This is a genomic window from Mesobacillus zeae (genome assembly GCF_003570705.1).
GTDB lineage: Bacteria > Bacillota > Bacilli > Bacillales > Cytobacillaceae > Mesobacillus_C > Mesobacillus_C zeae.
This window is the reverse complement of record NZ_QWVT01000015.1, coordinates 166,545-396,009: the sequence shown is the minus strand read 5'-3', so window position 1 is coordinate 396,009 and position 229,465 is coordinate 166,545. Positions and strand designations below refer to the sequence as shown.

The 229,465-nt window shown below is 42.7% G+C and carries 240 protein-coding genes, 11 pseudogenes, 3 riboswitches and 2 other annotated features (1 of these 256 running past the window's edge); of the genes and pseudogenes, 104 read left to right on the top strand and 147 right to left on the bottom strand.

What is annotated here, in order from left to right; genetic code table 11:
• Nucleotides 1-192: 192 nt before the first annotated feature.
• Nucleotides 193-429, bottom strand: a pseudogene (locus D1970_RS10200) (ATP-binding protein); the annotation flags it as partial.
• A 226-nt stretch (nt 430-655) separates the two neighbouring features.
• On the opposite strand from D1970_RS10200, the gene D1970_RS10195 reads away from it, so the two are divergent.
• Entirely contained in the window at nt 656-1,273 is a 618-nt protein-coding gene (locus D1970_RS10195; protein ID WP_119112735.1) for an N-acetyltransferase, read from the top strand.
• A 315-nt stretch (nt 1,274-1,588) separates the two neighbouring features.
• Here the strand turns inward: D1970_RS10195 and D1970_RS22950 are convergent, their stop codons facing one another.
• From D1970_RS22950 to D1970_RS10185, 3 genes are read right to left on the bottom strand one after another with little or no spacing between them, the layout of a single operon-like run.
• Nucleotides 1,589-1,651, bottom strand: coding sequence for a hypothetical protein (locus D1970_RS22950; protein ID WP_259339654.1), 63 nt, complete (start codon nt 1,649-1,651; stop codon nt 1,589-1,591).
• Nucleotides 1,652-1,677: 26 nt separating this feature from the next.
• Nucleotides 1,678-1,812, bottom strand: coding sequence for a BRO-N domain-containing protein (locus D1970_RS22945; protein ID WP_259339651.1), 135 nt, complete (start codon nt 1,810-1,812; stop codon nt 1,678-1,680).
• Nucleotides 1,813-1,847: 35 nt separating this feature from the next.
• Nucleotides 1,848-2,033, bottom strand: a complete 186-nt coding sequence (locus D1970_RS10185; protein ID WP_181213259.1) for a hypothetical protein — start codon at nt 2,031-2,033, stop codon at nt 1,848-1,850.
• 132 nt (nt 2,034-2,165) lie between these two features.
• Here D1970_RS10185 and D1970_RS10180 point away from each other — a divergent pair, with 132 nt between their 5' ends.
• The 4 genes from D1970_RS10180 to D1970_RS10165 all read left to right on the top strand — a co-directional run bounded on the left by D1970_RS10180 (nt 2,166) and on the right by D1970_RS10165 (nt 3,797).
• Nucleotides 2,166-2,531, top strand: coding sequence for a hypothetical protein (locus D1970_RS10180; protein ID WP_119112733.1), 366 nt, complete (start codon nt 2,166-2,168; stop codon nt 2,529-2,531).
• 18 nt (nt 2,532-2,549) lie between these two features.
• On the top strand, nt 2,550-2,873 hold the full coding sequence (locus D1970_RS10175) for a hypothetical protein (protein WP_119112732.1): 324 nt from the start codon (nt 2,550-2,552) through the stop codon (nt 2,871-2,873).
• 15 nt (nt 2,874-2,888) lie between these two features.
• Nucleotides 2,889-3,209: a hypothetical protein gene (locus tag D1970_RS10170; RefSeq protein WP_119112731.1), complete on the top strand. Its 321-nt coding sequence runs from the start codon at nt 2,889-2,891 to the stop codon at nt 3,207-3,209.
• Between the two features lie 162 nt (nt 3,210-3,371).
• On the top strand, nt 3,372-3,797 hold the full coding sequence (locus D1970_RS10165) for an SseB family protein (protein WP_181213258.1): 426 nt from the start codon (nt 3,372-3,374) through the stop codon (nt 3,795-3,797).
• 53 nt (nt 3,798-3,850) lie between these two features.
• Here the strand turns inward: D1970_RS10165 and D1970_RS10160 are convergent, their stop codons facing one another.
• Nucleotides 3,851-4,813, bottom strand: a complete 963-nt coding sequence (locus tag D1970_RS10160; protein ID WP_119112729.1) for a S8 family peptidase — start codon at nt 4,811-4,813, stop codon at nt 3,851-3,853.
• A gap of 126 nt (nt 4,814-4,939) precedes the next feature.
• Nucleotides 4,940-5,701, bottom strand: coding sequence for an alpha/beta hydrolase (locus D1970_RS10155; protein ID WP_119112728.1), 762 nt, complete (start codon nt 5,699-5,701; stop codon nt 4,940-4,942).
• A 108-nt stretch (nt 5,702-5,809) separates the two neighbouring features.
• Between D1970_RS10155 and D1970_RS10150 the strand changes: the two genes are divergently transcribed.
• The 8 genes from D1970_RS10150 to D1970_RS10110 all read left to right on the top strand — a co-directional run bounded on the left by D1970_RS10150 (nt 5,810) and on the right by D1970_RS10110 (nt 10,949).
• Complete coding sequence (locus tag D1970_RS10150) at nt 5,810-6,124, top strand: hypothetical protein (protein WP_119112727.1); 315 nt, start codon at nt 5,810-5,812, stop codon at nt 6,122-6,124.
• A 440-nt stretch (nt 6,125-6,564) separates the two neighbouring features.
• Nucleotides 6,565-6,897, top strand: coding sequence for a PadR family transcriptional regulator (locus D1970_RS10140; RefSeq protein ID WP_119112725.1), 333 nt, complete (start codon nt 6,565-6,567; stop codon nt 6,895-6,897).
• The gene (locus tag D1970_RS10135) at nt 6,894-7,571 is read left to right on the top strand and encodes a DUF1129 family protein (protein ID WP_119112724.1); all 678 of its coding nucleotides are present in this window, start codon (nt 6,894-6,896) and stop codon (nt 7,569-7,571) included. The genes D1970_RS10140 and D1970_RS10135 overlap by 4 nt, the downstream gene beginning before the upstream one ends.
• A 266-nt stretch (nt 7,572-7,837) precedes the next feature.
• On the top strand, nt 7,838-8,554 hold the full coding sequence (locus D1970_RS10130; protein ID WP_119112723.1) for a nucleotidyltransferase domain-containing protein: 717 nt from the start codon (nt 7,838-7,840) through the stop codon (nt 8,552-8,554).
• Between the two features lie 121 nt (nt 8,555-8,675).
• Nucleotides 8,676-8,918, top strand: a complete 243-nt coding sequence (locus D1970_RS10125; protein ID WP_119112722.1) for a hypothetical protein — start codon at nt 8,676-8,678, stop codon at nt 8,916-8,918.
• Nucleotides 8,834-9,217, top strand: coding sequence for a GNAT family N-acetyltransferase (locus D1970_RS10120; RefSeq protein WP_119112721.1), 384 nt, complete (start codon nt 8,834-8,836; stop codon nt 9,215-9,217). The genes D1970_RS10125 and D1970_RS10120 overlap by 85 nt, the downstream gene beginning before the upstream one ends.
• A gap of 390 nt (nt 9,218-9,607) precedes the next feature.
• Nucleotides 9,608-10,129 (top strand): DUF3995 domain-containing protein, encoded by a 522-nt coding sequence (locus D1970_RS10115; protein WP_119112720.1) that lies wholly within the window; start codon nt 9,608-9,610, stop codon nt 10,127-10,129.
• A gap of 226 nt (nt 10,130-10,355) precedes the next feature.
• A complete protein-coding gene (locus D1970_RS10110) occupies nt 10,356-10,949 on the top strand; it encodes a YdeI/OmpD-associated family protein (protein WP_119112719.1) in 594 nt (197 codons plus the stop codon).
• A gap of 778 nt (nt 10,950-11,727) precedes the next feature.
• Here the strand turns inward: D1970_RS10110 and D1970_RS10105 are convergent.
• Complete coding sequence (locus D1970_RS10105) at nt 11,728-11,940, bottom strand: CBS domain-containing protein (protein ID WP_119112718.1); 213 nt, start codon at nt 11,938-11,940, stop codon at nt 11,728-11,730.
• A gap of 369 nt (nt 11,941-12,309) precedes the next feature.
• Here D1970_RS10105 and D1970_RS10095 point away from each other — a divergent pair, with 369 nt between their 5' ends.
• Nucleotides 12,310-13,653 carry a sodium-dependent transporter gene (locus D1970_RS10095; RefSeq protein WP_119112716.1) on the top strand — a complete coding sequence of 448 codons (1,344 nt, stop codon included), beginning with the start codon at nt 12,310-12,312 and terminating at the stop codon, nt 13,651-13,653.
• A gap of 615 nt (nt 13,654-14,268) precedes the next feature.
• On the opposite strand, the gene lepB is transcribed toward D1970_RS10095, so the two are convergent.
• Nucleotides 14,269-14,814, bottom strand: coding sequence for a signal peptidase I (lepB, locus tag D1970_RS10090; protein ID WP_119112715.1), 546 nt, complete (start codon nt 14,812-14,814; stop codon nt 14,269-14,271).
• A 307-nt stretch (nt 14,815-15,121) separates the two neighbouring features.
• Between lepB and desA the strand changes: the two genes are divergently transcribed.
• The 3 genes from desA to D1970_RS10075 all read left to right on the top strand — a co-directional run bounded on the left by desA (nt 15,122) and on the right by D1970_RS10075 (nt 18,000).
• Nucleotides 15,122-16,141 (top strand): Delta(5) desaturase DesA, encoded by a 1,020-nt coding sequence (gene desA / locus D1970_RS10085; RefSeq protein WP_119112771.1) that lies wholly within the window; start codon nt 15,122-15,124, stop codon nt 16,139-16,141.
• A gap of 123 nt (nt 16,142-16,264) precedes the next feature.
• Nucleotides 16,265-17,404, top strand: a complete 1,140-nt coding sequence (locus tag D1970_RS10080) for a sensor histidine kinase (RefSeq protein ID WP_119112714.1) — start codon at nt 16,265-16,267, stop codon at nt 17,402-17,404.
• On the top strand, nt 17,401-18,000 hold the full coding sequence (locus D1970_RS10075; protein WP_119112713.1) for a response regulator transcription factor: 600 nt from the start codon (nt 17,401-17,403) through the stop codon (nt 17,998-18,000). The genes D1970_RS10080 and D1970_RS10075 overlap by 4 nt, the downstream gene beginning before the upstream one ends.
• Nucleotides 18,001-18,103: 103 nt before the next feature.
• Here D1970_RS10075 and D1970_RS10070 read toward each other — a convergent pair whose 3' ends face one another.
• Entirely contained in the window at nt 18,104-18,940 is an 837-nt protein-coding gene (locus D1970_RS10070) for an SDR family oxidoreductase (RefSeq protein ID WP_119112712.1), read from the bottom strand.
• 312 nt (nt 18,941-19,252) lie between these two features.
• On the opposite strand from D1970_RS10070, the gene D1970_RS10065 reads away from it, so the two are divergent.
• From D1970_RS10065 to D1970_RS22940, 6 genes are all read left to right on the top strand, one after another.
• Nucleotides 19,253-19,984 (top strand): SDR family oxidoreductase, encoded by a 732-nt coding sequence (locus D1970_RS10065; RefSeq protein ID WP_119112711.1) that lies wholly within the window; start codon nt 19,253-19,255, stop codon nt 19,982-19,984.
• Nucleotides 19,981-21,006, top strand: coding sequence for an S-adenosylmethionine:tRNA ribosyltransferase-isomerase (locus tag D1970_RS10060; RefSeq protein ID WP_119112710.1), 1,026 nt, complete (start codon nt 19,981-19,983; stop codon nt 21,004-21,006). Before D1970_RS10065 ends, D1970_RS10060 begins: the two co-directional genes overlap by 4 nt.
• 12 nt (nt 21,007-21,018) lie before the next feature.
• A complete protein-coding gene (locus D1970_RS10055) occupies nt 21,019-21,375 on the top strand; it encodes a VOC family protein (RefSeq protein WP_119112709.1) in 357 nt (118 codons plus the stop codon).
• 512 nt (nt 21,376-21,887) lie between these two features.
• A complete protein-coding gene (locus D1970_RS10050) occupies nt 21,888-23,006 on the top strand; it encodes a GAF domain-containing sensor histidine kinase (protein ID WP_119112708.1) in 1,119 nt (372 codons plus the stop codon).
• Nucleotides 23,007-23,028: 22 nt separating this feature from the next.
• Nucleotides 23,029-23,670, top strand: coding sequence for a response regulator (locus tag D1970_RS10045; protein ID WP_119112707.1), 642 nt, complete (start codon nt 23,029-23,031; stop codon nt 23,668-23,670).
• 164 nt (nt 23,671-23,834) lie between these two features.
• A riboswitch (SAM riboswitch) is annotated at nt 23,835-23,940 on the top strand.
• Between the two features lie 72 nt (nt 23,941-24,012).
• Complete coding sequence (locus D1970_RS22940) at nt 24,013-24,144, top strand: hypothetical protein (RefSeq protein WP_259339640.1); 132 nt, start codon at nt 24,013-24,015, stop codon at nt 24,142-24,144.
• 282 nt (nt 24,145-24,426) lie between these two features.
• On the opposite strand, the gene D1970_RS10040 is transcribed toward D1970_RS22940, so the two are convergent.
• From D1970_RS10040 to D1970_RS10025, 4 genes are all read right to left on the bottom strand, one after another.
• Nucleotides 24,427-24,639 (bottom strand): hypothetical protein, encoded by a 213-nt coding sequence (locus tag D1970_RS10040; RefSeq protein ID WP_119112706.1) that lies wholly within the window; start codon nt 24,637-24,639, stop codon nt 24,427-24,429.
• 5 nt (nt 24,640-24,644) lie between these two features.
• Nucleotides 24,645-25,352, bottom strand: coding sequence for an ABC transporter permease (locus D1970_RS10035; protein WP_119112705.1), 708 nt, complete (start codon nt 25,350-25,352; stop codon nt 24,645-24,647).
• A gap of 39 nt (nt 25,353-25,391) precedes the next feature.
• Complete coding sequence (locus D1970_RS10030) at nt 25,392-26,078, bottom strand: ATP-binding cassette domain-containing protein (RefSeq protein WP_246370057.1); 687 nt, start codon at nt 26,076-26,078, stop codon at nt 25,392-25,394.
• Nucleotides 26,079-26,147: 69 nt separating this feature from the next.
• Complete coding sequence (locus D1970_RS10025) at nt 26,148-26,804, bottom strand: TetR/AcrR family transcriptional regulator (RefSeq protein WP_119112704.1); 657 nt, start codon at nt 26,802-26,804, stop codon at nt 26,148-26,150.
• Nucleotides 26,805-27,454: 650 nt separating this feature from the next.
• Here D1970_RS10025 and D1970_RS10020 point away from each other — a divergent pair.
• Together D1970_RS10020 and D1970_RS10010 are read left to right on the top strand one after the other, a co-directional pair.
• Nucleotides 27,455-28,267 (top strand): thermonuclease family protein, encoded by an 813-nt coding sequence (locus tag D1970_RS10020; protein WP_246370056.1) that lies wholly within the window; start codon nt 27,455-27,457, stop codon nt 28,265-28,267.
• A 451-nt stretch (nt 28,268-28,718) separates the two neighbouring features.
• On the top strand, nt 28,719-28,928 hold the full coding sequence (locus tag D1970_RS10010) for a hypothetical protein (RefSeq protein ID WP_119112702.1): 210 nt from the start codon (nt 28,719-28,721) through the stop codon (nt 28,926-28,928).
• A 152-nt stretch (nt 28,929-29,080) separates the two neighbouring features.
• Here the strand turns inward: D1970_RS10010 and yhfH are convergent, their stop codons facing one another.
• From yhfH to D1970_RS09995, 3 genes are all read right to left on the bottom strand, one after another.
• Nucleotides 29,081-29,200 carry a protein YhfH gene (yhfH, locus tag D1970_RS10005; RefSeq protein ID WP_119112701.1) on the bottom strand — a complete coding sequence of 40 codons (120 nt, stop codon included), beginning with the start codon at nt 29,198-29,200 and terminating at the stop codon, nt 29,081-29,083.
• Between the two features lie 391 nt (nt 29,201-29,591).
• A complete protein-coding gene (locus D1970_RS10000; RefSeq protein WP_119112700.1) occupies nt 29,592-29,837 on the bottom strand; it encodes a YueH family protein in 246 nt (81 codons plus the stop codon).
• A gap of 193 nt (nt 29,838-30,030) precedes the next feature.
• On the bottom strand, nt 30,031-30,219 hold the full coding sequence (locus tag D1970_RS09995; protein ID WP_119112699.1) for a hypothetical protein: 189 nt from the start codon (nt 30,217-30,219) through the stop codon (nt 30,031-30,033).
• A gap of 206 nt (nt 30,220-30,425) precedes the next feature.
• Here D1970_RS09995 and D1970_RS09990 point away from each other — a divergent pair, with 206 nt between their 5' ends.
• The gene (locus D1970_RS09990) at nt 30,426-31,352 is read left to right on the top strand and encodes a dipeptidase (RefSeq protein WP_119112698.1); all 927 of its coding nucleotides are present in this window, start codon (nt 30,426-30,428) and stop codon (nt 31,350-31,352) included.
• A 62-nt stretch (nt 31,353-31,414) separates the two neighbouring features.
• Here the strand turns inward: D1970_RS09990 and D1970_RS09985 are convergent, their stop codons facing one another.
• Nucleotides 31,415-32,500: an AbrB family protein gene (locus tag D1970_RS09985; RefSeq protein WP_119112697.1), complete on the bottom strand. Its 1,086-nt coding sequence runs from the start codon at nt 32,498-32,500 to the stop codon at nt 31,415-31,417.
• Nucleotides 32,501-32,623: 123 nt separating this feature from the next.
• Here D1970_RS09985 and D1970_RS09980 point away from each other — a divergent pair, with 123 nt between their 5' ends.
• Complete coding sequence (locus D1970_RS09980; protein WP_119112696.1) at nt 32,624-33,259, top strand: MSMEG_1061 family FMN-dependent PPOX-type flavoprotein; 636 nt, start codon at nt 32,624-32,626, stop codon at nt 33,257-33,259.
• A 77-nt stretch (nt 33,260-33,336) separates the two neighbouring features.
• Here D1970_RS09980 and D1970_RS09975 read toward each other — a convergent pair whose 3' ends face one another.
• A complete protein-coding gene (locus D1970_RS09975; protein WP_119112695.1) occupies nt 33,337-34,590 on the bottom strand; it encodes a MerR family transcriptional regulator in 1,254 nt (417 codons plus the stop codon).
• A 761-nt stretch (nt 34,591-35,351) separates the two neighbouring features.
• On the opposite strand from D1970_RS09975, the gene aspA reads away from it, so the two are divergent.
• Nucleotides 35,352-36,770, top strand: a complete 1,419-nt coding sequence (aspA, locus tag D1970_RS09970; RefSeq protein ID WP_246370055.1) for an aspartate ammonia-lyase — start codon at nt 35,352-35,354, stop codon at nt 36,768-36,770.
• Between the two features lie 473 nt (nt 36,771-37,243).
• Here the strand turns inward: aspA and D1970_RS09965 are convergent, their stop codons facing one another.
• On the bottom strand, nt 37,244-38,035 hold the full coding sequence (locus tag D1970_RS09965; RefSeq protein WP_119112693.1) for a Cof-type HAD-IIB family hydrolase: 792 nt from the start codon (nt 38,033-38,035) through the stop codon (nt 37,244-37,246).
• 179 nt (nt 38,036-38,214) lie between these two features.
• On the opposite strand from D1970_RS09965, the gene D1970_RS09960 reads away from it, so the two are divergent.
• The 11 genes from D1970_RS09960 to D1970_RS09910 all read left to right on the top strand — a co-directional run bounded on the left by D1970_RS09960 (nt 38,215) and on the right by D1970_RS09910 (nt 49,119).
• A complete protein-coding gene (locus D1970_RS09960) occupies nt 38,215-38,361 on the top strand; it encodes a lmo0937 family membrane protein (RefSeq protein WP_119112692.1) in 147 nt (48 codons plus the stop codon).
• Between the two features lie 96 nt (nt 38,362-38,457).
• Nucleotides 38,458-39,093, top strand: a complete 636-nt coding sequence (locus D1970_RS09955; RefSeq protein WP_119112691.1) for an NUDIX hydrolase — start codon at nt 38,458-38,460, stop codon at nt 39,091-39,093.
• Nucleotides 39,094-39,179: 86 nt separating this feature from the next.
• On the top strand, nt 39,180-40,541 hold the full coding sequence (locus D1970_RS09950) for an aspartate kinase (protein WP_119112769.1): 1,362 nt from the start codon (nt 39,180-39,182) through the stop codon (nt 40,539-40,541).
• A gap of 167 nt (nt 40,542-40,708) precedes the next feature.
• Nucleotides 40,709-41,533 (top strand): D-aminopeptidase DppA, encoded by an 825-nt coding sequence (dppA, locus tag D1970_RS09945; protein WP_119112690.1) that lies wholly within the window; start codon nt 40,709-40,711, stop codon nt 41,531-41,533.
• 74 nt (nt 41,534-41,607) lie between these two features.
• Nucleotides 41,608-42,507, top strand: coding sequence for an ABC transporter permease (locus tag D1970_RS09940; protein WP_374978550.1), 900 nt, complete (start codon nt 41,608-41,610; stop codon nt 42,505-42,507).
• The gene (locus tag D1970_RS09935; RefSeq protein WP_119112688.1) at nt 42,507-43,460 is read left to right on the top strand and encodes an ABC transporter permease; all 954 of its coding nucleotides are present in this window, start codon (nt 42,507-42,509) and stop codon (nt 43,458-43,460) included. Before D1970_RS09940 ends, D1970_RS09935 begins: the two co-directional genes overlap by 1 nt.
• Before the next feature lie 4 nt (nt 43,461-43,464).
• Nucleotides 43,465-44,463 (top strand): ABC transporter ATP-binding protein, encoded by a 999-nt coding sequence (locus D1970_RS09930; protein ID WP_119112687.1) that lies wholly within the window; start codon nt 43,465-43,467, stop codon nt 44,461-44,463.
• Between the two features lie 57 nt (nt 44,464-44,520).
• Nucleotides 44,521-46,137, top strand: a complete 1,617-nt coding sequence (locus D1970_RS09925) for a peptide ABC transporter substrate-binding protein (RefSeq protein ID WP_119112686.1) — start codon at nt 44,521-44,523, stop codon at nt 46,135-46,137.
• A gap of 105 nt (nt 46,138-46,242) precedes the next feature.
• The gene (locus tag D1970_RS09920; RefSeq protein ID WP_119112685.1) at nt 46,243-47,199 is read left to right on the top strand and encodes a S66 peptidase family protein; all 957 of its coding nucleotides are present in this window, start codon (nt 46,243-46,245) and stop codon (nt 47,197-47,199) included.
• Nucleotides 47,183-48,109, top strand: coding sequence for a C40 family peptidase (locus D1970_RS09915; protein WP_119112684.1), 927 nt, complete (start codon nt 47,183-47,185; stop codon nt 48,107-48,109). Before D1970_RS09920 ends, D1970_RS09915 begins: the two co-directional genes overlap by 17 nt.
• The gene (locus D1970_RS09910; RefSeq protein WP_119112683.1) at nt 48,109-49,119 is read left to right on the top strand and encodes an ABC transporter ATP-binding protein; all 1,011 of its coding nucleotides are present in this window, start codon (nt 48,109-48,111) and stop codon (nt 49,117-49,119) included. The genes D1970_RS09915 and D1970_RS09910 overlap by 1 nt, the downstream gene beginning before the upstream one ends.
• A 652-nt stretch (nt 49,120-49,771) precedes the next feature.
• Here D1970_RS09910 and speB read toward each other — a convergent pair.
• Nucleotides 49,772-50,731, bottom strand: coding sequence for an agmatinase (speB, locus tag D1970_RS09905; protein ID WP_119112682.1), 960 nt, complete (start codon nt 50,729-50,731; stop codon nt 49,772-49,774).
• Nucleotides 50,732-51,103: 372 nt separating this feature from the next.
• On the opposite strand from speB, the gene D1970_RS09900 reads away from it, so the two are divergent.
• The 10 genes from D1970_RS09900 to D1970_RS09855 all read left to right on the top strand — a co-directional run bounded on the left by D1970_RS09900 (nt 51,104) and on the right by D1970_RS09855 (nt 64,187).
• The gene (locus tag D1970_RS09900; RefSeq protein ID WP_119112681.1) at nt 51,104-52,450 is read left to right on the top strand and encodes an APC family permease; all 1,347 of its coding nucleotides are present in this window, start codon (nt 51,104-51,106) and stop codon (nt 52,448-52,450) included.
• Nucleotides 52,451-52,654: 204 nt separating this feature from the next.
• On the top strand, nt 52,655-53,947 hold the full coding sequence (locus D1970_RS09895; protein WP_119112680.1) for a Glu/Leu/Phe/Val family dehydrogenase: 1,293 nt from the start codon (nt 52,655-52,657) through the stop codon (nt 53,945-53,947).
• 17 nt (nt 53,948-53,964) lie between these two features.
• Nucleotides 53,965-54,255 carry an SAV0927 family protein gene (locus tag D1970_RS09890; protein ID WP_119112679.1) on the top strand — a complete coding sequence of 97 codons (291 nt, stop codon included), beginning with the start codon at nt 53,965-53,967 and terminating at the stop codon, nt 54,253-54,255.
• A gap of 607 nt (nt 54,256-54,862) precedes the next feature.
• Nucleotides 54,863-56,998, top strand: coding sequence for a sigma 54-interacting transcriptional regulator (locus tag D1970_RS09880; protein WP_119112678.1), 2,136 nt, complete (start codon nt 54,863-54,865; stop codon nt 56,996-56,998).
• 208 nt (nt 56,999-57,206) lie between these two features.
• Complete coding sequence (locus D1970_RS09875) at nt 57,207-58,679, top strand: aldehyde dehydrogenase family protein (RefSeq protein ID WP_119112767.1); 1,473 nt, start codon at nt 57,207-57,209, stop codon at nt 58,677-58,679.
• A 61-nt stretch (nt 58,680-58,740) separates the two neighbouring features.
• Nucleotides 58,741-60,114 (top strand): putrescine aminotransferase, encoded by a 1,374-nt coding sequence (locus D1970_RS09870; RefSeq protein ID WP_119112677.1) that lies wholly within the window; start codon nt 58,741-58,743, stop codon nt 60,112-60,114.
• 69 nt (nt 60,115-60,183) lie between these two features.
• Nucleotides 60,184-61,551, top strand: a complete 1,368-nt coding sequence (gene gabT, locus D1970_RS09865; protein WP_119112766.1) for a 4-aminobutyrate--2-oxoglutarate transaminase — start codon at nt 60,184-60,186, stop codon at nt 61,549-61,551.
• Between the two features lie 42 nt (nt 61,552-61,593).
• Nucleotides 61,594-63,015: an NAD-dependent succinate-semialdehyde dehydrogenase gene (locus tag D1970_RS09860; RefSeq protein WP_119112765.1), complete on the top strand. Its 1,422-nt coding sequence runs from the start codon at nt 61,594-61,596 to the stop codon at nt 63,013-63,015.
• Between the two features lie 135 nt (nt 63,016-63,150).
• The gene (locus D1970_RS22355; RefSeq protein WP_181213256.1) at nt 63,151-63,297 is read left to right on the top strand and encodes a hypothetical protein; all 147 of its coding nucleotides are present in this window, start codon (nt 63,151-63,153) and stop codon (nt 63,295-63,297) included.
• Between the two features lie 359 nt (nt 63,298-63,656).
• Nucleotides 63,657-64,187, top strand: a complete 531-nt coding sequence (locus D1970_RS09855) for an HD domain-containing protein (protein ID WP_119112676.1) — start codon at nt 63,657-63,659, stop codon at nt 64,185-64,187.
• A 289-nt stretch (nt 64,188-64,476) separates the two neighbouring features.
• On the opposite strand, the gene D1970_RS09850 is transcribed toward D1970_RS09855, so the two are convergent.
• From D1970_RS09850 to D1970_RS09825, 6 genes are all read right to left on the bottom strand, one after another.
• A complete protein-coding gene (locus tag D1970_RS09850; RefSeq protein WP_246370054.1) occupies nt 64,477-65,277 on the bottom strand; it encodes an AI-2E family transporter in 801 nt (266 codons plus the stop codon).
• 313 nt (nt 65,278-65,590) lie between these two features.
• Nucleotides 65,591-66,421, bottom strand: coding sequence for a PhnE/PtxC family ABC transporter permease (locus D1970_RS22935; RefSeq protein WP_119112675.1), 831 nt, complete (start codon nt 66,419-66,421; stop codon nt 65,591-65,593).
• Between the two features lie 2 nt (nt 66,422-66,423).
• Nucleotides 66,424-67,212, bottom strand: a complete 789-nt coding sequence (locus D1970_RS22930) for a PhnE/PtxC family ABC transporter permease (RefSeq protein ID WP_119112674.1) — start codon at nt 67,210-67,212, stop codon at nt 66,424-66,426.
• Entirely contained in the window at nt 67,209-67,967 is a 759-nt protein-coding gene (locus D1970_RS09835; protein ID WP_259339638.1) for a phosphonate ABC transporter ATP-binding protein, read from the bottom strand. Before D1970_RS09835 ends, D1970_RS22930 begins: the two co-directional genes overlap by 4 nt.
• A 10-nt stretch (nt 67,968-67,977) precedes the next feature.
• The gene (locus D1970_RS09830) at nt 67,978-68,850 is read right to left on the bottom strand and encodes a putative selenate ABC transporter substrate-binding protein (protein WP_119112673.1); all 873 of its coding nucleotides are present in this window, start codon (nt 68,848-68,850) and stop codon (nt 67,978-67,980) included.
• A 158-nt stretch (nt 68,851-69,008) separates the two neighbouring features.
• Complete coding sequence (locus tag D1970_RS09825) at nt 69,009-70,562, bottom strand: ABC-F family ATP-binding cassette domain-containing protein (protein ID WP_119112672.1); 1,554 nt, start codon at nt 70,560-70,562, stop codon at nt 69,009-69,011.
• A gap of 177 nt (nt 70,563-70,739) precedes the next feature.
• On the opposite strand from D1970_RS09825, the gene D1970_RS09820 reads away from it, so the two are divergent.
• Complete coding sequence (locus D1970_RS09820; protein WP_119112671.1) at nt 70,740-71,678, top strand: NADP-dependent oxidoreductase; 939 nt, start codon at nt 70,740-70,742, stop codon at nt 71,676-71,678.
• 148 nt (nt 71,679-71,826) lie between these two features.
• A complete protein-coding gene (locus D1970_RS09815; RefSeq protein ID WP_119112670.1) occupies nt 71,827-72,108 on the top strand; it encodes an AbrB/MazE/SpoVT family DNA-binding domain-containing protein in 282 nt (93 codons plus the stop codon).
• A gap of 168 nt (nt 72,109-72,276) precedes the next feature.
• Here the strand turns inward: D1970_RS09815 and D1970_RS22345 are convergent, their stop codons facing one another.
• The gene (locus D1970_RS22345; protein WP_181213255.1) at nt 72,277-72,444 is read right to left on the bottom strand and encodes a hypothetical protein; all 168 of its coding nucleotides are present in this window, start codon (nt 72,442-72,444) and stop codon (nt 72,277-72,279) included.
• A 363-nt stretch (nt 72,445-72,807) separates the two neighbouring features.
• On the opposite strand from D1970_RS22345, the gene pssA reads away from it, so the two are divergent.
• Nucleotides 72,808-73,569: a CDP-diacylglycerol--serine O-phosphatidyltransferase gene (pssA, locus tag D1970_RS09810; protein WP_119112669.1), complete on the top strand. Its 762-nt coding sequence runs from the start codon at nt 72,808-72,810 to the stop codon at nt 73,567-73,569.
• Between the two features lie 68 nt (nt 73,570-73,637).
• Here pssA and arcD read toward each other — a convergent pair whose 3' ends face one another.
• Nucleotides 73,638-75,068, bottom strand: coding sequence for an arginine-ornithine antiporter (gene arcD, locus D1970_RS09805; protein ID WP_119112668.1), 1,431 nt, complete (start codon nt 75,066-75,068; stop codon nt 73,638-73,640).
• Between the two features lie 93 nt (nt 75,069-75,161).
• Entirely contained in the window at nt 75,162-76,022 is an 861-nt protein-coding gene (locus tag D1970_RS09800; protein ID WP_119112667.1) for a CPBP family glutamic-type intramembrane protease, read from the bottom strand.
• Nucleotides 76,023-76,370: 348 nt separating this feature from the next.
• On the opposite strand from D1970_RS09800, the gene D1970_RS09795 reads away from it, so the two are divergent.
• The 4 genes from D1970_RS09795 (at nt 76,371) to D1970_RS09780 (ending at nt 80,260) form a co-directional block, all read left to right on the top strand.
• Complete coding sequence (locus D1970_RS09795) at nt 76,371-77,564, top strand: glycine C-acetyltransferase (protein WP_119112666.1); 1,194 nt, start codon at nt 76,371-76,373, stop codon at nt 77,562-77,564.
• An 87-nt stretch (nt 77,565-77,651) separates the two neighbouring features.
• A complete protein-coding gene (locus D1970_RS09790; RefSeq protein ID WP_119112665.1) occupies nt 77,652-78,599 on the top strand; it encodes an L-threonine 3-dehydrogenase in 948 nt (315 codons plus the stop codon).
• Nucleotides 78,600-78,676: 77 nt separating this feature from the next.
• Nucleotides 78,677-79,267 (top strand): dienelactone hydrolase family protein, encoded by a 591-nt coding sequence (locus tag D1970_RS09785; RefSeq protein WP_119112664.1) that lies wholly within the window; start codon nt 78,677-78,679, stop codon nt 79,265-79,267.
• A 180-nt stretch (nt 79,268-79,447) separates the two neighbouring features.
• Nucleotides 79,448-80,260 (top strand): YitT family protein, encoded by an 813-nt coding sequence (locus D1970_RS09780; RefSeq protein ID WP_119112663.1) that lies wholly within the window; start codon nt 79,448-79,450, stop codon nt 80,258-80,260.
• A gap of 156 nt (nt 80,261-80,416) precedes the next feature.
• Here the strand turns inward: D1970_RS09780 and selD are convergent, their stop codons facing one another.
• Nucleotides 80,417-81,469, bottom strand: a complete 1,053-nt coding sequence (gene selD, locus D1970_RS09775) for a selenide, water dikinase SelD (RefSeq protein WP_119112662.1) — start codon at nt 81,467-81,469, stop codon at nt 80,417-80,419.
• Between the two features lie 183 nt (nt 81,470-81,652).
• Here selD and D1970_RS23385 point away from each other — a divergent pair.
• A pseudogene (locus tag D1970_RS23385) lies at nt 81,653-81,835 on the top strand (Rdx family protein); the annotation flags it as partial.
• A 140-nt stretch (nt 81,836-81,975) separates the two neighbouring features.
• Complete coding sequence (locus D1970_RS09765) at nt 81,976-82,587, top strand: YitT family protein (protein ID WP_119112660.1); 612 nt, start codon at nt 81,976-81,978, stop codon at nt 82,585-82,587.
• Between the two features lie 14 nt (nt 82,588-82,601).
• Here D1970_RS09765 and D1970_RS09760 read toward each other — a convergent pair whose 3' ends face one another.
• The 3 genes from D1970_RS09760 to D1970_RS09750 form a co-directional block, all read right to left on the bottom strand.
• Entirely contained in the window at nt 82,602-83,843 is a 1,242-nt protein-coding gene (locus tag D1970_RS09760; RefSeq protein ID WP_119112659.1) for an MFS transporter, read from the bottom strand.
• A gap of 30 nt (nt 83,844-83,873) precedes the next feature.
• Complete coding sequence (locus D1970_RS09755; protein WP_119112658.1) at nt 83,874-84,374, bottom strand: DUF3231 family protein; 501 nt, start codon at nt 84,372-84,374, stop codon at nt 83,874-83,876.
• A 91-nt stretch (nt 84,375-84,465) separates the two neighbouring features.
• Nucleotides 84,466-84,741 carry a YqhV family protein gene (locus D1970_RS09750; protein WP_119112657.1) on the bottom strand — a complete coding sequence of 92 codons (276 nt, stop codon included), beginning with the start codon at nt 84,739-84,741 and terminating at the stop codon, nt 84,466-84,468.
• A 160-nt stretch (nt 84,742-84,901) separates the two neighbouring features.
• On the opposite strand from D1970_RS09750, the gene selA reads away from it, so the two are divergent.
• Entirely contained in the window at nt 84,902-86,308 is a 1,407-nt protein-coding gene (gene selA, locus D1970_RS09745) for an L-seryl-tRNA(Sec) selenium transferase (protein WP_119112763.1), read from the top strand.
• Between the two features lie 41 nt (nt 86,309-86,349).
• Here selA and D1970_RS09740 read toward each other — a convergent pair whose 3' ends face one another.
• On the bottom strand, nt 86,350-86,496 hold the full coding sequence (locus tag D1970_RS09740; protein ID WP_119112656.1) for a small acid-soluble spore protein P: 147 nt from the start codon (nt 86,494-86,496) through the stop codon (nt 86,350-86,352).
• Between the two features lie 127 nt (nt 86,497-86,623).
• Between D1970_RS09740 and D1970_RS09735 the strand changes: the two genes are divergently transcribed.
• Complete coding sequence (locus D1970_RS09735) at nt 86,624-86,881, top strand: hypothetical protein (protein WP_119112655.1); 258 nt, start codon at nt 86,624-86,626, stop codon at nt 86,879-86,881.
• 61 nt (nt 86,882-86,942) lie between these two features.
• Here D1970_RS09735 and sspO read toward each other — a convergent pair whose 3' ends face one another.
• On the bottom strand, nt 86,943-87,092 hold the full coding sequence (sspO, locus tag D1970_RS09730) for a small acid-soluble spore protein SspO (protein WP_119112654.1): 150 nt from the start codon (nt 87,090-87,092) through the stop codon (nt 86,943-86,945).
• Nucleotides 87,093-87,429: 337 nt separating this feature from the next.
• Between sspO and acnA the strand changes: the two genes are divergently transcribed.
• Together acnA and D1970_RS09720 are read left to right on the top strand one after the other, a co-directional pair.
• Nucleotides 87,430-90,138 (top strand): aconitate hydratase AcnA, encoded by a 2,709-nt coding sequence (gene acnA, locus D1970_RS09725; RefSeq protein ID WP_119112653.1) that lies wholly within the window; start codon nt 87,430-87,432, stop codon nt 90,136-90,138.
• 178 nt (nt 90,139-90,316) lie between these two features.
• Complete coding sequence (locus tag D1970_RS09720; protein WP_119112652.1) at nt 90,317-90,829, top strand: hypothetical protein; 513 nt, start codon at nt 90,317-90,319, stop codon at nt 90,827-90,829.
• A 245-nt stretch (nt 90,830-91,074) separates the two neighbouring features.
• Here the strand turns inward: D1970_RS09720 and D1970_RS09715 are convergent, their stop codons facing one another.
• Nucleotides 91,075-92,322 (bottom strand): NCS2 family permease, encoded by a 1,248-nt coding sequence (locus D1970_RS09715; protein ID WP_374978549.1) that lies wholly within the window; start codon nt 92,320-92,322, stop codon nt 91,075-91,077.
• A 173-nt stretch (nt 92,323-92,495) separates the two neighbouring features.
• Between D1970_RS09715 and D1970_RS09710 the strand changes: the two genes are divergently transcribed.
• The 8 genes from D1970_RS09710 (at nt 92,496) to D1970_RS09675 (ending at nt 98,124) form a co-directional block, all read left to right on the top strand.
• On the top strand, nt 92,496-93,374 hold the full coding sequence (locus tag D1970_RS09710; RefSeq protein WP_119112651.1) for a LysR family transcriptional regulator: 879 nt from the start codon (nt 92,496-92,498) through the stop codon (nt 93,372-93,374).
• Between the two features lie 66 nt (nt 93,375-93,440).
• On the top strand, nt 93,441-93,857 hold the full coding sequence (locus tag D1970_RS09705) for a hypothetical protein (protein WP_119112650.1): 417 nt from the start codon (nt 93,441-93,443) through the stop codon (nt 93,855-93,857).
• Nucleotides 93,858-93,902: 45 nt separating this feature from the next.
• Nucleotides 93,903-94,406, top strand: coding sequence for a peroxiredoxin family protein (locus tag D1970_RS09700; RefSeq protein ID WP_119112649.1), 504 nt, complete (start codon nt 93,903-93,905; stop codon nt 94,404-94,406).
• 171 nt (nt 94,407-94,577) lie between these two features.
• Entirely contained in the window at nt 94,578-94,709 is a 132-nt protein-coding gene (locus D1970_RS09695) for an FbpB family small basic protein (RefSeq protein ID WP_119112648.1), read from the top strand.
• Nucleotides 94,710-94,777: 68 nt separating this feature from the next.
• Nucleotides 94,778-94,921 carry an acid-soluble spore protein N gene (locus D1970_RS09690; RefSeq protein WP_119112647.1) on the top strand — a complete coding sequence of 48 codons (144 nt, stop codon included), beginning with the start codon at nt 94,778-94,780 and terminating at the stop codon, nt 94,919-94,921.
• Between the two features lie 120 nt (nt 94,922-95,041).
• The gene (gene tlp, locus D1970_RS09685; RefSeq protein WP_119112646.1) at nt 95,042-95,275 is read left to right on the top strand and encodes a small acid-soluble spore protein Tlp; all 234 of its coding nucleotides are present in this window, start codon (nt 95,042-95,044) and stop codon (nt 95,273-95,275) included.
• A gap of 100 nt (nt 95,276-95,375) precedes the next feature.
• The gene (locus D1970_RS09680) at nt 95,376-97,706 is read left to right on the top strand and encodes an AAA family ATPase (RefSeq protein WP_119112645.1); all 2,331 of its coding nucleotides are present in this window, start codon (nt 95,376-95,378) and stop codon (nt 97,704-97,706) included.
• Nucleotide 97,707: 1 nt separating this feature from the next.
• Nucleotides 97,708-98,124, top strand: coding sequence for an acyl-CoA thioesterase (locus D1970_RS09675; RefSeq protein WP_119112644.1), 417 nt, complete (start codon nt 97,708-97,710; stop codon nt 98,122-98,124).
• A 155-nt stretch (nt 98,125-98,279) separates the two neighbouring features.
• Here D1970_RS09675 and D1970_RS09670 read toward each other — a convergent pair whose 3' ends face one another.
• Entirely contained in the window at nt 98,280-99,443 is a 1,164-nt protein-coding gene (locus D1970_RS09670) for a CapA family protein (RefSeq protein ID WP_119112643.1), read from the bottom strand.
• Nucleotides 99,444-99,745: 302 nt separating this feature from the next.
• Between D1970_RS09670 and D1970_RS09665 the strand changes: the two genes are divergently transcribed.
• Entirely contained in the window at nt 99,746-99,937 is a 192-nt protein-coding gene (locus D1970_RS09665; RefSeq protein WP_119112642.1) for a hypothetical protein, read from the top strand.
• Between the two features lie 98 nt (nt 99,938-100,035).
• Here D1970_RS09665 and D1970_RS09660 read toward each other — a convergent pair whose 3' ends face one another.
• The 3 genes from D1970_RS09660 to plsY form a co-directional block, all read right to left on the bottom strand.
• Entirely contained in the window at nt 100,036-100,215 is a 180-nt protein-coding gene (locus D1970_RS09660; RefSeq protein WP_119112641.1) for a hypothetical protein, read from the bottom strand.
• Nucleotides 100,216-100,285: 70 nt separating this feature from the next.
• On the bottom strand, nt 100,286-101,041 hold the full coding sequence (locus D1970_RS09655) for a sensor histidine kinase (protein WP_119112640.1): 756 nt from the start codon (nt 101,039-101,041) through the stop codon (nt 100,286-100,288).
• 178 nt (nt 101,042-101,219) lie between these two features.
• Nucleotides 101,220-101,819: a glycerol-3-phosphate 1-O-acyltransferase PlsY gene (gene plsY / locus D1970_RS09650; protein ID WP_119112639.1), complete on the bottom strand. Its 600-nt coding sequence runs from the start codon at nt 101,817-101,819 to the stop codon at nt 101,220-101,222.
• 195 nt (nt 101,820-102,014) lie between these two features.
• Between plsY and D1970_RS09645 the strand changes: the two are divergent.
• The 3 genes and pseudogenes from D1970_RS09645 to D1970_RS09635 all read left to right on the top strand — a co-directional run bounded on the left by D1970_RS09645 (nt 102,015) and on the right by D1970_RS09635 (nt 105,273).
• Nucleotides 102,015-102,334 (top strand): annotated as a pseudogene (locus D1970_RS09645) (DUF3243 domain-containing protein).
• Nucleotides 102,335-102,766: 432 nt separating this feature from the next.
• Nucleotides 102,767-103,942 carry a chromate efflux transporter gene (chrA, locus tag D1970_RS09640; RefSeq protein WP_119112638.1) on the top strand — a complete coding sequence of 392 codons (1,176 nt, stop codon included), beginning with the start codon at nt 102,767-102,769 and terminating at the stop codon, nt 103,940-103,942.
• Between the two features lie 50 nt (nt 103,943-103,992).
• Nucleotides 103,993-105,273: a purine/pyrimidine permease gene (locus D1970_RS09635; RefSeq protein ID WP_119112637.1), complete on the top strand. Its 1,281-nt coding sequence runs from the start codon at nt 103,993-103,995 to the stop codon at nt 105,271-105,273.
• Nucleotides 105,274-105,295: 22 nt separating this feature from the next.
• Here D1970_RS09635 and D1970_RS09630 read toward each other — a convergent pair whose 3' ends face one another.
• Together D1970_RS09630 and D1970_RS09625 are read right to left on the bottom strand one after the other, a co-directional pair.
• A complete protein-coding gene (locus D1970_RS09630; protein WP_119112636.1) occupies nt 105,296-105,838 on the bottom strand; it encodes a hypothetical protein in 543 nt (180 codons plus the stop codon).
• A 33-nt stretch (nt 105,839-105,871) separates the two neighbouring features.
• Nucleotides 105,872-106,207 (bottom strand): alpha-helical endospore appendage domain-containing protein, encoded by a 336-nt coding sequence (locus D1970_RS09625; protein ID WP_119112635.1) that lies wholly within the window; start codon nt 106,205-106,207, stop codon nt 105,872-105,874.
• A 150-nt stretch (nt 106,208-106,357) separates the two neighbouring features.
• On the opposite strand from D1970_RS09625, the gene D1970_RS09620 reads away from it, so the two are divergent.
• A complete protein-coding gene (locus tag D1970_RS09620; RefSeq protein ID WP_119112634.1) occupies nt 106,358-106,771 on the top strand; it encodes a CoA-binding protein in 414 nt (137 codons plus the stop codon).
• A gap of 66 nt (nt 106,772-106,837) precedes the next feature.
• Complete coding sequence (locus tag D1970_RS09615; RefSeq protein ID WP_119112633.1) at nt 106,838-107,977, top strand: glycerate kinase; 1,140 nt, start codon at nt 106,838-106,840, stop codon at nt 107,975-107,977.
• A 6-nt stretch (nt 107,978-107,983) separates the two neighbouring features.
• Here D1970_RS09615 and D1970_RS09610 read toward each other — a convergent pair whose 3' ends face one another.
• Nucleotides 107,984-109,387 carry a S8 family peptidase gene (locus D1970_RS09610; RefSeq protein WP_259339625.1) on the bottom strand — a complete coding sequence of 468 codons (1,404 nt, stop codon included), beginning with the start codon at nt 109,385-109,387 and terminating at the stop codon, nt 107,984-107,986.
• A gap of 381 nt (nt 109,388-109,768) precedes the next feature.
• Here D1970_RS09610 and parE point away from each other — a divergent pair, with 381 nt between their 5' ends.
• The 6 genes from parE (at nt 109,769) to D1970_RS09575 (ending at nt 117,911) form a co-directional block, all read left to right on the top strand.
• The gene (gene parE, locus D1970_RS09600; RefSeq protein ID WP_310648617.1) at nt 109,769-111,745 is read left to right on the top strand and encodes a DNA topoisomerase IV subunit B; all 1,977 of its coding nucleotides are present in this window, start codon (nt 109,769-109,771) and stop codon (nt 111,743-111,745) included.
• A complete protein-coding gene (gene parC / locus D1970_RS09595) occupies nt 111,742-114,183 on the top strand; it encodes a DNA topoisomerase IV subunit A (protein ID WP_119112630.1) in 2,442 nt (813 codons plus the stop codon). The genes parE and parC overlap by 4 nt, the downstream gene beginning before the upstream one ends.
• Before the next feature lie 238 nt (nt 114,184-114,421).
• On the top strand, nt 114,422-115,864 hold the full coding sequence (locus tag D1970_RS09590) for an alanine/glycine:cation symporter family protein (RefSeq protein WP_119112629.1): 1,443 nt from the start codon (nt 114,422-114,424) through the stop codon (nt 115,862-115,864).
• 92 nt (nt 115,865-115,956) lie between these two features.
• A complete protein-coding gene (locus D1970_RS09585) occupies nt 115,957-116,757 on the top strand; it encodes a YybI family spore inner coat protein (protein ID WP_119112628.1) in 801 nt (266 codons plus the stop codon).
• 79 nt (nt 116,758-116,836) lie between these two features.
• On the top strand, nt 116,837-117,328 hold the full coding sequence (locus D1970_RS09580; protein ID WP_119112627.1) for a staygreen family protein: 492 nt from the start codon (nt 116,837-116,839) through the stop codon (nt 117,326-117,328).
• A gap of 124 nt (nt 117,329-117,452) precedes the next feature.
• Complete coding sequence (locus D1970_RS09575; protein ID WP_142921010.1) at nt 117,453-117,911, top strand: hypothetical protein; 459 nt, start codon at nt 117,453-117,455, stop codon at nt 117,909-117,911.
• Nucleotides 117,912-118,346: 435 nt separating this feature from the next.
• Here D1970_RS09575 and D1970_RS22925 read toward each other — a convergent pair.
• The 4 genes and pseudogenes from D1970_RS22925 to D1970_RS09560 form a co-directional block, all read right to left on the bottom strand.
• Nucleotides 118,347-118,952: pseudogene (locus D1970_RS22925) on the bottom strand (tyrosine-type recombinase/integrase); the annotation flags it as partial.
• A gap of 9 nt (nt 118,953-118,961) precedes the next feature.
• Nucleotides 118,962-119,192 (bottom strand): annotated as a pseudogene (locus tag D1970_RS23590) (four-helix bundle copper-binding protein); the annotation flags it as partial.
• 218 nt (nt 119,193-119,410) lie between these two features.
• Nucleotides 119,411-119,863 carry a CBO0543 family protein gene (locus tag D1970_RS09565; protein WP_119112625.1) on the bottom strand — a complete coding sequence of 151 codons (453 nt, stop codon included), beginning with the start codon at nt 119,861-119,863 and terminating at the stop codon, nt 119,411-119,413.
• Nucleotides 119,790-120,932, bottom strand: coding sequence for a DUF2515 family protein (locus D1970_RS09560; RefSeq protein ID WP_119112624.1), 1,143 nt, complete (start codon nt 120,930-120,932; stop codon nt 119,790-119,792). The genes D1970_RS09565 and D1970_RS09560 overlap by 74 nt, the downstream gene beginning before the upstream one ends.
• A gap of 68 nt (nt 120,933-121,000) precedes the next feature.
• On the opposite strand from D1970_RS09560, the gene D1970_RS09555 reads away from it, so the two are divergent.
• Nucleotides 121,001-122,878, top strand: a complete 1,878-nt coding sequence (locus tag D1970_RS09555; protein ID WP_119112623.1) for a terpene cyclase/mutase family protein — start codon at nt 121,001-121,003, stop codon at nt 122,876-122,878.
• Between the two features lie 156 nt (nt 122,879-123,034).
• Nucleotides 123,035-123,169 carry a hypothetical protein gene (locus tag D1970_RS22915; RefSeq protein ID WP_259339621.1) on the top strand — a complete coding sequence of 45 codons (135 nt, stop codon included), beginning with the start codon at nt 123,035-123,037 and terminating at the stop codon, nt 123,167-123,169.
• A gap of 91 nt (nt 123,170-123,260) precedes the next feature.
• Here D1970_RS22915 and D1970_RS09550 read toward each other — a convergent pair whose 3' ends face one another.
• The 11 genes and pseudogenes from D1970_RS09550 to D1970_RS09490 all read right to left on the bottom strand — a co-directional run bounded on the left by D1970_RS09550 (nt 123,261) and on the right by D1970_RS09490 (nt 134,233).
• Nucleotides 123,261-123,737 carry a (2Fe-2S)-binding protein gene (locus tag D1970_RS09550; RefSeq protein WP_119112622.1) on the bottom strand — a complete coding sequence of 159 codons (477 nt, stop codon included), beginning with the start codon at nt 123,735-123,737 and terminating at the stop codon, nt 123,261-123,263.
• Nucleotides 123,727-124,572 carry an FAD binding domain-containing protein gene (locus D1970_RS09545; RefSeq protein ID WP_119112621.1) on the bottom strand — a complete coding sequence of 282 codons (846 nt, stop codon included), beginning with the start codon at nt 124,570-124,572 and terminating at the stop codon, nt 123,727-123,729. The genes D1970_RS09550 and D1970_RS09545 overlap by 11 nt, the downstream gene beginning before the upstream one ends.
• Nucleotides 124,559-126,889, bottom strand: coding sequence for a xanthine dehydrogenase family protein molybdopterin-binding subunit (locus D1970_RS09540; RefSeq protein WP_119112760.1), 2,331 nt, complete (start codon nt 126,887-126,889; stop codon nt 124,559-124,561). Before D1970_RS09540 ends, D1970_RS09545 begins: the two co-directional genes overlap by 14 nt.
• A 13-nt stretch (nt 126,890-126,902) precedes the next feature.
• Nucleotides 126,903-127,517 (bottom strand): NTP transferase domain-containing protein, encoded by a 615-nt coding sequence (locus tag D1970_RS09535; protein ID WP_119112620.1) that lies wholly within the window; start codon nt 127,515-127,517, stop codon nt 126,903-126,905.
• The gene (locus D1970_RS09530) at nt 127,514-128,554 is read right to left on the bottom strand and encodes an XdhC family protein (RefSeq protein ID WP_119112619.1); all 1,041 of its coding nucleotides are present in this window, start codon (nt 128,552-128,554) and stop codon (nt 127,514-127,516) included. The genes D1970_RS09535 and D1970_RS09530 overlap by 4 nt, the downstream gene beginning before the upstream one ends.
• A 115-nt stretch (nt 128,555-128,669) precedes the next feature.
• Nucleotides 128,670-128,880, bottom strand: a pseudogene (locus D1970_RS22910) (FUSC family protein); the annotation flags it as partial.
• Between the two features lie 168 nt (nt 128,881-129,048).
• Nucleotides 129,049-129,270, bottom strand: coding sequence for a transposase (locus D1970_RS09520; protein ID WP_119112618.1), 222 nt, complete (start codon nt 129,268-129,270; stop codon nt 129,049-129,051).
• Between the two features lie 176 nt (nt 129,271-129,446).
• Nucleotides 129,447-130,664, bottom strand: coding sequence for an MFS transporter (locus D1970_RS09515; RefSeq protein ID WP_119112617.1), 1,218 nt, complete (start codon nt 130,662-130,664; stop codon nt 129,447-129,449).
• A gap of 451 nt (nt 130,665-131,115) precedes the next feature.
• On the bottom strand, nt 131,116-131,778 hold the full coding sequence (locus tag D1970_RS09505) for an ArsR/SmtB family transcription factor (RefSeq protein ID WP_219915614.1): 663 nt from the start codon (nt 131,776-131,778) through the stop codon (nt 131,116-131,118).
• Between the two features lie 623 nt (nt 131,779-132,401).
• Nucleotides 132,402-132,638 (bottom strand): annotated as a pseudogene (locus D1970_RS09495) (MerR family transcriptional regulator); the annotation flags it as partial.
• 122 nt (nt 132,639-132,760) lie between these two features.
• Complete coding sequence (locus D1970_RS09490; protein ID WP_119112616.1) at nt 132,761-134,233, bottom strand: alkaline phosphatase family protein; 1,473 nt, start codon at nt 134,231-134,233, stop codon at nt 132,761-132,763.
• Nucleotides 134,234-134,449: 216 nt separating this feature from the next.
• On the opposite strand from D1970_RS09490, the gene D1970_RS09485 reads away from it, so the two are divergent.
• Both D1970_RS09485 and D1970_RS09480 read left to right on the top strand, forming a co-directional pair.
• The gene (locus D1970_RS09485; protein ID WP_119112615.1) at nt 134,450-135,196 is read left to right on the top strand and encodes an endonuclease/exonuclease/phosphatase family protein; all 747 of its coding nucleotides are present in this window, start codon (nt 134,450-134,452) and stop codon (nt 135,194-135,196) included.
• A 51-nt stretch (nt 135,197-135,247) separates the two neighbouring features.
• On the top strand, nt 135,248-135,808 hold the full coding sequence (locus tag D1970_RS09480; RefSeq protein WP_119112614.1) for a YkoP family protein: 561 nt from the start codon (nt 135,248-135,250) through the stop codon (nt 135,806-135,808).
• A 59-nt stretch (nt 135,809-135,867) separates the two neighbouring features.
• Here D1970_RS09480 and D1970_RS09475 read toward each other — a convergent pair whose 3' ends face one another.
• Nucleotides 135,868-136,719, bottom strand: coding sequence for a metallophosphoesterase (locus D1970_RS09475; protein WP_119112613.1), 852 nt, complete (start codon nt 136,717-136,719; stop codon nt 135,868-135,870).
• A 107-nt stretch (nt 136,720-136,826) separates the two neighbouring features.
• Here D1970_RS09475 and D1970_RS09470 point away from each other — a divergent pair, with 107 nt between their 5' ends.
• Nucleotides 136,827-137,969, top strand: coding sequence for an MGDG synthase family glycosyltransferase (locus D1970_RS09470; RefSeq protein ID WP_119112612.1), 1,143 nt, complete (start codon nt 136,827-136,829; stop codon nt 137,967-137,969).
• A 40-nt stretch (nt 137,970-138,009) separates the two neighbouring features.
• On the opposite strand, the gene D1970_RS09465 is transcribed toward D1970_RS09470, so the two are convergent.
• On the bottom strand, nt 138,010-138,261 hold the full coding sequence (locus tag D1970_RS09465; RefSeq protein ID WP_119112611.1) for a hypothetical protein: 252 nt from the start codon (nt 138,259-138,261) through the stop codon (nt 138,010-138,012).
• Nucleotides 138,262-138,721: 460 nt separating this feature from the next.
• On the opposite strand from D1970_RS09465, the gene D1970_RS09460 reads away from it, so the two are divergent.
• A complete protein-coding gene (locus tag D1970_RS09460) occupies nt 138,722-139,174 on the top strand; it encodes a hypothetical protein (protein WP_119112610.1) in 453 nt (150 codons plus the stop codon).
• A 451-nt stretch (nt 139,175-139,625) separates the two neighbouring features.
• Here D1970_RS09460 and metG read toward each other — a convergent pair whose 3' ends face one another.
• The 9 genes and pseudogenes from metG to D1970_RS09415 form a co-directional block, all read right to left on the bottom strand.
• Nucleotides 139,626-141,263 (bottom strand): methionine--tRNA ligase, encoded by a 1,638-nt coding sequence (metG, locus tag D1970_RS09455; protein ID WP_119112609.1) that lies wholly within the window; start codon nt 141,261-141,263, stop codon nt 139,626-139,628.
• Nucleotides 141,264-141,330: 67 nt separating this feature from the next.
• Nucleotides 141,331-141,594 (bottom strand) — a binding site (T-box leader).
• A gap of 70 nt (nt 141,595-141,664) precedes the next feature.
• Nucleotides 141,665-142,207 carry a phosphotransferase-like protein gene (locus D1970_RS09450; RefSeq protein ID WP_119112608.1) on the bottom strand — a complete coding sequence of 181 codons (543 nt, stop codon included), beginning with the start codon at nt 142,205-142,207 and terminating at the stop codon, nt 141,665-141,667.
• A gap of 131 nt (nt 142,208-142,338) precedes the next feature.
• Nucleotides 142,339-142,694: pseudogene (locus D1970_RS09445) on the bottom strand (GNAT family N-acetyltransferase).
• A gap of 346 nt (nt 142,695-143,040) precedes the next feature.
• Complete coding sequence (locus tag D1970_RS09440; RefSeq protein ID WP_119112607.1) at nt 143,041-143,895, bottom strand: hypothetical protein; 855 nt, start codon at nt 143,893-143,895, stop codon at nt 143,041-143,043.
• Nucleotides 143,882-144,784, bottom strand: a complete 903-nt coding sequence (locus D1970_RS09435; protein WP_119112606.1) for a sialidase family protein — start codon at nt 144,782-144,784, stop codon at nt 143,882-143,884. The genes D1970_RS09440 and D1970_RS09435 overlap by 14 nt, the downstream gene beginning before the upstream one ends.
• Nucleotides 144,785-144,821: 37 nt before the next feature.
• Nucleotides 144,822-145,217, bottom strand: a complete 396-nt coding sequence (locus D1970_RS09430; RefSeq protein ID WP_119112605.1) for a hypothetical protein — start codon at nt 145,215-145,217, stop codon at nt 144,822-144,824.
• A gap of 48 nt (nt 145,218-145,265) precedes the next feature.
• Nucleotides 145,266-145,478 carry a DUF3951 domain-containing protein gene (locus D1970_RS09425; RefSeq protein WP_498071991.1) on the bottom strand — a complete coding sequence of 71 codons (213 nt, stop codon included), beginning with the start codon at nt 145,476-145,478 and terminating at the stop codon, nt 145,266-145,268.
• Nucleotides 145,479-145,505: 27 nt separating this feature from the next.
• Nucleotides 145,506-146,000 carry a GNAT family N-acetyltransferase gene (locus D1970_RS09420; protein ID WP_119112603.1) on the bottom strand — a complete coding sequence of 165 codons (495 nt, stop codon included), beginning with the start codon at nt 145,998-146,000 and terminating at the stop codon, nt 145,506-145,508.
• Nucleotides 146,001-146,284: 284 nt separating this feature from the next.
• Complete coding sequence (locus D1970_RS09415; protein ID WP_119112602.1) at nt 146,285-147,070, bottom strand: GNAT family N-acetyltransferase; 786 nt, start codon at nt 147,068-147,070, stop codon at nt 146,285-146,287.
• A gap of 124 nt (nt 147,071-147,194) precedes the next feature.
• Here D1970_RS09415 and D1970_RS09410 point away from each other — a divergent pair, with 124 nt between their 5' ends.
• Nucleotides 147,195-147,734 (top strand): GNAT family N-acetyltransferase, encoded by a 540-nt coding sequence (locus tag D1970_RS09410; protein ID WP_119112601.1) that lies wholly within the window; start codon nt 147,195-147,197, stop codon nt 147,732-147,734.
• 12 nt (nt 147,735-147,746) lie between these two features.
• Here the strand turns inward: D1970_RS09410 and fosM are convergent, their stop codons facing one another.
• The 3 genes from fosM to D1970_RS09400 form a co-directional block, all read right to left on the bottom strand.
• Entirely contained in the window at nt 147,747-148,169 is a 423-nt protein-coding gene (fosM, locus tag D1970_RS09405) for a FosM family fosfomycin resistance protein (RefSeq protein WP_119112600.1), read from the bottom strand.
• A gap of 206 nt (nt 148,170-148,375) precedes the next feature.
• Nucleotides 148,376-148,507: a hypothetical protein gene (locus D1970_RS22900; RefSeq protein ID WP_259339619.1), complete on the bottom strand. Its 132-nt coding sequence runs from the start codon at nt 148,505-148,507 to the stop codon at nt 148,376-148,378.
• A gap of 79 nt (nt 148,508-148,586) precedes the next feature.
• The gene (locus D1970_RS09400) at nt 148,587-149,549 is read right to left on the bottom strand and encodes a LacI family DNA-binding transcriptional regulator (protein WP_119112599.1); all 963 of its coding nucleotides are present in this window, start codon (nt 149,547-149,549) and stop codon (nt 148,587-148,589) included.
• 91 nt (nt 149,550-149,640) lie between these two features.
• Between D1970_RS09400 and D1970_RS22340 the strand changes: the two genes are divergently transcribed.
• Nucleotides 149,641-149,793: a hypothetical protein gene (locus D1970_RS22340; RefSeq protein WP_181213254.1), complete on the top strand. Its 153-nt coding sequence runs from the start codon at nt 149,641-149,643 to the stop codon at nt 149,791-149,793.
• Nucleotides 149,794-149,849: 56 nt separating this feature from the next.
• On the opposite strand, the gene D1970_RS09395 is transcribed toward D1970_RS22340, so the two are convergent.
• The 16 genes from D1970_RS09395 to D1970_RS09320 form a co-directional block, all read right to left on the bottom strand.
• The gene (locus tag D1970_RS09395) at nt 149,850-150,461 is read right to left on the bottom strand and encodes a histidine phosphatase family protein (protein WP_119112598.1); all 612 of its coding nucleotides are present in this window, start codon (nt 150,459-150,461) and stop codon (nt 149,850-149,852) included.
• Between the two features lie 4 nt (nt 150,462-150,465).
• Nucleotides 150,466-151,185, bottom strand: coding sequence for an ATP-binding protein (locus tag D1970_RS09390; RefSeq protein WP_119112597.1), 720 nt, complete (start codon nt 151,183-151,185; stop codon nt 150,466-150,468).
• Nucleotides 151,151-151,675, bottom strand: a complete 525-nt coding sequence (locus tag D1970_RS09385; protein WP_119112596.1) for an ECF transporter S component — start codon at nt 151,673-151,675, stop codon at nt 151,151-151,153. Before D1970_RS09385 ends, D1970_RS09390 begins: the two co-directional genes overlap by 35 nt.
• A complete protein-coding gene (locus D1970_RS09380) occupies nt 151,656-152,249 on the bottom strand; it encodes a cob(I)yrinic acid a,c-diamide adenosyltransferase (protein WP_119112595.1) in 594 nt (197 codons plus the stop codon). Before D1970_RS09380 ends, D1970_RS09385 begins: the two co-directional genes overlap by 20 nt.
• Nucleotides 152,250-152,261: 12 nt before the next feature.
• A complete protein-coding gene (locus D1970_RS09375) occupies nt 152,262-152,702 on the bottom strand; it encodes a bifunctional adenosylcobinamide kinase/adenosylcobinamide-phosphate guanylyltransferase (RefSeq protein WP_119112594.1) in 441 nt (146 codons plus the stop codon).
• The gene (locus D1970_RS09370) at nt 152,654-153,262 is read right to left on the bottom strand and encodes a histidine phosphatase family protein (RefSeq protein WP_119112593.1); all 609 of its coding nucleotides are present in this window, start codon (nt 153,260-153,262) and stop codon (nt 152,654-152,656) included. Before D1970_RS09370 ends, D1970_RS09375 begins: the two co-directional genes overlap by 49 nt.
• The gene (gene cobS / locus D1970_RS09365) at nt 153,220-154,008 is read right to left on the bottom strand and encodes an adenosylcobinamide-GDP ribazoletransferase (RefSeq protein ID WP_119112592.1); all 789 of its coding nucleotides are present in this window, start codon (nt 154,006-154,008) and stop codon (nt 153,220-153,222) included. Before cobS ends, D1970_RS09370 begins: the two co-directional genes overlap by 43 nt.
• Nucleotides 153,995-155,506 carry a cobyric acid synthase gene (locus tag D1970_RS09360; protein WP_119112591.1) on the bottom strand — a complete coding sequence of 504 codons (1,512 nt, stop codon included), beginning with the start codon at nt 155,504-155,506 and terminating at the stop codon, nt 153,995-153,997. Before D1970_RS09360 ends, cobS begins: the two co-directional genes overlap by 14 nt.
• Nucleotides 155,503-156,081, bottom strand: a complete 579-nt coding sequence (locus tag D1970_RS09355) for a bifunctional adenosylcobinamide kinase/adenosylcobinamide-phosphate guanylyltransferase (protein WP_119112590.1) — start codon at nt 156,079-156,081, stop codon at nt 155,503-155,505. Before D1970_RS09355 ends, D1970_RS09360 begins: the two co-directional genes overlap by 4 nt.
• Nucleotides 156,060-157,139 (bottom strand): threonine-phosphate decarboxylase CobD, encoded by a 1,080-nt coding sequence (gene cobD / locus D1970_RS09350; RefSeq protein ID WP_119112589.1) that lies wholly within the window; start codon nt 157,137-157,139, stop codon nt 156,060-156,062. The genes D1970_RS09355 and cobD overlap by 22 nt, the downstream gene beginning before the upstream one ends.
• Entirely contained in the window at nt 157,114-158,079 is a 966-nt protein-coding gene (gene cbiB / locus D1970_RS09345) for an adenosylcobinamide-phosphate synthase CbiB (RefSeq protein WP_119112588.1), read from the bottom strand. The genes cobD and cbiB overlap by 26 nt, the downstream gene beginning before the upstream one ends.
• Nucleotides 158,076-159,539, bottom strand: a complete 1,464-nt coding sequence (locus D1970_RS09340) for an adenosylcobinamide amidohydrolase (protein WP_119112587.1) — start codon at nt 159,537-159,539, stop codon at nt 158,076-158,078. The genes cbiB and D1970_RS09340 overlap by 4 nt, the downstream gene beginning before the upstream one ends.
• The gene (locus D1970_RS09335) at nt 159,532-160,602 is read right to left on the bottom strand and encodes a FecCD family ABC transporter permease (protein WP_119112586.1); all 1,071 of its coding nucleotides are present in this window, start codon (nt 160,600-160,602) and stop codon (nt 159,532-159,534) included. The genes D1970_RS09340 and D1970_RS09335 overlap by 8 nt, the downstream gene beginning before the upstream one ends.
• Nucleotides 160,568-161,530, bottom strand: a complete 963-nt coding sequence (locus D1970_RS09330; RefSeq protein ID WP_119112585.1) for an ABC transporter substrate-binding protein — start codon at nt 161,528-161,530, stop codon at nt 160,568-160,570. The genes D1970_RS09335 and D1970_RS09330 overlap by 35 nt, the downstream gene beginning before the upstream one ends.
• A gap of 145 nt (nt 161,531-161,675) precedes the next feature.
• Nucleotides 161,676-161,855: riboswitch (cobalamin riboswitch) on the bottom strand.
• Nucleotides 161,856-162,206: 351 nt separating this feature from the next.
• Entirely contained in the window at nt 162,207-163,058 is an 852-nt protein-coding gene (locus tag D1970_RS09325) for a DUF3307 domain-containing protein (RefSeq protein WP_181213253.1), read from the bottom strand.
• Nucleotides 163,059-163,073: 15 nt separating this feature from the next.
• Nucleotides 163,074-163,841: a sigma-70 RNA polymerase sigma factor region 4 domain-containing protein gene (locus tag D1970_RS09320; protein ID WP_119112583.1), complete on the bottom strand. Its 768-nt coding sequence runs from the start codon at nt 163,839-163,841 to the stop codon at nt 163,074-163,076.
• Nucleotides 163,842-164,020: 179 nt separating this feature from the next.
• On the opposite strand from D1970_RS09320, the gene D1970_RS09315 reads away from it, so the two are divergent.
• The 3 genes and pseudogenes from D1970_RS09315 to D1970_RS09310 form a co-directional block, all read left to right on the top strand.
• The gene (locus D1970_RS09315; protein WP_119112582.1) at nt 164,021-164,323 is read left to right on the top strand and encodes a lipopolysaccharide assembly protein LapA domain-containing protein; all 303 of its coding nucleotides are present in this window, start codon (nt 164,021-164,023) and stop codon (nt 164,321-164,323) included.
• Nucleotides 164,324-164,355: 32 nt separating this feature from the next.
• Nucleotides 164,356-164,526, top strand: a complete 171-nt coding sequence (locus tag D1970_RS22335; protein WP_181213252.1) for a hypothetical protein — start codon at nt 164,356-164,358, stop codon at nt 164,524-164,526.
• Between the two features lie 383 nt (nt 164,527-164,909).
• Nucleotides 164,910-165,176, top strand: a pseudogene (locus D1970_RS09310) (NAD(P)H-binding protein); the annotation flags it as partial.
• Nucleotides 165,177-165,522: 346 nt separating this feature from the next.
• Here D1970_RS09310 and D1970_RS22895 read toward each other — a convergent pair.
• Complete coding sequence (locus tag D1970_RS22895; protein WP_259339614.1) at nt 165,523-165,657, bottom strand: hypothetical protein; 135 nt, start codon at nt 165,655-165,657, stop codon at nt 165,523-165,525.
• A 234-nt stretch (nt 165,658-165,891) separates the two neighbouring features.
• Nucleotides 165,892-167,286 (bottom strand): M28 family metallopeptidase, encoded by a 1,395-nt coding sequence (locus D1970_RS09305; RefSeq protein WP_181213251.1) that lies wholly within the window; start codon nt 167,284-167,286, stop codon nt 165,892-165,894.
• Between the two features lie 723 nt (nt 167,287-168,009).
• Between D1970_RS09305 and D1970_RS09300 the strand changes: the two genes are divergently transcribed.
• Nucleotides 168,010-169,398 carry an alkaline phosphatase gene (locus D1970_RS09300; RefSeq protein ID WP_181213250.1) on the top strand — a complete coding sequence of 463 codons (1,389 nt, stop codon included), beginning with the start codon at nt 168,010-168,012 and terminating at the stop codon, nt 169,396-169,398.
• A gap of 73 nt (nt 169,399-169,471) precedes the next feature.
• Entirely contained in the window at nt 169,472-170,125 is a 654-nt protein-coding gene (locus D1970_RS09295) for a membrane lipoprotein lipid attachment site-containing protein (RefSeq protein WP_119112580.1), read from the top strand.
• Nucleotides 170,126-170,160: 35 nt separating this feature from the next.
• On the opposite strand, the gene D1970_RS09290 is transcribed toward D1970_RS09295, so the two are convergent.
• Nucleotides 170,161-170,451, bottom strand: a complete 291-nt coding sequence (locus tag D1970_RS09290) for a hypothetical protein (RefSeq protein WP_119112579.1) — start codon at nt 170,449-170,451, stop codon at nt 170,161-170,163.
• Between the two features lie 146 nt (nt 170,452-170,597).
• On the opposite strand from D1970_RS09290, the gene D1970_RS09285 reads away from it, so the two are divergent.
• Nucleotides 170,598-170,810: a hypothetical protein gene (locus D1970_RS09285; protein ID WP_119112578.1), complete on the top strand. Its 213-nt coding sequence runs from the start codon at nt 170,598-170,600 to the stop codon at nt 170,808-170,810.
• Between the two features lie 80 nt (nt 170,811-170,890).
• A complete protein-coding gene (locus D1970_RS09280) occupies nt 170,891-171,181 on the top strand; it encodes a spore coat protein (RefSeq protein WP_119112757.1) in 291 nt (96 codons plus the stop codon).
• 54 nt (nt 171,182-171,235) lie between these two features.
• Here D1970_RS09280 and D1970_RS22330 read toward each other — a convergent pair whose 3' ends face one another.
• The 4 genes from D1970_RS22330 to D1970_RS09265 all read right to left on the bottom strand — a co-directional run bounded on the left by D1970_RS22330 (nt 171,236) and on the right by D1970_RS09265 (nt 172,599).
• Nucleotides 171,236-171,394, bottom strand: a complete 159-nt coding sequence (locus tag D1970_RS22330) for a hypothetical protein (RefSeq protein WP_181213249.1) — start codon at nt 171,392-171,394, stop codon at nt 171,236-171,238.
• 12 nt (nt 171,395-171,406) lie between these two features.
• The gene (locus D1970_RS09275; RefSeq protein WP_119112577.1) at nt 171,407-171,919 is read right to left on the bottom strand and encodes a DUF3231 family protein; all 513 of its coding nucleotides are present in this window, start codon (nt 171,917-171,919) and stop codon (nt 171,407-171,409) included.
• A gap of 109 nt (nt 171,920-172,028) precedes the next feature.
• A complete protein-coding gene (locus D1970_RS09270; RefSeq protein WP_119112576.1) occupies nt 172,029-172,232 on the bottom strand; it encodes a DUF4025 domain-containing protein in 204 nt (67 codons plus the stop codon).
• A gap of 28 nt (nt 172,233-172,260) precedes the next feature.
• On the bottom strand, nt 172,261-172,599 hold the full coding sequence (locus tag D1970_RS09265; RefSeq protein WP_374978548.1) for a hypothetical protein: 339 nt from the start codon (nt 172,597-172,599) through the stop codon (nt 172,261-172,263).
• 158 nt (nt 172,600-172,757) lie between these two features.
• Here D1970_RS09265 and D1970_RS09260 point away from each other — a divergent pair, with 158 nt between their 5' ends.
• Entirely contained in the window at nt 172,758-173,021 is a 264-nt protein-coding gene (locus D1970_RS09260; RefSeq protein WP_119112574.1) for a DUF2533 family protein, read from the top strand.
• Nucleotides 173,022-173,295: 274 nt separating this feature from the next.
• Here the strand turns inward: D1970_RS09260 and D1970_RS09255 are convergent, their stop codons facing one another.
• The 23 genes and pseudogenes from D1970_RS09255 to hutP all read right to left on the bottom strand — a co-directional run bounded on the left by D1970_RS09255 (nt 173,296) and on the right by hutP (nt 195,391).
• Nucleotides 173,296-173,508: a spore germination protein gene (locus D1970_RS09255; RefSeq protein ID WP_259339613.1), complete on the bottom strand. Its 213-nt coding sequence runs from the start codon at nt 173,506-173,508 to the stop codon at nt 173,296-173,298.
• A gap of 155 nt (nt 173,509-173,663) precedes the next feature.
• Nucleotides 173,664-174,875 (bottom strand): MFS transporter, encoded by a 1,212-nt coding sequence (locus tag D1970_RS09250; protein WP_119112573.1) that lies wholly within the window; start codon nt 174,873-174,875, stop codon nt 173,664-173,666.
• A gap of 192 nt (nt 174,876-175,067) precedes the next feature.
• On the bottom strand, nt 175,068-175,340 hold the full coding sequence (locus D1970_RS09245; protein WP_119112572.1) for a GNAT family N-acetyltransferase: 273 nt from the start codon (nt 175,338-175,340) through the stop codon (nt 175,068-175,070).
• A 206-nt stretch (nt 175,341-175,546) separates the two neighbouring features.
• Complete coding sequence (locus tag D1970_RS09240) at nt 175,547-176,107, bottom strand: AAA family ATPase (RefSeq protein ID WP_219915625.1); 561 nt, start codon at nt 176,105-176,107, stop codon at nt 175,547-175,549.
• Nucleotides 176,108-176,165: 58 nt separating this feature from the next.
• Nucleotides 176,166-176,297, bottom strand: a pseudogene (locus D1970_RS09235) (IS1595 family transposase); the annotation flags it as partial.
• Between the two features lie 109 nt (nt 176,298-176,406).
• Nucleotides 176,407-176,727: a hypothetical protein gene (locus D1970_RS09230; RefSeq protein ID WP_119112571.1), complete on the bottom strand. Its 321-nt coding sequence runs from the start codon at nt 176,725-176,727 to the stop codon at nt 176,407-176,409.
• A 137-nt stretch (nt 176,728-176,864) separates the two neighbouring features.
• Entirely contained in the window at nt 176,865-177,137 is a 273-nt protein-coding gene (locus tag D1970_RS09225; protein ID WP_119112570.1) for a hypothetical protein, read from the bottom strand.
• A gap of 60 nt (nt 177,138-177,197) precedes the next feature.
• Nucleotides 177,198-177,503 (bottom strand): hypothetical protein, encoded by a 306-nt coding sequence (locus D1970_RS09220; protein ID WP_119112569.1) that lies wholly within the window; start codon nt 177,501-177,503, stop codon nt 177,198-177,200.
• A gap of 130 nt (nt 177,504-177,633) precedes the next feature.
• A complete protein-coding gene (locus tag D1970_RS09215) occupies nt 177,634-177,903 on the bottom strand; it encodes a DUF1292 domain-containing protein (protein ID WP_119112568.1) in 270 nt (89 codons plus the stop codon).
• A gap of 92 nt (nt 177,904-177,995) precedes the next feature.
• The gene (locus D1970_RS09210) at nt 177,996-178,916 is read right to left on the bottom strand and encodes a glycosyltransferase family 2 protein (RefSeq protein ID WP_119112567.1); all 921 of its coding nucleotides are present in this window, start codon (nt 178,914-178,916) and stop codon (nt 177,996-177,998) included.
• A gap of 190 nt (nt 178,917-179,106) precedes the next feature.
• Nucleotides 179,107-179,235 (bottom strand): sporulation protein YjcZ, encoded by a 129-nt coding sequence (gene yjcZ / locus D1970_RS09205; RefSeq protein ID WP_119112566.1) that lies wholly within the window; start codon nt 179,233-179,235, stop codon nt 179,107-179,109.
• 150 nt (nt 179,236-179,385) lie between these two features.
• The gene (locus D1970_RS09200) at nt 179,386-180,333 is read right to left on the bottom strand and encodes a CAP domain-containing protein (protein ID WP_310648616.1); all 948 of its coding nucleotides are present in this window, start codon (nt 180,331-180,333) and stop codon (nt 179,386-179,388) included.
• Nucleotides 180,334-180,438: 105 nt separating this feature from the next.
• Nucleotides 180,439-181,347 (bottom strand): CBASS cGAMP-activated phospholipase, encoded by a 909-nt coding sequence (locus tag D1970_RS09195; protein ID WP_119112565.1) that lies wholly within the window; start codon nt 181,345-181,347, stop codon nt 180,439-180,441.
• 42 nt (nt 181,348-181,389) lie between these two features.
• Nucleotides 181,390-182,637 (bottom strand): glutamate-5-semialdehyde dehydrogenase, encoded by a 1,248-nt coding sequence (locus D1970_RS09190; RefSeq protein ID WP_119112564.1) that lies wholly within the window; start codon nt 182,635-182,637, stop codon nt 181,390-181,392.
• A 13-nt stretch (nt 182,638-182,650) separates the two neighbouring features.
• Nucleotides 182,651-183,736, bottom strand: coding sequence for a glutamate 5-kinase (gene proB, locus D1970_RS09185; protein ID WP_119112563.1), 1,086 nt, complete (start codon nt 183,734-183,736; stop codon nt 182,651-182,653).
• A 52-nt stretch (nt 183,737-183,788) separates the two neighbouring features.
• Nucleotides 183,789-183,999: a binding site (T-box leader), on the bottom strand.
• A gap of 61 nt (nt 184,000-184,060) precedes the next feature.
• A complete protein-coding gene (locus D1970_RS09180) occupies nt 184,061-186,187 on the bottom strand; it encodes a heavy metal translocating P-type ATPase (RefSeq protein ID WP_119112562.1) in 2,127 nt (708 codons plus the stop codon).
• The gene (locus D1970_RS09175) at nt 186,180-186,548 is read right to left on the bottom strand and encodes an ArsR/SmtB family transcription factor (protein ID WP_119112561.1); all 369 of its coding nucleotides are present in this window, start codon (nt 186,546-186,548) and stop codon (nt 186,180-186,182) included. Before D1970_RS09175 ends, D1970_RS09180 begins: the two co-directional genes overlap by 8 nt.
• 592 nt (nt 186,549-187,140) lie before the next feature.
• Nucleotides 187,141-188,661 (bottom strand): osmoprotectant update ABC transporter permease/substrate-binding subunit OpuFB, encoded by a 1,521-nt coding sequence (gene opuFB / locus D1970_RS09170; protein ID WP_119112560.1) that lies wholly within the window; start codon nt 188,659-188,661, stop codon nt 187,141-187,143.
• Nucleotides 188,654-189,622: an ABC transporter ATP-binding protein gene (locus D1970_RS09165; RefSeq protein ID WP_119112559.1), complete on the bottom strand. Its 969-nt coding sequence runs from the start codon at nt 189,620-189,622 to the stop codon at nt 188,654-188,656. Before D1970_RS09165 ends, opuFB begins: the two co-directional genes overlap by 8 nt.
• Nucleotides 189,623-190,161: 539 nt before the next feature.
• Nucleotides 190,162-191,457, bottom strand: coding sequence for an imidazolonepropionase (gene hutI, locus D1970_RS09160; protein ID WP_119112558.1), 1,296 nt, complete (start codon nt 191,455-191,457; stop codon nt 190,162-190,164).
• Between the two features lie 90 nt (nt 191,458-191,547).
• The gene (gene hutU, locus D1970_RS09155; protein ID WP_119112557.1) at nt 191,548-193,209 is read right to left on the bottom strand and encodes a urocanate hydratase; all 1,662 of its coding nucleotides are present in this window, start codon (nt 193,207-193,209) and stop codon (nt 191,548-191,550) included.
• 76 nt (nt 193,210-193,285) lie between these two features.
• A complete protein-coding gene (gene hutH / locus D1970_RS09150) occupies nt 193,286-194,836 on the bottom strand; it encodes a histidine ammonia-lyase (protein WP_119112753.1) in 1,551 nt (516 codons plus the stop codon).
• A 117-nt stretch (nt 194,837-194,953) separates the two neighbouring features.
• Nucleotides 194,954-195,391 carry a histidine utilization transcription antiterminator HutP gene (hutP, locus tag D1970_RS09145; RefSeq protein ID WP_119112556.1) on the bottom strand — a complete coding sequence of 146 codons (438 nt, stop codon included), beginning with the start codon at nt 195,389-195,391 and terminating at the stop codon, nt 194,954-194,956.
• Nucleotides 195,392-195,596: 205 nt separating this feature from the next.
• Here hutP and D1970_RS09140 point away from each other — a divergent pair, with 205 nt between their 5' ends.
• Together D1970_RS09140 and D1970_RS09135 are read left to right on the top strand one after the other, a co-directional pair.
• Entirely contained in the window at nt 195,597-196,520 is a 924-nt protein-coding gene (locus D1970_RS09140) for a UCP032817 domain-containing protein (RefSeq protein WP_119112555.1), read from the top strand.
• Nucleotides 196,521-196,627: 107 nt separating this feature from the next.
• Nucleotides 196,628-196,876, top strand: coding sequence for a hypothetical protein (locus tag D1970_RS09135; RefSeq protein ID WP_119112554.1), 249 nt, complete (start codon nt 196,628-196,630; stop codon nt 196,874-196,876).
• Nucleotides 196,877-197,052: 176 nt separating this feature from the next.
• On the opposite strand, the gene D1970_RS09130 is transcribed toward D1970_RS09135, so the two are convergent.
• From D1970_RS09130 to ccpN, 11 genes are all read right to left on the bottom strand, one after another.
• Nucleotides 197,053-197,949, bottom strand: coding sequence for a diacylglycerol/lipid kinase family protein (locus D1970_RS09130; protein WP_119112553.1), 897 nt, complete (start codon nt 197,947-197,949; stop codon nt 197,053-197,055).
• Nucleotides 197,950-197,968: 19 nt separating this feature from the next.
• A complete protein-coding gene (locus D1970_RS09125; protein WP_246370045.1) occupies nt 197,969-198,586 on the bottom strand; it encodes a branched-chain amino acid aminotransferase in 618 nt (205 codons plus the stop codon).
• Between the two features lie 22 nt (nt 198,587-198,608).
• Nucleotides 198,609-199,877 (bottom strand): DEAD/DEAH box helicase, encoded by a 1,269-nt coding sequence (locus tag D1970_RS09120; protein ID WP_119112552.1) that lies wholly within the window; start codon nt 199,875-199,877, stop codon nt 198,609-198,611.
• A 236-nt stretch (nt 199,878-200,113) separates the two neighbouring features.
• The gene (locus D1970_RS09115; protein WP_119112551.1) at nt 200,114-201,094 is read right to left on the bottom strand and encodes a DUF2705 family protein; all 981 of its coding nucleotides are present in this window, start codon (nt 201,092-201,094) and stop codon (nt 200,114-200,116) included.
• Nucleotides 201,087-201,998 (bottom strand): ABC transporter ATP-binding protein, encoded by a 912-nt coding sequence (locus D1970_RS09110; RefSeq protein ID WP_119112550.1) that lies wholly within the window; start codon nt 201,996-201,998, stop codon nt 201,087-201,089. The genes D1970_RS09115 and D1970_RS09110 overlap by 8 nt, the downstream gene beginning before the upstream one ends.
• 11 nt (nt 201,999-202,009) lie before the next feature.
• Nucleotides 202,010-202,798 (bottom strand): SGNH/GDSL hydrolase family protein, encoded by a 789-nt coding sequence (locus D1970_RS09105; protein WP_119112549.1) that lies wholly within the window; start codon nt 202,796-202,798, stop codon nt 202,010-202,012.
• 149 nt (nt 202,799-202,947) lie between these two features.
• Nucleotides 202,948-204,624 carry an ABC1 kinase family protein gene (locus tag D1970_RS09100; RefSeq protein ID WP_119112548.1) on the bottom strand — a complete coding sequence of 559 codons (1,677 nt, stop codon included), beginning with the start codon at nt 204,622-204,624 and terminating at the stop codon, nt 202,948-202,950.
• A gap of 15 nt (nt 204,625-204,639) precedes the next feature.
• Complete coding sequence (locus D1970_RS09095; protein WP_119112547.1) at nt 204,640-205,041, bottom strand: phasin family protein; 402 nt, start codon at nt 205,039-205,041, stop codon at nt 204,640-204,642.
• Between the two features lie 268 nt (nt 205,042-205,309).
• Nucleotides 205,310-207,955: a pyruvate, phosphate dikinase gene (gene ppdK / locus D1970_RS09090; protein ID WP_119112546.1), complete on the bottom strand. Its 2,646-nt coding sequence runs from the start codon at nt 207,953-207,955 to the stop codon at nt 205,310-205,312.
• Nucleotides 207,955-208,773, bottom strand: coding sequence for a pyruvate, water dikinase regulatory protein (locus D1970_RS09085; RefSeq protein WP_119112751.1), 819 nt, complete (start codon nt 208,771-208,773; stop codon nt 207,955-207,957). The genes ppdK and D1970_RS09085 overlap by 1 nt, the downstream gene beginning before the upstream one ends.
• 23 nt (nt 208,774-208,796) lie before the next feature.
• Nucleotides 208,797-209,435, bottom strand: a complete 639-nt coding sequence (gene ccpN, locus D1970_RS09080; RefSeq protein WP_181213248.1) for a transcriptional regulator CcpN — start codon at nt 209,433-209,435, stop codon at nt 208,797-208,799.
• Between the two features lie 796 nt (nt 209,436-210,231).
• Between ccpN and D1970_RS09075 the strand changes: the two are divergent.
• Both D1970_RS09075 and D1970_RS09070 read left to right on the top strand, forming a co-directional pair.
• Nucleotides 210,232-210,497 (top strand): annotated as a pseudogene (locus D1970_RS09075) (IS1595 family transposase); the annotation flags it as partial.
• Between the two features lie 63 nt (nt 210,498-210,560).
• Complete coding sequence (locus D1970_RS09070; RefSeq protein WP_246370043.1) at nt 210,561-210,923, top strand: hypothetical protein; 363 nt, start codon at nt 210,561-210,563, stop codon at nt 210,921-210,923.
• 257 nt (nt 210,924-211,180) lie between these two features.
• On the opposite strand, the gene D1970_RS09065 is transcribed toward D1970_RS09070, so the two are convergent.
• The 8 genes from D1970_RS09065 to D1970_RS09030 form a co-directional block, all read right to left on the bottom strand.
• A complete protein-coding gene (locus D1970_RS09065; RefSeq protein ID WP_119112545.1) occupies nt 211,181-211,936 on the bottom strand; it encodes an exodeoxyribonuclease III in 756 nt (251 codons plus the stop codon).
• A 90-nt stretch (nt 211,937-212,026) separates the two neighbouring features.
• A complete protein-coding gene (gene ribH, locus D1970_RS09060) occupies nt 212,027-212,494 on the bottom strand; it encodes a 6,7-dimethyl-8-ribityllumazine synthase (RefSeq protein WP_119112544.1) in 468 nt (155 codons plus the stop codon).
• 17 nt (nt 212,495-212,511) lie between these two features.
• Nucleotides 212,512-213,705 carry a bifunctional 3,4-dihydroxy-2-butanone-4-phosphate synthase/GTP cyclohydrolase II gene (locus D1970_RS09055; RefSeq protein ID WP_119112543.1) on the bottom strand — a complete coding sequence of 398 codons (1,194 nt, stop codon included), beginning with the start codon at nt 213,703-213,705 and terminating at the stop codon, nt 212,512-212,514.
• A gap of 14 nt (nt 213,706-213,719) precedes the next feature.
• Nucleotides 213,720-214,367 carry a riboflavin synthase gene (gene ribE, locus D1970_RS09050; RefSeq protein WP_119112542.1) on the bottom strand — a complete coding sequence of 216 codons (648 nt, stop codon included), beginning with the start codon at nt 214,365-214,367 and terminating at the stop codon, nt 213,720-213,722.
• 6 nt (nt 214,368-214,373) lie between these two features.
• A complete protein-coding gene (ribD, locus tag D1970_RS09045; protein WP_119112541.1) occupies nt 214,374-215,462 on the bottom strand; it encodes a bifunctional diaminohydroxyphosphoribosylaminopyrimidine deaminase/5-amino-6-(5-phosphoribosylamino)uracil reductase RibD in 1,089 nt (362 codons plus the stop codon).
• Nucleotides 215,463-215,595: 133 nt separating this feature from the next.
• Nucleotides 215,596-215,744, bottom strand: a riboswitch (FMN riboswitch).
• An 82-nt stretch (nt 215,745-215,826) separates the two neighbouring features.
• Nucleotides 215,827-216,267 carry a hypothetical protein gene (locus D1970_RS09040; protein WP_119112540.1) on the bottom strand — a complete coding sequence of 147 codons (441 nt, stop codon included), beginning with the start codon at nt 216,265-216,267 and terminating at the stop codon, nt 215,827-215,829.
• Between the two features lie 91 nt (nt 216,268-216,358).
• Entirely contained in the window at nt 216,359-217,537 is a 1,179-nt protein-coding gene (locus D1970_RS09035; RefSeq protein ID WP_119112539.1) for an FtsK/SpoIIIE domain-containing protein, read from the bottom strand.
• 136 nt (nt 217,538-217,673) lie between these two features.
• Nucleotides 217,674-217,856: a hypothetical protein gene (locus tag D1970_RS09030; protein ID WP_119112538.1), complete on the bottom strand. Its 183-nt coding sequence runs from the start codon at nt 217,854-217,856 to the stop codon at nt 217,674-217,676.
• Nucleotides 217,857-218,032: 176 nt separating this feature from the next.
• On the opposite strand from D1970_RS09030, the gene D1970_RS09025 reads away from it, so the two are divergent.
• The gene (locus D1970_RS09025; RefSeq protein WP_119112748.1) at nt 218,033-218,221 is read left to right on the top strand and encodes a helix-turn-helix transcriptional regulator; all 189 of its coding nucleotides are present in this window, start codon (nt 218,033-218,035) and stop codon (nt 218,219-218,221) included.
• Between the two features lie 309 nt (nt 218,222-218,530).
• Nucleotides 218,531-218,668 (top strand): hypothetical protein, encoded by a 138-nt coding sequence (locus D1970_RS22325; protein WP_181213247.1) that lies wholly within the window; start codon nt 218,531-218,533, stop codon nt 218,666-218,668.
• 14 nt (nt 218,669-218,682) lie between these two features.
• Here D1970_RS22325 and D1970_RS09020 read toward each other — a convergent pair whose 3' ends face one another.
• The 10 genes from D1970_RS09020 to D1970_RS08975 all read right to left on the bottom strand — a co-directional run.
• Nucleotides 218,683-219,318: an N-acetylmuramoyl-L-alanine amidase gene (locus tag D1970_RS09020; protein WP_119112537.1), complete on the bottom strand. Its 636-nt coding sequence runs from the start codon at nt 219,316-219,318 to the stop codon at nt 218,683-218,685.
• A 42-nt stretch (nt 219,319-219,360) separates the two neighbouring features.
• Complete coding sequence (locus D1970_RS09015; RefSeq protein ID WP_119112536.1) at nt 219,361-219,627, bottom strand: phage holin; 267 nt, start codon at nt 219,625-219,627, stop codon at nt 219,361-219,363.
• 2 nt (nt 219,628-219,629) lie between these two features.
• Nucleotides 219,630-219,896: a hemolysin XhlA family protein gene (locus D1970_RS09010; RefSeq protein ID WP_246370041.1), complete on the bottom strand. Its 267-nt coding sequence runs from the start codon at nt 219,894-219,896 to the stop codon at nt 219,630-219,632.
• A gap of 85 nt (nt 219,897-219,981) precedes the next feature.
• Entirely contained in the window at nt 219,982-220,509 is a 528-nt protein-coding gene (locus tag D1970_RS09005; RefSeq protein WP_119112535.1) for a hypothetical protein, read from the bottom strand.
• Between the two features lie 77 nt (nt 220,510-220,586).
• Entirely contained in the window at nt 220,587-222,377 is a 1,791-nt protein-coding gene (locus D1970_RS09000; RefSeq protein WP_119112534.1) for a phage tail spike protein, read from the bottom strand.
• An 11-nt stretch (nt 222,378-222,388) separates the two neighbouring features.
• On the bottom strand, nt 222,389-223,156 hold the full coding sequence (locus tag D1970_RS08995) for a DUF6270 domain-containing protein (RefSeq protein ID WP_119112533.1): 768 nt from the start codon (nt 223,154-223,156) through the stop codon (nt 222,389-222,391).
• Between the two features lie 57 nt (nt 223,157-223,213).
• Nucleotides 223,214-224,956 carry a right-handed parallel beta-helix repeat-containing protein gene (locus tag D1970_RS08990; RefSeq protein WP_119112532.1) on the bottom strand — a complete coding sequence of 581 codons (1,743 nt, stop codon included), beginning with the start codon at nt 224,954-224,956 and terminating at the stop codon, nt 223,214-223,216.
• An 89-nt stretch (nt 224,957-225,045) separates the two neighbouring features.
• Complete coding sequence (locus D1970_RS08985; RefSeq protein ID WP_181213246.1) at nt 225,046-227,037, bottom strand: glycerophosphodiester phosphodiesterase; 1,992 nt, start codon at nt 227,035-227,037, stop codon at nt 225,046-225,048.
• A gap of 15 nt (nt 227,038-227,052) precedes the next feature.
• Nucleotides 227,053-227,835: a distal tail protein Dit gene (locus tag D1970_RS08980; protein ID WP_119112530.1), complete on the bottom strand. Its 783-nt coding sequence runs from the start codon at nt 227,833-227,835 to the stop codon at nt 227,053-227,055.
• Nucleotides 227,832-229,465 carry the 3' portion of a tape measure protein gene (locus tag D1970_RS08975; RefSeq protein ID WP_119112529.1) on the bottom strand. The gene runs 484 nt beyond the window's last position, so only the last 1,634 of its 2,118 coding nucleotides appear in the window; the start codon falls outside the window, past its right edge — the gene reads right to left on this strand; it ends in the stop codon at nt 227,832-227,834. Before D1970_RS08975 ends, D1970_RS08980 begins: the two co-directional genes overlap by 4 nt.

The window sequence follows — 229,465 nt, the reverse complement described above, 5'->3', positions numbered from 1 at the left end:
GGGAATGGTGGTGGAAGGGTAGTTGAGGATGTTGGGGTGGAGGACATGGACAAAGTAATATTGAGTTCTTGGGAAAAAACAGTATAGATTATAACATAAATAAAGTATACGAAAACGGTGTTAGAGTAGGTATGTAACCGTCAAGTAGAATAGATCACTTTTTCACAGATAAGACAGATCACTTTTCACCAATTAAGATTGACCACTTGTTTCGGGAAACAAAGTTTTTCGATACTTCATTCGGATGCTATCCGTCTCTTCACCAAAGGTAATGATTTCGCTCCGATGGAGCAGACGATCCAGTATGGCGGTTGTTAATGTTGGGTCACCGAGGAATTTCCCCCATTCATTCGGGCCCTTGTTTGAAGTCAAGATGAAAGCAGCTTTATCATAGAGATCATAGATGAACTGGAAGAATAAACCTGCTTCATGAAATTAGAACAATATGAAAGCATAAGAAGGGTGTTAACAATTATTAACAAAGTAATAATTTTCAAAAAACAGCTAATTTTATAATATTTGCGAATAGTTGCCGGTAAGTCTTGCAGCATCTTTATTAGGAATGTTACTATCAATATACTAGATAGAAAATCATAATAATTATATTAATAAACTATTTTCAAAGTTTTGTACAAAACTTGAAAGAGGTCGCGTTATGAAAAATAATATGAGACAAATTGAATCGTGCGCAAAACTTATGGTTAAAAGGTTTAGAAATGACCCATTAGTAACGATTCAAACAAATGATATTGAGAACCCCGAACAACTCCTATATTGGTCCTTTCTTGGGCAAATTGAAGCATACAATGAGGTTGATGCTGTGACCTTTTTCCAAGGTGATAAAGGGGTACTCATTGGTTATTCGACTGCACGAGTATCCGAAGAAAAGTTGATTGCTACCCTTCAAAACGCAGCAAAATACTTACTTGAAAATGCAAGTTCAGAAGAAATTACGCAACTCTCTAAATATGCGATAGACGCAAATGAAGTCAATGATGAGGGTTGGTATAAACGTTACTGGCAAGGAGAAGTATATAATCTTCAAATAATTACTATTGATAAGAACTTAAAAGGAACAGGTGCATTTAGAGAACTATTATCTCCTATTCTCAAATCGTGTGAGGAAAAAGGAATTCCAATAGTAGCACAAACAAACAATCCTGATAATGTTTCACTCTATGAGCATTTTGGTTTTAAGGTGATCGAGAAACGGACTTCGGAGAAAATACCTCTTACTTGCTACTCTATAGCGAGAGAGATAACCGGCCGTTGAGAATATAGACATTACTAATTGTCATCAAAAAAGACTAGCTAGGATAATTTTCTATTGCTAGTTTTTTTGTGTTGGTTTAGAAATTAACCATATTGTATTCTTTAAAGGCTACAAAAATATCTGCTTCTTGAACCTGCTCCTTCAATAAGGTCACTGAGGTTTTAACCACATATGAATTGAAACAAGATTTACCCAATACTTTCCTACTTCAATATCAGTTTTTGAGCTGACGTTCTTCAGCTGGACTGTTTGAGTTATGATTTCTTTTCTTAACTCTTCTTCAACTACAGGAACATATCCTCCTGTTAGTCTGATTTACTTCAAAATATTTTTGACTTCCTTCTTGAAGGCTTTTGCAATTGGTTTTCTTGATTGCATTAAAACCTCATAAAGTCCATGTTCAGTTAAAAACCAAGCTGTTCTTTAGTTGAATATTTCCCCACGATAGTATCATGTTGAAGTTTTTCATCTTCATCAACCTTCTTTAACATCTCACTAGCGTTCTTATGTTTAATCCACTCAGCAACATCACGAGCCAAGAAAAGAGGCTCTTCAACTGAAGAATACGACTTCTCTAAGACCCTTCATTCTTGTCCTTCTCTTTGTTCTTATCTTCTTCCATTACATTGACTTGAGGAAGTCCTAGGAAGGCTCTTGCAAATCTTTCAGCGTTTATCTCACCTTTGAAATTTAGTCTTTCCTCTAACCAATTGTATACTTGTGCTCCAGTCAAATCAGGATGTTCTGTTAGCCAATGCACGATATGATCCCGGAAGGGATCCAGCTTCTTAGGCCCTTTGTCATATTTTTGCCACAATTACCTGATTTTGCTTGATTAGAAGGGCATCATTTTTTTACAATGATTGTAATAACAGAATCAGAGGGTGGGTTAATGGACTATAATACGCGAATCAGCCGGCTTGAGGCGGCCATCCGATCCCTTTCTTCGGCTCAAAGGGTAGAGTTATCGTGCTTGGCACCTGTGAGCGCTTCTTCATGGAACAACAGCATTTCCCAAGAGGCTTATGATAGTTTGCTTAGCAGCCTGGACCGTTTTTTGACAGATTATAATCGTCAACATTCCAGTACGCTTCGCGAACTGAGGTCACAACTGATAGTAGTTCAGAATCAAAAACAGGCAGAATACAATGGGCATTACACCAATTTGCGCAGCTTGCCGGCAGAGGAACGGAAAATGTACTTATCGCGGGTCACGATGGATCCCAGTGTACGTTCGATGGTCAGCTGGATGGCATAGGTTAGGGGGGAATACTACATGCATATCAACGATGGAGGCAGCGGCACAAAGATTGTCTATGATTCTGGGAGGACGATGGATGCAGTCCAGCAAATCGAAAATGCCTTAAGCAGTTATAAAAACTCGAGCGCAAAGGTCAGGGCGGAATTTGACAGAGTGTTTGCGGAGCTTTCCGGAGAAGCGATTGAGCAATATCAGACAACGGTTCAGGATTACATGAGAGGTACGCAGCTGACGGAGCATTATATCAGCCTTCTAATCAGCCTTGTAAAAACGGCGGATGACCTGCTGGCGGAAGCGGAAAGTAGGAGCCGGAAATCTTTTGATTCGATTTCAATATAGAACGGACGTGAAAAAATGGCAACAAATGAAATAAAGATTGACCCTCAGCTGTTCACGGAGCTTACTTCCACTTTATCCTCGGAAAGTTCAGAAGTCGAAGGAATGATTGCTGCACTCGATCACTTGAAACAAAGTATGATGGATCAAGGCATAAACTCGAGCAGTTTGTCTATCCTTGTAAACTATTGCGATACGCTCATCAACATGATGAATATTACGTCCGACAGCCTGGTGCTCCTCAACGATAATGCAAAAACGATGTCTAAGGCTTATGTTGATACGGATGAACACGCCGCCCAGCTTCACAGAACATATGGGAGTGAGACCCGATATTAATCGAGAATAGTGTTTCCGACCTAGGGGAAGTACCTGGAAACAAGCCCTTCTTCCTGAAAAAATATCTTTCTCCTCAAAACAGATTACGATCTCTTCTAAAAATCTGGGCTGATCCTTTTTAATTAGAACTTCTATTCTATATCATAGAAAAGAGTGACAAGATTGGACGAAAACATTAATAACCAAACAGGCTCCACCCAAACCAAATTGAACCCTCTTGAAAAGTCCCTATTGGCAGCTATAACATCGTCTGATAAGATTGGTGATTTTTACATGATGTTCAAAGACTCTGAAATCCTTGTTCTAGGCCAAGGCAGGGAAGAAAAACCTGACGCCTTCTATTTAAGGTACATAGAGTACGAAAACCAGGTCACCATTCCGGTTTTTTCGTCGTTGTTCGCTCTGAAGCAATATATTGACCAAGAAAGCAGCTACTCCGCCATTTCTGTTCAAGAGCTGCTGGCCATTGCAGATCCATCAGCGTCACTATTATTGAACCCAGGAACTACGCTTACAAAGCTGTTTGTTAAAAAGGAGCTGGAAATGCTGCGTACCGGCGAGATCATTCGATTATTTCAGGGAAAATAAAAAAACAAAAGAGGCAGGGGGAGCCTCTTTTGTGCTTTTGCGGGCGTTTCCCGCTATATTTCCATAAGTGTTCGGAAGGATTCTCCATCAAACACTTTTTTCACATGTTCTTGGATCGTCAAGTAAACGAATCCATTGCCTTCAAGCTTTGGTGAATTGCCGAGCGGTACGGTCCTTTTAATGAGCTGTGCGTACAATTCAGGCTCCGTCAGTTCACGCTCATACTCGGTATTGGCGATCTGCTTGATAAGAGCGAGTGCACCTGATACGTGCGGAGTTGCCATTGAGGTTCCGCTTAACGTTGCATACGTACCATTCAGGTAGCAGGAAAGGATTTTTTCCCCTGGAGCCACCAGGTCTACCTGATTATTCGAATTGGTGAAAGGAGAAGAATTTCGCTCAAGATCAACTGCTCCGACAGAAATGACTTCATTATAGCAGCCAGGATATCCGAACTCATCGGTTCCTTCATCACCGTCACCTTCATTGCCAGCGGCACAGACGACAAGAATCTTATTCTCGACAGCCAGCTTAATGACATCGTGAAGGTCTCTCACATCTTGCGGCCCGCCAAGTGACATCGAAATGATATCAACCTTTTTATCAATGGCATATTGAATGGCTTTGATAATCCATTCGTACTTCCCGGATCCGCGTTTATTCAAAACCTTGAGGATGAGCAGATTTGCTTCCGGCGCAATCCCGGTTACACCCGTGTTGTTCAGGCTCGCGGCAATCGTACCAGCGACATGCGTTCCGTGACCGTTGTAATCTTCGAAAATATCAGGGTTCCCTTTGTCGTCATCAGTGAAATTTTTACCTTCAATAATTCTGTCATGCAGGTCGGGATGCTTTGTATCAATTCCAGTATCAAGGACAGCAACAGTAATGCCTTTACCTTTTGTCTGTTCCCAAACCTCCGGGGCCTGAATGATTTCCACACCTTTTGGAATTTCATTTGCCACTCCAAGCTGCTCTACTAATTTGTACGGAATCAATTGAACGCATTTTTCCATGCTCTCTCCTCCTCAAATTAATTTGTCAGCAGTCACCTGGTGTTGAACCTATCTTAACAGCATGAGTAAGTTATTTATAGAGGTGCGGGGTTGGGAAAATTCAGAAATATTTACTGTGATTCACAATTACTCTAAAAATGCAAGGATGTCTGGAAGCCTTTTCTTGAAAAATTCATAATCATGTTCAGCACCCTCAATAATGGAAAACCTGGTATTCGGTACTTTGAGGTTAATTATTTCATAAATTTCCTCGTTAGAATTTAAAAAACCTTTGTTGATTGTGGTTTCATTTAGTGCTTCATTCGTTCCGCAGTCCATGTAAAAACGTTGGATTGAGCTTAAGTCTGACTGAATCAATATATTTTTTATCTCTTCCTGATTCCTGAAGAAAGCGGAAGAAATCACGGCGATTTTTTTAAAAACAGCAGGATAGCTGCAGGCAATATATGTTGAAATCAAACCGCCAAGCGAAATGCCAAACATGGCAGTCTCATCGGGGAGAGTCCTGTATTTTTTGTCGATGAATGGCTTCAATTCTTCAACAACAAATTTCGCGTATTCTTTTCCTTTTCCACCGCCAATTTCACGTTTTCCCGTTAATTTCTCGCTGTAAGCCCCATACTCCCAAGGACAATATTCATTTTTGCGTTCCGATGGCTTATTATCAATTGCAATCACAAGGAACTCTGCTTTCATTTCAACGAGTAAGACATCCAATTCCAAAGAAACTCCGCCTTCAGAGTGATCACCCGCAAAAACATGCTGGCCATCATGCGCATAAAGAACGGGATAAGATTTTGTTTCAGTTTCATAGCTGGGTGGCAGAAACACCCGAATTAGCCTATCTTCCTCAAAAGGAGTTATCTCTATTGGGAAAGTCTCAATCATCAAGGCACCCACTTTATTAAAATTGGATTTTCTTTAATATATAAAATATGATATATAATTCAGAAAATTTATCAACACCAATTCTTATTCAGCACAGGAACATGAATTTTGAAGGGAATGGTTTTTTTGTCTGAAGAAGTAGGCCTATTCTTAACACTATTATTAGAAATCGCCGTGTTTGGTTTTGCAAATTATTATGCTTTCAAATATTCTCAAAAAGATATTAAGAAAAGAATATGGGCCGGCATTATTTTTCTCCTGCTAACACCTATGATCCTCTTTGGCACTTTATTTTTTGCCATGATTTATGATAGCAGTGGCTGGGGTGCAGGAATATTAGCTGTTGTAGCAACAGCACTTTACTTTTTGAATGGTCTTATTGTATTGTTATCATCCATGTATTTGTATTTCAAAAAGTCATAATCAAAAAGGGTCTTTTACACTAAGAAAACAAAAACAACCAGTCCTTGTATGATAAGGAATTTGATTCAATTGATGGAAAAGTGCCAATGAACCCAATCTCTATCATTGGTTTAAAGACTCTGGGGTTTTCAGTCCTGGGAATGCTGGGGGCATTTTTTATCAGAACAAGGAAATTATTTGGAAGTTTGATGTTATTGGCGGCGGCAATTGGCGGTTATATGATCATTTCAACACTTTATATAGTGCCATGTATATTCTTTTTACTCAGTTGCTGCAGGGCGATTTATCAATCTAGGGCTGAAACGAAAGAGTCTTCTGGAGACACTTGCCAAAAAACAAAGGATGTCGTATGATGAGATCAAGCTATCATGCAAGACAAGATAGCTTGATTTTTTCGCATCTACCTTGTTATACAATATAGAAAAAGGATGTGATAGACCTTGTCACTAAGAAGCCAGCTGCTTAAAGGAATTCTTGAAGGATGCATTCTGACGATAATCAGCAAGGAAGATGTTTATGGGTACGAGTTATCCGTAAAGCTTCAGAAATTCGGGCTTGATGATGTAAGCGAGGGATCGATTTATCCTATTCTGCTCAGGCTTCAGAAAGACAAATATATCGTGGGAACGATGCGAGATTCCCCGCATGGTCCAAAGCGGAAGTATTACTCGCTGACAGACGAGGGGGAAGAAGCGTTAAAGGAGTTCAGGAAAGAGTGGCAGAGCATCCAAGGTCCCGTAGAGAGAATGATAGAATGGGGGAGAGAAAGATGAATGCAAAAGATTTAATCAAAATGAATAATGAAAAAAGGGAAGAACTGACAAAGGAAAACGAAGCATACTACTCGGATATACTGCTGTACATAAGGACGCATCTAACGCTTTCAGAACAGCAAAGCGAAGAGCTATTAATGGAGCTGCTGGACCACTTGCTGGAAGGGCAGAAAGAAGGCAAGAGGGCAGAGGATATATTCGGAAGTGATCCGAAAGGCTATTGTGATGAAATGATTGCCCAGATTCCTAAAGAGGATCGAAAGAACAATTTCACTTTCATTCTATTCCTTATGATACAATTTGCAGGTTGGATTGCACTAACCAGAGGGGCTTTAGAGCTAATAATAGGGTTTTTTACCGAAATAAACAACACTGTTTTCCTTGGTACAGCAGTCGTAAAGTCAATGATTAACTTCCTAGTTTTATATGGCGTAGTCATTGGAATATTCTCATGGCTGAAAAACTCGATTTACAAAAAAAACAGTAAAATCAAGGATTTTTTCGTGGTCTTTTTGCTCATGTGTACGGCGGTTACGGTTTTTGTTCTTTTTTCTAAAATCATACCAAATTTCGGATATGCAATTGAAGTCGGCTGGCTATTCTACTTAATTTCCGGTATTGTATTGCTTTTGCTGACAGTTTTGATCAACAAAAAAGCAAGGATAACGAAGTAAAGAAATTTAATAAAAACGGATAAGAGGGTTATTCATTCCTCCTATCCGTTTTTTCATTTCATTATTGTTCCGGTTAGGTATAGTTAGTCACAAGGATAAATTCATCGTTTTTTCCTGCAAGAAACCAACTTCTTACATGATGCATTTAATTAACCATTCATCTTCTATGATTATCACAATAATAAGAAGGTTTTACAGATTCTTCTTTAAATAGAAATACTTTTACATTATAATTAGAATACCAAGTTATCGGGGGATTAATAGAGATGAGACTGGATGCTATTGAAGCTGCGCGGCTTTTTGTCGCAACATATTTTCTGGATTGTGATGCCGCCATACTGAGCGGAAGCGTGGTTAGGGGAGAGCATAACGACACTTCTGATTTAGACATTGTTGTCATTGATGAAAATATAAAAGAAGCTTATCGAGAGTCACTGGTAAAGTTTAGCTGGCCGATTGAATTGTTTGTTCACAGCTCTTCCTCTTGCCAGGTATTTTTTGCAAGAGATGTTAAGCGGGCTAGGCCGACACTTCCAAGAATGGTTGCAGAAGGAGAAATTCTAAAAGGGATTGAGGCAGTCGAGCCAATCAGAAAACAGGCTGCAAAAATTTTGCAGGAAGGGCCCGAGCCGTGGGATGAAGAAACCTTAAGTCTGAAGAAATATTTTTTAACTGACATACTGGATGATTTTATTGGCACAGCAAGACGGGAAGAAGCTATTTTTATTGCTGGCACGTTGGCGGAGAGGCTACAAGAGTTTATTTTACGGACAAATTGCCACTGGATTGGCGAGGGAAAATGGATTTACCGTGAAATGGCCCATTTTAATAAAGCGTTAGCAATGAAATTTGCTCATGCTTTCGATCTTTTTTATGAAAAAGGTGAAAAACAAAGCGTTATCGAGTTGGCAGAGGAGGCCCTTAGTCCACATGGCGGCAGGTTATTTGAAGGATTCTGCAGGGGAAAGAAGGAGTCATACTAGGGAACCATTAGGGGTTATTGCATGAACTTGAAAACGATCGGTTGGTTTATCTTATTCATTCCATTAGACATCCTGTATAGAATAATCGACAAGAACAAGTTAAAAGGCAGGGGGAAGTAGAATGTTTGTCTTAACGGTTGATGAAGGGCTTTGGATACAGTTACTACTGCCAAAGGATGCTCCAAAGCTTACTGCAGCTTTAAAAAAGAATCAAAAACATTTAGCGAAGTGCCTGAGTTGGGCTGTGAACCTGCCTGATGTGAGTGAATATGAAAAAGTATCATTCCATCCTGGCTACAGAAGTTTGCCGACAATAATGGTTTTGAAGCAGCAATCATCAAAGATGGCAATATTTTCGGGATGATTGGCCTTCACTATATTGACTGGTGGAACAAGACGACTGAGATCGGTTATTGGCTGAGTGAAGAACAACAGGGGAATGGGATCATGACGAGGACGGTTAACTCGCTGATACAGCATTGTTTCAATGAATTGGATCTTAATCGTATCATTATCCGTGCGGCCAGTGAGAACACCCAAAGCTGCGCAATCCCAGCGCGCCTAGGGTTTATTGAAGAAGGAATACTGAGGGAAGCCCAATTCCTGCACGGCAAGTATCATGATCTTGTACATTACAGCAAGCTGCGGGGAGATCAGAAATAATTTTTCACTAATGAAACCAGCGGAATAGGCTGGTTTTTTCTGTCTAAAACAATTAAGACTTCTCATTGTCAGATTTTTCTTTTGTAGTAGGTTTTTATGTGTTATTTTTCCATCGAGAGGATTAAATGTAATTGTTATCCTAATAAAAGGGATTATTCTTGATGAAGATAATTAAAAATTGAATATATGAGGAGGGCGAATTGAACCCAGAAGGCAACAACAAAGCAAGGAAAAACCTTCGTTTTAGAAACCTGACGGAACAAGGGGAGGGTGACTTGAAACTGGGAATAGCGAACATCTCACCTTAAAGGAAAACCAAGGGAGAGAAAGAAACTGTCTCAACGCTTAAGGTTTTTTTCATGCTTAAATGAGTATGAAGGGGGAGAGTTAATGAATTCTGAAACGAGGATTGAGAAGGTCGCTAATCATAAAGGAGTTGGCCCACGGTTTGGGGTTGCGTCAAATATATGGGGATACATTGCCTCGTGGGCACTAGTACCATATGCTATATTTAAAACTTTATGGGCTTTTGGAGTTCCATTTGGTGAAACCATTGAGGACATGAAAACAACCATGGAAGCAAATAGTGACCCAGTTTTTAGTTTAATGTATCAATACGGAATTGATATTACCGCTGTTTTGGCGGTCGTCGCCATTTTATTAGCATTATCATTGGTCCAACCATGGGGGCAGCGTTTTCCTCGTTGGCTTATATTAATTCCTGCATGGACAGGAGGTATTCTGTTTACGATTTTCGGAGGGGCTTCAGTAATTTCCGTGCTTTTCATGGGATTAGGCTTGAAAACAGCAGGTAATATGGGCGGTATGGAACCTGGTGTTCCTGATCATCTACGGAGGATTCTTCATTTGGGGAGTTACAACGTGCCTGGCAGCTCGAGCTTATCAAATTAGAAAAGTGCTTAGCGGGATGAAATAATCGTTAGCCCAAAGGAATCTAACCAATAAGGGGAATCTTATTGGACTACGGGGCAGTTTAGCGATATAAGCTCCCTGTAACTTTCGCAGGTCTGCTGGACACGACACCAATTAATGTCTTATTATAAATCAATTGGAGAAATTGAAAATGATCATCTCTTGACTGTCAGCTGATCGAAAAATTGAAGAGGGGTGTTCCTTGATGACAAATAGTAGAATGAATCCTAAGGTTGATGAATTTTTAAGTAAAGCTAAAAAGTGGAAGGAAGAATATGAGAAGTTGAGAAATATTGTTCTTGACTGTGAGCTGACCGAAGAATTTAAGTGGATGCATCCTTGTTACACGTTTGAGAAAAAAAACATAGTTTTAATACATGGATTTAAAGAATATTGTGCGCTTCTGTTTCACAAAGGTGCCCTGTTACAGGATGCCCATGGGATTCTAATCCAACAAACGGAAAATGTACAGGCGGCACGCCAGATTCGGTTCACCAATGTTCGAGAAATTGTTGCAATGGAAACCATCTTGAAAGACTATATTTATGAAGCCATTGAAGTTGAAAAAGCCGGTTTGGAAGTGAATTTTAAAAAGAATACAGAAATCATAATTCCTGAAGAACTTCAAAATAAATTCAATGAAATCCCTGTCTTGAAAACTGCTTTTGAAGCATTGACGCCGGGACGGCAAAGAGCATACATTCTTTATTTTTCTCAACCCAAACAATCCAAAACTCGAGAGTCAAGGGTTGAAAAATGTATGCAGCAAATTCTCAATGGAAAGGGATTAAATGATTAGTTTAATCGATGAGAAAATAAATTAATCAAACTTTAAGATATTACCTCACTTTGCGTTCATTCGAACTCCTTTTTGGATCGCAAGTAATACTCAATCAAATAATTTAAAAAGGAAAAAACAAAAAAGTGATCCATAGAGTATAAGCAAACTACCGTGTAATAGGCTTACGCATTACCAGGTAAGAAAAGAAAAATACTTCACACAAAAGTATACCCTTTTTTTGCTGAAAGGCACGCTTTTCTTGAACTATCTGGGGCTTTAGTTGAATAAGAATTAAACAACTTTATTATTGATTTTTGAGTGCAAACACATTTAAATAGATAGAAATTAAACAACTTTAAAGAGCCTTACTACAATAAAATGTAGCAAGGCTCTTATATTTTACGCTCTCTCCACTTAACAAATGTAATCAAACTTTTTTATAAAGAAATTAATTCATCCCATTAAAGTAAGAGTATGTTTTGATCAATCTTTTTTTCAAAACATGCTCTTTATATTTGCTCTCATATCAAGATTTATATCGTTAATTTAATCAAACTTTATTATAAAGCTACAACGGATCCCACCATTCCTTTTTATTTTGTCGGAGAAATACGAAGGATAGGTGTTCAGCTTCCATAAATCAAGCTTTTCTGTCATTGCCAGGTCTCCGAGCGAAATAATGCCGATCAATTTTTTCCATTATCCACAATAGGAAGACGGCTAATCTGCACATTCGCCATTAAGTCAGCGGCATCCTATGCAGTCATATGAATTGTGCCGCGAACCGGGTCTTCGGTCATGACTTTGAAATCGGGGAATCAAGCGGAATTTGAGCGGCAACGGCATTCACCACAAGATCCCGGTCTGTAGCGAGTCCTACAAGCTGATATTGTTCGCAAATAGGCATAACACCGACATCCAATTCTTTCATTTTCTTGGACACTGCATGTATTGGTGTATGAGGCTGGCATGACTCAACCTCTTTTGTCATCACTGCTTCAATTTTCATTGAGGTTTCCTCATTAAAATGGATTTTTCCTTCTTTTCCGCTTTACCCGGCTTTGCCTCCTGGAAACTGCCGGTTTTATCCAGTTATCTATAATGCGGTCCATAATTAATTTTTTAAAAAAACATGAGACTGTATTCAGAAGATACATAAAGTAAAAGAATGTTATTAATTCACAATTTTACTATTATTACTATTAACTACATAATTAATTTTAATGATAAGGGTGGTTAAAAGATCTAATTTTGTCAAAAGTCGTTCGAAAAACTTAACAGGAAAAAGAAAGAATTTATTATTTTGAAAAAATACTGTAAATCGTAAGACAAACATAGTAACATGTATAAATATCAGTGAATTAACAGAGGTGAGAAAATGAAAAATCATGAACAATGGACATCCAAGCTAGGTTTTATACTGGCTGCAGCAGGATCCGCCATCGGTTTGGGGGCAATCTGGAAATTCCCGTACATGGCAGGCACGAACGGGGGAGGCGTATTTTTCCTTCTCTTCCTAATCATGACAATTGTGGTTGGGGCGCCAATTTTGATTGGAGAATTCATTGTTGGTCGCCGCGCACAAAAAGATGCGGTAAGGGCTTATAAAGTATTGGCTCCATCTTCCCGATGGCACTGGATTGGGTATAGCGGAGTTGCGGTATCATTTATTATTCTTTCTTTTTACAGTGTTGTAGGCGGCTGGATCTTATCGTATATGGCACGGACATTCACTGGCGGCCTGAATCTATCAGCCGGTACGGATTACGCAAAGCTGTTTGACAGCATTATTGCCAATCCCGTAGAAGTTGTAGTCAGCCAGTTTGTCTTTATGCTTATGACGATCCTTGTGGTCCGGAGCGGTGTACAAAAGGGCATTGAACGCGCCAGCAAATATATGATGCCGGCACTTTTCATCATGTTTATTGTGCTCGTTATCAGATCTTTAACGCTTGAAGGATCGATGGAAGGCGTAAAGTTTCTTCTTTACCCCGATTTTTCCGCTGTCGATGGTAATACCATTCTTCTTGCACTAGGCCAATCGTTTTTCGCGTTAAGCGTCGGGATATCAGTGATGGTGACCTACGCATCGTACTTGTCAAAAACAGATCACTTAATGAAATCTGCTGGATCTGTTGTCGGACTTAATATTTTAATTTCTCTTCTTGCAGGTCTAGTGATTTTTCCAGCAGTCTTTGCGCTGGGTTTTGAGCCTGGTGCAGGTCCGGGACTCGTCTTTGTTGTCCTTCCTGCAGTTTTCAATAAAATGGCTTTCGGCGGTCTTTTCCTGGCCATTTTCCTTGTTCTTCTTCTATTCGCCACACTGACTTCAGCCTTTTCAATTCTGGAAATTCTTGTGGCGGTTATTGTAAAGGATGAGAGTGAAAAACGGGCTAAAGTTGCCTGGATCTCCGGAATTCTCATTTTCTTGGTTGGGATACCAAGCGCCTTGTCCTTTGGAGTCCTTTCTGATGTGACCATCGCAGGAAAGTCGATCTTTGACTTCGCGGACTTTATTACAAGCAATATCGGAATGCCGCTTGGAGCTTTGTTCCTCTCGCTATTTGTGGCATACAGGCTCCCAAGGGCAGTTGTCAAAGAAGAGTTGGAACAGGGGACAAAAGGTCTAGGCATCCTCTTCGATATTTGGTACTTCTCAATTCGTTACATTGTGCCAATCGGAATCCTGTTTGTCTTCCTCCAATCACTCGGAATTTTATAAGAAGTGAGGAACTTGCTGTAGGTGGGGAAGAAGACCAGTTGCAGAGATCACGCTGAAGCCGCCACATTGTGTGGCGGCTTTCTTTCTGTCAAAGCTAGTCGAAGGATAATGGTGGAAGCGACCGTTTAGCGACGCGTTAATAAGAGGAGTGTGGCTGTCGAGTAATTCAACTATCTTAACTAGTAAGTGTTTGTTAAAAACCTCTTCAAATGGTTTTTTACACATCTCTAAAGGATTGAAATACATGTCATTGGAAAAATATTGTTTCAATTGTAAATAGAATGACCGTTACCGTAGATAGAATGGGGTTAAACCGTAGATAGAATGCCTGTTACCGTAGATAGCCTTATACTCTTACTTAATGTTTCCTTTGTGCAATCGGTTACAGGTGACTCTGAGCTAGAAAATTTACTAATGGTAGGAAGAATAGGTCTTTTTCCTTCTATAAAAACAATAAAAAAACCGTTTCTCCAAAGAATTTTCGAAAACTGTTACCAAACATAAAATCGCCTCTTACTCAACCCAAAATGAGCTAAGCAATGGCGATTTTTGCGTGATCTCGTATTTTTTATCTTCCATAAAGTATCTGAGCAGCCTGGCTTGATCTTTATTGTTTTACTTTACTGATCTCAAGCTCGAAAAAGGGAAGAATACCAGCTCGCTTCGGCCCACTAGCCTGTCTTGGCTGATTAAGCCGAGACCGTTGCGGCTGTCCATGCTCATCCTCCGGTTATCTCCCATTACGAAATAATGTTTCTCAGGTATGACAATTGGACCCATGTCCCCCGTCAGCAGGCCACCGCTATTTTTTGCTTCTTCCATGTTTTCCTTCAAATAAGGTTCCTTCACTTGCTTTCCATTAATCAGCAGTTTGTCGTTGTCTACTTCAACCGTATCACCGGGAAAGCCGATGATTCTTTTCACATAATTGGTTTTTCCTGATCCTTTTATGATGACAATATCTCCGTGTTTTAGCTTTTCGGTCTGGGTTATTTTATTTACGGCAATCCGTTCGTGGTCGTGGAGGGTAGGTTCCATGGACTCGCCTTTTACCGTGTAGGGTGCAAAGATGAAGGTTTTGACTACCCAAGCCAGCACTAGGGCAATGAATATTGCTTTAGTCCAGTCCCATAATTCAACCTTTAAATGGCTGCTTTTCAATCAAAGACACCCCTTAGCTCATAATGTGTTTTACATAAAAGCATTTTTGTTTTATTTTAGCATAAAATACCATTTTGTATAGTTTTTTAGCTATATTACAACATTTTGTGAAATTTTTAGGAAAAAAGAACAATCTCCTTATAATTATGAGCTTCCTTTAACATACTTAATATGATTGCTTTTGCCGAGATTGCGAACTATATATGACAGTTGTCATATATGGGACATGACAGGTGCTACTGCAAAGAATGTTTTTCATCCTTTATAATCGAGTTAACAACACCTAGGAAGGGGAAATAAATTGGCGATGATTGAACAAAACATGAAGAACTTGAGGAAACAGGTTGCCCCTTATGAAAAATCGAATACGAAAGATAGCATTTGGCAAGTCATCAATACACTGGGGCCATTTTTCCTCCTATGGTACCTTGCATATAAAAGTCTTTCCGTCTCTTATATTTTGACATTGGCGCTCGGGATCGTAGCAGCGGGTTTAGTCATTAGGACATTTATTATTTTTCATGACTGTACCCACCATTCATTTTTCAAAAATCGTACGGCGAATAAAGTCCTTGGTACCATTACAGGGATTCTGACATTTTTCCCGTACAGCCAATGGGGGCATGAACATTCGGTTCATCACGCGACAAGCAGTAATCTCGATAAACGCGGAACCGGCGATATTTGGATGATGACTGTCGATGAGTATTTGGCTTCTCCAGGATGGAAGCGCCTGGCATACCGGATTTATCGCAATCCCATTGTCATGTTCGGAATTGGACCGATTTATGTTGTCCTATTAAGCAATCGTTTTAACCGGAAGGGCGCAAGGATGAAAGAGCGTCTTAACACGTATTTGACCAACGTTGGGATGGTCCTTCTCATCCTGCTTCTTGTCTCGGCGATAGGCTGGGAGGCATTCCTGCTTGTCGAAGTGCCAATTTTCCTGGTTTCAGGTTCACTTGGAATCTGGCTGTTCTATGTTCAGCATACTTTTGAGGATTCTTATTTTGAGGAGGACAAAGAATGGGAGTATGTCAAAGCTGCTGTTGAAGGAAGTTCATTTTACAAGCTTCCGAAGGTCCTGCAGTGGGTGACAGGGAATATCGGCTTCCATCACGTCCACCATCTGAGCCCAAGGGTTCCAAACTATAAACTTGAAGAAGCGCATAAAAACTCTGTACCGCTTCAAAATGTACCGACCATTACGCTGAAAACAAGCCTGACTTCGTTGAAATTCCGTCTCTGGGATGAACAAAACAAAAAGTTCGTCGGGTATAAGGCTGTTAAAACAATGTCTCAAAGTGCCATCCCAAGAAAAGCATAACGAAATGGGGCCTGACCCGCTTTAGTCTGATAAAGGGGGTCAGGCCCCGCTGTTTATGTTAAGATAGAGTTGCCTTAACTAGAGTTGGGCACTCACTTAGGCTGTATCAGAGAGGTTTTACTAATGAAGAACAAACTTTCGCTTTTTAAAAAGAATTACGGCAGCTCGCCATATTTCTGGGCGGTGCTTAGTATTCTGCCGTTTTATTTTATATTTCAATCTTCCTCCACATTTGAAATGATTGTGGGACTTTTGCTTACCATTCTATTTTTCATCACGTACCGTTTTGCTTTTATCTCAAAAAAGTGGACTGTTTACTTATGGTCCTTTATGCTGATTGGCATTTCCGTCGGCTCTGTCTTCCTCTTTAATTATGTATATTTCTCTTTTTACATTGCTTATTATATCGGCAATATTAAAAATCGCATTGCATTCTTCACGATTTACTTTGCACACCTTCTGGCGACAACGGTAGCGGTAAATTACAAATTTGTTGTCCAGGAAGAAATCTTCCTGGAGCAGCTTCCATTTATTATTATTATTGGCATCTCGATGATTTTGCTTCCATTCAGCATCCGGGGACGCAATGAACGCGGTCAGCTTGAGGAGAAACTGGAGAATGCGAATAAGCGGCTCGAAGACCTAGTCAAGCTAGAGGAACGCCAGCGGATTGCAAGGGACCTTCATGATACGCTTGGGCAAAAGCTTTCCTTGATCGGATTAAAAAGCGACCTGGCCAGAAGGCTGATTACCAAGGATCCGGAGCAGGCGAAAAGTGAACTGATGGATGTCCAGCAAACGGCAAGGACGGCGCTGAAAGAAGTGAGGAAAATGGTATCTGAGATGCGAGGCATCAGGCTCAGAGAAGAGATCGTCCAGATCAGGCAGATTCTCCAGGCCGCCGAAATAGAAGCGGTCCTTCAGGAAGATGAGTTTGTCCTGCAAAATGTGCCGCTGTTGACGGAAAATATCCTGAGCATGTGCTTGAAAGAGGCTGTAACGAATGTAGTCAAGCACAGCGGGGCCACCAAATGTCTTGTTTCAGTTGTGCAGGATTCGAATAAAGTGACCATTATAGTACAGGACAATGGAAAAAATGCAGTGACAGAGAGGGATTTTTCAAGAGGGAACGGACTTGAGGGCATGAGGGAAAGGCTTGAATTTGTGAATGGCAGCCTTGAAATCCGCTGCGAGGACGGAATCAAATTGATAATAAGTGTACCAACCATTGCAAGACAGGAAGAAAAGGAGGACCTGAATTGATCCGGATAGTGATTGCTGAAGATCAGCGGATGCTTTTGGGGGCATTGGGATCCCTGTTGAATTTGGAAGATGATATGGAAGTCGTGGGAAAAGCAGCGAACGGGGCAGAAGCGATTGCATTGGTAGATTCGCTGAAACCAGATATTTGCATCATGGATATTGAAATGCCGGAAAAAACAGGGCTTGATGCTGCGGAAGAGCTTAAGGAATCAGGCTGTAAGGTCATTATTTTAACAACATTTGCCCGTTCGGGTTATTTTCAGCGTGCATTGAAGGCGGGTGTGAAAGGCTATCTCCTAAAAGATAGCCCAAGCGAGGAGCTCGCGAGCTCAATCAGGAACGTCATGGCTGGGAGAAGGGTGTATGCTCCCGAGCTGATGGATGATATGTACAGCGAGGAAAATCCGTTGACGGAGCGAGAAATGAAAGTGCTCGAGCTCGTGGCCGATGGAAGGAACACAAAAGAGATTGCAAGCGAACTGACCATTACAACAGGGACGGTCAGAAACTATGTTTCTACCATTTTGGATAAACTTGAGGTGACAAACCGGATCGAGGCAATTAAGCAGTCTAAGGAAAAAGGGTGGTTTAAGTAAAGACGCACCTTATGATAGATGGACTTTCTCATATATTAATGTTAGGGAGCGTCGGAACCGATGCTCCCTTTTGCTTGTAAAAAGGTCAAGTTTTATTTCGGCATTATCTTCCAAGACTTTTGAGAACTGCCTTCTCGATGGCCTCCCAGGGGAGCAGATTTTTCATGGCGATATTTCTTTTGACCCCTTTGCCGACAGGGTAGCGTAATTTAGGTCGCTTACGGGCTGAGGCGATGCTGACAACGAGGTCGGCAATTTCCTGCGGATTTCCGTGCAGCGCTTTACCTGATTGTATTTCCTTAAGGATTGCCTTCATGTAAGAGTGATAGGGAGAGTCCTTGGAGATGCGGGTTTTATCAATGCCTGACCAGATGTTCGTTTTGTAGGAACCCGCCTCTATGATGGATACATCAATCCCAAAAGGCTGTACTTCGAGTCTTAGGCTCTCACTGTAGCCTTCAATTGCATGTTTAGATGCGGTATAGGCCGACAAGCCAGGAAAACCGACTTTCCCGCTGATGCTTCCCATATTGATGATCCGGCCGCTTTTCTGCTCGCGCATAATGGGGAGAACTGCCTGTGTAACCGAAATAACACCGAAAAGGTTTGTATCGAATTGCCGCTTGTAATCTTCGACCGAAAGCTCCTCGCTGAACCCGCCTTGAGCGAACCCTGCATTATTGACAAGTACATCGACAGAAGGGAAATCAGAAATTCTGCGTTTAAGGTCTGTGACTGAATCAGGTGATGTGACATCGAGCAGATGGATATGGATGTGATCAGAAACATTGTTGTTTTCTGCTGTTTGAAGAAGCTTAGCGGCTTTCTCTTCACTCCTTGCTGTTGCCAGCACATTGTAGCCTGCCTGTGCAAGACCGAGGGCTGATAAAAAGCCAAACCCACTCGATGCTCCAGTCACGATTGCTGTTTTAGTGTTCATCATTGTGCTCCTTTTTAACTGAGTATACGTATTAGTGATTATTCCTCTATCATAACTTATCCTGGAGAGGAGTGTGTCGCAAAAAAGATGGGGAGGCCGCTTTACAGCACCACCGCACCGGGGGTCAGGCACGCATTGGCGATTTGGCGCATCATCGCACCACCGCACTGGGGGTCAGGCACGCTGCGGTGAGATATTGGACTAAAGTTGTAGTGGGAGTTCAAGCTTTTTGACGAGGTGAATTTTTCCAATTCCTTTTAAGCTATAAGTAGTTCAACAAAACTTATAATGCATGGAAGGGAGAAGTTCAAAATGAAAATAAATAAAGTTGTGATGATTACAGGCGCATCAAAAGGTTTGGGGAGGGCGCTGACGCTTGCGTTTGCTCGTGAAGGTGTGAAACTTGCGATTTGTGCAAGAGGAGAGGAGGCGCTCGAAACCGTGAAAGCTGAGGCGGAAAACCTAGGTGCTGAGGTTCTCACTGTTACTGCCGATATCGCTATTCCAAGGGACGTAGAAAAGTTTACAACACTGACAGAAGAAAGGTTCGGAAGGATTGACGTCCTGATTAACAACGCATCAGCAATCGGACCCAGTCCTATTCCGCTCCTCATCGACTATCCAGTTGAGGACTTTGCTCAAGTGCTCTATACCAATGCTGTTGGTACATTCATGATCACTCGGAGAGTGATGCCGGGAATGCTGTTGCGTAACCAGGGATCAGTAATCAATGTAACCTCAGAAGCAGGGCATGTTGGATATGCTGGCTGGGGTGCATACGGAATCTCGAAGTTTGCTGTCGAAGGGATGACCGAGACATGGGCAGAAGAAGTTGACGGAACAAACGTCCGCGTCAATATGGTGGACCCTGGAGAGATGGATACGGAAATGCACGCCCTTGCAGTACCAGAATGCGACTACGCTTTGAATAATCCGCAAGACCTTGTGGACGTTTTCCTCTATCTTGCTTCTGAAAAATCAACAGGCATCAATGGATACCGTTTGGCAGCTCAGGAATTCGCAGCGGGAGGTGAGACACAGTGACTCATGCTTTCAATTTTCATCTCCCCTCAAGTTTAAACGCCACCCAGCCACCAGAACGAAGGGGCGTCAGGCGGGACCATGTCCGGATGATGGTATTGGATAAATCTTCAGGTCACATCAACCACGATCGCTTTATTAATTTGGAAAAACACCTGCAGCCTGGAGATTTGCTCGTTTTGAATAATAGCAGGACATTGCCGGCCGTTCTTACTGCTACACGAAAACGGCACAACGAACGAACGCCAACAAGAATTGAAATCAGGCTTGCGAGAAGGATATCTGAAAACACTTGGGATGTCTTGCCGGTAGGAGAAGAAGTAAGAAATGAGGATATCCTAGAATTTTTACCTGAATTATCAGCAAAAGTGATCACAGAAGTTTCGGGATCTCCCATCAAAACCATCTGCTTCACGAAAAAAGGAGCAGACCTCCTTGAAAGGATCTACTCGATTGGAGAACCGATTCGTTACGAATATATCTATCAGGATTGGCCGCTGGAATATTACCAGACCGTTTTTGCAAGTAAACCAGGCTCGGTCGAAATGCCTTCCGCAGGAAGGGCATTTAGCTGGGAAGTACTGTTCAAACTTCAGAAAAAAGGCGTTCGCTTAGCATTTATCCAGCTCCACACAGGATTAAGCTATTTGCTCGATGACAAATGGAATACTTCACCTGAAGAAAATAACGAAGAATTTGCAATTGAATCCACTGTGATGAAGAACATCTATGAAACGAAGGTCAGTGGCGGCAGAGTCATTGCAGTTGGTACAACCGTGGTCCGCGCACTTGAAACTGCTGCTAAAACTGGGGATCTTTCAGGCTGGACCAATTTGTACATTCACAATAAGTATCCTTTGAAAATTGCAGACGGGATCCTCACAGGCTTTCATGAACCAAAGGCAAGCCATCTCGATATGCTCGAAGCTTTTGTCCCCCGTCCCCTCCTATTCAGCGCTTATGAAAAGGCCATAAAACACGGTTACCTGTGGCATGAATTCGGAGATATGAACTTGATTCTATAGGAGGATAAAACATTGAAATTTCATCATTTTGCGTTGGAAGTGCTCGACCTTGAAAAAACAAAAAAGTTTTACAAGGAAGTGCTTGGTTTCTCTGACAATAGTTGCATTGATTTTATGGGGGAAGAAGTCCTTTTTCTTAAAAATGGCGAGACTAAAATAGAACTCTTAAAAAGAACGAAAGGTCCTGGTATATCCAGTAATGCTCATTTTTGTTTTGAGGCGGATGGAATGAACAAATTGCTAAAACAATTTAAGAAATACGGATACCATCCAATAGAAGGACCGTATCAGCTTAAAAACGGCTGGACCACCGTTTTTTTCGAAGGACCCGAACAGGAAATCCTTGAGTTTATTGAGTTACCCAAATAATGGTGAAGCGATGCAGTCTGTGGATAACTGCATCCTTTTGCCTATGAATTTTAAATATATTTACGGTAAAATAATGGAAGTAATAAAAGACTATCTTTAAAATTTACTCAATTACTTTACGAAGATACTTTCCCATGAAGTAATTCAAGAAAAAGCAGAGGGGTTTCTTTAAAAAAAGCTCATTTTCACTACATCGGGGCAGCTACCTTAAAGTTAGGAATAAATCAGCTGGAAAAATTGCCGCCAAGACACCTAAAACACGGCCATTTTCATTGACAAAAAAATTTATTCCCGATTAACTCTGATTTATTCCCGATTAGGGTTTGGATATTCCCGATAAACGCAGATATATTCCCGATGATGCCGGATAAATTCCCAGTAGATGAAATTTAATCCAAATCGCATTCTGTAATCCAACCAATCTGTTAAAAAATCACATAAAAGGTCTGCAAACGCAACTCGACCCCCGCTCATAAACCAGGTATAAAACGACGTAAAAAGGAGGGCATTCCATGCAAAAGGGCTCCGTGCAAAGTGAGATAAGCATTCTCAAGGAGATTGCCGAATTATTGAATGAAGGCACCGAGATTGATTGTGTATTGTCCCAAGTATTGAAGAAGCTGCTGCATGTAACAGGGCTTCAAACGGGATGGATCTTCCTGATTGATGATGAAGGAAAACACGTGATGGCAGCAAGCGAATCGCTGCCACCAGCACTTACCTTTAATCACTGCGCAAAAATGAAGGAAGGGCACTGCTGGTGCGTCAATCGCTATCGTGACGGCCGCCTTGACAAGGCTACAAATATTATTGAATGCCAGCGGATTGAGACGGCGATTCTAGAAAAAACCGGTGACCACGCGGGCCTTACGCACCATGCCACTGTTCCTTTAAGGGCAGGGTATGAGCGCTTTGGCCTACTGAATATCGGCTCACCAAATAAAACACATTTCAATCAGGAGGAGCTTAACCTGCTTGAAGCTGTTGCCTTTCAAATTGGAACAGCCTTAAAGCGGATCAAACTCACGCTGCGGGAACAGGAAACTATGCTTATCACCGAGAGGAACCGGCTGGCACGAGACCTCCATGACTCAGTCAACCAGCTTCTATTTTCACTAAGCCTGACAGCACGCGCAGGGGAAGAGCTGTCAGAAAGCACCGAGGTTAAACAAACGTTCAGCTATATGCAGGACCTTGCCCAGGAAGCTCTCGGCGAAATGCGTGCGCTGATTTGGCAGCTTCGGCCTCAAGGGCTTGAAAACGGACTGCTCAGCGCATTTTGCGGTTACGCTGATATGCTTGGTCTGGACCTCAAGACAAAGGTTGACGGAGTCGCCGCCTTCCCTGGCAATGTGGAAGAAGCGCTCTGGCGGATTGGCCAAGAGGCTCTTGCGAATTGTAAGAAACATGCACAAACGCGACATGCTTTCATAAAGCTATCGATCACGGATACTGCAACCACCATGGCCGTATCTGACAACGGCTGCGGTTTCCATTACGACGAAAGTCAGGAGCTGCCATCATTCGGGCTTCGGAGCATGAAATCACGGACCGAGGCGCTTGGCGGGACTTTTAACCTAGCAAGCAAGCTCGGCGGGGGCACGGAAATTATCATACATATTCCAAGCTGATTTATGAAAAGGAGGAGAAACCATGACAATTCGCGTTTTGATTGCCGATGACCATCATGTTGTCAGGAGAGGTCTTGCCTTTTTTCTGCGGACGCAAAGAGATATTGATATTGTCGGCGAGGCTGCAAATGGTGAAGAAGCCGTCACTCTTGCCGGAACACTGAAGCCGGATGTCATACTAATGGATCTTTCAATGCCAGGAATGAATGGAATAGAAGCAACAAAAATCATCAAAAACAAGCATCCAGAAATCAAAATTATGATGTTGACAAGCTTCTCCGATCAGGACCATGTTATTCCTGCCCTTGAGGCAGGAGCATCCGGTTACCAGTTGAAGGACGTCCAGCCGGATGAACTTGTGCAGTGTCTGAGGAACCTCATGAACGGCGAAACCCAGCTGCACCCTAAAGCCGCAACGCAGCTCCTTGCCAATCTTTCCGGAAAAAGCACCAAAAACAATGATCCAGCTCAGGATTTAACGAAAAGGGAGCTGGATGTTCTGAGAGAAATTACCCATGGCAAAAGCAATAAAGAAATTGCTTCGGCTTTGTTCATTACGGAAAAAACAGTGAAAACTCATGTTTCAAACCTGCTTTCAAAGCTCCAGCTTGCTGACCGGACGCAAGCAGCGCTGTATGCTGTCAAACAAAAGCTGTTCGAATAAAACAACAAAAACAATCTCAAAGAACAAACTAGAAAAGTTTTTCACTTACAGCGCTATGGGTGTAAGCGGTTTCGTGCAGTGTTGCTGGCGAAAAAGTTGACTGACATTCAAGAAAAAAGTACTTATGATTCAAATTATCAAGAAAATTCATCCAATTTCATAACGACTTATCAAGAGTGACCGAGGGAACAGGCCCTATGACGTCCGGCAACCTCTTTTTTAGGAAAGGTGCTACATCCTGTAGAATGACTTCATTCTGGAAGATAAGCTGCACAATTGTGTATTTGTGGCCTCTTTCAATGAAAGAGGCTTTTAATTTTTAGCAAAAAGGGTGGAAACGCTGTGATTGAAGTGAAAAAACTTGTGAAGGTATACCGCTCAAAGGGAAAGCAGGTAATTGGCTGGACGGGAAAGCTGTGGTGGGTTAGCGTTGTAGAGCGCGAAATCCTACGAAAATCTCAGATAATTCCATGACGAAAATAACCGATTTTTCTACCTTTTCTGGAAAAAATCGGTTATTTTTTCTTGTTTCAGTTTCTTTCAGTTTAGAGAAGATAATGTGCTATATTTAGTTGTCCTCAAATAATAGTTCTCTTTAATTACAAAAACTTGAATTTCAGTTTCTAATGGCTCCATATGATTATTATTCCAAAGGCAATCACCGATAAATATGCTTAACTTTAAAGGACACATTGTGCAAAACACCGAACAGGTTTTTTTATCGTGTCTTCATCTAATTAAACACCAAATAAAACATCACATCTGCACTAAACCACTTACAATCGCTACTGCTCCAACCCCAACGCACACTAATCCAATTGTTTTCAAGTTTTTTGTTGAAGATCTTTTAATAATAAAAGTGATTCCTAAAAGAATTAGTACGATACCTAAAATAGTATTAAACAAATAAATCTGAGGCGCAATATTGTCAAGAGTATTGTCAATATATCTTTCAATTTTTTGTTCCATATCTGTTAGACCTCCATACAGCTATTTTTTTTCATTACAATGCTTGAAACAATGATTGCACCAATGATTGTTATTGCTAGAAAAACAATAACAGGCGCATCGGATGTTAAAGTACCAGCGACAATATTGCATAATAAGGAACAAAGTAAGAACGCTGATATTATAGTTGCAGGGATAGATTTTTGTATAAATCCGATTCCCATTGCAATGATACCTAAACAAGCAGCTGAAACAGCCATAATAAAGGTAGTCTTAATCACTTTAGTGATGGTTTCAAGCGTAATACTTTCATTAACTAAAGGGTAAATCGTTTCACTCACACCGAAAAAAGCAAAGATGGTGAAATTACAAAGGACCATCGCAATCACTGTAAATAAAGAAACAATCATAAGTTTAGAAATAAATATTTTCCTTCTTTTTATTGGATAAGAAAAGAGAAGTAGGACACGGTCTCCACTGTACTCTTCAATTACAAATCGAGAATACATAACAGAGGATAATACGCAAAAGACAGTCATATTGATTACGCTAAATAAAGAAATAATGTTATTGTATCCAACAAATAATTCCAAATCTGCATCATTTGGGTCAAATTGTGGCAAATAGGCTAATAGATAGATAAAACCCAGCATGATGATTGAAATGACAAAAGTTGAAATAATATATGTACGAATATTATTTTTTTTAAGTTCAAGTTTCATTAAATCAAACATTCTTATTACCACTCCTCATAACCTTGAAAAAATACTCTTCTAATCCATCAGAAATTTATCTTTAATAGATGATAGGGAAACTTCCTCTAGAATCTGGCCATCTACAATAACACCAATAGTGTCTGCAATATGCTCAATCTCACTTAAAATATGACTAGAAATTAAGATTGTCATATCATGGTTTTTTACAAGTTCGAGAAATAGTTCCCTCATTTGCCGGATACCCACTGGGTCTAAACCATTGATAGGTTCATCCAGGATCAAGAGTTGAGGATTGTGAATGATTGCTCTAGCTATTCCAAGCCGCTGACGCATGCCAAGTGAAAATTTAGAAACAGGCTGCTTTCCCGTACCTTTAAGACCAACCATTTCCAAAGTTCCCTCAATATTGGAATTAAGTATCCCCATATAAGAAAGATGAATTTCTAAATTTTCCCTTGCGGATAAATGTTCATAAAACATGGGGGTTTCAATAATACTTCCAATATTTTTTAAGATTTCATTCTCCTTATCAACACGATTTAGCCCTAATATTTCTATATTTCCAGCATTAGGTATAAGCAATCCTATCAACATTTTAAAAACTGTTGTTTTTCCAGCTCCATTAGCCCCTAAGAAACCGTAAATTGATCCCTTATGAACTGTCATATTACAATTTTTTATAACTTCTTTACCATCAAACGTCTTGACTAAGTCGATTGTTTTAACAGCAAGTCCATTTGTCATAATTCTTCTCCTTATCAGGTTTCATATACATACATATATTTGTATGTATATGTCTAAAAATAAACTATCTTATGATAGTCCATTTTCATTGCTGATTTCTTTATGAAAATTCTCAAGAACTGTAAGTATTTGGTCGTCGAAGATTGGTAACCCTATACCATTAAACAATTCTCGCAAGTGTTTTACCTTCTGCATATATTCTTCTGTATCTACTGAAAAAATAATTGGACTCAACCAAATATTTGTTAGTATCATGAGCGTTTCAGCAGTCTGCTTCGGATATTGGATAGAGAGTGAGCCGTCCATCACACCTTCTTCAATAAATGAAAGTATATCTGGGGCTCCTGTGTTAATACATTCTCTTAATTGATTGGCAATTAATTTGGGACTTTTTAAAATTGATGGTATTGATTTGATTGCATCAATCTGTCCTTCATTAGTAAAGGACAATAAAAAAGAGCTTTTTAATTTTTCTAGTCCATTTAAACCTGTCATTTTCTTTGTTTTCTCAAAAGGATTATTTTCTAAAGCCAATCGATCAAGGACTGCGTCGATTATATCTGCTTTGGATTTGAAATGATGATAGAACGCACCTCTAGTCAAATCGCCTAAATCGTCAACAATATTTTGAATTGTTGTCTGGTCCCATCCTTTTTCGAGAAAAAGTTTAGTTGCGGTGTCTAATATCCGCTGTTCCGTGATTTCTGGATATTTATTGCGTGGCAAAATACCACCCCCTTATACATACGTTTATATGTATGTATGATATTATTTAATTACTTGTTTGTCAAATGAATCCATTTTATAATTGATTTTTCTATAGCTTTTAGCATATATCCCTGATTTTCAACTGTTTTTTAAAAAGCTTTGTCAATAGCTTTGAGTAGAATGACATTCTGGGTCTTCTCTAACACATCTGGTTCCGTCATTTCTTAATCACCTTGGAATACGACTCTTCTGAAGGAATTTGAATAGGGGACAAAACACATTCGAGGCGAAAAAGCTTGTCATACTTTACCCTTTTTATGGAATCTTTTGGGATAGCTTCTTCAATGTCCCTGCGTCCAAGAGTAGACTATTGCAGCGCTTTAAGTTCGGTCGGAGCACCCAGCCGGGATTTTTTTAAAATAGGGGAAACTGCTTCATCCTTGTAGATTGTTGAGAAAATAGCCACATAACATTGGAAATGTTATAAATTATTTTAACTTGAGACATCCTGTACATCCTTTTTTTACATAGGGTCGTTATGTATTTATTAAGCTCTGTTACTCAATTCTTCGAATTGCTCCACATCTACTCGTATTGCACTATCATTCAATACCAACATGCTACAATAGCAAATGGAAAGAAAAAGCAACATGAAGGAGTGCAGACAGATGATAGGTGAGAACGAATATATGAAAAAGACATCAGTTTTTCTTTTATCGTGGCTTTTATTGCTCATGATGACAGGCTGTTCAGAGAACACGACAAATAATGGCAGCCAGCAGGAAGAAAAAACAGAAACGGTAGCGGCTGAGAAACATGAATTTAATAGGATTAAAACAGAGCTAAGTAAAGGGGTCGACGGGGATACGATCGAAGTCTTTTATAAGGGGAGACCAGAAAAAGTCAGGTTTTTGCTTGTGGACAGTCCAGAAACGTCGCACCCCCGTCTAGGCAAACAACCCTACGGACAGGAAGCCAAAGATTTCACAACGAAAATCGTCGAGGAAGCCAAAAACCTTGAAATTGAATTTGACATTGGTCAAAAACAGGATAAATACGGCCGGCTACTTGCTTATGTTTATGCGGACGGAAAATCGGTTCAGGAAGAGCTTTTAAAGCGAGGATTTGCAAGAGTAGCATATGTGTATCCACCAAACACTCGCTATGTAGACGAGTTCAACCTTATTCAAAAGCAGGCACAGCAAGAGGAAGCGGGTATTTGGGAGGTGGAGAACTATTCCCGAGAAGATGGATTTCATCCGGAAGTAATGGGAGAGTCCAAAACCTCAAGCGTACTAGAAACTGAGAAACTGAGTAAAAACAAAAAAACTGCAAACTGTAATATTAAAGGAAATATATCTTCTTCAGGGAAAATTTATCACACACCTGATTCCCCATGGTACCAACAAACTAAAGCAGAAGTGATGTTTTGCTCAGAAGAAGAGGCTATAAAGGCAGGATTTCGTGCACCACAGCGCTAATCCGCCCCACCGTGCCTGACCCCCGGCACGGTGAAGCGTTAAATGATTAGTGCGAATTAACTCGAGGAATATTTATGTGCAAAATTTTCTTTTTGATTTTCTTTGTTTCTTTGATCCTTGGTATTCTTAGCGTTCCCCGATGGATTTTCGCCCTTTCAAAGTTGCCTTTATTTCTTTTTCTCCTATTGAAGGGGACTACGCTCCTTATAAGCAGAAACGAAGATGATAAAGTACCTTAAGGCGCAACGGAATCCGTATTATCGTTTTTTATATTTTTTCTTCACTGACGATAAAACAGAAGCCGAGAAAGCGCTCCAAAAAATAAAACCAAACAAACTGAAAAACCAAGCATCCGTAATGTTTCACTTCGAACAAAAAAACTTTGAAGACGTGAAGCCATTATTACAGCATTTGAAAGATGACTCATTCAAAATGGTACTATGAGGCTACTATGGCCTTGGAGGAAGACGATTTTGGAACATACAGACAAATAAAATCTAAAATAAAGCAAGATACATACGTTAAATGGCTAGAGATAGCGGAAATCCTTAAAGAAGGAAAGCGGAAAGAAGCGCTGAATATCCTTGATGAACAAATGAAATCATTGAGAGGAGTAAATTTGTTGAGCGCTGGTTACTTCCGAAAAAAAATCACCATGTAAGAACCAAGAATCAGAACGAGCATTAAAACATTAAACAACTAAAGTGTGCCTGACCCCCAGCGCGGTGATGAAGTAAAGTGTACCGGCCCGATGATAACTGTAACGAGAAATGAGCGAGCCACCAGTTAAGGTACTCGCTCATTTCTTTTTTTCTATTCCTCATGTTTTCCGATGCAGCGTTCACACTCATAAAGGAAGGACTCATGCTGTTCTTTGATTTCACAACCGCATTCCCGGCACTCTTTTTGCTTCATTCCATTCATGTTGATCATTTTAAATTCCTCCTGTCGTTTTGTTCTTGGATTTATTGTACTATAACAGTTTTAAGATTTCAATACTGTTATACATATATTTTTAAAATTTTCAGTTATTTTTATAATAAAGGTACAGGCACATCAATCGCCCAGTCAAAAAAACAGGCTTTTGCAGCATTAGCCCACTTATAGTCCACCTGATCCGCTTGCTCGCACTAGTGATAAAACCGCATAACAAAAGCCCAGCAGAATAGCTTAGCTGGGCTCTAATGCATGGCTCCATTTAGCAGATGCATGTCTATGGAATTTTAAAAGTTCGATAAAAACTTTGCAGGTATGTTCTAAAGATGTGGTTAGTGCTCTTAGATGAAAGATTTCCAGCATGGTAAAGAGGTAAGAGGGCAGGCTTCTACATGATGGTAAGCATGTTCATAATTGCTTTTGCCAAATCATCCGTATTACCTTCAAAGAGGTGAAAATTTAACGATTGCTGTAAATGGTCGAATTGACGGTCGAATTGATCCAATTCATGAAATTTTGTCGACCAATGAATGTCAGGTATGGCGACAATATAGCGTCCATCTGCAGTTTTGTGCATATACACTTCCGCAAGCTTGTTTCCGGAAATATTTATTTTCTCACAAGTATGGATCATGTATGTCGAACCTCCCCTTATTTGGAATTAATTACATTATAGCTTGTGATGCTGTGAAAAACTATAAAGTTTCAGTTTTTGCGCTGGAAATGGGTAAATAGAATTGGGGAAACGACATTTTTTTCAAGTGCAAAATATAATATTTATATTTAATTTTATAAAAAAATGCAGGTGCAGAATTACTCACCATGTTTTAAAACTTTATATACAATGCCAACCCGACAATCGAACTAATGATAACAACTGCATAAATGGCTGATAGTCTCATTGTATTTGAACGGGAAGAACCCCGGTAGTCCGAATCGGATTTTCCCGTCAGCGCAATGGTTGCAAGCAGGGAAACAATGATGATGAGAGCAACAAGCATGATAGCTATGTCCATAAAAAAACTCCTTTCTCCTTTAAAATAACGCACTATTTCAATTATCCTCGATTAAAGAAATATATTCCAATAAATTGCCTACAATCATCCGAGAGGAACTAGGTTAAGAAACTTTATCGCTTAAAAACTGGAAAACCACATTATTTTCAGAATATAATTAACAATATACTAAGGTTCCCGCAGGGAACAGCCAAAAGGAGATCAATATGGAAATTATCGATTTACATTGTGATGTGCTGCTAAAGCTGCAGCTTTCCGGCGGGAAAATGCGCTTTGAAAATGACAATCAGCTTGATGCAAATAAACATAGGCTCCAGGCTGGAAAAGTTAAGGTGCAGGCGTTCGCTATTTTTATCGAGCCTGAAATAGAGCAGGAGGAAAAGTGGGCTGCGGCGCTTGGGCAAGTCGCCCTGTTCCATAATGAAGTACTGGGTAGAAATCCCGAAATGAAGCAAATTCATTCTTGGAGTGATTTTGCTTCATTAAAAGAAGGCGAAATCGGCGCTTTTCTTACACTTGAAGGCGTGGATACTATTGGTAATGATATAAACAAGCTTGCTGAACTCCATAAAAAAGGAGTCCTCTCGGTTGGTCTGACATGGAACAATGCTAATCTCGCCGCTGATGGGGCGGGTGAACCCCGGGGGGCGGGATTAACGCTGTTCGGCAAAGAAATTGTCCAATTTAATAACAGGCAGAAGATTTTGACAGATGTTTCCCATCTAAGCGAACAGGCATTTTGGGATGTGATGGAGTGCGCAGACTTCCCTATTGCCAGCCACTCGAATAGCAGGTATCTCTGTAATCATCCACGAAATCTGACAGGAAACCAGGCGAACGCTCTATTCAGGAACGACGGCATGCTCCATGTTGTTTTCAACCCTCCGTTCCTGACTGAAACCGAAGTAGCCGGAATACAAGATGTTATTAGGCATATCGATTACTTTTGTTCACTCGGAGGTGTGGAAAATATCGGATTTGGTTCGGATTTCGATGGAATATCCGAGCACGTTATCGGGCTTGAAAATTCCTCGAAATACCAAAATTTAATCAATGAACTGCTAAAGCATTTTTCCGAGGATGACGTTCGTGGATTTGCAAGCAGGAATTTTATCGAGCACCTGCCAAAATAAACAGGCTCAGAAAACTTCGTCAATTGTTAAAGCAGGATGATGGTCAAATTCAAACATCTGCACTATGCCTCCGCTTTTCGCAGCATGCTTTTCCTAAACAGCATCCTAAGGAGCGGAGGGATAGCAAAATAGATAAAAAACAGCCGAAAGAGCTGGTAACCTGTCACCATCGCCAAATCTGCGTCCACTTCATGGGCGAGTATAGCCATCTGGTCCATGCCGCCCGGGGCCAGGGCAAGGAATGCGGTTGCATGGGAAATGCCGTATTGAAGAGACAACAGTAAGGAAAGTCCAACAGACCCAACCACCATTAAAAATCCGCTTAAAAGTGCAAGTGAAATAATTCGTGCTTTGTTCTGTAATTTTTCAGGCTGCAGCAGCAAGCCAATATACCCGCCAATCATAAATTGGGAAACATCAAGGACGGCCGGTGAAGGGGCAGGGCCCGAAACGCCCAATATACTAAGAAACGCAGTTCCAAGGATCGGACCAAGAAGTACAGGAGTCGGCGATTTAATTTTCTTTCCTGCGATCGTGAACAGTATGCAAACCGCACCGAACAGAAAGATAGCGGGAAACAGGCTGACCCCAGCGGATTCCGCAAGTTTTGTTTCAATGCCGTGAGAAATGCCGCTACCTCCGAAAAAGGGACTTACGATCATAAAAGGCACCATAAACACAATCATGATTAATCTCGATATCTGCAAAAATGTCACTGTTGTAATATCGATGCCCTTCATTTCTTCGGCAAAAATAATCATTTGCGACAAGCCTCCAGGGATGCTTCCTGTCAGCACAGTCGGATAATCGACAGCCGTTAGCTTCGAAACAGCCAAGGCAATTGCTGCACAAAAGCCTATAAGCAATGCAGTCATGAAAAACATGGAGGGAAGCCTATGAAAAATTTGTACCGCTGCATCTTTAGTAAAAGAAAGACCAATTGAATAACCGACGACCATAAGACCAGCGTCCCGGAAAACTATTGGCCAATAAAATATATTATTTTTCACACGGGATAGAAGCAAAATAGCTGTCATTGGCCCCAGCAGCCAGGGTATGGGCGTTCCCAGCAGTGTGAATAAAATGCCGCCTGCTCCTGCTGCAGCGAGCGCGAGCATAAACCTTTTGGCATTGTTTCGATCAAACATGTAAAAACCTTCTTTTTATCATTTTGCCTTTTATTGTATCACTGTTTGGGCAAAAGAGAGCTTGAAACAAATATAGATTGCCAAAATTTCACTCACTATTAATAGTGACAAGGGGGAAATATTATGCAAACACCATCAGAGAAAACGTATATTTCAAGCTTCGTTGTGCTCGAAATGTTAATAGGGCAGCCCAGTGAGATTGTCAAAAATAAAGCGATTGCGATGCTTGACCACCACTGCAGGAAATTCATAGATTTGTCACCCTTTATGATCCTCTCAACCGCAGACGCAAAGGGCCGGACAGACGCTTCCCCGAGAGGTGACGGACCGGGCTTTGTCAAAGTACTCAATGACAACAAGCTTGTAATTCCCGAACGAAAAGGAAACAAGCGGATGGACTCACTAAAGAATATTTTGGATAATCCACATGTTGGGCTGTTATTTTTCATCCCGGGCCTCGGAGAAACATTACGTGTAAATGGAAAAGCAAAGCTGATACAGGATGGACCGCTGTCTGAAGAATTGGCAGTCCAAGGAAAGAATCCACTAATACTGATTGAGGTCGAAGTGGAAGAAGCCTTCATTCATTGTGCGAAAGCGATCAAACGATCGGGCCTATGGAATCAGGAAAGCTGGGCAGCGTCATCCTCACTCCCGTCAGCGGCCCAAATGCTCGCAGATCACATTAATTTACCATGCGTGACTGCAGGCGACATAGAAAAGAATCTGGAAGTATCCTATAGAGAAAGGCTTTATTAATGAAAGCTGAAAAAAACCGCCACTCATTTAGCAAACAAGCTTAATGAGCGGCGGTTTTTTCTACATAGTCTACTATACTATTTCCATAGCTTCCACCAGCTGCCGCGTCCAGTCTTGGCAGCTGCAGCTTCACGGAAAGTGACGACAAGATCCTTGAACACTTCATCTCGCTGCTGGATTTCTGTCCGGAAGTGTTCGCGTTCCATTTTAAGTGATTCCAAATAATACTCGCGGTCCATGATCAGTTGCTCATTTAATGAACTGAGTTCCTGATTGATCGTTTCCTTGCTTTGGGAAAGATAATCGGTCATCAGACGGAATTCTTCGCTTGATTCATTCATTCTGTTTGAAAAGACTGCAAGTTCTTCGGAAGTCCCTTTCGAAAGCTTCGCAACTGATGCAGACAGGGTTGTTATCTCCTTTGATGTCCCGTTACCTAGTTTGGCTATCGAGTTTGATAGTGTGGTGATTTGTTTATTCGTCCCGTTAGACAGTTTTGCCACATGATCCGAAAGGGCAGCCACTTCTTTTGATGTGCCTTTCGAAACTTTCGCAACATTCTCCGACAGTTTTTCAAGCTGCTTTTTTGTCACAGCGGTTACTTTTGTCAGATTATCTGCCAGTGAAGAAAATTCCCTCTTTGTTCCTTTCGATAAAAAAGACACTTGGTCTGCCAGCGCGCCAACTCTTTCAGATGCAGCTGCCGCTTTCGTTACACCTGAAGCAACGGTGGCGAGAATTTCCGAAGTCTGTTCCGAAGCTTCGTTCACATGTTCGGAAACCTTGGCAATTTCAGCTTTCGTTTTTAGATTGGATCTCTGAATAGACATAGACAAGGCTTTCACAGTCTCGATTGAGCTGCTGCTGATCTCCCGTTTCACTTCATCAACGATTTCATTCTTGATTCCTGTACTGATTTCCTTTCTGACACCCTGGATCAACTCATGTTTGTAGGCCTCTAATGCGACGAACAATTTTTCAAGGTCCACTTCTGCAGATGAAGAAACTGGGGGAGAGGACGTATCATTTACCGCCGCGAGTGCTGGTGCTTCTACAGCGGATGGAGGAACTTCCTCCATTGCCATTTTGTTGTGTTTCTGCATAAGCTCGCGGATCATTTCCTTGCTTAAGTTCTTTCCGCGCATTTCTTTTATCTTTTTTAAATCTTCTATTTCTTTATCAGTATAAAACCTTGCACCCTGGCGCGTTCTAGGAATGTCGAGCAGCCCATCAAGGTCCTTCTCCCATTGCCTGATTGTCCCGGATGGAACATTAATTTTTCTGGAAACTTCTTTAATTGTGTAAGCTTTTACATATTGTGAGTCTTTCATTTCGCCAGCCCTTTCTTTTATAAAAATGGAATAAAGCTCATGAAAAATACTAAACGGATGACCATATATAGTAATTCACCACATCATCCTCGCTTTTCCTGCCTCATGACAAAAGCTGTCAAAACAAGTGCTGTTTCACCAGAAGCTTTAAAAAAACTACAAGCTCCCAGTCTTTTTGATAGACTTGGGGATAAGGTACCCAACGAGGATAGGCGCTTTATCATTTGATAAAAAAGCACAAGCTCCTCGATGAGCACCAACAAGCTTTCATTAAAGGCGTTCTTTCACCAGCTTATGACCTCGATGGGTGTTGCTACTCGCTGCCGATATGTTTTTTACAAACCAAGAATTTTTTCATTTCCAAAACAAAAGGACAGGCACTCACAGAGTGCCTGTCCATTCTGTATTTATCGTCTATTCAATAAAATCCTCTGAAAACGATTCGTCCTTTGTCGCATAATAATTCATTCCGGCAGCAGCTGCAAATGCAAAACCTAGCAAGAGTAATGTTGTCATAATGTAACCGCTCCAATCTTTGTTGTTGTTAGTTATCATATTCCCGCAGGACTAAAAGCTTAAACCTATAATCCAAACTGTTGAAATATTTTTAATATGGGGGGCAGGGGCCATCAGATGAAGTCTCTTTCAGTTTCCGATACAATAGGAATGAAGCAAATGATATTTGCTGAAGGGTAGTTTCCTGGGTTGAGAATTATTTCTCGTCACTGAGTGCTGCCTGATTAATGCAGGAGGGGTTTTTTATGGGAGAAACACGGATTGAGAAAGACTTTCTTGGAAACAAGGAAGTGCCGAACAAAGCTTACTACGGGATTCAGACATTAAGGGCGGTAGAAAACTTTCCGATTACCGGCTACCGGATTCACGAAGAGTTAATCACGTCGATGGCGATGGTTAAAAAAGCGGCAGCAATGGCCAACATGGAAGTCGGAAGGCTATTCGACGGGCTGGGAGAAGTGATTGTCACAGCTGCAGATGAAATCATCGAAGGCAAATGGCATGACCAGTTCATTGTGGATCCGATCCAAGGGGGGGCCGGTACTTCCATCAATATGAATACAAACGAAGTAATTGCCAACAGAGCGTTGGAATTGCTTGGCGAGAAAAAAGGCGACTATATGAAGCTTAGTCCAAACTCGCATGTAAATATGGCACAGTCGACAAATGATGCATTTCCGACCGCTATCCATATTTCCGTTTTGTCACTGCTAGAGAAACTGCTGAAAACGATGAGAACCATGCACCAAGTTATATCACAAAAAGCGAAAGAATTCGATGACGTTATCAAAATGGGCCGGACTCATTTGCAGGATGCCGTCCCAATTCGACTCGGCCAGGAATTCGAAGCTTATAGCAGAGTGCTATCAAGAGATATCAAAAGGATAGAAGCTACTCGCCAACACCTATATGAGGTGAATATGGGGGCGACCGCGGTTGGAACAGGCCTGAACGCCAACCAAGCATACATCAAGGTTGTTGTTGAACATCTTGCTGATATTTCAGGTTTCCCTCTAGTAAATGCAGAGCATCTTGTTGACGCAACCCAAAATACAGATGCCTATACAGAGGTTTCAGCAGCATTGAAAGTTTGTATGATGAATATGTCAAAAATCGCTAATGATCTAAGGCTCATGGCTTCGGGTCCGCGTGTTGGCTTTAATGAAATCGTGCTTCCAGCTCGCCAGCCAGGATCTTCAATCATGCCTGGTAAGGTCAATCCAGTCATGGCAGAAGTGATCAACCAGGTAGCTTTCCAGGTTATCGGAAATGACAATACCATCTGCTTGGCTTCAGAAGCGGGCCAGTTGGAACTCAATGTTATGGAGCCTGTCCTTGTATTTAATCTGATCCAATCCATTAGCATTATGAATAACGGGTTCCGTGTCTTCACAGAGCACTGTCTAGCAGGAATCGAAGCAAACAGGGACAAACTTTTGAATGATGTCGAAAGAAGTGTCGGCATAATCACTGCCGTCAACCCGCATCTTGGTTACGAAACGGTTTCCCGTATTGCGCGCGAAGCCATCCTTACAGGAAAGTCCGTTCGTGAACTTTGCCTGGCCTATGATGTCCTGACAGAAGAAGAACTCGATTTAATTCTCAATCCTTATGAAATGACCAATCCTGGAATCGCAGGAGAAGAGCTGCTCAACAAGGATTGATTGCCTATCACACAAAGCCGCAGCCCTTTTATGGGTTTGCGGCTTTTTTCATTCCCTGACATTCCGTGGCAGAGTTGAGAAATTTTCCGTAATCAAAAAGCAGAATAAACGAGACAAAATCCAGACCGCAAAAAAGAGCAGTAAAAAGCATATAGAATGAAAAAAGCGTGCATCGTGAGCACGCTTTTTTCATTGAATAAGATTTATGCTGCGGAAACTGTCAAGCTACTGTGCCCAGCGTCTAGTGGACTTCTCCAACTCCCTACGATGAAGCACAAGATGTGCGAGTAAGGCGTTGCCCACAGGACGTGCGCGCTCTTAGCTTATAAGTCAACATCTAATCGCTAACGCTCTTCGTGTTTTCATTATCTCAGTCGATGGACTCCAGTCCATATGCCGCTGAACGGGCGCTTTCGCTTTTTTTTGTCCAGCTACTGCGCCTAATCAAGGCGCTTTCACTTTTTTTCATAAAATCATCTATCTAATAGGCCTAGCGATTTTAAGCCATTGTAGATCCCTGAATCCGTAACTGATGTTGTTCGGCGGTCGGCATATGCAAACAAATCGGGAAGACTGTTTCCCATTGCAAAGCCAACTCCAACGTATGATAGCATTTCCTTGTCATTCATTCCGTCACCAAAAGCAATGGTCTGCTCCCTATCAATCCCTAGACGGTCAAGGAGGAATTTGATACCTGTTCCTTTGTTGATATTGTCCCTGATTACGTCGAGTGAATGTCTCATCCCATCAACATTCACCTGAGAAAAGTGCATTCTTGGTTCCTTTTGATATATTTCAGCCCCATTGTTGCCCTTTGCTATGATAGTCATCCCGAGGATATCTCCCATAAATTGCTCGTCAAATGCCTCATTCCTCCGCAGGTTAAATTTCTGGGCGAAGTCTTTTGTTGCCGGGGAATCAGGATGTGTGAAAAGATTTTTGCTGTCTGTATAGAGGACAGCTTCATGCTCGTTTTTCCTCATTGTCTCCAGAATAGCACGAACACTTTCGTCAGCCATTGGGCTGGAAAAAACATGTTCGCCACGATAGATAGCAAGCGCACCGTTATAGCCTATATATGATTTAATATCCAGCTCTTCTCCAATCTCTTTGATTTCGTGGATTGGTCTGCCGGTAGCCAGAACAGTTTCAATTCCTTTTTCCCGTAGGATGGAAATAGCTTCTTTTGTGGAACTCTCGATTGTATCGTCAGGTCTTAGCGTGGTTCCGTCAATATCAAGAAATAACATTTTAAAATTCTTCATGGTCTTTCGATGCTCCCTCTCTGTAAAAATCCCATTTTTGCTGCATATAAACGATTCTACTCCTTTTGGGAACCAAAGGCCAATTGATATACTTTCTGGTCTCAAGCCAGCTTGTTTCATCCAAACAGTATTCGGGTATGCTTTATATAGAATAAAACAAAATAGAGAGGATGGTCGGCATGCTTTGGACGCTTGCGGGGATACTGCTTGTCCTTTGGGTATTGGGGCTGATTTTTAAAATTGCAGGTGGAGTCATACATATCCTGCTTGTCATTGCCTTGCTCGTCATTGTCTATAAAGTGATCAAAGGCAGAGTGACAGGTTAGTAAAACGAAATTCTTCAAGGCTCCCTTCAAAGGGGGCTTTTTTTCATTGTCTGCATGTATAATGGAGTAACTATCTCTTGAAAATGGAGGCTGCGTATGAAAATTGATAATTTGATCGATAGATTAAGAAGCAGGGTTCCGGGCATTCTCGGACAAAAGGACTTTTATCGTTTTTCAGTCCTTCTTCCGTTGATTAAGAAAAACGGCGAAATACATATAGTGTTTGAAGTCCGCTCAAACACACTTCGCAGGCAGCCAGGAGAAATTTGTTTTCCAGGCGGAAAAATTGAAAGGGAAGACTATAACGAAAAAGCATGTGCCATTCGGGAAACATCCGAAGAACTTGGTATCCCTGAGGAAAGTATCCGGGATGTGATTCCGCTGGATTATATGGTATCTGCATTCGGCACAATCATTTACCCTTTTGTTGGAACGATTGACAATTACGAATCCATTAAGCCGAACGAAGATGAGGTTGGAGGACTTTTCACTGTTCCACTATCATTTCTGCTCAATTTACAGCCCGAAAAGTATAAAATCAACTACCAAGTCAAACCTGAAGACGGATTTCCGTTCGATCTGATTATCGGCGGCGAAAATTATGAATGGCAGGCAAGACAGCTGGAAGAACATTTTTACCTTTATGAAGGGAAGGCTATTTGGGGACTGACTGCAAGGATATTAACACATTTCCTTGAACTTGTAAGAACTAATAGTGTTCTTTCTAAATAAACAAATGTTCTTTCAGAGGGGAATTTTTCTTGCATCTTATTTGCTTTACAGTGATAATGAAAAAAAACGAAAGCGGAGGAACTATCATGAAGGTCGTGAAGTTTGGAGGCTCGTCATTATCATCAGGTGAGCAGCTTAAAAAGGTTTTTGAAATCGTCGTATCTGATCCTGAAAGAAAAGTAGTTGTCGTTTCAGCGCCAGGGAAACGGAGTAGTGACGATATCAAAGTGACCGACCTTTTGATTTCCTGTGCAGAGAGGGTCATTGAAGGTAAGGATCCAGGAATACTAATCGAGGCGGTTGCGGAAAGGTATCGATCCATCGCCAATGAAGCTGGCATACAAGGAGATATTGCAGCCAAAATCAAAGAAAATCTATTGGATCTTCTTTCCCAATCGAACAAAGACCCAGAAAGGCTCATGGAGGCAGTCAAAGCAAGCGGAGAGGATCAAAACGCCCGCCTTGTCGCCGAATATTTCCAGTCCCGAGGCGTCAATGCAGCATACATAAATCCAGGAAAAGCAGGTCTAATTGTCAGCGATGAACCCGGGAATGCACAGGTTTTGCCGGAGTCTTACAATCAGTTGATGTCTTTGCGAGAACATGAAGGAATCATCATTTTCCCGGGCTTTTTCGGCTATTCGGCTGATGGCAATATCGTTACCTTTTCGAGGAGCGGTTCGGATATTACTGGTTCAATTCTTGCTAACGGCTTAAAAGCCGATGTTTATGAAAACTTTACGGACGTGGATGCAGTTTATGCTGTCAATCCAGGAATCGTCGAAAAGCCGGAAGAGATCCGCGAATTGACGTACCGGGAAATGCGTGAATTATCATACGCCGGATTTTCCGTTTTTCATGATGAGGCACTGATGCCTGCATTCCGCGCGGGTATTCCCGTCCATGTTAAGAACACTAACAATCCGGCATCGCCAGGCACTAGAATTGTCAGCCAGCGATTAAACAAGAATGGCCCAGTCGTTGGCATCGCTGCTGATAAGGGCTTCTGCAGCATATATGTCAGCAAATATCTGATGAACAGAGAAATTGGATTTGGACGCAGGCTTCTACAAATTTTGGAAGAGTTTCAAATCAGTTATGAGCACTTGCCGTCAGGTATTGATGATATTTCGGTCATCCTCCGTCAGGATCAGCTCTCACCATCAATCGAAAAAGAAATTCTCGAACGGATTCAATCCGAACTGGGAGCCGACGAAGTAAAAATCATGTATGATTTGTCCCTGATCATGGTAGTAGGAGAAGGAATGCGATGCAATATTGGAACAATGGCAAGAGCTTCCAGGGCTTTGGCACGTGCCGGAGTCAATATTGAAATGATCAACCAGGGTTCTTCAGAGGTAAGCATGATGTTCGGTGTAAATGAAACGGATGAAAGGAAAGCCGTTAAGGCTATATATGAAGAATTTTTCATTTCAATAAAAGTGTAAAAAAGATTGTAATTGAATATCCTATCTTTTTTAACTGACTAGGGCACTGCTTCCAAATAGGAAGCAGTGCCCATTTATTTTCCGAAAGTGGCAATAACAGTTGATATAAAACATGATATTATTTATAATTTTAAGAAAATTATGTAATTTCGGAAGGGGCAAAATTTGTGAAGTTATACATATCGGCCGATATGGAAGGAATAACAGGCCTGGCCGACCATACGCACGTCGATTCAGCCAAGCAAAACTATGAGCGCGGACGCCTGATTATGACGAATGAAGTCAACAGTGTTGTGACATCAGGGTTTGAGCATGGCTGTACAGAAATTCTTGTAAATGACAGCCACTCACAAATGAATAACCTGCTTGTTGAACTGCTTCATCCTGAAACACAGCTGATTACAGGAGGAGTCAAGCCCTTCTCAATGGTTGAAGGGCTTGACGAAACGTTTGGTGGTGTCATTTTTGTCGGCTACCATGCAAGGGCATCCATGAAAGGCGTAATGTCCCATTCGATGATTTTTGGCGTCCGGAATATGTTTATCAATGATGTTGCCATTGGGGAACTTGGCTTTAATGCTTATGTTGCGGGCTATTACGGTGTACCAGTTCTCATGGTGGCAGGTGACGACCAGGCGGCGAAAGAAGCGGGAAGCCTGATTCCAGGTGTTCTGACCGTGCCTGTGAAAGAAACCATCACACGATCAGCTGTAAAATCATTGACCCCCGCAAAAGCGTCTGAACTGATTAGAGAAAAAACAGCCCTTGCTCTACAGAACATAGGAAAAGCGGAACCACTTTCCCCGCCAAATCAACCGGTCCTTAAAATTGAGTTTGCCAATTACGGACAGGCTGAATGGGCCGCATTGATGCCTGGAACGGAACTCGAGGAAGGAACTACAATTGTTCGCTTTCATGCCAAAGATATTTTGGAAGCCTACAAGGCGATGCTGGTAATGACAGAGCTGGCCACGAGGACAGGTTTCTGCTGAGCAATGCTAGACCCGTTAGGGAAGAGAGGGTGTGAGGAACATTGCTGCCATATATTTTGAAGCGAATAGGATGGATGCTTGCAACGCTCTGGGTCATCATCACGCTTACATTTTTCCTGATGCATTCCATTCCCGGTTCGCCTTTTAATGAAGAGAGGGCCACTAGTGAAGCTGTCCAAAAAAACCTGGAAGAATATTATCACCTTGACGAACCCTTATTTATTCAATATGTCATGTATCTCAAATCTGTTGTTACTTTTGATTTTGGGCCATCGATTAAAAAGTCTTCACAATCGGTCAACGAAATGCTGGGAAGAGGGTTCCCTGTTTCCTTTGAGCTTGGAATGGCAACGCTTGTCCTTGCGGTCGTTTCAGGCCTGCTCCTCGGCGTGGCTGCTGCCCTTCGGCACAATGGCTTGATTGATTACATTGCTATGACAGTCGCTGTCATAGGCATTTCGGTACCTAATTTTGTATTGGCCACATTTCTGATCCAGCAGATGTCAGTCAATCTAGGAATCCTGCCGGTTGCAACATGGGCAAGCCCGAGACACATGATTCTCCCTGTGGCAGCGCTGGCTACAGGGCCGATGGCGATCATTGCAAGGCTGACCCGTTCTAGCATGCTTGAGGTGCTGACACAGGACTACATTAGGACGGCAAAAGCAAAAGGGCTGTCTCCTTTTAAAATCGTCTTCAAGCATGCGCTGAAAAATGCGTTACTGCCAGTGGTGACAATAGTCGGATCCCTCGCTGCCGCTATACTGACCGGAACCTTTGTCATTGAGAAGATTTTTGCCATTCCAGGTATGGGAAAATACTTTGTTGAAAGCATCAACCAGCGGGATTATCCGGTTATAATGGGGACCACCGTTTTTTACAGCCTAGTCCTGATCATCATGCTTTTCCTCGTCGACATCGCCTATGGCTTGCTTGATCCTAGAATTAAGCTGCATCAGAAGGGGGAGAGATAATGGCTGTCCGAAAACTGCAGGAAACCAATCACTCTCCTGACATTCCGGAAAGCTGGTTTTCACCACTTGAGAAAAATGAAGGGGACGCCGAGGTTGTTTCAAGGCCGAGCCTTTCATACTGGCAGGATGCCTGGCACCGTCTAATGGGCAATAAGCTCGCAATGATAGGTCTTGTGTTCCTTGCAGTGCTTTCAATCATGGCTGTGATTGGCCCAATGCTCTCCCCTTATGACGTGACGAAACAAAACCTGCTGAATCAAAACATGCCTCCTTCTTCGGCTCACTGGTTTGGAACAGACGAATTGGGCCGAGATGTGTTTTCACGAACATGGTACGGTGCCAGAATCTCATTATTCGTCGGGATAGCGGCGGCACTAATCGACTTCTTCATTGGAGTGGTTTACGGAGGTGTTGCGGGATATAAAGGAGGAAGAACGGACCATGCTATGATGCGCGTAATTGAAGTCCTTTACGGGCTTCCCTACCTTCTTGTTGTTATCCTCATCAGTGTTGTCATGGGCCCCAGCCTTGCAACGATCATCCTGGCGCTGTCAGTAACCGGATGGATAGGAATGGCAAGAATTGTCCGGGGACAGGTGCTGCAGCTTAAAAATTATGAATTTGTTCTCGCATCAAAGACATTTGGAACAAAAACACGGCGCATCATCCGGAAAAATCTGCTTCCCAATACAATGGGACCAATTATTGTCCAAATGACACTGACGGTTCCTTCAGCTATCTTCGCAGAGGCTTTTCTGAGCTTCCTAGGCCTAGGAATCCAGCCTCCTTTTGCCAGCTGGGGTTCCATGGCGAGCGACGCTCTTCCTGTTATCCTGTCAGGTCACTGGTGGCGGTTGTTTTTTCCTGCATTCTTCATATCGCTTACAATGTTTTCATTCAATGTGCTTGGAGACGGACTACAGGATGCATTAGACCCTAAGCTTAGGAGGTAACAGGATGGGAAAAATACTTGAAGTGCAGAACCTCCATGTATCTTTCAAAACGTTCGGCGGAAATGTACAGGCAGTCAGAGGAGTAAGCGTAGACCTTTATAAAGGAGAGACACTTGCCATCGTAGGGGAGTCCGGCTGCGGAAAAAGTGTAACTTTTCAAAGTGTTATGAGACTCATACCAGAGCCTCCGGGGAGTATTGATAGTGGTTCGATTTTCTATAAAAACAAAGATTTGTCCAAGCTTTCTGACAAGCAAATGCGGAAAATCAGGGGAAAGGATATTTCAATGATCTTCCAGGACCCTATGACTGCATTGAATCCCACGCTTACCGTCGGCGACCAGATTACGGAAGGCCTCATCGAGCATAACAGCATGTCAAAGCGGGCAGCCTGTAAGCTTGCCGTCAACATGCTGGAGCTTGTGGGGATACCAGATCCGGATACGCGCTTGAACCAATATCCCCATCAGTTCAGCGGCGGAATGCGCCAGAGGATTGTCATCGCAATGGCATTGGTCTGTCAGCCTGAAATATTGATTGCAGATGAACCGACAACCGCACTGGACGTCACCATTCAGGCGCAGATTCTAGAGCTGTTCAAGGAAGTCCAGGAAAAGACGGGAGTCTCCATCATCCTCATTACCCACGACCTTGGTGTTGTCGCTCAGGCAGCAGACCGAATAGCAGTTATGTATGCTGGCAAAATTGTTGAAACAGGCGGCCGCAGGGATATATTTTATTCACCGCAGCACCCATATACGAAAGGGCTGCTGCATTCTGTCCCGCGCCTTGATTTAGATGATCAAGAACTTGTTCCCATCCATGGCACTCCGCCCGATTTATTTTCACCGCCTTTAGGCTGTCCATTTGCGGCGCGCTGCAACGAAGCAATGGAAGTCTGTACAAAAATCTATCCTTACCGGACACAGCTCAGCGATGGCCACCATGTGGAATGCTGGCTTCAGGACGAAAGGGCGAAGCAGCTTCAGTCAGGCAGAGTTTAACCGCCAGTCAACTCAGGTTCATTTTATCCCAATCCGCTTTTACGAGGAGGAACCACAATGAAAAAAGTGTTGACCCTGCTGATGGCAGCATTGCTGATTTTTACGCTTGCAGCCTGTACAGCGACCCAGGAGACAGGAAAGCAATCGAATAGCACCAAGAACAAGGAAAAGGTTTTGTATATGAACAATGGCATGGAGCCAACTTCCTTCGACCCTCCCATTGGCTTTGACTCGGTTTCATGGAATGCACTCAACAATTTGATGGAAGGTCTGACGCGACTTGATAAAAACCATGAGCCAAAGCCCGCTACTGCTGAAAGCTGGGAGGTATCGGATGACGGGAAGACCTATACTTTTAAAATCAGGGATGACGCCAAATGGTCGAATGGGGATGATGTAACGGCGAACGACTTTGAATTTGCCTGGAAGCGCATGCTTGATCCGAAAACGGGTTCTTCGGCTGCATTTCTCGGCTACTTCATTAAAGGCGGGGAAAGCTTCAATGGCGGAAAAGGAAGCGAGGACGATGTCAAAGTAAAAGCTGTGGATAATAAGACATTCGAAGTGAAGCTTGCAAGCCCGCAAGCTTACTTTTTAAGCGTAATCGCCAATCCGGCGTTTTTCCCAATCAATGTAAAAGTGGCAAAAGAAAATCCAAAATGGTTCGCAGAAGCCAAAACCTTCGTCGGAAATGGACCATTCAAGCTGACGAAGTGGAAGCACGACAGCGAATTTGAAATGAGCCGGAATGAAAAATACTGGGACAGGGAGATAGTCAAGCTGGATAAAGTCCACTGGGCCATAATTGATGATACGAATACGGAATATCAGATGTTCCAGGCGGGGGAGCTTGACTCTTCAGCCGTGCCTGCAGAGCTGGCAGATAAATTAATCAAAGAAGAAAAAGTGAAAGTAGAGGACCAGGCTGGCGTCTATTTTTACCGTTTCAATGTCAACGAGAAGCCTTTTGACAACAAAAATATCAGGAAAGCACTAGCGCTTGCTGTCAATCAGGAAAAAATGGCGGATTATGTGACCAAAAACGGCCAAAAACCTGCATATGGATTTGTTTCTAACGGTTTTAAAGATGCTGATGGAAAAGACTTCCGCAAGCAAAACGGGGACATGAACAAAACGGATATCAAAGAAGCAAAATCTCTTTTGAAAAAAGGAATGCAGGAAGAGGGATATGACAAGCTTCCGGAAATTACACTGACATACAGCACGGATGATGTCCATAAAAAGATCGCAGAGGCGCTTCAGCAGATGTTCAAAGAGAGCCTTGGAGTCGATGTCAAACTGGCCAATATGGAGTGGAATGTATTTGCAGAAGAACAAAAAGCATTGAAGCTCCAGCTTTCGAGAAGTACTTTCCTTGCCGACTATGCTGATCCGATCAACTTCTTGGAAAATTTCCAGACGGGGCATTCGATGAACAGGACAGGTTGGAGCAATGAAAAATATGACAGTCTCATCCAGGCAGCAAAGAACGAAGCAGATGAAAGCAAGCGGTTTGAAAAAATGTACGAGGCGGAAAAGATTTTGTTTGAAGAAGCACCAATCTTTACGCTGCATTTTTACAATCATGTGTATGTGGAAAATGCAAATGTCACCGGAGTGGTCAGGCACCCTGTAGGCTATCATGAGCTGAAATGGGCGGATAAGAAAGAATAGGAGTCTTTTAGAAAAGGAGTGTTCTGCAGAGGACACTCCTTTTTCCGAAAGATATCAAACACAATTGAATACATATAGTAGAAAGCATTCGAAGGAGGATCCATCATGCCGCAAAAACCTGTTGGACTCAAGATTGACGACACTGTTGGAGTAATTGCCCCCGCCAGTCCGCCGAACCAGGACAGCCTTGAGAGAGGGATACAATTTTTGGAGGAGAGTTTGGGCTTAAGGGTGAAGAAAGGCCGATATCTTTATGAAAAAAATGGCTATCTTGCGGGAAACGATTCTGAACGGCTTGAGGATTTCCACAACATGTTCCTCGACGATGAGGTAAAAGCGGTATTCTGCGGGGGCGGAGGTTATGGAACTGCCCGAATTGCTGAACGCATCAATTTTGAAATAGTGAAAAAACATCCAAAAATTTTCTGGGGATACAGCGACATTACTTTCCTGCACACTGCAATCAGGCAAAAATGCGGCCTCGTAACCTTTCACGGCCCGATGCTTGCATCAGATATCGGGAAGGAAGGCGCGAGCCCTGTCTCTAAACAATTTTTCAATCAGCTGTTTAGAGAGATGCCTCTTTCCTATAGTGAAGAAATTTCTCCGCTTAAGGTCCACTTTCCTGGAATTGTCTCTGGTGAGCTAACAGGCGGTAATTTGACGCTTATTACAAGTACGCTTGGCACTGATTTTGAAATAGAAACGGAAGGGAAATTGCTTCTGATTGAGGATATCAATGAGGAACCAAGGGCAATTGACAGGATGCTCAATCAATTATATATGGCGGGGAAACTCACAGCTGCATCAGGTATTGTGGTCGCTGATTTTAACAATTGCGTTCCTGAACGTGATGAGAGCCTGTCACTAGATGAAGTGCTCACCCATTATTTTGGGCAGGCTGGCCGGCCGGCAATGAGCGGTTTTAAAATTGGCCATTGTTCACCGCATATTTCTGTCCCTCTAGGTGCAAGAGCGGAACTGGATACAAGTAAAAAGGAGCTGAGAGTCGAAAGCGGCATCAATACTGAAGGAGGCGGGGCGGATGACGAGCAAAGTTAAACGGGTGGTAAATGTGCCTGTCGCGACAGTTTGGACTTCGTTTGACAGTGCAAGGGCGGCGGATTCAGAGGCAGTTTCAAACCCTATTATGATGGAGCGCTGGCTGGATTCAATGAATTACGAGCAGCGGCTGGCCTTATGTGAAGAAAATCTTGTGCAGACACAAGCACTTTTCGGCCGAGAAGTTGTCGTTCTTGACGAAAATGAAAGCTGGGTAAAAGTTGCGGTGCCGGACCAGCCGACCGGAAAAGATGAACGGGGTTATCCCGGGTGGATGCCAAAGGGACAGGTTGCCGAAGTTTCTGAGTGGAATGGGAAGGAGGGACCAATCGCTATTGTGAGCGGGAGAAAATCCATGCTCTATGCTACGAAGCCATTGATGACTTTATGTTTTCAAACCATTTTACCGGTTGCGGAAACTCAAGGTGAATGGATTAGTGTGAAAACACCCTTAGGGAACGGATTCCTGCTGGCAGAAGATGTAGATGTGTATTCGGGAAGGGAGGAAGTTCCTTTAGGTAGCGGTTCGGACATTGTCAGGGCTGGGGAGCAGTTCCTGGGACTGCCTTACTTATGGGGAGGCATGAGCAGCTATGGGTATGACTGTTCTGGATTTAGCCATACAATGTGCCTTGCCAACGGAAGGGTAATTCCGAGGGATGCCAGTGAACAGGCGAGAAGCGGGATGGACGTTCCGCTTGATGAGCTGGAACCTGGCGATTTGCTGTTTTTTGCTTATGAAGAAGGTAAAGGCGCGGTCCATCATGTTGGAATATACCATGGCAGCGGGAAAATGATTCATTCTCCAAACACAGGAAAAACAGTCGAAATCATTGGGCTTGAGGGAACAATGTACGAGCGTGAGCTTTGTGTGGCGCGGCGGTACTGGGCAGAACCGGAGGAATCATGATGGGAAAACAAGTTTTACTAGAAGTGGAGAATCTAAAAAAGCATTTTTTCCTCGAGAAAGGTGAAGTGTTAAAAGCGGTCGATGGGATTTCAATTCAGATTTTCAAGGGGGAAACGTTCGGCCTTGTGGGAGAATCAGGCTGCGGGAAGTCAACTGCAGGGAGGACCATTATCGGCCTTTATGACCGTACGGATGGTTCGGTTTCCTATGACGGAGATGATGTGCATGGGATGAATGAAAAGGAAACCTTTGCTTTTTATCGGAAAATGCAAATGATTTTCCAGGATCCTTATGCTTCATTGAACCCGCGTTCGACCGTCAAAGAGATTATTCTTGAACCGATGGAAGTCCATAACCTTCACTCAGGCAAGCGGGCTCGGCTTGAAAGAGTCTACCAGCTCCTTGAGGATGTCGGCCTGAACAGGGAGCATGCGAACAGGTATCCGCATGAATTCAGCGGCGGCCAGCGACAACGGATCGGCATTGCCCGTGCACTGGCACTCGACCCTGAATTTATTATTGCGGACGAGCCAATTTCCGCACTTGACGTTTCCGTCCAGGCCCAGGTTGTCAATCTTTTGAAACGCCTGCAAAAAGAAAAGATGCTGACCTATCTGTTTATCGCTCACGATCTAAGTATGGTCAAGCAAATCAGCGACAGAATCGCTGTCATGTATCTAGGGCACATCGTCGAGCTATCCAACAGCTGGGAGCTGTATAAAAAACCTCTTCACCCATATACACAGGCATTACTGTCGGCCATTCCAATCCCAGACCCAGATGTCGAAGACCGGAGAGAGCGCATTATCCTTAAGGGTGAATTGCCAAGTCCGATCACCCCGCCCTCAGGATGTGTCTTCAGGACGCGCTGCCCATTTGAAATGGACATTTGCGCAACGGAAAAGCCCGTGTGGCAGGAAGTTGAGGAAAAACACTATGCCGCCTGCCATCTCTACAATTCGGAGCAGCCGGGGGACAAGGCAAAACCGCAGCTTGCAGGGTGGCGGTAGACAAAATTATAACAGAAGTACACTTTATGAGATTGCTGTTTCGGCAAGTTGCGCTGGACCAGTTTTTTTGAGTGGAGCAAGGGATTATTTCTCGGGAAAGCGCAGGAAACGACAAGTTTATGTAAAATTCTGAATATTAATCGACTCCTTCTTAAGGAATTAGTTTTGAGATTAAGATTAAGCAAAAGAAATCGACAGTGCCTAGCTTTTAGCATGGAGAAGGTGATTTCTTGTTTTTGAAAAACCCAGCTAGCTTTTTGAGGAAATGAGGTCATTTTTCTTTAGTATTAAGGAGGAAAATACACATTAATCCTCTTAATCAACAAATCGTCTTACAGTTGAGACCTGTGACCGATTCCACGAATACATTTTAAGATGAAATTTGCTTTGTAATGCGTGCTATCTACGGTAAAGGCCGTTCTATCAACAATTGCAGTAAAGCATTTTCAAATACATGTAGATGGATTCGTATTTCCTGTAAATAATCAAAACAGTCCTGTCTATATCTGAATAAAGCACACTTGAGTTTTGTTAGTTATGTTTCTCGAATGCCAAAGGGGCCCGCGGGCCCCTTTTTCTCTAAAACTTTAACACTTCACCTCACTGGGGGTCAGGCACGCTTTAACACTTTATCTCTTCACCTCACTGGGGGTCAGGCACGCTTTAGTGCTTTAGTTTGTGACTGCTGCAGCCTTAGTGCGGCTAGGCTTGCGAATTCGTGCGTGATTGTCGCTGCGAGCAGGGAGGTGATTTGGGTTGGATCATAGGGCGGAAGCACTTCAACAAGGTCGAAACCTATGAAATTAAAATCCGTCAGCGACCGGATCATCCGCAATGTCTCATAACTATTCGGACCACCGATCTCCGGGGTTCCTGTTCCCGGCGCGCAGGACGGATCGACAAAGTCGATATCAAAGCTGAGGAAACAGGGAGTATCTCCAATTGCGGCTCTCATCTCTGCCAGAACCTGATCGAAACCACGCTCCATCAATTCAGGGGTAGTAATGACACGAAATCCAAGGTCCGTGCTTCCCTCCAGGTCCCCAGGATGGTTAAGTGTGCCTCGAATTCCAATCTGGAATACTTTATCCGGCTGAACTAGATTCTCCTCGAATGCGCGGATAAATGGTGAGCCATGCCAGTACTTTTCTCCATAATAAGAATCCCAGGTATCTGTATGCGAATCAAAATGGATCAATGCAACTGGACCATGCATTTTGGCGGCAGCGCGTAAATTCGCGAGCGTTACAGAATGGTCGCCGCCAAGCCCGATCGGCGTAATGCCACTTTGCATCAGGGCGTTAATGGCCTCTTCTATCAGCTCGTAGCTTCGATGGATATTATGAGGAATTACGCTCACATCCCCTACATCAATTGCCTTGCAATCCTCAAACGGAAATACCTTATGACTTGGATGGTACGGAAACAGAGTCATAGAAGCCTGGCGGATCGCCTGCGGAGCAAAACGTGCACCGACACGGAAAGACGCTGCAGTATCAAACGGCAGGCCAATAATGGCAAGGCGTGCGTCCTCCCTGGAAGAAGGCAGCCTCATGAAGGTACCTGTCGTGCAAAACTCCGGTTTTACATCTGGTGATAATGGATATTGCATGATCTATTTCCTCCTGTTCCGCTAAAAATATTCACATATAAAAATTTGCAATAATTGTGCCAAAGTGTGATCCCTTTTATTATCACTGGCTCCTCACTTTTTTTATTAAAAATTATGAAAACTCGAATATCTTATTCACCAGTGAATAGGTCTGGCGTTATTTTCGACAATTCTTTTCAAAGGTGAAACCTGACAACCCGGTTTGTAAAGCCAAACGTAAAAAATAACGAGAATTATGTAATCTGGCATGGAAATTGCAATTTAGTTAGACTGAATTTTCTAAAAACAAAGAGGGGGATGGGGTTTTTATTTTGCAGCAAACAGGGGTCAGTAATTTGTAAGCGTTTTACACGAAACAAGGAGGAATGATAGATGGAAAATGAAGTCCGGCTGAAAAGGTCGCTAAAGCTTTGGCAGGTTGTCATCATGGGACTTGCATATATGACGCCAATGGTGGTTTTTGATACATTTGGGATTGTATCCGGCGAAACGAAAGGCCATGTTCCAATGGCCTATATCATTGCCTTGGTAGGGATGTTGTTTACGGCGGCCAGCTACGGAAAGCTTGTCAAAGTCTTTCCAGAAGCAGGCTCCGCCTATACTTACACTCAAAAGGCAATAAACGGTCATCTCGGCTTTCTGGTAGGATGGTCTTCTTTGCTAGATTACTTATTTTTGCCAATGGTCAATGCCCTTTTGACAAAATTATACCTGAATGCTCTTTTTCCTACAGTACCGGACTGGATTTGGGTTATTGTGTTTGTTGGAATCGTAACCTTATTAAATTTACGGAGTGTCAATGTTCTGGCTAATTTCAATTTGCTGTTCGTACTGATCCAGTTGGCCATCATGGCAGTCTTTATTTTCCTCGTTATCAGGGGACTCCAGGGTGGAGAGGGAACAGCCAGCGGATTCTCGCTACAGCCATTCTTTGAGCAGGGAATGAATGTTTCCGTATTGATTACCGGTGCGACGATCCTATGTTTTTCCTTTCTCGGCTTTGACGCGGTCACAACCTTATCGGAAGAAACGCCGAATCCGGAAAAAACGATCCCTAAAGCCATTATGTATACAGCACTTTGGGGAGGCGTCATTTTCATCACAACATCCTTCTTCATTCAGTCGTACTTCCCGGATAATTCCCGCTTCAACAATCCGGATGCAGCTTTGCCTGAAATTGCATTGTATGTAGGCGGAAAGCTGTTTCAGTCCATATTCCTGATGACTACTTTCATTAATACATTGGCATCTGCACTTGCATCGCACGCAAGCGTTTCCAGGCTTCTCTATGTTATGGGAAGGGATAAGGTTTTCCCGGAAAAGTGGTTTGGTTTTATCCACCCAAAGTGGAAGACACCTGCTTTCAACGTAGTTTTCGTCGGGGTCATTTCGCTTTCGGCCTGGTTCTTTGATCTCGTTACTGCCACATCACTCATTAATTTTGGTGCTTTGATGGCCTTCACATTTGTCAATCTATCCGTCATCAGTTACTTTGTTATCAAGAAAAAGCAGCATCGGACACCGAAAGGGTTCTTTAATTATCTTGTCATGCCGCTGCTCGGTGCTGCATCTGTCGGGATCCTGTGGATTAACCTTGAATGGAGTTCACTCATCATGGGTATTTCCTGGTTTTCAGCAGGCTTTATTTATCTTCTGTACCTCACCAAGGCATTTAAGACTGCACCTCCTCAGTATCAAAGTGAAGAGGTACAGATCTGATTTAGAGACGAAACGTATCCATAAAAAAATGGATGCGTTTTTCTTTTTCCTTGAAAAATTAAGTCCATGCACAATGGCATAATCCATTCACCCATTCATAAAAATAGACAAGAACATGATAAAACCACCGGTAATATCACGCTTTTTCAGGTTGGCATGAAAATTGCCATATAGTTAGTAAATCAAAAAAATAGAGGTGTTAACATGTCAACCGAATCATTAGGAGCTACTTCCAAGAAAGAGCCAATCATTGCCTATGATGAACCGTTAAAAGAATTCCAAGACATTTTGGAGGAAGCGCTTTCTGTATTAAATTATCCCCCGCATGTGTACGAACTGCTGAAGAGGCCAATGAGATTCCTTGAAGTAAGCATTCCTGTTAAAATGGACAACGGGGAAACAAAAATATTCCAGGGATTCAGGGCACAGCACAATGACGCTCCCGGGCCGACAAAAGGCGGTATTCGATTCCATCCTGATGTTACTTCGGATGAAGTGAAAGCATTGGCTGGCTGGATGAGTTTAAAGTGCGGTATCACAGGTTTGCCATATGGAGGGGCGAAAGGCGGAATTATTTGTGATCCTCGTCATATGAGCATGGATGAACTCGAAAAGCTCAGCCGTGGATATGTAAGGGCTGTCAGTCAGCTTGTCGGCCCTACGAAAGATATCCCTGCACCGGATATGTATACAAACTCGCAGGTGATGGCCTGGATGCTTGATGAATATGATCACATCAGAGAGTTTGACTCACCAGGATTTATTACCGGAAAGCCGGTGGCGCTCGGCGGTTCTGCTGGAAGGGAAACAGCCACTTCAAAGGGTGTGCTTTATACTTTGCAGACTGTTAGCGAGAAGGAAAATATTCCTGTAGAAGGTATGCGTATCATCATTCAGGGATTTGGAAATGTCGGCAGTTATCTTGCCCAGTACCTGTATGAACTGGGCGCGAAGGTTGTGGGAATTTCCGATGTCCTGGGCGGATTGTACGATGAAAACGGCTTGGATATCCCATATCTACTCGAAAACAGGGATTCGTTCGGAATTGTTACAAACCGTTTCCAAAACTCTATTTCCAACCAGGAACTTCTTGAGAAAGAGTGTGACGTCCTCATACCAGCCGCGATTAGCTCTGTCATTCATAAAGATAATGCAACGAGACTCAATTGCCGGATTGTGATCGAGGCTGCCAATGGACCAACAACGAAAGAGGCACTGCGAATTTTAGAAGACCGGAACATCTCAGTCGTACCGGATATTCTGGCTAATTCCGGCGGTGTGATCGTTTCCTACTTCGAGTGGTGCCAGAACAACCAGGGCTATTATTGGACGGCAAATATGGTTGATGAACGGCTGAAGGAAAAAATGGCCGAAAGCTTTGAAAAGGTCGCAAGCACAGCAAAAAGATTCAACGTCAACATGAAGCTCGCTGCCTATATAGAAGGCGTGCAAAAGCTTGCTGAAACATGTCGCCTCAGGGGATGGATCAAATTTTAAATAAGGGAGGAACACGAATGCATCTTGACATCATTTCCGAGAAAAAAGAACAGCAGCTGTGCCACTATTTCTGCATCTTATCTGGAAGCCACCGATATGATTTAATCATCGCTTACTCCGAACATTTCTACGGTAAAGCCATGGTGACCTCGATTCAAACAGGAAAAATGGTTCTCCTATGTTCAGAGGACATTTATTCCGAGCAATTCTGGGCGCCGCAGCTTGGGATCGAGCAAGAGGACATTGGAGAATTCCAGGAATTCTTCTCCATGACCCTTCAGGGATCAGTCTACGTGGAGCAGTACTGACCGGTTCAAAAAGGAAAGGAAAAAGGAGGCGGGAAACCGTCTCTTTTTTTGTATATTAAACTTATGATATGCAAAAAATGAAAAATTTTTCTATATTAAGGGGGAAGTCTTTACTATTCTTTATATAGTTTTCTTAGTTCTAGCGATAATAGGTGCATTTTGGTTTCTAAATCTTGTAACCTTTTTAAAGAACCTAAAAAGCAATAAAAGTACCCATAATCAGACAGTATTAGGGGTTACTTTGACCTTTATTTTCATACCTGTATTTATGTATGAACTTGTCGGCTTACATTAAAAATACTTCAAAAACAAGCCCGCCCACATAATAAATTAAACCTAAACTAATAAAAAACCTCCAATTCCCATCCTGCCGAAAGCTGGGAAAATGCTTCCGAATAAGTGGAAATAAACATCCAACCATGGGAAAATCAATCAAAATAACATGGGAATACCCTTATTAACTCCTCCATCCCCGCACAATTTTATAACAACTATATATATTAGTTCGTTATTCCCAATTTTCACTCCCTATTTTTTAAATAGTTAAAATATTCATCTTTTAATGTTAATATGGAAGAAAACATTTTTTCAGGGGGGGATGGAGAGTATGCTTTCAATGGCGAAAGAGAAGATAAAGCCGGTGGTTACTGTTTCACTTAACCAGCTCGATGAGGAGCAGACAATCTCTGTCGGTGATATAAAGGAACCCTATATTTTTCTTGAGAAAAACGGAGAGTTGTCGGGTTATGTCCAACTGGGTAATATTCACCATCGCTGTGATGGTGAAAAAGCTGTCCCACAAAAATTGCTGGAGGAATATGCTCGTCCGGTGACAGCAGTCTGCGAGCCCGACCAGCAAATTTCGCTTCCGTTATTATTCCAGATTATCGGTGAACCGCTCGTACTGATGGTATCTGCACAAAATAAGCCCGAGGGATACATACTGAGAGAAGATGTGCTTGCCGAACTTTTCAAACAGGAAAACCAAAGTGTCGATCTGCTAAAGATTATTCTGACTTCTATCCCGATGGGGATTTTTGTTGTGGGCCGGGACCGGAGAATCATTAACTGCAATGATGCCGGACTGAAAATGATTAAGTCCAGCTCTCCGCAGGTACTTCACGAACATGCGGGCAATATTTTCAGTACACAGCATATTGAAGGGGTCTTCAAGAACGGGAAAACTGTATTGAATCATCTTGAATTTCCAGGCGATTCGAGCGTCCTCGTTGACTACAGCCCGATTATGAACTTCGAACAGGAGCCTGAAGGAATCCTGATTATCGTCCAGGATCTTCCTATGGTCGAGCAGATGGCAATGGAAACTGAACATATCAAAAGTTTAAATACAGACTTAAACGCCATTCTTTCAAGTATTTATGACGAAATTCTTGTCGTCAATCATAAAGGCGAGCTCATCCGCTACAGCGAGAATATCATTCCGGATTTCTGGCATGTTGACCTGAAAGAGCTTCTCGGCAAAAATGTCATCGACCTCGAGGAGCAAGGTTTATTTACTCCATCTGTCACCAAAGCCGTTCTCGAAAAGCAGAAAAAAGTTTCGGTCGTCCAGGAAACAAAAACCGGACGGAAAATCCTGGCCGTCGGTAATCCGGTATTCAATGAAAAAAATGAGCTAGACAGGATTATTATTGCTTCCCGCGACATTACGGAAACAAGCCGGCTAAAAACGGAGCTAAATGAAATACGCAGAATCACGGAACAGTACAAAAAGGAGCTTGATGACTTCAAAAGCAAAGACCGCTTCCTGAAAAAACTGATTTATACGAGCCCGAAGATGGAAAAAATCATCAGCCAAGCACGCAAAATCGCCGATTTTTCCTCTACGGTCCTTCTGTACGGGGAATCAGGGGTCGGCAAAGAAGTTATCGCCCAAGCAATCCACCAGCTGGGCAAGCGTTCAGAGGAACCTTTCCTAAAGCTCAATTGCGGTGCGATTCCTGAGAACCTGCTTGAAAGTGAATTATTCGGCTACGCCAAGGGTGCTTTTACAGGGGCAGACAAAAACGGTAAAGATGGATATTTCACACAAGCCGATGGCGGGATTCTTTTCCTCGACGAAATCGGTGAAATGTCGATGCACCTCCAAGTCAAGCTCCTCCGTGTCCTGCAAGAACAGGAAGTAGTGCCGATTGGCAGCACAATCCCAATTAAGGTAAATGTACAAATCATTGCCGCCACAAACAAGCGGCTAGAGAAAATGGTCGAGGAAGGCACTTTCAGGGAAGACCTGTACTATCGGCTGAATGTCATTCCAATCCAGATTCCTCCTCTGCGGGAAAGGGTCGAGGACATATCTGTTCTGGCCTTCCATTTTCTCCAGCAGCTCAACGAAAAATACGACAAAAACTATCATTTAACGCCTGATGCAATCAATGTTCTGGAGTTTTATTCATGGCCAGGAAATGTCCGTGAACTGCAGAACATCATTGAAAGGCTTGTCGTTTCCGCGGATGACCAGGCGATTACGGCTGAACTGGTAAGCCAGTTTGTGACAGGAGGATATGACTCCAAAAAGAACAAACCAGTCATTACAAGAGTGGTACCTTTGCAGGAAGCCATTGAACAAGTGGAAGAGCAGCTGATTGTGCTCGCGATGAAGCAGTACAAGACGACAACAAGAGCAGCTAAGGCTCTTGGCATCAGCCAGTCATCCGTCAGCAGGAAATATCAAAAGATCGTAAGTGAAAAAGAAAGAAAAGTTGAAGCCAGCAAACTCTGAAGTATATCTAGCACCCCCTGATCCCAAACGGATTGGGGCTTTTTTATTCGCAGGATAATAGATTATGCACAATTGCATAGTGTTTTGACCTAAAATTCTGTCAAATCCGCTTTTTTACCGCATTTTCCATGTTGGCACGTTCCTTGCATAATATATTAGTGTGGAAAACAAAGGAGGCATGGTTTGGATGGTAGAACTGGTCAACAAAGTGGCAGAACTGAAAATGTTCATTGATGGTGAATGGAAAGAAGCTGAAAAGCGGGAAAGAAGGCCTGTTGTCAATCCTGCAACTGGAGAAATCATTACATATGCGCCTGAAGGTACCATTGAAGACGCGAATGCAGCAATCCTTGCAGCCCGCAAAGCTTTCGAAGATGGCGTATGGTCAGGTCTTTCTGCACAGGAGCGTGCTGAATACCTGTTTAAAATAGCGGACAAGATTGAAGAAAATGCTGAAGAATTGACAGAGCTTGAAACAATGGACAACGGAAAGCCGTTGAGGGAAGCAGGATATGATGTTGGGGATGCGGCTGCGTGTTTTCGATACTATGCAGGGCTGATTACAAAACCTGATGGATATACCTACCATGTTGCCGACCCCATGCAGGCAATGGTCGTCCGCGAACCTGTTGGTGTGTGCGGCCTGATTGTACCATGGAATTACCCTCTGCTTATGAGCGTCTGGAAAATTGCCCCGGCTCTTGCGGCAGGCAATTCGATTGTATTCAAACCATCAGAAGTCACACCTGTTACACCGACAAAGCTTTTTGAAATTTTCGAAGAAGTGGGCTTGCCAAAAGGCGCAGCTAATATGGTCATGGGCGCAGGTCCTGTCGTTGGAAATGAAATCGCTTCACATCCGGAAGTAGATATGGTGTCATTCACTGGCGGAACGAAAACAGGAAAACATATCATGAAAACCGCTGCAGATACGATGAAGAAAGTATCGCTTGAGCTCGGTGGAAAGTCCCCGAACATCATTTTTGCGGATGCTGATTTTGAAACCGCTGTCGATTATGCCCTCTTCGGAATCTTCGCCGGTTCAGGCCAGGTCTGCTCCGCAGGATCAAGGATTTTGGTTGAAGAAAGCATTTACGATCGATTTGTTGCAAGATTTGTCGAGCGGGCAGAAACCATTCAGGTTGGCGCTGGAGACAAGGAAGATACTGAGATGGGACCGCTCGTTAGCGAAGAACATATGAACAAGGTGCTGAGCTATATCCAGCTGGCAAAAGAAGAAGGTGCCCGGATTGCTTGTGGGGGTAACCGCATCACCGCTAATGGCCTTGAAAATGGATATTTTGTCCAGCCAACAGTCGTCGTTGATGTGAAGCAGGATATGAGAGTCGTCCAGGAAGAAATTTTCGGCCCTGTTGTCACAATTCAAAAATTCAGCAATGAAGAAGAAGCGGTAAAGCTTGCAAACGGAACCGTATACGGCCTTGCAGGAGCAGTCTTTTCCCAGGACGGTGCGAAGGCATTGCGCGTCATCAAGAAAGTCCGCTCAGGAATCACTTGGATCAATGCCTACCACCCAACCTATAACGAAGCGCCATGGGGCGGGTATAAACAGAGCGGTATCGGCCGAAGCCTCGGAGTGTTCGGTCTGGAGGAATTCCAGGAAATCAAACAAATCAACATCAATCTGCAAGTTGAACCTGTAGGCTGGTTTTCCAAATAGCAGTTTTGGCCAAAGCAAAGAAGAATTGAATAAACAAAAAACAAACACAGGAGCGTGTCAAATGGGAATCGATTTAAAGCGTGAAACAGAAGCAACTGAAATAAATCAAATTACAGAATATATCAACAAGGTTTTGAATGTAATAGAAAAGGAGGAAATCACAGAAGAGGATGCCAACTGGATCACAAAGGAAACAGTTGATGGATTCAGGGAACACGTAAACCCTGGTTTCCTTTCTTACAGGAAAACTGTTACAAAAGACGGGCAATTCGCTGCTGTTGAATGGTCCGACGGCGGATCCTGCTTCAAGGATGTCAGCGGGAAAGAGTATATTGACTGCCTCGGCGGATTCGGGATCTACAATGTCGGCCATCGCCATCCAAAGGTTGTCAAAGCTGTGACCGACCAGCTTAAGCGCCAGGCGCTCCATAGCCAAGATTTACTAGACCCGCTTAGGGCGATGCTTGCAAAAATCCTCGCTGACATCACGCCGGGAGACTTGAAATATGCCTTCTTTACAAACAGCGGAACAGAGAGCGTCGAAGCTGCTTTGAAGCTTGCCAAGATGTACAGTGAAAGAACTACTTTCATTTCAACAACAAAAGCTTTCCACGGAAAGAGCCTTGGGTCTTTATCCGGTACAGCAAAAGGCATGTTCAGGAAGCCTTTCATGCCGCTTATTCCCGGCTTCCGTCATGTGCCATTCGGCGATATTGACATGATGAGAAAAACGTTTGAAACTTGTGCAATGGTCGGCGAGGATGTCGCAGCAGTACTGCTCGAGCCAATCCAGGGTGAAGGCGGGATTATCATTCCTCCTGAAGGCTACCACAAGCAAGTAAGGGAGCTTTGTGACGAGTTCGGCGCACTTCTAATTTTTGATGAGGTACAGACTGGGATGGGGCGGACAGGTAAAATGTTCGCAGCAGATCTGTTCGAGGTTGTTCCGGATATCATTTGTCTTGCCAAAGCGTTTGGTGGCGGCGTTATGCCGGCAGGTGCGATTGTTGCAAGGGAAGATGTTTTCAAAAGCTGGTTCGAAAATCCATTCATGCATACGACAACATTTGGCGGCAATCCGCTTGCTTGCGCGGCAGCTATTGCGACAATCAGCGTCCTGCTTGAAGAAAAGCTTCCTGAAAGATCAGCGGAAGTCGGTGAGTACTTCTTGTCCGAACTTAGAAAAGCAGCGGAAGGGCATGAAGACAAGGTACTTGAAATCCGCGGCCAAGGTCTCATGATCGGAATCGAATTCCATAAAGACGAAATTGGCTATGAAGTTTCCAAAGGCATGTTCGATAACGGAATTCTCGTTGCCGGAACACTGATTAACTCGAAAACAATACGGATCGAACCTGCATTGACCATTCGTTATGATGAAGTCGACAAGGTTGTGAATTCCTTTAAAGAAGTTCTAGGCAAAGTGAAAGCATAAGTGTTATCCACCCCAATCCTTCCGGGATTGGGGCTCTCTTAAAATATTTAAAAGGCGGTGTATTTGAAGTTGGAAAGAAAATTTGTGAAAATAGTAACATCGGTTCCTGGTCCATTGTCATTAGAGTGGGCTGAAAGGAGAGATCAAGCTGTTCCGCGCGGAATCAGCAACAACTGCAGATCATTTGTGAAAAAAGCTAGCGGGGCCATTGTCGAGGATATTGACGGGAATGTACATATCGATTTTGCCGGTGCTATCGGTACTTTGAATGTCGGCCATGCCCATCCAAGAGTTGTCAGGGCGCTACAGGAACAAGCTGGACAGTTCATCCATACTTGCTTCAACGTTATGATGTATGAATCTTATATCGAACTATCGGAACGACTGGCAGCACTTGCGCCATTTTCCGGAGAAAAACAAGTCGCATTTTTCAACAGCGGTGCTGAAGCTGTTGAAAATGCTGTGAAAATCGCGAGGAAACATACTGGGAGACAAGGAGTCATATCATTTACAAGAGGCTTCCACGGCAGAACATTGATGACTATGACAATGACGAGCAAGGTAAAGCCTTACAAGTTTGGCTTTGGTCCATTTGCTCCGGAAGTGTATAAGGCTCCATATCCTTACACCTACAGAAGGCCTGCGGGGATGGGCGAAGAGCAGTATTCCGCCTTCATGATCGAGCAGTTTGAACAGTTCCTTATTTCCGAGGTTGCACCTGAAACGATTGCCGCCGTCGTCATGGAACCGATCCAGGGCGAGGGAGGATTCATTGTTCCAGACAAGGCGTTTGTCCAAAGAGTCAGGGAAATTTGCACTCAGTATGGAATCGTCTTTGTTGCGGATGAAATCCAGACTGGGTTTGCCCGTACTGGAAAATACTTTGCTATCGAGCATTTCGGAGTAGAGCCTGATCTTGTCACTATTTCAAAGTCAATGGGGGCAGGCGTTCCAATCAGCGGAGTCATTGGAAAAAAAGAACTGATGGACGTGGCCAACCCAGGAGAGCTTGGCGGAACGTACTCGGGCAGTCCGCTTGGCTGTAAGGCTGCACTTGCTGTACTTGACATCATTGAAGAGGAAAAATTGAATGAAAGAGCGACTCACATAGGCGAGAAGCTCACAGCTTCACTGAAGGAACTTGCCTCAAAATATCCGCAAATCGGGGATATACGCGGCATCGGGGCAATGTGCGCAATGGAAATTGTCAAAGACAAGGAAACGAAAAATCCCGATAAAGAAGCTGTCGGCCGAATTGTGAAGGAAGCAGCGGACAGAGGACTCCTTCTTCTGAGTGCAGGCCTTTTCGGCAATGTCCTCCGTTTCTTAATGCCTTTGACTATAACGGACGAACAGCTCGAGGAAGGGCTTCAAATTTTGGAAGAATCTGCAGAAACGGTATTTGCAGGACAGCACGCCGTGCCGCTGGGGAGCTAAAGGAGGATGGATATGATTAAAGAAAAATACGAAATTTATCCAATGTTGATTAACGGGGAATGGGTCGGTCATGACAGCGAATTCCTAACCGAGGTTGTGAACCCTGCCACAGATAAAGTGATCGGTGCCGTTCCTACGGGCGGGACATACGAAGCTGTCCAGGCGGTTGATGCTGCCCAGGAAGCTTTCACCAAATGGTCGAAGAAAACAGCCGACGAACGCTACAAACTTTTATTGAAATGGCATTACCTTATTGAAGAAAATCGTGAAGAAATTGCAAGGATTATGACAACCGAGCAAGGAAAGCCGTTGAAAGAGGCTCTTGGGGAAGTCGACTATGCCAATGGATTCATTTCCTGGTATGCAGAAGAAGGCAAAAGAATTTATGGGGAAACGATTCCTGCTTCGCATCCGAATAAACGGATTCTTGTGAGAAAAGAGCCTGTCGGGGTAATTGCGGCGATCACACCGTGGAATTTCCCGGCCGCTATGATCACAAGAAAGGTTGCACCTGCGCTTGCTGCTGGCTGCACAGCCGTTGTCAAACCAGCAAACCAGACTCCACTTACAGCACTTAAAATGGCTGAATTGGCCATCGAAGCCGGAATTCCTGCTGGTGTCATCAACATCGTAACAGGCAAATCTTCAGAAATTGGAGACGCGTGGCTCCATGATGCACGCGTGACTAAACTTACTTTCACAGGATCAACCGAAGTTGGGAAGCATTTGATGAAGGGAGCTGCGCAAACAGTCAAGAAGATCTCGCTTGAACTGGGCGGAAATGCGCCGTTCATAGTCATGGCTGACGCAAATCTTGAGAAAGCCGCTGCGGGACTTGTACAGTCAAAATTCCGCAACGCCGGCCAGACATGTATCTGTACAAACCGCGTATATGTCCAGCGATCGGTTTCTGAACAGTTCACTAACCTGTTCAAAGCAGAGCTTGAAAAGCTGAAAGTCGGGGATGGCCTTGAACCTGGAGTGGACATTGGGCCGCTGATTGACCAGGCAGCCATTGCAAAAGTCAATACACTTGTGGAAGACGCACTGCAAAAAGGCGGGGAAGTGGCCTACACTGGACAAAAACCTGATGCTGAAGAAGGAAAGTTTCTTGCCCCAAGAATCCTGACAGGCATTACAGACGAAATGCAATGCATGAAGGACGAAATATTCGGGCCAGTGGCACCTATTGCAACGTTTGAGACAGAGGAAGAAGTTCTGAAGAGAGCGAACGACTCTAATTACGGCTTAGCAGCCTATGTATTCACCGAAGATCTCAGCAGAGCCTTTAGAATGAGCGAAGGTCTGGAATACGGTATCGTCGGACTTAATGATCCGCTGCCATCTGCTGTCCAGGTTCCTTTCGGAGGATATAAGGAAAGCGGGCTAGGACGTGAAGGCGGCCATTACGGCATCGAGGAATTCCTCGAAGTGAAATATATTTCTATTGGATTGCAATCATAAGAGATAAAGAAACCCGGCATCATCAAGTATGATGCCGGGTTTCTCTATGTTATATGTTTATTTCCCATGTTTTTCTTGTTTTAAAAAGCCTGAAGTAGTCTAAATAAAGAGCAAATGTTTCAGGGAGGTACGGAAATGGAATTATCGAAAGCAGCGGACATCATGAGGAAAGAACAATTCACGCAGGAGGAATCGGAGGACACAATTGCCATACTTGCTGAGACAAAAGGGCTTAATATCATGTCAGCACACTACTTACTTTATGACAAGAAAGTAAACTGATCCGTCCAGGCAAGTCATTTTTCAGTCTTTCTTTAATCAGGAAACAAAAAGTGCGTTCCACTACCGGAGCGTGCTATTTTTTATTGTGCGCGTGAGGAAGACACTTCCAACTTCATTAGGACCAGGTGCTAACTTCTTACGAAAGAAAACTTCCCCTTAATTATCCTAAAATAACACCTGGGAGAGCAGCCTATAATATTAATACTTTTCAGATATACAACATTTGCCCGATGTAAAGAATTGCAGAGTTCCTCTGTTTATGCTATCCTCGGAAAAATAGATTACAGGTGATAACATTTAAAAATTAATGAAAGCTTCACCGTGAAATTTCTTTTTAATTCTTAGGAGGAGGAGTTTTTATGAGGGATGTAACACTTTTGGATATTTTCGAGCATCCTATCACACAAAAATATGTAAAACGGTCAGGGTTTGCCCACGCCATAGCGGTGGCCTATCATGCTTTTAACCTTGCCAAAGACGGGAACGAGGATGTCGACAGCGCCGCCAAAGCTGGATTTCTCCACGATATCGGCCATTTTACCTGGTACCGGAACGGAAAATGGGATTACGAGCTCTACCGAAAAAATGATATCCACCCCATTAAAGGTGCTGAAAGGGCACACAAGCTGCTTATTCGGCTGGGTGAAAATCCAGTGAAAGCTAAAACGATTTCGTTAGCCATCCTTTTCCATACAGACTCTTTCCTCCCTACTAATGATATTGAGAGGACAAAGCTGCAAAAAGTCGTAAAGTTGGCAGACGAAAAAGACGAAGAGCAGGGCGGCCTTCACCACTATCGAAAAATTGACAGGGAACGTGCGCGGGAAAGCCTCATACGGCTTGATGCTCTAATTGACAAAGAGCTGTCACAGCCAGACAGCGCAGTTTAACAGCATTTCAATCATTTACAGCCGTGCTAAGATCTTTTTCATCAAGGAGCAAACAGCAGGCCAGAAAAAAATTACTATGAAAACAAAAATATCGCGAATTCCCTACTATGATTAGCTAAGTAGTGACGATTTTTTCCTAACATCCTATCTAATTTCAAACATAAGGATTCAGGCATTATTGTCTGAATTTATTTTTCATACTGTAGAAACTGCCTTTTTTGGCGCAGTCGATAAAACCTCCTGATATCCTTCACAATTATTTTCACTATAGAATAAAGTGGTATGGCAATCAGAATGCCGATAAAGCCATACAGGGCCCTGCGGCGATAAGCAGGAGAATAACAGTGATTGGATGAAGGTTGAGCCCTTTTCCCATTACCTGCGGGATGATAAGGTTTCCCTCTAGCTGTTGAACAACGGCCAGAACAATCACGACTTTCAGGGCAGTAAACGGACTGTCGAGAAGAGCGATAAAAAAAGCAGGGATCATTCCCATGACTGGGCCGAAAAAAGGGACGATAGTCAAAAACATGGCGAACATGGCAAGGATAAGTGCAAAATCAAGCCCAATCAATCTGTAGCAGATATACATGAGTACTCCATCGACAAAAGCAATAATAAACTGCCCAGTGACATATGTAAACAGCGCTTTGTCCACATCGGCCAGTATTCTTTTTCCTTCGCCTTCATGCTCCGCAGGAACCAATTTAATGATATACGGCATCAGTTTTTCCTCATCTTTCAGGTAAAAGAACAGAAGGAAGGGTACCACAGCCAGCACAGTTGCAACGCTTGTGATTGTCGACAGGAGCGCGATCGTGTTCTCGCCAAGTTTCTCGGAAATGCTGCGAAGAAACGAAAATGATTTCTCTTTGAGCTTTTGAGTGTCTATAAACCCTAAATTATTTTCTTTCATCACTTTTTCCGAATCTGTAGAAAACTCTTCCACTTTCTCAGGGAACTGACCTGTAATATCGGAGATTTGCTCACCAACCATTGGTCCAGCAAAATAAAAGAAGGTGAAAATCAAACCACCTACCGCAAAAAAGACGAGCAGAAATGCTGACCACTTTTGGAAGTTTTTTTGCAAGCAGCCGCACCGGCGTCCTCAATTTATAGTAGAGTAAGCCTGCAATCAATACCGGAAAGAAAATGGCTGCAATAAACTCCTGGACGGGCCATACAAAAAAATCAATCTTGCCCAACATAAAGATAATAAGCAGAACGAGCAGCATCCCCGTACTTTACTTAAAAAACGGTTTATTCAACCACATACCAGTACCCCTGTATATTTTGTCTATCGTATATTTCTTTCCCCTGTAAGTAAAACAGTTAAACCAAGCAAGGAAATAATAGATCAAATTATGTAAAAAAAATAAACTGCCAGGCAATGTGCCAGCAGTTTATTTGACGAAGGAACGCGAACGCTCAGAGATAAAATCCGCAATGAAAACAAGAATTAAATAGCAAACGAGGAGGAGCGATACCTCCGTGTAATGGAAGAAACTCATGTTTAACTTGAACTGCTGGCCAAGACCGCCCGCACCAACCATTCCAACTACGATGGTCGTACGCATGATGACTTCCCACCGGTAGAGAATATAGGTTAGGAACTGGGGCAACACGGCAGGGAGGACTCCATACAGCAAAATTTGCGTTTTACTTGCGCCTGCTGCCGCGAGATTCCTGACAGGCCGGGAATCACTGTCCTCAATCGCCTCCGCACAAAGCTTGCCCAGGATTCCGAAATTATGGAGTGCGAGCGCAATGGCTCCCGGCAGTATGCCTGGCTTGAAAATAAAGATGACAATCATAGCCCAGACAAGCTCGGGAATTGCCCTGCTCACAACATATGAAGCTCTTATAAGTCCGTATGAAAGCCAGCTATGCCATTTTTGCGACAATGTAAGTGTTCCGTCAGCTACATTGCGGGCTGCAGGAATAACTGTCAGAAACATGACAATCGTGGAAAAGCCAATCGCCATCATACTCATCTGCAGTGTCTCACGGGTGAGTCCCAAGGCCTGTTTCCAGCTTGTCTTGCTAAGAAACGCATTGTTATCTTCTCCGACCCCTATGAGTCCTTTGAAAAATTCCGCAGCATGCGAGGCGTTCTTTTCCGTAAACAATTCCGATAGACTTGCATTTTCAGCAACGATGACAAAATACCAGGAACCTATGAAAAGAAGGAAGAAAAGCATCATTGAGAGTGTAACAAAATTCATCTTTCTCATTTTTATGAACCGAGCCTCCTTCTCAACAGCGTGCTCCATCCGTCAATAATAACAACAAGGAGGATGAGGAAGAAAAGGAACGTCCACATCTGACTGTAGGCAAGATCATCAAGCGAAAGCTGAATTTGGTACCCGAGACCGCCCAATCCAATGAAACTCATAATGGCACTTGAACGGACCGAGCATTCAAACCGATACATTGAGTAGCTGATAATTCCCGCTCTGACAATCGGCAGGTAGCCGTAAAAAATGCACTGCCATGCAGAAGCGCCAGTCATTTTTAACGCCTGGATTGGTTCGGCCGGAACATCTTCCAGCATTTCGGCAAAAATCCGTCCAAGCATACCGCCATAAGGGATGGCCAAGGCAAAAATGGCGGCATATGGTGTCAGACCGAATGAAGCCACAAAAATCAGGGCCCAGACAAGCTCATGAATGGCCCGCATAAAACTGAGCACTCCCCGGAAAATACGCTTTAACCATCTCCTGCTCTTATTCCCTGGAGCAAGGATTCCGGACGCAAGCAATCCCAGAAAAAAAGCCAGCACGAGAGCGAGGCTCATCCCGGCAGTCGCATAGGCAAGCGTAATCCAGGCAGACTCCAATGCAAGCATAATCATGTCAGGAGAAAAATCCGGATGGAGCGCAGCTTCAAAAATTTGTCCTGCCATCGCCAGTCCTCCCGCATGCAAGAGTCCTTTATCCCAGTCGACAGGGAGGAGGCTCCAAACGAAAGCCAGCAAAAGGATGAAGGTTAAAATTTTTCGTTTATGCAATTCAAAGTTCATCATTTCTGACTATTCCCTTCCAAACTGTAAAGTTCAGCAAGCAGGGTGTCGGACACTTCGGAAACAGGACGATCAAAAAAGAGTTTTCCATCCTTCAAAGCAATCACCCTTGAAAAATATTTCAGGGCGTAGTCAACAGAGTGAAGGGAGGCCACCAATGTTTGGTTTTCCTCCGCGGCAATCCTTGTCAGCATCTTCAATATATCTTCCGCTCTCGCTGGGTCGAGGGAGGCCACTGGTTCATCAGCAAGAATGATTTCAGGATCTTGGACAAGCAGCCTCGCTAATGCTACGCGCTGCTGTTCTCCTCCAGAGAGGCTGGAAGTGCGCTCGAAAACCTTATCTGAAAGGCCAACTCGGTCCAGCGCTTCAATTGCTCTTCCTTTGTCCTGGGGAATAAGCAGGGAAAGGACTGACTTCCACAAAGACCAGTCAGACAGCCTGCCCGCAAGGACATTGTGGATGACGGCAAGCTGCGGCACAAGATCGAATTGCTGGCGAACCATCCCTATCTTCTGCGCGCGGCTTTTCCTGTCACAATATGAATCAAGAGGCTTTCCATCTACCAAAATCTCGCCGTCGTCAGCCGGGAGCATGGAGGCAAGAATATTAAGCATCGACGTTTTACCTGCACCGCTTGGGCCAATAACGGCCACGTGTTCGCCTTTATTTATAACAAAAGAAAGGGAAGATAATGCTATCTTCCGCCCATAGTGTTTCGATATTCTATTTAGTTCAATCATGGTCTCTTGGGCCACTTTTGATCACCTACTTGATAATTTTCAGCTGTTTCGCCACTTTTTCAATGGCCGCATAGTTGTCGTTGTCTGTCTCGATGAATTTGTCTGTCTGAAGAAGTTCCATGATTTCATTATCATCAGACTTCATGCTTAGAAGTGCAGCTTTTACTTTTTTCTTTGTCGCGTCGTCCATTTTATTGACCGTCCAGTGATAGTCATAATAAGGAGGTGTTTTATAGAATACAGAAACTTTGTCTGTATCCACTTTTCCTTCCTTAACTGCCGCATCCCATACTGAGACGTTCAGCGCACCTGTCTGGAATGCACCCGATTCCACAAGTTTGTATGTCTTGTCATGCGAACCCGAATAGTTGGGAGTACCATCAAGATCAGTATCAGGGTTAACGCCAGCCTCATTAAGAAAGTAGCGGGGCATCAAGTGGCCAGAAGTTGAGCTTTCACTTCCAAAAGTGAAGGTTTTTCCTTTTAAATCCTCAAGCTTTTTGATTTCCACACCTTTTTGGGCAATAAATACGCTTTGAAACTCTTTATCAATCGGCCTTTGTGCGACCGCTTCAGCTTCAGGGACCAAATTTCTGGCCTGGACGCCGGTGAGCCCGCCAAACCACGCCATTTTAATCTCTCCGCGGTCGAATGCTGTTACAAGCGCCGAATAATCGACAGAAGGGACATATTCTACCTTAAGGCCTGTTTTTTCCCCAAGGTCTTTTGCGAAGTCGTCCATGCTTCTATTTAAATCCGCAGCATTCTGGTCGGGGATAGCGCCAATTTTAAATGCTTTTTCGTTCTCTTTACTTTTTCCTTTGTCGCTTTCCGAGGAGCAGGCGACTAGGGAAAAGAGTGCCATCATTGCTACTAATACCATAAGCATTTTTTTCATGTTGCAGTCTCCTTTAATGGCAATATACATATCAAATACTACACCTGAATGAAAAAGATTATCAATTCAATATATCAATTACATTTATATTCAAGTATCTATTTACTAGATAACATAAAAACAACCTGATGGAATCACCAGGTTGTTTTTTGTTATAGCTAGGATAGTTTCCCTGCCCACTCTTCTACATTCCAAATCTTCGTGACCCAGTCTTCATAGAAATCAGGCTCATGGCTGACGAGGACAATCGTCCCTTTGTAGGCCTTTAACGCCTTCCTCAGTTCTTCTTTTGCTGAAACGTCAAGATGGTTGGTCGGCTCGTCAAAGACTAGCCAGTTGCTTTCATGCATCATCAACTTACAAAGGCGTACCTTTGCCTGCTCTCCACCGCTCAATTGATTAAGCGGGCGGGAAATATGTTCATTTTTCAGCCCGCAGCGTGCCAGGGCAGCCCTTACCTGATGCTGGTCCAGCGCAGGGAACTCATTCCATACATCATCAATTGGCGTGATCTTGCCAGCTTTGACTTCCTGCTCGAAGTAGGAAGGGAACAGGAAGTCTCCGCGTTCGATCCTTCCGCTAAGCGGCGAAATTTTTCCAAGCATCGTTTTTAGAAGAGTGGATTTACCGACCCCGTTCATGCCGACAATGGCGATTTTTTCACCGCGTTCAACAGTAACTGACATTTTCGGGAACAATGGATGGTCATACCCAATCTCGAAATCCATTCCTTCAAACACATAACGGCTGCTGCTCCGTGATTCCTTGAATTCAAAGGAAGGTTTGATTGCGGTTTCCGGCCGGTCAATTCTTTCCATTCTGTCAAGCTGTTTTTGCCTGCTCTTTGCGCGGCCTGTTGTGGAGTAGCGAGCCTTATTTTTGGCGATGAAATCTTCTTGTTTCTTGATGAATTCTTTTTGTTTTTCATAGGCATTTAAATGCTGGTTTTTATTGATTTCTGCCAATTCAAGGAACTTTTCATATGTTGCTGTATAGCGCGTAAGCTTTGAAAATTCCAAATGGAAAATGACATTTGACACAGAGTTCATGAATTCCGTGTCATGGGATATCAGGATGAAAGCATAAGGGTAATCCTTGAGATAGCCAGACAGCCAGCGGATGTGCTCAACATCGAGATAGTTCGTCGGCTCATCTAGCAGGAGCACTTTAGGCTGTTCGAGCAATAATTTTGCAAGAAGGAGCTTCGTCCGCTGTCCGCCGCTCAGTGCTGCGACATCTCTGTCAAGGCCGATAGCATCTAGGCCGAGGCCGCGGGCTGCTTCTTCAACTTTGATATCGAGGGTGTAGAAACCGCCAGCATCAAGTTCATCCTGGATTTCGGACATTTGTTCAAGCAGCAATTCCAGTTCTTCTGGTGATGCTTCTGCCATCTTTCCAGTTACTTCATTTAACTCTTCTTCTTTTTTAAAAAGTGGAAGGAAAGCGTCCCGCAGAATATCCCTGATGGTCTTCCCTGGTGTCAGGACGGTATGCTGGTCAAGATATCCGTATTGTGTACCAGGAGTCCATTCCACTTTTCCAGAATCATGGATGAGCTGGTTCGTGATGATATTCATCAGCGTAGACTTTCCAACCCCATTTGCACCTACAAGGCCGGCATGGTCTTCTGCCAGCAGCCGGAAGGATACATCCTTAAACAGTGTCCGGTCACCGAAAGTATGGCTTAATTGATCAACAGTCAATAGACTCATGTTATAACATCCTCGCTTTTGTCTTAAGTCAATAAGTTTATATCCATTATACGATGATACTAAATTACAGGCTTTTCGACCAGCACTTTATAAAGGTAAAAAAGCAGGCATGATTAATTTGCGCTCCTAAGGGAAAAGACAGTGAATGGAGAACTTTTTATTCGAAGGAGGAAGAACATGAAAGCTATTGTTATAGAACAATACGGCGGAAAAGAAAACCTGAGGGAGAGAGAAGTGCCAACCCCTATCCCGAAAGAAGGGCAAATTTTGATAGAAATGAATGCCACTTCTATCAATCCGATTGACTGGAAGGTGCGCGAAGGGTACTTAAAGGACATGCTTCCATTCGACTTTCCAATCATACTGGGGTGGGATGCAGCGGGAACTGTTAAAGTAGTAGGGCCTGGCGCCTCAAAGTTCGCTGTTGGCGAGAGAGTATTTGTCCGTCCTGAAACGACCAGGTTTGGCTGTTATGCTGAATATATCGTGACGGAGGAATCGTTAGCAGCAAGAATTCCGGAAAATATAAGTTTCGAGGAAGCCGCGTCGATTCCTCTGGCGGGTTTGACTGCCTGGCAGGCTCTCTTTGATGCTGGAGGTCTTGAGGATGGAGGAAAAGTACTGATTCACGCAGGATCCGGCGGGGTAGGAAGTTTGGCGATTCAGCTCGCTCGCGAAAAAGGAGCCCATATTGCAACAACAGCAAGCAGCAAAAACCATTCCATGCTAAAAGAACTTGGGGCAGATATATGTATTGATTATAAAAACACCAAGTTTGAGGAAGTGCTGGAAGGATATGATCTAGTTTTCGATACGATGGGCGGAAGTATTCAGTCTGAGAGTTACAAGGTGCTGAAAAATGGAGGTAGGCTCGTGTCTATCGTTGAGCCGCCAAACGAAAATGTTGCCGATCAGTTTGGGGTTAATTCGGCCTTTGTCTGGCTGAAGCCTGACGGGAAAGAGCTTGGAGAACTTGCCGGGCACATGAAAGAAGGAAAATTGAAGCCGATTGTTGGACATACGTTCGATTTTACCGAGGCTGGACTTCGTGAGGCTCACGCATTAAGTGAGTCGCATCATGCAAAAGGGAAGATTGTCATAAAGATAAAAGAATGAAACGATTTTTACACTATCTACCAAAACACCATGGCCCTTTTTAGGGAATCTTGGCGTTTATTATCGAAAAATTTGAAAAAACCAATGCTTATTGATGCCAAAATATACCTCGCTTTGCTATAATTGTATATATAAAGGAGGGGTTAGTATGAAGGCGACAGGTATTGTAAGAAAAACCGATCAGCTCGGCAGAATTGTCATCCCAATGGAATTACGTAAAAAAATGGGCATCCATGAGAATGATCCACTTGAAATCTTTGTGGATGAAGATACAATCATCCTCCAAAAATATCAGCCGGATATGACCTGTATGGTAACTGGAACAGTAAGCACGGACAATGTGTCCCTCGCAGGCGGAAAAATTTGCCTGAGCCAGGAAGGCGCAGAACTATTAATGAGGGAATTACAGGACTATTTGTTAACAACATGATAACTTCAGCTAATGATATAGGGAACCTGCCTAAGCAGGCTGCCAAGTCCAAAAAAAGCCTTCGACTTTGAAGGCTTTTTTTATAGGGTAAGAAAATTCACCCTCAAAATTATCCAGTTATGTACTGCGTGCACCTTGATACGCAGTGAACCGGTGCTTCCGCTTTTCTTATTTCCCGGTATCGTTTGATTTTCGGTCACTTTTTTTGAATTCATCATCGAGTACGGGTTTTTCTTTATCCGCATCACCATCGGAAGAGCAGCCTGCAGCTCCTGTTGACAACAGCAGCACTGCTGTTAAGGGCATTCCATACTTTCTCCAGGTTTTCTTGTTCATCTTTACCCTCCTATCTCTGGTACATAAGTTTTACGTTACTATACCCAATATTTTAGAGTTTAAAATCGTAAACGCTGTTATTGGTTTCAGAGCCAGTTTTGACCAAGCAGTATTTACTGTTATAATGTGAACGGAAGATAATTGGGCTGCGGTTCGTCTTTTGCTGGGAATCGGTGCCTGCCAGAGGGAATATCCGGTTTTTATTCTGTTATTTTTTATATCGTGTTAATTTTTGCAGGGGAGTCGCCGAAAAAATAAAGGGAATGGAATATTTTTAAAGAATACTACATTATATTGGATTAAAAGAGGAAAACAGACTTAAATTTTACTTAAAAAAGCAATCAAGAAAGGGCAGCGTGTTATATGAAAAAGCATATACCTAATCTTTTTACATTCGGAAATCTATTTTGCGGCTATTTATCAATAAGTTATATTATGAACAATGATGCCAGGAACGCGACCATCCTTATTTTTATTGCCATCATGCTTGATGCAGTTGATGGAAGAGTGGCAAGAATTCTCGGTGTTTCAAATCCAATCGGGAAAGAACTTGATTCTCTAGCAGATATCGTCTCATTTGGAGTGGCGCCTGCATTCCTGGCAGCACATACATATTTCAGTGACTTTCATATATACGGAATTATGATGGCGGGATTGTTCCCGGTTTTTGGTTCATACAGACTTGCACGCTTTAATATCACTTCCTCGGAAGAATCACTAAAGCATTTCTCCGGGATTCCCATTACGCTGGCAGGGGGCATTGTCACTTTTCTGGTGCTGCTACATAATTACATCCATACAGGCCTATTTTTAATTCTATTCTACGCTCTTTGCTTCCTGATGGTCAGCACAGTAAGAATCCCAAGTTTCAAAAAAATAGGTCTTCCAAAAAACAGCATGTTGATTACATTGTTTATCTTTTATATGGTTTACCTTGCAGCCAAGACCAAGTTTGAACAAGTGCCATTCTTCTTTTACGTTGCGCTCGGAACTTATATTCTTTTCATTGTCGTAAGGTATATGAAAGAAAAGGAAACAAGGATCACTTTCATTAAGATGCCGCTGCCAAAGCGATTGAAAATCAAAGGATTCAAATTCAGAGGTAAGAAAAGAAAACCAAAATGATGAGAGAAAAAGGAAAAGGAGACCCAACCAGGGTCTCCTTTCCTTTTTCCTTTCAATGTCCTGCGGCACTAAATTTCAATCGCGCCTGTAAATAGTTCAATAATAGCCCAAACAGCTAGGAGGAAAATGGCAAACGCGACAGCAAGTTCGCTTTTGCCAAAATATTTCTTTTTTTGGGCTTCTTTTTCAGCAATCATATACACTATAATGCCTGGTGCGTATAGAACCATCGTAAGAAGGAGGTATTCCATTCCCGCAGCGTATACAAGCCAGATGGCGTAGATGCTTGATACTATCCCTAAAATGATGTCTTTCGTCCGGCTTTCCGTGACGGCATATCCATTCCCGGTCAAAGAAATCTTAAGCTGAAACAGGGCCGAGAACAGATATGGGAGAAGAATTGCGGATGAAGCAAGTGAAAAAGCAAAATTATACGGTTTGTCTGAAATCAGGAATGTAAGCAAAAATACCTGGATAAGAGAATTTGTGAGCCACAGGGAATGCGTTGGCGCTTTGTTTTTGTTTTCCTTGGCAAACCACTTAGGAAAAACATGGTCCTTTGCTGCAATATATGGTATTTCTGCTGCAAGCAGCGTCCATCCAAGCCAGGCTCCAAGGAGGGAAATGATCAGCCCAGCATTGATCAGGGCAGCACCCCATTTGCCGACAATATGCTCAAGAACATAAGCCATGGAAGGATTCTCAAGTCCTGCGAGCTCTGAATTAGACATGATTCCGAGTGACAGGAGTGAAACCAGGACATAAATGAACAGGGTACCTACAAGTCCAATTACAGTTGCACGGCCAACATCCTTTTTGTTTTCGGCCCGTCCTGATAAAACGACCGCTCCTTCAACCCCGATGAATACCCACAGTGTCACAAGCATCGTACTTTTCACTTGCTGGCCAACCGAACTCCATTCAAAAGCAGCGCCGCCTTTTCCCCAAAAATCTGCTGTGAACTGATCTATGTTGAAGGCAAATATGCCAATGATAATAAAGAGGAGTACAGGGATGAGCTTTGCAATCGTCGTGACCAGATTGACAAGAGCAGCAGAGTGAACGCCACGAAGAACCAGTGCATGGACTAGCCATAGCATGACAGAGGCGCCTACCACTGAGGCCATATTCTGTCCGCCGTCAAAGGTTTTAAAGAAATATCCAATAGCACTGAACATCAAGGTTGCATAAGCGATATTCCCAAGCCAGGCACTAAGCCAGTATCCAAATGCGCTGTTGAATCCCATGAAACTCCCGAATCCTTCCTTCGCGTAGCTGTAAATTCCTCCCTCAAGTTCCGGTTTCCTTACAGCCAGGTTTTGGAATGACAGCCCTAGTGCAACTATACCGATTCCGGTGACTGCCCAGCCGATAATGATAGCGCCCGCATTCGCCCCTGATGACATATCGCTTGCTAGGTTGAATGCACCGCCGCCTATCATCGACCCGATGACAATCGCGATGAGTGAAAAGAATCCAAGTTTCTTTTGGTTACCCATGTTCCTCACCTCATGAAAATTTATTAGATAAAAAGAGGGGCTGGCTCTTTTGATCCCGTAAAAATAACACATCACAAGAAGATACAAAAGCTGTCAAAGTATATCGTTTGACACTACTTCCCGTGTTTTTCGTTCGTTGTACCAAGAATAGGAGAGGAAGAGAAAAACAACAGCTAATACGAGAAGCCTCAAAGGTATTTGCTGATCAGCCTCACCTGACGATTCTATATGAAGGACTGAAAAAACAGACATAAAAATTATATTTGCAGTCCATGGAGCTACCAAGCTGCCGGTAAAAAAGGCTAAAAGGCCCAAGGCATATCCAAACATCACAAAAAAGGTAAAGCCTATTAATATTTCCCCAAGTGCGACGGAAGGAAAGGTATCAGTGATAAAAATAGTCCCGATTGGCAAAACAGAATGCCAAACACTGTAAAGACATGCCTGAACCAGATTAAGCTTTAGAAAGGTGACGTTTGTAATATCATGAAGAATAGCGCCTCTAAAAAGGCCTTCATCGAGAAAGGAGTCCATGATGCTAGGAAGGAGGATGGCCAAGACAGGCTTGAGATATATTGGGAGGGAATAGTCGGAAACACCGTTCCCTCCAGAAGCGGCAAGCATGATGCCTGGATTCTCACCGTTCATCATGATGAGCAGAAAGTCGATTGTGTAGGAGATGAAGAGGGCAGTTGCAATCAAAAGCATTCCTGTTACAAAACAGCAAGGGCAGCGGCCTGTATGGATTCCGATCGACTTAAGGTCCTTGTTGCCTGCGGCGAGATAGAAGATCAGGAAAAGAAGACCTGCTGTATTGGTAATGGTAATAGGCACGTTCTTTTCTGGAATGCCAATCAAAAAGATATCAATAGCCTTGATTCCCAAACATGCGAGAAACAAGAGGGACAATCGGGATACTGGGGTAGTGCCCACCGGAGAACTGAACTTAAACATGTTTTCAGCCCCTTATTTTTTCAAAGTAACAAGAAAAATTTCGCTAGCTCTCATAACTTTCATTTTCAGTATATATGAAAAAAATAAACAGAGTTGAGTTTAAAAGTGATAATTTTCTAACAAATTGGAACAATATGTTTTTTTATAGTCAAAATGCCCCATGTATTTTGGGGAAGCCTATTAATTGAATAAATTTTTCAGCAGACTATGTCCCTCATGTGTGTACAGAAAAGGATTTTATGATAAAGTATATTTGAGAAAAAACAGTTAATCCGGGATGGGACAATTTTGCTTTGTCCATGCTGAATAGACAATTGTGTTTGCTTTTGAAATGGAAGGGGGATTTTCATGTCAAGTAAAATATTAGATGTATTCCTGAAGGAAAACTTAGAGGACTTGAAGCAAAAGGGTTTGTACAATACCATTGACCCGCTTGAAAGCCCGAATGGCCCGATTATCACCATTAACGGCAGGAATCTAGTCAATCTTTCATCCAATAACTATTTGGGACTGGCAACAGATGAGCGCTTGAAAGAAGCTGCAATCGCTGGAGTGAAGAAATACGGAACAGGAGCAGGCGCTGTTCGTACTATTAATGGTACCCTGAAAATTCACCTTGAACTGGAAGAAAAGCTGGCAGCATTTAAAAAAACGGAAGCTGCAATTGCTTATCAGTCAGGCTTTAATTGCAATATGGCTGCAATTTCAGCAGTAATGGACAAAAATGATGCCATTCTATCAGACGAATTGAATCACGCATCCATCATCGACGGATGCCGCCTTTCTAGGTCGAAAATCATCCGATTCAACCATTCCGACATGGAAGACCTTCGCGCCCGTGCTAAAGAAGCGAAAGAATCCGGCCAATTCAATAAAATCATGGTTATCACGGATGGTGTCTTTTCAATGGATGGAGACATTGCCAAACTGCCTGAAATTGTTGAAATTGCCGAAGAATTCGACTTGATCACTTATGTGGACGATGCGCACGGCTCAGGTGTGCTTGGGGACGGAGCAGGAACAGTCAAGCACTTTGGCCTGTCTGACAGGATTGATTTCCAAATTGGCACCCTTTCAAAAGCAATCGGAGTTGTCGGAGGCTATGTCGCAGGGAAGCAGTCATTGATTGACTGGCTTAAAGTCCGAAGCAGGCCATTCCTGTTCTCCACATCCCTGACACCTGCTGATGTCGCTGCATGCATTAAAGCGATTGAGATCTTGACAGAAAGCACTGAGCTAAACAAAAAGCTTTGGGAAAATGCCGACTATTTGAAAGTAGGCTTGAAAAAGCTTGGATTTAATATTGGTCACAGCGAAACGCCTATCACGCCTTGCATTATTGGGGATGAGGTAAAAACACAGGAATTCAGCAAACGGCTTAACGATGAAGGGGTATATGCCAAATCCATCGTATTCCCGACTGTTCCTAAAGGCACAGGACGCGTGAGGAACATGCCTTCCGCCGCCCATACAACAGAGATGCTGGACAGGGCACTCGCAGTATATGAAAAGGTCGGCAAAGAAATGGGACTGATTGGCTGACCTGCAGTTCAGCTCATTCCAAACAGGCAGGACTGACCTGCCATTTTCAAACTGTTATACGACGGGATAGATGTGGAGGAATACAGGATGAAGAAAATAATGATTACTGGTGCCCTAGGTCAAATCGGCTCAGAACTTACAGGCAGGCTAAGGGAGATTTACGGTGTGGATAATGTATTGGCCACCGATATAAGGACGAATGAAAGCGAAGCTGCAAAGGGAGGGCCTTTTGAAGTACTTGATGTAATGGATTCAAAGAAAATGGCCGATATCGGAAAAAAACATGGTGCTGATACCATTGTCCATATGGCTGCCCTGTTGTCAGCCACTGCAGAGGCAAATCCCGTTTTCGCCTGGAATCTTAATATGGGTGGATTGATGAACGCACTTGAAACAGCTCGCGAACTTAAATGCCAGTTCTTTACTCCAAGCTCGATTGGAGCTTTTGGCCCGAGTACGCCTAAAGACGCAACGCCGCAGGATACCATCCAGCGCCCAACAACGATGTATGGTGTGAACAAAGTAGCTGGCGAGCTATTGGCAGACTATTATCATCAACGTTTTGAAGTGGATACAAGAGGCCTGAGATTTCCTGGATTGATTTCTTATGTGGCGCCTCCTGGAGGAGGAACCACTGATTACGCGGTTGAAATTTATTATGAAGCTATCAAAAATGGCCGTTACACCTCCTATATCGGAGAAGGCACGTATATGGATATGATGTACATGCCAGACGCTCTTAATGCGATTGTCAATCTAATGGAGGCAGATGCATCCCAGCTGAAGCACCGAAATGCATTCAATGTAACGGCAATGAGCTTTGCACCGGAAGAAATCGCAGCAGAAATCAAAAAGCATATCCCGGGTTTTGAAATGAACTATGACGTTGATCCTATCCGGCAAAACATCGCCGACAGCTGGCCGAACTCTATCGATTCATCTGCAGCAGCAGAAGAATGGGGCTTTAAAGCAAATTACAGCCTTGCTTCCATGACAACGGACATGCTTGAAAAGCTGAAGGTGAAAATTGGCTGAGAGAAAGTAACATAAATACTGATCACGTTGAAGCATATTAAGGTTTTCCTTAATATGCTTTTTTAGGGAGTGGCACATTGGACAAACAAAAAAGGCTAATCATCCTTATTCATGAAATCTACGGAATCAACCCACACATGGAATTCATAACCCAATCTTTTCATCATTTAGGATTCGATGTCCTTTGCCCCAATTTATATCCCGTTGATAAACGATTTTCTTACGATCAAGAACAAGAAGCCTATGATTATTTTATTAACAATATTGGATTTTCGAATGCAGCGCATATCATTCAAGTACTAATTAAAGAGAATAAGGAAAACTACCAACAAGTTTTCTTGACAGGATTCAGTATTGGCGCAACTGTTGCTTGGTTATGCAGCGATAAAGTTCCTGTTGACGGAATTGTGTGTTTCTATGGTTCAAGAATAAGGGACTACATCCAAATTGTTCCCAGGTGCCCGGCATTGCTGTTATTCCCCTCCGAGGAAAAGTCCTTTGATATTCAGGCCCTGCTAAAAAAGTTAAACAGAAAAGAGAAAGTATATATCCAGCTGTTCGATGCCAATCATGGTTTTGCTAATCCATACAGCAGTGAATTTTGCAAAAAGTCTTTTGATGAATCTTTTCGGCTCATTTCTTCAATGCTCTTAAAGTCCGGCTCTTAATCTTAGGTGATGACTGGTTTAACCAGCAGCCAAACAGCTGGTTTTGTTTTTTCTTGCTATAACTTTCCAAAAGTGACTGATTTCTCGAAATTATTATAAGAAACTATTAAGTTTACAATAGAGGAGCGGCTTTGTATTCTCAATATATAGATGAGAAGACGTTACAGGAGGATACCCGCTATGCAAACCCTGGGAATCGTTTTTGGGTCATTGATTGTGGCCATTGCATTCAATTTATTTTTGATCCCACACCAAATTTTAAGCAGTGGATTTGGCGGGATTTCGATGATGATTGGAATGCTGACGCCAATGGACACAGGGGTTGCCAATTTCCTTTTGAATTTGCCTCTCTTGGTGCTCGGATATCTCAAACTAGGGAAGAAATTCATTTGGAATACGGTGCTCTCTGTTTTGGTCCTTTCCGCAGGCCTTTACGCACTACCGGCAGGCAGCATAGCTGAAAACGAAATCCTTTCTGCCCTTTTTGGGGGCGCAGTCGCAGGGCTCGGCATCGGGATTGTTTTTCGCTCCGCAGGTTCTACCGGCGGAATCGACATTATCGCAATGATTGTTACAAGGAAAAAGGATTTCCCAATTGGCATGCTGCTTTCCAGCATGAATGCTGTGGTCATTTTGGCCAGCGGTTTTTTCTTCGACTGGGATACCGCCTTAACTACACTTGTCTCCATTTACACAACAGGTAAGGTCATCGATGCGGTCTACACGCACCATATGAAATTAACGCTGATGATTATAACCGGTAAAGGCGAAGAAATGAAGAAACAGCTTCTTGGCAATATATATCACGGCTTAACCGTCCTAGACGGAATTGGCGGTTACTCAAATGAGCGCAGAAATGTACTGATGACCGTTATCTCCCGCTATGAATTAGCGCAAGTAAAGTCACTCATTGCCAATGTAGACCCAACCGCCTTTGTCAACATTACTGAAACAGTCGAAGTCATGGGTTTGTTCCACAAAGATACAGGCTGAGAAAAAGAGGATGAAAAAGATTGCCACCACTAAGCTTTACGCTTGGAGTGAGGCAATCTTTTTTTATTAAAAGAGGCGTGAAAGGATGGAGTCAAAAAAAAGATCGCCTTACCCTGCTAAGATTAGCTAAAGTAATGACGACCCTTTCCAAACATGCTACCTATTTACTTCTATCAGTTTTCCGCTGTATTCCTTTACCCGGCCAATGATTGTCGCGCTTGAAAGGCCGGCCTTGCGGGCAGCCTGTACATACAATTCTGCTTCCTCTTCAGGCAGCGCAGCCAACAGTCCGCCAGATGTGATGGCGTCAGCAAGAATCAGTTGCTCTTCTGGAGAAATATCATGGTAGACCACATCGTTTTCCAGCCATTTATGATTGGCTTTAGAACCACCAGGGACAACTCCTTTTGCGGCGAGCTCATACGCACCCTCGAGAACTGGAACGCTCGACAGGTTTATTTCCAGTGTCACACGGCTGCCGCGTGCCATCTCGCTGCTATGGCCCAGAAGCCCAAAACCAGTCACATCTGTCACTGCATGCGGATTGAAAGTCTCCAGTGCTTCAGCTGCAGATTTATTAAGCAGCGCCATTACTTCGGTCACAGCCTCTTCTTGCTTAGCAGTGACAGCACACCGTTTGATTCCTGTCGTCATGATGCCGACACCAATCGGTTTAGTAATAACAAGTACATCACCAGGCAGAGCGCCAACGTTCTTCCAGATTTTTTTTGGATGCGCAATCCCTGTGACGGATAATCCGAATTTCGGTTCCTGATCATCAATCGAGTGGCCGCCTACTGTAACGGCTCCGGATTCCTTCACTTTGTCCCCGGCTCCTCGCAAGATTTCGGCAAGGATATCAGGCCCAAGTTTTTTAACGGGATAGCCGACAATATTCAGAACTGTTTTCGGTTGTCCTCCCATTGCATAGACATCGCTCAGCGCATTGGCTGCTGCAATTTGACCAAACATATATGGATCATCCACTATTGGGGTAAAGTAGTCGACAGTCTGAATCAGGGCTATCGTATCCGTCAGCTGGTAAACGCCGGCATCATCTGAAGTTTCATGGCCAACCAGAAGTTCGGGAACAGGATTTTGTTTCGGCAGCAGACGCAAAACTTGCGTCAAGTCCTCAGGACTAATTTTGCAGCCTCAGCCCGCTTTTGTTGATAATGACGTAAGTCGAATCTTCTCATGTTCGCTCAACTAAAACACCTCCAAATTCCAGTATACATGAGGGGAATTGTAAAATCACCCTGCAATCCTTTTTGTTGCGGATAAAACAGTTTTCCACTAAAATGACTTTAAAAACCTAAAAAGAATGGAGGAACTACTTTGAAAACGTTTGATGTCACCATCACGTTTTGCATGCAATGAAACTATGCGCCTAAAGCTGCGAGTTTCGCAGAAGAATTATTTACTCATTTTAATAAGGCAATTGAAAAAATGGTACTTATTCCGAGCTCTGGGGGAGCCTTCGAAATCGTGGTCAATCATCAGCTCCTTTATTCAAAACTCTCCACAGGAGTATTTCCCTCATCAAGTGAGATCATTAAAAGAATGGAAGCATAGCTGCCTGTATACGGCAGCTATGCTTTTTACTATGAAATAATACAAGCCATTCATATTACAAAAATCCTTGAATACATATAAGGGGAGCTTATCCAAATCTGTTCCGGTACCCCGGAATGTGTAATGCGGGTTGATAAAGGATGCATTCTTTTTTCAGAAAAAACGGCCTGGTCCTTGCAGGCGGTATTATCCAGGGTTTTGGCATGGGCGTATTCCTGTTTCCGCACTCCATTCCTTCCGGGGGAGCAGGGGGACTGGCCGTACTTTTGAATTACTGGCTGGACCTTGATATGGGGCTGGCACTTTGGCTGGTAAATTTTTCAATGTTGGTAGCGGCTATAAGATTTCTTGGAAACAGCGTAGCCCTCTGGACAATGGTATCTATCACCATGACGTCATTTTCCGTCTATTTTTTCCAAGAGCTTCTTCATCTACCTGTGAGGACGCTCTGGATTGACATCTTATTTGGATCACTTTTTCTTGGAGCAGGTGTTGGAATCCTGCTTCGGGAAGGTGTATCAAATGGCGGAGTCGGAGTCATCGCACTGATTATTGCGACATACCGGAACACACTCCCGGGCAGGCCGCTGTTCTGGATCAATGGACTGATTTTTCTCCTTACCGCTTCCATCATCAACTGGCAAATCATCATCCAGGCACTTTTAAGCCAGTGGATTTCCACGAAAGTGGTGGACCTTGTATGCAGTCTTGAGTTTTACGGTACCTATACGCTTGGGATGAGGAAAAAGTGAAAGGCATCACTCGGCTACACGTACTTATAGCGGACTGATGCTTTTTTCTTTTTGCCGTCCGATTTCGCCACACGGATTAAAAGAAGTGCGAGGAGGCCAACAATAAGCGTCAAGGACGCCAGTGACAAGAACATTCCAGTCCTGGACCAGTCCATCAGCCGCGTTAGGATGGGAGGGCCGACGGCAACACCCAAAAACCGGACCGATCCATACAAAGATGTTACGAACCCTCTCCGTTCCTTACCGACAGACCCTGTGATCAAGCTATTGATGCAAGGAAGGACCAGACCAGTCCCTATGCTGCTAAACACAAGGATAAACAGGAAAGGGACGAGCTTCTCGACAAGTGTAAGAAGCAAGTAAGATACAGTCATGAGCATAAACCCAAGTACAATCAATCGTTTCATCAAATACATATTTTTACCGATTTTCGCACCGGTAATATAGGATGTTGTACCCATTACAAGCAATGGAATGGCCAAAATCAGTCCTTTTACAACTCCATCTATTTGGTACTGAATCTCCAGAAAATCCGAGAGGTAAAACAGAATACCGAAAAGCGTGAACAAACAGGTAGCGCCGGCAAGATACGTGGTAAACAGCCACCGCCCTTCATGTTTGAAAACACTTAACAGCCCTCTGACATAATTCGCAAATGGCGGGGGCGCCTGCCGGTTTTTTTTTTCTTTAATGAACATCCACGTAAGGAAAATAGAAATGATACAAAATAATGGGAAAGCAAAGAAAGCGGCATACCAAACGACGAGGCCAAGCAATGAACCTATAATAGGGGAAAGGACCTTCCCAAATCCATTCGAGGCTTCGACAATGCCAAGAACGCGGCTTTCCTCTCCTCCTTTGAACAGATCGCCTGTAAGTGCCATCGCAATGGGAGCAGTACCTGCAGCCCCGATTCCCTGGAGCGTCCGCCCTAATAAAATCCAGATATACGCATTATCCCAAGATGCCGCAGCAATTCCAGCTAGAAGTGCTCCTGCTCCATAAATGAACAAAGCTGGGATAATCACTATTTTCCTGGAAAACCGATCGGACAAATACCCTAATATCGGAATAAAAATAGCTGCTGCAATGGAGAACACAGTAATAGTCATACTGACTTGCATTTGCGAAAGGTTAAGCTCCGACTTCATTTGAGGGAGAATCGGAATGAGCATGGAATTCCCGAGTGTCATGATCAGGGGAATTGAACCGATGGCCGCCACCGACATGCTGTTATTTCTCGAAGACAATTTCATGCACCTCTTTATATTGGAATGCCTCCCGTTTTATTTGATGTTTAGAGGGGGAGGTACAAGCCAGCCTTTTTGTTTGTTAATTTGCAGCAGTTTTTCATGGTATTCCGCTTTCTGGGTATGAAATTCGTTATACATGGCTGCGATATCCTCACGTATAGAAATCCCCATAATATAGCTGCATAGGACTTTTCCCGCGAACAGTTCTCTCCCTGTCAATGATGCGATTTCCGGATCATTGAACCTTGCACCGGCAGGGATGTCCTCAACATGGACCATCGGCCTATCCGGCGGGGCTGGCGGAAGACGGATGCCGTTCTCCTTCAGAATCGTCTCTACCTGCTGTTCCTCTTGTGTGATACAATTCTCGGACAAGTCCCCAAGGAATACCTTTAAATCGTGGTCTCCTGTATGGTTGATGAAAACCTGAAGTGTGACAAGAAAACCTTTTGTATCGAGCAGATGCGACCATAGGCTGAAAATTTCACCAGAGTGTAAAGGTTCATCTTTCGGATTGCCATTTAAAATGCCCATTATCATCCCTCCTGAATTTGTCTATCTCCTATTGTCTCTTTAAAATGGGTTTTTATTAGGAGAATTGTCGGAAGGATTCTGCTCAAGCTTATCAGCTGCTCTTGACACCATAAAGAATGCAGCCGACTCCCAGAAGAACCCAAAACAGTTTTTCGAATGATACTTTATCTGCCAGGCCAAGAAGACCAATTGTTGTTGTCAAAATCAACACAACCGGCCCAACAAAAGCGAGCGAGCCATTGATAATCATTGCTTTGCCAATATCGTTCAGTTTTAGCATCAAAAGCGCCGCCATGATTTCTATGCTTCCTGATAACAGCCTTAGGACAGCCATGCCAAGTACAGCTTTTTCAATTAAAGTAAACATAGTTTCCTCCTGGTTACATATTCAGGTACATTATATGCAGGTGAACAACCCGAAAGGACAAGGCGGGACAAATTCATTTTTTCGATGAAACAGGCTAAACGCCAGGTGGTTCAGGGATGTTATAATGAATGGGCATATTTCGCTATGGGAGGAAAAAGGCTTGAAGCATTTATTGCGGCAGATGCCGCCGGTACATGAAATCCAGAAAGATTCGAGATTCAACCAGACTATTGATGAGACTGATATAGACGCCATTATTTTAACAACAGAAATGCAGTCTCTTCTCGCCAAAGTAAGGGCGGAAATCGTCAGCGGGGAATGGGATGGACCAGAACCCGGCACCGAAGCTTTTAATGCCTATTTATTTGCGGAAGCAAGGTCCAAAATTACTAAAAAACAGGGATATACCCTTACGAAAGTAATCAATGCGACAGGAACAATCCTTCACACAAACCTTGGAAGGGCCAGATTAAGCGACCGTGCCGTCCGGCATGTAGTTGATATTGCGCAAAACTACTCCAACCTTGAATATAAATTAACGGAAGGCGAGAGAGGATCCAGGCACTCACATGTTGAATCGCTGATCAAAACAATAACAGGAGCAGAAGCGGCCATGGTTGTTAACAATAACGCAGCCGCTGTATTTCTTATCCTAAAGGCGCTGGCAAACGGAGAAGAAGTCATCGTTTCAAGAGGACAGCTTGTTGAAATTGGGGGTTCCTTCCGTATTTCCTCCATAATGGAAGAAAGCGGTGCGAATCTTACTGAAGTAGGAACCACTAATAAAACCCACCTTTATGACTATGAACGCGCAATATGCGATGAGACTCGCATGATTTTAAAAGTGCACACAAGCAATTTCAAAATCATAGGCTTTACAAAAAGCGTTGATACTGCCCAATTGGCAGAGCTTGCAAAACAGCAGGATATTATTTTTTATGAAGATCTTGGCAGCGGTGTTTTGTATGATTTCAGCAGCAATGGAATCGGGGAGGAACCGGTAGTTGGGGAAGTCCTCAGGCAAGGCGCTGACATTGTTTCCTTCAGTGGCGACAAGCTGCTCGGAGGCCCGCAGGCTGGCATAATCGCAGGTAAAAAGTCCTTGATAGAAAAGCTGAAGAAACACCAGCTAGCAAGGGTGCTGAGGGTAGATAAGATGACACTTGCCGCCCTCGAGGGAACGCTTGTGGACTATGCAAGGGGAGAGCGGGGAATCAGGGAAATCCCGGCTGTAAGGGACCTGCTGACAACCTCTGAGGAACTAAAGGGACGTATCGAAGAACTAGTGACAAACCTAGAAGCAGCCACCGACGCCTATTCGGTAAAAATCCAGCCGTCCACAAGCCAGGTAGGCGGGGGAACAATGCCTGATGTCGAGCTTCCGACGTTTGTTGCGGCCATTTCACACAAGGACATGACAGTGGAACAGCTTTCACGCAGCCTCAGGCTTGAAAGTCATCCGCCAATTATCACAAGGATCCAAAAAGAGGAACTGATTCTCGACTTGCGGACAGTGGGGCAGGAAGAAGCAGAGCTCATTCTCCAGGCCCTTATTCGGCTGGCATAGAAAAAGCAGGGACTGCCTTCACCGGCAGTCCCTGTTTTCTCCTACAAATCATGTCCGCCGCCGTGCTTCTGGCGGGTATGGTTACGATTTTTAACTTTTTTCGAGCCGCTGAGCGGTGCTGGCTGGCCATTTTGATCGCCCTTGGGCGCGTTTTTCCGCATATCTTTGCCATCGTTCTTATTCGTCATTTTATCATCCCTCCTCAAGGATTAGCTTGCAAAGCCCTGCCATGTTTTATACTGAATAAAAGGCATGTAGTATGTACAATTTAACGGTACACCACGATGCTTCACATAAACATCAGGAGGAAAAAATATGCCTTACCATAAAAATAAACAGCAGGCTTTCCAGGCTGCACAGCAAGAATACGAAGAAGTCCAGGATCTTTACCACGAAATCGTCCATGATAGTGCAAGCTACGGACATCAGCTGAAACATGTGAAAAATGAAGTGAACGAAGCTTACCAGCAGATTGAAAAAGCACTTGAAGTTGCATCTGAACATCAGCGAAAGCAGCTGGAGCAGTATAAAAAAGATCTCCAAAAGATTGTTGAGGAAGTTAACGGGGTTTGAAAGAAATAATTTGAAGCGGAAGGAACCCTTCCGCTTCATTTACATGATAAATTTTTTTAGACTACTGGTTTTTCTTCCGTTTTTTGTTGTTTTGCTTTTGAAGCTCAGTCAAAGGTTCGTTGGATAGCTCTTCATTGTAGCCTGTCCCTTTCCCTTGCGCGCTTGCAGCGTTCATTCCGGGAATGATATGGTTCGCTTTTCGCTTGGACATCAAGATCACCTCCATCCCACCATGATATTTTTTCCTCCCGGCATCATTACATTCACATTTTTTCATTTTCCTGAAATAGTAAAAAGGAAGCTAGTTTTGATCTTCTCCTCATTTCATATCACCATAAATATGGCGAGGGTCGTATTTGGCCCTACAACCATTTTTTAATCATAAGTTTTTCTTATCAACAACAATAACTTTCTTGTTATTTACTTATATACCATAATATATTAAGATTTTAATTGTAAGAAGAGTTTGGATAACAAAAACGAATTCAAACTTTTCGACATTTGCATTTATTTGGTATATGATTGTTACGATAGAAGGGGGTAGATTTATGTCAAATCATGACGTTTTTAACGCCCGCAGTACTTTTGAAACTGGCGGAAAACGCTATCACTTTTACCGTCTGGCTGCACTTGAAGAAGCAGGTGCAGGCAATGTATCCAGGCTTCCTTATTCAATCAAGGTATTGCTTGAATCAGTGCTTCGCCAGCATGATGGCCGTGTCATAACAAAAGAACATGTGGAAAACCTTGCAAAATGGGGAACAAACGAAGTTAAAGAAATTGATGTGCCATTCAAGCCATCACGTGTCATCCTTCAGGACTTCACCGGTGTTCCAGCAGTAGTCGATCTTGCTTCATTAAGGAAAGCAATGGCCGACCTTGGAGGAAACCCAGACAAAATCAATCCAGAAAAGCCTGTAGACCTTGTCATTGACCACTCGGTCCAGGTAGACAAATACGGAACAGCTGACTCTCTTGATGTCAATATGGAGCTTGAGTTCGAACGGAATGCCGAACGTTATCAGTTCCTAAGCTGGGCCCAGAATGCATTTGATAATTACCGTGCCGTTCCTCCTGCAACCGGAATCGTTCACCAGGTTAACCTTGAATTCCTGGCAAGCGTTGTCCATGCGGTGGAAAATGAAAACGGCGAGTTTGAAACCTTCCCGGATTCCTTGGTAGGAACAGACTCCCATACTACAATGATTAACGGAATCGGTGTTCTTGGCTGGGGTGTCGGCGGTATTGAAGCTGAAGCAGGCATGCTTGGGCAGCCTTCCTATTTCCCTGTGCCTGAGGTTGTCGGCGTTAAGCTGATTGGCAATATGCCAAATGGCGCAACTGCAACAGACCTTGCACTGAAGGTTACGCAGGTTCTGAGAAGCAAAGGTGTTGTCGGCAAATTTGTCGAGTTCTTCGGTCCTGGCGTTGTTACACTGCCGCTTGCAGACCGTGCAACCGTTGCCAATATGGCTCCGGAATACGGCGCTACTTGCGGATTCTTCCCTGTGGATGACGAGGCGCTTGCCTATATGCGTCTGACAGGCCGCTCAGAAGAACAAATCAAAGTGGTTGAAGAATACTGCAAAGCTAACAGTCTTTTCTTTAATCCTGATTTTGACCCAATTTACACTGATGTTGTTGAAATCGACCTATCTGCTATTGAAGCTAACCTTTCCGGCCCTAAGCGTCCGCAGGATTTAATCCCGCTTTCGCAAATGCAGAAGAGCTTCCATGATGCTCTTACAGCTCCGGCTGGGAACCAAGGGTTCGGATTTGGCAGTAAAGAACTGAACAAAGAAGCTGCAATTGAATTTAATAATGGCGACAAAACTGTCATGAAGACTGGTTCGATTGCCATTGCTGCGATTACCAGCTGTACGAATACTTCCAACCCTTACGTTCTTGTTGGCGCAGGCCTTGTTGCGAAGAAAGCAGTCGAACTCGGCATGGAAGTGCCAAAATTCGTAAAAACTTCACTGGCACCAGGCTCCAAGGTTGTCACAGGCTATCTTCGCGACTCTGGGTTGCTTCCGTTCCTAGAAACACTTGGATTTAACCTTGTTGGCTACGGATGTACTACATGTATCGGAAACTCGGGCCCGCTTCGCCCTGAAATTGAGAAATCAGTTGCCGATGCTGACTTGCTTGTAACATCCGTACTTTCTGGAAACAGGAACTTTGAAGGACGTATCCATCCGCTTGTAAAAGCGAATTACCTGGCATCACCGCCGCTAGTAGTTGCATATGCCCTCGCTGGCACTGTTGACATCGACCTGCAAAATGATCCAATTGGTAAGGACAAAGATGGAAACGACGTATTCTTCAAGGATATTTGGCCATCAACAGCGGAAGTCAATGAAGTGGTTCACCGTGTGGTAACACCTGAATTGTTCCGCCGCGAATATGAGCATGTCTTCAGCGACAACGAACGCTGGAATGAAATCAAGACTAGCAACGAGCCGCTTTACACATGGGATGATGAGTCCACATACATTGCGAACCCGCCATTCTTTGAGGGTCTTTCTCCAGAAGCCGGAGAAGTAGCTCCATTGTCAAGCCTTCGAATTGTCGGCAAGTTCGGTGATTCGGTCACAACCGACCATATTTCACCGGCTGGCGCAATCGGCAAGGATACTCCTGCCGGAAAATACCTTCGTTCCAAAGGTGTGGAACCACGCGACTTCAACTCGTACGGATCCCGCCGCGGTAACCACGAAGTCATGATGCGCGGAACGTTCGCAAACATCCGCATCAAAAACCAAATTGCCCCTGGCACAGAAGGTGGTTTCACAACATTCTGGCCAACAGGCGAAGTCATGTCCATCTTTGATGCGTGCATGAAGTATAAAGAAGAAGGCACTGGCCTTATGATCCTTGCCGGCAAAGATTACGGAATGGGTTCTTCCCGTGACTGGGCTGCAAAAGGAACAAACCTTCTCGGTATCAAAACAGTTCTTGCGGAAAGCTTTGAGCGTATCCACCGTTCTAACCTTGTGCTAATGGGCGTCCTGCCGCTGCAGTTCAAGGAAGGCGAAAGCGCTGAAACGCTTGGACTGTCAGGTAAAGAGTCATTTGATGTCAAGATTGACGAGACTGTAAGGCCGCGTGACTTTGTTACAGTTACAGCTACAGCGGAAGACGGCACACAGAAGTCATTCGATGTGCTTGTCCGTTTCGACTCTGAAGTCGAGATCGATTACTACCGTCATGGCGGCATCCTGCAAATGGTTCTGCGTGACAAACTGAAAAACTAGTATTATATCAGCCCTGCGAATTTTTAGATTCGCAGGGCTGTTTTTATTGGAAAAGACGTCAGGATGATTATCTCGTTAAATTGTAATAAAATTCTTACAATAAAACTTGTTATACTATTGAAAACATTTATAAAAAGGTTATGGTTAAAGTAGGGAACCGAAAAGGAGGAAGATCTATATGAATCTTTTTTCAATCGTCGCTAGAGAGGATTTTATTTCGGTTGTTGCAGAAGCTTTCTTGCCTAAACTACGTAAGTCCGCAAATTTCCGGATCATTAAACCAAATGAGTCATTCCTTATTTACGAAAGTCCCGGAGAAAATGGTGACAATGCAGCTAAGTTAGCTGTCATGATGGCTGGAGAGGGAAAAGGACTTGAGGAAATTGCCATTCGCCTCCGTGAAGAACTTCCAGTTGAAGCCGTTATTGGCGGTATCTCCAAGGAAGGGGCTATCCAATACCACATCCTATCAAGTGAAGGAACATTAGAATCCTACTATCCAGACTGCGGAGAAAGCCTATATTACGCAAAACATGAAGATGATCAGCTAAAGCCAATGAAAGAACTGCAGAAGAGCCTGATGATGAACGGGATGTCGACAATCAACGAAGTGCAAGCTGCTCAATACAATTTCCTGCAGTCATATATTGGGGCTAAAATAGCAGCCCAAACGATAATTATTGAAAAGTAGGTATAATAAATGCCCCGGAACAATCGTTCCGGGGCATCATTTTTTGGAAAGCGGGGCTAGGAGCCGCAATAGATTAAGTGGCTCCAGCATACGCCGCTTAACGGGCGCTTTCGCTTTTCTCTGTCCAGCTACAGCGCCTAGGAGCTCGAGTCATAAGCCATTCCGTCAAGAAGGTCAAAGAACGACCTTCCTTCCGTCTCGTCTTATGCTTGTCGCCCCTGAGCAAGGCGCTTTCGCTTTTCTACTTACAGTGCGTATTGGAGAACAAAATTGCTCAGGAATAACAGTGCAATCATATAAAGGGCCGGTGAAATTTCACGCCCTTTGCCAAGCAGTACCTTTGTCAAAGGGTAGAGAATGAATCCAATCGCCATCCCATCCGCGATGCTGTAGGTTAATGGGATCAACACAATGATCAGCAAAGCCGGAAAGCTTTCGGCAAGGTCATCTAGAGGGATATGCGTAATCCCCTGAAGCATGAGGACACCGATCAAAATCAGGACAGGGGATACGGCACTTGCAGGCACAATTTTGATTACGGGAATCAGCACAAGTGAAAACAGAAACAGGACTCCCGTCACAACACTTGTCAATCCTGTACGGCCTCCTGCTGTAATTCCAGCTGCGCTTTCCACCGATGCTACTGTTGGACTTGTTCCAAGAATACCAGACGCAACGACTGAAATAGCTGAAGCTTCAAGCGCTTTCTTAGATGATTCCGGACGGCCCAATAGTTTGGAATGACCATGTACAAGACCGATATTCTCAAAAATAACGACCATTGCAAGGGAAAAAGCAGTCAGCCAAAATACGAAATCACCTGCTTTTGCCCAAGAAAGCTGGCCAAAAACTGAAAAATATTCATGAAATGAAGGAACTTCTAAAAGGGAACCAGAAGTTTTCCCGCCAGATACAAGAATGGATAATACGGAAGTAATGACGATACTAAGCAAAAGATTTCCTGGTACATTCTTAATAAACAGTACGAAAGTTATGACAAGACCAGCCATTGTTACAAGAGCTTCGGGGCTGCTCAAATCGCCGATAGCAAGGAGAGTATGCTCCGAACTTGTAATAATCCCGCTGTTGTCAAAACCAATCAAAATCAATAAAATGCCGATTCCTACTGAAATGGCTTCTTTCAGAGAATCGGGGATAGAACGAATAATTGTCCCTGCCAATGGTGTGAACGATATAATGGTAAATATAATTCCAGCCGCAAAGACCATTGCCAGCGCCTCTTGCCACGAAAAGCCTCCCGACTGGACAATTGTATAAGTAAACATGGCGTTTAATCCCATTCCCGGAATCATAAGCATGGGTGTATTGCTCCAGAACCCCATGACCATACAGCCGACAAAAACCGATAATATGGTTGCGATAATCCCAGCTTCAAGCGGAATCCCTGCCGCCGACAGGATCGTTGCATTCACCACGATAATATAAACAACGGTTATGTACGAAATCAAGCCGGCAGACAATTCCTTGCCCATTGTTGTATTATTTTGTTGAAAACGAAAAATCTTTTCCACGGTACTTCTCCTCTCAATTGAAAAAACTGTAACTGCCAGAACGAATGGCATTATCGTAGCATAGACAGTGGCTATTTGAAAAATATATAATTTAAATAGAAACCATACTTTTTTCGTATAGAAGAGGGAGTACAATGGATATTAGACAATTGCGTTACTTCATTGCCATCGCAGAAGAGAAAAACATCACTGCAGCCGCAAACAGGCTGCATATTTCACAGCCGCCGCTCAGCATGCAGCTTAAGCAGCTGGAACAAGAATTGGGCGTAAATCTTGTCGAACGGAACGGTAAAAGAATGGAATTGACAGACAAAGGCCGCCTCCTATATAATCACGCGCTTCACCTTGTCAATTCGCTCGAAGAAGTGAAAAACGAACTGGCCGAAACCGAGGAAGGCAGAAAAGGAACCTTAGCACTTGGAATCAACACGCTTTCCTTTCCAGGAATAACAGAGCTTCTCCATCAATTTCATGGTCAATATCCACAGGTCACATTTAAGATTGTCCAAAACGATTCTGCGTTTTTATCAGAACAGATTAGGAATCGTACCATTGAACTTGCTTTTATCAGGCTGCCGCTTGAGCAGAGGGATCTTACCTACCAGCATTTGTACAGCGAGCCATTTGTGTTTGTTACAAAGGAACAGACCCCGAGCCAAATATCGCTAAAGGAGTTAGCGGAGTACCCAATCATCCTGCCAAGCACAGAAGGCCTTGGGCTTTACCATACAATTGCAGAAGCTTTTTCACGTGAGCATCTTTCACCTGCCACCATTGGGGAATGTTCCGATACTAAAGTGCTAATCGAGCTTGTAACAGCAGGAATTGGTTCAACCATCCTGCCACGGTCGGTTCTTCAATCGTATGCACTGGATGATTTGAATTCTGTCCCGCTCCTCGATACTGACATGAATTCATCACTCGGGATCATTTGGCTGCAGAACCATTTTTTATCAAGTCCTGCCCGCCATTTTCTTGAACTAGTGAAAACCAGCAGTACATTAAGAAGTTGAAGCCTTTCAAAACAGTGAATGGAAGATATATGATTTATATGGATTCAATTACAAGGAGAGATTATAATGGAAGCCTTTAAACTGGGGCCATTTATCATCAAGATAAGCTGGATTTTTAGTCTTGGAGCAGGAACAGCGGCCTATTGGACCATCAGGAAATTTCTCAAAGAGGATATTCGCTTTCGTGACGAGTTCCTTGATTCTCTTCTAAACGCTCTTTTAATGGGCATCGTCATTTATAAACTTGCTATTCTTGTTTATCAGCCGAACCTTCTTTTTACCAATCCTGTTGGCGCCCTTTATTTGTCGGGGGGATGGAAAGAGTGGACAACGGCACTATTGCTTTCGTCGCTTTACCTATTGTGGCAAAAAAAGCGAAAAAAATGGCCTGGAAACCTTTTTATCCAGGCTGGAATATATGGAATTGCTACATTCCTCACATCTTTTTGGCTTTTCCGCACTTTATATTTTCTGTTTTTTTAGGGTACCATATTCCTAACAAAATAATGTAACTGCAGGAGGGGCCACATGCTCAATAAAATCTTCACCGCTGTGCTAATGATCATGCTTTTGACTGTTCCTATTGCCGAGGCCGCCAAAAAAGAAAAGAATCCAGAACAAAAGATCCCCGCAATCAATTCAGCCCCTGACTTCAATCTTCAAAGCTTAGATGGAAAGGACATTAAACTTTCTAATTATAGAGGAAAGAAAGTGATGCTGAATTTCTGGGCAACCTGGTGCCCACCATGCAAAATCGAGATGCCTGCTATGCAGGAACTTTACCAGAAAGCGGATGGGCAGTTTGAAATTCTTGCTGTTAATATTGACTCAGATAATGACGTTGCAAGTTTCATGAAGGACAACAAACTTACTTTCCCAGTCGTACTTGATCAAGATCATAAGGTGAGCCAGCAATACAGCATCCTATCCATTCCAACTACCTTTGTGATTGATGAACAGGGAAATGTAGTCAAAAAATATATAGGTGCCATGACTCTTGAGCAAATGCAGCAATTCATGGATGCAAAGTAAAGACACCAGAATTTGGTGTCTTTATTTTGTTATATAGAACCAAGATTCCCTTCTAAGACTTTTTTCGTATAAATAAATCAAAAAAAGAATTAAATTTTCAAAAAGTTGTAATAATTGAAACCGTTTCAGGGCATAATTACTGTTAATATGACACTAAGGAAGGTGAGACATATGAGAAAACCAAGAAAACGTTCATTTGCAGAATTAGTTCTTGAAAATAAGCGTCAAATTATGAATGACCGTGCAGCATTAGAAAAACTCGAGGAAAAGCTTGAAGAAAAACGTCTAGGCAGGGCTGAATAATACGCTTCTTTTTTCCATAAATGATTTACTCCTCTTTGGCTAAAATATAGATAGAGGAGGGGATCAAATTGGGTAATCCGAAAAAAGACAGCAAACATTATGTTCCAAGCCATCTTGGCACACAGCCAAGAGGATTTAGCGGAAACAAAGGAAAACAAATGTCTGATACATCTGGAAAGCACGCACAGGTCATTCAGACAAAAGGCGAATGAAAATAATAGAAATCTAATCCCGCCTGTACGGCGGGATTTTTTCGTCCATTACTTACCTTTAATAAATCAAATCCTGTAAACACAAACTATCTCTGTACTCTTTGAAGGAGGAATGTTTTCATGCCTGACAATAAGCCAAAACCTGATGACAGAAGCGATAACGTGGAGAAGCTGCAGAAAATGATCCATGATACCATTGAAAATATGGAGGAAGCAGAGGATGCAATGGCGTTTTCAAACGAGCAGGACCAGGCCACGATCAAGGCCAAAAACGAACGCCGCCGGGATAGCATTGACAGCTTCCGTGAAGAAATCAAAGATGAGTATAGAGCGCAGCATGGAGAAGACCAATAAGATAAGACAGAGACCCGCCATATTCAAGGCGGGTCTTTTTCCGTTTTTTAAGATCTATGTTAAGATACCCTTTATAAACTATTAGAAGAAGTGATTCAATATGGAAGAGCATCAACGAAAAGGCAATATTGGCGTTCAAAAAATCAAGAAATGGGAAGAAGAACTGAAAAAAAATGGGTTTATTGCAGACGAAGCTGAACTGCTTATACTGATCAGCAAATTATCAGCAGAGAAACATCCTGGCGAATTGTCCTCTCTCCTTTCGCTCGCTGCTGCCTCCAGGGCAGGGAGGAAAGGAATAGATCCTGTAGCATTGGACTGGCTGGAGAAAGCAGTTGCCTTAAATCCCACCGATACAAGAAGCCGAATAGCGCTCTCTACACACAAGTGGAAGGGGAAGGTAGAAATACTATCATCCCTCGTTTTTCCTGTATTAAGGGAAACCGACAACCCTGCGGCAAAGAAAAAAACCGCAGAGCAATTTTTATCGGTTTGCCAGCAGTTTCTTGCTGAGGGAGAAGGCCACTTAGAAGATTTGAGGCAAGGGATGAAGATATCCGCAGGTTCCTCAAGTGATATTTACACCAGACTGACCAGCCTCCTGGAGGAAATTCTTCAAGAAACTGCTGCTCTGCTGAAAGCCTCATTGGAGTATGATGAATCCATTGCTGGTGTTTTTCATACATCTCTCCACTATGAGGAAATGAAGGAAAAACTTAAAAATATTGACCTCCTTAAAAATTCCTGGGAGGCTGAATTTACTGATGCAAGCGAATCTCCTTCGAATCAGACTGACCCGCTTGATGAATTGAATAATATGGTCGGGCTTTTGTCAGTAAAGAATAGAGTCCGGGACCATTACCGCTATTTATCCTACCAGAAAAAAAGAAAAGACCTGGGGTACAGGACAAAAGAAACACTTAATCTGAATATGATCATAACTGGAAACCCAGGAACCGGAAAGACGACGATCGCAAGGTTGTTAGCCAAAATTTATAACAGGCTCGGCATCCTGCCAAGAGCGGATGTCATAGAAACAGACCGCTCCCAGCTTGTCGGATCCTTTGTTGGCCAAACAGAAGAAAATGTAAGAAAAGCTGTTGAAAGCGCATTGGGCGGAGTCCTGTTCATCGACGAAGCCTACAGCCTTAAACGGGCGGGGCAATCTGGAAACGATTACGGGCAAACCGCGATCGACACCCTTGTATCACTGATGACAGGGAATGACTATGGAGGCAATTTCGCTGTCATCCTTGCCGGATATACAGAGGAAATGCGTCAGTTTTTGGCCGCTAACCCAGGGCTTCGAAGCCGGTTTCCGACATCATCCCATATCCACCTCCCTGACTATAGCGATGAAGAATTGATGCAAATAGGGGAGCAAGCGGCCTGGGATAACGATTATGTCCTAACTGAAGGAGCGCGTGAAGGTCTTAGGCAGCGAATTGTTCTTGAACGGGTAGATGAGACATTTGGCAATGCAAGGACTGTCCGCAGTATAATTGATGATGCTGTGTTTAAGAAAGGTGCGGAATCAGGCAACGAACCGGACTTGCTGTCTCTTTCGCTTCTTGAACAAGAAGATTTTTCAGCCCCTTTTCCGGTTCAGGGTGGCGATCCACATGCTGAGCTTGAACAGCTTATAGGACTGAAGGAAATAAAAGAAGAAGTAAAGAGCCTCTTCTCTTTTATAAGAATGCAGCAGTACAGGAGGGACAGAGGGCTGCCCGAGGTCCCAATTCAGCTGCACTCTGTATTTACCGGGAATCCCGGAACCGGAAAGACAACCGTTGCGAAAATATATGCAGAGCTGTTGAAAGACTGTGGAATTTTGAAGCGAGGCCACTTGATTATCGGAAGCCGTGCTGATTTTGTTGCCGGCTACGTAGGGCAAACAGCCGGTAAAACAAGGAAGAAAATCCGTGAAGCACTTGGTGGTGTCCTATTCATTGATGAAGCGTATTCTCTTTTAAGTGAATCGGAAGGGGATTTTGGCAGGGAAGTCATCGAAACGCTGGTTGAAGAAATGACGCGCCACAATGAAAATCTTGTGGTGGTACTTGCGGGATACCCCGCTGAAATGAATATCCTGCTTGAAAGCAATCCAGGTCTCAAATCACGTTTTAAAAAGTTTTTTAACTTTGATGATTATTCCGTGGGTGAACTTCTTGATATTATGGAAACTAGAGCAGAGCAATATCAGTACACGGTATCACAACGGGCAAAAGAATTTCTTGTTCACTCACTCTCCGGAGCAGAGAATCACGGGAATGGCCGTCTTGCGATCAATATCATCGATGAAGCAATCCAGACACAAGCATTCAGACTGATGGAAAATGGGGAAATCGGGGATTTTGGCAAGGAAGCCGTCATCCTGGAAGATGTTGATTTTAAAACAGCACTTGAGAAATTGGGAAGAGGAGGAAAATAAGTTGGTAATCTCAACAAAAGAAATAGAAGTACGATACGCAGAAACAGACCAGATGGGGGTTGTCTACCATGCCAATTATCTTGTCTGGATGGAGCTTGGGCGGACAGGCCTAATAGAAGAACTCGGCTATAATTATGCAGAAATGGAAAAAGAGGGTGTTTTATCACCTGTCGTTGATATCCAGGTAAGTTATAAAAAGCCTGTCCGCTACGGGCAAAAAGCGTTGGTGAAGACATGGGTTGCCGAATACAACGGTATAAAGGTTGTTTATGGTTACGAAATACTTAACAATGAAGGTGAAATTGCTTTAACAGCATCTTCATCACATGTTTGTGTTAAAAAAGATACCTTCAGGCCCATTTCAATCAGAAAGTCTTACCCTGAGTGGCATGAAGCCTACATAAAAGCTAAAATGTAGCCTGAGAGCTGATGAAATTTTTACTGTTGGCATCAGTCGAAAAATAATAGGGTATAAAAAACGCCGCTGCTTACAATGAACTTAAGCAGCGGCGTTTTTATATTGCTTTCTTAAATGGAACTCCATCATAATCCTTTACAACACTTTGCTTTGTATTAAGGTGACAGCGGCCCATTCATGTGAGCCATTATTTCTTTATACTTTTCCTCTGCATTCGGCAAACCGTGACTGCCGGCATTTTTCAAAAGAACAACCCGATAGTTTTGCTCTGCCTGGCTTGCAACATATGTCGGAGTGAACTCCGGATTGGACACTGTGATGCTATTACCGCCCGGCGTGACATTTTTTGTGAGTTCGACGGTTACTAAACCGCCAATATCCTTATAATCTCTGACCTGCCCTGATAGGAAGTTACCTAATGAATAGACGATAAGCGTTTTTCTTCCGTCCTCTGCTTCAATCCATTCCATTGGCTGCAAAACATGGGGGTGGTGCCCAAAAATCACATCAACACCCTCATCGGCAAGAAACTTCGCAAGATCCTTTTGCGAATTATTTGGAGTGCGTTCGTACTCATTACCCCAGTGGATGCTCATCACAACTGCATCAGCGTTTTGTCTCGCCCTCCGGATTTCTTCCTTCATCGCGGCCCTGTCGATCAAATTCACCAAATAATCCTTACCTTCCGGGACAGGTATGCCGTTTGTCCCGTAAGTGTAGGATAGATAAGCAATCTTAACACCGTTTTCTTCTAGTATCCGCAACTTTTTTTTATCCTCTGGATCCTTAAATGCCCCAACATAAGGAAGGCTCGTGGTTTCCATATAACCGATGGCGCTTTGAATTCCTTTTTCCCCTTTATCAAGTGAATGGTTGTTGGCAGTCGAAACAATGTCTACGCCCGAATCAATAATGGCATCTCCAACCTCACGGGGACTGTTAAAAGCGGGGTAGCCGGACAAACCAAGTTCAATTCCCCCAAGCACCGTTTCCTGGTTCGCAAGCAGGAGGTCAGGCTGGATCAGGATATCTTTTACTGATGCAAGCATCGGCTTAAAATCATAGCCTTCTTTTGTCATCGCATCAATATATACCCTGTCATGGATGAGGATGTCACCGATGGCACCGAGCGTGACTTTTTCTTCAAGTTCCTTCCCGGCCTCGCTAGCCTTTTTTTGAGGAAGTGGTGCACTTGTTTGAACAGCATCCGAAGAACCCGTTCCTTTTGATTGATACATTCGGACAATGAGCAGACTAGAAGCAATCACTAACAGGAATGAAATGATAAAGACATAAAGTGCGTACCGTTTTTTTCTCATCGTTTTCTCCTTGCTTTCATAAGCTCGTTCTTTTATTTTTCTATTGCTTAAGGATAGTATAGTACATATGAGAAAAAATGATTGATTTTAGCGGAAAGTTTCAAAAAAAATGTCTAATCATGGCACCATGTGTAAAAATAAGTGTAACAGGGTAGAAACGGAGCAAATCATTTTTCACGAGGGGGATATTCATGTTCAAACTTTCGGAAAGTGCCAGCGAGATCATAAAGGAATCAATGGAAAGGGAACGGAAACATAGCAGGGAAAATCTGTACGTGCGGGTTTCAATGGGGATTGGCTGAGTGGGCCCAAAACTGCAGCTGTCTCTGGAAGAGCAGCCACTATCAAGCGATACAATCTTCGAAGAGGATGGAATTAAAGTGCTGATTCATCAAAACGACTTTGTATATTTTGAACAAACGGAACTTGATTATGAAAAGGGTGGAGGTTTTCTCCTGAAGAAAAGCGGATTGGCTGGGCGAACTGACCGATAGAACCTGATTCTTGCTGCCTTTCATAAAAAAAAGCAGAGCCACAAGAGGATCTGCTTGGCCGGCTAACTCGAGACAGTTGGCCTTTTTCTTTGTGGTTATCAATTTTCTTCAAGAAAATCCAGCAGTTCATCGAAGTTATTTGTAATCTTTAATGGAGTATTGCGACTGGAGCCATCATGGAGCGGTGTCATTTCTACAATGAAAACATCAGGGGAAGAAGTAGCTTCAGTAGTTGTGACAAACTGGAAAGCAGGAGCTTTCTGTGAAACTGAACTCATCTTATCCTTCTCCTTTAGGGTTTCTTTTTATTTTAACTCTACAAAGCATCATGACAGCACCTTTATTTTGTCAGTTTTGCGAATTATCTTTTTCCTCCTTAAGAGGCAGAAAGATGGCTGCTGATGTACCCACCCCTGATTGGCTTTTCACTTCAATCCTCCCGCCATGTTCCTCGATGATTTTTCTGCTGATCGATAGCCCGATTCCTGTCCCATTTTCCTTTGTTGTAAAGAAGGTCTTTGACATTTTTTGTGATGTGACTTCATCCATGCCAATCCCATTGTCATATACCGTCATACAGGCAAACTGCGGATCAGTCGAAATTTCGACTTTCACTTCACCATCGGAGAAGCCTTTTTCTTCAATTGCTTCAAACGCGTTCCTGACAAGGTTGAAAAGCACCTGCCTGATTTGAGTTTCATTGGCTTTAATATGGATTTCCTCATTTGGGAAGTTCACTGAAAACTTAACATTTCTGATGATTGCTTCGCTTTCAAACAGGAAGGAGAAATCGGCTATAAGCTTTTGTACAGACACAATTTTTCTCGGTTTCGGGGAAGGCTTTACACATCCAAGATATTCGCTGATCAATCCATTTGTCCGGTCAATTTCCTCCATCAAAATGTCAACATATTTTGCCTTGCCGATTTCAATCAAATCCGGCTTTAGCAGCTGGATAAATCCCCTGATTGCAGTGAGCGGATTCCTGATCTCATGGGCAATCCCCGCAAATACTTCCTCTGCAGTACGTTCATGATTGGAAGTATGCACGACTATCGTTTTATCATCTAAAAGCACAGAAAATGAATTTTCCCTTTTATTCATATTGTCATTCCTTTATATAGGGATAGTCTGGCCAACTGATCATAGCAGCCATGCTAAATAATATGGCTGACTTTCCTTACATATGACGAAAAAAGACAATTTTCTCTAACGGATTCCTTTATATAAAAACGATAAAAAAAGAAAGAGCCGAAAAATCCCGGCTCTTCTCTTTGTTTGCTTATTTTGGCTTGCGGTCGAGCCACTTCACTTTTGGCTCGCTTCCGTTCCGGATTCTTCCGATATTTGCCCTGTGGCGGTAAATTACGAAGGTTGCCAGGGCTGCAACAACAATAATTAGAACGGGATCCCCGATAAACAGGGTTAAAGTCAATGTGGCTACGGCTGTGAGAATAGATGAAAGCGAAACGTATTTTGTTACCTTCAGGCTGACAATAAAAAATAATAACATAAATAAAAATAATGGCGGTGTGTAGGCAAGTAGCAATCCGCCTGAAGTCGCAACCGCTTTTCCGCCGCGGAATCTCGCGAATATCGGATACATATGTCCCAATACTGCTATAACACCCGGAATAAGCATGTGCATATCCGAATGGAACAGCAACGGCAGGCAGGCTGCCAGTGTGCCTTTTAATATATCAGCAAGCGTGACGGCGATTCCAGCCTTTATCCCCAGCGTCCTGAATGTATTGGTACCACCAAGGTTTCCGCTTCCGTGCTCGCGGATATCAATACCATGGAATAGCTTGCCCCAAATCAGGCCGGACGGAATTGACCCAATTAAATACGCAAGCAAAATAATAATCCCATAAACTGCCATCAAAATTTCTCCTTTACAAATTCTATCGTTATTGTACCACGATACTCGAAAAACACCATTGTGAAATTAACAAGAAAAGGTAAGATTACCCCAAAATGAAAGCCATTCCCATTCTATAAGAAAACAGAGGTTTGAATGTTATGGCAAAGGGAATCTATTAACTGCAGGCTAAAACACCTAAAAGGAAGATGAACCATGGAAAATAACATGAATGCAACAAACACGAATGACAAAGTCGAACAAAAGCTAAACAACCTTGGCGAGGGCCAAAAAGAAGAAATTCTTTACAGATTTGAGCGGTTCAAATCTTACCTCGGCGACAAAGTCTCAATGGGTGAAAAAATGGGTCTTAAAAAGAACAGCTGGCAAAAGCAGCCGAAAAAGTAGCAAACTACCTTGCGCAGCGCGAGGAACCTAGAAACAGTGAAGAAAAATTGCTTCAGGAGCTTTGGAAAGCCGGAACACAGGAAGAACAGCACAAACTTGCACATATGCTCGTAAAGCTAGTCGACTAAAACCATACCCTAAGATTAGATAAGAGAAGGCAAAGCATCCCGGATGCTTTGCCTTCTGCTATTCCAAGGTTATTTGCATTATACGAAAAGTCGTGGCTTTCCATGACTCTAATATTTTAAAAATAAGAAGAACCTTATAAAAAACATTCATTTTGGTGTGTGCCTTTTGTTCCTTTTCATGCCGGAATAATATTCTATCATAGAACAGGGCTACAGGCAAAAGCATATAAGTCAAATACTTATGCGCAATGGTTTAATAATGGGAGTTGTCTGAAGTATAAAATGCACTTCCTATTATTCTTGAAATTTGGCATCATCTTCGGGATGCATTCATGAAATGAAGGGTTTAATTTTACCACCTCGATTCGGTTTTTGTTATGATAAACAATGTAACTATCATTAGGAAAACTATAGGATAAGGGAGGTAGATTGATGAAACCCCGGAGTTATTCAGGCAAGCTGCTTGAAATCCTTTCAGCATCCCTAAAGCTAGGATTGACATCCTTCGGAGGGCCCGCCGCCCATATCGGTTATTTTCGCGAAGAATATGTACATAGACGTAAATGGTTAAATGAAAAGGAATATGCTGACCTGGTCGCCTTGTGTCAGTTTCTTCCCGGACCTGCTAGCAGTCAGGCGGGAATGGGGATCGGAATGGTTAGAGGGGGACTCATTGGCGGGCTCGTTTCATTCATCGGGTTTACTCTGCCGTCCGTTGTCGCGCTAACCTTATTCGCCATGCTGATACAGGGGATGGGCATTGGAAACGAAGGTTGGCTGCACGGTTTAAAGCTAGTTGCGGCAGCCGTTGTACTTCACGCTGTTCTGGGGATGGGTAAAAGCTTTGCTTCCACAAAAGCGTCGGGAAGCATGGCAGCTGCTGCAGCTGTAGCAACGCTTCTCTGGCAATCAAATTTGGCACAGGTATCCGTGATTGCCTGTGCTGCGGTTACAGGAATGCTTATTCTGAAGAATGAGCCGGATGATGCCGATTCACCATTTCACGTCCCAATCGGTAAACGGACAGGACTGTTTCTGCTCTCATTGTTTGCTGTACTTTTAATCCTGCTTCCGTTGATTGCAAACAACAGCACATCTGCAGGAATCATTTTGTATGACAGCTTTTTCCGCAGCGGCGCACTGGTGTTTGGAGGTGGCCATGTTGTTCTTCCGCTGCTTGAACGCGAGATTGTCCCGGGATTCCTGGATCACGAAACCTTTCTTGCGGGCTATGGGGCAGCACAGGCAGTCCCTGGTCCGCTGTTCACCTTTGCTTCCTACCTTGGAATGGCAATTGCCGGGTGGAAAGGAATGCTTGTCAGCACATTAGCCATTTTCACCCCTGCTTTTTTGCTGGTTGGGGGTACGCTGCCCTTCTGGAGCATTCTCAGGAAAAAGGAAAGTGTCAAAAGAGCGCTTGCTGGTGTAAATGCAGCTGTTGTTGGTATATTGCTCGCGGCTCTTTATGATCCCATCATTACAAGCTCTGTCCATCAAAATAGTGACTTTTCCTTCGCTGCCATCCTTTTCGTTCTCCTTGCATTTTGGAAGCTCCCTCCATGGGTTGTCGTCATACTGGGAGCAGCGGGAGGCCAGCTCTTTTTCTAGGACAAGAAAGACATTGGAATTTGAATTTTTACGTATAGGAGATTTGCTTCATGAAAACACTTTTGGCAGCCATCCAATGGATGGCTTTTATGATTGCGGGCACGATCGTTGCCCCGATTGCAGTAGCTGATCTTTTTCAGCTCAGCCCGGTAGAAACTTCCGATTTCGTCCAAAGAACCATCTTTGTGCTTGGGGCTTCTACCTTTTTGCAGGCATTATTTGGCCATCGCCTGCCTATAAATGAAGGTCCGGCAGGGCTATGGTGGGGAGTATTTGCCATATACGCAAGCCTGGGGACAGCCATGTTCACCTCGAAATTTGAAACACTGCAGGCATTGCAGGGGGCAATGATCATCAGTGGGCTTGTTTTCTTTGGACTCAGCCTGTTCAAGCTTGTCGAGAAGCTTGCCAGTTTGTTTACTCCAGTCGTCAGTGGCATTTATTTATTATTACTGATCCTCCAGCTCAGCAAGTCTTTTCTGAATGGAATGTTCGGGATAGGATACCGTCAGGCCGGCTTGGACCTTCCCATTGCAGGATTCAGCATTGCGATGGTGCTGATGACCTTTTACCTCTCAAGACATAAAATCAGATGGATCAGCCAATATTCCATCCTGATCAGCCTGGCTGCCGGCTGGATTGCCTTTTATCTTTTTGGGCTTGCAAAACCATATGCCGTCCATAGCCAAGGCTTAATCAAACTTCCTGAACTGTTCACTTTCGGTAAGCCTATTTTCCATCCTGGACTAATTCTTACTTCTGTCTTTATTACATTGCTGCTTGTAACCAATATGCTCGCAAGCATCAGGGTGACTGGCGAAGTATTGAAGCAGAAGGGAGAGGAGGCTGTCACCGACAGATATCGTGCGGGAGGCTTCGTTGCTGGAATTAACCAGTTATTAGGAGGGGTGTTCTCTGCCATCGGCTCTGTACCGATTTCAGGTGCTGCAGGTTTTATCGCCACAACAGGGTTCACGAAAGTTCTGCCTATTCTCGTTAGCTCGGTGTTAATAATGGGAGCAAGCCTTAATCCTACTTTGATGTCATTCATTGCATCTCTTCCTGCACCAGTAGGCTATTCCGTCACATTTGTCATCTTCGCGAACATGGTCGGTATCGCCTTTTCAGAGTTTGACAGAGAAGAGGATAAACAACGTACAAGACTCGTCATAGGGGTTTCCATCCTGACAGGGGCAGGAGCGATGTTTGTCAGCTCCACTGCATTTAACGATGTTTCTCCCATACTGACATCGGTTTTAAACAATGGCCTAATCCTCGGTACTTTAATTGCTATTTTCACCGACCAGCTGACAATGAAAAATAAACGGTAAACGAAAAAAATACCCAAGCAGGCTAACGTCTCCTGTTATGGGTATTTTTTTTCACTGGTTTGACAGTCCAAACCTTCCCATGGTTATTATCTTTTTTCCAGCCCCCAAGGTTGCCAATCTTTTGCACCCATTTCTTTTCCGTTATCTCCATATCCTCCAGTATTTCTGTTATGCCTGACTTTAGTTTGGAAGAAGAATGGCTTCTTTTTACGGTTTTCATCAATTCATAAACCTGTTCGGAAAGGTCTTTTCCTGTTTTACACTGTTGGAACAGAGCTGTGATCACGAGAAGAAACTTCTCACCTTGATCCGTATCAAAGGATTCTGCGAAATCGACAAATTTTTTATATGTGTGTTTTTGGAGGCTGGCAGCAGCACGAATTGCCGGGAGTATGCTGTGATTGATGCTGAGGATAAGTTCCTCGGGCTCTTGATTCCGAATCGTCTTATCAACTGCAGTCAAAGAAAGCCTGATTGATTTCAAGTATTTCGCGATCGCTGCTTCTATCTCAAACACAGAACACATCGATTTAACAATCCGTGCATATCCGCAATGACAAGACATACCTCAGCCTCCTTATCAGTCTTTAAAATTAAGTTAACAGTCGCAACCAAAGTCCTTCTTGCATTGATCAGAATGATGAAAAGGAATCAGTTTCGTAACATTTTCAAACTTCCTCAGAAGGAGCCATTCTTTCATTACAATTGTTTCAAGGAACTGTACAACTTCTTTATTGAACATGATGATCTCACAAGTAGAAGGTTTTGTAGGAAAATCCAGGCATTCACCGACAAAAGCCTGGATTTTTTCAGCCTCTGCATTCAGCAAATGGGATAAAGCTATTTCCTCCAACGCGATCGACTCCATGAGATCCACAACGACCTCTACCTGGCTAGGTCGGTCGGGCTGCGGCGGGATAGTAGGCATACTCATCTTTTTATTTCATCCTCTCTCACATGACTTCGTTTATATCCTATGTGTCGAAGAATCAGATGGTTATAATAGGCGAGCTAATTAATTTTCTTTCACCACGTCCAGCAGTTACAATTAACATAGAACAAATTTTGAAGGGATGTGTTAAGGATGACAATTATCAATCCATCACGGGAAGAAATCGGGCAAATGCTCAAAAAAGCTAAAAGGATTGCGGTTATAGGTTTGAGCGATAACCCCGACAGGACTTCATACATGGTTTCCGAGGCTATGCAGAAAGCTGGTTATGAAATTATTCCGGTTAATCCGAAGGCTGATGAAATTCTTGGAGTAAAGGCGGTCGCATCTTTAAAGGATATTGAGGGGCATATCGATATCGTCAATGTATTCCGAAGGTCCGAATACCTTCCTGAAATTGCGCGGGAATTTGCAGAAATAGACGCAGACATCTTCTGGGCACAGCTGGGTGTAGAAAATGAGGAAGCCTATAAATTCCTTAAGGAAAAGGGATACCCGGTGATCATGGACCGCTGCATCAAGGTTGAGCATGCGTTGACAAAATAGCGGGATCCCTTGTAAGGACCATTTATCCTTTATTTATACAGTTTTTCTGAAAGGGAGAAGTATACGATGAGGATCGTCATTGCCCCAGATTCCTTCAAAGAAAGTCTCACTGCTTATGAAGCAGCTTGCAGCATAGAGAAGGGCTTCCGGCAAGTATTTCCGGAAGCCGAATACATAAAAATGCCGATGGCTGATGGTGGAGAAGGAACTGTCAAGGCAATGATTCATGCAATAGGCGGCGAAATCATCCAAACTACAGTCACTGGGCCTCTGGGAACCAAAACAGAGGCCTTTTTCGGTCTCATTGGCTCACGAAAGACAGCAGTTATTGAAATGGCTTCTGCCTCTGGCCTCCACCTTGTTCCGCCAAAGGACAGGAATCCTCTCTTTACTACAACAAAAGGAACTGGTGAATTGATTTTGTCTGCTTTGGATCAAGGAGCGGAGCATATCATCCTTGGTATAGGAGGAAGCGCCACAAATGATGGCGGGGCAGGGATGGCACAAGCTCTCGGCATAAGGCTGCTTGACAAAAACGGAAACGACATTCCGGATGGTGGTGGCGGACTATCACATCTGGCACTGATTGATATAAGCAATCTTGACCCTCGCACAGCAACGGTGAAAATTGAAGTCGCCTGTGATGTAAACAACCCTCTTACCGGGCCGAAGGGAGCTTCAGCCGTATTTGGGCCGCAAAAAGGGGCCGACGATGAAATGGTTAAGCACTTGGACAAAAACTTGTCCCATTTCGCCATGATAATTGAAAAGACAACCGGCAAATCTATTGCCGATGTTCCAGGTTCTGGGGCTGCAGGAGGTCTTGGAGCAGGACTCCTTGCATTCCTGCCTGCTAAATTAAAAAGCGGAATTTCTATTATGATGGAAGCGACAAATCTTGAAGAGAAAATCATGGAAGCTGACCTAGTCATTACTGGCGAAGGTAAGGTTGACAGCCAGTCGCTAAGCGGTAAAACACCGGTCGGAGTAGCAGCAGCAGCAAAAAAACATGGCGTTCCCGTTATTCTTTTAGCAGGTGAAGCCACAGAAGGCAGCAGCGAATTGTACTGCTCTGGCGTAAATGCAATTTTCAGTATCATGCCTGGCGTAGTTACCAGGGAAGCTGCCTTAGCTAATGCTTCACGCTATCTAGAAAGAGTATCAGAGAATATCGCACAGGTCATAAAGATTGGGAAGCAATGGTAGGTACCCTCATTTTCTTTGGAAAAGGTCAAGCTTTTCCCGAATCCTGTCCCTTGGTTGTTTTACTTTTGATGCATTTTGAAGTGACTGTCTTATGTCAATCATCCCATAGCCAAAATCAGAATCTTTCCCTCTTACTCCAAGATCTATGGCTGAGGTTTGGATAATTCTCATTATATCACTGTTCGATAGCTCGGGATTGGCTGAAAGGATCAATCCGGCAAGTGCTGCTACATGGGGGGCAGCCATCGATGTACCTGACAGCGCCGCATATTGCTGTTTGTAATAAGTACTGGGAATATACACTCCAGGTGCCGCAATATCAATATAATCGCCATGATTAGAAAAGTCGGCCCTGTTTCCGTTATAATGGACAGCCGATACTCCCATGACTTCCGGATATGCTGCCGGGAAGGAAGTCTGGCTGGAATTATCATTCCCAGCAGCTGCAACCATCACCACATGGTGAGCGTACGCATACCGCACCGCTTTTTTCAAAACCTTTGACGGCTGATAATTGCCAAGGCTAAGATTGATGACATCTGCACCATGATCAACAGCCCAAATAATTCCCTTTGCAATGTCAAAAGTAGAGCCGTAGCCGTCTTTTCCCATTGCTTTTACCGGCATGATTTTATTGTACCAGGTCAAACCCGCAATGCCTTCCCGATTGTTCGTTTCTGAAGCGATGATACCCGCAACATGGGTTCCATGCCCGTTGTCGTCCGCTGGCGGCTGGTCTGTATGGAGGACATTGTAGCCATCTACTAAACGCTTCTTTAAATCAGGATGTGCAATGTCTACTCCTGTGTCAACAATAGCAATCGTGACTTTATTGCTTCCGCGTGAGATGGCCCAACCTTCCTCCGCCCCAACGGCAGGCAGATTCCATTGATATTTTTCTGTATAAAGGACATCGTTCGGCAATTGAACATCGTTTTGCATCAGGATATAATGAGGCTCAGCAAATTCTATGTTTGGCTTATCTGAGAAAAAACGCAGCAAATCTTCTGTTTGACGAGTCGGGGAGTTAAAAATAACGGTTGAATTAAAACTTTTAACCGCACTGCCGCCAATCTGTTCACAGAATTGTTGAAGTTCCTGCTGTGAAGGCTCCTGGGTAAAATCGACCGCTACTTCATGATCATAATAATGGCTTTTATCTAATCTGTTATGGTGGACAAGCTTGACTTCCTCATGGTTGTTTAAAAGGCTTTTGATATGTTCACCCATTTTAATATTGTTGACTTTAGCCATGCGGGGCTGGGCATCTTTGGCACCCGATTGTTGCGTTTTCTCGCCGCGCGTAAAGACATGGGCATTTCCACGATCCTCCACGCTTTTATTAAACTCCGGCCAGACAGCCAGGAAGACAAGCATGCAGACAAAGAGCAGAATTCCTGTTATTTTCACAAAGTCACCTCCAGTATTATTTATAGCTTGCAATATGGAGGCGAAATTAAAGGCGGAAATCAATGGAACAAGCGGTAAATTGGCATATTATATCAATTTTGCATTGTTCTCTTATTTGCCCTTATTTGGTCCAAAATATTACAAATTATTGATGAATCCTCAAATTCAATTTGCTAAATCAGGATAAATCGCTACAATAAAGCATAGACCATGTCTGGAAATATGGTAAAATATATATAAGAACATTCGTTCCCTTGTCGGTTTTTTCCTCATTTTGCGGGAGGGAATGGATCCTTTTAGGATGAATACTTAAAAGAAGCATTGACAACATACTAAAATTAAAAGTCAATGTGCTGTTGTTAGTATGAAAGGGGTATGTATGTGGCAGTAAAGCAGTCTTATGAATACAATGATGATGCCATCCAAGTACTTGAAGGCCTTGAGGCTGTAAGAAAAAGGCCGGGCATGTATATCGGGAGCACAGACAGCCGCGGACTTCACCATCTGGTTTATGAAATTGTCGATAACTCCGTTGATGAAGCGCTCGCAGGTTTCGGAAACACCATCATTGTTAAAATACACAAAGATAATTCAGTCTCCGTACAGGACAAAGGGCGTGGAATGCCGACTGGAATGCATAAGCTTGGAAAACCGACTCCTGAAGTCATCCTGACAATTCTTCACGCAGGCGGAAAGTTTGGCCAGGGCGGTTACAAGACGAGCGGAGGACTCCATGGCGTAGGTGCATCTGTTGTCAACGCACTGTCTGAATGGCTTGTTGTTACCATCAAACGTGACGGATCCATATATGAACAGAGATTTGAAAAGGGAGGAATCCCTGTTACCACACTGGAGAAGAAAGGGAACACAAACCAGACAGGTACAACCATTCATTTCAAGCCAGACCATACAATTTTTTCGTCGCTGACTTATAACTATGATACGTTGTGCGAACGCCTCCGGGAATCTGCATTCCTTCTGAAAGGCCTGAAAATTGAGCTGATCGATGAACGCAATGATGTTAAAGAGACGTTCCATTATGAAACTGGAATCCAGGCTTTTGTAGAATATCTAAATGAGGAAAAAGATACACTTCATCCAGTTGTGAGCATTGAAGGCGAAAGTGCGAGCATCGAAGTGGAATTTTCATTCCAGTTCAATGATGGGTATTCGGAAAATGTCCTGTCTTTTGTCAATAATGTTCGTACTAAAGACGGCGGAACCCACGAAGCAGGATCAAAAACCGCCATGACTAGGGCCTTTAATGAATATGCGCGCAAAGTGGGGCTATTGAAAGAAAAAGATAAAAACCTTGATGGTGCAGATATTCGTGAAGGTCTTTCAGCCATTATTTCAGTCCGAATTCCCGAACAGCTGCTCCAGTTTGAAGGACAAACGAAAGGAAAGCTGGGGACGAGCGAGGCAAGATCCGCAGTGGATTCCGTGGTTTCCGAGCACTTAGCCTATTTCCTTGAAGAAAATCCTGAATTCAGCTCACTGCTGATCAAAAAAGCCATTAAAGCCTACCAGGCCAGGGACGCTGCGAGAAGGGCGAGAGACGACGCCAGAAGCGGGAAGAAAAAAAAGCGTTCTGATGCTATGCTTTCAGGAAAGCTTACTCCGGCACAATCAAAGAATTCGGCGAAAAACGAGCTTTACCTTGTAGAGGGAGACTCCGCCGGCGGCTCTGCAAAACAAGGTCGCGACAGGAAGTTCCAGGCTGTTCTGCCTTTGAGGGGAAAAGTCATCAATACTGAAAAGGCAAAGCTGCAGGATATTTTTAAAAACGAAGAAATCAATACAATTATTCATGCCATCGGGGCAGGGGTAGGCACCGACTTCACAGTGGAAGACATCAATTATGATAAAGTCGTCATCATGACAGATGCTGATACTGATGGAGCTCACATCCAGGTTCTTCTCCTGACTTTCTTTTACAGATACATGAAGCCTCTGATTGAGGAAGGCAAAATCTTCATTGCCCTGCCGCCTTTGTATAAGGTCAGCAAGGGGACTGGAAAAAAAGAAGTCATTGAGTACGCCTGGAGTGATGATGAACTTCAAGGCGCCATCAAAAAAATCGGCAAGGGCTATATGATTCAGCGTTATAAGGGTTTAGGAGAGATGAATGCGGATCAGCTGTGGGAAACCACCATGAATCCAGAAACCCGGACGCTTATCCGTGTCATGATTGATGATGCTGCACGCGCAGAACGCCGCGTTACGACCCTTATGGGGGATAAAGTAGAGCCTCGGCGCAAATGGATAGAAGCCAATGTCGCTTTTGGACTCGAAGAAGACGGAAATATTCTTGAAAATGAAAATATTATGGTTGCAGAGGAGGTTTCTGAGGGATGAGTTCAACAGAGATATACCGGGACCTCCCGCTTGAAGACGTCCTCGGCGATAGGTTTGGACGTTACAGTAAATATATTATCCAGGAACGCGCGCTTCCCGATGCAAGGGACGGATTAAAGCCTGTTCAGCGCCGTATCCTATACGCCATGCATGCAGATGGCAATACACAGGAACGAAATTTCAGGAAGTCAGCCAAAACAGTCGGTAATGTTATCGGTAACTTCCATCCGCATGGAGATTCATCTGTCTATGAAGCAATGGTGCGGATGAGCCAGGACTGGAAAGTGCGAAACCTGCTTGTTGAAATGCACGGAAATAACGGAAGCATCGATGGAGATCCGCCAGCTGCCATGCGTTATACGGAAGCAAGGCTATCAGCGATCGCATCGGAGCTCCTCAGGGACATTGACAAAAAAACGGTAGAGTTCATTCCAAACTTTGATGATACATCACAAGAACCGACCGTACTTCCATCCATGTTCCCGAATCTGCTTGTCAACGGTTCAACAGGAATTTCCGCAGGTTATGCGACGGATATACCGCCGCACTCTCTTGCCGAAGTCATCGATGGAGTCATTATGAGGCTTGACCAGCCGGATTGCACGGTTGATCAGCTGATGACGTGCATCAAAGGGCCAGACTTTCCAACAGGCGGGATTATCCAGGGAATTGACGGCATTAAGAAGGCCTATGAGACAGGAAAAGGAAAAATTATCATTCGCTGCAAAGCCGACATTGAGTCAGTTAGGGGCGGCCGTCAGCAAATTGTGGTGACAGAAATTCCTTATGAAATCAATAAAGCAAACCTTGTTAAGCGGATTGATGAACTTCGCCTTGACAGGAAGGTTGAAGGCATTTCAGAAGTCAGGGACGAAACCGACCGGACCGGGCTCAGGATTGTCATTGAATTAAAAAAGGAAGCTGATGCAGAAGGCGTACTGCATTTCCTTTATAAGAACACCGATTTGCAGGTGACATATAACTTTAATATGGTCGCCATCCATAAGAAGCGGCCAACGCTTATGGGCCTTGCCAGTCTAATTGATGCTTATATCGCCCACCAAAAAGACGTGGTAACAAAACGTTCCGAATTTGATTTGCAAAAAGCGAGGGAACGCCAGCATATTGTCGAAGGTTTGATCAAAGCATTATCCATACTGGATGAAGTGATTGCCACTATTCGCGCATCAAAAGACAAGCGCGACGCTAAAGAAAACCTCGTTAAAGCCTTCAGCTTCACAGAAGCCCAAGCAGAGGCAATTGTTTCCTTGCAGCTTTATCGCCTCACCAACACTGATGTCACGGCATTGCGTGCTGAATCGGAAGTGCTTGCAAAGAAGATTGAAGAGTTAACTTCCATACTTGGAAGCGAGAAAAAGCTCTTTTTTGTCATAAAAAAAGAGCTGAAAGAAGTTAAAAAGAAATTTGCAGATGGACGCAGGACAAAGATTGAAGCAGAGATCGAGGAAATAAAAATCAATCTTGAAGTGCTGGTTGCCAGCGAAGATGTTATTGTATCCGTCACGAGAGACGGATACATCAAGCGGACGAGTCAGCGTTCCTTCGCTGCTTCAAATGGACAGGATCTGGCAATGAAGGATTCTGACAGGCTTCTATCCAAATTGGATATGAACACTAAAGACGTCCTGCTATTGTTCACAAACAAAGGCAGTTTTCTCTACCTGCCAGTCCACGAGCTCCCGGATATCCGCTGGAAAGACCTTGGGCAGCACATTGGTAATATCGTGCCGATTGACCGGGATGAAGAAATTATCAAGGCGATCCACATTAAGGACTTTGAACAGCAAGCGTACCTGCTTTTCGTTACTAAAAACGGAATGGCAAAGAAGACAGAATTAAAGATGTACAAAGCCCAGCGCTATTCAAAAGCACTTACAGCCATCAACCTGAAAGGCGACGATACAGTGGTCGATGTCCATCTTACCGATGGGACCAAAGATCTTTTCCTTTCCACCCATCTTGGCTACGGTTTATGGTTTAGCGAAGATGAAGTAGCACCCGTAGGGACAAGAGCTGCAGGTGTTAAAGGTATTAACCTTAAGGACGGTGACTATGTCATCGGCGGAAAGGTGATTGATGGTCCTTCCTCGGCAGCAGTGATTGCGACACAGCGCGGCGCTCTCAAGAAAATGAAGCTTTCAGAGTTCGAACGGAGCTCGAGAGCCAAACGCGGCGTCATCATGCTTCGCGAATTAAAGGCAAACCCACATCGAGTTTGCGGTTTTGAAATGGCAAGCCCCGAAGATACTATTCACCTGAAAACGGCAAAAGGTCAGATTCATTCATTGAAAGTATCGGAGCTTCGCTTCGGTGACCGATATTCAAACGGTTCCTTTGTGTTTGATGAGGCAGAAAGCGGAAAATTGGGTGAACTTTGGAAGGAAACGCCAGTGGAAAAACCAGCGGTGCAAAAATAGTTTTTAATAGTAATCAGCTCTAATGTGTTAAAAAATTATACTAAACCCCTGTACGGTTGATGTACCGGGGTTTTCTTTTGTATTTCAAAGGGTAAAATGTATTGTTTCTTTCATGCATAACAGCCGGTAATTCAAAAGGAGTGAAATTTCTCATATTGTGAAAAGAAAGATAATTTGTTATATTTAACGTTATACTGAAATATTTTTGCGGATATTTTTACTTCGAAGGAGATTTTTAATGGAAAATTTTTTAAATGGTATTAATTTTGCTGTCACCGAATTGAACGACTTTTTATGGGTGAAGGTCCTTATTACTGTCCTAATAACGCTCGGCGTTTATTTCTCGTTTAAAACGAGGTTCGTCCAGTTCCGCTATTTTTTGGAGATGTTCCGGATTCTCGGGGACAAATCCGCTATATCGGCAGAAGGTAAGCGGGGAATTTCTTCATTTCAGGCTTTTTGTATCAGTGCAGCTTCAAGGGTTGGTACAGGAAACCTGGCAGGTGTAGCCACCGCAATTTCAGCAGGCGGACCTGGAGCAGTTTTCTGGATGTGGCTGATTGCATTTATTGGCGCAGCTTCTAGTTTCATCGAAAGCACGCTTGCTCAAATTTATAAAGTAAAAGATAAAGATGGATACCGTGGGGGACCCGCTTATTATATGGAACGCGGCTTGAATAAACGCTGGATGGGCATCCTGTTCGCGGTTATCATTACTTTCTGTTTTGGACTTGTATTCAATTCTGTCCAGTCCAATACAATCTCCCTTGCATTCCATGACGCGTTTGGAATTGACCGTTTCTGGATCGGAATGGTATTGGCAGTACTTACTGCGGCTATCATTTTCGGTGGTGTTAACCGGATTGCCCACGTCTCACAGGTCATCGTGCCAATTATGGCTGTCCTATACCTAATCCTCGCCCTCTATATCGTTATCATCAACATTACGGAAGTACCTTCCATGCTTAAATTGATTATCGAAGACGCATTCGGCGTTAGACAAGCCGTTGGCGGCGGAATGGGTGCAGCTGTTCTAATGGGAGTCAAGCGGGGCTTGTTCTCTAACGAAGCCGGTATGGGAAGTGCTCCAAATGCCGCTGCAACAGCAGCCGTTTCTCACCCAGCGAAACAAGGGCTTATCCAGACGCTCGGCGTATTTGTTGATACCATCCTGATTTGTTCCGCTACAGCTTTTATTATCATCCTGTCAGGAGCATACGAAAATCCTAAACTTGACGGTATCCAGCTCACACAAGTTGCATTGACAGAGCATGTAGGATCCTGGGCACCTGAGTTTATCGGAGCCGCTATTTTCTTGTTTGCATTTTCTTCTATCATCGGGAATTACTATTATGGTGAAACCAATATTGAATTTATCAAGAATAGCAGGCTAGCCATTTTCATTTACCGGCTTGCAGTGATCGGCATGGTTATTTTCGGTTCCCTTGTTGACCTGAAGATTGTTTGGAACCTGGCCGACCTCTTTATGGGAATCATGGCGTTAATCAACCTTGCAGCGATAGCGATGCTCGCAAAGATTGCGTTAGCTGCTTTGAAGGATTACCGAAACCAGAGAAGAGAAGGAAAAGACCCTGTATTTTATTCTGATTCGATTCCTGGTCTGACGGGAATTGAGTCATGGGAAGCGAAAGGTGACGACAAAAAAGAAACAATGCTTTAATATGAAAAACCCTCTGAAATCCAGAGGGTTTTTTACATTTTTCTTCCACTAACGGGCATGCTATGAGCAAACAGATTTGAGGAGGAGTAATTGTGAGGAAAAGCCTTCTGTTTGCGATATCTTCCATTGTGCTGCTATCCCTGTTTGCTATATCCAGTGTTAACGCAGTCAGTGCATTGGAGGAACCGAAAATTTTTGTTAAGAAAAAAGCGGATGTGACGGGTGATAATAAGAAAGATACGATACTTTTGAAAGGCGTTTCATTTGAAGAAAACTCAGCTTATTTGAAAGCCGTCCTATTAGAAACAATAACTTCTCATGGACAGAAGCTAACAATCAAACTTCCTGGCGGGTACGACCCTGAGCTTACATTGAAAGACTTGAACCATGATGGTATCAAAGATATGTTCGTAGGAATCCCGACAGGCGGAAGCGGGGGTTTATCAAACTACTTCCTGTATACAATGAAATACGGGGTTGCAAGTAATCTGACTGTACCGGATCCATTACAGGTTACAAGTCAATTTGAGGATGGATATAAGGCATCCATCACTCTAGACCAGACAGGCAAGACATATACTTTTGACTTGTCGAGCCGAAAAGCGGATTATGAGCGGCTGGGACTTTACCAGGACGGAAAACTGAATGAACCGACGGAGCTAATGGTACAGCCTTATGGATTACTAGAGCCCGTAAAGCTTGAGAGCGGAGAATATGGTTTGAAAGGTATACAACGGGTCAGCGGTGCCTATCAGGCAGACGCAATAGCCTCTGTAGTATCTCATTGGGTTTATAAGGATGGAAAATGGGTGCTTTCGAAAACATACGTTAAGAAAACCGGAACTCAAAAAGAAAGAAAAGGCATTTTCCATTGGAGATCAAAAGAGAAATAGGCCCCTGTCACGAAAGGACCTTCTTGAACATAGGCTAATGTAAGAAAAGAGCTTTTTTCAAGAAAGGAGTTCTTTAGACATGAACAAGTTCAATCCTGATAAACTGCATGTCCAATATATGCCTCCCGCTTCTCAATTTGCGCCAATTGAAGGAAGAAAATATACATTGACTCATTCAGATAAAACAGGGGAGATTTTCCTGTCCATTGGAGCGAGATACAATACGGGGAGCATTGATTATGATTTGCGTGATGAAGTGCTTGGAGAATGGACAACAAGAAACGGGGAATATCTCCTACTTTGCAAGGTATATATCAGCGGTGGGGAGTTTGATGAAAAGATATCCAAGGTTCGTTACATGATTTTTAAGCGGGAGCTCAGCTTGGCGCTGACAGGAATGGTTTATGGTGACCAATCATTTTTCACCAACCATCCTTGGCTTTTGGATTGTCCTATTCTCGTCCAATTTGAGTCTAGTTACCCAGAGTATAATGATATTATTTACTACGGGACACCAAGGCAATATTTAACCATGGCAGCGCAGCAGCAGAGATCAATTATTCAGGCGTAGCCTGGATTTTTTTTATGGAAAAAGTTGTTTTTGAACAAGCGCTGAACTTTCTGAAAATAATGGTTAAATTTCTGAATTCGAGGTAAAATATAAGTGTAAGATAGCTAGTAAACTGGAGGCGAATATGATGAACCAGTCCTTTTTGCTTACGCCAGGAGTGCTTGGAAATGTCATCGGCCTCAATGCGAGTATGGGTGAAATCTTGGGATGGAGCATCATTGCATTTGCTGTAGCAGCAGGATTGCTGTTTCCGCTGAGAAAGTGGGGGCGTCCTGTATTGCGGAGGATTGTCGGCAAAACGAAGGCAGCAAAGGCGTACAGAAACAGCCAGAAAATTCATATCCCATTCGGCATCCTAGCCGTTGTTGCAGCTGTCAGCCACGGAACAATCATGTATATCATTGAAGGGGAACTGACAGGCAGGGAGTGGGTGGGTCTTACAGGCGTAATCGCAATCCTCCTTGCAATAGTGCTGGGAGCTAAAATCAGCCAAAAACGGGATAAAACAAAAAAACAAGTCCATATGGCAATTTTTACAACAGCAGCCGTCCTAATCGTCACACATATCGGAATGACACCATGACAGCAAAACATAATGACAATCAACATCTGTGGAAATAAAAGTAAATAATAACTTTATATAAAGGTATTATGTAAAGTTATAAAAACAAGACCATGGAAATGCTGAACTTAATTTCAAAATGAAACAGAGATAATACACTTTAAAAATAGACGAAACTCCAAAACAAGGACGTATGATCAAGGACTACTAATCATTTGTCCTTGTTTTTTTGCTAAAAAACGATTCTTAGACCGTAATTATAAACCAGAGCAGTTTGATTAAAAAAATCAATCTCGTCTCACTATTTTGAGTATACTTAACAATTGAGACACGAAACAACAAACTACATAGAACTTCCTAGAATTTATATTATGTAAACTAGAGAAATGATGTTTATTTTTAACCCTTACCTCTAATTGCTGATGTCCGTTGAAGAGAATCTACCTACATTAGTAATCATTGTTCTTTTGGCATATTAAGTTTATTAATTGCATTTTTTAGATCCTCGTTTTTTAAATGCGTGTATATCATTGTTGTTTCAATTGAGGAATGGCCAAGTTGTCTTCTTAACTTGGGTACATCGTTAATTTCAGCATGATACCTTGTAGCGAATGAATGTCTTAATTTGTGTACTGATAAGGATGGTTTTCCAAATGAAATTGCGTATTTTTCAATTAGTTTTTCGATAGCTTTTGCTGACAGTCTTCTTGTGGTTCCTTCAGGTCCCATAGAAGCAGCAACAAAAACCGCTTTATTTTCTTTAGGGATTTTGTATTTATTACCCCTATTATTCAGATATGCTTTAAAATCAGTCATTGCTTGCTCGCTAAAGTACACATACTGTTCTTTGTTACCTTTTCTGATTACTCTTACACTGTTTTTTTAAATCGATATCCTCTAAATTTGACCATACTAGTTCAGATAACTTAAACCTGATCCCAGGAATAAAGATACAATAGCAGTATCACGTTCCTTATTCATTTCGTGAAATGTAGTGATGCGTTTATTTGCTTTATTTATTTCCCCATAGTCCTTTGCAACAAATAGTCTAAAGTTTTCATATAATTGCTCGCAATGACCCGCACATGCATCACAAATATCAGCACAAAGTTTGCAATGCTGATTGGAAAACTGGCTGTTTCGTGCCATTAGAGCCACTTCTTCAAAACAAATCTCTGCACAGTCATTCAACATTTGGATACACATTATTCTCGCCTGGACATCCGGTTCTTGTAAACATGCTGTTAAACACTCCTCACATGCCCTAGCGCACTTTACACATTCCTCAATACAGTTATCCATAGTTGTTGGCGAAGTAGAAAATACACCAACTATTAAAACCTCCTAATTTTTTTACAGGGTTATTATCCACTTTTTGAATCTTATTATTCACTATTAAACGTAAAGAATAATACACCTTTAATTCTACCCGTAAAAAAAGCTTATATGGTTCTTCTATGGATATCCACCTTAGAGAACTCCTGTACCGGGTAATTTCTTCAAATGACTAACGCTTGATTTTATAATCGTTTTTCGTTAATCCATTGATGAAATCTAAAGACAACTAGTAAAAATAGACAATATCCTATCAAGGTATACAAATGGTTCCACTGTTTAGAATGAACAAAAAAGCCTAATTCCTCTGCCTTTTTTTCGAGAGCAGCCATTCCTAAACCAATGAATACAATGAATAACACCCTCTTCCATTTACTCCGCATTTGCATTAGCTTTATAATGACCACCATAAGGGTTGGAAGCCCAACCAATGTAAATAATATATTAATAGAAAAAACAGCCGGGAATGGCCTATTCGGGAAGAAATAAAGTTGCTTCCCAATAAATAAAAGGTCTAAATAGGTTCCTAATAAAGAAGATAATACCATTGCTGGAATATAGCTTTTAATCCCATATAAAAATTGCCTTTTTCGCAAGGGCTGCAAGTTCAAGTCTTTCAAGTGTTTTACAGTATTCACTTAGTATCCCCCCATCGAGTGCTTCATTTTTTTCTATAAAGTAATCCAATACTTGAAAGTCTTCAAACCATTCCCCCTCCTCCGATTCAAAATGTTTTACATTTTTCCATACACTTTCGAGGTTAGGGCTATAAATTTTTCTTGCTCCAGGTCTTAATCTACAGGATTTCAAACGAATTTCGTACTTCTTCCCTGGTAATCCTTCATGGACATTGTTAAAAATATGTGGCCAATAATCTTTTCTAGATCCAGTATGAGGGTGACTCTTTGCCCACTGTTCTGCGCTTTTTAAAACATCTTTGTTAAAAAGAACTGCATACAGTCTCTTTCCTAATAAAATTCGTTCATGTGCTGATTGGAACTGATTAAGAGTTTGTCCCGCTACATTTAAAGTTCCATTATCAAGATAGGGAAAAAGAATGTGATTAAAGGACAATACATCCTGCAGTTTAAATTCCAGCGTATTAAAGACCTGGCTTATATAGACTGGATTTTTAACGACCCTTTTTTCTAAATGATTTTGTTCATTAATAATAAGGGCAATCGTAAGAAGAGATTTATTTTGATTTCTCCAAAAATAGCTCCAAACGGTTTCCATGAAGATAGAAATATTGAAAAAACGAAAAAGTGAAAACAACGGTTTGTTTCTTTTAAAGCTCTCTTGGTATAGTAAAAACTGTGGATAGGCATCTTCAAAGATAAGCCAATTTCCCCGTTCCAGAAAGGAAAAAAAGGAGCTTTTTTCCTTTCTGGATAATAAATTGGATAGGAGTTCACCTTTTAAATCGGTCATGTTCCAACCCCCATTTCGGGACACCATATGTCCTAAGAAAGCCCAATGGACTTCAGGGTGAAGTTGGTAGAAATCCAGGTACGCTTTTGTTCTAGTAACATTATTTTTATTCCATTCCTTTGTTTTTAGCTTAATTTGGCGTATGATCATCTCTTCTTCTTTAGTTAAGCTCTTATCAATAGTTATTTTTTTTCTTCTCTTTAATTCTTCCTTTATAACTTCAATAGGAGTTTTTTCTGATTTCCTTCTGAAAAAAATACGCCATCCCTCCTTCATGAATTCTCCTCCTATACTGTGAATATGTATAAATGATGGACTTTTACTGGGGAAAGGAATGAGAATATTTGACGATTAATACTTATCAAGGCATTAAATGGATAATCGAAATACTTAAAAAAGATCAATCTCCCAATGGTTCATGGAACTATCCATTTGAAACAGGAATTTCAACAGATGCTTACATGATCATTTTATTACGGACATTGGAAATAAATGATGAAGATTTAATTCGAGGGCTTGCATCAAGAATCATCAACAAACAAGAAAAAAATGGAGCTTGGAAGTTATTTTATGATGAAAAAGATGGTAACTTAACGACTACTTTGGAAGCATACTACGGGCTTTTGTACTCAGGGTATTTTAAGAAAGAAGATCCACGGCTGAAAGCTGCAAAAAGCTTTATTATTGCACATGGCGGGATGGAAAAGGTAAATGTATTTACAAAAATCATGCTTGCATTAACAGGACAGTATAAATGGCCTGCTTTTTTCCCAATACCAATCGAGGTTATTCTTTTCCCCCTTTCATTCCCTATAAATTTTTACCAATTTTCCGTTTTTGGAAGAGTAAACCTAGCCCCTATTCTAATTTTGGCAGATAAAAAATTTAGGATAAAGACGAAACAGTGTCCGAATTTATCGGATTTATTTTTAAAAAGAACTGGAGAAGAAGAATGGGAAATTAATGCTGAGTGGCGATCGGTATTTTCATCTATGGAAGTATGCGTAAAAAGTTTAATTGGCTTACCGGCTCAGCTTCATTCCTTCGCGATTGATCGAGTAAAAAAATATATGCTGGAGCGCATTGAATCAGATGGGACATTTTACAGTTATTACAGTTCAACATTCTTAATGATATTTGCATTACTATCACTTGGATATTCAAAAAATGATCCGCTTATCATTAATGCTATAAATGGCTTGAAATCCATGAAAACTGAAATAAACGGGTTGCCCCATATGCAATATACAACTGCCAATGTATGGAATACTTCGTTAATTAACTCTGCTCTGCAGCTTGCAGAAGTTCCTCCTGATGATCCCGTTGTTAAAAAAGCAAACCGGTACTTACTAGAGCGCCAACATCATAAATTCGGTGATTGGGTGATTCATAATACAGATAGTTTACCAGGTGGATGGGGGTTTTCTGATGTAAACACATTCAATCCGGATGTAGATGACTCAACAGCATCACTAAGGTCAATTGCCAGGGGGATTCTAATCAATCCACAAAACCATATGGCATGGGATCGGGGTATAAATTGGCTATTCTCCATGCAAAATGATGACGGTGGTTGGGCTTCTTTTGAAAAAAATGTCAAGAATAAATGGCTCGGGTTACTCCCAATTGAAAAAGGCAAGTCTATGTTCGCCGACCCTTCATCAGCTGATTTAACTGGAAGAACCCTTGAATTTTTCGGCAACTATACAAATTTGCCAAGAAATCATCTTTCAGTAAAAAAAGCGGTAAAATGGCTGCTAAGATATCAAGAAACGGATGGGTCATGGTACGGAAGATGGGGAATTTGTTATTTATATGGAACCTGGTCCGCAGTCACAGGTCTTATTTCTGTTGGATTATCAACAAACCATAAAACCATACAACATGCAGTAACTTGGTTAAAAAGCATTCAGAATAGGGACGGCGGCTGGGGAGAATCCTGTTTAAGCGATATTCAAAATAAATACGTTCCACTGGGTATAAGTACCTTGACGGACACCTCCTGGGCACTTGATGCATTGATTGCAGTTGAAGAAAGTCCAACCAAAGAAATTCAAAGAGGAATCACGTATTTACTTGAATCGCTGCAAAAAGAAGATTGGACTACAGATTATCCTAAGGGGCAAGCAATGGCAGGCGGATTTTATGTTCACTATCACAGCTACCGCTATATCTTTCCATTGCAGGCCTTGTCCCATTATCATCGAAAGTATGTTAAATGACATATATCGACGGGCTAGTATCGCCCGTCGATATTATTTAATGATCTACCTTATAAAATGTAATTTTGTTGGATGTAAATGGTGCTACTTGAAAGGGAGACTATAAGAAACGCAGAGGGCCTTCTGTAACCAAAAAATTATTAGAGGTTAATATTCATGGGTACAGTAAAATCAATCATTAATAACGTAGATGCTACTCAAGGAAATACAAAAGAAGTAAGAGAAATACTTCAGCTTATTGTTTTACTTGCCAATCTAGGAGATGATAGTTTATGCAGGGGTATAAGGTAAAGCCATTCGTGATTCACCACGTAAATGCCAGAAAAGGTTCTCGTAGAGTTTTACGAACATTAAGTTTACTATAAGCCTTAAAGAGACTACATTAATGTTTCCCTTCGGCTGTGTTTAGAACAGATTTAACAGCCTCTTCAATTTCTTTATACCCTGTACATCTGCAAATATTGGACTCCAGCCAATCTTTTATTTTCTCATCACTAGCATTCGGTTCTATATTAACTAAAGCATGGCAATTCATTAGGAAACCCGATGTACAATAACCACATTGAAAAGCAAATTTTTCAATAAAGGCTTTTTGAATCGGAGTATTTACGAGTCCTTCAATTGTAGTGATTTGCTTGCCTTCTCCTTCGACTGCAAGCATTAAACATGATTTCATCGGTGTTCCATCTACTAATACAGTACAGGCACCACAATCACCATTCAAACATCCGGGCTTTGAACCTGTAAGTCCCAACCGTACACGCAAGATATACAACAGTGTGTCAGCCGGTCTTACAGTTACCGTTTTTTCCTCAGAGTTCACAAGAAATAAAAGACTCAATATAGGATCACTTGACATTCCGTTCACCCTCTAACTCTTCGATGGCATCCATCATCGTATTTTTCAGCACAAATAAGCGATACCCTGAAGAACCCTCCACATCATTGAGAACAGGTCCAGGCAAGGAAAGTAAAGATTTCTCAACTCTATCTTCTAATGACAGCGCCCTATCATTCAGCACCTTCTCCATCTCCTCCGATCGAAACGGAAAAGGACTTACCCCACTGAATGCCATTCTGATTTCATCATTATTTTTGATAGCTGCTACGGTGACAAGCGGATAGCCAATGTCCCACTGTTTCCTCCTTTTAATGCTTACATATGGCAGTTTAATATACTTATTTTCTATGAGAATGGAAAAAATAAATTCTCCCTCTCTTAACTGTATTTCTTTATTAAATATATCTTGTAAAGGCAGGTGAAAAATACCCTCTGCTCCGGCTATCCCCAATAAGCATTCTGTTATCAGTAAAGGCAAAATTGCTTCACGGTAAAAAATTTGGCCACATATATTACCGGCGATAGTAATTTTGTTCCGAGCTGTTCTGTCTGCAATTTCTTTTACTGTTTTACTTAGCAATGGGAAAGCATTCACTTCCTCAATAGTCGTTAAAGTTGCCCCTCCGCCTATGACTAAATAGTCTTTATGGAAGAAAGTAGAAGAATACTCCTGAATTCTTTTTAAATCAATGACAGCGTCTGTATAGACTTGATTTAACCGGCCTAATGTAATCAATTCGGTTCCGCCAGAAATATAAATAGTCTTTTTATTTTCCTTCCTAAAACTATAGAATTGCCTGAATGCATCCTGAATGGTTTGTGGCTTGTAATACTCGAAATTAAACGGCAGCATTTTTACCCCCACCACTCATGCGCCATATTTGCTCTGGTATAAGCGGTAAATGGTTCAATTGAACACCAAGGGCAGCAGACAAACAGTTCCCTAAAGCTGCAGGCATGCCAAGCAATCCATGCTCACCAACACCTCTGGCTCCATATGGGGCAGCAAGATGAGGGGTTTCAACAAAGTCTATTATATATTCAGGGTGTTCTCCGTATCGGAGTGGCCGATATGTTCTAAGCTGTGGATTTAACACCCTGCCAAATTCATCAAACACAAATTCTTCCCTTCCCCCGAAGGCAATTCCCATACTCATCGCCCCCATCACTTGACCTAAGGCCGCTTTTTCATTTACTACTTTTCCAATATCAATAACTGAGTAGGCTTTAAGAATTTTATAAGTATAATCTCTTGTATCTAATTCAACTTCAATTCCCTGGGCAGCGACAGTCCATTCAGGTCCTGGATTGCCTTTCCCCGTTTCTGGGTCTAAATACGTCAGACGTGTTAACGTATAGGTTCCGCTTGCAATGATTTGCCCTCCGATCGTATGACCATTCGGGAATTTGTAACCGTATGCCAAATCTTTTATATCAACATTAATTTGCGGGCTATCCACAAAATACACCTTTCCATAACCAACCTCGAGGTCCTTAACTGGAACCCTCAAAATACAGGCTGCTCGATCCTTTAACTGTCTGATCGCATCATCCGCAGCCTTTAGTACAGCCCTTCCCGCCATAAAGGTTCCCCGGCTTCCCACCGTCTTCCAATGTTCAGGTGTAGTCTGTGTGTCGACAAGCATCTTAACATGGATATTATTGATGTCCATTTTCATCCGTTCAGCTAAAATTTGAGCCAGCACTGTTTTGGTCCCTGTTCCGATCTCAACCACTCCGGACATTAGATTGATGCTTCCATCAGAGTTAAAAGTAAGGATCACACCGGAGCTTGCATCCGTATCAAAGGTTGATGTTTTCCAAACACAGCAAGCGCCTTTTGCTCTAATTTTCCGGTCATCCATTGCAATGATCTGTCCCTCATCCCAGTTCATCAATACCTTTAAACGTTTAATGCATTGATGCAGGTTTCCAACCTTACTAGAATTTAACAAAACCTGGGTAGGTGTGGTATTTCCGGGGCGAATTGCATTTTTATAACGAAGTTCAAGTGGGTCCATTGATAATTTTTCAGCCAGCACATCCATCGTTCGCTCAAATGCAAATAATACTTCAGAGTGACTATAACCTCTATATGCACCGGCATATGGGTGATTGGTATATATGCAAAAAGAGTTGCACCATATGTTATCAATTTGGTATGGTCCTGTGCAATCGACCGCTCCTGCACGGCTTATATCCACTGCTTTATCAGAATAAGCCCCGCCATCAAATAAAAACTGGATTTCTGCAAACTTTAGCATTCCATCCTTAGTTGCGCCTAGCTTGACGGTAGCATCAAGTCCTATATGAACAGAAGAGGTGATGATATCCTCTTCTCTTGTATTGACCAATTTAACTGGTTTGCCTCCCACTGCTTTTGATGCTAAATATGCAATAATCTCTAACTGGACAGAAGCCTTTCCCCCATATGCACCGCCAACAAATGGTGTATTGACAATGACTTTTCCAGGCTCAATGCCAAAATACCATTTCATAATTTTTTTTATAGCAAAAGGAGCCTGGGTAGATGCTGTAAAAATAATTGTTCCGTCCGGACGGATTTCAGCTATCGTTCCTCGTGTTTCCATTGCTGCGTGATCGGAGGGATGAAAGGACACGCTAAACTCCGCAACTACATCACTTTCCATAAAACCTTTCTCAATGTTACCTTTTCTGATTTTATTTAGATTTGCAATATTAGTATTGGGATTGGGATACACCCCCTCCTGTTTTTCATAGCTTTCCAGATTTTCATGGATAAGGGGGGCATCTTTTTGTAAGCCATCACGTGGGGAATTGACAACTGGAAGAGGCTCATACGAAACTTTGATTGCATCTACTCCCCTTTTAGCGATCATCGGGGTTTCTGCAACTACCACTGCCACAGGTTCGCCATGGTATCTCACTCTTTTGTAGGCAATCGGGGATCTGTCTTTAATTTCTTCCCCTACTAACGGATAGGGTTCATTACCCAATATCGCTTTTACGCCTGGAATTTTCCATGCTTCTGAAAAATCCATCGAAACGATATTCGCATGCGCTAACGGGCTTATCATCATTTTAGCGTGCAACGTTCCCATTTCTTGGTAGTCATTTGTATATTTTGCTTCCCCAGTTACTTTTTCAAATGCATCTTTTCGAATGACACTCTTCCCAATATAGCCCAACTTAATCACCCCTTTAATCATTAAGTTGCTCTTTGCTTTGCAGGTAAGAATAATCCTCTTGAGTATCCACGTCGAAAAAAATCAAAGCCTTTTGAGAGTCAATGATTTTCCCTTTATTAAAAAGCTCTCCACGGATTACATACCGTGCACCCTGATCTCCCGTTAATTGGTGCAGATACGGGAAACATGCAGGAGAAAACAATATAGGTGGCATAGGAATCTGCCCATTTCCTGCAGCAATATAATAATAGTCGGGGTCCTGTTGATAGGATTCTATTAAAGTATTGATTACCTCTGTTGTTACAAAAGGCTGATCCGCAAGAAGTATCATGGCAGCATCAGCATTGGATTCAACAGCTCTCTTTAAGCCGCATTGTATGGAGGATCCTTGCCCTTCAGTTGCATGCTCACACTCCATAAGACTCCACTTGCTTGAGAAACTAATACGCTGAAGCCAATCCAGGGAGTCATCCTTTCTTGTTATAACTACAATATGCTCAAGTTTAGATAACAACGCCTCTTTTAGTACGACAGATCCTAAAGGTACCTGATTAAAAGGCAGGTACCTCTTATCAATCCCCATCCGTTTGCTTTCACCGGCTGCCAGATAAATTCCTATAACTCTCATAAGTTAGTCTTTCTGTTGCTACGAATTTTTCCGATCATCTCACCAACAATACTAACAGCAATTTCCTCAGGTCCTATTGCCCCAATAGAAAGCCCGGCTGGTGAATAAATATGATCAGGAACACGGGCATTTCTTAATAATCGTTCCGTACGTTTTTTCGGACCTAATACTCCTAAATAAAATAAGGTTTTGTCTTGTAATTGAGAGAGGATATAACGGTCTTTTTGAAATTGGTGGGTCATGATAACCACAAAATCCTTTTTTGTAAAGATTAGCTTTTTCATCATTTCTTCTGTTGGTCCAACAAAAAGCTCCTTGGCTTCCGGAAAATTTCTGTTATGGCATAAAGCAGGACGCCAATCAATCATGGAAACGTTAAAACCAGTACGGGCTGCCAATGAAGCCAGCGGTCTAGCATCTTCCCCTGCACCAAACACATACAAATACGGTTTCGGTACCATTTGATTGATGAAAAATAAGTCAGAAGTGTGCTCCTTCAATTTCATTCCTTTTTCTGACTTGTACGGATTACCTCCTTTTACGGGCACATCAAAGTACTCAATATTAAAAAAATCACAGCTTCCAAATTTCGTACCATCTTCCACAACATAAACATCCTCTTTTGGTTCTAACTTTTTCGTGAACCGTTTTATTCTCGTGACTGTCTTCCTTGCATCCAGTCTTTTCTTGAGTGAAATAAGGTTTCGCCGTAGTTCCTCTTTTACTGGCTCCAATAAAACCGTGATAACCCCATTGCAGCCAGCACCCTGCCCCCATGACAAATCATCTTCATCATTCAGGTCATATTCAACTGTACATGATTGGCCTGCAGCCCAAACCTGTTTTGCTCGTTCGTTAAGGTCCACTTCAAGACATCCTGCTGTTAATGTTCCAATTCTCAAACCATCTTCCATTATCAACATAGAGGAACCCTCCTTCTTATAGGCGGACCCCTCCACTTTTATTATCGTGGCCAGCACCATTGTGCTTTTTTCTGAACTTGCTATTATCTCTAATATTCGATAAAGATCATCCACGTATTTCCCCCACTTTTACGTGTCAATATGCATCTTTATAAGTATATTCCCTACCAGGAATATTTATTTTAATTCTTTTAACAATTTCTTTGTTTCGATGTGGCAAGCCCCCAAATATTAAACCTACCACAGTTCCCACAATACTGTGAATGGAAAATAAGAGCGATTGATTGATTATTCGTCGACTGCAAACACAAAAAAACGGAAAGAGGTGCTAAATATGGATGTTCAGAGCCCACTAATTTTGCCACTTTCCAGGAAATGGCCGATACAATAGCCATCTTCCAAATCAAAACCGTTTTATTCTCCAACTTTTTCATGTTCATATTAATCGGTCTCTCATCGGTTTTTTCTTTATTTTAATGTCATCCTAAGCTATTTATACTGTTGCAGTTAGGATTCATATAAAAAGAAGTTATCATTCAAAGGTGATATCTTTGAATGATAACTTCTTAAAAAGGGATGAATTACCTGTGTATTCCCCTATGGCTTATTTAAACCTCTTGTTTTAAACGTAAATTTTCTTTCTGAATCTCTGATATATCAGCCGGTGTCATTTGGTTCGAACCTTCAATTGGAGAATGCAGCTTAATCTTTTTATAGATGGTTACTTCAGAAACACCATATTTGTAGGAAAGTTGGTTGACGGGTGTACCAGAACGATTGAGATTGACAATTGTTTCTTTGAATTCTTGATTGTAGCGTTTTTGTTTCATATGGACACGTCCTCTCTTATTTTCTAGGAAAAGGACTTAACTTAAATGTGTCCATACATCTATACTCGCTCCAATTTCTATTTTGGCATTGCATTATCAAATACATGAAGTCTTTTAAAAATTATAAAAGTACACTAACCCTTTTAGGTTAAAATGCACCTCTACAATCAGTGTTTTTATGTTTCCTTTAACCGTTTCATTGAAAGAACACCTGCTGTAAATGGAAGTAAAGCTACTAATCCAATTGCCCAATTAACACCTAAAATGTCTGCGATGATTCCCGCAATTAGAGCGCCAAATGCATAGCCGCTATCACGCCAGAAACGATATACTCCCATTGAGGAAGCTCTCCATTCTGGTGCGGCTACGTCACTGATTGCCGCCTGTAAGGTTGGATATACCATAGCTGTTCCAAGGCCCAACATAAGAGCACCTAAAATCCATAAGGAATATTGGTTTGCTGCAATTATGAACCACAATGCAGCAGCTTGTGTCCACATGCCATAAGTAATCAGCACCTTCCTACCAACCTTGTCGCTTAAAGGTCCTGTAAACAACTGAAAAATGCCCCAGGCAGCCGGATATATCGCCACAATAGTACCGATTTGCCCAACAGTTAATCCAGCAGTAGCGAAGAACATTGGGAACAGACCCCAGGCCATCCCATCCTTCAGATTCGTCGACAAACCTGCAAAACTGATAGTTGATAAGTTTTTGTCCTTCCATGTTGTCAGAGCAAATACTTCATTTGAGGACCAGGTTATTCCTGTACCACTTGTTACACTATTCTTGATTTGGAGCTCTAAATGTTTTCCTGTATCCTTGACAATCAACGATAGTAAAATCCCTATGATAACAATACCTATCCCAATATAGAAAGGTTCTGGTTTTAATGAATAAGATGAGGCAACATATCCCGAAACGGCAGCCATTATTGCTACACCTGAATAGCCTGCAAATTCATTTAATCCAACCGCAGTGCCACGCTGATTTGGCTTTGAAATATCGATTTTCATATTTACGGTCATTGACCAAGCTAACCCCTGGTTAATTCCGAGCAAAATATTTGCAACGATTATGACCCACCAGGCATAAGCAAAAATGATAAGAATTGGTACTAAAAGACCAACAGTCCAGCCTAAAAGCAACACTTTTTTACGTCCGAGCCGATCTGCAATTTGACCAGCGAAATAGTTTACAATTGCTTTTGAAAACCCAAAACTGATGATGAACGATAGCGCAGCACTTGCAGAAGCTAATCCAAACTGTTCTTCCCCTAGCAATGGTAAGACGGTGCGCTCGATCCCGACCATTGAACCAACAAACAGGTTTGTCACGACCAACAGAATGAATTGAACGATGTTTTCTTTTATTCCGATCTTAGGTTGTATCATTTTAACCTCCATAGAGAAAGCCCGAATAATATTCAGGCTTTTGGATATTACTTTCCTTGATTCGTTTTTCTCATTTCCTTGAAGTTTTCTGGCTGTAGTGGAACATTTTTAGGCATAAACTTAACAAATTCAGTCCTCCTAAGGGGCAAAGATTAAAGCGCTTTTTGAAATCAATTGTTGATGATGGCTTTCCGCTCAATCCTCTGCCATAAACAGAACCAGAAAATGTTTTTTTCGCTAGCTTTCTAGCTCCGTATATATATTTGCATGTAAGTGTGTATCAAAGACATAAACAATATTCATCACGAGTGTTCCGTTTCTTTGATGTAGAAATCAACCTCTTCTAACGGGTCAACACCACTCCTTGTGAAATGTTACACAACCAAACAAATATGAAATTGCAGTAGGATTCATATGAAAATATTAACGAGATAGCATTTCTCCGCCTATATTAGTGCTGAATTTGTTTCCACTCATTTATTCCTGCTTCAAGCAGGGTAGCTCGAAATCCTCTAGACTTTAGTATCTCTACTGCTTCAGTAGCATAAACACAAAATGGTCCACGGCAGTATGCCACAATTTCTTTATCTTTTGGCAATAAGTCCATGTTATCTTCAAGTTCCGTAATCGGAACTGATAAGGCCTGAGGCAAATGATGATGATTGAATTCTTCAATTGGTCTAACATCCAGCAAAGTAACAGCATCCTTTTTCAATTTTTCAATTAACTCATCAAACGAAATGGTATTTAGTGCGTTTTTTCTTAGAATGTAATCTTCTCTAACAAGTTTTAAATCTGAAATTCGATCCTCTGCAGTTCCTCTTAATGCCAATACAAACATAAACACTTGTTCACTTGCCAAACGATAGATCACATAGTTTTTGTCCTTTGAATTTGTTACGAGCCTTGCATCAAGCAATGTTTGTAGATGCTTTGAGGTATTGGCTATGCTCATTTTCGTATCCGCAGCCATAGTTTCAACCGTTTTAGGACCTTGAGTCAACAGGTCTAGAAGTTCAATTCTTTTTGGACTAGAGATCGCTTTTCCAATTCGAGCAAATTCACCATAAATGAAATCCTTAAATTCCCGAGCTTCTATATAAATCCCCTCCATCCCCACTAAACTATTCAATCGATTAGTTGAATAATAACATTGCGGATTATTTTTTGTAAACTCCTATGCCTCAAAATAAATAAAACCATGCAAGAGTTTAACCTTTTTGCATGGTAATATATTAAAATCTTTTTCTTTAACCAGTTGTTCAATTTCGTTCCTGGTTGTATACCTTCCAAGGCTAAATCTGATTGCCCTATTCCAACCCGCTCAGGTATACCCATTTCCTTTACGAAAGGTGACTAAAACTTATGGAGCATTTTTTCTGTACTATAAGAGAAAGAAATTGCTTATTGGTATATAAAAGCAAAACACTCGCCAAAGTAGTGACATAAAAACCTGTACCACCAATTATTTGAATTTGCAACGGACGGCCCAGATTTTTGGGAGATGAACCTTACGAAACACTTGGGGAAAAATTATCATTACGTAGAACAAAACATGACCTGCACTCGCTTTCTCCTTTTTGTTTTCAACCCTCCATGGCATGTGCAGAAAAAGGCCTGACCGCTTCTATGCGCGCCCAGATACTCTTGGCCCCCCAAAAAAAGGGGTTTTTATGTCGTTTTTTTATTATGTATATAACAGTCAACTGACTCATTATTTTCTATAAACATTTGAATTTAACAACTATAAGATTCAGTATTAAACAAATCGTTATAAAGCTCTACTTCAATAAAACTTTTTATTTATAAATTGTTCCCTTTCACATATTTAACCATTTTCCTTCTGCATTCTTCCTCATTCTCTTTACTAAAGGCTATCGTTAAATACTTTCCCTTTGGTAATATTTTTATGTTGTGTTCAGCTTCTAGATCATAATCCCTTTGTAATCCACTAAAAACATACCTTGGTTCTATCATTGATACATCTTTTACTTTAGGCAAAGGTACTTTATCATAAATCGAAATTATCAATGTGAATCCCTTCTCAAAATGAGAAGGGAATTTACCAATGAATTATCCCTGTTTCATGCTTATTTCTAGTTAATCAAAGAGAGAATCCATTTCTTCATGTCGACCACCCGCAATTGGTCAGGATATGAGTCCGTGCCTGCGACAATTAGCGGGACGAGCGTATCCTGTTCATGCAATCCGCCGTGTCCCGCACCGCCAAGATGAACAGGGGAGCCCTCGCCCACGAATTCATAGCCTGGCTTTGCACTGACAATAAGGAAATCTCCTTCATGGGAGTAGAGGCTGCTGTACAACCTGGCCAAAGCGTCTGGATATACTCCGTAATTAATTTTTTCATCTTCGAGTGTAAGATTTAATATATCCCCGTTTCCTTCAACACTCCAGGATTGGCCATACTGGTCAGTGTACTTTCCGTTTGTACAGAATCTTAACTCTCCATCCTTTTCCCTTGATCTAACTTCAATATGGTTTGCATTCTTCCATGCGATAATGTCTATCCTCTCTTCCTCCTGTAATTTTTTTGCCAACTTGGCAAGCGGAGTGCTTATCAAATCAAGGGAATATATATAAGCCATTCTGTCATTTACTGCCAGTATAACCTGATCCTCTGCTTTAATTCCTTTTCGTAATCGCATGATTTTATAGGAGTTTAAAGCTCTTCTCAAATCGATAACTGCTTCACTGCGCTTTGAATGCACCCATGCCTGCCCGTTGTCTCCCATCACGATCCATGTATTCTGCTCCAGCGCGTTCGTCCAATCGCCGTACAAGTTAAGTATTTTTTGCATTTGTTGATCGGCCATTTGAATTCCAGCAAGGTCCATGCGCCCTTTCTTATGGATGCGCTGATCAAGTTCCGGGAAATAAACGATGGAGAACGAAGGAAGTCTTTTATGCTGGATGAGCTGAGTAAGCTGCTGGACGGATGAGGCATCATTAACGCCCATTTTTTGCCACATATGTTGATACCGGCTGGAAGGGTCAAGCTTTGAAAATCTTCCATAAGAGAAAATTTTAGACGCTTGGACTAAGCGATTTTGCCTTATTTTCGTTATCCAAGTTAAGAGTCTGGGCAATTTGAAAGAATGTGGCGAATTTCCGCGGTAAACAAGGGCATTAATGGAGGCAGACACCTTACCCATATTTTCTAGATCCTCGTGGATGGTAGTGACATTCCGGCTTATATGGACTTCGTTCATATTGAATAACAAATCCTCAATGGCCTGACGAAGACCTAGTTTCAACAACTCACGGTAGTGAGTTCCATAGTTAACCAATCGGTTTTCCTTCTTGTTAAACCACACCAAGCCAGGGATATTATGTTCATTGCAAAAAGTACCTGTTAGAAGAGTCGCATCAACATTTACCGACATGGTTGGAAAAGGGGCTGCAAGGTTCGGATAATAGGTTCCCTTTTTCTTTAAAAATTGAAATGCCGGTGCCATGCCCTTCTGCATGGCTTCTTTTAATGGTGCATCCATTAATGTGTCGACAATAATCAGGATGACTGGTTTCGTATTTGATGATTTTTCATGCATACTTACTCACCTTATTCATTTGGCTTAATATCTTCTCCTTAATATGTTCTGAAAAAGGAATTTTCATGTTTATCACCTTGAAATGGAAATGGCCAACGACTGATCGATGGTATCTCAAATAATTGGAATTTAAATTTTAGGATTCGTTCATTATAAAGTTTTTCGGACGGGAGAAGATAAAAGAGGATTTTATTCATGCAGTAAGGAGGTGCATCTTTGAATTTAAGGGTTTTAACTTTTAATATCCACCATGGAAAAGGAAGGGATAAAAAGCTCGATTTGCAGCGAATTTCCCATATTATTAAAACAGCCAACGCTGACATTATCGGCCTGAATGAAGTTGATCGATATTTTTCTAAAAGAAGCCACTATTTGGACCAGGCAAAGTTTTTAGGAAATGAGTTGAAGATAAACCATGCGTATGGGCCTGCACTTACAATTGAAACAGAGGATGGTACACCGACACGGCAGTTTGGCAATGCACTGCTTACACGATTTCCGATTTTGGAAGTGAATAATCACCCTTTTGACTTTTTGCCCAGAATAACTGAAGACAGAGCTTTATTGGAAGTTAAATTAAGGGCAGGAGAAGAAGAATTGACGGTTTTTGTAACCCATTTAAGCCTGGCACCTTTTCAGCACAAAAAGCAATCCGCCTTCATAATCAATAAGATCATTCAAACAAAAGGTCCAGCAATGATTATGGGAGACTGGAACATGACTCCCGCTTCAAGAACGTGGAAAGTGGTTACAGAAAGTCTGACTGATGCATGGGCAGAAGTGCATCCGGGAAGGCAGGGAGGCTATACCTTTCCATCGAAACGCCCGTTTCGAAGGCTGGATTACATATTTGTCACAAGACAAATGCAGGTCATTGATTGTGAAGTAATCAAGAGTGAAGATGAAGCATCGGATCATTTGCCTTTTATTGCAACAATAGAGTTAGTTGGAAATAGATCCTAGCTTTTCCCAGCCAACAAATATTTCTCGACATAGAATAAAGGGAGTATAACAATGAGATATTATTTATTATCGGCATGGAGCATATTTGACCCTTTGTACTATAGGTTTACCAGGTTAACTAAGCTTCAGGATTCAGGAACAGCCCGGAACATCTTTCGCGTGCGGCTGACAAGATATAAAGGAAGGGATGTCATTCTTTCAGACGGTACACACATTACAAAAAATGATTTGCTTGTAAAGGTTCACCTGCATAATGTCCGGCTGTTAACTGATTTGTATTCAATCAGGAGCGAAGTAAGGAAAGCGAAGCTGATTTTTTACCATGTTCAAAGGTCACTCCCGGGAATTGAAGGATATATTCGCTTTCATAAGCGTTCTAATGAAATTAAAGGGATCATTGGAATTACAACCCTATGTACAGGCAGTACGCGGTTAGGTTTTGAGGTTTTTTCCATTTCCAATTTAGTATACAAATGGCTTAAATGGGCTACCTTTCTGCCTATTACGCTGCTGTCGGCTAATGAGCTTCCCATAAAAAAATTAGTTAAGAAGCCACCGCCCAGCTATTTATTCATGTCGAAGGATAAATTAAGCAAGCTTTACAAAATCTAATGAATGAAGATGGCCTTGGAATATTGAAAAAAGCTGTTAACATTGAGCTAACAGCTAGTTTAAACAGCAGGGGAGGATTCGCATTTAACCGTTGACAGTGATAATTGATGAAATGTGATTTCAGGCCGGCTCCCGACCCGGATATTAACCCCTGTTTGGCCGAGGCCTTCATTAATATAAAAGGGTTTCCCATCATGATGGTGCAAACCCTTAATCATATTCATCCTGACGAGCTTACCCATTTTCACGAGGTGATAGGCTTTTGGATAACAGATCTGTCCCCCATGGAAATGGCCGGACAGTAAATAGTCAAAATGGAATTTTTGCATATGAAGGACGATATTCGGGTCATGTGTCAGCACAAGATTGTATCCTGGTTCAAGGTTTGCATAGGAGGCTGCGAGATTACTCCGCCTTGTACTGAAGTCATCAATGCCAATGATATTAACGGATATCCCGTCAATAGAGATAAGTTTGCTGCTATTTTGAAGGACAGTACAGCCATGCTGTTCCAGGGTATCCTTTAACAGCTGCAGATTGTTTCCACGGAGCACATAATCGTGATTACCCAGTACAGCGTACATGCCGTATTTTGCATTGATTTGGCACAGAGCTCTTAAATACGGACCAAGTTTAGGGATTGTTCGTGTACGATCCAGAAAATCGCCGGTTAACACAATCAGGTCTATTTCTTCGCTCTTTAATTTATGGTACAACTCATTCGGGGATATTGAGATATTTTCAAGGTGAAGATCCGACAAATGCAATATGTTTAAATCGGTTTTAGTTCGTTCACCGGGATTTTGTTCAATTGAAATTCTGTTAATAGCGACATCCTTTGTATTTTTATATGCACGTGCAATTGCCCAAAAAAGGAATAAAAAGATAAAGGTTAGAAAAATACTAGTAATTGTTATTCACCTCCGTATTGATTATACAGGCAATAAAGCATTTAAATGTAAGGTAATTGATGGAACCACCACTGGTCCCTTTCAACTAATATAATAGAGGTGTGAAAATGGAACGACCTACTGTCAAAAAAAAGATACTATTTTTACCATTTTTACAAATCCCATCAGGGCATCACCAGGTCGCAAAAGCTTTGTTGGAAGGAATTCAATTAAAGCAGCCTGACATAAAATGTGAAGTTGTGGATATCCTCTCATATAGTCTTGGCAAAATGGAAGGACTGGTTTCAAATATTTATCTTGGCTGGATCAAAATATTGCCCCAAACTTACAACATTGTATATCGCTGGAATGCTTATACCAACCTTGCCAGGGACAAGCGATTCCGGCTTTATGAATTATTGTTTATTAAATACATGAGAAGGCTGTTGGAAGAAAAACAGCCTGACCTGATTGTCTGTACACATGGCCTTCCATCCTATTTATTAAATTACCTAAAAGAAATTGGAGAAGTATCGACTCCTGTAATTAATGTTTATACAGACTTTTTCATCAACAAAGTGTGGGGAATCCAACATATTGATTTCCATTTTGTTCCTACATATGAAATGAAGAAGTTTTTAAACCAACGTGGTATTAAAGAAAGCCAATTATTTCTGACAGGCATACCTATTCACCATAAAATAAGAAAAGAAATACTTATTAAAACACCTAATCCATCCTTCCCCTTATCTGTTCTGGTTACCGGAGGGAACCTCGGAGTGGGTGCAATGGAGAAATTAGTATCAAAAATCGGGAATGATAAGAATGTTCATTTTTCTATTTTGTGTGGGACAAATAGGAACTTGTTCCGAAAAATAAAATCTTTCCAAAAAAGCAATATTACACCGATTGAATATATTGAATCTCGCCAGGAAATGAATGATTTATATGATAAAACTGACGCCATTCTGACCAAACCAGGGGGTGTCACATTAAGCGAATGCCTTTTTAAGGGGAAACCTATTTTTATCTATCATTGTCTTCCAGGTCAAGAAGAGATAAATTTACAAACGCTTGAAAGATTGGGTATTATCATGCGATTAAAGCTGGAAGAGGAAAACAGTCAATCAGTGGGAAAGCAGTTGGCTTCATTTTTTCAGGACAAGTTTCAGCTGGATAATTATCACAGCAAGGTTAGTCGATATTTACAACAGATTATTGACAAAGAACCCTCTGAAATAATCGAGGAGTTATTAGGATTAAGGGTTTAGCTATGTGCTTTAATACATGTATTTTGCTTAAAAGGGGATTTCATGCGGTACCGATTCCAGCAGGAAGAAGGACGCTTTGCTGAAGAAAGGGTTTTGTTTTAAGGTGCTTTTTACCTTCCCATAATTGTAGAGGTAATTTTGCTCTCATATGAGGGATATCCTTTATCATTCTTTCTTCACTGAACTCAAATTGTTTATTACCAATGGCAAAGAAAATACGGATCAGCTTATTGAAAAAGGTAATTAAGGACTGCATCTTCTTATTGAGAAGTGATTTGAGCAATCTTTTCATTTTGGTTATAATTCATTACACGGCCTCCTGGTATTTGAGTTTTGTCCTTTTCGCTGGCCAGCTTCAGGACTCTCTCATTCTACCAAGAGGCTATTTTTTTATTCAAACTCCTCAAACTCCATTTTCCTTCATTACAGGAATGCTGCCCCGTTAGCTCAATAAGGATTTAACAAAAAGCGCGGTAATCCTTCCAGGATCAACGACCCTATAGTTAAATAACATCAACCATTGATTAATCACCCCGGAATATGGATGTTACCAACTATAGAGATAGAGTTTTTTCTATAAACAATTTCCGTATTCCCAATTTGATACTCGATGCATATACTTTATTGTTCCTTTCAACAGGGCAGTAAATAAACATCTGAATTACCTTATCCATCATTGCAATATCAGCTATTAAGTTTATCAAGTCTCATTTGTGTATTCCTCATTTTTTAAATATAAGGAGAGATCAACTTTGCAAACTGCACAGGAAACCAGGGTTAGTATACCTTTCCCATCACGGTGGGGTATTCACGCTTCTGTAGGTGGTAGACCCATCGTTTTTGGCATATTCAACATCAACTCTCTTACAGGTAACAGGGTAACTGGTACAGTTAATTTTCGTGGTAGGGATATTCCGATTAATGGATATTGGGATAAAAGCACCAAACAAATAAGATTTGATTCCCCTTATGCCACGTATTCTGGTAATTTAACTATATTTGATGATCCCTCGATTAAAATTCGACATTCTACTTTAAGTGGACGGCTTATTATGAAGCCTCCCTCTTTACAAACAGGTGAGTATGGAACTTGGATTGCTACAACCGATACAATTCTCACGGGACCTCCCATCATTAGTGATACCTTTCCTCCTGTTGGAGCCTTTTTAACATCAAGTATACTCCATGGGGGAGTTGGGCGTTGAACAGACGGATTTTCCTTTTTTGCATCCCATACAAATCAAGGTAACATAATCGTTCATATTGGTACTCAAAGAAGCCCTCAGATTTATATAATTTGAAGGCTTCCGAATGCAACATAATATCCTTTATGTGCTGAATTACCCCTTTTATCTTCCATGCTAACCATTAAAATCGAACATCTTCTTTGTATTTTTGAAAATCCTTTTTCAACTCCCTCAGTTTAATACGCTTTTCTCACGAATACTCGCTTATTCGCAAGATTTCATACTCCTTGGATTTTAATTACTTGATTAAAAGAGTATTCTGGACAATCGGCTACGTGAAGGCATAGTTAAATTGAGGTCAACTTTATTTTGTTCAACCAAACGCAACGCTTATCCCCATCGATGTATTTTTAGACTCCTATTTAATAATACGTTCGTCATTTTTAAAACCCTATCAAAGTTTTAAAAATTAATAAAATGCTTGCTGATTCAATTTCTCAATTTCAATCGATATCCTTTCAGTGTCTATACGTTTAAATAACGGTCTAACACTAACCAATGCCGCCGGGTTGTACTCAATAGGTTGCCATCGAAAGTCGAACATTCCTAACATTTCTTTTATTTCCTGACTTGAAAAAGGTAAAAAGGGACTGAGTAATTGCGCTGAATTTATGATGATATATACACAGGTTGCCATAGTATCATTACATTCTTCAGCCGCTTCTTTTATTTGAGTCCACGGCTTCTTTAAATCAAAGTACTTATTGGCACTCCTAATCAACTCAAATATTCCTTCTAACGAGCGTTTGAAGTGAGCATCCTCAATGAGTTGGCCAGTCTTGCTATATAGATGTTCAATCTCTTTCTTTATTTGACCGTCAATTTTCCCCTCTGGAATGTTGCTGTCATACGATTTCTCTATGAACTTCAATGTTCTGTTAACAAAATTCCCATAGGCCCCTAACAATTCACTATTGTGGCTATAGATAAATTCCCGCCAGGAGAAATCAGTGTCTCTATTTTCCGGTGCATTAATGGTTAAATAATAACGGATAGAATCTGGATGATAATTTTTCAGCATATCTGGAACCCATACTGCCCAGTTTTTACTTGTTGAAAGTTTTTTCTTTTCCACTGTTAAATACTCATTCGATACAATATGAGTAGGCAAACTGTTAATCCCTGCTCCTAACAAAATCGCCGGCCAGATAATGGAATGAAAAGGGATGTTATCTTTACCGTGAATATAATACGATTTTGTTCCTTTACTCCAAAAGTCAGCATCGTCTTCATCATTTTCTTTTGCCCATTTTTTACTTGCAGAAAGGTAGCCAGAAACCGCCTCAATCCATACATATATTTTCTTTGCCTCGTAACCTTTAACAGGTACTGGTACGCCTACCGGTAAATCACGCGAAACAGCCCGGTCATGCAATCCTTCATTCAAATATCTCTCGGTCAATTGAACTGCATTTTCCCTCCATAAATTATACTTTTTAGCCTTTTGAACATATTGTTGGATGTCTTCTTGAAAGGTACTTAATGTAAAATAAAAATGCTCTGTTTTCCTTGTATCAGGAGTATCACCACATATCTTGCATTTCCTATCAAGAAGGTCCAACGGATCTAAAATATTTGAACAGTAATCACACTGATCGCCTCTTGCATCCTTACCACAGTTGGGACAAGTTCCTTCAACAAATCGATCAGGCAAAAATTGTTCGCAAGTATGACAGTATGCCTGTTCAATTTCTTTTTTATAGATTTTGTTATTGTCCAGTAATTTCATAAAAATACTCTGTACAATATGATGATGATGAGCAGTATCTGTTCGTGTATAGCAATCATAGGTAAAGCCTAATTTTTGAAAGCAGTTTTTGAATTCTTCATGATATTTATCTGCTATTTCCTCAACTGTTACCCCTTCCTGCCTTGCCTTGATAGTTATTGGAGTTCCGTTACAGTCACTTCCCGAAATATATAGAACACTCTCGCCCTTCGCCCTAAAATACCGAGCTATAATATCACCTGATAATAAACTGGCTATATGACCAAGATGTAAAGATCCATTTGCATATGGCCAAGCCCCTCCAATTAGTATATTCATTGTTTTTTCCTCCTCCATATATGATTAAAAGCAATAAAAAAACCTCGCCCTAAGACAAAAAACATTGTCTAAGGACGAGGTTATACTCGTGTTACCACCTTAATTTACCAACCACTCACATGGTCAGCCTCAATAAGTACGGAACGATTGCGTTCTTATACCCTGACATTTATAACGAGTGCCAACTCTCGTCACAGCCTAACTCCTGTTATGAAGTTCAGCTATGCAGCTCAGAGACCATATTCAATCAATCATTCAATGCTTCTTTTCAGCTACCGAAGCTCTCTGTAAGAGAATAAATTTGATTTACTCTTCCCATCATCGCGTTTTAGTACTTATTTTATTTACTTTATTATACACTTCACCTCACTGAATACAAGGTGTAATAGGGAATCCAGTGATTATACCTCCGCTTCTTTCCAAGCTTTCTGCCAAATCTGCTCCACTGTTTTTACTGCAGACTGTTCGGATGAATCGATCCACATGCCGATTTTGGGCGTTTCTTTATGCAGTCTCTTATTTAATTCGGAAACCGTCCACAACCCATATCCTTTTTTCGGTCGAGCCGCTTCTCTGCTTTCTACTGCTTCCTCACATGGAGTCAACACAATTACAAATAGGGGCCGATTTCGAATAAGATTTATGGTTTCCTGAAGCATAGTACCGATAATAACGTCTTGCAACACGACATTAAACCCAGCCTCAAAGTATGCGTCTGCAGCTGCAGCGGTGAGCTGGTGACGTAAACGCAGTTGACTTATCGCTTCTCCCTTAGAATCCGGCAGCAATTCCTCTCTCCCGCTGACAATCATCTTTCTGAATGTATCTCCCCGCAAATGAACACCTTTATCAAATTTTTCGGCAAGAAGTTGTGCAATCGTCGATTTTCCCGAGGCCATAACTCCCGTGATGAGATAAATTCCATTTCTTTCGACATCGAGCACAGATTTCACCTCTTCGCATTAAAATGATTTAATTTAATTAAATTTGAATCTGATTATTGACTATATTAAATAGACATTGTTTATTCCAGTAAACCAGACTCAATTCATCAATCTTTTAGTTCATCTCACACCTAAATCTCTTTGACCATTTTTAGAACTTCGGTTTCATAGTTTAAATGTTTATAGAGATTTACAGCCCGGTCATTCTTTGAAAATACATTCAGGACAATCTGACGGTATCCTTTTTGCCGTGACCATTCTTCAGCCTTCTCCATAGTCTTTTTCCGGCCCCCTTGCTCTCACTTTCAGGAGAAACAGCGATTGCGACGATATTGCCTTGCTCTATTCCACTCAAATTGTCTGTATGTGGCTTTACTTCAAGGAAACCGAGTAACTTTCCATTCTCGTCTTCAGCGACGAAGACCTCTGTCCCGGGAGAAGGATCATCCAGTGATTCTTGAGCGATTCTTACTTGTGCTTCCCCCATCTTTTGAGGATCCCGCCAATCCATAAGGTTAAAGTCCATAAAACGCAAAGCAAGGCTTAAAATAAATTCTTTATCCGAGTCATTAAACGGTCTAATATGCATAAGTTTCCCCCATGCTAAGTATTTTTATCAACCTATCATATAAACACTTATTGACTAATTTAATTCTGGAAACCTGCTTTTTATGACATTCTAATGATGCTCCTGGATCACAGCTACTGTACCACCGTTTAAGAAGCGCTAATTGCCAACCAGAAAGTGAATTTCACTTAACTTCTAATCTAGACATTGTGTTGTAAATACTAGCTTATTTGACGAAATTATAAAAAATAGCCCTTCATGATTTTTACATACTGTATTGAAGTGTCACTGGCTCATTTTCATCCGTTGTCGCTTTATATAGACTGATTTGTTCCGACTTGCTTCTAGGGACATTTTGATCGGCGTTGAAGCTTTCTTTTAAGGAAATGGTCCAGGCGGCTTGTCCGTCTTCCATTAATACAATGGCCAATGTTCCAAACTGCTTGGTATGTTCCCAGTCAAATGTTTGAACTTCGTTGTTTTGAATGACCATAATTCCATCCGGCTTGCTTATTACCTTGATTTTTTCACCTTTCCAGTTTCCTTGAATCGATGGGCCAATATTGTAGTAGGACCCGCCATCACCGCGGTCGCCGTACGTGCCGATGAATTGCTGAATGCGGTTGTCGGCATCTTTGTATGTGATTGCCGCTATGTCATTTTCCAGCCATTTCACCTTATAATTCCCCGCTATCTCTTGCGGCAGGGTTTCTTTTGCCCTAGCAAGGAAGGAAAAATATATTCTGTAGTAAACTGCCTGTCCCGTCTTCTCATTTTCCTTAATCAGCAAAACATGTGAATCTGGTGAAATGCTGACAATATGTTTCACTTTGCTGCCTTCCGTAATCAAAAGCGCTATATTAGCGAGAAGGAACACGGAGATTCCAACCGCGCTAATGACTTTCGTTTTTTTTGGTAAAGTAAAAAGCAATAGAACCGCTAGTGCAAGTGAAACAGCAATCAGGATATTGATGATATAAAATAAGCCGTTATGGATATATTCAACCTGAAACCTTGAATGAAACAGCAGGTATCCCATTTGCAGACAGAAAAAGAATGCGGCTAAAAGGAAAAGCATGAAACCGAAAAACTTCCTTGTTTTATTTTTACTCTGTGTCATTTGATTCTACCTCCGCAACAAACTCCCATGTTAATCCTTGATCCTTAGAACGAAACTTTCCTTTTACCTTACCGCCTTTATAGTCACCATTGGGACCTTGATTCACCAGCATCATCAGGTTGTCTCCTTCCTTGACTGGCATTTCAGCAATAGCGAAGATTTTATGATACTCAGCGGGAATTTCAATTCTCGATTCGTTCCAGGTTGCTCCTGCATCTTGCGTAGTGTAAAGCTGGGGTTCCTCTGGGTTAATAATGCCAAATGATAAAAACCCAGTATTTTCATCAACAAATCCACCGTCTGAAATTAACCTTGTCACATTGGAACTGCCCGTCTCCCCCCAGCTTTTTCCGCCATCATTAGTCAAATATACATTGGACATTTCTTGTGACATGGTTCGGTCTCCAGACAGAATGACATATCCAAAACGATCATTTAAAAAAGCGACTTTCCGGAAACGAATGGAGGGATACTGCTGAGTAACCGTGACATGCTGCCAGGTTTGTCCGTTATCGCGGGAAATGGATAATGTTACCTCTCCTGAACCTTTCCAGTATAAAAAGGCAGCGCGCTCTTTCGTGAGGATATAGCTTTGACGAATCAGTTCCTCTTGATTCCCGCTATAGTCCCCAGCAAAAAGCTCCTCCTTCTCAACAGGAACACCAATCCAGTCTTTCCCCTTATTATAGGTAATGCTTAACTCATCGTTTTGTAATGAATAATCAATCGTTTCGTCAGCATATCGGCTATCCTGCTGTTGTTTTTGTAACTGCTCTGATTCGCTGACGAATGGGGGCACGGTCGCTTTAGGTATTTCCTGATAAACGAACATGCCTGCGATTAAGCAAACCAGCATGACAGCAGCTATGCCAATTACAAACTTTTCCAATGATAGGACTCCTTTTGTTGAAAATGATATAAATGACTCATTTTCCTGTTTTCACCAAAATGCTAAGGGATAAATAGATCATTCCAATTATTAAAATGAACCACTCATTTTTGTATCCTAGTGCCCCCAAAGAAACAAAAAGCAGTGTCAGAAGCCCACCGCCAATCATTAAACAAAAAATAGAATAGAACAACCTCCATGTTTTCTTTTGCAGCTTGAAGGCACCGGAAAGAGTGATCAACCCCGAGCTAAGTGCAATGATAAAGGTCCACACTGCTAATTGCTTTTCATTAGAGGAATACTCATGTCCTGTGTTCAATGCTTTTGCTAATCCCATTCCAATTAAAGACAGCGCGCCAAAACTTATTGCTCCAAGGATTGTCATAATGCCCAAAGTAACACCAAGAGTCTTAGAAAATATATATTCTCTCATTAGCTTGCCCGCCTCTTGCCTTTATTTGAAATTTTGGTGACATTGCCTTTAATTTCTGTTTTTATCGTCACCTTCACCCGCTTCATCCTCTTCTTTATTTTGCTCTTCATGGAAGGTCACACTTGTGTTTCCGGTTACTGTATCGAAGGGTAAATAATGAATGGTTAAACTTTTCTTTTGCGTTTGGAACAAAAGCTTAAAAAGAACAATACATATCAATAGAACAATAGGTAACATGAAGGAAATGAAGAATGCACTTATAATATCAACATCTTTCTCAAGTTTCCGCTACACTAAATCCATGTGCAGCACCAATTGTTCACCTTTTTCCCCCATATAACGAATTCCCTTGTCTCTAAACCCGCCTCTTTGATAAACATGCTGCGCGGCCTTGTTGTTTCGATTTACTCCAAGGATGATTTCATTTTTATCCGGGAAATTTTCTTTAACAAATGCAGGAAGCTGCCGGATCGATTCCTTAGCAATTCCTTTACCCTGGTATACTTCATTAACTGAGTAGGCCCGGAGCAGGATTGCGTGGCGATTATCACTGTAATGCTTTACACCTTCCCACCCGTGCAGCACAAAAAAGCCTGCAAGTTCATTTTTGTAAAGTATAACGATTGGATGTCGGTCATCACTTGTTTCGCAAACTGCCAGTGCACCAAGCGGCATAGCTGTGAACTCCCGCTGCTCTTGTGACAAACTGTAGGTTTCAAAAGATGATTGGTATTCCGGCCTATAATAACTTAACGAAATCATGTTCTCTGGTATTTTAGTCATGAATATCACCCTGCTTATAAAAGTTTATAATCCACCTTTTTTGCATAGGACTTAGTTGTTTACCGGCTTAATCGTACAATTTCATCGACTGCGTATTTTATGTCCTCTCTTGTGTTGTAAAAATGAGGGGCTATCCTTATTGCTTCTTGCCTGCAGAAACAATAATTTTTTTGTCCCTCAGTCTCTTTTCTATCAAAAATGGATGCCAAATATCAGATGACGAGTTTATTTGTTGTCCCAGCCACACTGTAACTCTCGGGTTTAATTGTTCTGCAAGGTCTTTCCTATCCTTGGATTTCCTTTATGCTCTTGCCGCATGTAAAAGCATGCAGTGATCTGATTGTGGATACCGTTTTGAAGCCTGATTTATGATATACCCGCTCAACGCTCTCATTGATAGGGAATATCCATAGCTTTTCAATATTATTCTCCAGGGCTATTTCTTGTATATAGCGAATTAAATGACCTATTAATCCTTTTCCGCGATAAGCTTCAAGAGTGGCAACACTTTCGATGCGTGCTTGTTTGTCACTCTTGAACAAGCAGGCTGTGCAACAAGCAATTCCTTTGTAGCGCAATAAATAGTATGTAAATTGTGGATGTGCAAACTCGTGCGGGAAAGATTTTTCTCTTACTGTGCGACCACCCAATTCTTGGATGCAGCATTCTATTTCCAATGCCTCTATATAGTTCTCGTTTGTAACAAGTTCAATCTTTATGTCTGAATCAACCAGTCGGTTTGGCAATGTTCCATCCCATAGCTGTACGGGGTGTTCAAACTCTTCATATTTGAAGCCGCAACTCTTTAACTCTTCGAGAAATTGTTTGTTTTTCTCAAGATTATACAGATAGATGCGGGGAGTTAACGCCTTTTCTTCATAAAATGATTTGATATCCTGAAGTACATTCAAAGGAGTTCTTACTTCTTTCCAAATATGGGCATGATTTGCATCATAATACACTGGCTGATCCTCATTATGAAAAAGGATTCCCCAGTCTCTTCGTTCCGCTTTCGAAAAACTTTCAATATATTCACAATCTAATTCAACAATTTTCTCGAGATCATTCATAACGCTCCCACCTCCTGAACTGAAACCAATTCAACAGTTCTAAATATTCACTCATACAGTTTACCATATATACAATATCTGTTATATAATGAAATATATTGTTAAAAGGGGTTGGTGATATGGAATGCTAAAAGGTAAAAACATATACTTAAGGCCATTTGATATCGAGGATGCGGAGGATTTGCTGCGGCTGCAAAAGAAAAACCAATCTTTTTTTGATCAATTTTCAGGCACACGCCCTTCGGATTACTACACCTTAAAAAAGCAAGAAGAACTCATACAGAAATGGGAAAAGGGTGCAAAATCCGATACGGAGTACCAATTTGGAATATACAGAAGTAGTGATGACACACTCTTAGGAACGATTAATTTATTCCAAGTACTCCGAGGAAATTTACAAAGCGCATTCATAGGTTACTTCCTGGACAAAGAGTTCAATGGAAATGGATACACAACAGGAGCAGCAAAGTTAATTGTCGAATATGCTTTTGAATCGCTTAACTTGCATAGAATAGAGGCAGGGGTCATGCCCCATAACATCGCCTCCATTCGGGTGCTTGAAAAAGCCGGTTTCCATAAGGAGGGGTTAGCAAAAAAGAATGTCCAAATCAACGGTCAGTGGGAAGATCATGTAGTGCTCGCCATTATAAATCCAAATGATTGATGATGGATGAAATCACCAACTAAAAAACTCAAGATGTGTTTTCTCTCGTTTATAATATTCCAATCGGTCCTGCAAATGACCTGTATGGAATTCAAACTTATGCCCATCAGGGTCTGTAAAGTAGATGGATTTCTTGTCTTTTTCATCTCTCTCACGTCCTGACAGAATGTTTACGTTTAATTTCCTCAGTTTCTCGTAAACTTTATCAAAATCTTTTTCCTCGATTGAAAAGGCAATGTGTGTGTATGATTGGTTTATTTCATTCCTTGGTATATCCTTTTCAACATTCAGGGCAAGCCACATACCACACATGTCAAAATAGGCTGTATTTTCCCCCTTTACCAAGAGCTTAGCATCAAAGACAGCTTCATAAAAAGCAATGGATTTTTCCAGGTTGGAAACCGAGAAAAGAAAATGATTAAAACCTTTTATCATCGTGTTTTTCCACCTCTATTCTACTGTAAGTATTTAATCCAATCATCCGTGTTGTAGGTAATTGATAAAGAGAAAATGAGCATAAATTATTTTTTCGCCAACTGACAGCTGTTTTATGTATCTCCATTACCGCTATGAGGAGAAGCATGCCTTTTCAGCATGTTGCTCAATACGTCCGAGAGGAACTTCAAAAAAAAAATCCCGACTCAATTTTCTTCTCTTTTATTAAGGGTTGAACCCGTTATCTGTTTATATTGTGAGGCATCAATGACTCCCAATGCCTTGCAAATGGATGAATAAAAAATGACTTTTTTCCTGATCCGCCCCGATTGTCTCATTTTTTCTCCCTCCTTTACTTTATTTATATGTAGAAAGGAGAAATTGTTTCCTTAGCGCAAAAAAAATGGTCTCAGGAAACTATACCGTTTTCCTTTCAATCAACCTTACCGGTACTTCCTCATGAGAAAAATCCCCTCCACTCATGGTTTGAAGGAATAATTTCTGACCCACTTCCACGAGAGGTATTTCCAATGTGGTAATATTCATTAGCTTTGCGATGGGCTGATTATTAAATCCTATAATTGCAAGGTCATCAGGGATCCTCATATTATTTTCCTTACAGCATATGAGGATTCCTGCAGCTGCTTCATCATTGGAAACCAGTAATGCAGTAGGCGGGTGGTCGTTATTTATGATACTTCTTGCCACCGTCTGTCCGCCCTCCATATTGAAACAGTCATGATAAATATAATCCTGGCGATGTGGTAGTCCATATTGATGGATAAAGTCTTTGTAGGCCGCTTCCCTCAGCTTGCTGTTGGTTCCTGCCTGCCTTCCGATGGAGTAGCCGATTTCCCGGTGACCTTTTGAGTACAAATACGTTAATGCCTGAAAAAAGCTATCATAATGGTCAATAAAGACGGAAGAAACGTTTGTTCCCCTCGCATCCTCGCATAACACTACCGGGCCATAAACTGTATACGTTTCAATACTCTCTATATCACAAGCTCTGGAACAAATAATCAATGCGTCGATTTGTTTATTCCGAAGCATTTTTAAGGCTTCCTCTTCCCTGCTTTTTTCATAATTTGATTGGAAAAGGACCAGTTGATATTCGTTTTTTAAAGCTTCCTTGGCGATTCCCTCCACGAGAAGCCCGAAATACGCGTGATTCACAAAAGGGACAACTACCCCGACCAGAAATGTTCTTCCTTTGCTCAAATGGACCGCGTTAATATTTTTTTGGTATCCAGTTTCTTCAATTGCACGCCAAACCGCGGCTTTCTTTTCACTGTTTACATACGGGTGATCATTGAGAACACGGGACACAGTTGTAACCGAAACTCCTGCCAATTTTGCGATATCTTTAATATTTGCCATTCAATCACCATTTCTTTCTCATTTTCGCTTGCTCTGAAACGCGTTTCATCCTTTAACCTAATATTGAACAACAATACAGGAGGGATTTTCTTTGTCAATTCTAGTCGGCGTACTTTCATTATTATTTATGTGCTGCTCGATTCTCATTTTAACTTATATGGCAGCTACCTTAAAAGTTAAAAAGGACCATAGAAACGAAGATAAGGGAGCGTATAGCTATCTGTTTGATGTGTATGGTGATTAAACAAAGAAAAGGCACTCATACTTGCGAGTGCCTTTTCTTAGCTTATAAAATTAGAGCTACGCTTTTGAATGCGCCATACAGCCCTTAAGCAGGAGTTCTTTTCCATTCTCGTCCATTTTCACGATTGTCAGGCAGGTCCCATGAATGAACGGAGGATCCCAAATTCTTTCCGTTTCCTGTTCCCGGCACAGTAGATAAAGCGTTTTAATCACAATTCCATGCGTGATGACAAGCACATTGCCAGAAAGAGAAGACTCCTCTAATTCCTGAAGAAAACTCGCGAGCCTGTTCCTTACATCAGCAAAGCTTTCACCTGATCCACCATCATACAACTCGGGTTCGTTCCAATATTGCTGAAAGGATTTAGGATATTCTTTTTTCACTTCATCCTCGGTTTTACCCTGCCAATCTTTTAAGTCAATTTCCATCAGCCGCTCGTCTGTTACGAGTGGGATGGAACGATTTCCAGCGACAATGCTTGCGGTTTCCATTGTCCGTCCGCTTGGGGAACAATAAATCCACTCAAACTCAGTCTCTTTCAGCCGCTCTCCCAGCGAGTGGGCATCACGTCTGCCTTTTTCAGTTAAAGCTGAATCCAGCCGGCCTTGGGACCTCTTCTCGACATTCCACTCTGTTTCTCCATGCCTGATCACATATAATTGCAGCATTTTTTCACCCCTGTACCTTCACGCTATGAAAATATGGTCCTGTCATATTTTTCATATCTTCTTCTATACTGGCATTGTAGACGGCAATAAAGCAAGTCGACGGACCTGCGGATTGAAGGAGATCGACATCTGTTTCAATCTCGCTCTTTTTAAAATGCCTGTTCGAAAAAAGCACATTCAACTCGGCAAGGATACCTTTTGACCCGACTGGAAGTGTAATGATGTCCAGATGTGAGGCTACTTCCTTAAATACGGCCAAAGGAGCTCCTTCACTACTTCTTTTAATCACATCATTCCCGACAAGCGGAGCGCCAATCACTGCAATTTTTGATTTATTGTCATAATGAAGCTTTTCATCCGCACTGCCTTTTTTCTTTTTACCCAGCACATTGATAGAGAGAGCAGACTGTTCCATCGGAAAATTGGTCTCCGTACTCCCGGTTAACTCCACTTCTTCGATACCAAGCTCAGACAGCCCCTTACGAATTCCTGCTGTGATCTCATTCCAGGCTGTTTCACCACAAAAATTATGCAGGGTAACAGCAAACGGCTCACCACCTGCAGCAATGCACTCCATTGCTGCGACTCTTAAGGAATAATAGCCAAGGGTGTCATAAGGCACCTTCACAGAATCAGCAGGTTTCATCCCGATTGCCCCACTATTATCGCTTGCAATTATTATCGACATTTCATCGGTAAATGGAATTATCAGCACGTCTCTCATCGGCAACTCCCTTCCTGCCGCTCAATATACGGCCAAGTCGTGGAATGACGATCATGGCAAATGCTGTATTAAGGACAGAACCTATTACCAGCGAAGGTATGAGAGCGATATAAAATACTTTGCTGATAATGAACATAAACGGAAGCGGAGCGACGAAGCTGTTAGCGAGAATAAAGAAAAGAGCCGCACTCCATTTTCTTTCAGAACGATACAAAATGGAGAATAGTGCTGCCAGTACGGCCATCTCCACTGCAATAAGGCCATGAAGCGGACCGAGCGGCATGCCACCCATCAATGCAGAGAGCATATGCCCGATCCCGCCTACAGCAGCTCCCGCGACTGGCCCGAGAAGCGCAGCCGCAAGCAGGGCTGGGAAAGAATCCAGCGCAACACTTGTGATAACAGCCGGAATTTTAATCGCAGCCCCAACTGCTGATAAGGCAGCAAATAACGATATTAAGATCATTCCCCTAATTTTCTGATTTCTCATCTTTTCTCTTCCCTTCTCTAAATACTTTCCCACTCCTGATATACTCCACGTCTTTCACTTGCATGCGGAAATTGATGACCCTGGCAAGGGCAAAGAAATAATCCGACAGCCTGTTAAGGAATTGAAGAGATGTTAGCGATACATCCTGTTCAGCTTTTACAAGGGAGACAACAAGCCTCTCCGCTCTCCTTGTGACTGTACGCGCCAAATGAATGGATGCCGCTGCTGGGGCTCCGCCAGGCAGAATAAATCTCTCGAGCTCCGGCGCCTCAACGATCAGTTCGTCAATTCTAGCCTCAAGATCATCCACAGATTCCTTTTTCAATTTAAGCTCACGTGAATTTGTCACGTTTGCCAAATCTCCTCCACAATCGAACAATTCATGCTGAATTTTCTCAAGGTCTTCCAGAACATCCGAAAAAATCTTCGGATCGAGCTGCGTGACTGCCTGTCCGACAAAACAGTTCACTTCATCCACTGTCCCGTAAGCTTCCACCCTGATATCATCCTTGTCGACCCGTCCGCCAATAATGCTTGTCTTTCCGGTATCACCCGTCCGTGTATACAGTCTCACAATAATTCCCCCTTATTTGATTCTTTGGTTAACTCCATACCATATAACATCCATTCGTTCAGCATGTGAAGCTGTTTCCTGGCATGCCCAGCCTGCAGCGTCCCGCCAGCTCCGTTCCTCTGCGAGCATTGGGACAATTCCTTTTGTAATGTCAGCCGCGATGATGATCAGCACGCGGGCGCTTTCCTGTTTTTCCCACTTCAGCCATTGTTCCAGCTGTTTTTGCCATTCCACACGCGCTCCATCAGCACCCTTGCTGCCGGCCCATTCCTTCAGCCACATTTCCATCCCTTCAAGGACAGCAACTGTTTCTTTGTTCTGACCTGAAGGAAGGCGGGGAATACCTTCGGCTTTATATGCTGATATCCACAAATGGGGTGTGTTGTCCAGTCCGTAAAATGAACCTATCCATTTTCCTTTTCCGTTAAAGCTGCCTCCCGTAACAAAATGCATCTTTCACCCCTCCTTAAGCCAGCTCGCTGCCAAACAAGCTCATAGCCTTGTCCATGGTTAACTTTCCATTCCCAAAAATCCTTTTCACTTGGTGCATAACGCGTCAATAAAAATCGAATCACACCGCCATGGGTTACGACTGCTGCTGATTCGGCCTCAGCCATCAGTACACGGTCAATCAGCCGTTTCCAGCCGCGCTCCACTCTCTCTGTGAATTCCGTAAAAGATTCCCCTCCAGGAGGCTTTGCTGTTTGGGGATTATCCAGCCAGCGGCGGTACTCGGCTATATCCTTTAAATCCTCATATGTCTTTCCTTCCCAAACACCGAAGTGAGATTCCCTCAGCTCACTCAGACGATCAGGTTTCCTGCCAGGGAAAAGAATTTCCGCCGTCTTCAAGCATCTGCCAGAGTCGCTTGAAAAAAGCATGTCATAGCTGCAGGGAACCGTACTTAATTTCTCATCGCACAGCGGGGAGTCCGTCCAGCCAAGATAGGCGCGACGCCTGTTCTCCTCTGTCAGCCCATGACGGTATAATGCAATAGCCACAGTGTCATCCATAGCAGTAGCTCCGTCCCTTCCACACTGGCTCCAAGGACGTCACCTGTCAGGCCGCCAAACCATGAGAGTATTTTTTGTTTTAAATACAGCACCGCTAAAAAGCAGACAACCATGAGAATCAGTGCAAAAGGCAGCGTTTGGCCAAAGGACGCAGCAATCGCAAGGAAGAGCCCTGCATATAACCCGTAAATGGCTAAAGTGCCCTTTCCAGCCGAGCTTTTAAACATCTGTCCCAAACCGTCATTTTTCGCTGACGGAACCCTCAACAGCAACACACCCATCACCATTCTGCTAAAAAACGGAAGAAGCAGGATGTATACATAGGAGAAAGGCTGAATCATAAGGATGATCTCATAAATGAAGAGGAACTTCGCCGCCAATATAATGATGACTGACAGAACGCCAAATGCCCCTGTACGCGGATCCTTCATAATTTCCAGTCTTTTTCCCCTGTCCTGATAAGAGAAGAATGCATCGCTGCAGTCGATCCAGCCGTCAAGATGGATACCTCCGGTCAGTACGATTCCCGCAAGCCAAATAAGGAACGCAGCTGCTAGAGGAGATAGAGGAGTCCATACAAGAATTATGTATAGAAGGGAAGTAACAATTCCTCCCAAAAGCAATCCGAGCAGCGGAAATGTTTTCATAGCGCGGTCAAGGTGCTCGCGGTCCATAGGCAGAGCAAAAGGTATTGGTATACTGGTGAAAAATTGAACATTGATGAGAAAACCTTTAAACCACTTCATTATGTGTACTCCATTGTTCAATGATTAACTTCAGCTTCTCCCAATCAAGATGCTTAAGCATATGGGCTGCCAGCTCATCATACTTTTCATCCTTTATCCGGCTATTATGGAGAGTTTCCCGCATCGGTACTCCTTTGGCTTCCCGCAATCGGTTCAGCCATAAATTCCTCCATTCGTCATTATGGAAGAGATGATGAAGATACGTTCCGATCAAACGGCCGTCATTCCCGCAATATCCTTCTTTATGCCCGTTCAGCTGCAAAAACGGCAGGCTTTTTTCCCCGAACACCGTTTCTCCAAGATGGATTTCGTATCCACTGACGGGAACTTGGTTTAACCCTGTTCCTTGGTGAATCACGCCTTCTGCCCGGACCGTCTTTTTTTCCTTTGCAAAGGTGGTGGTACCCGGAATAAGCCCAATGCCTTTTTCTTCAGTAAAAGGAACGCCTGTATCACTTCCTTCATGATCAATAAGGTGCTCGCCGAGCATCTGGTAGCCGCCGCATATGCCAGCAATATATCCGCCTGTTTCAGCATAGCTTTTCAGCCAGTCAGTAAGGCCCGCGTCCTTAAAATACATTAAATCCCGGATAGTGCTTTTCGTTCCCGGGAGGATGACTGCGTCAGGACTTCCTATTTCTGCGAGTGTGCTCACCCAGCGGATGGACACATCCTCTTCATAATAAAAAGGCTCAATATCACTGTAGTTTGAAATATAGGGAGCCTTAAAGACTGCGATATCGATAAGGCCAGCTTCATTGCTTCGGTGAGACTGCGGGATGGACAGCGAATCTTCTCCATCAATCATGTGATTATCCATATAAGGCAATACACCGAGCACCGGAATGCCCGTTTTTTGTTCAAGCCACTCAATTCCGTCCTCAAACAGGCTGATGTCACCCCTGAACTTATTGATAATAAGTCCTTTTACTCTTGCCCTTTCCTTCGGCTCAAATAGCTCAAGCGTTCCGACAATACTCGCAAACACTCCGCCTCTATCGATATCCGCTACAAGAACAACCGGCACATCTGCCATTTCAGCGACTTTCATATTGACAAGCTCCCTGTCTTTTAAATTGATTTCGACAGGACTGCCTGCACCTTCCATGACAATGACCTCATAATTATTCTCCAGTTGATGCAAAGCTTCCCGGATTGTCTCTAAACCCCTCTCATAAAAAGAATTACGGTATCCCCTTCCTGATAAGGTCTGTTCGGCCCTGCCGAGTAAAACAACTTCAGACTGGCTGTCTGATCGGGGTTTTAGCAGGATTGGGTTCATCCAGACGGTTGCTTCCGTCCTTGCAGCTTCTGCCTGGATTCCCTGAGCCCGTCCGATTTCTTTCCCATCGATGGTGACATAGGAATTATTGGACATGTTCTGCGACTTGAAAGGCGCTGTGCGCACCCCTTCATTTGAAAATGCGCGGCATACTGCAGTAGCGATGAGGCTTTTGCCGACGTCAGAACCTGTGCCCTGAATCATGATTCCCTTCATGGTGCTTCATCTCCTTTTAAAAGCAGCGGAATACCCGCCTCAACTAAATAGAATGTATCCGCTTTCTCTGCCACTCTTTGATGAATCTTACCAAGCATCCTTGTATAGGCAAGCACCATGCTGGTGCTGCCTGCAGGCTCGTGAAAGATCTCATTACTGACAGCGATCAGACTATATGCGCTTCTGGCAATTTCTTCGACCCCACTAACGATTCTGTCCATCGTCCGTACTTGAAAAACAGGGTCCCTCCATTCTTCCCCGTTTTGAAAGAACTCCTGGTTTAGCAGGGTAGTTAAACAATCGAGCAATACGATATCACTCTTTGAAAAAGCGCCACTCAGGCTTGCGAGATTGTGTTCCTCCCATGTCTTCCAGTTCAGGCCGCTTTTTTTGCGATCCTCCTGGTGACGTTTTATCCGCTGGTCCATCTCATGGTCGCTCCGCTTTCCTGCAGCAATGTAGTGAAGATTTCCCGATATTTGTCCCGCCATTTCAGCGGCAAGCTTTTCAGCAAAGGAGCTTTTCCCACTCCTGACTCCTCCAGTGATGAAAATCAATGACTGCTTTTTTTCCATAATGCAATCCTCTCCATCAGTGTGCCATTATCCTTGGAGCCTTTGACCGCAAACCTTAGCCAGTCTCCTTCAAGGCCAGGAAAGTTCATCGTATGCCTCGGAACTATCCCGTTCTCAAGCAGGAATCTGAACAGAGGGAGCTGGCTTTTTGCTGTCGGATCTTTCAAAAGGTAGAAATTTGTGGAGGATGGAGAATAAGTAAACTCATTTTCTTCATAAAAAGTAAACAGCTTTTCTCTTTCACTTTTCACAAGCCTTTTTGTTTCAGCCACATAAGATTCACTTTCAAGACATATTTCTCCGGCCTTGAGGGCGGGTGTATTGATGCTCCAGTGCTGCTGATAGCCTGCGAGCTTTCCGACAATCTTTGAGTTCCCCATAATATAGCCGAGCCGGAGACCTGGTATGGCAAACATTTTCGTCATCGACCGGATGACCAGCAGATTCGAATAGTTTTCTATGTAGGAAACTATCGGTTCATAGTCCGGCACAAAATCATAAAACGCCTCGTCCACAATGAGGAGACAATCATTCCTGAGGCACTCTTCCAAAAGGTGCCGTATAATCTCCTTACTATAGTAAACGCCAGTCGGGTTGTTGGGATTACATAAAAATAAGGCTTCTGCATCCTTCAATTTGCTGGATAAGTCCCGCTGCTCCCATTCCCAATCGCCCGGCTGCAGCTGGTGGTACCCGACATCACAGGAATGCGTACGGCAGGCCTGCTCGTATTCCGAGAAAGCAGGCTCTACAACGACTGCTTTTTTCCCTGCAAGGAGCCTTCCAATCAGGAAGATGATTTCAGCGCCGCCATTGCCGATCAGGATCTGTGATTCATGTATCCCTTCCTTTTCAGCAAGCTTTTTTTTGAGCACAGCACCTTGCGGGTCCGGATAGTCGGATATTTGATCAAAAATAGTATTCCATTTTTCTTTTAGAACAGGGGGAGGTCCAAGGGGGTTAATATTCGCGCTGAAATCTGTAATCTTTTCAGGCATCCTCAAACCAAGCGTTTCAAATAAATACTGTGGGTTAGAACCATGTGGCGGCCATTTCAAACAGCATTCCTCCCAGCCATAAAAAGATCATAAACGTCGGGACAGTCCTTGAGACAATCCTGTTAGCCTTTAATATATGTGCCTTTCCCATTGTAACAACCGGATCGCCCATTGTTGCCCGATTAGAGATGACTCCATTATAGTAATTGACACCGCCAAGCTGGATGCCGAGGAGCGCTGCGACAGCTGCTTCCCCCCAGCCGCTGTTCGGGCTCGGGTGCTTCTTCGCATCACGAAAAACTGTCCTCCAAGCCTGTCTTACCGTCATATGCTCCGGTCTGGATGACAGCAGCATGGCGAAAGAAGTTAACCTGCTCGGGATATAGTTTACAAGGTCATCCATTCTTGCTGACGCCCACCCGAACTCGAGGTACTTCTCGTTTTTATAGCCAACCATTGAATCACAGGTGTTGATTGCACGATACATGATGGCCGCAGGAGCACCGCCTATCAGTGCCCAGAACAATGGTGCTGTAATCCCATCGCTCGTATTCTCCGCAACCGTTTCAATCGTGCCCCTGACGATGTCTGGTTCTTCTAGTTTATCCGTATCACGCCCGACAATATAGGAAAGCTTCTCTCTAGCTCCCGCCATGTTGCCGAGGTTCAGTGGTTCATATACAGTGAGTGCCGCTTCTTTCAGGCTTCTTTGAGCAATTGCGGTTGAAATGAGAAGGCTCTCTGTCAAAATGCCCGCGACGGGATGAATTTGGTAGCATATAAGAGTGACCAACAAAGCAGTCCCCCCTGCGGCAAACATGACGGAAATCAGCATTCCTATCCCCTTTGCCTGTTTCCCTTGACCTCTATTCCAATGTTTTTCAAGCTTGGCGATAAGCGATCCCATCGCTTTGACAGGGTGGGGCCAGTCGGGGGGATCCCCTATGAAAAGATCAATGACAACAGCGATCGTGATGGCAAGCAAATGATGCAGGATCATGAGCCGGCCCTCTCCCTGCTCTTTTGAATCGCCCTGCACGTGCATTCGTGCACACCTTTTCCAATTATCTTACCGAGAGATGTAATCGTGCCGGCATAATCAAGTCCGCTGCCTCGCTGCGTGGCTGCAATCAAGATACTGTCAGTGGATGTCCCTGTTGCGATTGTGCCAGTTATAAGATCTTTAACTTCCATATCCGACATTGCTTTCGCCTTTGCTTCTGAAGCTGTGACAATTGCCTGAATATACGCCTCCTCTGTTAAGACTCCGTTAACAAAAACCCAGGTATTGATTGTCCCAGGCTTCATCCCGCTGGAATGTGCATCACTTTTTGAGGCATCGACGCTGTTGCCGACACCTGCAGTCACTACAACCAATACTGAAAAATTACTTCCTTCATAAAAATGATGGCAGACATCCTCCAGTATAACGGCGGTCATCATCCCAACCGTTTCTACCGGTTCGAAGTTATAAGAACGCAAATATTCCCTCATTTCATTCCGATGGTCGCTGCAGTCGTATCGTCGATCGACATGCCTGTTGACAAAATTTTTATGCCATCCTGTCCCTGATCCGACCACACCAGATGACATGGTTTTGAGAGGAAAGGGTGCTTTCAATACAATATGTTCCAGTGAAAACGAAAGCATGGATTCATTGATGCTTAAATCCCCTTCTGTTTCTCCCTCAGGCAAAAGTACGAGTTGGGGGGCGGGAACGGAAGGATGCGGCTGCTTCATAATTTTTGTCCGATAAACGGATCGAATCCGATCCTCTTCCAACACTTCATCAGGCAGCCCTTCCTTCTGGATTTTTCCGTTTTCCAGGAGCAGAAGACGATCACAGTAAAGCCCCGCAAGGTTAAGATCATGAAAAATCGAGACAACGGTCAATCCCTGTTCCTTCGTCCAGCGCTTCAATGTATCCAGCAGGCTTTTTTGGAAAGATAGATCAAGGTGATTTGTCGGTTCATCAAGAAAAAGAATTTCCGGCTTCTGGGCAAGAGCCTGCGCAAGGTAGACACGCTGCCGTTCTCCCCCGGAAAGCTCGTTAAGGTCATGGTGTGCAAATGGGTCTACTTCTGTCTGTTTCATCACTTCCATGACAACCGATTCGTCTTCTTCTGTCCATGTCTGGAACAATCCTTTTTGATGTGCATACCTCCCGAGTGACACTGTTTCCTTTACTGTAAACGAGAAGGTTTGAGATGAATGCTGCGGAAGAATGGCTGCCACCTTGGCCAGTTCCTTCAGTTTGTATTCTTCAATCGGTTTTCCTTTTATGTAAGCCTTGCCCCCAGCAAAAGGCAAGATGCCTGTTAGCATTTTCAGTAAGGTCGTCTTTCCGCTGCCGTTAGGACCTAAAATGCCAAACAGTTCACCTTTATTGACAGAGAAAGAAATATCATTTACAACCTTTTCACCGGAATATCCTCCAGTTAATTGCTGTACATTAAGCATTTGTCATTCCTCTTCTTTCCCGTTGTTTTTTCATCAGTATAGCTGCAAATACAGGAGCGCCTGCGATACTCGTAATGACACCTATCGGAATTTCTGTTGGCGAAATGACCGTGCGGGCAACCAAATCGGCCAGGATGAGAAAGCCGCTTCCAGTCAAGATTGATAAGGGAAGGAGATGTGTGTGATCTGGACCCCATACCAGCCTTGTTAAATGGGGAATGACGAGGCCCACAAAACCGATTGTCCCAGATACAGCAACCGCTCCTCCTGTGAGGATAGATCCAGCAGCCAAAATGACCATTTTCCTTTTTTGCACGTTTACTCCAATATGGCGAGCACGTTCTTCGCCAAAGGACATGGCATTCAGCTCCTTGCCGTTGAATAATAGAAGCAACGAGCCGACAAGGAAGAAAGGGAGTAAGATTTTGATATAGTCCCAGCCTCTCATTGAGACACTTCCAAGCAGCCAGCCGATAATCTGCCGCAGTTCATCCCCAGTAAGAGCAATCATAAGGGAAATAAGTGCACCGAGAAAAGAACTGAAAATAATGCCTGTCAAAATAATTGTTTCAACTTTCATCACCGGGTCAATTTTCCGAACAAAAAAAAGGACGGCTGTGATGGTGAGAAAAGCAAATACGATGCTCATGATTGGCAGGGTAAATTGGCCCGCACCAGGAATGGTAAACCCGAAAAACAGTGTGATCACTGCCCCGACGGAAGCGCCTGATGAAACGCCAAGTGTATATGGGTCTGCGAGGGGGTTCCTCAGCAAACCCTGGAAGGCAGCTCCCGCAATTGCGAGAGATGCTCCAACCAGGCCTGCCAGAATGACTCTTGGCAGGCGTATGTTCATAACGATATTCGTATGCATAGGTTCAATCTCTCTTGCAAACGGGAGATGAAAAACTTCATTTCCTATGATGGCGATGATATCGCGGACAGGAACCGATACAGTTCCGACCGAAATAGCCGCAAGCATGGCTGCAACGAGAAACACCAATGCTATGATATAGGCTGTTGCCGGGTTATTTAAAAACGTCCGGGTATACGACTTTTGCAATTCCCTCGACTCCTTCAACAAGCCTAGGGCCTGTCCGGGTCACCTTGTCCGAATGGACATCGGCCACTTCATTATTTTTAACGGCATTGATATCTTGCCAGCCCTCGCGGCTTGTGACATTCTTGACCGGCTCCGGCGTGTAGTATCCGTGTGTGGTGATAATGACGTCTGGGTTGCTCTTAATGACAGCTTCTGGATCCAGCTTTGGCCAGCCTTCTTCTTTTACGGCATTATTTGCATTGATCAGGCTTAGCATTTCATCGATAAAAGTATTTTTCCCGGCAGCAAAAATTTCCGGAGCTGGCGAGACTTCGACAAAAACCGTTTTCCTGTCTTTTTCTTTTATGGTTTTTGCTTTTGTTTCAATCTCTCCAAGTTTCTCCTTCATATCTGCAACAAGGTTGTCTGCTTCTTTGTTTTTACCAGTTGCTTTCCCAACCATCCCGATAGATTCGTATACTTCGTCAAAAGTTTTTGCATCATTTACAATGAGTACCGTTATACCCGAATCGCGAAGCTGTTGTAAGCCTTCTTTGGAATTATGGGCACTAGAAGCGTGTGCTAGCACAAGGTCTGGCTTAAGGGAAATAATTTTTTCTACGTTAAATTCCATTCCGCCGATTTTTTCTTTTTTGGTGACTTCTTTCGGATAGTTGTCATAATCTGAAACACCGATAATTTCTTTCCCAAGGCCCAAAGCAAACGCAATTTCAGTATTGCTAGGAATCAAGGAAACGATTTTTTCCGGTTTGGATTGTACGGCCACTTTTTCACCCGTACCATCCTTAATGGTTACCGGGAACGCCTTGCCGCTCTGTTCTGTCTGCTTTTCACTGCTGTCCTTGTTGTCAGCTGCGCTGTTCCCGCAGCCAGCTAGGGCAAATACTGCCAGCATAAGGGCAAAAATAATAGTGTATAACTTCTTCATTTGTTATTCCTCCAAATTATGTAATGTTTTTGTGTACAGAAAAAATTAAAAAACACCTCCATTGCTGTCATGGAGATGTTTGTATATAAGGATAAACAAGATAAATTTGCAATCCTTCCAAACACCTCCTATCCTCGTAGGTTTGCTGGTGCGAAAAGATCGGGCAGGTCTCCTGGCTCAGGGTCATTGCTTTCAAGCGCCTTCCCATACAGTCTTGTACAGTGGCGATTGCTGAAAGCTCCCCATTACAGTGGCGGGACCGCGTTGGATTTTCACCAACTTCCCTTTTAAGTCTTTAAAAATGGCTAGACTGCTAAATGCAGAGGCATTCATTTTCAAAGACAACCCATCTTTCAAATATGAAGTTTTTTCTTTCAATCCTGATTATACACCAAGTTGATCATGATCTATTACTAAAATCGTAAAATTCGACAAAAAACCACAATTTCCTTTCATTGTTCAATTCTTGCGACAGTTTCACCTGGTCCTTGGGATGTATTTTGCTATCTTTAAAAAGCATTACCATTAGCGTTTTTCCAGGTCCGAATCTCCCTTTCTACTAGGTTTCACCTCCTTCCATTTCAAAAATTTACGAGGACAATGATTAATCAGGTCTGATGCCCGGTCTACTTTTTCCTGGGTGATTTTTACGTATAATTACATTCGTTTTCTTAAGTTAGGCAATAGCTTCTCTTAATAGAATGCCCAGTGCAATGCCTAGTAACATGGAGGCCAGCGTGCCGAGGAGAAAGTATTCCGCCCAGTCCCGGTCATCAAGCTGTTTGAAACGGGCGATGGACTTAGCCGCTACGATGAATCCTATGGCCGGATATGCGCTGTAAAATGTGAGAAGAATGACAAGAAGCCGTTCAAGGTAACCAATGAGTTTTCCGCGGGAAAGGTCATGCTTGCTGAAGACCATATAATTATATTCTTCCGTTATTCCGCAGTTCCTAACACTCCTGTCTTGCAGGCTGCCTTCCTTCCTCTTATTCCTGAATGAATACTTCCCCTCAAAAGTCATCAGTTGCCCTGGAAGAGTTCCGAGAAGAATCCTGACGATATGGCCGCTCACACTCGTCGCGAGCAGGACGATAATGACGGTAAAGAGGATGGAATTAACGGTACCAAGGGTCACGCTATTATCCCTTAGAACGTCAAGGGCTTTTCCACCGGCAATGGCCATATTTATGTTAAGGAACATGTGGCACACACCTAAGATAACTGTGAGATGTAAGAGCTGATCAAAAAGGAAGGCCCAAAGCTTTTTCAAATTTTCTTGATTCAGATTGTCGAATAGCTTTATTTTCAAAAGGTCGATGATTAAGTGTGTTCCCCCAATGGCTCCAGCTGTAAAAATCACCTTGCCCCAATGGTGCGGTACGAATATTTGCAGAACAAAAACGGACAGTAAGAAATGGTGGATAATATGCTTCCAAATATATTTCTTTTTCTCCATTAGCATTCTGTCAGTCTGCAGAAGGAAGTCTCCCGCAAGATGTGCAATAACGAGGCTAAGAACTAGCACGATATCCCCCCTTTTTTATGGTTTGAACACTTCCTTCAGAGTTTCCTTGATGCTTCTGTGCAGTGTTTCAGCGATTGAGAACGGACTGTCAGTGATTGTGCAGGATTTTTCCTCTAAGGAATTCAAAATTTTCACCAACCCGGAACAAGAGTCTAAAAGCTCTTCACCCTTCCCTTTTTTTACATGTGAGGAAATGGTTGCAGGGGTTTTCTTGAGCAAATCGGCAACAACCTTTTGTTTTTTAAAAATCAGGTAAAGTGAGAAGACGTTTTTTTGTAACTCAGTCTGGTTTGAGATATATTCCTGCTGCTGGGCGAGCACTGCGTTCAATAGCCATTCAAACTCGGGTCCATATCCATCAAAAAGGCTGGGCTTGTTTCCATCGATTCTAAATTTGAAGTGAGGCCTGCTGGTTTGTTCCTGCTTTAGAAGGTCGTTAGCCTCTCTTGCCTTCTTGGCAAGGGGATGGATCCATTTCTCAGGGTCTATTTCTTCAACTTTTGAACCAATACTTCCGAAAGATAAACCAAAGTAGGGCTCCTGTCCGCCATACTTCCATATGCTCCTTAAATAAAAAGCAAGAATGTAAGCTGTGCTAAAGCCTTCTGCGATTACGATGATTTCATCTCCCGCCCGGTGTTTTGCCTGTATCGGGACAATCCCGGCGGCCGCCGTTACCATCCACTCCACCAGTGAATCCAAATATTCAGCAAGCTCATACCCATTTCCTCCCCTTGAAGAGCTGCTGACATCCATAATAAAAATCGACACTGGAATATTCAATTCTGTTACCTCCCTTCCTATCACTTAGATGTTTTAATCTAATTTTATAAAAATTAGATTAAATAGTCAAAGCAAACCATATTCAGTTCACTTGGTTCAGCCCGTGTTTTTTTTAAGATCGAATGGGTAAAATGAAGTTAATTAATCGAGAAATCCGATTGACAAAGGAGGTTCAAAGTTTGAAATCTCAATGGAGCTTGCTGCTGGCATTGTTGTTTGCCTTGCTTGTTGCCCTTTTTGCTGTTGTTAATGTAGAAGACGTTACAATAGACTACTTCTTCGGCACAGGGCAGTGGCCGTTAATCCTTGTTATCCTACTATCGGTACTTTCAGGTGTTGTCATCATGGGCGCGGTTGGGGCACGGAAAATTTACGCACTTAAACGTGAGAAAAAAAGTCTGCAAAAAGAAGTTGACGAACTAAGGGTACAAGGCCACTTGGCTCATGCGGCGTCAGGGACCGCGGAAGAATCAAAGCTATAACATTTTAGATCACGCAAATAGGGGGCATTGTGATGATCACATTTCTTCCAAACAAGGATGAATCCACTATTGCATTTGAATTTACGGGGAAAGCCACGCCAGAGGATTCGGAGAAATTGAACAGCCAATTTGAACAAAGATATGGTGATATCAGCCCTTCAACATTCTTGTTTTCATGCACGCTGTGGACAGCACGACGTTGAAAGGAATAATAAGCAGTTTAAAGTTTGATACACAGCGATAGTCGCAATTTAGGGAATACGCGGTTTTAAATAAAAAGATAGGCTTGAGACCATAACAGCATTAGGCAGTCTACTTCCTGGAATTACCGCAAAGCACTTTTTAAAAAGCCAGCTGGAAGCAGCCAGGCTTGGATTAAGGAGTAGATCAGATGGAAAAACAGGGCGCTTGGCATGACTGTTTTTTATATTGTCATCTTTTATAAAGAACCATGGTTTGTAATTTTTCAGTACAAAACTGCTTTTTCCGAGATTTCACCAAAAATTAGGGTAAAGAAACTTGGAGACACGATATAAGAAAGGAGAATGAAAGAATGAAAGTATTTGTTGTAGGAGCAAACGGCTAAATTGGGAAACAGCTTGTAAACCTGCTGAAGGACAGCAGCGAGCATACAGTGAGAGCAATGGTTCGAAGCGCCGATCAGGCAGCTGCGTTCGAGGAACAAGGTGTGGAAGCAGCCTTGACTAGCCTTGAAGGCAGCATGGAAGAAATCGCCGATAAAGCACAAGACTGCGATGCAATTGTATTCGCTGCAGGATCTGGCGGAAAGACCGGATATGACAAAACGCTGTTAGTCGATCTTGATGGCGCTGTGAAAACGACTCAAGCAGCAGCAGAAAAGGCACTCATATTGTAGAGTAACCCCCTATTTTTTATTACTGATTTTGAAAATGGGAGTTTTTGAAGTTTTATTATCTCTCGGACCAATATATAGATATTAACCAAAGACTTAAACAACAATATATTGTAGTGTATTTATTTTAAAAAGCTGTCGAGACTTTCTCGACAGCCTGAGTGCCGTTTTTACGGCACTTTTTTCATATTTAAAGAAGTGGTTTTCAGGCATCTGGAGAAAGATTGGCGTCACCTTCCCCCTTAATTTCCACTCCTTCGCTGGATCGCTTGCTTTTGTTTGCTTCTTTTTTACTATTTGCCTTCACTCTCATCATATCATGCCCCTACTCGTTTTTTTCGTAGGCAATAATAATGATATCCCGTTCCGCTTGATCAACAAGCTTCGACTCCAGGGACTGGATTCTGCCAAGTTCTTCTTCAGATAATTGCGCTGGCTTGTACTCCTTCTCACTGGCCACTTTTTTCACTCCCTTTTCCTATATAGATACAAGTATCGCCTTTGTAAGCGCCAAACATACTGTTTACTTATAAATAGCAGCCATCAATCCCCGGGAGTATATAGCCATGCAAATCATCTTAATGATACGAAATCCGACCGCTCCTAAAAAAGAACGGCCGGATGTTGAAATTTCTTATTAAACTGCTGCCTAGCCTTTACTAAAAACACTCATTCTCTAGGTCTACAAAACAAATCAATTCTTATTCAGCGGAGGAACGTCTTTCCTAACGACATCAAATAGTCCAGAGCCAATGATATCTAGCGCGGACTGCATCCTTTCAGGGGACACATTGTCGGCAATTGTGTCCTGCGGTGTATGGTAGACTTTTTCAATATGGTATACAAGCGGATCCCAGCTATCTATTCCCATCCAAATGAACAGGGCAGCAGGAATTCCGGCGTGGTGGAACGGAACATGATCGCTCGACCCAAATGTCCCTGGAAGGATATCTGAATTCCCTAGCCTTGCACCCGCAGCTGCAGTGGAATCCGTCACGATATTTTTGCTTCCGTCAACTGTCATGGAATAAAGGTTTTTTGCCTTATCATAATTAGTTGCCACCATATCCGGCACGAACACAGCCTCAATCCGATCTTTCCCTGCCTGGTCAAGCTGGTCTACGTAATGGAAGGAACCCAGCAATCCGCGCTCTTCCGAACCGAATGACATGAACTTTAAATCTTTGTCGGTGTTATAACCCTTGTACACCCTTGCAAGCTCAAGCATCAGTCCAACACCTGATGCATTATCATTCGCGCCTGGCGCTCCAACCACGCTGTCATGGTGCGCACCAAGAATCACTTCTTTCGTATCCTTCGATCGCGTCTTTGCCCGCTTGGTGGCAATGACGTTCACTGATTTCAAGTTCGAGTAGTGTTTGGCTGTAAGGCCTATTTCACTGTTCCCCTTTTTAATCTCATCCTTCAGCCATTCCCCATGGATATAGGACGCACCGTATACAGGGATATTCACCTTTTCAGCTAGATTTGGATTAAAAGCCTGGCCATAGTTTCCCCGGCTGCCAACAAGGCTCTGAAGGATCACCCCTTTTGCGCCAGCCTGTACTGCAAGCTTCACTTGTGTACGGTATTCTGAAACAGTCGCGGCACGTGGCATCAAAACAATTTTTCCATTGGCATTCACGAAATCTGAAGCCTTGGTTCCGCCGGAAATAAAGATCGTTTCTGCTTTGACGCTGTTATCGCTGATCAAGCCATTCGGTGCAGCCCCCATTTCCCAGACTTTACCGTCCTTCAGTGCCAAATTTGCAATGTACTGGTCAGCAACAGGGAAATATTGATACTCGACTTCGTATCCGTAGCTTTTAAGAGTATCCGCAACATAATCTGCAGCTTTATACTCGTTTTCCAGACCGCCAGGCCTTGTCCCAATTTCTTCCGATAAATATCTTACATGCTCAATCGCTTTTTGGGCGTCTACTCTTGCGACTACTTTTTGGTCCTGTGAATACGAAGAGTTTCCATTACTCACAGCCTCAGTAGCATACCCCGCCGTTCCGAAAGCCAATGATGCTGCCAAAAGTGAAGCAATAACCTTGGAGGATCTCCTTGTCAAATTCCCCACCATCCTTTTAATAGAATTATAGATTGGGACGTGAAAATATATGTACAAGCTTCTAAAGACTTAAACCATTCACGTCACTACTATTGTATTAAGCTCCTTCGAAAATTTAAAGATTAATTATTACCAATATTCCGATAATTTAACAAATTATGCTAGGTCTATTTCCTCAATCCTCATACATTTATCCTAAGCTGGGCATTAAAGGACTTCACCGTTCCTCCGCCATAGCCAATCTAGGATAAGCATCAATCCAGATACAGATCGAAATATCAACCAACTTTTTAAAGATATGGATCAATCCGGGTGTGAAATCGACCAACTTTGTCATTATATCAAGCAAAAACAGCACAATATCAACCAAACAACACCGATACAATAAACTAGCTAAAAGAAATCTAATCCCTGCCTTCCTTCTCTACGGACTTCAGGCCGTTAAAATCGCAGCTTATAAAACTAAAATATTTTTACAGATTAAGAAAAAAAAGAATCTATTTTCCTAACTGGGGCATAATTCATAAAAAAACTTTGAAATAACAGATTATTTGATATATGTTCCCTATTCATTTCCTTCTGCATGCTGTATAAGAACCATGCTTTTCCCGAAGTTTAGTCAATAAGGCCTGGTTTGTTTTTTATAAAAAAGCAGAACAGATTTCCATTAATTTAAACGCTTTCAAAAATGTAATATAATAAGAATTAAGCCAGATATCCGGAGGGACCAAGACTTTGAAAAGAACTTATAAAAAAAAGCTTATTCCGTTTGCAGTTGTTTCCACACTTGCCATTGGCGGACTCACAGGGACATTTTCATCAGCAAACGCTAAAGAAACAAAACATTCTAACCATGCTGACGTAAAAAATGTGATCTTTATGATTGGCGATGGCATGGGACCCTCATATACATCTGCCTACCGCTATTTGAAGGACAATCCAGGCACGAAATTCCGTGAAAACAGTGCGTTTGATCAATATCTTGTCGGCCAGCAGTCTACATACGCCGAAGACCCAGAGGAAAACATAACGGATTCTGCCTCAGCTGCAACAGCGATGTCATCCGGCATTAAAACATATAACGCTGCAATTGCAGTAGACAATGATGAATCAGAGGTCAAAACAGTACTGGAATCAGCCAAGGAGAATGGAAAAGCTACCGGTCTTGTTGCTACTTCAGAGCTGACGCATGCAACCCCCGCCTCTTTCGGCGCTCATGATGTCCACAGGAAAAACATGAATGCCATTGCTGAAGATTATTATGATGAGCGTATCAATGGCCAGCATAAAGTGGATGTGCTTCTTGGCGGCGGGAAAGATTTATTTGTCAGAAATGATCGAAATATTGCTGCGGAATTCAAAAAGGATGGCTATCGCCTTGTTTCATCAAAAAAAGAAATGCTTGCTGATAATAGTGGGAAGGTGCTTGGTTTGTTTGCACCGCGGGGCCTACCGAAAATGATTGACCGTACGGAAAGCGTCCCTTCACTTGAAGAAATGACGAACAGTGCCATCAAGCGCCTCAGCAAAGATAAAGACGGATTCTTCCTAATGGTGGAAGGCAGCCAGATTGATTGGGCAGGTCATGACAATGACATTGTCGCCGCCATGAGCGAAATGGAGGATTATGAAAAAGCCTTTAAGGCGGCTATCGAGTTCGCAAAAAAGGACAAACACACACTTGTTATTGCAACAGCGGACCATTCGACCGGTGGATTCTCCATTGGTGCCGATGGGATCTATAACTGGTTTACAGAGCCGATTAAAGCAGCGAAGAAAACACCTGACTTTATGGCAGAACAAATTACCAAAGGTGCAGGCGTAGAGGAAACATTAAATAAATATATGGGCTTTGACCTGACATCTGAGGAACTCGCTTCTGTTAACAAAGCTGCAGAAACGAAAAGAGTCCTTGAGATTGACAACAGTATTGAAAAGATTTTCAACAAGCGAACCAATACAGGCTGGACAACCGGCGGCCATACAGGTGAAGATGTGAATGTTTACTCTTACGGACCTTCTCGGGAAAAACTTGCAGGCAAAGTCGAAAACACGGACCTTGCCAAGCATGTCTTCAACCTTCTAGAAAAAGGGAACAAAGACGTCATTATTGAAGATAAATAAATACAAAAAGCATAGAATTCCCGCAGCTTGTTCAGCAGCGGGATATTTTTCTTTATAACCAGGAGGAAATACATTGAAAAAGTTGATATTCGTTCTTTTATCTGTTGCCATGCTGTTTGGCTGCAGCCAGAAGCCGGATGAGGAAACTGGAGAAAAACACAAATCAGAATCCGGAAAAGCTGAAGAAAAAGTGCCGGAGAGTTCCCCCCCATCTTATGTTTCGAACCCGCAAGTGACAGATGACCGTTCTCTAAAAGTCAAAGGTCAATCCTTTAGCGATGAAAAAGGAGAGCTAGTGCTTAAGGAATATAAAAAATTGAACGAAAAAATATCTTCTGGACCTATTACGATGAAAATTACCGAGGCAAAGCAGATGACTTACCGCCCAGACTACAGCCTGACGGATTTCTTTCACAGCTATACACATGAGGACAAATTTGATTTTATTAAGTTATCTGTAGAAGTTAACAACAGCTCTAATGAAACACTGTTTTTTGCTCCTGCTGCAAGTGTAAAAACAGACAGCGCTGAAACTAAAAGCTGGGAAGAAGACATATACCTGGAAGAGTTGAATGGACAAATCCGGAAAAATGAAGCAAAGAAAGGCAATCTTGGCTTTATAGTAGAGAAAACCGAAATACAATCCTTCAAGGTCACGACTAGCGAAGTATTAAACGAAAAAAAACAGGCCATCAGCCCGCAGCTGGTCATTTCGATTGATTTTTGAAGAATATCCCTGGTCTAAGATCAGGGATATTCCTATTATAGAGGGTCATTATCATGGTTGGTATATGATTCAATTGCCTGATCCAGACTGTTGAACGCTTCGCCAAATGCCGCTGACGAGGCAATATCCCCTGCTGTTTCATGCTCTCTCTGTGCATTTTTCGCTTGTGTCAGCGAACGGATTGCATCCTCGATCATTGTACCTTTATCTCCGAATTTCTCCCTAGCTTCTTGCAGTTCACTTATAGTCAGGGTCAGATCATGCTTACCCCGCTCGTCAAACGCTTTTTCCAATTCGGTTTTCGCCTGCTGCAGAATATCTTTCATTCCAGTCCCACTCCTTTCAACGGTATGATAACCCTGAGCTTACTGTCATATTCAATGATATTTTACTTTTTCTCAGAATAAAGTCTCCTTATTTACACATTCTATTGACTGTGTGGTTTTTTAGAATATTATCGAGGAGGATTCATATGGACAACACACATTACATGGCACCTCATGAAACGTACGAACTGCATGAACTATTGACGTTTAAGAACCTTTGTTTGACCAAATCAACAATGATGGGCGGCCTTGCCAAAGATTCTGAACTGCAGAGCATCCTGCAAGAGGATGCAAGCATGACAAGGGAACAAATCCAGCGCATTCAGGAATTTATGACAAACAGGGGTGAAACGCAATGAACGATATGAACCAAAACGGCAGCGATCTAAATAGCGAGGGCATGAACCAAAATGACAGCTTTATGCAAAATGACAGCTTCATGAATCAAAATAACGGCAACATGGGTGCCATGACTGATCAGGTAATTGCTACCGATTTTTTGGTGTCTGCCAAAACAGGCGTAAAGAACCTTGCAGTAGCCGTTACTGAGGCATCAACTCCTGAAGTGCGTGAGGCATTAAAGCAATATTTAAATGATGCCGTTGAAACACATGAAAGAATATCCAACTATATGGTCGACAAGGGCTATTACCATCCCGATAACCTGAAGGAACAGTTGAATGTTGACCTTCAGGCTACCCAGACAGCATTGAACCTCCGCCAGTCCTAATCTCCAATAAAAGTGAAAGAAGCTGCCTTCTGGTGACAGGCAGCTTCTCTCTATTTATAGATCTGTTCGTTTTCCTGGTTCGTCTTTCCCGTTTGTATCATTGCCCGTGCTGGCAGTGTAGCCGACACGATAGCGGAAGTTGCGTTTTCCCCGGAGTGCTTTCGGCATTTTATACTGTTCTCCATTGGATTGATACTCACCTTGCTGGGACATGGATAAGCCTCCTTAACAATCGGATTGATCGATATGAAGCGGCGGTGGAACAAGCCAGCCTTTATCTTTCAACAGCCTTAGCGTCCTGGCAGCATATTGTGTCGTCTTCATATGGAATTGGCCGTACATAAGAGCGATATCCTCACGCAGACATTCCGCCATTACGGCACTGCAGCTAACCAACCCTGCACCCAGATCCATCCCAAGCTTCATCCCAATCTCCGGATCGAGAAAGCGTGCACCCGGAGGAATGTTTTCAATGCATGCTTCCGGCCTTTCTGGCGGGCTTGGCGGCAGTCCTACACCATGATCTTTAAGCAATACTTCAATCTGCTTGATTTCCGGTTTTGTTCCATTTTCTAGGACGTCTTTGATTAATTCTTTCAAGTCGCTATCCCCTGTATGGTTAAGAAGTGTTTCGTAACCGGCAACAAATGCTTTGGCAGCGGACAAATGCATCCACGTTAGGTAAACTTCACCATAGTGCATCGGCTCATTTTTTGGATTTCCGCTAAGAATACCCATTGAATATTCCTCCCCATCATTTCGTTTGCCGCATATTACTTGCAGCGTTATTTATTATCCCTTCTGAGTCATTCTTTATGTGAGGTAAAACGGACCACTGTCCCTACTCTTAACCTTTCTTGGGTATAGAAGTATCTTTACCGTTTACAAGATCAATGTCAGACTTTATTTCCCCTTCTGAATAGCAGTCCCTTACCTGCTCGTGGGTCATCGCGAGCCCCGATGAGAGGGTGTCATTCTTGTCGTGGTCATCAGCTTTATACAGTCTTCCTGCAATTTTCAAGCTTTCCTTAGCATCTGTCTTTTTGCCCATGGAAGAACCCCCCTTTTCCAAAAGTTTTTTACTGCGATTGTGATTTATATTCAGCCTGATACGAGTTCCTTCCAGCATGAACTGAAAGGAGTGTGTCGGCATAACCCACAAGCTTGTTGACTGTTTCATCTGCTAGCGCATAAATGAGCGGATGAAGCGATGGTTCGTACATGGCAGGATCATCAAAAATAAGAGTAGTGTTGATAAAAACATCTCTGTTTCCGTAAAGATTGTAATGGATGATCGCTTTGCCTGCGGCACCTCCCGTAAGCGGATCTTTGAAGCCAGGGAGGAAGATATACCATTCTTCTGCGGTGGCTGAACGAAAATTTTTCGTAAAAGACATGCCTGAGATTTCCTGTTCCATTCTCTTCTTCACTTCTGAGTCAAGGATCACAAGATTTTCCTGCATTTGAACACCTCCCGCTCGCTTATTTTCCCCCTTCGAACCTTCTTTATAACCCATTTGAGTATGTGTGTATGGTATGATATTTTTATGTGAACAATATTGGGGAGAGTGGTCAAATGGATGTACATAAAGCACTTGCACAGCACGCAAATCAGCAAAACCTGGAATACAAGCGCTTCCTTGAGCTTGATGATAAACGTGAAAGCTATATACAAGAAGCAGTCGAACTCTGCAAGCAGGACCTTCCGTTCAATACTGATAAAATCAATGTCGTTACGCGTGAAATCAATAAAATCAGTCTCCGTTTCATTCCCGAAAAAAAGTATGTCACCAACGAAATGGTTAAGGAATATACTGAAAAACTTTTGGCAAACCAATAAAACAGAACCCGCCTCCAGGCATGGGGCGGGTTCAAACAGCTTTTCCTCTTTATTAAGCGTTGCTTTAAAAACAGTTTTTCACCTTTTGATTCCAAATTCCAACCCGTTTTAAATATGTCTTACTCTTTTCATTTTTTTGACCAGTGCGTTTACGCCCATCACTAAGAACACACCAAAAGCAATCATTACACCAAGCATTATAAGTGCTCCAATAACGACCATGAATCTCAACAAAATGGCTAAATAAAGAGACTAACACATGATAATGTATTGCTCACTCATGATCATCCGATTGAAATTTATTCTGTTCCCGATTAACATTCATCATCTTAGACGTGACAGGAGAAGAGTCACCAAAGGATACAGAAGCACCTACTACTTTTACATTGGATGTATGACTATTTTGGGTTGTCGTTCCAAAATCTATATTTGCATTTTGATTCATTCCATTGACGGTGAATTTTTGTACATGATAATAAAAGGACAATTCAACACTTCCCTTTTCTTCAATCTATACCTATAATATGCGCGCTTTTTGAAAAGGGATAGTTAGCTGTCATGGGAAGGAATTTAATCATTTATACTGACTTATCTTAAACATGAAAAAACACACGCAGATCCTTTTGGAACCACGTGTGTTTTTTATAGCACGGCCTCTTGTTCGTTTTTGCGGATATGGTGAAACTTCCGTCCGGCAAGCAAATAATAAATGAGCGTGCCTCCAAGCAAAATGTAGGCCGAACCAAACAAGTACAGCTGCCTGAAGCTAAACAAGGATGCTGCAAGACCCACAATGTATGAGCCTAATCCGATCCCAATATCAAAAATGGAGAGGAAAGTGGCAGTAGCCATCGCTTTACGTTTCGGAGGTGCGGATTGGATTGCAATAGTCTGGTAGGTCGGAAATAATGTTCCCCAGCCAAGACCAGCACAAGCTGCAGCAGCTAGGAATAGAAATGCTGAATCGGTGATACCAAGGAGCAGCATCCCAATCGCAAACAGGACAATAGCAGGGTAAACGATTACGTTCTGTCCATATAGATCGTAGCATTTCCCGGTGAATGGCCTGGATAGCAAAAGTACGACAGCGTAAACCACAAAGAAGTAACTTGATATGCCACCGAGTCCAAGCTCGCCTGCATAAACCGAGACAAAGGAAAGGATTGCGGAATAAGCAAGGGCAAACAAACTTCCGGTAACCGCAATCGGCACTGCTGATGCTTCGAATAAATTTTTGAGATTGAATGGATTTTGTACCCGTTCTTTCTGTTCTTGAATCTGTTTCTTTTTCACACGAATGGAATTTCCAGCAAGTACACATGCAACCGCAGACCCTGCCGCAAAGTCAAGCATGGCATTGACGCCCCACTCCTGCATGGCCGTCAAACCTACATATGGCCCAATGACCATGGCGAGTGTGGATGACAGGATGAAATATCCCATCCCTTCTCCTCTGCGTGAATCAGGAATAATGTCGGCAACAATTGCCCCTGTGCATGTAGTCGCAATGCCAAAACCGATTCCGTGGAGAAAGCGAACCGCCATTAAGGCAGTAATGCTGCTGACGAAAAAATAGAGAATGGTCGCTGTTAAAAAAACGAACAGCGAAAAAAGCAGAACTTTTCTGCCCCCATGTTTTTCAATCCACCTTCCAGCAAAGGGACGGATTAGGATTGCAGAAAGCAGAAAAACTGTTGTCATCAATCCTGCTTCTGATTTCTCGCCGCCAAGATTCTCAACGACATATATTGGAAGCGTAACAAGTAGAAAATAAAAGGTCATAAACAAAAAGAAATTTGTAGCTGAAACACTAATAAAATTCCTGGTCCATAATTCAGGCTGATCCTTCTTCATGCAGTTCATCTCCTCGATCATTGACAGCATATGGAACGATGCCGTCCTGTTGTTCTCTCAGCCGTCCCTTATTGAATGGACCCTGCGGAAGCCAATAGAGAAGAGTTTAGCATAAAACCTTCACTTTGGTAAAGGATTTGATTTGCGAGTTACACAAAAAAGCTTCCGGGTTTCCCTCCAGAAGCAATGATTTTATGAGGATAATACGTCATGATAATGATTGTTCTTGTTCATGATATGGCTTGCATAAGAACACACTGGCTTGATGGTTTTCCCGTTTTCACGCGCATATTCCGCTACCCGATCCACCAGTTTTCCACCAATTCCCTGTCCCCTTAACTCTTCTTCAACAATTGTATGGGTAATCGTCAGCTCTTTCTCGTGCTCCTCGAACTGAATAAAAGCTGCCTTTTTTCCTTCACTGCTGATAAAAAATTCATTGTTTCCTTTTTGGATTTTGTCCATGGTTTTCCTCCTATTCATACCGCCTATAACACTTTTCCCCTAATGAACCAAGATTAATCTCGGACACGATGTTTTGGTTCTTTAAAAACGCTTTTCCTAAAAAGTGCAGATTCTTTTTAAAAAGGCTCTGTTAAATGATAATGTTGATAAATTGTTAAACATAAGGACCCTTTATTACGGGTCCTTTAGCTATTTTAATAACTCGATTATATAAAGTGAATTTCTTTCAAAAAGTTTAATGTCCATTCTTCTAACTGTTGAGGTGATTGGTGATTTACATCAACAACTCTAGTGTTAAATTGTTTAAACCAATCCTTTTCAAACTTGAATAGTTTCAAATTTTCATTAAAAGAATTTCTCCTTCTTTTTATATCATCTTGTTTCCTTTGGCGAAGTGTATTTTCACTAGCGTCTAAGTACAAGATAAAATCAGAACGACACCTACGTAATTCTTGAAGTTCATCTTTAAGCTCTTGTTCAATCCTCCAGCTAAACCCATTCGCAACAGGAAAATGCAAGGTGTAAAATTCAATATCTTCTGGACCTCTATCGAAAATCACCTTTCCATCAGGCAAATCTTTAAACCGTTGAACTTCTGCCTCAATGAACAATCGTTGGTTTTCTATAAATCCATCTTTTGTATAGATATCTAGTTTTTTGTTTATTCTTTTCGCAATTATTGGATGGGGGTTTTCATATATAAAATGCACATCTTTTTTTTGGAGACATTCAAGGCTTTTTGTGAGTGTTGTTTTTCCCCCAGCCATACCGCCTTGAATTGATAGAATTTTATTCACTTTACTACCAACTTTCAAAATATATACTTTTTCTTTCTCCTAATAAGTAGGGTTCACCCGCGGAATAAGATGCAAATGATGTTGTAAAAAACTCTTTCAATCTATGTTGGTCGGCTGTGCTAAGTTTTTTAATCTCTTGAATAATTTCCATTAATGCCATGTGAATTTACTCACTCTCGTCCTTTTATTAAATCGCAGAACAAAGGAGAGCCTAAAAAATAAACCCAAAAAAACCAGCCGTACTCTCTTTAAGAGCGGCTGGTTTTTCCTTAGTTTTTCCGTTCTACCTTTACAATGCCCCGTCCTGCATTATTTTTTTCAAAGTAGCAGATGACCGGATCATCCTTCTTAACTGCATCGCCAGATTCAATAACACCACCATTGAACGAGATACCTGTCCCATCTTTTGCCTTCCCAAAATAGGTTTCCCCCTCTATTTCGGTAATGGTATATTCTTTTGTTATATATTGAGTAGAATCACTCTTATCACGCTCTGCTGGAAGACCGCCTGTAGGTTTTGAGCCACTGAACTGGACCAATAATAGCAATACTGCCAGCAGGGAAATAAGAATGATTAGTCTTTTTAACATTGCAATCCCTCCAACTTAGTATTGTAGGCAAAAAGAACAGAAAGTAAATCCTTCCATTCTCCCCGGTCACAAGACCTATAATGGAGGAAAAAAGATAAATACAATGATTTCCAGCCATTTGCCAATAAAAGAAGGAGCTATTCTGGCTGTTTATCAAATCCAATAACCTTCTCCAGTTTCTCGACAAGTACCATGCATTTATGGTCACCAATCTGGTAAATGTACATTTTATGCCCTTTTTCCTGAAGGAGCTTTTTAAAGTGGATTTCTCCATATAAGCGTTGCTCCCGGGCTAACTCTTCAATTTTTTCATGTATGTGGCTCCTGCTCGGTTCGTGAACCGAGGCAACCTGAATAGGGGGTGAAGCAAGACCTGTAATTTTAAAAGTAACAAGAATAACAGTCTCCAAATCATTCAGCTCCTTATAGAAGCTATTCGACGTATTACTCCTTATTCCTTCTTGTTTCTGCTATTCTTGCACTTCAATTTTTACCAATCCGTCTATTCGGTCTTTATTGGAAAAAAAGGCAACAACCGTGTCGTTCACCTTTGGTTTTTCTCCGGAAACCATTTTATCTTTTTTAAAATAAATCCCTGTGCCGTTTTTCGCTTTCCCGTGAAAACCTTCCCCATCGGTTTTAGTAATGATATATTCCTCTTTAATATAATTCTTTTTTTCCCTGCTGTTTTCCCGGTGGGCTTCCCCTAATGAGAAAAAGAGCCATGATAAAGTACCGAGCATCATCAGGAGCAAAATTAAAATCAGTATTCTCATGTTCCATATGCCTCCATTTAAACAAAGTCATAGCAGTATATGCGCTGAGCTTGATTAAATGACGGCAGTTTCTATAAAAAAGGCAGCCCCTTTCACAAAGGGGCCGGCAAATGGAAATCTTGCTTTTTATTTACTCTTCGGCAGCCATCATTTCCTCGAAAGCTGCGGAAACTTTATTGAATTCCTCTTCTGATTCGATGGCGGCAAAATCATTTTCTTCATCTACCTTCAAGAAAAAAACATCGATATCCTCTTCTGTTGCTTGCTGAAGATCCTCGACAAAGCTCACAGCTGCGTAGTCGACCTCATCCAAAGTCAAGACTGCAAGAACTTCCACCTCTTGGTCCTGATCCTGTTCATCGGTTATGGTAAAAACTTCTCCTGCTTCTAGTTTGTCCATTATTTTCCCTCCACCTACTCTTTAGAAATCTTTCCCTTGTTATTTTCCCTGATTATTATCATTTCATGCCATTTAAGGCAGCAAGGGTTAGTTTATTTCAACATCAGCTTCTGTTTCATTTTTCTCAGCCGTATCGTCACGACCATCTTTAATAAATAGGGTTCCATAATCATGTTATTAATGGCTTTACCCAGTTTTCTGTCTTTAATCCACTGGTCCGTTTCATAATAAGCAGCAATCTTCATAAACTCCCAATGCCTTACCTGAAGGGCTTCCTTTACTTCATCGTCAAGATTTCGACCTGATTTATTCAGGAAGTTATCTGCCGATTGAGCACATTGGAGAGACAAAGCATGCATCTGGGTAACTAAAGACCCTTCCCTTGTTAAGTAATAATAATAGCCATCTGGGACTAGCCATACATTACTAGAACGTAACGTAATCTCTAAATAGAAAATAAAATCTTCCCCATATTTGATCGACTCATCATATTTTATGGAGTGGTCAACCAAGATACCTTTTCTTATAATCGCTTTTAATATCCCTAAATCCCATTTTATGAAGTTTTCTGGTGAAACACTAGTCGGGTTATTGACTGTTAAATTTTTGAACTCATAGTATGTTTGCCACGATGTATTCTCATTCTCACGTATGTATAGCAAATTGTCAAAAACCATGTCTGCATTTTTCACCTTCATAAAACCAATTAACTCTTCAAGACGATTAGGAGCCCACCAATCATCACTATCCAAAATAGCAATATATTCACCTTGGGCCAATTGGATGGCTCTGTTTCGTGAAAATGATGGCCCGCTGTTTTTCTCATTTTCGTAGATTTTTATTCTAGGATCATGATAGTCTTCAACAAGTTCAACTGTGTTGTCTGTCGAACAGTCATCGACCACAATGACTTCAAAATCCTTGAATGATTGATTTAAAACAGAATCCAGACATTTTTTTATATATTTTCCCGTGTTATATGCAGGTATGATGATTGATACTGCTGCACCCATTTTACTCCTCCTCCGCAAGAAATGTAAAACTATTTCCTATATTACAAAATTAAGGATTGACTTCATATAGAATACATTAATTACATTTAAATGGAAAGGACAAGCGGTATTATTGATGGAAAGTTATTCTTTCCTTTACAAAAAGCCCGCACTTTTGCAGGCCTTTGTAAAATATCTTCTTTAACGTATGTCAGCAAAAACAACTGCAGCCAATGATAATCAAAAGGATGAACAGCACAATAATCAGAGCGAATCCGCCGCCACAGCTGCCACCATAACCATATCCTCCATAACCGTATCCACAACCATAGTAACCCATTTCAGTGCACCACCTTTCGATTTTAGTTAATTTACAATATGTTGACCCCGGAAAAATGCATGGGCATTCGTGGAAAAATCTTAAGAAAAATTGATGAATGAGTCCAAAAAAAGGGCCCCTCAATGAATCGAGGGCCCGATCTTCAATCAATTACTTCCCAATGAACATTTGTGTCCAGTAGTTTCCTGCTGCTTCGTATCCCACGCCGATATGGGTAAAATCACGGCTCAAAATGTTTTTACGATGCCCTTCACTGTTCATCCAGGCGTTGACAACTTCCTGCGGTGTCTGCTGACCCTGTGCAATGTTTTCTCCAGCAGAGCGATAAGATACTCCAAAGTCCCTCATCATGTCGAATGGAGACCCGTATGTCGGGCTTGTATGTGAGAAATATCCTTTTTGCTGCATGTCAGCTGATTTTTTCTGTGCGACGCTGCTAAGCTTTGCATCGCCCTTCAATGCAGGAAGACCGTTTTTCGTCCGTTGTTCATTCGTCAAATCAATAACCTGCTGAACATATTTACTGGCACTCGTATTTGCTTTATTGTCGGTGCCAGTTTGCGGCTGTGTCGGCGCAGGTGCCGGTGCAGGTGCCGGTGCAGGTTGGTTTCCAATCCCAGGTTCTGTTGCTTTGGGCCCTTGCTGGTTGCCAATTCCAGTATCCTGCTGCAGTGATCCAGGCTGAACTGGAGGAGGCGCCTGCTGGGCCGCACCCGTATCTTCTCCCGGCTGGCAAGGAACGAATTGATATTTCGCTTCTTCAATCAGTACCGCTTTTGTTTGAGGATAACGGCCGCTGTCCATGGATGTCTGGTAGCTTGAAACCCGGTTGTCAACATCAAGGTCGTAATCATTATCTTCTTTCCGGTCATCAAACTTATTCATGTCCCGATCGTTATCCTTGCTGTTATCGTTATAATCCCTTGTCAGCGGACCATTGTGGTCAATGCCTTCATCTTTACCATCTCCAAGATTATCGTTCCCAAGGATATTTAACCTGTTGTCACGGTCATCTGCTGCATTATCGGCAGTCCCGCATGCTGCAGTCCCCAAAAGTAAGGAAGCTGATAAAAGCATGCCGGCGGTTTTCTTGATCATATTGCATTCCTCCTAAAAAAGTCATCGTACGGATATTATTTTTTCACAACCTGCTTAAAATATAGTTGGAAATTAAAACAACCGATAAAATGACCTTTTAAAGGACTAAAAAAGAAAAGCAGACACCGATTCCTTATTCTCAAAAAATGCGTTTTGTCCAAGCACACCCATTTTTTCCATAAATACCGGTTCATCGAAGGGAATCTCTTCACCTAAATCCTGATTCACCCTGAGATAACGGTCACCCAACATGAGGCGGCAGTGGTGGGAAACTGCTTCTGATGTAAGGTCAAGGGCAAGGTCAAGCAGCTTGGGAACTGGCTTCATTGTTGCCAGCGGGACGGGTACCCATTGCCAAATTCCCCAGCTGCTTGCCGGTCCCTCGGAAAAATCAATTTTCTGGCGGCCGGTTCCTAGTGACAGGATACTGATATTGTCAAGAGTATGGCCAAATTCATGCATCGCTTCCGTCAGTCCTACGAGCGAAGGGTTATTGGCCCACAGACCGCCATCTATCGTCATGTATTGTCCGTTCACATTGTTTGGTGGGAAATAAACAGGTGCTGAGCAAGAAGATAGGACTGCATCCCATAATTCAATATCAAGCGCCCCGCTCTTCCTGGAGCCGAAATTTGAACGGTTCACAAATGGCTTTCCATGAGTGATGTCAACTGCAGGCAGAAGGAGCGGCTTGTTCACATCGCGGAGCGTTGCTGTGCCAAATGCCTTTTTCAGCAGGCGTCGCAAATAGCGATCGCTGTAAACACTTTTAAGTATTCCGAGATGAGCTTGGGGAGAAAAGATTTTCTTCCCATAAATCATATATCTCTCCAATAGTTCTCCCATTGGTATCCCCACCGCCAATGCTGCAGCAATGATAGCACCCGTACTGGTTCCTGTAATGATGTCGAACATTTCGCCGGCTGGTTTTTCATATTCTTTTTCGAGTTCAGTCAAAAATGCGATTGGCAAGATGCCCCTCACCCCGCCGCCATCAACGGACAATATTTTCAATGTCTCACCCTCAATGCACGTCCGTCATCCGGGCGCATGAATTTAGTTTCTTATCTGCCCGCTTCCATACATAAAAAATTTGCTTGAGGTCAGAGCCTTTAACCCCATCGGGCCTCTCGCGTGAAGCTTTTGTGTACTGATTCCGATTTCAGCGCCATACCCAAACTCAAAGCCATCCGTGAATCGAGTCGAGCTGTTGTGGTATACTGCAGCAGCATCAACCTGATCCATAAAATACTGTGCCCGGGTTTCATCTTCAGTGATGATTGCCTCTGAATGCTTCGTACCATACTTATTAATGTGGTCGACAGCTTCCTCGATAGTCTTCGTGATTTTTAGGCTCACTCGCAGCGAAAGGTACTCAGTGTGCCAATCTTCTTCAGTAGCATGTTCAACAGATTGGCAGGCTTTGCACACAGCTTTGTCCCCGATAAGGTCTACACCATTTTTCCGGAGGGCTTCAAGCAGGGTACTGCCATTTTCTGAGAACCAGCAATCAGAAATAAGTACGGTTTCAACAGCGTTACATACTGATGGTCTCTGGACTTTTGCGTTCAGGACAATATTTTCCGCCATTTCAGGGTCTGCGCTGTCATCAATGTAAATATGGCAGTTTCCTGCTCCCGTTTCCAATACAGGAACAGTCGATTCCTTCAGTACCGTTTGTATTAATTTTTTCCCACCCCTAGGAATAAGCACATCTAAATATTCATTCAGATAAAAAAGTTCTTTGGCTGTTTCCCTGTCAGAGTCTTCAATCAATTGCACCGCGTTCTCTGGAATACCGCTTTTTATAAGTGCTCTCCTGATGGCTGACACTAGTTTAATGTTAGAATAGATGGAAGAAGAGCTTCCCCTTAATATAACCGCATTGCCTGTTTTTAATGAGAGGGCAGCGGCATCAACAGTCACATTGGGCCTCGCTTCGTAGATCATTCCAATGACACCAAGAGGAACACGCTTTTGGCAGATCACAAGTCCGTTCTCTTTTTTGATCGTTTCCAGGACTTCACCGATTGGGTCACCAAGCTGAATCAATTGCCGTACAGCTTCTGCGATTTCTCTAATCCTGTCGTCACTGAGACGAATCCGGTCCAAAACGCTCTCCGTTAATCCCATTTGCCTTCCTGCTTCTAAATCCCTTGCATTTTCAGCAAGAATATCATCCATATCCAAGAGCAACTCATTTGCAATACATTCAAGCGCGTGATTTTTTACTTCCGTTGGCAATGAGGCTGTGTATTTGCTCGATTCTTTTGCTAGTTTTGCTTTTTCAAGTGCTTCGCCCATAGTAAATTCCTCCCTATATCCTAACCCATTTATCACGGTGAATGACCTCACGTACATTCCTTGCAGCCGAACTTCTTTTTCCGATAACTTTGCCAAGGTCCTCCGCAGAATAGGAAACCAGCCCTTTTCCAAGAAGCTTTCCACTGCCATGGACTTCAACAACATCCCCTTTTTGAAATTGGCCAAGGAATGTTGAAATCCCGGCTGGCAGCAGACTTTTCCCTTTAAAAATAATCGCTTCCTCTGCGCCCTTATCAACAAACAATTTCCCTTGGGGCTCTGAATGGTGGGTGATCCATTGTCTCGTTGAATTGACTGCCCTCCGTGCATGATTCCCGATATACGTACCATTGCCTCTGCCCTCAAGGATTTCGGACAATTTACCCTCACCTTTCCCGAGCCCAATGAAAACTGACACACCCAGCGACAGCGCCGTCCTGGCGGCAATCAGCTTAGATCGCATTCCGCCAGTTCCCGATTTTGACCCTGCATCTCCCGCGGCCGAAAGACATTCATCTGTCACTGCCTCAAGCATCGTGATTTTCCTTGCATTCTGATTGGTTCTTGGGTTTCCATCATACAGACCATCAATATCGGTCAGAATGATCAATCTGTCAGCGTGGAGCATCCCAGCCACAAGTGCGGAAAGCATATCGTTATCCCCGAATGTAAGCTCTTTAACGGAAACAGTGTCATTTTCATTAATAATCGGCAGTATTCTTCTTTCGAGAAGCTCGGAAATAGTGGCATAAGCATTCTTGTAACCTTCATGCCTTGAAAAATCACTGCGGGTCAGCAATATTTGCGCAGGGGTGATCTGGAACTTTAAGAATTCTGCTGTATATGCCTGGATTAGCAGGCTTTGACCGACAGCAGCAGCAGCCTGTCTGCCTTTCAAGGTTTCCGGCCTGGAAGGATAACCAAGCCCGGCGAAGCCTGCTGCTACGGCACCTGATGATACAAGGATGACATCATGACCCATTCTGTGGAGAACTGCTGCTGCTCTCGCATGATCCGAAAGCTTATCATGGTCAATACTCCCTTTCTCATTGGTGAGCGAGCTGCTCCCGATTTTTATAACAATCCGCTGTTTACCCATTGGTATCCCTCCAATTTTTCGAATAAAAAACAAAAAAGCCCTTCCGTCCCAATAATAGGACGAAAGAGCTATCTTCCGCGGTACCACCTAGTTTGGATGCTACTGCATCCCGCTTTACCTGATAACGCCAGGTTGCGCCCGTGTGTTGCACAGGACTCCGGGAGCAGGTTCAGCGGTTTGCATGCTACGGGATCTTTCAGCTTGTAAATCCCGCTCTCTGTCGCAAGAAGGTCCGCTTACTGGTCCCCCGTTAACGTTCGTCAATTTTTATAAAATTATGGCAACGAACGACTGATTTGTCAAGGAGTAATTCCAATTTCCTACTTACTTTTTTAGCCACATTAGCCTTATCGCATTTAAAGTAACGATAAGTGTCGCGCCCATATCCGCGAAAATGGCAATCCACAGCGTCAGCCAGCCTGGAATGACCAGGAGCAAGGCAAGCAGTTTAACACCAAGGGAGAAAGTGATGTTCTGCTTGATGATCGAAAGCGCCTTCCTGCTAAGCTTGACAGTGAATGGCAGCTGTTTAAGATCATCTGCCATCAGCGCTATATCAGCTGTCTCGAGGGCCGTGTCCGTCCCAGCTCCTCCCATCGCTATCCCAACCGATGCAGCAGCCAATGCGGGAGCATCATTAATGCCATCGCCGACCATTGCTGTTTTTCCGTATGTTTTTTGCAATTCTTTAATATAGGTAAGCTTATCCTCCGGCATCAAACCTGCCTGAATATCAGAAACACCGATGACCTTGCCGATTGCTCTTGCAGTTCCTTCGTTATCACCAGTCAGCATGATTGTTTTTTGGATTCCAAGCTGATGCAACCTGTGTACGACATGCTGGCTTTCTTCCCTCAATGTATCCGCAGCAGCAATTAAAGCAAGAACTCTTCCATGTAAGCCTGCAGCCATAACTGTTTTGCCTTCGGATTGAAGCTCGGCAATCCGGTTTTTTGCTGTTTGCGGCAGGGGTCCATTTGCCATTTCTTCGAACCAGTCAGGCCTTCCCACATAGAAGTTTTCTCCCTTAATGCTTCCAATAATGCCCTTCCCAGTCACAGACTCGAAGCTGTCCACCACCCATTCCTTAAAATTCACATGATCCGCTTCTGCCTTCGTATTGATGGCTAAAGCAAGCGGATGCTGGGAATGGTATTCAAGGGCAGCGGCCCTTCCAAGGATTTCGATTTCAGAGTATTTTTCGTCCAGAAGTTCAAAGTCTGTCACTTCAAGAGCACCCTTCGTTAAGGTTCCTGTTTTATCAAAAGCGATTGCCTTAATTGAACCCATTTCCTCAAGATGGATACCGCCTTTGATTAGGATGCCGTTTCTCGCTGCATTTCCAATCGCTGTGACAATGGAAACCGGAGTTGAAATGACAAGGGCACAAGGACAGCCAACGACTAGGACCGCAAGTCCTTGATAGACCCATTTTCCCCAATCGGCATCAAGCACTAATGGCGGAAGTATGGCTGTTAAGGCCGCAAACAAGATGATTGCAGGCGTATAGTACTTGGCAAACCTGTCGACAAAAGCCTGGGATGGCGCTTTTTCCTCTTGTGCTTCCTCTACAAGGTGGATGATTTTTGCAATGGTCGTATCTTCGGTCCTTTTGGTGACCCTTACTTCGAGATGGCCTTCTCCATTCAATGTTCCGGCAAAAACCTCATCATCAGCCGTTTTTTCAACCGGAAGCGATTCACCAGTGATAGCTGCCTGGCTGACAGCTGAACGCCCTTTGATGACAGTGCCATCCATTGCGATTTTTTGTCCCGGCTTTATCACCATCAGGTCACCAATTTCAATTTCATCTACCTCCAGCATCATATCGATGCCGTTCCTCCTTACAAGGGCCTCTCTTGGTGCAAGATCCATCAATGAGCGAATTGACGCCCTCGCTTTATCCATCGAATAGCTTTCAAGCCTTTCACTGATTGCAAACAGAACAACTACCACTGCACCTTCTGTCCATTCGCCTATCAAAGCTGCACCAATAACCGCGATAGTCATTAATGTTTTCATATCAAAATCTAATCTTGCAAGATTGGAAAGCCCTATCCTAAACAGCTTGAACCCTCCAGAAAGAATGGCTCCAACAAAAGCTAAAACTGTTAAGACATCGTTTTCTCCGTAAGCGTATTGCAGTGTGTATCCAAGGATGATCCACGCCAAAGAAATGAGTACTGCAAGGTTTGCCCTCCAAAATGATTCTTGCACTTCAGGTTCCAGCGGAGCCTTCTCAGGACGCAGCTTCAGGTTATCAAAAGCGCCTGCCTTTTCCAATCCTTGTATTCCTGCATCACCGTAAACCGTAATTTTTGAAGCTCCAAAATTTATTTTCGCATCTAAAACACCATCCAGGTGTTTTACGTTCTCTTCGAACTTTTGGGCACAGCTTGCTCATGATAATCCCTGGACGCGATATACATGCTTTTCATCTTGTTCAGTCATTGTCATTCAACTCCTTTTGATGTTCAAATGCCATCACAATCAATTGTTTCACATGGTCGTCACTGAGAGAGTAATAAACCAGCTTTCCTTCTTTTCTGTATTTCGCCAAGCCATTCCTGCGCAAGAAACGCAAATGATGAGAAGCTGTCGCAGTCGTTGACCCTGCTATCGAAGCAACATCACAAACACATAGTTCGCCTTCGAGATAGAGCGAATAAGCAATCTTCAGTCTCGTATCATCCGCTAGCGCTTTAAATATTTTGGCCATTCCCGAAATGAATTCAGGATCTAGGCCGTTCAAGACCTGTTTTACTTTCGTTTCGTGGACACACTCTACCTGACACACGTCATCCTCTTTCACAGCTAGCTTCCTCCCTGGCTCACAAACATTCAAACCTCTATTTGATTATATAATATTCAAAGGAAGATTTGAATGTTACAAGATTATTTATTTTTTTAAAGACTGCTGATAACTTGGTTAGGTAGGTATTTTATATGCTAAACCACCATTTTTTGTGAGAAGTTCTTTTACATTTCATTACACTAAAAAGACCTATGTATCGCTATTTGGAATAAACTTGAAATGATTATAGATAGATTGAGGGCTAGCCGGAGGTAGAACGGCCGTAACCGTAGATAGATTGCGTTTACCGGAGATAGACTGTTTTTTCTGTGCTGGTCTTCTTCCAAACTGCAGTTTATAACCGGTTACAAAACCAGAAAGCAAGTGAATATAAAATCTAAAGCTTATTTCACCTTCAAAATCAGTCATTATCATCGTTTTTTAATAAAATTCACCACTGACTATCAAAATTTACCTTTACCAAAAAAAGATCGCCTCATACCCGGCTGACATCAGCGAGTAGGGACGATCTTTGCCTAAAAAATACTGTCTTGTCTTTTTAAAAAAATACTGCGCTCAACATTTCGGGACAGATGAAGGTTACTCCGCTTTAACCTTCATTCAGTAACTCTTCTTTTTTCAAAAAATCCTGCGCTACATCCTCTGCCTTTTTCCCTTTTACATTTACTAAGTAGTTCATTTCCCGCATTTCACCATCGCTGATTTTCCCAGAAAGCTTTTCCAAGGCGGCTTTGATTTCAGGGTGTTTCTCTACCGTCTCTTTTCTAAGCAATGGTGCTCCCTGATATGGCGGGAAAAGCTCTTTATCGTCTTCGAGTACTGTAAGATTGTATTGCCTTAATTCACTGTCTGTCGAATAGGCGTCAACGAGATTGATATCTCCAGTTTTGATTGCGTTATAGCGAAGCTTCGGTTCCATCGTCACCATACCGGCAAAAGAAATGCCATATTTCTTTTGGATCCCTCTGTATCCATCTTCCCGATCGGAGAACTCCAGTGTGAAACCTGCTTTCATGTTTTGCTGGACATTCTTCAGGTCAGAAATTTTCTTTAACCCGTATTTCTGGGCATCTGACTGTGGGACAGCCAAGGCATACGTATTGTTATAAGCCATCGGACGAAGCATGGACATATCAAATTTTTCCTCCATACCCGCCCTTGCCTGTTCATAAACTTCACGGCGATCGGTGCTGACAGCCGTTTCCTTCAAAAACTCAATAGTGGCCGTCCCCGTGAATTCAGGATACAAATCGATATCACCGGATTTTAAAGCATTAAAGACAAAAGATGTTTTTCCAAGTCCCGGTTTCAATTCCACTGCCAAGCCGGTTTCATCTTCTATCAGCATTTTATACATATTGATCAGAATCTCTGGTTCTGAACCAAGCTTGCCGGCAATGACGATTTTTTCATCTTCCTTTTGAAAAAAAGGCCATGCAATAATGAGCGCTGCCGCAACTGCAAGTATACTTGACGTCATCAGCGTTTTCTTAAATGACATTGTCTCAAATCTTCGCAATAGCACATCGAACAGGATTGCAAGCAGTGCTGCAGGTACGGCTCCAAGCACAATCAAGCTTGTATCATTCCGGTCAATTCCGAGGAGAATGATATCGCCTAATCCCCCTGCGCCAATAAGTGCAGCAAGTGTAGCCGTCCCGATGATCAGCACCATAGCGGTCCTTATGCCAGCCATAATCACAGGCATAGCAAGTGGCAATTCTACTTTTAGCAGCCGTTTCCTTTCATTCATGCCCATAGCAGTCGCTGCTTCAATCAAGGAATAGTCCACTTCTTTAATTCCAGTATACGTATTCCTTAAAATAGGCAGAAGGCTATAGATCACAAGGGCAATGATTGCGGGCACCTTTCCAATCCCAAATAGAGGAATCAGCAGCCCCAGTAGAGCAAGGGACGGAATGGTCTGGAGGATAGCAGCAACCCCAATGACCACCTCGGCAAGCTTCTTTTTCCGGGTCAAATAGATGCCTAATGGAATTGAAATCACCACGGCTAAAATAAGGGCAATGAAAGAAATCTGTACATGCTGAAGAAGAGCAGTCCAAAGCGCTCCCTGTCTTTCTGAAAAAACATCTGCAAAGTTACTCATGGGAGAATCCTCCCTTCTTAAGTTTGCCGGACAAATAGGAGATGACACTTTCCCTTGTCATGACGCCAAGAAATTGACCATTATCCATAATCCTTACAGCCTTCTCCTGTTCCAAACAGGAAAGTACCTCAGAAATGCTTGCGGACAAAGGCAGCGCTTTGATAGCAGCATGTTCTGGAAGCTCCTCCACTGCATAATCCAACAATCCTTCAATACTTTCATTCTTGCTGAAAGAAACTTTTCTTGTACCGATAAACTCCGGTATAAACGGGTCAACAGGGTGATCCAATAACTCCTCGGGAGTCCCAGTCTGAATAGCTTCGCCGTCTCTCATGACACAAATCCTGTCTCCAAGCTTGAGCGCTTCTTCGATATCATGTGTGACAAATACGATCGTCTTGTTTATTTTCCTCTGAAGAGTAAGAATATCATCCTGAAGCTTTTCTCTGCTAATCGGGTCAAGCGCGCTAAACGGTTCGTCCATGAGAAGTATTTCCGGATCCGCTGCAAGTGCACGAACCACACCAACTCTTTGCTGCTGGCCACCCGAAAGTTCGTGCGGCATCCGGTTTCTGTAAGTCTCCGGATTCAGTCCCACCATTTCAAGAAGCTCGTCAATTCTCTTGCTGATTTTGCTCTCTTCCCATTTTTTCAGTTCTGGCACAACCGCGATATTTTCCTCAATTGTCATATGCGGAAACAAGGCAATTTGCTGAAGTACATAGCCAATGTTCCAACGCAGTTCATGAATATTGTATTCACTGATTTTTTTGCCGTTGATATATATCGTCCCTTCGCTTAGATCAATCAGGCGATTGATCATTTTCAGCGAGGTCGTTTTCCCTGAACCGCTTGGTCCTATCAAGACAAAAAATTCCCCTTTTTTAATTTCAAGATTCAACGGCTTGATTGCCTCCGTACCATCAGGATAAGTCTTTATCACATTTTCAAACCTAATCACAGTTTTATCCCCTCTTTTCCTATCCCCTTGCTGCATTTTATACAAAGCGATTGCTTTGCGTCTTACCATTATGGATGATTTAAAGCTGGCAATCTACTTTCAACACTCGGGCAATAATCAGGAAATTAGTTTTCATTCTTGATTATCAGCGGCTTCAAATCTTTTTTAACATTAATAGAGTTATAATACAATGACGAGGAATAAATTGATACTAATCAGGCATATTACGACTTTAATGGGGAATAACCTCGTGCTAATCGGCAATAAATCAATCCTAGTCAGGATTTTTTTCAACATGTCCATTAGCGGAGAGTGTACAAGTTCCATTCTGAAAATTTCTTAGAGCGTGACTAGTTTTGAAAAGAATTCAATATGTTCACCCGACAAATCAGCTATTTCACCACTAAATCCAGCAAACTCTATGAAATTAACTCAAATTAAAATACCACAGCCAAAAGGCTGTGGCAGGACTCTATATTTTTACATTTAAAATGCTGAAATTGGTTCAATCAAACCAAGCTTATTTAGTAACATTCTTTTTAAAAACGGTTGGCTTCCATTGCTGCAGAAAGTTTCACATTGCTATGCGGCATTCTCTCCCATACCTTTTTTCCTCCGGCAAAGACTGATTCTGCATGATTCACGCCATAATGATAAGGAATATATTGATAGTTTGGTACATCCCAAACGACAAAGGAGGCGCTCTTCCCGATTTCCAACACCCCTGCCTCTCCTCCTCTTCCGATTGCGTAGGCGGCATTTACTGTTACTGCATTCCAAATTTCTTCAGCGGACATTTTAAGCTTGAGGGCGGCGAGCGACATGATGAGCTGAAGGTTTTCCGTTACACAGCTGCCTGGATTGAAATCTGTCGCCAGCGCAACAGCCACGCCTTCTTCAATCATTTTCCGCGCTCGCGCAAATTGATCTTTCCCAAGGTAGAAAGTTGTGCCAGGAAGCAGTACTGCAACTGTACCGTTTTCCGCAAGTTTTTGGATTCCCTCATCGGAGGCAGCAACAAGATGGTCAGCACTAGCTGCACCAAGCGAAGCTGCCAGCTCTGCACCACCAAGGGGATCAATCTCGTCAGCGTGGATTTTCAATCCAAACCCCTTATCTTTCGCTGTTTGCATAAATTGTCTCGATTGTTCGATGGAGAAGACACCTGTTTCACAAAAAATATCGGCAAATTCGGCAAGCCCTGCTGACCTGATGACATCTAGCAGTAAAATCATTTCCTGAAGAAATTCTTCTTCCCGGCCTTTGTACGCAGGAGGTACTGCATGCGGCCCAAGGAAGGTTGAAACCATATCGACAGGGTAGACTTCCTTCAGGCGCTTTGCAACCTTTAGCTGCTTCAGCTCCGTTGCCGAATCAAGGCCGTATCCGCTTTTCGCTTCAACAGTTGTCACTCCGTGGCTAATCATTCTTTCCAGATGAAAGGATGCTTTTTCAAACAACTCCTCCTCAGAAGCTTCTCTAGTGGCGTCAACAGTAGAGAGAATGCCTCCTCCGTTCGCCAGAATATCCAAATAACCCATTCCAGCCTGCTTCATGCCGAGTTCATGCTCCCGGGAACCGCCAAAAACAAGATGTGTGTGAGGATCAACAAGACCAGGTGAGACTACTTTCCCGCCCGCATCCTTCTCTTCTTTTGCACTCAGCCCTACCGCTTCTTTTGAAGCTCCGATCCAGGCAATTTTTTCATCCTGTACAGCAAAAGCGGCATCCTCCATAATGTTAAGCTGTGCCATATTCTTGCCTTTTTGTGGACCTGAATTTCCATCAGGAAGGATCAGCTGACCGATATTGAATACAAGCAAATCATACTTCATGATCTTTGCCCCTCTCTCTTTAATAATTGGAGAACATTCCGAACAAGGTGATCCGAAGGCATATACGCCTTTCGGATCCGTGATTCCCAATTATTTTAGCATCGGGATGTCGACGCCTTTTTCTTTTGCCACTTCAATCGCTTTTTCATAGCCTGCGTCTGCATGGCGGACAATTCCCATTCCCGGGTCTGAAGTCAGCACCCTTTTTAATCGTTCTTCTGCCAGCTCGGTTCCATCGGCTACTGCTACCATGCCGGCGTGTAGGGAATAGCCCATTCCAACTCCTCCGCCATGGTGGACGGAAATCCACGAACCACCTGCAGCTACATTGACGAGCGCATTTAAAATGGCCCAGTCCCCAACTGCATCGCTTCCGTCTTTCATTGCTTCTGTTTCCCTGTTTGGCGAAGCGACAGAGCCACAGTCCAAATGGTCGCGGCCAATCACGATCGGCGCCTTCAGTTCTCCATTTCTGACAAGCTCATTAATGGCAAGCCCCATCTTTTCTCTTTCCCCATATCCCAGCCAGCAAATCCTGGAAGGAAGTCCTTGGAACTCTACTCTTTCCTGTGCCATATCAATCCAGCGGTTCAAGGCCTCGTTTTCTGGGAACAGCTCTTTAATCAGCCTGTCTGTTCTGTAAATATCTTCAGGATCCCCTGATAGCGCTGCCCAGCGGAAAGGACCCTTGCCCTCGCAGAAGAGCGGGCGAATGTATGCAGGCACGAATCCTGGGAAGTCGAATGCTTGCTCTACTCCTTCGTCTTTGGCCACCTGGCGGATATTGTTTCCATAATCAAATGTGATGCTGCCTCTCTTCTGGAATTCGAGCATAGCTTCTACATGCCGTGCCATTGATCGCTTAGACCGGCGCACATATTCCTCTGGATTGGATGAGCGGAGTCCGGCTGCGGCTTCGAGCGACATGCCCTCAGGTACATAACCGTTTAAAGGGTCATGAGCAGATGTCTGGTCTGTAACAATGTCAATTTTCACATTGCGCTTAAGAAGCTCGTGATGAACTTCAGCGGCATTTCCCACTAGGCCAATCGAAACGGCTTCTCCGTTCAGCTTTGCTGTTTCGGCCCACATAACTGCCTCGTCAATAGAGGTTGTCATTTTATCGCAGTAGCGGGTGTCCAGGCGTTTTTGTATTCTCTCGCTGTCAACATCAACGGCAAGGCAGACGCCGCCGTTCATCGTAACGGCTAGCGGCTGGGCGCCGCCCATTCCTCCGAGGCCCGCAGTTAGGGTGATTGTGCCTTTCAGTGATTCGCCAAAGTGCTGACGGCCCAATTCGGCAAAAGTTTCATACGTTCCCTGCAGGATTCCTTGTGTACCGATATAAATCCAGCTTCCAGCTGTCATTTGGCCGTACATCATCAGGCCTTTTTTGTCGAGTTCATGGAAGTGTTCCCACGTTGCCCACTTTGGCACAAGCACGGAATTGGACAGCAGAACGCGGGGTGCGGCCTTGTGGGTTTTAAAGACGGCAACAGGCTTTCCGGATTGTACAAGCATGGTTTCATCATTTTCAAGCCGTCTCAGCGTCTCCACGATTGCATCAAATGATTCCCAGTTCCTGGCAGCTTTCCCGATTCCGCCATATACCACCAGATCCTCTGGCTTTTCCGCTACTTCAGGATCAAGATTGTTATACAGCATTCTCAGTACTGCTTCCTGCTCCCAGCCTTTGCACTCGAGTTCAAGTCCTTTTTTTGCGCGGATCGTACGTTTTGCTTGAATCGTCATTTAAGTTACCCCTTTTCTGTATGAATTGGTACACTTCATCAAAGATCACAGTGTCAGAAACTCTGCACATCCTTATTTAAATAGCTTCGATATTTTCTGCTGCGGTAGGGAAAAACTGATCCTCTCCTACTACGGCTGTCCAAAGCCCTTCATTTTTTTTAAGCCATTCTGCCAGCTTTTCAATGTCTTTCGAAAAGACACGGTCTGCGGTAATTGACGGAACAACTTTTCTCGCCTCTTCATAAAATTTCCGGGTCTCGGGAGCCATTTTTTCCACTCCTCTGTATTGAACTGCCTGCAGCGCGCAAATACATTCGATTGCCAGTACCCTGCGTACATTTTGAATAATATTGTGTGCATGCCTTGCTGCAATCGTTCCCATGCTTACATGGTCTTCCTGGTTGGCGGAAGATGGAATTGAGTCGACGCTGGCAGGATGCGCAAGCGTCTTGTTTTCCGACACCAGGGAAGCTGCGGCATACTGCATGATCATAGCGCCGGATTGCAATCCAGGCTGTGCACTCAGGAATGGCGGCAAATCGTTTAGCTGTGGATTGACAAGCCTCTCAATCCGGCGTTCTGATATGCTCGCAAACTCCGCGGCTGCAATCTTGAGGAAATCCATGCTGATCGCAATCGGCTGGCCGTGGAAGTTGCCTCCGGAAATGACCGTCTCGCCTCCGTCGAAAATCAGTGGGTTATCGGTTGCGGCATTGATTTCTATTTCAAGCTTTTCTTTTACATAATCGAGCGCCTGCCAGGAAGCCCCATGTACCTGTGGGATACAGCGAAGAGAGTATGCATCCTGTACCCGCTTCTCACCTTGCCTTGTGATGAGCTGGCTTCCCGAAAGAAGGACGCGCATTCTTTCGGCTACCTGCATTTGCTGAGGATAGCCCCTTGCTTCGTGCACAGCGGGATGAAAAGCATCGATAATACCTTCCAGCCCTTCCATTGTCAGACTCGCGATCCACTCGCTTTGATGTGCCAGATCATTCGCTTCAATCCAGTTAACGACACCCATACTTGTCATAGCCTGTGTCCCATTAATCAATGCCAGACCTTCCTTTGCGTGAAGCACGACCGGTTCCAATCCTTCCATTTGGAGGGCTCTATCTGCTGGCATTCTCTCGCCGTGATGGTAAACTTCTCCTTCACCAAGCAGAACAAGGGCGAGATGTGAAAGAGGCGCAAGATCCCCTGAAGCCCCGAGTGAACCCTGTTGCGGAACAACAGGATGGATGTGGGTGTTAAGCAAGTCTGCAAGCCTTTCCGCAATGACCGGCCTGATTCCTGAGAAGCCTTTCAGCAATGCATTAAGACGAAGAAGCACCATGGCCCTTGAAACCACTTCAGGGAATGGGTCCCCAATTCCGCATGCATGCGAGCGAATCAGGTTTAACTGCAGGTCATCAACATCATGTTCAGAAATCACCACATCGCTGAACTTTCCAAAACCTGTATTAATTCCGTACACCGTTCTGTTTTCAGCAACGATTTTTTCTACTGCCGCCCGGCTCTGTTCAACTTTCTTCATGCTTTCCGGATTGATTGTCACGATTTCCCTTTCATAGCAGACACGCCTGACCTCCTCGAGTGTCAGCGTATTACCGTTCAATTCCACCATCATTTCATCCCCCTGTTTTTGAAAAAAAATAAAAAGGAGGCGATAATGGCATAGCGGTACCATCATCGCCTCCTCTTGACTAATAGACTATAGGCAATGTGTTTCATTGTTCAATTTTTAAATGTGGTTAATCCCCAACCCCACTGTTTCATGCTCTGAACCTTTGACTGGTGCACCGATCGTTCCGTAAAACGCTACGGCAATCCATTCCCCTTCTTCTGGATGGTCATAAGGCTTACCCCTGACTACCGCAAACCTTAAGCCCACTGTACGGCTCATTTCCCCAATGGCTGCCTGTCCTCTGGTAACTCCATTGATTCCCTCCATGATGGCATGATACAAGGAATGAGTTTCCCGGTAATAGCCTTCATTGATGAGGGCGTTTCGCTTTGCAGCAGTTTCAACTGCCGAAATCACCTTTTGCATATTCATCGAGCCCACTCTGCCCTGGCAGTAAGAAAATTTCTCGAGCGGGAGTTTAATCTGTTTTAGCTCATCCTCTGTTAGGGAGGCAAGCAGAATTGCGATCTTGCCGATTGCTAAATTTTGCACCATGGATGTCACCGATTTCTGAATTTTATCTATTCACTAATAACTTATACATATTGTATTCGCCAGCAGTCTCTGTTGTCAATATTTTTGGTAAATTTTAGTATACTACCATACTATCTTGTTATCGTAGTAAAGTGAAAACCATTCTTCAATCTTCCACTTATATGGTATAAAAATCCTATTGTAAAGGTTAAAGGGGGATAACTAAATGATTTATTTGGTTATAGGAGGCGCGATTCTTTTGGCTGTAATCATGTACTCAAAGAGCAATAACATAGAGGCAAAAGCTAATCGTTTTCAGCGGGAATTCAGAGAATACTATAAAGAAACTTGGGATGTATTTCCTACAAGTATCCTTACTGAAAACTATATAAACAGGCTTGATACATCACTCGACAGAACTTTAATGGAAAGAGTAAATACATCCTTTCGTCTGAAACACCCCAGAATGACTCAATATGAAGCCAATCTGTATTGGCGTGAATTAAAAAGGTATTTCATGCTTGCAGGCATGTTCAAAAGCGTAGAAATGTTTAATGAAAAAATAGATGACCTTTGGCATGCGCTGCTCCATTATGAAAAAGAATACGAAGACTTTTCCAACCGTTTTATCGGCCATAAACTAAAGCATATTCCCCATTCTCAGCCTTCTTTCAAGCCTGAAGAACGGACTTTTTTTGATTTTTGCTATGTTCAAATGTTTACGTTAGATACAAGTGCCAGGAAAATATGGGGCGAGTTTTTCAAACATGATAAAGGAAGCAGCTTTCTCCAGGAATATACCAACCTGCCAATGCAGGACTTAAAAGAAAAATACATGCGGAGTGACTCAAGTCAAGAAGCAGAAGCTTCATTTGAGTCTTATGTGCACTGGAGCAAGCAGGAGCATAAACATCTGACACCAATGTGTGTTAACAAGTATAATCAGACAAACGATGCCAGCTATTCATACGTTGCCTATGCAGCCTCAGATGACAGTGACCATGAGACGACATTTAATGAGATATTCAAAGGCAGCCATCATTCACCTCACTATGGAGAAAGCGGTTACGGTGGCGATTCAGACGGAGGAATATCAAACTGTTCATCAGGCAGTTCCTGCTCATCATGCAGCTCTTGTTCATCCTCATAAATAATAAGCAGCAGCGATAGACAATCCTTCTGCCCTTATTTTTATAGTTTAGGCATGCCGCCCCAGGGAAAAGTAATCATACGAAGTCCAATGAGGAGGGAACTGGCATGGTATCAAACAAAACGTTTCTAGGTGCAGCGACAGTCGGCTCACTATTCTACTTGCTTCGCAGCAAGGAATCCAGGAACAGATTTATGAATCATCTGCAAATGATGACAAAACCGTTGACGGGGAGCCCTGAGAAACAGCCCAACTGGAATGGCTATTATAATGAAGCCCTTGTACCAGAGTATAATAAAAGTCCTGTCACAGGGCTTCCGTATAAAGGAATTCCTGTTGGAGTAAGAGTGGGCTAAAGCCCAAAATGTAAAATGGTCGGATCTTTGGCTATCAAAACAGCAGCCTGGATGCTCAGGCCTAAGAAAGCCAAGGCAAAGGACGAGGATGTACCGATAAAATGGTGAAATCAAAACAAGGGCAGCCTTTTAGGCTGCCCTTGTTGTTTGAAATATATCAGAATTCCGGTTAGAACTTAGACATTTTCAGGCTTCAGCATGCGGAAACGGTGCTTAAGCACAGCAATTTGGCTTGGTGTTTCTGTATAGACTTCCCCGTCCATGTCAGCTTCCGTAACATTACTCGTTTCTACTTTTATCTGCTTCGCTGTAAAGTGGTCGATTTCATTGCTTAGTGTATTGGGATTTACAGTAGGGTCATTTGTTAAAATTTCCTTTATGAGAGTCAGGTTTGTATTCTTAATGATAAACAGGTCAATCAACCCGTCATCATACCGAATCCCCTGGAAAGGAAGCTGATTTGTCCCGATGTAGCTCCCGTTCATGGCAATGATCATCTTTGCCTCCCCGCGAATTTCTTTTCCATCCATTTCGATTGTATACTCGAAATGCTCCATATCTTTTACAGTCCGGATGGCACTTAAGAAGTAGCCTATTTTACCGAACCTATCTTTTTCGCTGTCTTCAATATTCAACGAAGTTTGGGCAATGAGGCCGATTCCCCAAAAATTAAGGGAGTAGCCATCATCAATTTTAATTGCATCGACCGGTACTATTACCCCATTGATTAACTGTTCGCTGGCACGCCTTATATCCTGGTCAATGCCCAATGTCCTTGAAAAGTCATTGCAAGTACCTCCTGGCAGCAAACCGATAACAGGCGGTTTTTCCAGTCTCGCAAGGCCGTTTGTACATTCGTGTACTGTGCCATCGCCACCCAGAATGAAAACAGCATCCACCTCTGAACCGTAACGCTCGCAAAGCTCGGTCGCATGACCTTGCCTTTCAGTCTGGATTATGTGCAAATCAGGAATGGCTGATGACAAAACAGGTACCGAAGCACCAAGTGAAAGGTCAATGTTTTTTTGTCCGGCGTTTCCATTATAAATTAACAAGGCTTTACTAAATCGCATTGCTTACACTTCCATCTATTCAATGATTGTTCTTTTGCTGGTTTTCCACAGTTTCAGCTAGCTTAAATAAAACTTGGTAAATCAGCTCAAATGCTTCTTCTATCATCATGTCCTCACGAAAACCCGCAGCGTCATCCAGGGAAAAGTTCAGGGTCCAAAGACCCTCATTTCCACTGAACAACAGGTCATAGGAAGCTGCTCCATGCTGAAGACTTTGATCCAAAAACGCTTTAATCGCTGCTCCTAATTTTTTTTGAAGCTTTAATCCAAGCATAACATCATATTTGCCGAACACATCATCAGATTCAAAGGAAACAGAATCAGCTCCAACCAAGTCAAACCACTCGGACTCCATGTATAGGAATTCAAGTTTGTTCTTCTTGAAGTAATCGATCCGCTGCGCCAAAAAATCATTATTCTCAACAGCCAGCATTTGCTCTGTTTCCTTGTCTCCACGTTCCATGTACGAACCGGCAAATCTGGAAGGTTTCAATTCATCCACTATTGGATCGCTGCTGACTATCCCGTTTCTTTTTGCATACTCCAGTTCAGCCGCGGATAACTTAAGCTTTACTTCTCCTCCGTTTGAAGACTCGGACGCCTTTTTAATATATTGTTTCATATTTTCACTCAACATGTTTTTTCCTCCTCACCCTAGCCTATTTTCCCCATTTATTTTTTCCCGAGCGCGCATTCGGACGGGCGCTGCTTTTGCTGTTGTTTTTTCTTGCTGATGGACCTTCCGACCTTTTTTTGCGGTCATCTGCAAATCTTCTCCCGGCTTGGCTCTTCTTTGCAGGGAGAGCCTGGACTTCATCTTCTCTCGCTTCATTAATTCTTCTGATTTTGATTTTTAGATCTTTTTCAATTTCGTGAAGGAGTTGTTTATCCTTTTGGGCAAACAGTGTAATCGCCATTCCTTCCGATCCTGCTCTTCCTGTTCTTCCAATTCTGTGTACATAGCTTTCCGCATCGAGCGGTATATCATAATTGAAGACGTGTGTAACTCCCTCGACATCAAGGCCCCTCGCAGCAACATCAGTAGCCACAAGCAATTGGATCTCGGCATCTCTGAACCGTTTCATCACTTTTTCACGTTTTCCCTGTGAGAGGTCGCCATGCAGTTCATCACAAGAAAAGCCTTTTCCCTTTAAATTATCATACAATTTGCTGGCCCTTCTCTTTGTCCTACAAAAAATGACGGCCATAAACGGACGCTCTTCGTTGACCAGGCTTACAAGCGTTTCGAATTTTGCCCGGTCCGTTGTAAATACGGCTGACTGCTTAACGCTGACTGCAGGTCCCTGCGTTCTTTCAACCTGGATATACTCCGGGTTGTCTATGTATTTACGGGCTAGATCTCTTACTTCGGAAGGCATTGTTGCCGAAAAAAGCATCGTTTTTCGATCAGGAGAAGCAGCATCAATAATCTCTTCCACTTCCGGTAAAAAGCCGATATGAAGCATTTGATCGGCTTCATCCAGAACAAGGCAAGACAACTGTGACAAATCAACCGTTCCTCGCCTCATATGATCAAGAAGGCGTCCTGGCGTGCTGATAACAATATCCACACATTTCTCGAGCTTCTTTAACTGTTTGTCCACATCCTGCCCGCCGTACACAGCAAGCACACTGATATCGCTGCCCGCCATTTTTTTCGTTTCATTTGTAATTTGAAGGGCAAGCTCTCTTGTTGGTGTCACAACAAGTGCCTGGATGTGTCCCGCCCCTGGCTTGATTTGCTCCAGGATTGGCAACACAAATGCCAGTGTCTTTCCAGAACCCGTCATGGCTTGAACAATCAGCTCTTTTCCTTCAAGCATTTTAGGTATTGTCTTTTCCTGAACCGGTGTTGGTACGCTAATGCCTTCACGCAATAGCTTTCTTTTCAATTCTTCTGATAAACCAAGATCGGAAAAATCCGTCAAATGTATCCCTGCTTTCTTTTATTCTATCCATGTTTTATTTTTCTTCATAATGCAGGCAGCCATTACTATTGTATCTATTCCAATGAAAAAAATAACGCGGGGAATGCCCCGCGCCAATCCTGTGACATTGTGTTAAGGATTTCAAAAGTGGATGCTCACATCTATTTTATCCTTTTTCAGCTTAACTTTACAATGGGCGTGCATCTCCAATACGAAAGGTACACTTGTCCCGCTTATCAATAAACATCCTCTCTTGTAAACACAAGGAAAGAAACCACCAATGCTGCAATTCCCCATACAGCGAGTATGCTTAAGGAAAATCCAAGCGTCATTCCCTCTATTGGGGGCGGATTTCCCGCCAAATAGGCAGTCAGGTCCATATTAATCATAAAAAAGTACCTCGCAGATTCCCATGATGAAACCATATTGCTTAATATTAGGCCGGAAATTAGTGCTGCGAGCATAATTCCCATCGCTGCAGGCGTGCTTTTGACAAGGACGGACAGCATAAAGGCAATTGTACCGACGATGATGGCCACGAACCATACGAGGCTATATTCCATCAGAATATATTGCCATTGCGGCAAAAGCTGGGCGCCCGCGGTATCAAGCTCGCTGCCTAATGCAGTAAAACCGGTTACAACAGGCGCATCCCAGCCCTGGTAGCCAAAAACCAGCCCGGAAACCAGATAAGAAACAAGTCCAAAAATTCCAATGACCGCAGAAATGGATAACAGTAAAGCAAGGTACTTGCTCATCAGAACTTTCCATCGTTTTATCGGCCTTGTCAGTAAAAGCTTCACAGTACCGCTGCTCCTTTCAGAGGAAACAAGGTCTGCAGCGATCACCATTACCATCAGTGGAATCAGGAGCGTGATGGAATGTTCCGCGAAAGTTCTCATAAAGGTCGGCGCCCCTGGTTCTAAAGGGTTAATATCATGGTCAAGATAATATTGCTGCTGCTGAATCCTCAGCTTTAGCTGAGTTTTCCATTCATCGGAAATCCCGCTGCTGCCTAGCCGGTTCTGTGTATCAACAATTTGCTGCTGCACGGTGGTCCGCCAGTCTTGCGATCCGATTCTTTCCCTGGTCCTTTCAGCTTCCTTGTATTGGGCATATGTAAATAAACCGACAAGCACGCTGATGATAAGGGCCACAACCAATAGTTTTCGCCTGCGTATTATTTTTAGCATTTCATTCCGAATGAGGTTAATCAACTGTTTCACCCCCTGTTATTTCAAGGAACAGATCTTCCAGCGCAGGAAGCTTTCGGTTGATTTCCATCACATGAATGCCCTTTTCAACAAGTGCCTTGTTCCACAAGGCTGCTTCTTCCGCCGAATAGGGCGTAACCAGAGTTCCGTCAATCCCTTTGCTGACTGTGGTAAATGATTGAAGTACTTTTTTTCCTTCTTCTTCTGGAGTAACTCTCCAAGTCAGCCTTTCCTGAAGCGTCAGCAGCTTTTCAACAGAGTCAACCGCCAGTACTTCACCCTTTGAGATAATGGCAACGCGGTCACACATTAACTGAATTTCACTAAGGAGATGGCTCGATACCAATACTGTCAATCCTTCTTCTTTAGCCAAGTGCCTGATGAAGCTCCGCATTTCTCGTATTCCCATCGGGTCAAGTCCATTAGTAGGCTCATCCAGGATGAGCACTTTTGGCCGGCCGAGGAGTGCCTGTGCAATGCCCAATCTCTGCCTCATACCAAGGGAATATGTTTTAACGGTGTCATGAATTCTTTCCTGGAGCCGTACGAGCTTTACAACCTCTTTCATATGGCTGTTGTCTTGTTTGGGAAGCATCCTTGAAAAATGCTCAAGGTTTTCCCAGCCAGTTAAATATGGATACAATTCCGGGTTTTCGACAATGCAGCCCATCTGTTCCATAGCCTTGGTAAATTCGGTCTCCACGTTGTATCCGCATATTTCAATTTTTCCCGCAGTCGGTTTGATCAGCCCTACAAGCATTCGGATGGTTGTGGTTTTTCCCGCACCGTTGGGTCCCAAAAAACCAAAGACCTCGCCTCTCTTCAGCGTTATGTCAATGCCTTTGATAATCTCCCTTTTGCCGATACTTTTTTTCAGTCCTTTGACTGAGAGCGTTATTTCATCCATGTTTTTCCCCCTCACCATGTTATCAATGATGCCACTCGTTCTGCGATCAGCTTATATCCCTTGTTATTTGGATGGAATTTGTCAGAGAACAAGTACTTATTAACATTAAGTTGAAAAATATCAAATGTTGGAACAAAAACGGTGTTTGGAACGCTGTCGAGCAAGTTTCCAGTGGCATAATTCCAGTCTCTCACAGCTTTAGTGGTTCCAGGGGCATCTTTCATGTCAATAAAAGGGTTATATAAACCTATAAAATATATGGGTGCATCCTTGTTAACATCCCGAAGCTTTGAAATGACTGTTTCCAAATTAGCAAGGTACTTCCCCTGCAAACCGGCCACATTTTCCATACTTGGATCTTTCAAAGTTTGTCCTTGCTGAAATAGGTCGTTACCGCCGATTGTAATCAGGATCATATCCGCGGCAGCTGCTTGTCTCTGGACCTCAGGCTGATCAATTTGTTGAAGAAGCTGTCCTGACCGGTAGCCCTTTACTCCCAGATTGTGGAGGACAATATCTTCCTTGGATTTTTTCTTCAACTGGTCAATTAAGTATCCTGTATAGCCTTTGCCGCTTTCATCTCCCGTACCTCTTGTCAATGAATCGCCAAGCGCAAGGATGTGTTTTTCTTTTCCCCCCTGTTTTTCCTTGGCAGCAGGCTGTTCAGGCTTAATTGTTTTTGTTTCTTTGCCCGTTTCCTCCCCAAGCTGGTTCTGCAATGTCCATCCAAATCCCGCCAATAGCAGGATAAAGACAAACAATGAAAAAATGGTCATAACCGGTACCGAATATTTTCTCACATGATCCCCCTGTCCCTGGCAATACAGCCAGTTTTATTTCCCTTCATTATAAAGCCTGGAACAATTATAAAACAAAAATGGAAATGCAATTAATGTGAACAAAAAAACAGGGCATCCATGCGCCCTGCAATATAAAATCTGCTATATTCCTAAAACCTTCCCGATTTCAAAATGGAATACAGAATCCAAAGAAACATGAAAAAGGCAATTATAAAACCGATTTCCATTGCTGGAATTCCTGTTAATATGGATTGAGATCCAAATGTCACCCCTATTATCAAGCCTAATACAACAATACTGAACGCGAGCAGTGTTAGGCTGAATGAAATCTGGTTGCTCATCCTATCGAATTTGGTCAAAATGCTTTTTATCTCAGTCAGACTGATTTCAAACTTTAAATGCCCATCTGTTGTTTTACCAACAAGTTCTTCCACTTTTCCCGGCATACTGGCTAGTGTACTTGAAAGGCCTTCGGCATCCTTCCACAGTCGTTTGCCCATGTTAACCGGATTATACCTCTCAAGAAGCAGAGCTTCTCCATAAGGCCTGGCAAGTTCAATAATGTTGATGGCAGGATCCATGTCTTTGATAATGCCTTCAAACGTGATTAAGGTTTTACCCATCATAGTCAGCTCTTTATGAATGATGATTTGATGCTCCCTCGCAGTTGCGAAAATTTCCTTGATGGTGTACCCCAAATTAAGTTCACCTAAAGGCATATGGCTCAATTTTTTACGGATGCGGTCAATATCATCGTAGAAATGATTTTCATCAACTGTATGGGGAACCTTTGCCAAACGGTAGAGCGCCTTGACGACCAAGTCTGTATCTTCCATCATCAAGCCGAGCATCAAGTTAGCAGCGTCATCCCGCATCCTTGCGGGAAGTCTGCCAACCTGGCCAAAATCAATTAAGCCTAGTTGCTCTTTTTCTGGAAGATAGAGAATATTCCCAGGATGTGGGTCTCCATGAAAGAAACCTTCCTTCAAAATCTGGGTTAAAAAAGCTTCTGCAAGCAACTCTGCTATGTTTCGCTTGCATTCCTTGCTGCAGCCCGCGCGGTCAAGCTCTGTCAGCTTAATACCGGTCAGCTTTTCCATCGTGAGCACATATGCAGTTGTATAGTCCCAATGAATATTGGGCACTTTAATCTTTTCATGGTTATCAAATTGCATTCCGATTGTTTCAGTATTCCTGGCTTCTTCAAGATAGTCCAACTCTTTTTTGATTGATTCTGCCAGCTCGTCTACCATGTCGGCCAAATGGTAGTGCCTTGCCCAATCATAGCGCTGTTCTAACAACCTTGAAAGGTCCCTCATGATTTGCAGGTCGGTAAAGATATTTTTTTTAATTCCCGGCCTTTGCACTTTTACCATGACAGAAGAGCCATCCTTTAAGACAGCCTCATGGACCTGGCCAATCGAGGCAGCTGCTACACATTCTTCATTAAAAGAATGAAAAAGTTCCTCAACAGGGAATCCGAGTTCCTGAAGGATTTTGTCTTTAATATCACCTGCCGGGACTGGTGGCACTTTATCCTGGAGCTTTTCAAGCTCTATTGTTATTTCTGCTGGCAGCAAGTCGCTCCTAATGCTTAGCATCTGCCCCATTTTTACAAAGGTAGGTCCCAGCTCTTCAAAAAGGGATCGGACACGGCTCCCCGCTGATTTCATATTTCCCTGTTTGAAATCGGATGCGATTTTCGCCTTCATTGATAACATATGGGTGAGCCCCACGTCTTCGACAATGTATCCAAAGCCGTACTTTCCAAAAAGTGAAACGATTTCCCTGTATCTGTTTAGTCGCCTTAATGAATTTTTCACCATACTTTCACCATATGGTTATCTTTCATCATCGATACGGTCAAGATAAGAATCATCGAAAACTTCTTCCCCGATGCTTGATTGTTCTTGAAAAGAAGTCTCCTTGGCAAGGTTCTGGTTTCTTATAACATCTATTTCCTGGCGTAAGAGGGACAAATCCTGCTTAACAGAATCAAGCTCTTCTTTTGTGACAAATCCTGCAGATTTTAACTGTTCCCTGGCAAAACTCTTAACTTCCTGATTCCAGTTTTCTCCTTTCTCTTCCCCTTTTCGCAGGAATTCCCGCAAAATAGAATTAGCCTCCGAATTCGTCATCGTTCCTTTCTCCACTAGCTTTATCAAATTTTCCTCAAGCTTTTCCTTCCCCGCAAGGGCAGCACCAACACCGAGAAAAAAACCTTTTTTAATTAGCTCATTCATTGTTCTTCCTCCTAAATATTAGATTGTCATTCTAATACCCTAAAAGCAGCAATACCTACACTTTTCCTGAGGATTTCAGTCAGAACCTTAATGATGATCTCCCTCTCTTTTATTTTACGTCTATCTCGGCCCGGCAACAAACGGGAACAACAAAATAAGGAGAAAAATGCTAAATGAAATGACAAATCAGCAAACTTTTCAGACAAGGATCAGAAATTTGATAATCCAAAAAAATCAGCTCTCCAATACTGGAGAGCTGATAGTTGTATCATTTTTTTCTGTGTTTGATTGTAGCCTGGGCTGCTGCAAGTCTTGCCAGCGGCACTCTGTAAGGCGAGCAACTGACATAGTTTAAACCAGTATAGTAGCAGAACTCAATGGAGCTCTTTTCACCGCCGTGCTCTCCGCATATGCCTGTTTTCAGGTTTGGTTTGGTCTGGCGGCCAAGCTTCACACCTGTTTCCACTAGCTTGCCTACACCTTCGCGGTCAAGCGCAGCAAATGGATTTTCAGGAAGCACTTTGTTTTCAATATATGTTTGAAGGAACTTGCCTTCCGCGTCATCGCGGCTGTAACCGAATGTTGTCTGCGTCAGGTCGTTGGTTCCAAATGAGAAGAAATCGGCTTCTTCTGCAATTTGGTCTGCTGTAAGTGCAGCACGCGGCACTTCAATCATCGTCCCGATTGTATAAGTAATAGTCAGGCCTTTCTCTTGCTGAACAGCTTCGGCAGCCTCAACTACCAGTTCCCTCATTTGTTTTAGCTCATTCACATGACCTACAAGCGGTATCATAACCTCTGGAGAAGCCTCGATGCCTTTTTCGGCAAGGGCAGCCACTGCGTAAAAAATGGCTTTGGCCTGCATTTCGTAAATTTCCGGATGGATCATTCCAAGACGGCAGCCGCGATGGCCCAGCATAGGGTTGAATTCATCCAGCTGGCGCACCTTCTTGAGGAGCATTTCTTTTTCCGCAAGCTCCGCAGAATCTGGATCGGTGATCTTAAGTGTTGTCGTTTCCACAATCAATTCTTCCTTGTCAGGGAGGAATTCATGGAGCGGCGGATCAAGGAGGCGGATCGTCACCGGAAGGCCCTGCATAGCCTCAAGGATTCCCTCAAAATCTCCCTGCTGCATTGGAAGCAGTTTGTCGAGAGCCTCTTTACGATCTTCGAAAGACTCCGCAAGAATCATGTCCTGTACGATTGGAATCCGTTTACTGTCCATGAACATATGCTCAGTACGGCAAAGACCGATTCCTTCCGCGCCAAACTCTCTTGCTTTCGCTGAATCTTCTGGATTATCCGCATTTGCGCGTACTCCAAGGTCCCTGATTTCGTCTGCCCATGTTAATAATAGCTGGAACTCTTCAGAAAGTTCCGGTTCAATCATCGGGATTTCTCCAAGCATGATTTCACCAGTACCACCGTCAATTGTAATGATATCCCCTTCGTTCACAACGGTCCCGCCAATTTGGAACACTTTTTCGTGAAGGTCGATTTTCATTGCTTCGCATCCGCAAATACAAGCTTTTCCCATGCCCCTTGCAACAACCGCTGCATGGCTTGTCATTCCTCCACGGCTTGTCACAACAGCCTGTGCTGCAACGATGCCATGGATATCATCCGGAGTGGTTTCCTGTCTGACAAGAATTACTTTTTTACCGTCCTTAGCCAGAAGCTCTGCCTCATCCGCATCAAAGACAACCTGGCCTGTTGCGGCACCTGGCGATGCAGGAAGACCTTTGGCAAGCTGGTTCCGTTCATGGTTGTCGTCAATCCTTCTGTGAAGGAGCTGATTTAAAGCATCCGGGTCAACGCGGAGCAGCGCTTCTTTTTTATCAAGAATGCCTTCATTCACCATTTCGACCGCAACCCTAATCGCGGCCTGAGCAGTCCTTTTTCCATTACGCGTCTGCAGAATATACAGTTTTCCGCGCTCTACCGTAAACTCGATATCCTGCATGTCGCGGTAATGCTGTTCAAGGCGGCGGCATGTTTCTGAAAATTGCTGGAACACCTCAGGCATTTCGTCTTTAAGCGTTTTGATTGGCTGCGGCGTACGGATACCTGCCACAACGTCTTCACCCTGCGCGTTGATCAGATACTCTCCGTATAGTGTATGTTCTCCTGTAGAAGGATCCCGCGTAAATGCAACGCCAGTTCCCGAATCTTCTCCCATATTCCCGAAAACCATGCTTTGGATGTTGACGGCAGTTCCAAGGTGACCCGGGATTTTATTAAGCCGGCGGTAAACGATAGCACGCTGGTTGTTCCATGAATCAAAAACGGCATTGATCGACAAGAATAACTGTTCCGTTGGATCTTCAGGGAATGCGTTTTTTGTATGCTTTTTAACGATTTGTTTGTAGCCCTTAATGACTTCGATCCAATCTTCCGCAGTTAATTCAGGGTCAGCCGTGTATCCTTTTTCCTCCCTAGTTTCTTCAAGGAGCTTCTCAAAGTAATATGTATCGACATTGAGGACGACGTCAGAAAACATTTGAATGAAACGGCGGTACGAATCGTAGGCAAATCTTGGATTGTTTGTAAGCCGCGCTACACCTTCAACTGTTTCATCATTCATTCCGAGATTCAGAATGGTGTCCATCATACCAGGCATTGAAAAGACTGCCCCAGAACGCACTGATACCAAGAGTGGATTTTCAGGGTCTCCAAGCTTCTTACCGCTTTCCTGTTCTAGTTTCGCCAGCGATTCCATCACTTGTTCCTTTACTTCAGCTGGAATTGTTTTTTCTGCATCATAATAAGCGTTGCACGCATGCGTGGAAATTGTGAAACCAAAAGGTACCGGAAGACCGATTTTTGTCATTTCGGCAAGGTTTGCACCTTTTCCACCAAGGATTTCCTTCATTTCGCTGTTTCCTTCATTAAACATATAAACAAATTTAGCCATTAGTTGGAGCTCCTTTCGCTTTTCAAAATGTCCAGTATTTGGCTTGCTGTTTCTTCTACTGCTTTATTAGAAACATTGATAATCGGGCAGCCGACCCGTTTCATGATTTTTTCAGCGTAATCAAGCTCTTCAAGAATGCGCTCATAGCTTGCGTAATTTGCCTGTGAAGTCAGGCCGAGAGCTTTCAGCCTTTCTTTCCGGATTTCATTCAATTTATCAGGTGAAATAATTAGCCCGACCACCTTGCCGCGAGGTACCTTGAACAGCTCATCTGGAGGCTTTACTTCCGGCACAAGCGGAACGTTTGCAACCTTGAAGCGCTTGTGGGCAAGGTACATGGATAATGGTGTCTTTGAGGTTCTTGACACGCCAGCCAGTACAATATCAGCCCTAAGGACTCCGCGCGGATCACGGCCGTCGTCGTATTTGACGGCAAACTCGATTGCTTCAATCTTTCTGAAATAATCGTCATCAAGCTTTCTCATCATTCCAGGCTGGTTGTTCGGATCTTTGTCAAACTTCTTTGTAAAAGCGCTAAGCAGTGGATTCAGAAGGTCTACTGCCATAATTCCTTCTTCTGCTGCCCTTCTGTCCAGATATTTCTTAAGATCCTGAATGACGATGGTGTACGCAATGATGGACTTAGTCTGTCTGGCAAGAATAATCACATCTTCAATATCTTCATGGTCTTCTACGTAAGAGCTCCTTCGAATGTCAACCTGCCCTCCATTGAACTGGGTGGCAACCGCCTTTACGACAAATTCAGCTGTTTCGCCAACTGAATCGGATACAACGTAGACTACTTCCTTTTTGTTCAAATCCATAATCACTTCCTCCAGTGTTAAATTTCCAGCATTTCTGCGTAAGCTCTCGTTATCGTTGTCTTTGTGATGCGCCCGATTACTTCAATCATATTAGGTTCAGTCTCACTTTCCCTTACGACTGGAAGCGAGTCGATATGGTTATGGATCAGTTTCTTTGCCGCGTCAAGAAGTGTCTCCTCGGGCTTGACAGTCACAATATTAGGCATTCTGGTCATGATGACGCTTACAGGCAATTCCTCAAGATTAGTATTGCCTATGGCTGCACGGAGGAGATCTTTGCGTGAAATCACACCGGATAAGAATCCATTTTTATCCACGGCATAAAGAGTTCCGACATCTTCAAGAAAAATCTGGACGATGGCGTCATATACAGATGTGGATTTTTGGACGACAATCGGGTGTGCCTTATAGTCATTGACAATCTGGCTCGCGATGTCCGCCGCATGCTTCTTCAATTCAGTGTTTGGATTGAAGTAATATCCGACCCTTGGTTTGGCCTCGAGACTTCCGGCCATTGTCAGTATGGCAAGGTCGGGCCTCAGCGTAGCCCTCGTTAGGGACAGCTTATCAGCAATCTGTTTACCGGTGATCGGTCCATCCTTTTTAACGATGAGCAGAATTTCCTCCTGCCGTTTCGTAAGTTTAATAATAGTCACCGCCCTCTATTTTTTCGATATATGATATACCTTTTATAAAGCACATGTATTTGTGTTATGCTTTTTCATATATAGTATATAACAATTAGTTTGAAGACGGAATATATTTTATGACAAAATTTAAAACAGTTATCCGATGACCTGATTTATACGATTTTACCGGTGGAAAACTTCTATTCTCATTGCATCAATCCACATAAGTTCCTTCATTAATAAAGCCTCAACATAAGGTTAATCCATTCTGGCGAAAAACCCAGCTTTAAAAAAAGGCAGAGCGACCCGTTAAGCGCTGTCAGCATTCAGGTGAGAATGATTGCTTGATATTTACATATATCAACATAAGTGGATGTAAATCACATCTAATAGGAATATATTTACGTTGATCGAGAATATATCACTGCTTATCGGGAATAACCATGAGCTTATCGGGAATAACCGCGAGCTTATCGGGAATATCACATTTTGAAGTTTCAACATCTCTCAGAATAATAGTTCGGTAACGGGTAACAGAGGTCTGTCTGTGGAGAAATATGCCGGGAGAATGACACCGGGCAGAAGATACTATGATAGCCTATTAATAAGAAGGCTCTGTAAAAGGTAAATGTTGATATTTGCTACCTATCTAAATACTTAGTTCAATATAAGAACACACATTCGGGCGATATGGTAAGCTTGAGCAAAGCGTTCAGTAACTTGTTAAAACATATCGCCAATTTGTCACACACAAAAAAAGAACGAGTGTTTCAATGGGTAAAACGCTATGTTGAACCTTCATCCTCTGTTGGTGGTCGTCTAAAAATCAAACGATGGCAAACACGTTATCAAGGGCTTGTATCCTATTCAAAATGTCAATGGTCTCCATTCTCGTATGAAACAATGGATAGACCGTTTTAAGGGTGTTACTACAGAGTACCTCGACAACTACTTTGCGTGGTGCTTGTATATAGGTAGCCGTAGTAATGAAAGTACAAAACACAATATTAAGAATTTCTATTAACATCATTTGTATTTGAAATAACAGATACTTATGATAGTTTACGTTTATCAAAATTCAAAATTTGACTAATAAGTATTTGCAACTTCAATCGAAATAAAAACGTCTAATTAAAGAAACGAGGAAATCAATTGAAAAGAAGAATTTTTATTATCGCTATGATATTTTCATTCATCTTAACGATTATTTCGGGTTGTTCAGAAGATAATTCTAATAAATCATCAGCAGACTGGGCTTTTTCATTTGTAGTGTGGGATAGTTATATTTATCGAGTATGTGATGACTTTGTAAACGAAATAAATGAGGAAATTGGAGAAGTGACAAAGTATTCCGATATGGAAGGCACATACACTGGTAACTTCTCAAACGAATATGAAAAAGGTACAAAATATTATTCGATTAAAGGAATAAGTGTAGAAGAAGCAATTGCGATTAGAGAAGAAGATGGAAAGTTTAGAAAAGCGATTAGGGATGGAAAGCATGGTGAGAAATAACTTAGTTTAATTAGGGTAACTCCATTTAAAAGGAGTTTCCCTTTAAATTTATTAGAAAATCAACATTAAGATTTAACACAGCAAATAAGAAGGAAAAATTCATTTTCTTCCTAAAATCACGCAACGACTTACCGTTCCCATCAAAAAATCTCTTAAACAAGAAATCGCCATTTCCCAACTATGAAAAGCTGAGTAATGACGACTTTTTCTTAAAGATGCTATCTTTTATGTGAAAGGCAGCATACTCCATACACTGTTTACAGCGACATTTCTAGTAGGATTGGGCAATGATCGCTTCCCATGATTTCCGGCTGGATGGCAGCGTTAGCCACCATTGGGATCAGTCGTTCAGAAACGATAAAATAGTCAATGCGCCAGCCAATATTCCTTTCCCTGACTTTATTCATATAGGACCACCACGTATAGGCCCCTTCCTCATCAGGGTGCAGACTTCGAAAAGTATCGACAAAGCCGCTGCTAAGCAGGTCGGACATTTTTTGACGTTCTTCATCGGTGAATCCTGAATTTCCTTTATTGCTTTTGGGATTCTTTAAATCTATTTCGTTATGGGCGACATTCAAATCGCCGCACAGAATGACCGGCTTTTGGACATCAAGTTCCTGCAAATACTCCCTTAGCCTGTCTTCCCACTTGAGGCGGAAAGGCAGCCGGGCCAAATCCCGCTGCGAATTGGGCGTATACACATTCACAAGATAAAAAGACTCAAGTTCAAGTGTAATTGCTCGCCCTTCCGAATCATATTGATCAAGCCCAATTCCATAAGATACCGAGAGCGGCTTGTGTTTCGTAAAAATGGCTGTACCTGAATAGCCTTTTTTGACTGCGTAATGCCAGTAATGAGTATAGCCTTCAGGCTGCAAATCAATTTGCCCTTCCTGAAGCTTTGTTTCCTGTATGCAGAAGAAATCGGCGTCCGTCTCTGTAAAATAATCAAGAAACCCTTTTTTGCAGCATGCCCTTAGGCCATTAACGTTCCATGAGATTAATTTCATCTTGTTTCCTCCAAGAAGCTTTTTTCCATGTCAAAGGGATAACCATAAAAGGTTATCCCTAAGATTATAGCAAACTTTCCTATTAAAATATCAGCCGATGCTTCTCATCAAACTCGCCATTTCAATCGCTGCAGATGCTGCATCCCAGCCTTTGTTGCCAGCTTTTGTCCCTGCCCTTTCAATCGCCTGCTCAATTGATTCCGTTGTCAGCACTCCGAAAATGACAGGAATCCCTGATTTCAGAGAAGCTGCGGAAATTCCTTTCGCCGATTCATTGCATACATAGTCAAAATGCGGGGTTGCCCCGCGGATGACCGTTCCAAGTGTGATGACTGCATCATAACGCCCGCTCTCTGCAAGCTTTTGGGCAACAAGCGGAATTTCAAAGGCTCCCGGCACCCATGCTGTGTCAATGTTTTCTTCCTCAACCCCGTGCCTTCTAAGTGCATCCAGAGCACCGCCGAGCAGTTTGCTTGTAATGAACTCATTGAACCGTCCCACAACGATTCCCACTTTTAACCCTGTACCGACTAAATGTCCTTCAAATGTTTTTCCCATCACTGATTCCTCCTGTTTTAAAATGTGAACAAATGCCCAAGTTTATTTTTTTTTGTTTTTAAATAACTTTCGTTATCTTTATTGAAATCCATCTGGATCGGCACGCGCTCTGTTACTTCCAGCCCGTAACCGGCAAGACCGTTTATTTTCCTTGGATTATTCGTCAGAAGCCTCATCCTTGAAATCCCGAGATCACGGAGAATTTGCGCTCCGACTCCGTAATCCCGCAAGTCTGCGGCAAAACCAAGCTTTTCATTCGCTTCAACCGTATCATAGCCTTCTTCCTGCAATTTATAAGCTCTCATTTTATTCAGGAGTCCGATTCCCCGGCCTTCCTGCCGCATATATAAAAGCACACCGCTGCCAGCTTCCTCTATTTGAATCAATGCAGCATGGAGCTGCGGGCCGCAGTCGCATCTGCAGGAGCCGAACACGTCACCGGTAAGGCATTCTGAATGAACACGAACCAATATATCTGAGTCTTTTTCGATATCACCTTTTACCAGTGCAACATGCTCCTTGCCATCAAGGACGTTCGAATAGCCAATTGCCTTAAAATTTCCGTATTCTGTCGGAAGCGATATTTCCACTTCTCTTCTGACAAGTTTTTCCCTGAGGTGCCGGTAGCTGATCAAATCCTTGATGGTGATCATTTTGATATTAAACCTGTCTGCAATTTCCCTCAGCTGCGGCACACGTGCCATCGATCCATCTTCGTTCATAATTTCGCAAATCACGCCGGCGGGAGCGGCACCGGCGAGCTTTGCCAGATCGACAGCTGCTTCTGTATGCCCTGCCCTTCTTAAAACCCCGCCCCTTTTGCTGATCAACGGGAAAATGTGGCCAGGCCTTTTGAAATCGACAGGCTTAGAGTCCGGCCGGATGAGTTCCTTGACGGTCTGGCTCCGTTCCAATGCAGAAATCCCTGTCGTCGAGCTTTTATGGTCGACACTAACCGTGAAGGCAGTGCCATGCGGGTCCGTGTTGTGGCTTGTCATATAATCAAGTTCGAGCCTGCTGGCAATCTCTTCATCCACTGGGACGCAGACAAGACCCCTGCCATGAGTGACCATAAAATTGATGACCTCAGATGTGGCCTTCTCAGCAAGTGCGATAAAATCCCCTTCATTTTCACGGTCCTCATCATCGCAAACGATGACTATTTTTCCAGCTTTCAAATCGTCGATTGCTTCTTCAATCGTATTAAACATGGCCAGTCCTCCTTCTACATAAATCCGTTTTCCTGCAAAAACGCCTCGCTGATGGATGTCTTGTTAGAACATTTCATTCCTTTTATAAAGTGGCCTACATACTTGCCAATCATGTCGCTTTCAATATTGACAGGGTCTCCGCACTCTTTTTCTCCAAGGATGGTGCCCGTAAGTGTATGCGGAATGAGCGACAATGTGAAACTGCCCTGCGATACTTCAAAAACAGTCAGGCTTGTACCGTCTACTGCCACAGAGCCTTTTACAATCAGTCCTTCCATCATTTCTTCACTGGTTCCGATTTCGTACTGAACTGCATTACCAAGCTGTTGTTTTCTGATGATTTTGCCCGTACCATCGACATGCCCTGAAACAAAATGCCCACCGAAACGTCCGCCAGCTGCTATGGCCCGTTCAAGGTTGACGGAGGAGCCAGGTTTCAATTTCCCCATATTCGTCGCTTTGAGTGTTTCTGGCATAACGTCGGCCGTAAAACCATTACTGCTTAAGCTTGCTGCTGTTAGGCAGACACCGTTCACAGCAATGCTGTCACCAAGCTGAATATCTGACACAACTTTTTTTGCTAGGATGGAGAGCTGGTAGGCATCTCCCGTATTTTTGATGAAAGCAACTTTTCCTATTTCTTCAATGATCCCTGTAAACATCGTGTTTCACCTCCGTGCCGGTTTAGCCGTAATTCTGATATCACTGCCAACCTTGCTGATATCTGTAAACTCAACCATAGCTGCATCTGCCATTCTCGAAATTCCTTCTCCTCCGAATGCTGTTCGGGCATCTCTGCCTCCGAAAAGCTTTGGTGCCATGTAAGCAATGATTTGCTGGAATGCCTGCTCTTTTAAAAAGCTCCCGTGGACTTCTGCACCTCCTTCTACAAAAAGCGAAGTGATTCCTCGACGGCTTAATTCTTTTAACAGGGGAATAACCGCAGGTCTGCTCCCTTCCATTTCAATCACTTCCGCCCCGAGGCCCCTTAGATCACTTGCTTTCTCTCTGTCGTGTGCTCTGCCAGCAATTACCCATACAGACGCCTCTTTGTCATTTAGGAGACGGGATGTAAGCGGGATAAGGAGTTTAGAGTCAAGAATGATCCTAATTGGGTTTTTCCCGCCTCCAGGGATCCTTGCGGTCAGGCTTGGATTATCCTGAATCACGGTCCCGATGCCAACCATAATGGCATCATGACGGTGCCTCAGTTGCTGCACATCCGCCCGTGCCTCAGAGCCTGTGATCCACTTGCTTTCTCCTGAAGCAGTCGAAATTTTCCCGTCAAACGTCATCGCTGTTTTTAGTGTGACAAAAGGAAGCCCTGTCTTGATATGATGGAAAAAGACTTCATTGATCTTATTCGCCTCTTCTTCAAGAAGACCCGTTTGCACTTCGATTCCGGCTTCTTTCAGCCTGGCAATGCCTTTGCCGCAGACAAGGGGATTCGGGTCAGTAGAAGCAACAAACACTTTCCGGATGCCTGATTTCATTACAAGATCAGCACAAGGAGGTGTTTTTCCATAATGGCTGCAGGGCTCCAGCGTGACGTAAAGAACTCCTCCATTTGCTTTTTCTCCAGCCATTTTGAGAGCATGCACTTCAGCGTGCGGTTCGCCGGCCCTTAAATGAGCCCCAAGCCCGGTAACCTGGCCGTTTTTGACAACAACAGCACCAACCGCTGGATTAGGTGATGTCTGTCCTAATGCGCTTCTGGCCATGTCGATTGCCAACTGCATATAATCCCGGTCCTGCATAATGACCCCCCTTTTCTATGTAAAAATAAAAAGACCCCGAAGAAGGAAAACTTCCATCGGGGCCTAAAAAAAGACAATATTAAATCAGAGGATAACAAAAGGCTATTTTGCCCCTGTCAATCCCAGTTTAATTTTTTTCCTTCTCCCATCCAGACTTTAACTGTCGGCTCTGGAGTTTCACCAGATCCACCGTTTAACATGCGTTAACCGGGTCACGGACTAAGAAGCATATTCTGCTTCATCACCGCCGGTTGGGAATTACACCCGACCCCGAAGGCGACCGTATCTCAACCGATACAGTCGTTATATTTATTCAGTTGTTGTTATAATATTACTTTAGGAAATAAATCAATGCAAATATAATTTATCGTATCTCCTCAAATGTCAGGATTTCATGACGAATCCCGTACAGCCATTCCTGCAGCTTCTTTTTTCTTCCTTCATTAACAGTAAAAAAATAAAGTATTGGCACTTTCAAACTCGGCAATATCTCTCTATATGCTTCAATCTTCTTTTTGTTGTCTATCATATTCCGAGTGTTATCTATTTCTATAATATGCATGTATCCATTTCGCTCAAAAACGGCATCTGCAACCACCTTTTTACTTTTGAGTGTTAACCCCTTAATCATGATTTCAAACTCAGACAACGGCTTATGTGCGACTTCTAGCGTGTGCTCTGTTCGCCAATTCATCGGGCAGTTAAAATGTACAAAAGCATCGTTTCGTAATAGGCTGTGTTGGATTAATGGTGACTTCTTCACCTCTTTCGTGCTCCCGATCAGCGCCCTTCCTTCTTTGTTCAAATAGATGATTTTCTCCCGGTCGAAGTAGGACTGATGTGTATATGGCTCTAATTGCCGCACAACCCTGCAAGCATTGCGATAGCTCTTTAAATCATGTATGCGTAGTAGGTGTTTGATCTTCGCCACTCCCAGCTTGTCTATGGTCATTAACAACTGTTCGATTCTTTCCATTTTCATCGAGTCTTTCCCCCATCATTTGAAATATCATCTTGTCATTGATGTATGGGACTTGGATAAAGTGTTTTTTCTCTACTTTGTATATGGCCCTTCCTGGTATGGCTGGTAGCTTCTCTGCTCCGTATTCATCTAACAAGACTTTGCTTCCGATGGCTTCCGGAACTAGGAAGGAAATTCGGCTCACGATGTTCATTTTTACCGACATACTCACGCTTTCCTTGGTCGGATATTGCGTACAGTAAATAAGTCTCAGCCCGATTCCCCCGCCGATCCGGCTGATTTCACTCAATGCCGATTGGCTGTATTCCGCATATTTCTTCTTGCTGCCACCAATGATTCTCGGCGACAGCTCTGCACCTTCGTCCACGATTACAAACTTCCGCTTCTTAATGGGCGTATCCACGATATTATTCCATCCTCGTGATCTAAACATTTTTTCGTCCCCTTTTAACTGTTCGACAATCTCATTGAGCATTTCAGCCGCTTCGTACACATCACAAGCGACTTTAACTTGTGGCAGCCCAGAAAATTTATAAAACTCCAATCCGGCTTTCATATCCAAAATATAAAATTCTGCATCGTCCGGATTATTGAGCAGAAGCGTGTTAAAGATGGCCTTCAAGCAGACTGTCTTTCCAAACCTTGTCGCGCCGCCCATCAACATATGTGGCAACTTGTCAAAGTCGTGGTACAGGATTCCTTGATAAGACACGCCGACTGGAACCTCCCACGTGCCAGGTCGAATCAATTTGTCATCGTATGTCCAGTTAGATAGTTTAGTCTCATAAACAGTAAGTTTGAGAAATCCATCTAACTCCATTTCCGCTTCTTTATTTAGTCCGTCTTTTATGGCCGGAAGTACGCTTTGTATATTGCTTTCTCCAAGTCCTAACGGCACGCTGTAAAAATAGGATACATAACCATCGCCATTCTTCTTCGTGCGTAATTTCGGGTGTTGTAGGCTGTCTCCAAACTTGATACATGTATTTGTGTTTTCAAATATTCGTTGTATCTTCACTTCATCGGAAACAGGCTTTTTCGGGATAAACGCTGCACCCATTGCAAGGGCAGGGATGGCAAGCCATTCGAGCATTTTGCACCTCCTGTTTTTTTCTGCGAAGTTGCAGGAAAAAGAAATATGAAATATTTCAGTCTGAGAAAAAGAGAAGAAAATGGGACAAGGAGAAATACAGCTATAAACCAGATGGAACACGACAAAGTAGAATGAACTACATGAAGAAGCTACTGTACAGGACTTTTAACAAGTACAAGATACCGCCATATTTGCATGTTTCGAGGACAAGACGGACCATGGTTTCGTTTATCTGTACAACATCTTCTAACAGTCCGAAAGCAACCAGAGATCCTCCGAATATTCCAGTAGCGACAATGCCAAACGTAAACGGATCCATGTCATTCCTCCCTTCTTTGTATGGTTCAGTGTATACAGCAAAGATGTAAAAATTGCTTGTTTTATCACGTTTTCTTGATACAAATACATAAATATTTGATATAATGGATATAGGAGGAATAAACAAAGGGGATGGTGAATATTAATGGTATCTTAGGCATTAAGGAGTTTGAAGGAATGAAACCGAGAATTAAAGATATCAGAGTCAGCAAAGGACTCATGCAGATATATGTAGCGAAAGAAGCAAAAATTTCTCAGCAGCAATTGAGCGATTATGAACGGGGAAGAACATTCCCGAGGATAGATAAGGCGTATCGTTTGGCGAAGGTGTTGGGTGTGGAAGTTGGAGATTTATATGAAGATTAGACTTATACTGTGACATATAGGATGTGAAAAAAATGCGAATCAATGATGGAAGCATTTGCAGTGATTGTAAATATTTTGAACATGATTGTGATTTAGACAATGGGTGTATGGAATATTGTTGGCACTCTAATAGTGAAGTGAAAGAGATTTTTATAGACGATTATGATTACGAAAAAGTTGTTTCCGAATGCAGAGGTTACGAAAAGAGTTGATGGCGTAGTCCAAACAGAAGGTGAAAAAATGAGCGCGACAATCAGGATTAAATACAACTCTCCAGCTGGGGAAGTGTTGTAAGCAGGGAAGTTTCAGTTGAAAGGGCGATTGCCAGAAGAAGTTGCTGCAGAGTGGATCCGGCAGATACGGCGTGATGTTTACTACGAAGGATTGATCAGAGTCATTTATGATGGAGATCAGGATATAACAGAAAAAGTGAAAGCCCTGCTGTGAACAGGGCTTTATTTTTATTTGGTTACAAATGCTTGGAATCCCGCAGCCTTTAACTTTGCTGCCTGTGCTTCTGCATTTTTCTTGTCTTTAAATGCACCAACTTGGACTTTATACAAGCCACCAGTTGGCTTATTGGACGGTTTTGGTTTGACTTTAATTGAGTTTAATTTTTTAAGTTCGATAGCAACAGCATTTTTAAAGCTGTCCCATCTACCCTCCGCAAGTATTCGATGTGGGCAATTTTTGCCGCTCCAATCTTGATGCTTTTTAACACGCTCAACACCCCAGCCACGTTCTTTTAGTAGTTGCGCCACAAACTGCACCGTAAGTCCTTCCGCTTGATAATATCGCGTACCGCCAGACTTGCTGTAACAAATTTCAATGTGAATGCTTTTTCGGTTGCCTGGTCCGTTTCCGTCACCAGCTGCCCAAGCGTTACGGTTTAACGGAATACCTTGCACGACCTCTTTATCATCAATAGCGAAATGGAAAGAAACCTCGTTGTTGTTGCTGGTCATGTATTTTACTTCATTTTCTGCTGAAGCATCATTATAAGTGTTGTGGATTGTGATTGATTCGGGATCCATAGCATTAGGACATTTGATATTGTGTTTGTTTGGAGATACAAGATTCAGCTTAGGTTTAATCATTTTAATTCCTCCTCATAATAAAAAGCCGCCCGGGTGGACGACTTATTGTGGATTTTTGTAATTTTTGGCTCGTTGGCTATCAGAAAAACCTTTTGTAGTAGGGTCATTGACTGCATTATAAACACTGACAATAATCGTACCGACTACATAAGGGTTAGAGACTGCTTTCATCAACAAATCAAAAACATAACCCCAAGTTGTGAGATCCTGTGCTGTAAGCCCGAAGTATCCGAGTATAGGTACAAAAATTGATAACACGAGCTGTGCTATGAATGATGGGTTTTTAAACCTGACTTTCCAGTTAATCATGATTAAATTCCTCCTTTAAAAACATCAATTACTATCGCTATCCCGCCACCAACAAGAGCAATCACAGCCGTTGAAATCAAAGCATTAGTGATTGTCCGTTTAAGCCATTTAGTATCATCCTTGATTTCTGTGAGCGCATCTTTAATGCCTTGTATGGTTTGATCTTGTAAAAGTTGTTTGTCTTGCAGCCGCCTGATATCATTTTTTAAATTTTCTATATCATTCTGCACACCTGATTTCCACGGATCCATCATGCGTTCTGACTCCATTTGTCTCCCCACCTTATCCATTTATAACAACAAAAAAAGAACCCACGAATGAGTTCTTCTAATTCATATATTTAATCGTAATCCACTACCTTAATAATTTAGCTTCCTCAATTTTATCTTTTGCTACATCTGGATTATTCGACTTTAAAGCATCAGCTGCCTGTGATATTGCTAAAAAATAGTCTTTATCATCAGGGTAAAAATCCTGTAAATCTGCTACCAGTAAAGCTAATTGATCACCGAAGGCCACATAATTCTCGACAATATTCTCCGGATCCCCTACAGGGTTGTTTAAATAACCTAGAGCTTGTTCTTCTAATGCAGGAGCATCACTCATAAGATACACTTGCCCTCCGCTATACACGGCATCTTTCTGAGCTTTAACACCCAGGAAGTTCCACGGGTATTCTCCTCCTGTATCAACTGTTCTTTCAGTAGGTGGTGCAGGGGGTTCTGACTCTAAATTTGACTGTGAATTTGCGTCATCTGTTTTAGATTCTACATTAGCTTCCTCCGCATTTTCTTTAGTGTTGGCATCATAAGCTAAAGCACTCAAACCGATCACTCCTCCAGCCAAAAGCACTCCAACAAGTCCTATTAGTGGCTTTTTCATATTGACTCCCCTTCCCAATATATCCATATACGAATATATTAACAAAGAGTTTCAAAATTTAATACACGAAATACATTCTAAAAATTTCCGCCACTTCTACTTTGAATAAAAAATCTATTCCTTACTATCAAGCTTACTCTTGCTAAGTCATCAGGTTTAACTTCAATTGTGTGATAATCCCTCGTAACTCTCCCTTCCGAATCCTTTCTAAGGAATGGAATGATATTAATTTCCCCTTCCAACGAGTCAAAACTCACCAAATTACCGTCAACTTTCACAGCCAATTTAGATGGAAGTTGATCATATTCCCAAATGCCATAGTCAATTGGATGCACATGGTCAGGTATGCTAATTTCCATACCGTGTGTGTGTTCATCTAATTGGATTTGAAAAGGATGGCTATGCGCTTTTGTAGTGACTGGATGAGCATGATTTAGTTGATCGGTTACTTCAACAGCGTGAATATGAGGATCATATGTCTGATTCGGAAGATGAATAGACGTATATAAGAAAAAGCCGGGATTAGCAAATCCGCTTGTAAAAGTTGTTTCTCCTCCTGCTGCTGTAGTTGAACTTTTAACTACTCCGCCACCAGCAGATGTTGTAGATTGACTTATGGCTTTACCACCTGCTTTAACAGCCCTGCTATATGAACGAAATTTAGAAGTTTTAATTCTAAGAATCGATTCATTTACATTTAACATATCATCAGGAAAGGGAAATTCGATGATTGCCGGATAACTTGAATCAACGTTGTCATTAAAGGTATAAGAGTCTATATTTGTAGCACCCTGCGCATACAACTCATTTATCTGCTGTCTACGTTCCAAGTCAGCCGTAGTTGTGCCTAAATCCTCGGTTTTGTTGGCGATTTCCAGCTGTACGTCTCCCGGATTCCCCTTGATATCACCTTTAGACTCTTTTACTATTCTCGCTTCGAATGTTCCGATTTCATCATCTACCCATCGGATTATACGGCCCATTTTCAGCTTGTCTGAATCTTCTCCGGTGATTAGTGCAATATCAGCCGCAGATCCTTTGTATGTGACTTTTGGTGTTTTCCACTTTGCTAACAAACCTTCTACATTTGCTTTCAGTGTGTCCGCATTTTCAAAACGTCTATCCACAAATATATAGGCCCTAACACCATACTTAGCGATCGAGTCAGTATCCTGTACATACGGGATGCCACCATTTACTTTTTTGATATTAAGTTGATTAATGCCCTCACCGTATCCAAGCGCGTAAATACGGTTAAACACAACAGTTGGATCTTCGTCCTTTTCGATGCCGCGCTGATTCTTTCCGTATCTCGCTTCACAAGTGACTTTTGTCTCCGGCTTGACTAAATTCAACGTCCAAGGATAACTTTGTGTGTCCCATGTCCACTGATATTGCTGGTCAAATGGCTTCGGCACGCTGAACAAAGCAGACAATAGATTTTCATTTTCCCACTTGTAGCTAAAATACCGGGTAATCTCAACCGTACCAAGCTTCCAGCGCTGTTCAGTCTGGCTGCTTAGGATGTAATTCAAATTCTGTGTTGTTGTCCAGTTATCCTTTTGATGATATAAAAAGAGCACGTCATCTAGCAGACTAGCTAGAACGTGCTCACATTCGTATGTGATTTCATTTGTACTTTCGCTTTTGATTGTGTTTGCTGGTGATATCCTAAACAAGCCAATATATTCATCGTGATCCCATAACTCCACATAATACAACGGCTTGCATTCTGCGTTTTTCGGATCGTTCAACGGCAGCGAAAATTTACATGTCCATATATCATTAAATCCTTTTTCATAGCCGATTTTAAAAGCATTTTCAAGGATAGCAACAAGTTGTCGTTGTTGATTTAGTATTTTAATCAAAATATCACAACCTAACTATTAATTACCTGTAAATTTTCAAAGAAGCTCCTGTAATATTTTTTGGTATAGTGTACATAAAAAGGGCCCCAAGGATGATGGAAATCAGCAAACTGTGAATCTGGAAAAGGAATGCTGTCAATATGATAACGACTTAGAATGTGATCATCTAACGTATTCCACAGGTTGTTATATTTATCAACGTCTACAGAGTACATTCTTCCCGATTCGCTTAATCGTTTTACTTCTTCGCCATCGATATAAAAATCAACAAATCGAGCTTTATTAAGAATGATTTTTGCATTAGGCAAAAGGTTCATCAGAAATTCCATAAGTCGATTTGCGCTCTCTTTCCATATTTGAAGAAACTGCTGTTTATGGTCGATTCCATTTATTTTTTCAATCGACCCCAACTCTTTGTAAAACGTAGTGGCAGGAAGTTTCCAAGTGTTATGCGTAACAAAAGAATTTCCTAATTTAAAAACACCAAAATAAACATCAGCAAAGAAGTCCAGGATTAGAATGTCCGGATTCTTCTCCACCAACCTATCGAGAATATCTTTTTTAAATTCCGCTTCAATATCCTTTTTGTAATACTCATGTTTAAGGTTATCAATTTTATTTTCGTTGTATCTCACTGGTTCTGACATGACGGAAATAACAGAGCTTTGCATTTGAAATATGGTGCATTCATATTTTTCCTGGTAGGTTTCATTGAACAAGGAATTAAAGTTATCTCTCGTTGCACATGACCCTAAGATACCAACTGTCAATCTGTTCATAGTTGCCCCCTCCTTGCTTTTTATATTATCAAAACAAGAAGAGGGTGAATATACTGTTTAGGCAACGAGATTGTTTGTAGATGTGATAGAATTACCACTTAAATCATTCAAATTAGATGTAGAACCTGATAATTTAAGGTCATTCATTATTATCACATTATTGTCACAACCTGAACCTACATATATACCGCTCACTGGTTTATTCGTTTGAGTCCCTGCTCTTATAACATTATTGACTATCCTGTTTGCATCAGAGTTAGTGACAATGATAACATTATGACTTCCGTCATTAGATTGGTTATTTGAAGCAATAAAGCAATCACTGACTGTTATGTTAGTTGCATTTGAAGCAATCTGCACCCCATGTCTGTTGTTCAAATGTATCTGGCAGCTTGATATTCTTACATCTTTTGTATCATGAACATAAATCCCATGCGACCCATTACCCTTAACAATACAGTCACTGATTATTACGTCTGGATGTTCAACGTTAACTCCATGGCCGGCATTATTATAAATATAATTGTTTGTGACGATTATTGAATAACCGTTGTTAAAGATTGTGATTCCATTTGTTGCTCCGCCTGTTATATTGTTTCCTTTAATAATACTTTGGCTCGAGTATGATGATTCAATGCCATTACCTGTACTTTGTTTAATATGATTATCCGTGATTGTGCATTCATAAGCGCCGTCCAGTTTCACCCCGCCTGTTACAGCAAGCATTTTATTACCGGAAATAACCGCTTTTCTGAAAATTAATGCATTCACAGCAAAATCTAAAGTAGTATCAAAGACATTATTTCTAACAACAATGAAGTCATGAAACACGCCAACATCAGTTACGTGTGTTCCTACACCGCGGCCAACATTATTGAAATAGCAGTTTTCAACGGTTACATTTTCGCAAGGTGTTTTGTCGTATGCCCCGAATAATGGAAATACATCATAACTCTTTGCTAAGTCAATTTGAACCGCCTCACTAAACGCTCGTGTGCCATTATGCGTGAAACCTTCGAATCTTGATCCGTGTATACGCACGTTTTTAGATGAGTTCATTTCGATATGGTGACCGTTGTATACGTTCTTTATAACCACATCAGCAATCTCGATATTCTTCCCATGCCCGAACGAAATTCCGTTGCAAGTTGTCGGCATTGCTGCGCCATCCAACTCGATAGTTCCGCCGATGATTTTTATATTTCCGTTTCCATTGTATCCGGTGAATAAATCAGTTGATTTACCGTTTGTTAAAACAGCGTAAACTGCGTTGTTTTGGCGCTTTAGCACCGCTTTTGGGTGCATTAATAACGTTGTGTCACTTGTAATTATGAGTGTTTTATCTATTAGATAAACGCCATCAGGTACGTAAATTGTGCCTTTTTTATTTAGTGCGTTCTGAATGGCATCTGCGTCAAGAGTCACTCCATCCCCTTTAGCGCCATATTCGCGCACATCTATCCAGCCCCGATTAACTTTGTCTTTTGCAGATAACAACCCAGGTAGTTCTGCTTTACTATCTGCTGCCATAGGTAAGTAGTTGTCAAGTAAGGCTTTTAATGTCGTGAATGCCTGACCTGTGTAATCGACCCTTGCCTGTGCTGCTTCGACTGATGAGTCGCCTTCTACAACGATGGTATCTAATTGCGTTTGAACGCTGTTCGCTTTCGTGACAGCATCCGTAGAATCTTTTGCCGCCTTATTTGCTTTGACAACAGCATCCACTGAATCGTCTATCGCTTGATTCACTTTTATATAGGCTGTTTTCCATTTTTCTAAAGGTATTAATTTGTTGCTCATTGTGTCACCTCCAAAATAAAAAGGACACCTGATGGCATCCGTTTATGTGTTGCTATTTATGTCGCGATATTCTCCAACCGACGTAATGATTAACCACCTTGCCTTACAATATTGATATTTTCAAACGTAACCCCACTGTAATTTCTGCCTAAATGAAGATATCCTTTCCGGAACGTTGTATCATTAATTGTCATAGTGTGCCCTGTGTCTGTTCGCGTGATAATAATTTGAGTCGCTGTTGCTTGAATCTTTATTGAAACCTGCTGACCAGCTGCAATAGCCGTTGTTGCAAGAGAAGTGCCTAACTGTGTTGCTGTGCTACCGTTGCGAAGAAATAATTCGATTGAGCCACTTTCGCGAATTAACAAGTTATACCCACTTGATGTATTGCCGCTGGTATTTTGGTCATCGAAGTAATCGTTCGGTGTACAAAAGACGATGCTGCCCCACCGAACACTGCTCACAGAACTAACAAGATTCATTTTTGCTGAAAGTGTAAATGCCGAACTTAACTCTCCTGCCCATCCTTGCATACAGAAATCTCGTAGTGTTCCGCCATCTGTCCAACCAAATTTATTCGGGCTGACAAACTCGCCGCGATTGCCCCCTAATACTCCGTTACCATCGACAGGAGGTTGAAACATGCCGTGTGAAAACACCTGGTCACGAAACGAATCCCATTCGAGTACAGGAGAAGCGCCTTTTACCCATAATGGATCGTCCGAGAAAAAGCCGTGTACACCCATGTTTAAGTATTTCGTGTGTTCGTACCGCCTGTTTACTGTATACATGTAAACCTTTAAACCAGCGTTTATACAGCTAGTGACATAGGAATCTGGCAAAGTAGTCGATAGTCCGACATGCTTAATCCCCCATCCTAAGATAGTAGCCGGGGTCACATCGTCACTTGCTTTAAGATAGATAACCGGAATTTTTTTGCTGATTGCATAAGTTAAATCAGGCGCACTGAATGATTGAATAATTACATTGTCTTGCAGATTGTATTTGATCATCGTATCAACGAGTTTTGTATTGATGCCCGCGCCTTTTATTTCCGGAGCATATACAACCTTGTTGCCGAACTCGCGTAACAAGTCCTCGAACAATACAGGCGTCCCTGCCCATCCAGGCAACAAGTCTATTACAGCGCTTTTAAATCCCATCGCTGAGTAATAGTCGATTGACCCCGTTTTGTTTGTTGTCCGTTCCATCGTATCATCATGATGTACAATTAAAGTTCCGTCCGTTGCTTGCCTAACGTCCATTTCGATTACACTTAAGCCCATGTTTACACACCCGCGATAAGCCTCTTGACTTGATTCCGGGAAGATATTTTTGGCACCTCGGTGTGCGAAATAAATGGGCTCCTGCAAATCTGAAAACTTAATACCGCTTAGCTTTTTATTAACGCCATCAATATTAAGAGAAATATTACTAACTTCATCTTTTGTCGCCTTTTCAGCCAACTGTGCAGTAGTCTCATTGACCGCCGCAACCACACTATCTTTGTTTATCGTCTGTAAATTGCTTAGCGCGCCGATTTTATTATCGAGTACACTTACATCAGTACCAACCAATCTATCTGCTTCGCTCTTCGCATAATCCCCTTGGGTCTGTGCATGCGATGCCGCTGCGTTAGCTGTTATTGTTGCTGCCTGTGCATCTGTTGCCGCCATTCTCATTGTCGCAACTTGCGTGTTAATATCCGCTTTAAAATCCTCGATAAGCGATACATTTAAAGCAATCGCTTCCTCAGCCTGTGTTTCGCTCATAGGGTCAAGTGTTCGTTCTATAACAATGCTTAGAAATCCCTTCCGTGGATAGTGTCGTATCGTTCCATCCGCTAACGTGACATGAAATTCACCGACATAATTTCCGACATAAAGTGAATCAGCAGCATTAAACACGTATACAAGAGAATCGCCAATGATATCAGCATCTGCATTGATATACGTCTTGTCACCTGAAGTCATGACAAACTTTGCTGTTGCGCCTGTTAAATCTTCCGGCAATCCGTTTGATGTAGTCGGCATATACTCAATACGGTCGTTTGTATCATTTCGCTTAAAAAACGTAACCATATACGCCCCTCCCATCTATATATATTGACTGTAAAATTTAAACGATATATTCACGCTTGTTCCTGTGATGGTCACGTTATTTTCACCCGGTAGCAATTCAATAAAATCACCAGTCATCAGCGATAATGAATTAACTCCGTTTACCTTGACCGTGTAAAACTCTCCGTTAACTTCTACGATGTTTGCTGACTCATTTAGTGTAAATGCCTTGCCGTTTGCCGAAACCGTTACAGCACTGTGCAGTGAGCTGATAAACATTGTTGGGCGAACAGCGATACTACCGTCATTAATAACTGTAATTGTCTGCTCTCCATTAGTGGTAAATTCGTACTCCGCTCCGATTGTAAAGTCACTCATGACAGGTATGTCGGAATCGACTGCGATTTCATCAGCACTGACCAAGAATTTTGCGTAAGGTTTGTGAGCAACAAAAGACAAATCAAATTGTCCTGTGTCCATCATCCTTTTGATGTCAATCTTCCCATCAAGTTTAACTTCATAAAACTTATCTGGCTCGTAATCAAACGTAAGCTTTATTGTTCTTGGCTTACCATACGGATCCAATAAAAAAGCCACAAGCGCACGTAATTTGCGTTGTAGCTCGTATCTGTCATATTCAATCATTGCAAACGGCAGCTTAAATTGTCGTGAACCCCATTCAGAGCCAAAATCCCATTGCCCGTCCATGCCAGGGATAGTCATTGCCTTTTCTCTCATTTCAGGGGTCATTGGGTGGTAATGGTCTTTCAAAAACAGCAATCCGAAATGACTTGGTGCATATTCGTCAAGTGTTATCATACCATCACCACCCCTTTGCTCCTTGCTGCTTTTACTGTTAAATCACGTAACTCTTGAGCGATTTTCTTGATATCCACTTCTTCTCTGACGATGAATGTCGCTCCGCTCATCATGCCTTCGAAATTGATTGTATTACCCATCATTTGCTTTGTTTCACTGGTTGTATCAACCTTTGAACCTCTCGGCAGGCGCACTAGTTCTGGGCCACGCTCACCGACCATTGTCAATCCGCCGGGTGCGAAGTTTGTACCTGTCGCATACCAGTCTACACCAAGAGACGGCATTGCTTTAAGCCAGTCCTTTGGATTCATTGACCAGTTTTTAACCTTGAAGTGTGGCATTTTTATGTCAGGGAGTTTCAATTTCATATTTCTAAAAAATCCTTTGATTTCTTCGACAAATCCCTTAACGGCATTCTTTGCAGTCCTAACCGGGTTCATGATCGCATCTTTCACTTTTCTGAAGATTGACAGTGCATTGTCCAGCACTTCACCAAATCGAGTTTTGATGTTGGAAACAAATGGGCCCATTGTATTCTTAACTGCAGAAATCATGGAGTTCCAAATGCCAGTTCCTTTTGACCGCAAATTGTTAAAAGTGGATATAATGTTATCTCCCCAACCCTTAAACATGTTTACGATGTCATCAACGAACGACCTGAATGAGCTAATACCCGAAGATATAAAGGATTTGATACCACCAAGGAACTTGCCAATCATCAAGAGATTGAATAAATTCCATAAAAATTCAAACGCTCCAGAGAATAATTGTTTTATTCCTTCCCACATCAAAGAAAAATCACCAGTAAATAACCCGGTGAATATTTTGATAACCCCCATTATGATGTCAAGCGCTCCGGATATAATCCCTTTGATATTCTCCAAAACTGTTTGTATGACCAATTGGATAGCCGGCATAAAAAAACTGATGATTGATGCGATCATACTCCATGCATTTTGTACAGCTTCGACAATCTGAGCACCGTTTTCATCCCAAAAGGCTTTCAGTTCCCCGAATTTTTCTTTCACAAAGTCAATTGCATCTTTTAAAATTGGCAGTGCAACATCTTTGATGGATTTAAATATCTTGCTAAATGACTCACCAACGTTCCCGTCACCAGAGAATGCACTCTTGACAAAGTCCTTATATTCTTGTATGCCGTTTTTTACTGCACCAAATGCCCCGCTAACACCGTCCGTAAACCCCTTGATGTTATCAGCCATCCCAGGAGGGAAAAGACCAGCAATTGCACCTTTTAAACCACCGTCTTTCAAATTGGAAAGAAATTTATCTAAAACAGGCATGACATCTTCGAGCACGCCTTTCATCTTTTCGAAAGCGCCTTTTGTCAGTTCTCCACTAATCATCTTCAAGTTATCTTTAAGTGTGGAAATCATACCAGTAAAGGTTTTACTTTGTTTTTCAGATGACCCTTCCACACCTTTAGCGATATTATCAAATGATTTTAGATATATATCAGAAGTCAATTTCCCTTCACTAGCCATTTTCTTTACATCAGCGACAGTTATGCCTAATTGGTCCGATATCGCTTTGTAAATCGGGATACCACGGTCCTGTAGCACGTTTAAATCCTCGGTATAGGCTAACCCTGCTTGGCGCACTTGTGACA

Coding starts and splice junctions, on each gene's coding strand:
- D1970_RS10195 (WP_119112735.1), top strand. CDS start 656: ATGAAAAATAATATGAGACAAATTGAATCGTGCGCAAAACTTATGGTT.
- D1970_RS10180 (WP_119112733.1), top strand. CDS start 2,166: ATGGACTATAATACGCGAATCAGCCGGCTTGAGGCGGCCATCCGATCC.
- D1970_RS10175 (WP_119112732.1), top strand. CDS start 2,550: ATGCATATCAACGATGGAGGCAGCGGCACAAAGATTGTCTATGATTCT.
- D1970_RS10170 (WP_119112731.1), top strand. CDS start 2,889: ATGGCAACAAATGAAATAAAGATTGACCCTCAGCTGTTCACGGAGCTT.
- D1970_RS10160 (WP_119112729.1), bottom strand. CDS start 4,813: ATGGAAAAATGCGTTCAATTGATTCCGTACAAATTAGTAGAGCAGCTT.
- D1970_RS10155 (WP_119112728.1), bottom strand. CDS start 5,701: ATGATTGAGACTTTCCCAATAGAGATAACTCCTTTTGAGGAAGATAGG.
- D1970_RS10135 (WP_119112724.1), top strand. CDS start 6,894: ATGAATGCAAAAGATTTAATCAAAATGAATAATGAAAAAAGGGAAGAA.
- D1970_RS10130 (WP_119112723.1), top strand. CDS start 7,838: ATGAGACTGGATGCTATTGAAGCTGCGCGGCTTTTTGTCGCAACATAT.
- D1970_RS10125 (WP_119112722.1), top strand. CDS start 8,676: ATGTTTGTCTTAACGGTTGATGAAGGGCTTTGGATACAGTTACTACTG.
- D1970_RS10115 (WP_119112720.1), top strand. CDS start 9,608: ATGAATTCTGAAACGAGGATTGAGAAGGTCGCTAATCATAAAGGAGTT.
- D1970_RS10110 (WP_119112719.1), top strand. CDS start 10,356: ATGACAAATAGTAGAATGAATCCTAAGGTTGATGAATTTTTAAGTAAA.
- D1970_RS10105 (WP_119112718.1), bottom strand. CDS start 11,940: ATGAAAATTGAAGCAGTGATGACAAAAGAGGTTGAGTCATGCCAGCCT.
- D1970_RS10095 (WP_119112716.1), top strand. CDS start 12,310: ATGAAAAATCATGAACAATGGACATCCAAGCTAGGTTTTATACTGGCT.
- desA (WP_119112771.1), top strand. CDS start 15,122: ATGATTGAACAAAACATGAAGAACTTGAGGAAACAGGTTGCCCCTTAT.
- D1970_RS10080 (WP_119112714.1), top strand. CDS start 16,265: ATGAAGAACAAACTTTCGCTTTTTAAAAAGAATTACGGCAGCTCGCCA.
- D1970_RS10070 (WP_119112712.1), bottom strand. CDS start 18,940: ATGAACACTAAAACAGCAATCGTGACTGGAGCATCGAGTGGGTTTGGC.
- D1970_RS10065 (WP_119112711.1), top strand. CDS start 19,253: ATGAAAATAAATAAAGTTGTGATGATTACAGGCGCATCAAAAGGTTTG.
- D1970_RS10050 (WP_119112708.1), top strand. CDS start 21,888: ATGCAAAAGGGCTCCGTGCAAAGTGAGATAAGCATTCTCAAGGAGATT.
- D1970_RS10045 (WP_119112707.1), top strand. CDS start 23,029: ATGACAATTCGCGTTTTGATTGCCGATGACCATCATGTTGTCAGGAGA.
- D1970_RS10040 (WP_119112706.1), bottom strand. CDS start 24,639: ATGGAACAAAAAATTGAAAGATATATTGACAATACTCTTGACAATATT.
- D1970_RS10035 (WP_119112705.1), bottom strand. CDS start 25,352: ATGTTTGATTTAATGAAACTTGAACTTAAAAAAAATAATATTCGTACA.
- D1970_RS10030 (WP_246370057.1), bottom strand. CDS start 26,078: ATGACAAATGGACTTGCTGTTAAAACAATCGACTTAGTCAAGACGTTT.
- D1970_RS10020 (WP_246370056.1), top strand. CDS start 27,455: ATGATAGGTGAGAACGAATATATGAAAAAGACATCAGTTTTTCTTTTA.
- D1970_RS10010 (WP_119112702.1), top strand. CDS start 28,719: ATGGCCTTGGAGGAAGACGATTTTGGAACATACAGACAAATAAAATCT.
- yhfH (WP_119112701.1), bottom strand. CDS start 29,200: ATGATCAACATGAATGGAATGAAGCAAAAAGAGTGCCGGGAATGCGGT.
- D1970_RS10000 (WP_119112700.1), bottom strand. CDS start 29,837: ATGATCCATACTTGTGAGAAAATAAATATTTCCGGAAACAAGCTTGCG.
- D1970_RS09995 (WP_119112699.1), bottom strand. CDS start 30,219: ATGGACATAGCTATCATGCTTGTTGCTCTCATCATCATTGTTTCCCTG.
- D1970_RS09990 (WP_119112698.1), top strand. CDS start 30,426: ATGGAAATTATCGATTTACATTGTGATGTGCTGCTAAAGCTGCAGCTT.
- D1970_RS09985 (WP_119112697.1), bottom strand. CDS start 32,500: ATGTTTGATCGAAACAATGCCAAAAGGTTTATGCTCGCGCTCGCTGCA.
- D1970_RS09980 (WP_119112696.1), top strand. CDS start 32,624: ATGCAAACACCATCAGAGAAAACGTATATTTCAAGCTTCGTTGTGCTC.
- D1970_RS09975 (WP_119112695.1), bottom strand. CDS start 34,590: ATGAAAGACTCACAATATGTAAAAGCTTACACAATTAAAGAAGTTTCC.
- aspA (WP_246370055.1), top strand. CDS start 35,352: ATGGGAGAAACACGGATTGAGAAAGACTTTCTTGGAAACAAGGAAGTG.
- D1970_RS09965 (WP_119112693.1), bottom strand. CDS start 38,035: ATGAAGAATTTTAAAATGTTATTTCTTGATATTGACGGAACCACGCTA.
- D1970_RS09960 (WP_119112692.1), top strand. CDS start 38,215: ATGCTTTGGACGCTTGCGGGGATACTGCTTGTCCTTTGGGTATTGGGG.
- D1970_RS09955 (WP_119112691.1), top strand. CDS start 38,458: ATGAAAATTGATAATTTGATCGATAGATTAAGAAGCAGGGTTCCGGGC.
- D1970_RS09950 (WP_119112769.1), top strand. CDS start 39,180: ATGAAGGTCGTGAAGTTTGGAGGCTCGTCATTATCATCAGGTGAGCAG.
- D1970_RS09940 (WP_374978550.1), top strand. CDS start 41,608: ATGCTTGCAACGCTCTGGGTCATCATCACGCTTACATTTTTCCTGATG.
- D1970_RS09935 (WP_119112688.1), top strand. CDS start 42,507: ATGGCTGTCCGAAAACTGCAGGAAACCAATCACTCTCCTGACATTCCG.
- D1970_RS09930 (WP_119112687.1), top strand. CDS start 43,465: ATGGGAAAAATACTTGAAGTGCAGAACCTCCATGTATCTTTCAAAACG.
- D1970_RS09925 (WP_119112686.1), top strand. CDS start 44,521: ATGAAAAAAGTGTTGACCCTGCTGATGGCAGCATTGCTGATTTTTACG.
- D1970_RS09920 (WP_119112685.1), top strand. CDS start 46,243: ATGCCGCAAAAACCTGTTGGACTCAAGATTGACGACACTGTTGGAGTA.
- D1970_RS09915 (WP_119112684.1), top strand. CDS start 47,183: ATGACGAGCAAAGTTAAACGGGTGGTAAATGTGCCTGTCGCGACAGTT.
- D1970_RS09910 (WP_119112683.1), top strand. CDS start 48,109: ATGGGAAAACAAGTTTTACTAGAAGTGGAGAATCTAAAAAAGCATTTT.
- speB (WP_119112682.1), bottom strand. CDS start 50,731: ATGCAATATCCATTATCACCAGATGTAAAACCGGAGTTTTGCACGACA.
- D1970_RS09900 (WP_119112681.1), top strand. CDS start 51,104: ATGGAAAATGAAGTCCGGCTGAAAAGGTCGCTAAAGCTTTGGCAGGTT.
- D1970_RS09895 (WP_119112680.1), top strand. CDS start 52,655: ATGTCAACCGAATCATTAGGAGCTACTTCCAAGAAAGAGCCAATCATT.
- D1970_RS09890 (WP_119112679.1), top strand. CDS start 53,965: ATGCATCTTGACATCATTTCCGAGAAAAAAGAACAGCAGCTGTGCCAC.
- D1970_RS09880 (WP_119112678.1), top strand. CDS start 54,863: ATGCTTTCAATGGCGAAAGAGAAGATAAAGCCGGTGGTTACTGTTTCA.
- D1970_RS09870 (WP_119112677.1), top strand. CDS start 58,741: ATGGGAATCGATTTAAAGCGTGAAACAGAAGCAACTGAAATAAATCAA.
- D1970_RS09860 (WP_119112765.1), top strand. CDS start 61,594: ATGTTGATTAACGGGGAATGGGTCGGTCATGACAGCGAATTCCTAACC.
- D1970_RS22355 (WP_181213256.1), top strand. CDS start 63,151: ATGGAATTATCGAAAGCAGCGGACATCATGAGGAAAGAACAATTCACG.
- D1970_RS09855 (WP_119112676.1), top strand. CDS start 63,657: ATGAGGGATGTAACACTTTTGGATATTTTCGAGCATCCTATCACACAA.
- D1970_RS22935 (WP_119112675.1), bottom strand. CDS start 66,421: ATGAGAAAGATGAATTTTGTTACACTCTCAATGATGCTTTTCTTCCTT.
- D1970_RS22930 (WP_119112674.1), bottom strand. CDS start 67,212: ATGATGAACTTTGAATTGCATAAACGAAAAATTTTAACCTTCATCCTT.
- D1970_RS09830 (WP_119112673.1), bottom strand. CDS start 68,850: ATGAAAAAAATGCTTATGGTATTAGTAGCAATGATGGCACTCTTTTCC.
- D1970_RS09825 (WP_119112672.1), bottom strand. CDS start 70,562: ATGAGTCTATTGACTGTTGATCAATTAAGCCATACTTTCGGTGACCGG.
- D1970_RS09820 (WP_119112671.1), top strand. CDS start 70,740: ATGAAAGCTATTGTTATAGAACAATACGGCGGAAAAGAAAACCTGAGG.
- D1970_RS09815 (WP_119112670.1), top strand. CDS start 71,827: ATGAAGGCGACAGGTATTGTAAGAAAAACCGATCAGCTCGGCAGAATT.
- D1970_RS22345 (WP_181213255.1), bottom strand. CDS start 72,444: ATGAACAAGAAAACCTGGAGAAAGTATGGAATGCCCTTAACAGCAGTG.
- pssA (WP_119112669.1), top strand. CDS start 72,808: ATGAAAAAGCATATACCTAATCTTTTTACATTCGGAAATCTATTTTGC.
- arcD (WP_119112668.1), bottom strand. CDS start 75,068: ATGGGTAACCAAAAGAAACTTGGATTCTTTTCACTCATCGCGATTGTC.
- D1970_RS09800 (WP_119112667.1), bottom strand. CDS start 76,022: ATGTTTAAGTTCAGTTCTCCGGTGGGCACTACCCCAGTATCCCGATTG.
- D1970_RS09795 (WP_119112666.1), top strand. CDS start 76,371: ATGTCAAGTAAAATATTAGATGTATTCCTGAAGGAAAACTTAGAGGAC.
- D1970_RS09790 (WP_119112665.1), top strand. CDS start 77,652: ATGAAGAAAATAATGATTACTGGTGCCCTAGGTCAAATCGGCTCAGAA.
- D1970_RS09780 (WP_119112663.1), top strand. CDS start 79,448: ATGCAAACCCTGGGAATCGTTTTTGGGTCATTGATTGTGGCCATTGCA.
- D1970_RS09765 (WP_119112660.1), top strand. CDS start 81,976: ATGCATTCTTTTTTCAGAAAAAACGGCCTGGTCCTTGCAGGCGGTATT.
- D1970_RS09760 (WP_119112659.1), bottom strand. CDS start 83,843: ATGAAATTGTCTTCGAGAAATAACAGCATGTCGGTGGCGGCCATCGGT.
- D1970_RS09755 (WP_119112658.1), bottom strand. CDS start 84,374: ATGGGCATTTTAAATGGCAATCCGAAAGATGAACCTTTACACTCTGGT.
- D1970_RS09750 (WP_119112657.1), bottom strand. CDS start 84,741: ATGTTTACTTTAATTGAAAAAGCTGTACTTGGCATGGCTGTCCTAAGG.
- D1970_RS09740 (WP_119112656.1), bottom strand. CDS start 86,496: ATGACGAATAAGAACGATGGCAAAGATATGCGGAAAAACGCGCCCAAG.
- D1970_RS09735 (WP_119112655.1), top strand. CDS start 86,624: ATGCCTTACCATAAAAATAAACAGCAGGCTTTCCAGGCTGCACAGCAA.
- sspO (WP_119112654.1), bottom strand. CDS start 87,092: ATGTCCAAGCGAAAAGCGAACCATATCATTCCCGGAATGAACGCTGCA.
- acnA (WP_119112653.1), top strand. CDS start 87,430: ATGTCAAATCATGACGTTTTTAACGCCCGCAGTACTTTTGAAACTGGC.
- D1970_RS09720 (WP_119112652.1), top strand. CDS start 90,317: ATGAATCTTTTTTCAATCGTCGCTAGAGAGGATTTTATTTCGGTTGTT.
- D1970_RS09715 (WP_374978549.1), bottom strand. CDS start 92,322: ATGGGCAAGGAATTGTCTGCCGGCTTGATTTCGTACATAACCGTTGTT.
- D1970_RS09710 (WP_119112651.1), top strand. CDS start 92,496: ATGGATATTAGACAATTGCGTTACTTCATTGCCATCGCAGAAGAGAAA.
- D1970_RS09705 (WP_119112650.1), top strand. CDS start 93,441: ATGGAAGCCTTTAAACTGGGGCCATTTATCATCAAGATAAGCTGGATT.
- D1970_RS09700 (WP_119112649.1), top strand. CDS start 93,903: ATGCTCAATAAAATCTTCACCGCTGTGCTAATGATCATGCTTTTGACT.
- D1970_RS09695 (WP_119112648.1), top strand. CDS start 94,578: ATGAGAAAACCAAGAAAACGTTCATTTGCAGAATTAGTTCTTGAAAAT.
- tlp (WP_119112646.1), top strand. CDS start 95,042: ATGCCTGACAATAAGCCAAAACCTGATGACAGAAGCGATAACGTGGAG.
- D1970_RS09680 (WP_119112645.1), top strand. CDS start 95,376: ATGGAAGAGCATCAACGAAAAGGCAATATTGGCGTTCAAAAAATCAAG.
- D1970_RS09670 (WP_119112643.1), bottom strand. CDS start 99,443: ATGAGAAAAAAACGGTACGCACTTTATGTCTTTATCATTTCATTCCTG.
- D1970_RS09660 (WP_119112641.1), bottom strand. CDS start 100,215: ATGAGTTCAGTTTCACAGAAAGCTCCTGCTTTCCAGTTTGTCACAACT.
- D1970_RS09655 (WP_119112640.1), bottom strand. CDS start 101,041: ATGAATAAAAGGGAAAATTCATTTTCTGTGCTTTTAGATGATAAAACG.
- plsY (WP_119112639.1), bottom strand. CDS start 101,819: ATGGCAGTTTATGGGATTATTATTTTGCTTGCGTATTTAATTGGGTCA.
- chrA (WP_119112638.1), top strand. CDS start 102,767: ATGAAACCCCGGAGTTATTCAGGCAAGCTGCTTGAAATCCTTTCAGCA.
- D1970_RS09635 (WP_119112637.1), top strand. CDS start 103,993: ATGAAAACACTTTTGGCAGCCATCCAATGGATGGCTTTTATGATTGCG.
- D1970_RS09630 (WP_119112636.1), bottom strand. CDS start 105,838: ATGTCTTGTCATTGCGGATATGCACGGATTGTTAAATCGATGTGTTCT.
- D1970_RS09625 (WP_119112635.1), bottom strand. CDS start 106,207: ATGAGTATGCCTACTATCCCGCCGCAGCCCGACCGACCTAGCCAGGTA.
- D1970_RS09620 (WP_119112634.1), top strand. CDS start 106,358: ATGACAATTATCAATCCATCACGGGAAGAAATCGGGCAAATGCTCAAA.
- D1970_RS09615 (WP_119112633.1), top strand. CDS start 106,838: ATGAGGATCGTCATTGCCCCAGATTCCTTCAAAGAAAGTCTCACTGCT.
- parC (WP_119112630.1), top strand. CDS start 111,742: ATGAGTTCAACAGAGATATACCGGGACCTCCCGCTTGAAGACGTCCTC.
- D1970_RS09590 (WP_119112629.1), top strand. CDS start 114,422: ATGGAAAATTTTTTAAATGGTATTAATTTTGCTGTCACCGAATTGAAC.
- D1970_RS09580 (WP_119112627.1), top strand. CDS start 116,837: ATGAACAAGTTCAATCCTGATAAACTGCATGTCCAATATATGCCTCCC.
- D1970_RS09575 (WP_142921010.1), top strand. CDS start 117,453: ATGATGAACCAGTCCTTTTTGCTTACGCCAGGAGTGCTTGGAAATGTC.
- D1970_RS09560 (WP_119112624.1), bottom strand. CDS start 120,932: ATGAAGGAGGGATGGCGTATTTTTTTCAGAAGGAAATCAGAAAAAACT.
- D1970_RS22915 (WP_259339621.1), top strand. CDS start 123,035: ATGGGTACAGTAAAATCAATCATTAATAACGTAGATGCTACTCAAGGA.
- D1970_RS09550 (WP_119112622.1), bottom strand. CDS start 123,737: ATGTCAAGTGATCCTATATTGAGTCTTTTATTTCTTGTGAACTCTGAG.
- D1970_RS09545 (WP_119112621.1), bottom strand. CDS start 124,572: ATGCTGCCGTTTAATTTCGAGTATTACAAGCCACAAACCATTCAGGAT.
- D1970_RS09535 (WP_119112620.1), bottom strand. CDS start 127,517: ATGAGAGTTATAGGAATTTATCTGGCAGCCGGTGAAAGCAAACGGATG.
- D1970_RS09520 (WP_119112618.1), bottom strand. CDS start 129,270: ATGAAACAAAAACGCTACAATCAAGAATTCAAAGAAACAATTGTCAAT.
- D1970_RS09515 (WP_119112617.1), bottom strand. CDS start 130,664: ATGATACAACCTAAGATCGGAATAAAAGAAAACATCGTTCAATTCATT.
- D1970_RS09505 (WP_219915614.1), bottom strand. CDS start 131,778: ATGGAGGGGATTTATATAGAAGCTCGGGAATTTAAGGATTTCATTTAT.
- D1970_RS09490 (WP_119112616.1), bottom strand. CDS start 134,233: ATGCATGAAAAATCATCAAATACGAAACCAGTCATCCTGATTATTGTC.
- D1970_RS09480 (WP_119112614.1), top strand. CDS start 135,248: ATGAGATATTATTTATTATCGGCATGGAGCATATTTGACCCTTTGTAC.
- D1970_RS09470 (WP_119112612.1), top strand. CDS start 136,827: ATGGAACGACCTACTGTCAAAAAAAAGATACTATTTTTACCATTTTTA.
- D1970_RS09465 (WP_119112611.1), bottom strand. CDS start 138,261: ATGAAAAGATTGCTCAAATCACTTCTCAATAAGAAGATGCAGTCCTTA.
- metG (WP_119112609.1), bottom strand. CDS start 141,263: ATGAATATACTAATTGGAGGGGCTTGGCCATATGCAAATGGATCTTTA.
- D1970_RS09440 (WP_119112607.1), bottom strand. CDS start 143,895: ATGACACAGAGTAAAAATAAAACAAGGAAGTTTTTCGGTTTCATGCTT.
- D1970_RS09430 (WP_119112605.1), bottom strand. CDS start 145,217: ATGAGAGAATATATATTTTCTAAGACTCTTGGTGTTACTTTGGGCATT.
- D1970_RS09420 (WP_119112603.1), bottom strand. CDS start 146,000: ATGACTAAAATACCAGAGAACATGATTTCGTTAAGTTATTATAGGCCG.
- D1970_RS09415 (WP_119112602.1), bottom strand. CDS start 147,070: ATGAATGATCTCGAGAAAATTGTTGAATTAGATTGTGAATATATTGAA.
- D1970_RS09410 (WP_119112601.1), top strand. CDS start 147,195: ATGCTAAAAGGTAAAAACATATACTTAAGGCCATTTGATATCGAGGAT.
- fosM (WP_119112600.1), bottom strand. CDS start 148,169: ATGATAAAAGGTTTTAATCATTTTCTTTTCTCGGTTTCCAACCTGGAA.
- D1970_RS22900 (WP_259339619.1), bottom strand. CDS start 148,507: ATGAGACAATCGGGGCGGATCAGGAAAAAAGTCATTTTTTATTCATCC.
- D1970_RS09400 (WP_119112599.1), bottom strand. CDS start 149,549: ATGGCAAATATTAAAGATATCGCAAAATTGGCAGGAGTTTCGGTTACA.
- D1970_RS09395 (WP_119112598.1), bottom strand. CDS start 150,461: ATGCTGCAATTATATGTGATCAGGCATGGAGAAACAGAGTGGAATGTC.
- D1970_RS09390 (WP_119112597.1), bottom strand. CDS start 151,185: ATGAGAGACGTGCTGATAATTCCATTTACCGATGAAATGTCGATAATA.
- D1970_RS09385 (WP_119112596.1), bottom strand. CDS start 151,675: ATGAGAAATCAGAAAATTAGGGGAATGATCTTAATATCGTTATTTGCT.
- D1970_RS09375 (WP_119112594.1), bottom strand. CDS start 152,702: ATGCATTTTGTTACGGGAGGCAGCTTTAACGGAAAAGGAAAATGGATA.
- D1970_RS09370 (WP_119112593.1), bottom strand. CDS start 153,262: ATGGATGACACTGTGGCTATTGCATTATACCGTCATGGGCTGACAGAG.
- cobS (WP_119112592.1), bottom strand. CDS start 154,008: ATGAAGTGGTTTAAAGGTTTTCTCATCAATGTTCAATTTTTCACCAGT.
- D1970_RS09360 (WP_119112591.1), bottom strand. CDS start 155,506: ATGAAGGGAATCATGATTCAGGGCACAGGTTCTGACGTCGGCAAAAGC.
- D1970_RS09355 (WP_119112590.1), bottom strand. CDS start 156,081: ATGGAAAAAAAGCAGTCATTGATTTTCATCACTGGAGGAGTCAGGAGT.
- cbiB (WP_119112588.1), bottom strand. CDS start 158,079: ATGATCCTGCATCATTTGCTTGCCATCACGATCGCTGTTGTCATTGAT.
- D1970_RS09340 (WP_119112587.1), bottom strand. CDS start 159,539: ATGCTTAATGTACAGCAATTAACTGGAGGATATTCCGGTGAAAAGGTT.
- D1970_RS09330 (WP_119112585.1), bottom strand. CDS start 161,530: ATGAAGAAGTTATACACTATTATTTTTGCCCTTATGCTGGCAGTATTT.
- D1970_RS22335 (WP_181213252.1), top strand. CDS start 164,356: ATGATCACATTTCTTCCAAACAAGGATGAATCCACTATTGCATTTGAA.
- D1970_RS09305 (WP_181213251.1), bottom strand. CDS start 167,286: ATGGTGGGGAATTTGACAAGGAGATCCTCCAAGGTTATTGCTTCACTT.
- D1970_RS09290 (WP_119112579.1), bottom strand. CDS start 170,451: ATGAAAGATATTCTGCAGCAGGCGAAAACCGAATTGGAAAAAGCGTTT.
- D1970_RS09285 (WP_119112578.1), top strand. CDS start 170,598: ATGGACAACACACATTACATGGCACCTCATGAAACGTACGAACTGCAT.
- D1970_RS09280 (WP_119112757.1), top strand. CDS start 170,891: ATGAATCAAAATAACGGCAACATGGGTGCCATGACTGATCAGGTAATT.
- D1970_RS22330 (WP_181213249.1), bottom strand. CDS start 171,394: ATGTCCCAGCAAGGTGAGTATCAATCCAATGGAGAACAGTATAAAATG.
- D1970_RS09275 (WP_119112577.1), bottom strand. CDS start 171,919: ATGGGTATTCTTAGCGGAAATCCAAAAAATGAGCCGATGCACTATGGT.
- D1970_RS09270 (WP_119112576.1), bottom strand. CDS start 172,232: ATGGGCAAAAAGACAGATGCTAAGGAAAGCTTGAAAATTGCAGGAAGA.
- D1970_RS09265 (WP_374978548.1), bottom strand. CDS start 172,599: ATGGAACAGGAAATCTCAGGCATGTCTTTTACGAAAAATTTTCGTTCA.
- D1970_RS09260 (WP_119112574.1), top strand. CDS start 172,758: ATGGATGTACATAAAGCACTTGCACAGCACGCAAATCAGCAAAACCTG.
- D1970_RS09250 (WP_119112573.1), bottom strand. CDS start 174,875: ATGAAGAAGGATCAGCCTGAATTATGGACCAGGAATTTTATTAGTGTT.
- D1970_RS09245 (WP_119112572.1), bottom strand. CDS start 175,340: ATGGACAAAATCCAAAAAGGAAACAATGAATTTTTTATCAGCAGTGAA.
- D1970_RS09240 (WP_219915625.1), bottom strand. CDS start 176,107: ATGGCTGGGGGAAAAACAACACTCACAAAAAGCCTTGAATGTCTCCAA.
- D1970_RS09230 (WP_119112571.1), bottom strand. CDS start 176,727: ATGTTAAAAAGACTAATCATTCTTATTTCCCTGCTGGCAGTATTGCTA.
- D1970_RS09220 (WP_119112569.1), bottom strand. CDS start 177,503: ATGAGAATACTGATTTTAATTTTGCTCCTGATGATGCTCGGTACTTTA.
- D1970_RS09215 (WP_119112568.1), bottom strand. CDS start 177,903: ATGGACAAACTAGAAGCAGGAGAAGTTTTTACCATAACCGATGAACAG.
- D1970_RS09210 (WP_119112567.1), bottom strand. CDS start 178,916: ATGGGTGCAGCAGTATCAATCATCATACCTGCATATAACACGGGAAAA.
- yjcZ (WP_119112566.1), bottom strand. CDS start 179,235: ATGGGTTACTATGGTTGTGGATACGGTTATGGAGGATATGGTTATGGT.
- D1970_RS09200 (WP_310648616.1), bottom strand. CDS start 180,333: ATGATCAAGAAAACCGCCGGCATGCTTTTATCAGCTTCCTTACTTTTG.
- D1970_RS09190 (WP_119112564.1), bottom strand. CDS start 182,637: ATGGGCGAAGCACTTGAAAAAGCAAAACTAGCAAAAGAATCGAGCAAA.
- proB (WP_119112563.1), bottom strand. CDS start 183,736: ATGGGTAAACAGCGGATTGTTATAAAAATCGGGAGCAGCTCGCTCACC.
- opuFB (WP_119112560.1), bottom strand. CDS start 188,661: ATGAGTAACTTTGCAGATGTTTTTTCAGAAAGACAGGGAGCGCTTTGG.
- hutI (WP_119112558.1), bottom strand. CDS start 191,457: ATGAAGTATGATTTGCTTGTATTCAATATCGGTCAGCTGATCCTTCCT.
- hutU (WP_119112557.1), bottom strand. CDS start 193,209: ATGACGATTCAAGCAAAACGTACGATCCGCGCAAAAAAAGGACTTGAA.
- hutH (WP_119112753.1), bottom strand. CDS start 194,836: ATGGTGGAATTGAACGGTAATACGCTGACACTCGAGGAGGTCAGGCGT.
- hutP (WP_119112556.1), bottom strand. CDS start 195,391: ATGGTGCAAAATTTAGCAATCGGCAAGATCGCAATTCTGCTTGCCTCC.
- D1970_RS09140 (WP_119112555.1), top strand. CDS start 195,597: ATGATTTATTTGGTTATAGGAGGCGCGATTCTTTTGGCTGTAATCATG.
- D1970_RS09135 (WP_119112554.1), top strand. CDS start 196,628: ATGGTATCAAACAAAACGTTTCTAGGTGCAGCGACAGTCGGCTCACTA.
- D1970_RS09130 (WP_119112553.1), bottom strand. CDS start 197,949: ATGCGATTTAGTAAAGCCTTGTTAATTTATAATGGAAACGCCGGACAA.
- D1970_RS09125 (WP_246370045.1), bottom strand. CDS start 198,586: ATGTTGAGTGAAAATATGAAACAATATATTAAAAAGGCGTCCGAGTCT.
- D1970_RS09110 (WP_119112550.1), bottom strand. CDS start 201,998: ATGGATGAAATAACGCTCTCAGTCAAAGGACTGAAAAAAAGTATCGGC.
- D1970_RS09100 (WP_119112548.1), bottom strand. CDS start 204,624: ATGGTGAAAAATTCATTAAGGCGACTAAACAGATACAGGGAAATCGTT.
- D1970_RS09095 (WP_119112547.1), bottom strand. CDS start 205,041: ATGAATGAGCTAATTAAAAAAGGTTTTTTTCTCGGTGTTGGTGCTGCC.
- ppdK (WP_119112546.1), bottom strand. CDS start 207,955: ATGGCTAAATTTGTTTATATGTTTAATGAAGGAAACAGCGAAATGAAG.
- D1970_RS09065 (WP_119112545.1), bottom strand. CDS start 211,936: ATGAAATTAATCTCATGGAACGTTAATGGCCTAAGGGCATGCTGCAAA.
- ribH (WP_119112544.1), bottom strand. CDS start 212,494: ATGGGAAAAACATTTGAAGGACATTTAGTCGGTACAGGGTTAAAAGTG.
- D1970_RS09055 (WP_119112543.1), bottom strand. CDS start 213,705: ATGTTTAATACGATTGAAGAAGCAATCGACGATTTGAAAGCTGGAAAA.
- ribE (WP_119112542.1), bottom strand. CDS start 214,367: ATGTTTACAGGGATCATTGAAGAAATAGGAAAAGTTGCTTTCATCAAA.
- ribD (WP_119112541.1), bottom strand. CDS start 215,462: ATGCAGGACCGGGATTATATGCAGTTGGCAATCGACATGGCCAGAAGC.
- D1970_RS09035 (WP_119112539.1), bottom strand. CDS start 217,537: ATGCTCGAATGGCTTGCCATCCCTGCCCTTGCAATGGGTGCAGCGTTT.
- D1970_RS09030 (WP_119112538.1), bottom strand. CDS start 217,856: ATGGATCCGTTTACGTTTGGCATTGTCGCTACTGGAATATTCGGAGGA.
- D1970_RS09025 (WP_119112748.1), top strand. CDS start 218,033: ATGAAACCGAGAATTAAAGATATCAGAGTCAGCAAAGGACTCATGCAG.
- D1970_RS09020 (WP_119112537.1), bottom strand. CDS start 219,318: ATGATTAAACCTAAGCTGAATCTTGTATCTCCAAACAAACACAATATC.
- D1970_RS09015 (WP_119112536.1), bottom strand. CDS start 219,627: ATGATTAACTGGAAAGTCAGGTTTAAAAACCCATCATTCATAGCACAG.
- D1970_RS09010 (WP_246370041.1), bottom strand. CDS start 219,896: ATGGAGTCAGAACGCATGATGGATCCGTGGAAATCAGGTGTGCAGAAT.
- D1970_RS09005 (WP_119112535.1), bottom strand. CDS start 220,509: ATGAAAAAGCCACTAATAGGACTTGTTGGAGTGCTTTTGGCTGGAGGA.
- D1970_RS08995 (WP_119112533.1), bottom strand. CDS start 223,156: ATGAACAGATTGACAGTTGGTATCTTAGGGTCATGTGCAACGAGAGAT.
- D1970_RS08990 (WP_119112532.1), bottom strand. CDS start 224,956: ATGAGCAACAAATTAATACCTTTAGAAAAATGGAAAACAGCCTATATA.
- D1970_RS08985 (WP_181213246.1), bottom strand. CDS start 227,037: ATGGTTACGTTTTTTAAGCGAAATGATACAAACGACCGTATTGAGTAT.
- D1970_RS08980 (WP_119112530.1), bottom strand. CDS start 227,835: ATGATAACACTTGACGAATATGCACCAAGTCATTTCGGATTGCTGTTT.